The sequence below is a fragment of the candidate division TA06 bacterium genome, from assembly GCA_016235665.1.
In the GTDB taxonomy this organism is placed as follows: domain Bacteria; phylum Edwardsbacteria; class AC1; order AC1; family EtOH8; genus UBA5202.
In genome coordinates, this window is sequence record JACRJI010000011.1 from 1 (window position 1) to 183,044 (window position 183,044).

General features: G+C 54.4%; 168 protein-coding genes and 1 riboswitch. Of the genes, 136 read left to right on the top strand and 32 right to left on the bottom strand.

Annotated features, from left to right (window positions below):
- Positions 1-108: 108 nt before the first annotated feature.
- Entirely contained in the window at positions 109-1,077 is a 969-nt protein-coding gene (locus HZA73_05860) for a membrane dipeptidase (GenBank protein ID MBI5805553.1), read from the bottom strand.
- A gap of 346 nt (positions 1,078-1,423) precedes the next feature.
- Between HZA73_05860 and HZA73_05865 the strand changes: the two genes are divergently transcribed.
- Entirely contained in the window at positions 1,424-3,544 is a 2,121-nt protein-coding gene (locus tag HZA73_05865) for a TonB family protein (GenBank protein MBI5805554.1), read from the top strand.
- 138 nt (positions 3,545-3,682) lie between these two features.
- On the opposite strand, the gene HZA73_05870 is transcribed toward HZA73_05865, so the two are convergent.
- The 7 genes from HZA73_05870 to HZA73_05900 form a co-directional block, all read right to left on the bottom strand.
- Positions 3,683-4,264 (bottom strand): orotate phosphoribosyltransferase, encoded by a 582-nt coding sequence (locus tag HZA73_05870; GenBank protein ID MBI5805555.1) that lies wholly within the window; start codon positions 4,262-4,264, stop codon positions 3,683-3,685.
- On the bottom strand, positions 4,251-4,985 hold the full coding sequence (pyrF, locus tag HZA73_05875) for an orotidine-5'-phosphate decarboxylase (GenBank protein MBI5805556.1): 735 nt from the start codon (positions 4,983-4,985) through the stop codon (positions 4,251-4,253). Before pyrF ends, HZA73_05870 begins: the two co-directional genes overlap by 14 nt.
- Before the next feature lie 71 nt (positions 4,986-5,056).
- Positions 5,057-5,512, bottom strand: coding sequence for a septal ring lytic transglycosylase RlpA family protein (locus HZA73_05880; protein ID MBI5805557.1), 456 nt, complete (start codon positions 5,510-5,512; stop codon positions 5,057-5,059).
- On the bottom strand, positions 5,509-6,444 hold the full coding sequence (locus tag HZA73_05885) for a dihydroorotate dehydrogenase (protein ID MBI5805558.1): 936 nt from the start codon (positions 6,442-6,444) through the stop codon (positions 5,509-5,511). The genes HZA73_05880 and HZA73_05885 overlap by 4 nt, the downstream gene beginning before the upstream one ends.
- Positions 6,441-7,211, bottom strand: a complete 771-nt coding sequence (locus HZA73_05890; protein MBI5805559.1) for a dihydroorotate dehydrogenase electron transfer subunit — start codon at positions 7,209-7,211, stop codon at positions 6,441-6,443. The genes HZA73_05885 and HZA73_05890 overlap by 4 nt, the downstream gene beginning before the upstream one ends.
- Positions 7,208-8,791, bottom strand: a complete 1,584-nt coding sequence (locus HZA73_05895) for a tetratricopeptide repeat protein (protein ID MBI5805560.1) — start codon at positions 8,789-8,791, stop codon at positions 7,208-7,210. Before HZA73_05895 ends, HZA73_05890 begins: the two co-directional genes overlap by 4 nt.
- Positions 8,792-8,851: 60 nt before the next feature.
- Complete coding sequence (locus tag HZA73_05900) at positions 8,852-10,291, bottom strand: TldD/PmbA family protein (GenBank protein MBI5805561.1); 1,440 nt, start codon at positions 10,289-10,291, stop codon at positions 8,852-8,854.
- A gap of 377 nt (positions 10,292-10,668) precedes the next feature.
- Between HZA73_05900 and HZA73_05905 the strand changes: the two genes are divergently transcribed.
- From HZA73_05905 to HZA73_06030, 26 genes are all read left to right on the top strand, one after another.
- The gene (locus HZA73_05905) at positions 10,669-11,907 is read left to right on the top strand and encodes a tetratricopeptide repeat protein (protein ID MBI5805562.1); all 1,239 of its coding nucleotides are present in this window, start codon (positions 10,669-10,671) and stop codon (positions 11,905-11,907) included.
- Positions 11,908-12,119: 212 nt separating this feature from the next.
- On the top strand, positions 12,120-12,686 hold the full coding sequence (locus tag HZA73_05910; protein ID MBI5805563.1) for a 2-oxoacid:acceptor oxidoreductase family protein: 567 nt from the start codon (positions 12,120-12,122) through the stop codon (positions 12,684-12,686).
- A complete protein-coding gene (locus tag HZA73_05915) occupies positions 12,683-12,979 on the top strand; it encodes a hypothetical protein (GenBank protein ID MBI5805564.1) in 297 nt (98 codons plus the stop codon). Before HZA73_05910 ends, HZA73_05915 begins: the two co-directional genes overlap by 4 nt.
- 1 nt (position 12,980) lies before the next feature.
- Entirely contained in the window at positions 12,981-14,156 is a 1,176-nt protein-coding gene (gene porA, locus HZA73_05920) for a pyruvate ferredoxin oxidoreductase (protein ID MBI5805565.1), read from the top strand.
- Between the two features lie 74 nt (positions 14,157-14,230).
- On the top strand, positions 14,231-15,154 hold the full coding sequence (locus HZA73_05925) for a pyruvate ferredoxin oxidoreductase (GenBank protein MBI5805566.1): 924 nt from the start codon (positions 14,231-14,233) through the stop codon (positions 15,152-15,154).
- Positions 15,155-15,291: 137 nt separating this feature from the next.
- Positions 15,292-15,798 (top strand): roadblock/LC7 domain-containing protein, encoded by a 507-nt coding sequence (locus HZA73_05930; GenBank protein ID MBI5805567.1) that lies wholly within the window; start codon positions 15,292-15,294, stop codon positions 15,796-15,798.
- Positions 15,799-15,813: 15 nt separating this feature from the next.
- Positions 15,814-16,392, top strand: a complete 579-nt coding sequence (locus HZA73_05935) for a gliding-motility protein MglA (GenBank protein ID MBI5805568.1) — start codon at positions 15,814-15,816, stop codon at positions 16,390-16,392.
- Positions 16,393-16,563: 171 nt separating this feature from the next.
- Positions 16,564-18,027 carry a glycosyltransferase gene (locus HZA73_05940; GenBank protein MBI5805569.1) on the top strand — a complete coding sequence of 488 codons (1,464 nt, stop codon included), beginning with the start codon at positions 16,564-16,566 and terminating at the stop codon, positions 18,025-18,027.
- Between the two features lie 326 nt (positions 18,028-18,353).
- Positions 18,354-19,703, top strand: coding sequence for a tetratricopeptide repeat protein (locus HZA73_05945; GenBank protein ID MBI5805570.1), 1,350 nt, complete (start codon positions 18,354-18,356; stop codon positions 19,701-19,703).
- 259 nt (positions 19,704-19,962) lie between these two features.
- Positions 19,963-20,163 carry a winged helix-turn-helix domain-containing protein gene (locus HZA73_05950; protein ID MBI5805571.1) on the top strand — a complete coding sequence of 67 codons (201 nt, stop codon included), beginning with the start codon at positions 19,963-19,965 and terminating at the stop codon, positions 20,161-20,163.
- Positions 20,164-20,439: 276 nt separating this feature from the next.
- The gene (murJ, locus tag HZA73_05955; protein MBI5805572.1) at positions 20,440-22,008 is read left to right on the top strand and encodes a murein biosynthesis integral membrane protein MurJ; all 1,569 of its coding nucleotides are present in this window, start codon (positions 20,440-20,442) and stop codon (positions 22,006-22,008) included.
- 103 nt (positions 22,009-22,111) lie between these two features.
- The gene (tilS, locus tag HZA73_05960; GenBank protein MBI5805573.1) at positions 22,112-23,527 is read left to right on the top strand and encodes a tRNA lysidine(34) synthetase TilS; all 1,416 of its coding nucleotides are present in this window, start codon (positions 22,112-22,114) and stop codon (positions 23,525-23,527) included.
- On the top strand, positions 23,503-24,045 hold the full coding sequence (gene hpt, locus HZA73_05965; GenBank protein MBI5805574.1) for a hypoxanthine phosphoribosyltransferase: 543 nt from the start codon (positions 23,503-23,505) through the stop codon (positions 24,043-24,045). The genes tilS and hpt overlap by 25 nt, the downstream gene beginning before the upstream one ends.
- Entirely contained in the window at positions 24,045-25,997 is a 1,953-nt protein-coding gene (locus HZA73_05970) for an ATP-dependent metallopeptidase FtsH/Yme1/Tma family protein (protein MBI5805575.1), read from the top strand. Before hpt ends, HZA73_05970 begins: the two co-directional genes overlap by 1 nt.
- Positions 25,978-26,568 carry a GTP cyclohydrolase I FolE gene (gene folE / locus HZA73_05975; protein MBI5805576.1) on the top strand — a complete coding sequence of 197 codons (591 nt, stop codon included), beginning with the start codon at positions 25,978-25,980 and terminating at the stop codon, positions 26,566-26,568. Before HZA73_05970 ends, folE begins: the two co-directional genes overlap by 20 nt.
- 144 nt (positions 26,569-26,712) lie before the next feature.
- Positions 26,713-28,077: a T9SS type A sorting domain-containing protein gene (locus tag HZA73_05980; protein ID MBI5805577.1), complete on the top strand. Its 1,365-nt coding sequence runs from the start codon at positions 26,713-26,715 to the stop codon at positions 28,075-28,077.
- Positions 28,078-28,270: 193 nt separating this feature from the next.
- Positions 28,271-29,128, top strand: a complete 858-nt coding sequence (folP, locus tag HZA73_05985; GenBank protein MBI5805578.1) for a dihydropteroate synthase — start codon at positions 28,271-28,273, stop codon at positions 29,126-29,128.
- A gap of 112 nt (positions 29,129-29,240) precedes the next feature.
- Positions 29,241-30,074 carry a TIGR00159 family protein gene (locus HZA73_05990; protein ID MBI5805579.1) on the top strand — a complete coding sequence of 278 codons (834 nt, stop codon included), beginning with the start codon at positions 29,241-29,243 and terminating at the stop codon, positions 30,072-30,074.
- Positions 30,075-30,448: 374 nt separating this feature from the next.
- Complete coding sequence (locus HZA73_05995; GenBank protein ID MBI5805580.1) at positions 30,449-32,248, top strand: T9SS type A sorting domain-containing protein; 1,800 nt, start codon at positions 30,449-30,451, stop codon at positions 32,246-32,248.
- Between the two features lie 12 nt (positions 32,249-32,260).
- Entirely contained in the window at positions 32,261-36,520 is a 4,260-nt protein-coding gene (locus HZA73_06000; GenBank protein ID MBI5805581.1) for a T9SS type A sorting domain-containing protein, read from the top strand.
- Between the two features lie 61 nt (positions 36,521-36,581).
- Positions 36,582-36,950 carry a hypothetical protein gene (locus HZA73_06005; protein MBI5805582.1) on the top strand — a complete coding sequence of 123 codons (369 nt, stop codon included), beginning with the start codon at positions 36,582-36,584 and terminating at the stop codon, positions 36,948-36,950.
- A gap of 498 nt (positions 36,951-37,448) precedes the next feature.
- The gene (locus HZA73_06010) at positions 37,449-39,941 is read left to right on the top strand and encodes a DUF2723 domain-containing protein (protein MBI5805583.1); all 2,493 of its coding nucleotides are present in this window, start codon (positions 37,449-37,451) and stop codon (positions 39,939-39,941) included.
- Positions 39,941-40,288 carry a hydrogenase maturation nickel metallochaperone HypA gene (hypA, locus tag HZA73_06015; protein ID MBI5805584.1) on the top strand — a complete coding sequence of 116 codons (348 nt, stop codon included), beginning with the start codon at positions 39,941-39,943 and terminating at the stop codon, positions 40,286-40,288. The genes HZA73_06010 and hypA overlap by 1 nt, the downstream gene beginning before the upstream one ends.
- On the top strand, positions 40,281-40,937 hold the full coding sequence (gene hypB / locus HZA73_06020) for a hydrogenase nickel incorporation protein HypB (GenBank protein ID MBI5805585.1): 657 nt from the start codon (positions 40,281-40,283) through the stop codon (positions 40,935-40,937). The genes hypA and hypB overlap by 8 nt, the downstream gene beginning before the upstream one ends.
- Before the next feature lie 48 nt (positions 40,938-40,985).
- Entirely contained in the window at positions 40,986-42,203 is a 1,218-nt protein-coding gene (locus HZA73_06025) for an aminoacetone oxidase family FAD-binding enzyme (GenBank protein MBI5805586.1), read from the top strand.
- Positions 42,204-42,284: 81 nt separating this feature from the next.
- Positions 42,285-44,078 carry an N-acetylmuramoyl-L-alanine amidase gene (locus HZA73_06030; GenBank protein MBI5805587.1) on the top strand — a complete coding sequence of 598 codons (1,794 nt, stop codon included), beginning with the start codon at positions 42,285-42,287 and terminating at the stop codon, positions 44,076-44,078.
- A gap of 73 nt (positions 44,079-44,151) precedes the next feature.
- On the opposite strand, the gene rlmN is transcribed toward HZA73_06030, so the two are convergent.
- The gene (gene rlmN / locus HZA73_06035) at positions 44,152-45,189 is read right to left on the bottom strand and encodes a 23S rRNA (adenine(2503)-C(2))-methyltransferase RlmN (GenBank protein ID MBI5805588.1); all 1,038 of its coding nucleotides are present in this window, start codon (positions 45,187-45,189) and stop codon (positions 44,152-44,154) included.
- A gap of 174 nt (positions 45,190-45,363) precedes the next feature.
- Between rlmN and HZA73_06040 the strand changes: the two genes are divergently transcribed.
- From HZA73_06040 to HZA73_06085, 10 genes are all read left to right on the top strand, one after another.
- Positions 45,364-46,260 (top strand): tyrosine recombinase, encoded by an 897-nt coding sequence (locus HZA73_06040; GenBank protein MBI5805589.1) that lies wholly within the window; start codon positions 45,364-45,366, stop codon positions 46,258-46,260.
- A gap of 372 nt (positions 46,261-46,632) precedes the next feature.
- Positions 46,633-47,184: a SocA family protein gene (locus HZA73_06045; GenBank protein ID MBI5805590.1), complete on the top strand. Its 552-nt coding sequence runs from the start codon at positions 46,633-46,635 to the stop codon at positions 47,182-47,184.
- Between the two features lie 3 nt (positions 47,185-47,187).
- The gene (locus HZA73_06050) at positions 47,188-47,580 is read left to right on the top strand and encodes a hypothetical protein (GenBank protein ID MBI5805591.1); all 393 of its coding nucleotides are present in this window, start codon (positions 47,188-47,190) and stop codon (positions 47,578-47,580) included.
- Positions 47,581-47,884: 304 nt separating this feature from the next.
- Positions 47,885-48,601 carry a hypothetical protein gene (locus HZA73_06055; protein MBI5805592.1) on the top strand — a complete coding sequence of 239 codons (717 nt, stop codon included), beginning with the start codon at positions 47,885-47,887 and terminating at the stop codon, positions 48,599-48,601.
- 166 nt (positions 48,602-48,767) lie between these two features.
- Positions 48,768-49,109 carry a hypothetical protein gene (locus HZA73_06060; GenBank protein MBI5805593.1) on the top strand — a complete coding sequence of 114 codons (342 nt, stop codon included), beginning with the start codon at positions 48,768-48,770 and terminating at the stop codon, positions 49,107-49,109.
- On the top strand, positions 49,054-50,355 hold the full coding sequence (locus HZA73_06065; GenBank protein MBI5805594.1) for a DUF2130 domain-containing protein: 1,302 nt from the start codon (positions 49,054-49,056) through the stop codon (positions 50,353-50,355). The genes HZA73_06060 and HZA73_06065 overlap by 56 nt, the downstream gene beginning before the upstream one ends.
- Before the next feature lie 40 nt (positions 50,356-50,395).
- A complete protein-coding gene (locus HZA73_06070) occupies positions 50,396-52,177 on the top strand; it encodes an AAA family ATPase (protein MBI5805595.1) in 1,782 nt (593 codons plus the stop codon).
- A 148-nt stretch (positions 52,178-52,325) separates the two neighbouring features.
- Positions 52,326-54,584, top strand: a complete 2,259-nt coding sequence (locus tag HZA73_06075; protein ID MBI5805596.1) for an N-6 DNA methylase — start codon at positions 52,326-52,328, stop codon at positions 54,582-54,584.
- A complete protein-coding gene (locus HZA73_06080) occupies positions 54,581-55,945 on the top strand; it encodes a restriction endonuclease subunit S (GenBank protein MBI5805597.1) in 1,365 nt (454 codons plus the stop codon). The genes HZA73_06075 and HZA73_06080 overlap by 4 nt, the downstream gene beginning before the upstream one ends.
- 31 nt (positions 55,946-55,976) lie before the next feature.
- Positions 55,977-56,702 carry a DUF4357 domain-containing protein gene (locus tag HZA73_06085; protein MBI5805598.1) on the top strand — a complete coding sequence of 242 codons (726 nt, stop codon included), beginning with the start codon at positions 55,977-55,979 and terminating at the stop codon, positions 56,700-56,702.
- On the opposite strand, the gene HZA73_06090 is transcribed toward HZA73_06085, so the two are convergent.
- Entirely contained in the window at positions 56,676-56,954 is a 279-nt protein-coding gene (locus HZA73_06090; GenBank protein MBI5805599.1) for a hypothetical protein, read from the bottom strand. The genes HZA73_06085 and HZA73_06090 overlap by 27 nt on opposite strands.
- Positions 56,955-57,034: 80 nt before the next feature.
- On the opposite strand from HZA73_06090, the gene HZA73_06095 reads away from it, so the two are divergent.
- From HZA73_06095 to HZA73_06530, 88 genes are all read left to right on the top strand, one after another.
- Complete coding sequence (locus tag HZA73_06095) at positions 57,035-57,469, top strand: Hsp20/alpha crystallin family protein (protein MBI5805600.1); 435 nt, start codon at positions 57,035-57,037, stop codon at positions 57,467-57,469.
- A gap of 158 nt (positions 57,470-57,627) precedes the next feature.
- Entirely contained in the window at positions 57,628-60,060 is a 2,433-nt protein-coding gene (gene lon / locus HZA73_06100) for an endopeptidase La (protein MBI5805601.1), read from the top strand.
- A 116-nt stretch (positions 60,061-60,176) separates the two neighbouring features.
- The gene (locus HZA73_06105) at positions 60,177-61,193 is read left to right on the top strand and encodes a hypothetical protein (GenBank protein MBI5805602.1); all 1,017 of its coding nucleotides are present in this window, start codon (positions 60,177-60,179) and stop codon (positions 61,191-61,193) included.
- A gap of 206 nt (positions 61,194-61,399) precedes the next feature.
- Entirely contained in the window at positions 61,400-61,618 is a 219-nt protein-coding gene (locus HZA73_06110) for a zinc ribbon domain-containing protein (GenBank protein MBI5805603.1), read from the top strand.
- A 52-nt stretch (positions 61,619-61,670) separates the two neighbouring features.
- Positions 61,671-61,952 (top strand): integration host factor subunit beta, encoded by a 282-nt coding sequence (locus HZA73_06115; GenBank protein MBI5805604.1) that lies wholly within the window; start codon positions 61,671-61,673, stop codon positions 61,950-61,952.
- A gap of 294 nt (positions 61,953-62,246) precedes the next feature.
- Complete coding sequence (locus HZA73_06120; GenBank protein MBI5805605.1) at positions 62,247-62,753, top strand: hypothetical protein; 507 nt, start codon at positions 62,247-62,249, stop codon at positions 62,751-62,753.
- Between the two features lie 99 nt (positions 62,754-62,852).
- Positions 62,853-63,368 (top strand): RNA polymerase sigma factor, encoded by a 516-nt coding sequence (locus tag HZA73_06125; protein MBI5805606.1) that lies wholly within the window; start codon positions 62,853-62,855, stop codon positions 63,366-63,368.
- A 9-nt stretch (positions 63,369-63,377) separates the two neighbouring features.
- On the top strand, positions 63,378-63,881 hold the full coding sequence (locus HZA73_06130) for a hypothetical protein (GenBank protein MBI5805607.1): 504 nt from the start codon (positions 63,378-63,380) through the stop codon (positions 63,879-63,881).
- 1 nt (position 63,882) lies between these two features.
- The gene (locus tag HZA73_06135) at positions 63,883-64,437 is read left to right on the top strand and encodes a hypothetical protein (protein ID MBI5805608.1); all 555 of its coding nucleotides are present in this window, start codon (positions 63,883-63,885) and stop codon (positions 64,435-64,437) included.
- 85 nt (positions 64,438-64,522) lie between these two features.
- Positions 64,523-64,855 carry a hypothetical protein gene (locus HZA73_06140; GenBank protein MBI5805609.1) on the top strand — a complete coding sequence of 111 codons (333 nt, stop codon included), beginning with the start codon at positions 64,523-64,525 and terminating at the stop codon, positions 64,853-64,855.
- Between the two features lie 89 nt (positions 64,856-64,944).
- Complete coding sequence (locus HZA73_06145) at positions 64,945-65,466, top strand: Spy/CpxP family protein refolding chaperone (protein MBI5805610.1); 522 nt, start codon at positions 64,945-64,947, stop codon at positions 65,464-65,466.
- A gap of 111 nt (positions 65,467-65,577) precedes the next feature.
- Positions 65,578-67,848: a sigma 54-interacting transcriptional regulator gene (locus HZA73_06150; GenBank protein ID MBI5805611.1), complete on the top strand. Its 2,271-nt coding sequence runs from the start codon at positions 65,578-65,580 to the stop codon at positions 67,846-67,848.
- A 183-nt stretch (positions 67,849-68,031) separates the two neighbouring features.
- Positions 68,032-68,496, top strand: a complete 465-nt coding sequence (locus tag HZA73_06155) for a GspH/FimT family pseudopilin (protein ID MBI5805612.1) — start codon at positions 68,032-68,034, stop codon at positions 68,494-68,496.
- Between the two features lie 15 nt (positions 68,497-68,511).
- A complete protein-coding gene (locus HZA73_06160) occupies positions 68,512-68,925 on the top strand; it encodes a prepilin-type N-terminal cleavage/methylation domain-containing protein (protein ID MBI5805613.1) in 414 nt (137 codons plus the stop codon).
- Between the two features lie 32 nt (positions 68,926-68,957).
- Positions 68,958-72,131 (top strand): prepilin-type N-terminal cleavage/methylation domain-containing protein, encoded by a 3,174-nt coding sequence (locus HZA73_06165; protein MBI5805614.1) that lies wholly within the window; start codon positions 68,958-68,960, stop codon positions 72,129-72,131.
- Positions 72,132-72,176: 45 nt separating this feature from the next.
- Positions 72,177-73,538 carry a pilus assembly PilX N-terminal domain-containing protein gene (locus tag HZA73_06170; GenBank protein ID MBI5805615.1) on the top strand — a complete coding sequence of 454 codons (1,362 nt, stop codon included), beginning with the start codon at positions 72,177-72,179 and terminating at the stop codon, positions 73,536-73,538.
- A gap of 250 nt (positions 73,539-73,788) precedes the next feature.
- A complete protein-coding gene (locus tag HZA73_06175; GenBank protein MBI5805616.1) occupies positions 73,789-74,322 on the top strand; it encodes a Mov34/MPN/PAD-1 family protein in 534 nt (177 codons plus the stop codon).
- A gap of 138 nt (positions 74,323-74,460) precedes the next feature.
- The gene (locus HZA73_06180) at positions 74,461-74,844 is read left to right on the top strand and encodes a GxxExxY protein (protein ID MBI5805617.1); all 384 of its coding nucleotides are present in this window, start codon (positions 74,461-74,463) and stop codon (positions 74,842-74,844) included.
- A gap of 292 nt (positions 74,845-75,136) precedes the next feature.
- The gene (gene prfA, locus HZA73_06185) at positions 75,137-76,207 is read left to right on the top strand and encodes a peptide chain release factor 1 (GenBank protein ID MBI5805618.1); all 1,071 of its coding nucleotides are present in this window, start codon (positions 75,137-75,139) and stop codon (positions 76,205-76,207) included.
- A gap of 139 nt (positions 76,208-76,346) precedes the next feature.
- Complete coding sequence (prmC, locus tag HZA73_06190; protein ID MBI5805619.1) at positions 76,347-77,186, top strand: peptide chain release factor N(5)-glutamine methyltransferase; 840 nt, start codon at positions 76,347-76,349, stop codon at positions 77,184-77,186.
- A 94-nt stretch (positions 77,187-77,280) separates the two neighbouring features.
- On the top strand, positions 77,281-77,592 hold the full coding sequence (locus HZA73_06195; GenBank protein MBI5805620.1) for a (2Fe-2S)-binding protein: 312 nt from the start codon (positions 77,281-77,283) through the stop codon (positions 77,590-77,592).
- Between the two features lie 48 nt (positions 77,593-77,640).
- On the top strand, positions 77,641-78,726 hold the full coding sequence (locus HZA73_06200; protein MBI5805621.1) for an FAD-dependent oxidoreductase: 1,086 nt from the start codon (positions 77,641-77,643) through the stop codon (positions 78,724-78,726).
- Positions 78,727-78,814: 88 nt separating this feature from the next.
- Positions 78,815-81,064 (top strand): T9SS type A sorting domain-containing protein, encoded by a 2,250-nt coding sequence (locus tag HZA73_06205; protein MBI5805622.1) that lies wholly within the window; start codon positions 78,815-78,817, stop codon positions 81,062-81,064.
- Positions 81,065-81,278: 214 nt separating this feature from the next.
- Complete coding sequence (locus tag HZA73_06210) at positions 81,279-83,507, top strand: T9SS type A sorting domain-containing protein (GenBank protein ID MBI5805623.1); 2,229 nt, start codon at positions 81,279-81,281, stop codon at positions 83,505-83,507.
- Positions 83,508-84,008: a 4Fe-4S binding protein gene (locus HZA73_06215; protein MBI5805624.1), complete on the top strand. Its 501-nt coding sequence runs from the start codon at positions 83,508-83,510 to the stop codon at positions 84,006-84,008. It abuts the gene before it with no gap.
- A 136-nt stretch (positions 84,009-84,144) separates the two neighbouring features.
- Positions 84,145-85,281: a hypothetical protein gene (locus HZA73_06220; protein ID MBI5805625.1), complete on the top strand. Its 1,137-nt coding sequence runs from the start codon at positions 84,145-84,147 to the stop codon at positions 85,279-85,281.
- Positions 85,282-85,296: 15 nt separating this feature from the next.
- A complete protein-coding gene (locus HZA73_06225) occupies positions 85,297-85,917 on the top strand; it encodes a hypothetical protein (protein MBI5805626.1) in 621 nt (206 codons plus the stop codon).
- A gap of 1 nt (position 85,918) precedes the next feature.
- Positions 85,919-86,770, top strand: a complete 852-nt coding sequence (locus tag HZA73_06230; protein ID MBI5805627.1) for a hypothetical protein — start codon at positions 85,919-85,921, stop codon at positions 86,768-86,770.
- 35 nt (positions 86,771-86,805) lie between these two features.
- Complete coding sequence (locus HZA73_06235) at positions 86,806-87,438, top strand: hypothetical protein (protein ID MBI5805628.1); 633 nt, start codon at positions 86,806-86,808, stop codon at positions 87,436-87,438.
- Between the two features lie 638 nt (positions 87,439-88,076).
- Positions 88,077-88,835, top strand: coding sequence for a hypothetical protein (locus HZA73_06240; GenBank protein MBI5805629.1), 759 nt, complete (start codon positions 88,077-88,079; stop codon positions 88,833-88,835).
- A gap of 9 nt (positions 88,836-88,844) precedes the next feature.
- The gene (locus HZA73_06245; GenBank protein ID MBI5805630.1) at positions 88,845-89,483 is read left to right on the top strand and encodes a hypothetical protein; all 639 of its coding nucleotides are present in this window, start codon (positions 88,845-88,847) and stop codon (positions 89,481-89,483) included.
- Positions 89,480-90,328 (top strand): hypothetical protein, encoded by an 849-nt coding sequence (locus HZA73_06250; protein ID MBI5805631.1) that lies wholly within the window; start codon positions 89,480-89,482, stop codon positions 90,326-90,328. The genes HZA73_06245 and HZA73_06250 overlap by 4 nt, the downstream gene beginning before the upstream one ends.
- A gap of 10 nt (positions 90,329-90,338) precedes the next feature.
- Entirely contained in the window at positions 90,339-90,971 is a 633-nt protein-coding gene (locus HZA73_06255) for a hypothetical protein (GenBank protein MBI5805632.1), read from the top strand.
- A gap of 106 nt (positions 90,972-91,077) precedes the next feature.
- The gene (locus HZA73_06260; protein ID MBI5805633.1) at positions 91,078-91,356 is read left to right on the top strand and encodes a (2Fe-2S)-binding protein; all 279 of its coding nucleotides are present in this window, start codon (positions 91,078-91,080) and stop codon (positions 91,354-91,356) included.
- On the top strand, positions 91,353-92,492 hold the full coding sequence (locus HZA73_06265; GenBank protein MBI5805634.1) for an FAD-binding oxidoreductase: 1,140 nt from the start codon (positions 91,353-91,355) through the stop codon (positions 92,490-92,492). Before HZA73_06260 ends, HZA73_06265 begins: the two co-directional genes overlap by 4 nt.
- Before the next feature lie 222 nt (positions 92,493-92,714).
- Positions 92,715-94,532, top strand: coding sequence for a transglycosylase SLT domain-containing protein (locus HZA73_06270; GenBank protein ID MBI5805635.1), 1,818 nt, complete (start codon positions 92,715-92,717; stop codon positions 94,530-94,532).
- A gap of 77 nt (positions 94,533-94,609) precedes the next feature.
- Positions 94,610-95,881, top strand: a complete 1,272-nt coding sequence (locus HZA73_06275) for a hypothetical protein (GenBank protein ID MBI5805636.1) — start codon at positions 94,610-94,612, stop codon at positions 95,879-95,881.
- Between the two features lie 62 nt (positions 95,882-95,943).
- Positions 95,944-96,924 (top strand): PD40 domain-containing protein, encoded by a 981-nt coding sequence (locus HZA73_06280; GenBank protein MBI5805637.1) that lies wholly within the window; start codon positions 95,944-95,946, stop codon positions 96,922-96,924.
- 175 nt (positions 96,925-97,099) lie between these two features.
- The gene (gene secA, locus HZA73_06285; protein ID MBI5805638.1) at positions 97,100-100,159 is read left to right on the top strand and encodes a preprotein translocase subunit SecA; all 3,060 of its coding nucleotides are present in this window, start codon (positions 97,100-97,102) and stop codon (positions 100,157-100,159) included.
- A 203-nt stretch (positions 100,160-100,362) separates the two neighbouring features.
- Entirely contained in the window at positions 100,363-101,589 is a 1,227-nt protein-coding gene (locus HZA73_06290) for a hypothetical protein (GenBank protein MBI5805639.1), read from the top strand.
- 4 nt (positions 101,590-101,593) lie between these two features.
- The gene (mutM, locus tag HZA73_06295; protein MBI5805640.1) at positions 101,594-102,412 is read left to right on the top strand and encodes a bifunctional DNA-formamidopyrimidine glycosylase/DNA-(apurinic or apyrimidinic site) lyase; all 819 of its coding nucleotides are present in this window, start codon (positions 101,594-101,596) and stop codon (positions 102,410-102,412) included.
- A gap of 149 nt (positions 102,413-102,561) precedes the next feature.
- Complete coding sequence (locus tag HZA73_06300; GenBank protein MBI5805641.1) at positions 102,562-103,047, top strand: metallophosphoesterase; 486 nt, start codon at positions 102,562-102,564, stop codon at positions 103,045-103,047.
- 1 nt (position 103,048) lies between these two features.
- The gene (gene larE, locus HZA73_06305) at positions 103,049-103,903 is read left to right on the top strand and encodes an ATP-dependent sacrificial sulfur transferase LarE (GenBank protein ID MBI5805642.1); all 855 of its coding nucleotides are present in this window, start codon (positions 103,049-103,051) and stop codon (positions 103,901-103,903) included.
- Positions 103,890-104,639 (top strand): nickel pincer cofactor biosynthesis protein LarB, encoded by a 750-nt coding sequence (gene larB, locus HZA73_06310; protein MBI5805643.1) that lies wholly within the window; start codon positions 103,890-103,892, stop codon positions 104,637-104,639. Before larE ends, larB begins: the two co-directional genes overlap by 14 nt.
- The gene (gene larC / locus HZA73_06315; GenBank protein ID MBI5805644.1) at positions 104,639-105,811 is read left to right on the top strand and encodes a nickel pincer cofactor biosynthesis protein LarC; all 1,173 of its coding nucleotides are present in this window, start codon (positions 104,639-104,641) and stop codon (positions 105,809-105,811) included. Before larB ends, larC begins: the two co-directional genes overlap by 1 nt.
- Positions 105,812-105,814: 3 nt before the next feature.
- Positions 105,815-106,714 (top strand): YitT family protein, encoded by a 900-nt coding sequence (locus HZA73_06320; protein ID MBI5805645.1) that lies wholly within the window; start codon positions 105,815-105,817, stop codon positions 106,712-106,714.
- A 50-nt stretch (positions 106,715-106,764) separates the two neighbouring features.
- Entirely contained in the window at positions 106,765-107,760 is a 996-nt protein-coding gene (gene trpS, locus HZA73_06325; GenBank protein MBI5805646.1) for a tryptophan--tRNA ligase, read from the top strand.
- Positions 107,761-107,801: 41 nt separating this feature from the next.
- Positions 107,802-108,086 carry a DUF2185 domain-containing protein gene (locus tag HZA73_06330; protein ID MBI5805647.1) on the top strand — a complete coding sequence of 95 codons (285 nt, stop codon included), beginning with the start codon at positions 107,802-107,804 and terminating at the stop codon, positions 108,084-108,086.
- Between the two features lie 31 nt (positions 108,087-108,117).
- A complete protein-coding gene (locus HZA73_06335; GenBank protein ID MBI5805648.1) occupies positions 108,118-109,569 on the top strand; it encodes a TldD/PmbA family protein in 1,452 nt (483 codons plus the stop codon).
- A 90-nt stretch (positions 109,570-109,659) separates the two neighbouring features.
- The gene (locus HZA73_06340; GenBank protein MBI5805649.1) at positions 109,660-110,988 is read left to right on the top strand and encodes a TldD/PmbA family protein; all 1,329 of its coding nucleotides are present in this window, start codon (positions 109,660-109,662) and stop codon (positions 110,986-110,988) included.
- A 72-nt stretch (positions 110,989-111,060) separates the two neighbouring features.
- Positions 111,061-111,957 (top strand): GNAT family N-acetyltransferase, encoded by an 897-nt coding sequence (locus HZA73_06345; protein MBI5805650.1) that lies wholly within the window; start codon positions 111,061-111,063, stop codon positions 111,955-111,957.
- A gap of 86 nt (positions 111,958-112,043) precedes the next feature.
- Positions 112,044-113,348, top strand: a complete 1,305-nt coding sequence (locus HZA73_06350) for a thymidine phosphorylase (GenBank protein ID MBI5805651.1) — start codon at positions 112,044-112,046, stop codon at positions 113,346-113,348.
- Between the two features lie 13 nt (positions 113,349-113,361).
- Entirely contained in the window at positions 113,362-114,135 is a 774-nt protein-coding gene (locus HZA73_06355) for an SDR family oxidoreductase (GenBank protein ID MBI5805652.1), read from the top strand.
- A 233-nt stretch (positions 114,136-114,368) separates the two neighbouring features.
- Positions 114,369-114,508, top strand: a riboswitch (molybdenum cofactor riboswitch).
- A 114-nt stretch (positions 114,509-114,622) separates the two neighbouring features.
- Positions 114,623-116,251: an L-glutamate gamma-semialdehyde dehydrogenase gene (gene pruA, locus HZA73_06360; protein MBI5805653.1), complete on the top strand. Its 1,629-nt coding sequence runs from the start codon at positions 114,623-114,625 to the stop codon at positions 116,249-116,251.
- A gap of 274 nt (positions 116,252-116,525) precedes the next feature.
- Positions 116,526-117,353 (top strand): substrate-binding domain-containing protein, encoded by an 828-nt coding sequence (locus HZA73_06365; protein MBI5805654.1) that lies wholly within the window; start codon positions 116,526-116,528, stop codon positions 117,351-117,353.
- Complete coding sequence (locus HZA73_06370) at positions 117,354-118,172, top strand: substrate-binding domain-containing protein (protein ID MBI5805655.1); 819 nt, start codon at positions 117,354-117,356, stop codon at positions 118,170-118,172. It begins immediately after the preceding gene.
- 24 nt (positions 118,173-118,196) lie between these two features.
- On the top strand, positions 118,197-119,405 hold the full coding sequence (locus HZA73_06375; GenBank protein ID MBI5805656.1) for a hypothetical protein: 1,209 nt from the start codon (positions 118,197-118,199) through the stop codon (positions 119,403-119,405).
- Positions 119,406-119,495: 90 nt separating this feature from the next.
- Positions 119,496-120,191, top strand: a complete 696-nt coding sequence (locus HZA73_06380; protein MBI5805657.1) for an ABC transporter permease — start codon at positions 119,496-119,498, stop codon at positions 120,189-120,191.
- Entirely contained in the window at positions 120,188-121,267 is a 1,080-nt protein-coding gene (locus tag HZA73_06385) for an ATP-binding cassette domain-containing protein (protein MBI5805658.1), read from the top strand. The genes HZA73_06380 and HZA73_06385 overlap by 4 nt, the downstream gene beginning before the upstream one ends.
- A gap of 47 nt (positions 121,268-121,314) precedes the next feature.
- The gene (locus HZA73_06390) at positions 121,315-121,854 is read left to right on the top strand and encodes a transposase (protein MBI5805659.1); all 540 of its coding nucleotides are present in this window, start codon (positions 121,315-121,317) and stop codon (positions 121,852-121,854) included.
- Entirely contained in the window at positions 121,851-123,062 is a 1,212-nt protein-coding gene (locus HZA73_06395) for a molybdopterin molybdotransferase MoeA (GenBank protein MBI5805660.1), read from the top strand. Before HZA73_06390 ends, HZA73_06395 begins: the two co-directional genes overlap by 4 nt.
- Positions 123,063-123,153: 91 nt before the next feature.
- A complete protein-coding gene (gene mobB / locus HZA73_06400) occupies positions 123,154-123,798 on the top strand; it encodes a molybdopterin-guanine dinucleotide biosynthesis protein B (protein ID MBI5805661.1) in 645 nt (214 codons plus the stop codon).
- 36 nt (positions 123,799-123,834) lie between these two features.
- The gene (locus HZA73_06405; GenBank protein MBI5805662.1) at positions 123,835-124,329 is read left to right on the top strand and encodes a hypothetical protein; all 495 of its coding nucleotides are present in this window, start codon (positions 123,835-123,837) and stop codon (positions 124,327-124,329) included.
- 95 nt (positions 124,330-124,424) lie between these two features.
- On the top strand, positions 124,425-124,712 hold the full coding sequence (rpmE, locus tag HZA73_06410; GenBank protein ID MBI5805663.1) for a 50S ribosomal protein L31: 288 nt from the start codon (positions 124,425-124,427) through the stop codon (positions 124,710-124,712).
- Between the two features lie 609 nt (positions 124,713-125,321).
- Positions 125,322-126,581 (top strand): phosphomethylpyrimidine synthase ThiC, encoded by a 1,260-nt coding sequence (gene thiC / locus HZA73_06415; GenBank protein MBI5805664.1) that lies wholly within the window; start codon positions 125,322-125,324, stop codon positions 126,579-126,581.
- Positions 126,582-126,606: 25 nt separating this feature from the next.
- Positions 126,607-126,867, top strand: coding sequence for a DUF4190 domain-containing protein (locus HZA73_06420; GenBank protein MBI5805665.1), 261 nt, complete (start codon positions 126,607-126,609; stop codon positions 126,865-126,867).
- 7 nt (positions 126,868-126,874) lie between these two features.
- A complete protein-coding gene (locus tag HZA73_06425; protein MBI5805666.1) occupies positions 126,875-129,667 on the top strand; it encodes a DEAD/DEAH box helicase in 2,793 nt (930 codons plus the stop codon).
- Between the two features lie 394 nt (positions 129,668-130,061).
- Entirely contained in the window at positions 130,062-132,362 is a 2,301-nt protein-coding gene (locus HZA73_06430) for a sodium-translocating pyrophosphatase (protein ID MBI5805667.1), read from the top strand.
- 401 nt (positions 132,363-132,763) lie between these two features.
- Positions 132,764-133,708, top strand: a complete 945-nt coding sequence (argF, locus tag HZA73_06435) for an ornithine carbamoyltransferase (protein MBI5805668.1) — start codon at positions 132,764-132,766, stop codon at positions 133,706-133,708.
- Between the two features lie 69 nt (positions 133,709-133,777).
- On the top strand, positions 133,778-133,999 hold the full coding sequence (locus HZA73_06440; GenBank protein ID MBI5805669.1) for a hypothetical protein: 222 nt from the start codon (positions 133,778-133,780) through the stop codon (positions 133,997-133,999).
- A gap of 94 nt (positions 134,000-134,093) precedes the next feature.
- A complete protein-coding gene (locus tag HZA73_06445; protein ID MBI5805670.1) occupies positions 134,094-134,903 on the top strand; it encodes a diaminopimelate epimerase in 810 nt (269 codons plus the stop codon).
- Positions 134,904-135,084: 181 nt separating this feature from the next.
- Positions 135,085-136,560, top strand: coding sequence for an IMP dehydrogenase (gene guaB / locus HZA73_06450; protein ID MBI5805671.1), 1,476 nt, complete (start codon positions 135,085-135,087; stop codon positions 136,558-136,560).
- Positions 136,561-136,733: 173 nt separating this feature from the next.
- Positions 136,734-137,294, top strand: coding sequence for a pentapeptide repeat-containing protein (locus tag HZA73_06455; GenBank protein MBI5805672.1), 561 nt, complete (start codon positions 136,734-136,736; stop codon positions 137,292-137,294).
- 87 nt (positions 137,295-137,381) lie between these two features.
- Entirely contained in the window at positions 137,382-137,765 is a 384-nt protein-coding gene (locus HZA73_06460) for a DUF3795 domain-containing protein (protein ID MBI5805673.1), read from the top strand.
- A 9-nt stretch (positions 137,766-137,774) separates the two neighbouring features.
- Positions 137,775-138,545, top strand: coding sequence for a 4-hydroxy-tetrahydrodipicolinate reductase (locus HZA73_06465; GenBank protein MBI5805674.1), 771 nt, complete (start codon positions 137,775-137,777; stop codon positions 138,543-138,545).
- Positions 138,546-138,586: 41 nt separating this feature from the next.
- Positions 138,587-139,342 carry a tetratricopeptide repeat protein gene (locus tag HZA73_06470; GenBank protein MBI5805675.1) on the top strand — a complete coding sequence of 252 codons (756 nt, stop codon included), beginning with the start codon at positions 138,587-138,589 and terminating at the stop codon, positions 139,340-139,342.
- Positions 139,339-140,493, top strand: coding sequence for an LL-diaminopimelate aminotransferase (locus HZA73_06475; protein MBI5805676.1), 1,155 nt, complete (start codon positions 139,339-139,341; stop codon positions 140,491-140,493). The genes HZA73_06470 and HZA73_06475 overlap by 4 nt, the downstream gene beginning before the upstream one ends.
- Positions 140,494-140,542: 49 nt before the next feature.
- Positions 140,543-140,908, top strand: a complete 366-nt coding sequence (locus tag HZA73_06480; protein MBI5805677.1) for a four helix bundle protein — start codon at positions 140,543-140,545, stop codon at positions 140,906-140,908.
- 45 nt (positions 140,909-140,953) lie between these two features.
- Positions 140,954-142,159 (top strand): aspartate kinase, encoded by a 1,206-nt coding sequence (locus HZA73_06485; protein ID MBI5805678.1) that lies wholly within the window; start codon positions 140,954-140,956, stop codon positions 142,157-142,159.
- Positions 142,160-142,315: 156 nt separating this feature from the next.
- Positions 142,316-142,558, top strand: a complete 243-nt coding sequence (locus HZA73_06490; GenBank protein ID MBI5805679.1) for a hypothetical protein — start codon at positions 142,316-142,318, stop codon at positions 142,556-142,558.
- On the top strand, positions 142,555-143,565 hold the full coding sequence (locus HZA73_06495) for an aspartate-semialdehyde dehydrogenase (protein ID MBI5805680.1): 1,011 nt from the start codon (positions 142,555-142,557) through the stop codon (positions 143,563-143,565). The genes HZA73_06490 and HZA73_06495 overlap by 4 nt, the downstream gene beginning before the upstream one ends.
- Positions 143,562-144,230, top strand: a complete 669-nt coding sequence (locus HZA73_06500) for a YIP1 family protein (GenBank protein ID MBI5805681.1) — start codon at positions 143,562-143,564, stop codon at positions 144,228-144,230. The genes HZA73_06495 and HZA73_06500 overlap by 4 nt, the downstream gene beginning before the upstream one ends.
- Positions 144,231-144,452: 222 nt before the next feature.
- The gene (gene umuD / locus HZA73_06505) at positions 144,453-144,884 is read left to right on the top strand and encodes a translesion error-prone DNA polymerase V autoproteolytic subunit (GenBank protein MBI5805682.1); all 432 of its coding nucleotides are present in this window, start codon (positions 144,453-144,455) and stop codon (positions 144,882-144,884) included.
- A 128-nt stretch (positions 144,885-145,012) separates the two neighbouring features.
- The gene (locus HZA73_06510; GenBank protein MBI5805683.1) at positions 145,013-146,281 is read left to right on the top strand and encodes a Y-family DNA polymerase; all 1,269 of its coding nucleotides are present in this window, start codon (positions 145,013-145,015) and stop codon (positions 146,279-146,281) included.
- A 206-nt stretch (positions 146,282-146,487) separates the two neighbouring features.
- On the top strand, positions 146,488-147,498 hold the full coding sequence (locus HZA73_06515) for an HD domain-containing protein (protein ID MBI5805684.1): 1,011 nt from the start codon (positions 146,488-146,490) through the stop codon (positions 147,496-147,498).
- Positions 147,499-147,716: 218 nt separating this feature from the next.
- Positions 147,717-147,965, top strand: a complete 249-nt coding sequence (locus HZA73_06520) for a hypothetical protein (GenBank protein MBI5805685.1) — start codon at positions 147,717-147,719, stop codon at positions 147,963-147,965.
- A gap of 18 nt (positions 147,966-147,983) precedes the next feature.
- Complete coding sequence (locus HZA73_06525) at positions 147,984-148,169, top strand: 4Fe-4S binding protein (protein MBI5805686.1); 186 nt, start codon at positions 147,984-147,986, stop codon at positions 148,167-148,169.
- A 40-nt stretch (positions 148,170-148,209) separates the two neighbouring features.
- Complete coding sequence (locus HZA73_06530; GenBank protein ID MBI5805687.1) at positions 148,210-148,860, top strand: hypothetical protein; 651 nt, start codon at positions 148,210-148,212, stop codon at positions 148,858-148,860.
- A gap of 55 nt (positions 148,861-148,915) precedes the next feature.
- Here HZA73_06530 and recG read toward each other — a convergent pair whose 3' ends face one another.
- The 22 genes from recG to HZA73_06640 form a co-directional block, all read right to left on the bottom strand.
- Positions 148,916-150,967 carry an ATP-dependent DNA helicase RecG gene (gene recG, locus HZA73_06535; protein ID MBI5805688.1) on the bottom strand — a complete coding sequence of 684 codons (2,052 nt, stop codon included), beginning with the start codon at positions 150,965-150,967 and terminating at the stop codon, positions 148,916-148,918.
- 125 nt (positions 150,968-151,092) lie between these two features.
- Complete coding sequence (locus tag HZA73_06540; protein ID MBI5805689.1) at positions 151,093-151,683, bottom strand: GTPase domain-containing protein; 591 nt, start codon at positions 151,681-151,683, stop codon at positions 151,093-151,095.
- Between the two features lie 117 nt (positions 151,684-151,800).
- Positions 151,801-153,252 carry a glycogen synthase GlgA gene (glgA, locus tag HZA73_06545; GenBank protein MBI5805690.1) on the bottom strand — a complete coding sequence of 484 codons (1,452 nt, stop codon included), beginning with the start codon at positions 153,250-153,252 and terminating at the stop codon, positions 151,801-151,803.
- Positions 153,253-153,263: 11 nt separating this feature from the next.
- On the bottom strand, positions 153,264-154,265 hold the full coding sequence (gene galT, locus HZA73_06550; GenBank protein MBI5805691.1) for a galactose-1-phosphate uridylyltransferase: 1,002 nt from the start codon (positions 154,263-154,265) through the stop codon (positions 153,264-153,266).
- Between the two features lie 113 nt (positions 154,266-154,378).
- Positions 154,379-155,842, bottom strand: coding sequence for a peptidylprolyl isomerase (locus HZA73_06555; GenBank protein MBI5805692.1), 1,464 nt, complete (start codon positions 155,840-155,842; stop codon positions 154,379-154,381).
- A gap of 387 nt (positions 155,843-156,229) precedes the next feature.
- Positions 156,230-156,856 carry a hypothetical protein gene (locus tag HZA73_06560; protein ID MBI5805693.1) on the bottom strand — a complete coding sequence of 209 codons (627 nt, stop codon included), beginning with the start codon at positions 156,854-156,856 and terminating at the stop codon, positions 156,230-156,232.
- A gap of 152 nt (positions 156,857-157,008) precedes the next feature.
- Positions 157,009-157,974: a PorV/PorQ family protein gene (locus HZA73_06565; protein MBI5805694.1), complete on the bottom strand. Its 966-nt coding sequence runs from the start codon at positions 157,972-157,974 to the stop codon at positions 157,009-157,011.
- A 190-nt stretch (positions 157,975-158,164) separates the two neighbouring features.
- Positions 158,165-160,516, bottom strand: a complete 2,352-nt coding sequence (locus HZA73_06570; GenBank protein MBI5805695.1) for a hypothetical protein — start codon at positions 160,514-160,516, stop codon at positions 158,165-158,167.
- A gap of 71 nt (positions 160,517-160,587) precedes the next feature.
- The gene (locus HZA73_06575; protein MBI5805696.1) at positions 160,588-160,734 is read right to left on the bottom strand and encodes a hypothetical protein; all 147 of its coding nucleotides are present in this window, start codon (positions 160,732-160,734) and stop codon (positions 160,588-160,590) included.
- A 54-nt stretch (positions 160,735-160,788) separates the two neighbouring features.
- A complete protein-coding gene (locus HZA73_06580; GenBank protein MBI5805697.1) occupies positions 160,789-161,889 on the bottom strand; it encodes a sodium ion-translocating decarboxylase subunit beta in 1,101 nt (366 codons plus the stop codon).
- 70 nt (positions 161,890-161,959) lie between these two features.
- Entirely contained in the window at positions 161,960-162,160 is a 201-nt protein-coding gene (locus HZA73_06585; protein MBI5805698.1) for a hypothetical protein, read from the bottom strand.
- 44 nt (positions 162,161-162,204) lie between these two features.
- Complete coding sequence (locus HZA73_06590) at positions 162,205-162,606, bottom strand: hypothetical protein (protein ID MBI5805699.1); 402 nt, start codon at positions 162,604-162,606, stop codon at positions 162,205-162,207.
- A 135-nt stretch (positions 162,607-162,741) separates the two neighbouring features.
- Entirely contained in the window at positions 162,742-162,999 is a 258-nt protein-coding gene (locus HZA73_06595; protein MBI5805700.1) for a SemiSWEET transporter, read from the bottom strand.
- Positions 163,000-163,045: 46 nt separating this feature from the next.
- Positions 163,046-163,957, bottom strand: coding sequence for an SPFH/Band 7/PHB domain protein (locus HZA73_06600; protein ID MBI5805701.1), 912 nt, complete (start codon positions 163,955-163,957; stop codon positions 163,046-163,048).
- Between the two features lie 149 nt (positions 163,958-164,106).
- Complete coding sequence (locus HZA73_06605; protein ID MBI5805702.1) at positions 164,107-164,760, bottom strand: (Fe-S)-binding protein; 654 nt, start codon at positions 164,758-164,760, stop codon at positions 164,107-164,109.
- Positions 164,761-164,927: 167 nt separating this feature from the next.
- Positions 164,928-165,347: a DUF3795 domain-containing protein gene (locus tag HZA73_06610; GenBank protein MBI5805703.1), complete on the bottom strand. Its 420-nt coding sequence runs from the start codon at positions 165,345-165,347 to the stop codon at positions 164,928-164,930.
- A gap of 86 nt (positions 165,348-165,433) precedes the next feature.
- The gene (locus HZA73_06615) at positions 165,434-165,802 is read right to left on the bottom strand and encodes a helix-turn-helix transcriptional regulator (protein ID MBI5805704.1); all 369 of its coding nucleotides are present in this window, start codon (positions 165,800-165,802) and stop codon (positions 165,434-165,436) included.
- A 352-nt stretch (positions 165,803-166,154) separates the two neighbouring features.
- Positions 166,155-166,943, bottom strand: a complete 789-nt coding sequence (locus HZA73_06620; GenBank protein MBI5805705.1) for a hypothetical protein — start codon at positions 166,941-166,943, stop codon at positions 166,155-166,157.
- 229 nt (positions 166,944-167,172) lie between these two features.
- Entirely contained in the window at positions 167,173-167,805 is a 633-nt protein-coding gene (locus tag HZA73_06625) for a hypothetical protein (protein ID MBI5805706.1), read from the bottom strand.
- A 138-nt stretch (positions 167,806-167,943) separates the two neighbouring features.
- Positions 167,944-168,849, bottom strand: coding sequence for an alpha/beta hydrolase (locus tag HZA73_06630; protein ID MBI5805707.1), 906 nt, complete (start codon positions 168,847-168,849; stop codon positions 167,944-167,946).
- Between the two features lie 338 nt (positions 168,850-169,187).
- On the bottom strand, positions 169,188-170,219 hold the full coding sequence (locus HZA73_06635) for an SPFH domain-containing protein (protein MBI5805708.1): 1,032 nt from the start codon (positions 170,217-170,219) through the stop codon (positions 169,188-169,190).
- 64 nt (positions 170,220-170,283) lie between these two features.
- Positions 170,284-170,784, bottom strand: coding sequence for a hypothetical protein (locus tag HZA73_06640; protein MBI5805709.1), 501 nt, complete (start codon positions 170,782-170,784; stop codon positions 170,284-170,286).
- Between the two features lie 401 nt (positions 170,785-171,185).
- On the opposite strand from HZA73_06640, the gene HZA73_06645 reads away from it, so the two are divergent.
- The 11 genes from HZA73_06645 (at position 171,186) to rmuC (ending at position 182,815) form a co-directional block, all read left to right on the top strand.
- Complete coding sequence (locus HZA73_06645) at positions 171,186-171,689, top strand: GNAT family N-acetyltransferase (GenBank protein MBI5805710.1); 504 nt, start codon at positions 171,186-171,188, stop codon at positions 171,687-171,689.
- A 153-nt stretch (positions 171,690-171,842) separates the two neighbouring features.
- Entirely contained in the window at positions 171,843-173,234 is a 1,392-nt protein-coding gene (locus tag HZA73_06650) for a cysteine--tRNA ligase (protein MBI5805711.1), read from the top strand.
- 245 nt (positions 173,235-173,479) lie between these two features.
- A complete protein-coding gene (locus HZA73_06655; protein ID MBI5805712.1) occupies positions 173,480-174,229 on the top strand; it encodes a YebC/PmpR family DNA-binding transcriptional regulator in 750 nt (249 codons plus the stop codon).
- Positions 174,230-174,341: 112 nt separating this feature from the next.
- Complete coding sequence (ruvC, locus tag HZA73_06660) at positions 174,342-174,842, top strand: crossover junction endodeoxyribonuclease RuvC (protein ID MBI5805713.1); 501 nt, start codon at positions 174,342-174,344, stop codon at positions 174,840-174,842.
- A gap of 32 nt (positions 174,843-174,874) precedes the next feature.
- Entirely contained in the window at positions 174,875-175,465 is a 591-nt protein-coding gene (gene ruvA, locus HZA73_06665; protein ID MBI5805714.1) for a Holliday junction branch migration protein RuvA, read from the top strand.
- Between the two features lie 9 nt (positions 175,466-175,474).
- A complete protein-coding gene (locus HZA73_06670; GenBank protein MBI5805715.1) occupies positions 175,475-177,628 on the top strand; it encodes a PTS sugar transporter subunit IIA in 2,154 nt (717 codons plus the stop codon).
- Positions 177,629-177,749: 121 nt separating this feature from the next.
- The gene (locus tag HZA73_06675) at positions 177,750-178,937 is read left to right on the top strand and encodes a tetratricopeptide repeat protein (protein MBI5805716.1); all 1,188 of its coding nucleotides are present in this window, start codon (positions 177,750-177,752) and stop codon (positions 178,935-178,937) included.
- Positions 178,938-179,039: 102 nt separating this feature from the next.
- Positions 179,040-180,056 carry a Holliday junction branch migration DNA helicase RuvB gene (gene ruvB, locus HZA73_06680; protein MBI5805717.1) on the top strand — a complete coding sequence of 339 codons (1,017 nt, stop codon included), beginning with the start codon at positions 179,040-179,042 and terminating at the stop codon, positions 180,054-180,056.
- Complete coding sequence (locus HZA73_06685; GenBank protein MBI5805718.1) at positions 180,053-180,844, top strand: patatin-like phospholipase family protein; 792 nt, start codon at positions 180,053-180,055, stop codon at positions 180,842-180,844. The genes ruvB and HZA73_06685 overlap by 4 nt, the downstream gene beginning before the upstream one ends.
- A 7-nt stretch (positions 180,845-180,851) precedes the next feature.
- Positions 180,852-181,688 (top strand): patatin-like phospholipase family protein, encoded by an 837-nt coding sequence (locus HZA73_06690; GenBank protein ID MBI5805719.1) that lies wholly within the window; start codon positions 180,852-180,854, stop codon positions 181,686-181,688.
- On the top strand, positions 181,685-182,815 hold the full coding sequence (gene rmuC, locus HZA73_06695; protein MBI5805720.1) for a DNA recombination protein RmuC: 1,131 nt from the start codon (positions 181,685-181,687) through the stop codon (positions 182,813-182,815). Before HZA73_06690 ends, rmuC begins: the two co-directional genes overlap by 4 nt.
- Positions 182,816-183,044 lie beyond the last annotated feature (229 nt).

Sequence of the window (183,044 nt, forward strand, 5' to 3'; positions counted from 1 at the left end):
AAAGCCCCGAAGCATTATGCTTCGGGGCTTTTCTTTTCTGGGTGGGTGGATGAATAAATTATTTTCTTATAGGACACGGTATACCGTGTCCCTACATTTATAATCCCTTCATCGCCAACCCATATATCTTATAAAATTATTCAGCGCTATCTTGTTTATATCTTCATTGCTAAAACCACGTTTCTCCAGCACTTTCAGCAGGTCAGGTATCTTGTCCGGACCCTCCAAATCTTTGGGCACTTCATCTATCCCGTCGAAATCAGAACCCAGGGCCAGGCACTCAACTCCGGCCAGATTCTTCATGTGCTCAAACTGATCGGCCACGGAATTGATGTCGGCCGGTTTCCGCTTTTCCCCCAGGAAGCCGGGATAAAAATTGACTCCGACCAGTCCCCCGGCACGGGCCAGGGCCTTTATCTGTTCATCGCTCAGGTTCCGGAACTGAAACTTCTTATTCAAGGCCCGGGCGCAGGAGTGGGAGGCAAAAGGAGGTTTCTTGGAAACTTTCAGCACATCCCAAAAGGTCTTCTCGGAAGAATGGGAGAGGTCAATCATCACCCCCAGCGAATCGGCTAATTTGACAAGCTGTAAGCCGTCAGCCGTAAGCCCTAAGTCCTTTTTGGTCTTGTTGGCGCTTAATCCGGAGGCGGCAAATTTGTTGGAGTTATTCCAGGTCAGGGTCAGTATCCTTACTCCCAGGGCGTGGAACATACTCAGATTCTCCGCTGTCTCTCCCAAAGCATGGCCGCCTTCGATGCCCAGCAGGACGCCGGTCTTCTTTTCTTTCAGGCATTTCTGCCAGGAATCCTTGTCTGTCACAATCATCAGATCATTTGGGAATTTGGCAATTTCCGATTTAGTTTTGGCTATCATGTCCAAAGTATAGTCGATAGCTTTCTGGCGGCGATAGGAGGGAGGCACCCAGCAGGCGAAGACCTGCAAGGCAATCCGGCCTTTCTTCAGTTTGGCGATGGTCACCTGGCTGGTTCTGTCTGTCAGCGTTTTTCCATTGACGATCTTCATGGGGGCGTCGCAGTGGAGGTCGGCGGCCAGACAGGAGGTGTCTGTTTTAGGCATGGTATCAGCCTTTGCAGTGGTGTTAAGAATGACCAGAAATGAGCATATGATGGCGGAAAACGTCATGACATAACTATACTACAAAAATCAGGGGCTTCGCAAGTAAATTTTTACTTGACAAAAGTCTTAACTTGTTATAATGTTATGTATTAGGGAAGCTTGCTGGGCTACCGACCTAACCCCTACCCATTCCCCGCAAGGGAAGGGAATACGGTTTCCCCCTCCTTGCGGGAGGGGGATTGAGGCGGTGCACTGAGAAAGTGTACTTGGTTGGCATCTGAAGTGGGGCGGTCAAACAACTTTAAATTTAATTTCTAATATCCTTTAAAACTAAAGGAGCACTAACATGAAACGGTTTTCCCAAATCGGTGCCAGGTACTTTCTGGTAACTGTAGCAGTCCTGTTGATCGTAATGGCAGGCTGTTCCAAGCGGGAAAAATACCCGCTGGGCGAAGCCGGGGGAACGCTGACAATCGGATCGCTCAACGAGCCGGCCTCGCTGAACCCTCTGCTGCTGTCGTTCACCGCGCCCAGCGACATCCAGGAAAAACTTTTCCTGAGTTTGCACCGTTTTGACAAATCGATGAACATAGTGCCCGAGCTGGCCGAGAGCTGGAAGTTTTCCGAGGATTTCAAGGAAGTCACCTACCACCTGCGCCAGGACGTCAAGTGGAGCGACGGGCAGCCGGTGACGGCCGAGGACGTCAAATATACCTTTGACAGGATGACCGACGCCAAGGTCAACTATTCCCGGGCCGGTTACCTGCAGTTTGTGGAAAAGGTGGAGGTGATCAGCACCTACACCGTGCGCTTCAAATTCAACCGGCTTTATTCCGATGAACTGTTCGATACGGGGATCATCGTCCTTCCCAAGCATTCCCTGGAAACTCAGGCCAGTATGTCTTCCGGTGAGTTCGACGCCAACCCGGTTACCGACGGGCCTTACAAGGTGGAACAGTGGATCAGGGGCGACCGCCTGGTGCTGGCCGCCAACCCGGACTTTTACAAGGGCAAGCCGGCCCTGGAACAGATCGTGATCCGGTTCTTCGGCGACGAGGCCGCCCTGGCCGCCGCCCTGCAGAACGGCGAGGTTGACATGACCGAAGACCTGTCTCCCCAAACCATTCTGAAACTTCAGGGAGATCCCAATCTGGTCACCATCGACTATCCCGGAAGGTCCTATACCTATCTGGGCTGGAATCTGAAGAGCCAGCTGTTTGCCTCGTCCGAAATGCGCAAGGCCTTTGCCATGGCCATAGATCCCTCGGAAATGATCCAGAACGTACTGCTGGGCAAGGGCCAATCGGCATCCGGGCCCATCCTGCCCAGTTCCTGGGCTTTTGACGAGAAGCTCAAACCCATGCCCTACGACCCCGAGATGGTCAAGGCCGCCCTTTCTGATCTGGGCTGGAAGACCATGAACAAGGATGGTTTCCTGGCCAAGAATCCCCGCCAGGTGCTGCAGATAAACCTGCTGTTAGCCCAGGGCCAGCCGGTGCTGGAAGCCTCGGCCGCCATCATCCAGAAACAGCTGAAGACGGTGGGCGTCAAGGTCAATGTCCAGTCGGTCGACGCCAGGACCTTCATCCAGAAGATCCGCACCGGGGCCTACGATGTTATGTTGTTCTCCTGGAAGAACGACCAAAAAGTGGACCCCACCGCAGTCTGGCATACCAAGATCGAAAATAAGGGCAAGTTCAATCTGCTTGACTATTCCAATCCCCAGGTGGACAGCCTGATAGAACAAGGTTTGGGAACCTTAAGCCGGCGCAAGGCCAAAGATATCTGGGTCAAGTTCCAGCAGGTGGTCTACCAGGAACAGCCCACCACCTATCTGTTTGTGCCCAATGTGGTGGCCATGGTCTACAAGGGGGTGAAGGGGGCGGAAAGCGACGCCCGCGGGCCCTTGGCTTCGTTGGACGAATGGTGGATACCTTCGGCCGAGCGGCGCGGTACCCAGGTGGCGGCCGTTACTCCGCCGGCCCCGGAAACTCCGGCACCCGTGGCTGCTCCCGAGCCTGAAACTCCGGCACCAACACCAGTCAACAACAAACCGGTTCCGGCCGCACCCAAGCCCGCAGCGGTCAAGCCGGCTCCGGCCCCCAAGGCGGTCAACCCGCAGGACATCTTGGTAGCCGAAACGCCCACTCCAGCGCCCACCCCGGTTCCGGTGGCCGCCACTCCCGAACCGGTGGCCGAGATCCCGCCCACCGATCCAGAGCCCATTAAAATCGCCACTGCCAAGTATCCCGACCTTGCCAGGAGCGCCAAGATCACCGGCCGGGTTTTCGTTAAGGTGATAGTGGGTGCTGACGGCACGGTCAAGAGCGCTGAAGTGCTACGGGGCATCGGAGGAGGCTGCGATGAGGCGGCAGTGGAAGCCGCCCAAAAATCCAGCTTCAAGCCCGGCACGGTCAACGGCCAGCCGGCGGAGAGGCCTTTTACCATACCTTATTCGTTCCGGTAATATGATATTTTGCCTGGGTAATTCATCCGACTATGCCATCTTTAGCTGCTTCGTCGGACGCGTGAATTGCCCTTACAAATTGATCCATATAAAAAAAGACGCCATCAGAAATGATGGCGTCTTTTTTCTGTTCCCAGATCATTTATTGGGGTTGCTTCCATGCTTGGCCAGGGGAATCCCCTTTTTGCAGAGGGGGCAATTGTCCGGTTCAAAGGTCTCAACCTTTTCCCCGTAGATCCCCAGGAAGGGAACCCCGAAATCCGGGGCTTTGGAACTGCGGTCGATGAACACCGCCACGCCCATCAATTGCGCTCCGGCCCGTTTCACCGCCTCGATGGTCTCAATCACCGAGCCGCCTGTGGTCATTACATCATCCACCACCAGCACTTTTTCACCTTTGGCCAGGGACATTCCCCGTAAGAAACCCCGGCCTTCCGGGGTCCGCTCGGCGTAGATGGCCTTTTTGTCCATCTGCCGGGCCACTTCGGAGGCGATGATGATGCCGCCGGTGGTGGGTCCGACCACGGTCTGAATGTCATAGTTTTTGAAATGCTCGGCGATAATCCCGCAAAAGGCCTGGCTGTCATGGGGGTATTGCAAAATCCTGAATTTTTCGAAATAGTACTGGCTATGCTTCCCCGAGGTCAGCAAAAAGTGTCCGTCCAGCAGCACCTGCCGGTTGACCAGAACGTCTTTGATCTCCTGTTTACTTAAGGGCATCTTGGATCTCCTTTTGGATGTTGTTGGCGGCGTCGTTCTTGTCCTTGGCTCCGGTGATGGGCCGGCCCACCACCAGGTAATCGGCTCCCAGGGCGATGGCCTGGCCGGGCGTCAAGATCCTCTTCTGGTCACCGGCCTCAGCATCCAGCGGCCTGATCCCCGGGGTCAGGATCACAAAATCCTTTCCGATGTTCTTCCTCAGCAGTTCGATCTCCTGGGGCGAGGCCACCACGCCGTCCAGACCGGCGCTCTTGGTCAGCCGGGCCAGGTGCAGCACCTGTTCCGGGATGCCCCGGCCGGGCGCCCCCAGCACATCGCTGAAGGTGGCTTCGTCAAAACTGGTCAGCACGGTCACTCCCAGGATCACCGGCTTGGGTTTCTTGAATTGGGCGCAGGCCTCCAAGGCGGCATTGGCCGCTTCTTCCATCATCTCAAATCCGCCCATGGAATGAAGATTGAACATATCCACCCCCAGTTCCACCGCCGCCACGGCGGCCTTGGCCACGGTGGTGGGGATGTCGTGGAATTTCAGGTCCAGAAATATCTTTCCGCCCTGGGCTTTTATTAGTTCCACTATTTTGGGACCGCAGGCGGTGAACAGCTGGCTGCCGACCTTGAAGTATTTTACCGGGCCGGAAATGTCCTTGATCAGCTTCTCGGCTTCGGCGTAGGAAGGTACATCCAGGGCCACTATCAGTCTTTCGTTGGCTGGTATCTGCATCGCGCTCCTTGGCTCTATGATGAAAATTAGTTAATCGTAATTGTAAACTGGGAATGGTTATTTGTTAACTGTTAATTGTTGGGCTGCTGGATGATCTCCAGCCGGACCGGTTCCACCCCGTTTATCCCGATCTTTCTGGCCGCTCCCTGGGACAGGTCTATCAGCCGGCCTTCCACGAACGGCCCGCGGTCGTTGATCTTGACGGTCACGCTCTGGCTGGTCCGGAGATTAGTGACCCGGACCATGGTGCCGAAGGGCAGGGTGCGGTGGGCGGCGGTCATGGCCTCCATGTCAAAGATCTCTCCGTTGGCGGTCTTGCGCCCGTGGAATTCCCGGCCGTAGTAGCTGGCCAGACCCTGCTGGACAGCCAGCGGCCAGGGTTCGGTTTTGGCCGTGGGCTGTATTTTATTTTCCGCCGCAGTTTCTTTGACCGGGCTGGTGCAGGCCGTACCGCTCCGGTAGATGGGGGCGGGGGCGCAGCCCAAAAGTCCGGCAAGGAGTGCCAATGACCAGGCAGTTTTTTTCATACCGCAAGTTTTCCCGTGATCTGTGAAACTTTGGAGTATCCTTTTTTAAGGCAGTAATCCTTCAATCCACCGGTGATCTCCTTGACGGCGCTGGGGTCCACGAAACTGGCGGTACCGATCTGCACTGCACTGGCCCCGGCCAGCATGAATTCCACCGCGTCATCAGAGCTCATGATGCCGCCCAGGCCGATCACCGGGACCTTTACCGCCCGGCTGGCCTTGAATACGTTGTAGAGGGCCACCGGTTTGACAGCCGGTCCGGAAAGCCCGCCGGTAATGTTGCCCAATACCGGCCTCTGCTTATCGATGTCGATGGCCATGCCGTAAAGGGTGTTGATCAGCGAAATGGCGTCGGCCCCGGCCTGTTCCACCGCCCGGGCGATGGCCGCGATGTCCGCCACGTTGGGGCTGAGCTTGACGATCAGCGGTTTGTCTGCCGCTTTTTTCGCCAGGGTGGTCAGCTTGGCGGCCTGAATGGGATCAGAGCCGAAGGCCACTCCGCCCTGCTTGACGTTGGGGCAGGAGATGTTAAGTTCGATCCCGGAGATGCCGGGCCGTCCTTTGAGCATCCCGGCCAGTTCAACGTATTCCTCCATGGTGTTGCCGGCGATGTTGACGATCACCACCGGGTGGTGTGATAGCAGCTCGGGCAGTTTTTCCTTTAAAAACTTCTCCGCCCCCACATTGGCCAGGCCGATGGAATTAAGCATTCCGCCGGGGGTCTCATAGACCCGGGGCGGTTTGTTTCCGGCCCGGGGCAGCAGGGTGATGGTCTTGGTGATCACGGCCCCGAACAGGCCCGGGGGGACCAGGGGGAGGTATTCCGTCCCGTAGCCGAAGGTGCCGGAGGCGGCCAGCACCGGATTCTTCATTTTGATCCCGGCGATCTCCACCGAGAGGTCAATGGAATTCTTGGTTCTGATGTTTTTCATAGGCCAAACTCCTGCTCCCAGTCTATCTCCCGGCTGTCGAACACCGGTCCCTGGCGGCAGACGGTGACATATTCCTTTACCCCCTTGACCACGCAGCCCTGGCAGGCGCCCACTCCGCAGGCCATGAAAGCCTCCAGGGAGACCTGGCAGTCAATGTTGTGCTGGCGGCAGATCATCGCCGTGCGTTTGAGCATCGGCCAGGGGCCGCAGGCATATACCACCGGCTTTTTGAACTTGTCGATGCATGTCAGGAAGGCATCGGTCACAAATCCCTTGTATCCGCAGCTGCCGTCGTCGGTGGCTATGATCTTGCCGGGAGCCGGGCAGGGCAGCATTTCCTTTTTGCCGGCGCACCCATAAAAAATCCGGGACTCCAGTTTCATAGCCTTCAGACGGTCAGCCAGGAACTGCATCGGGGCCAGACCCATTCCCCCGGCCAGGATCACATGCTCGCTGTATTTCCGGCTGATCTCAAATCCCTTTCCCAAAGGACCCAGCACATCCATCTCCGTTCCCTTGGGCAGGGAGGAGATGAGAGAGGTGCCCCGGCCCACCACCCGGTACATGATGAACAGGTTACTTCCCTTGACCCGGTTGATGCTGAACGGCCGCCTTAACAGCAGGGGGCCGGGGCCCGACGGCTTTAGATGGACGAACTGTCCGGGCCTGGCCTGGGCGGCCATCTGCGGCGAAGCATAGGCCATCAGGAATACCTGGGGGGCTATCTTCTGATGGGAGGTGATCTTTACTTTTTGCTCTAACATCATTTGTCTATCCGTATTCGGTTATCTTCGTCAGCCGGCCCCGGGATAGCCGGCGCCGGAATGTTCTGGGGACCGGGCTCCGACTGCTTTTCCTCCGGCTGCGTCAAAGAATCCGGCCGGACCGGAGCCGCCTTGGGTTTTAGCTTGAATTCTATGGTGGGTTCGCTGTCGCTGACCGCCAGGTCGGGGGGCAATCCCATCTCCATCCGGGCGGCGTTGGCATAACGGGAGTAAGGATACTTTTCCACTAACTGCAGGCGATAACTTTTAACCAGGGCGGAATCCCGCTGGTATTTGTTCAGGGTCCAGGCTACGGCGTAAAGCGACTTAGCGGCGATAGGCAGAGAGGGATAGCCGGAAGCCAGCTTAAGGTAGACCGAGACGGCCGAATCCGGTTGGTTAAGCCCGAACAGATAGTGCTCGGCCATCAGGAACAGCAATTGAGCATTTTGCTCGGCCGCCGCGGAATCAAGCTGTTGTCTGTATCCGCCCAGCAGGGAGATGTTTTCCGTTTTCCGGAGGGCCAGGGTCCGGATGCCGGCAAAGTCCGGATGATCGAAATCGTTGTTTGTTCCCCGGCTGGACAGGGTAAACAAGGCCTTTGCGCTGTCCAGGTTTTGGGAGGCTTCCTGCAGTTCTCCCATCCTACAGTAGGCTACCGAGGCTGCCAGGCTTTGGGGATGCTTCTGAGCCAGTTGGGAATACAACTTGACGGCTGATGAGTCTGCGGCTTGCCGGACTTGTATCTGGCAGATCAAAAGATCAAGTAAAGCCGACTGGGGCGTGTTGGGGAGGTATTTTTTAAGCAAAGACTGATATATTTTCAAGGCCTTTTCCGTTTCGCCAAAAGTCTGATAGCTTTGGGCCAGAAGCATTTTTATCTGATAACCAGTATTTTGAGAAAGGCGCCTGTCAGCCAGCACCTCTAATTCCTGAACTGCCTGGCGGTGTTGATCCAAGGCGACCAGGCACTGGGCATACTTGAAACGGGCGTCAACCGTAAAATCGCCCTTGGGATGGTTGAAAAGGAATCTCTGCCAGAGAATGGCCGCCTGGGAATAGTCGCCGGAGACCTGGGCGATCTCAGCCTCCAGAAACGAGATCCGCCGGTGGATAGCTTTATCAGTCCCGGTCCTTAATAACTGGATATCGGTCAGGGCGGCGGGGTAATCACCAAGCTTGTAATTTAAAACCGCCGAATTAAGCCGGGCCAGCGTGGCATATTTACCCTGTCCGTAAAACTGCCAGACCTCCTGAAATTTGCGGAGGGCTTTTTCGTTCTGCCCGGTAAAGAAAAAACAGTTGCCCATGTAATACAGGCTGGGGGCCGCCCAGCGGCTGCCGGGATAACTTCCTGCCACTCCGGCAAACTTATCGGCGGCCTGCTGCAGGGCGGCGGCCTGAGCCCCTGCGGCGGCCAGGGTGTCTGGGAATCCCTGGCGGCTGCGGGTCCCTGAATCGTACAGCTTTTTTGCGTTGTAGTAGCTGTTGAAATAAGCGCAGCCGCCGGCTGCTGTGACCAGCAGGGCCGCCGCCAGGAACCGGGGCATCAGCTTGGCAATTATTTTCATATCGTTCTTCATATTCACCCGCCTAAAACAACAGGTCAGATTAATCTGACCCGTTGTTTAATTTTATTATTTTCAGGAAACCCCGATCTGCACTTTCTGGAAGCGGGCCGGGGCCACCCCGTGTCCCACGTGGGCGCTTTGGCCCGGCTGACCCTTGCCGCAGTTGGGCACGCCCCACAGGTGCCATGATTTTTTATTGCAGACAGCGTCGCAGTTGTTCCAGAAGGCCGGGGTGATCCCGGTGTAAGTGGCGTTCTTGAATACCCGGCCGGTCAGTTTCCCGTGCTTGATCTCCCAGGCGATCTCGGTGGCAAACTGGAAGTTGAGGCGCTTGTCGTCGATGCTCCAGGTCTTGGTGGTGTCGAACAGCACCGCGTCTTTGGTGTCGGCGATCAGATCCTGGTAATTCCACCGGCCCGGCTCCAGGTTGATATTTGTCATCCGGATGATGGGGATCCGGTTCCAACCGTCGGCCCGCATGGCGCCGCCCGAGGCCAGGCCCAGCCGGGGGGCGGTCTCCCGCGAGGTCAGGTAACCCACGAACTTTCCCCGCCGGATGATGGGCACTTTCTGGGCCGGCACGCCCTCGTCGTCCCAGCCGAAGGTCCCCAGGCCGGCGGGGGTGGTGGCGTCGGCCGTGACGTTGACTATATCCGAACCGTATTTAAGATCATTCAGCTTGTCGGTGGTCAAAAAACTGGTGCCGGCGTAGCTGGCCTCTGTGCCGTATACCCGGTCCAGTTCAATTGGATGACCGATGGACTCGTGGACCTGCAGGGCCAGCTGGTTGGTGGCGATGATGATGGTGGAGATCCTGGCGGGGCAGGGGGGAGCGGTCAGCAGCATGGCGGCTTCGGAAGCGGTGCGCTCGGCATTTCCGGCCAGGTCCATCTGCTCGATGAACTCGTAGCCGGCCTGGCGGGTGTCGCCGCTCATGTTGGGGTAGCTGCGGGTCTGGACCTCGGAACCCTCAATGGCGAAAGCGCTGATCTCGCCGCCGGATTCGGTGCGGTCCTCGCTGACCAAAGTGCCTTGGGTGGAGGCAAAGACCTTTTCACCCTTAAGGAACCACAGGCCGCCCTTGGCCATCTTGATCTTCTTGTTCCGGCGCATGATGGAGTCGGCCTTTAAAAGCAGATCTATCTTTCTTTCCAGCGGGACCTGGAAGGGATCGGTCCTGACCGGTGTTTTATAACTGCCCTTCTGGGGCTTCAGCCGGGACAGTTCCACCTTTTCAACCCTGGTCAGGCCGCTGGCTTTGGCGATCTCGATGGCGTCCCTGACAACTTTTTTGATCTCGGCGGTTTCCAGCCGGGAGCTGGAAGCGAAGCCCCAGGCTCCGTTGACCAGTACCCTTAATCCGAAACCGGAATCGGAACTCTTGGTGACCGCCTCCACACTGCCGTTCTTGGTGGCGATGTTCTCGCTGAGCTGGCCGGTCACCCGGACATCGGCGTAATCCAGGCCTTTGGAGGGAAGGGCCGCCAAAACTTTTTGAGCAAAGGTCTTCATGGGATATTGGTTCTCCCGGGAATTATTGGTTTATTTTCGTAACTATTAGAGCAACTAAGCGGTACACTGAGTTTATAAAGTGACACCAATTCTCAAAGGATGAACAATATACGTGCGTTTATTTCATATAGGGGAATGGTCCAGTGTCTTAGCGTCTTTGTGACTTTACGGCTGAACAGTAACTGATTTACAAATATTCAGTATAACATAACCGGTACCAATTATCAAGATTATTTGGCGGAAGAAAGTGATATTTTTTATTGCATGTAAAAGTTTAAAGTGGTATATTTAAAAGCCGGAACAGTATCTCAATTCCTTTAAACATCCAATTTGTTCAAGTCTTGCATAAACACCCGCTGAAAATTTTATGGTTTGAAGTGCCGGGAGTCTCAACCTCCTTTCACCCCCACCAGGTACTGGTCAAAAAGGGAGGGGTGCTGGAACTTACCGGCCGTTGGAATGAAGCCAGGTCTTTGTTTGCCGCCGGACTGGAAACGGTCAGTTTGGCCGGTAACAAAGAGGCCGCAGCCGAGTGCCAAACCAAACTGGGCTGGCTGTTGTATAAACGGGGAGAGCAGGGAACCTCATTGGAACTGCTTGAATCAGCCCGGGACTATTACCGGAGTACAAGGGACCAACTGAACCTGGCTGCGGTGCTGAACAAGATCGGCAATAATCAGATCGAGCGGGGAAATAACATCCTGGCGTTGGAGTGCTTTCAGGAATCCTTGGATATATCAATGGCCTGCAAAGACCGGCCGGGAATCTCCATTGCCGTAAACAATATGGGGAATCTCTACGGCAATCTGGGCGACAGTCAGAAGGCTTTGGAATGCTACCAGAAATGCTATCAGGCTGACCTGCAGGACGGGGACCAGCTTAGCGCCAGCCTCGGAATGGGGAATATAGGCTGGGTCCATTTGAACATGGGCGATTACGGAAAGGCTTTGGAGTGCTGGGAATATTTGGCCAAGTGGGCAGGCTATTACGGGGATAAGCATAATTTAACCGTAGCCTTGGGGAATATGTCGGCTGTTTACATGGCCCTGGGGAAATATGACAAGGCGCTTCATGGCATTCAGACCAGGCTCAAACTTGCAGATGAGATGGGAGACAGAAGGGGGCGTTCCATAAGCCTGAGCCACATGGCCGGCCTTTGCCGGTTGAAGGGGGAGCATGATAATGCCAAGCAGCACTTCGATCAGGCCATAGAACTGGCCAGGAAGATAAATCTGACGTACTATTTGACCATGTTTCTGCTGGAAAAGGCAGACCTTTTGTTCGATCTTGGGGAATATTCGGGGTCGCAGGACGCCTGTCTGCAGTCGATGGAAATATCGAAGTCCCTGGGTAAAAAGGACCCCGGTTTCCTGTGCAATCTGCTGCTGGCCAAAATCACGGCCCTTTCCGATCCGGAAGGCGGATTAAAAGCATTGGAAGCGCTGAATCCCCAGAATAAGCCAAGACACCAGGCCCGGCTTTATTACGAGATGTTCAAGCTCTCCGGCATGCAAGATTACAGGACGAAGGCACTTGATCTTTACCATGAAATCTATAAGACGGCTCCCGAGATAGATTTTAAGAATAAAATCGATGAATTGGAAAAGGGGAGATAGCCGCCGAAAACCCGTTCAATTCTTGTGGCAGGAAACAGTATCAATTATCAAAAAACAGGAAAAAGCAGTCAAGTGACCTGAACATCCCCATAATAAGCAAAAAGTATTTGACTTTTACCCTATTTTGAGCTATACTAACTATTTACTTTGGCATTTTCAGCCTGGGGGCATTTTTTTATCCCTCTGCAATTTATAGGAGTTATCAATATAATATGATCGAGATCAGATGGCACGGACGGGGCGGTCAGGGAGCCAAGACCGCGGCCCTGTTACTGGCCGACGCCGCATTGTCGGCCGGCAAGTATGTACAGGCCTTTCCCGAGTACGGACCGGAGCGGATGGGCGCCCCGGTGCAATCATTCAACCGCATCGACGAGCAGCCCATCCTGATGCATTGTCCGGTGAAATCACCCAAGGTGGTGGTGGTGCTGGATCCCACCCTGATGGCTTCGGTCAACGTCACCGCGGGCCTGGGGGCGGACGGCATGCTGATCATCAATACCGGTCTGGATGCGGTGGAGATCAAAAAGTCCGTCAAGTTCGACGGCAGGATATTCACGGTGGACGCCTCCAAGATATCCGAGGAGACCATCGGCAAGAACATCCCCAACACTCCGATGCTGGCGGCCCTGGTAAAGATCACCGGGGTTCTGGATTTCAAGGGCATGATGGAGGACACCGAAAAGAAGCTGGCCAAGAAATTCGCCCACCGGCCGGAAGTGATAGAGGGGAACATCCAATCCATGAAGCGGGCGGCAGAGGAGGTAAAGTCGGCATGAGCGAACTTAAAAAATACAAGGAACTGGCCCTGGGCGGCAATATCGAAAAAAGCGGCACAGCCGTGGAGTTCAAGACCGGAGACTGGAGAAGCTCCAAACCGGTGTACCATCCCGAGAACTGCATCCAGTGCCTGTTCTGCTGGGTCTACTGCCCCGACTCATCGGTGACCTTAAAGGACGGCCAGGTGACGGGCTTTAACCTGGATCACTGCAAGGGCTGCGGCATCTGCGCCCACGAGTGTCCGGGCAAGAAGAAGGTCAAGGCCATCACCATGGTAGAGGAGGTCAAATAGCATGCAGAAGATAATACTGGCCAAGACCGGCAACGAAGCCATGGCTCTGGCCATGAAGCAGATCAATCCCGACGTGGTGGCCGCCTATCCCATCACTCCGGCCACCGAGATCGTTCAGATATTCTCCCAGTACGTGGCCGACGGCGAGGTCAAGACCGAGTTCGTGGCGGTGGAGTCCGAGCATTCGGCCATGTCGGCCTGCATCGGATCCTGCGCGGCCGGGGCCCGGACCATGACCGGCACCAGCTCCCAGGGCCTGGCCCTGATGTACGAGATGATCTACATCGCCGCCGGGCTGCGCCTGCCCATCGTGATGGCCGACGTCAACCGGGCGCTGGCGGCCCCCATCAACATCCACTGCGACCACTCCGACACCATGGGCTGCCGCGACGCCGGCTGGATCCACATCTTCTCCGAGAACGCCCAGGAGGCCTACGACAGCATGATCCAGGCCATGCGGATAGCCGAGCACAAGGACGTCCGCCTGCCGGTGATGGTCACCACCGACGGCTTCATCATCTCCCACGGCATGGAGCGTATAGACACCCTGTCCGACGCCGATGTCCAGAGCTTCATCGGGAAGTACGATCCCATGATGCACCTTTTGGACATCAAGAAGCCCTTCACCGTGGGGGCCATCAACCTGACCGATTATTATTTCGAACACCGCCGGGCCATGGTGGACGCCCAGAACAACGCCCTGAAGGTCATCAAGGAAGTGGGGGCCGAGTTCGGAAAGAAGTTCGACACCAATTACGGCCTGATCGAGAAATACCAGCTGGACGACGCCGAAGTGGCCATCGTGGCCCTGGGCTCCACCTGCGGCACCGCCAAGGTGGTCATCGACAAGCTGCGCAAGCAGGGGGTCAAGGCCGGACTGCTGAAGATCCGCGTCTTCCGTCCCTTCCCGGCCGAGGAGATCGCCAGGGCGTTGGAGAACATCAAGACGGTGGCGGTGCTGGACCGCTCCGACTCCATCGGCAGCTTCGGCGGCCCGGTGTTCACCGAGGTCCGTTCGGCCCTCTACGGCTCGGCCAAAAAGCCCCAGATAGCAGGGGTGGTCTACGGCCTGGGCGGGCGGGAGATAGACATGGAGCAGATCGAGGGCCTGTTCATGGACCTGAAGGCCGGCAAGATCAAGGCCGATTCGGTCAGCTACCTGGGGGTCAGGGACTAAATACAAAAAGCAGAAGGCAGAATTTTGAATTCTGAATTCTGAATTTAGAATTTTATTACAAGGATAATATAAAAATGGCAAATCTTAAAGAACTGGCAGCCCGGGGCGACAAGTTCACCGGGGGACACCGGGCCTGCGCCGGGTGCGGAGCCACCGTGGTGGCCCGCCAGGCATTGCTGGCCGCCGGAGACAAGCCGGTAGTGACCACCTGCGCCACCGGCTGTCTGGAAGTGGTCTCCACCATCTTCCCCTATACCGCCTGGGACGTGCCCTTCATCCACAGCGCCTTCGAGAACTCGGCGGCCACCATCTCCGGGGTGGAGGCGGCCTACAAGTCGCTGAAGCGCCAGGGCACGGTGAAAGAGGACATCCGTTTCATGGCCTTCGGCGGCGACGGCGGCACCTACGACATCGGGCTGCAGGCCCTGTCCGGCGCCATGGAGCGCGGGCACAACATGCTCTACATCTGCTACGACAACCAGGCATACATGAACACCGGCATCCAGCGCTCCTCGGCCACCCCCAAGGGCAGCGCCACCACCACCAGCCCCAACGGCAAGAAGATCCCGGGCAAGGTCCAGTTCCGCAAGAACCTGACCGAGATTATAGCGGCCCACGGCATTCCCTATGTGGCCCAGAGCGTGGTGGGCAACTGGTCCGATTTCACCAAGAAAGTGGAAAAGGCTTTGGCCAAGGGCGGCCCGGCCTTCATAGCAGTATTGCAGCCCTGCCGGCTGGGCTGGGGCTATCCCCCGGAACTGACCGCCGAACTGGGACGGCTGGCGGTGGAGACCAACTTCTGGCCGCTGTACGAGGTGGAGGACGGAAAGTACAAGCTCAATTCCACTCCCAAGGAGAGAAAACCCATCTCCGAATGGCTTTTCCTGCAGGAACGATTCCGCCACCTGAAACGCCCGGAGAACCAGGCCATCATAGATGAGATCCAGAAGGACATTGATCTGCGCTGGGAGAACCTGGGCAAGAAGTGCAGCCTGTAACCTTAGGGTACAGGGATCAGATAACAGGGACTGACCTTGGGTTATGGGATCAGATATTAGGGATTGGATCACTGTAGGGGAGAGGCGCGCCTCGCCCGGGTCCCTCAACCAGAAGAAATTTTACGAGGTGAATTAAAGTGCCGGTGGAAAATTTAAACGTATTCGAGGACGATTTTTGGTCTATTAACGAGCTGTTGAACCAGCTCCTTAAGAACACCAATTCCCTGGCGGTGCTGCTGATCGACAAGGCCGGCCAGCTGATCACCACAGCCGGGGATATCAGCCAGCTGGACACCACCTCGTTCGCCTCTCTCTCGGCCGCCGATTTCGCAGCCACCAGCCAGCTGGCCATGCTGGTGGGAGAGAAGGAATTCTCCACCCTGTTCCATCAGGGGGAAAAACAGAACATCTACGTGGCCTCCATCGAATCCCGGGTGATGCTGGCGGTGATCTTCGACCAGCGCACCACCCTGGGCCTGGTACGGGTTCGCACCAAGCAGACCGTGGCCGAGCTGATCAAGATGTTCCAGGCCATCTTCGCCAAACTGGAGGAATCTCCCCAGCCCCCGCCGCTGTCGGGTTCAAATTTCGGCTCCGATTTCGCCTCCGAGGCCGAATCCGAGCTGGATAACCTTTTTAAGTAGCCGGGAGCGCCAAAAGTGTCTTTAATAAATTATTCATCGCGCGAGATCAACTGCAAGATCGTCTACTATGGGTGCGGCCTTTGCGGCAAGACCACCAATATCAAGCACATTTACACCAAGGTGGCGCCCGAGGCCAAAGGCAAGCTGATCTCCCTGGCCACCGAGCTGGACCGGACACTGTTCTTCGACTTCCTGCCCCTGGACCTGGGTTCTATCAAGGGCTTCAAGACCAGGTTCCATCTGTACACCGTACCGGGGCAGGTGTTCTACAATGCCAGCCGCAAGCTGATCCTGAGGGGCGTGGACGGTGTGGTGTTCGTGGCCGATTCCCAGGTGGAACGGCTGGAGGCCAACGTGGAATCCATGGCCAACCTCCAGGACAACATGGCGGAATACGGACTGAACATTCAGACCCTGCCCTTTCTGATCCAGTACAATAAAAGGGACCTGCCTAATATAGCTTCAGTAGAGGAGCTGAGGGGGCAGCTGAACAAGTATAACTCTCCGGAGATGGAGGCGGTGGCCCACCAGGGCTACGGGGTGTTCGAGACCCTAAAGTCGGTGGCCAAGATGGTGCTGAAGAACCTCAGCTGAGAACCATTTGCAGCAGAGACTCAGAGACACAGAGGAGTCAATATTTATTGCTCAAGTCATAAAGGTATTAAAGTGGTTATTTCTCTTTGCCTTCGTGTCACTTCGGCAAGCTCAGTGCCACGCTCTATGGTAGTAATGTTATTAGTTTAATATATAATTTATAACAAGACCATGTCCACCTACGATATCCTTTTGCTGGTATTCTACTGCCTGATGATGCTGGTGCTGTCGGTATACTCGTTCCATGCTTACCTGATGGTCTACCTGTACCGCAAGAACAAGGCGAACCGCCAGAAGGTCCGCTGCCAGCTTGACGAATGGCCCACGGTCACGGTGCAGCTTCCCATCTACAACGAGAAGTACGTGGTGGAGCGGCTGATAGACTCGGCGGCCGCCCTGGACTATCCCAAGGACAAGCTGGAGATCCAGGTGCTGGACGATTCCACCGACGAGACCAGGGAGCACGCCGGACAGCTGGCCGAAAAGTACCGCAAACAGGGGATCAACATCGTCCACCTGCACCGCACCGACCGCAGCGGCTTCAAGGCCGGGGCGCTTAAGGCCGGGCTGGCCGCGGCCAAGGGAGAGTTCCTGGCCATCTTCGACGCCGACTTCGTGCCTCCGGTTGATTTCCTCAAGAATATGATGCCCTATTTCTCCTCGCCCAAGATCGGCCTGGTGCAGGCCCGCTGGGGCCACATCAACGGCCAGGCCTCGCTGCTGACCAAGGGCCAGGCCATTGGGCTGGACGCCCATTTCGTGATCGAGCACGGGGCCCGCAATTCATCCGGCATCTTCATGAACTTCAACGGCACCGCCGGGGTCTGGCGGAAGGAGGCCATTCTCAACGCCGGCGACTGGCAGCAGGACACTTTGACCGAGGACATGGACCTTTCCTACCGGGCCCAGCTGGCCGGGTGGGAGTTCGTATACGTCAACGACATCGTCTGCCCGGCCGAGGTGCCGGAGGAGGTCCACGGCTACAAAGCCCAGCAGTACCGCTGGGCCAAGGGGGCCATCCAGACCGCCAAGAAACTTCTGCCCCGGATCTGGCGCGATCCCAAGCTTACCGGCCTGCGCAAGTGGGAGGCCACCGTCCATTTGACCAACCACATCGTCTTTCCGGTGATGCTGATGGTGACCCTGCTGTCCTTCCCCATGATGATCCTCAAGGTCTCCCAGGCCGCCTCCCGGGGATTCTTCATCGGGGCCACGGTCTTCACCCTTTGCGCCTTCAGCTATCCCATCTTCTACATCTACGCCCAAAAGGAGATCTACCCCGACTGGCGCCGCCGCATACTGTTCCTGCCCATCCTGATGGCCGGGGCCATCGGCCTGTCGGTGATCAACTCCAAGGCGGTGTTAAGCGCCCTGTGCAACCGCCAGAGCGCCTTCGCCCGCACCCCCAAGTACAACCTGACCCTGGGCAAGCCCAAGGGCTGGTCCGGCAAAAAATACAAGGCCAAGTTCGAACTGACGGTGGTGCTGGAACTGCTTTTGGTGGTCTACACCTCGGCGGCCTTGTGGTACGCCTTTGAGCACATGCAGCTGGCCTCGGTGCCTTTCTTATTGCTGTACTGGCTGGGTTTCTTGTTCGTGGGAAGTCTGTCGGTGGCGCATAGTTTTAGGAATTAGTCCTGGCCGGTGGGTGAGTAATTCGACAAGCTCATCACAAGTGCCCCGCCTGGCTTCGATGCATCGGGCATTTCGCAGCACAAGTATAGCGAAATGCCAGCCCCTCAGTCGACGGCGGGGTGTTTTGAAACCACCACGCAGATACAAACCCCTTTCCTGTTAAACCAGGTGAGGGGATTTTTGTTTTTTCTTAAGAAGGAGGGAGTGCTCAAGAAAGGCCTTGATTTTGCTGGGTTTTAGGTGTATTCTTAATATAGTCAGTATTCCAATCTGAAGGGATCTACAACCGTCCAATTCATCCGTTTAAAAAGCAATCCACAATTCCAATGCCAAACCACAAACATCACATTGAACATTCCCGGGTCCTCCACATCCTGCTGAACCGGTGCCAGGTGCTTAGCCTGGTGGGACGATACGACCGGGCCTTAAGCGATCTCAGCCGGGGGCTGTCATTGTCCGGGAAGATCCAGAATAAAAAGTACCAGGCGGATTATCACCTGGAGCTGAGCGACACTTATAATTCCCTAAGCAGATACGACGAGATGCTGAGCTCGGCCACCGAATCCCATTCGCTTTACCGGGAGCTGGGCGACAAAAAGGGCCAGGCCACCTGCCTGAACAACATCGGGCTGGCGCACGGCACCCAGGGGGACTATCCCAAGGCGCTGGATTATTTTTCCCAGGCCCTTAAGCTGGAGGAGGAGAACGGCAACCGTACAGGACAAGCACACAGCCTCAACAATCTGAGCTTTGTCCATTACCATCGGGGAGATTATCTTGTTGCTCTGGAATGCTATGAAAAAGCCCTGCAGATTGAGGAGGAGTTCGGCGACCGGCAGGGCCAGGCCACCAGCCTCAACAACATCGGGCTAATCCACGGCAACCTGGGAGATTATTCCAAGACGCTGGAATATTTGGTCAAGGCCCTGCAGATAGAGGAGGAGATCGGCGACCGGCACTGCCAGGCTCCCAGCCTCAACAACATCGGAACGGTTTATTACCGCAGCGGCGATTATCTTAAAGCCCTGGAGTACTTCGGCCGGTCGGTAAGGATATGGGAGGAGATCGGCAACCGGGCGGGCGCTGCTCCCAGCCTTAACAATATGGGCAGCGTGGCCAGTATCTTGGATGATCATCCCAAGGCCCATGACTATTATGCCAAGGCCCTGAAGATAGAGGAAGAGACAGGCGACCGGCAGGGCCAGGCCCTAAGCCTGAACAATATCGCCAATGTCTACCTGAAACAGGGAAAATATGAAGAAGCCAGGGCCTGCCTGGTCAGGAGTGAAAAGATCGCCGTAGAGGTGGGGGCCAAGTTCGTCCTGCGCCAGGTCTGTCTTTTTTACGGCGAATTGGAACTGGCCCTAAAAAATCCCTCCCTGGCCCTGGAATATGCGGAGAGGTCGCTTGAGCTGGCCGGACAGTTGAACTCAAAGGCCGGCCGGGCGGAGGCTTTGCTGCTGCAGGCCCGGATAGAGGGATCGGCCGAAAAATTCCGGGAAGCCATTGCCGTCTTTGAAGCGATCAAGCAGCCGCTGGATACAGCCAAGGCCCGCTATTACTACGGTATGGTGATGGGGCTGTTCGATGAGATAAAAGCGGCCCGGGATATTTTCGTAAGGCTGGGGCTTAAGAAATGGGTTGACAGGATTGACGGGGCTGTTGTTACCAGATAAAAAGTAAATAGTTATATAACTTACTCAGTACCCTTTATCCACAGATTAACGCAGACGCTGTCGTAAGCGTTAGCCGAACGATGATAACGATTCTATTTGTTCCTAAAAATATTAGCTTTAATATAAAAAATCTGCGAAGATCTGTGAAATCTGCGGATAGTTTTTTGAATATGTGCCTGAGCTACTTGGATAGACATTTAGAAGCATTTATTACCAGGTAGAAACCGATCAGCACCATATAACTTTAGGAGGAACCAAAATGTGGACTGCGATCATCGGCCAAAATGCGGGGGCGGTCTGGAAAGTGCTTAGCGCCAAAGGGGACCAGAGCCTCAGCTCCCTTAAAAAGCTGGCCAAGCTGGATGACAAACAGCTTTACCTGTCCCTGGGCTGGCTGGCCCGGGAGGGCAAGGTCAAATTCACACCGAACAAGGCGCAGACTTTGGTGGGATTGAAATAGGGGACATTTGCCACAGAGACACCCTTCTAAACACTCAGGGTAAACTCCGGCACAGAGGGTTTTATACATCCGGGTACGACACCCCGTAAGGACACGGCATTCCGTGTCCTTACCTTGGGGTTGGATCAAACCGTCCAGCGGTATCCGCAGGACGGTTTCTTTTATCTGACCTCACCCCTGCCCCTCTCCTAAAGCATTAGGAGAGGGAAGACGTAAGGCAGGGTGAGGTCAAAAAAACAATTGAGCCTTGCCCCAAAATAAGGTATAATCTAACCCATGAGCAAAACCCTTAAATCCATAGCCGGGATGTCCTTGGGCACCCTGTTCTCCCGCCTGACCGGGTTCGTCAAACTGGCCCTGATGAGTGCGGTGCTGGGCTTTACCCCGCTAGCTGACGCCTACAACCTGGCCCACGTATTGCCCACCATGGTCTACGAACTGATCCTGGGCGGGATCCTGTCGGCGGTGTTCATTCCGGTGATAGTGGAGCAGCTTTCGGAGCACGAGCCCAAGCTGGCCTGGATCAACATCAGCCAGGTGATCAACGCCGGACTGGTGGTGATGGCCGCCACCACATTGGTCTGCTTTGCCGCCTCGCCTTTCCTGGTCTACATCCAGACCCTTAAGGCCCAGACCGCCACCCGGGAGCAGGTTCTGTTCTTCTTCTGGTTCTTCATCCCCCAGATATTTTTTTACGGGTTTTCGGCCATCGGCGGGGGGGTGCTTAACGTCCGGGGTAAGTTCGCGGCGGTGGCCTACGCCCCGGTGGCCAACAACCTGGTGGTCATTGCCACACTGTTCGCCTACAAACTTTTACCCTGGTTCGGCCCGACCGGGCTGGCCGTTGGCACCACCTTCGGAGTGCTGGCCCAGGTGCTTCTTCTTCTTCCTGGCCTTAAAAGCAGCGGCTTTAAATACCATTTTACCGTGAGCTTCAGGCACCCGGCGGTGGTCAAGACCTTAAAACTTTCCCTGCCGGTGATACTTTATGTGGCCTTCAACCAGCTGAACCTGACCGTCCAGAACAACCTGGCCATCGGCATCCAGGGCGGGGTCTCGGCCCTGCAGTATGCTTTTGCCTTTTACATCCTGCCCCACGGCCTGCTGGCGGTGTCCATCGGGACAGTGCTGCTGCCGGGCCTGTCCCACCTGGCGGTGAAAAAGGAATGGGAAAGTTTCGCCGGAGCCGTCCGCAAGGGCATCAGCTGGAGCGCCATCTGCATCATCCCGTCCATGGCGGTGCTGATCACCTGCAGCTTTCCCATCGTCCAGTCGCTGATGCAGCACGGGCGCTTCCACGCCGCCGACAGTTTTATGCTGGCCCGGGTGCTGTCCCTGTATTCACTGGGGCTGTTCTCCTTTACTTTATACCTTTTCCTGAACCGGGTCTTTTATTCCCTGCAGGATACGAAAACCCCGATGGTCCTCAACCTCATCGGCAATGCCTTCAACTCGGGCTTTAACCTGCTGGTGATCGGGACGCTGGGGGTGAACGGGCTGGCCCTGGGGCACGCCGCGGCCTATACCTTGATCGCGCTTTTAAGCCTGGGGCTGATACGAACCAGGGTCCGGGAGATCAAACTGAGTTTGCTGCTGCCGGTGTTCCTCAAGACTGCGGCGGCCTCGGTTCTGGTAGGCCTGCTGGGCTGGGGCCTGAGCCTGGCTTGGCAGCAATGGGTGGACGGAGGGCATTTGGGACCAAAGATATTCTACCTGGCAGCCATGATGCTGGCGCTGGGCGCGGCCTATCTGGGTCTGGCCCGGCTGTTCCGGATAGCCGAGCTGATGGAGATGTTCAGGATGCTGCGTCCGGCCGGGACCAACCAAGGCAAAACAAATTTATAAGGAAACCAGGAAAACAGGAAAATATTTTATGCATAGGATGTCATGGAATCCCCGAGCTAATTAATCATTCCTGTAATTCCTGGGTTCCTTATAGAAGATATCTATGAAACAAAAAGAAGACCTGAGATCACAGGTCAAAGAACTGATAACCTCCCGGAAGCTGATCCGCTCCGGGGACCACGTGCTGGCGGCCTTTTCCGGCGGCCCGGATTCCCTGTGCCTGCTCCATGTATTGAACGAGTTGTCCGGAGAACTGGGGTTCAAGCTGACCGCCTGCCACATCAACCACCACCTGCGGGGAAAAGCTTCGCAAGCCGATGCCGCCTGGGCCCTGGACCTGGCCCGCAAGTGGGGCATTAAGCTGGTCACAAAAAATGTTGATGTCACGGCACATTCCAGGAAGCACAAGCTCTCTCTGGAGACCTCGGCCCGGGAATTGAGGCGGGCAAAGCTGCTGGAAACAGCTCGGACCCGCAAATGCAACCGGATCGCCACCGGCCACAACCTGGACGACCAGGCCGAGACCGTGCTGATGCACCTGATCCGTGGCTCGGGCTTGAATGGCCTGGCCGGGATACCCTTGATCAACGGTCCGTTCATCAGGCCTCTTTTGGGCTGCAGCCGGGAGAGGATAGAAGCCTACCTTAAACAGCATAAACTGGCCGGGCGCAGGGATGCTTCCAATCTATCACGAAAATTCTTCCGCAACAGGGTCCGCCACGAACTGATGCCTTTGCTGGAAACATATAATCCCCAAGTAAAGAAGGCATTGTCACAACTGGCGGGTAACGTGGAGCACGATCTGGAGATCATAAACGAACAGGTTGAAAAGGCTTTTTGCTCGTGCACAAAATGCGATAAATCCAAAATAGCTATTGATTTATCGAAATTTAAGTTATATAATAAAGGGTTACAGCATAATATATTACGACGCTGCTCGGAGATGATTTTGGACCGGGGGGCGGTGCCGGATGTGTTGCATGTCTCCGGCGCCATAAAGCTGATCCGCGATGGGAGAACAGGGGCCTGTATTAATTTGACCGGCGATGTCTGGTTGGAGAAAACATACGACCAAGCGGTGCTGACTAACAAAAAAACAAAGGCAGAAAACGAAAAACATAAGCCGGCGCTTAAAACCCTATCGCTGGCGATACCGGGAACCACCGGGGCCGGGGAATATTCCATTAAAGCCCGGCTGGCCGAAAAGCGGGATTTCACGGATATCTCCAAATGCCGGCCGGAGCTGGCTTACTTCGACGCCGCAATAATGGACGGCAGTCCTCTGCAGATCACGGGCAAAAAGGACGGCGACCGGATGATCCCCTTCGGACAAAAGTCGGAAAAGAAGATCAAGGAAATTTTCATAGAAAACAAGATACCGCAGGGGCAAAGGTCCGGCTGGCCGCTGGTCCGCAAGGGCAATAGAACGGTCTGGCTCTGCGGGATCAAACGCTCCGACGCATTTCCGGTCACTGCAAAAACCAAAAAGGTGTTATGCCTGGAATTCGCAAAGAACTGAAGACCAACAGGGTGCTGATCTCCAAGGCCCGGATCCAGGCCAAAGTGAAACAGCTGGCCCGGAAGATCTCATCAGACTATAAGGGTAAGGACCCGATCCTGGTGGGCGTGCTTCGGGGATCGTTCATTTTCATGGCCGACCTGCTGCGGGAGATCTCGATCCCGGTGGAGGTGGATTTCATAGCGGTGGCCAGCTACAACGGGGGCACCAAGAGCTCCGGCGTGGTGCGGCTCAACCAGGACCTGTCCACCAACATCCAGGGCCGGCATGTGATACTGGTGGAGGACATCGTGGACAGCGGGCTGACCCTGTCCTATCTTTTGAATAACTTAAAGACCCGGCGCCCCGCTTCCCTGGAGGTCTGCACTTTACTGGACAAGAAGGACCGGAGGCGGGCCCAGGTGCCGGTGAAATACAAGGGCTTTAACATCCCCGATAAATTTGTGGTGGGTTACGGGCTGGATCACAAACAGCTCTACCGAAACCTGCCGCATGTAAGCTGGATTGAGGAGGAATAATGGCGGAAGGAAATAAGGGCGGCAAGGGACTGAAAAGGCTGGCCGGCCCCAAGGGTTTTAACGAAGGGTTCAGGTCGGTGCTGATCTGGGTGATACTGGTGATGCTGGCCATATCGCTGTACAATCTTTTCTCCAAGCCCAGGGACCGGCAGATGGACATCATCTACAGCCAGTTCCGGGAGGAGCTAAACGCCGGGAACATCAGCCAGGTGATCTTCACCGGGCGGGAGGTCAAGGGAAACTTCAAGTCGCCCAAGATGGAGGTCAAGGCCGGGGTCAGGCTGGAATACCCCAAGTTCAAGACCTTTCTGCCGATAGAGGACCCGAACCTGATCGCCGAACTGGAGGCTAGGGGGGTCAGGATCAAGGCCCTGTCCACCGAGCCCAGCGGACTGGTCTCGTTCCTGATGAACTACGGGTTCCTGATAGTGCTGGGGGTGCTGTGGTTCCTGTTCATGCGCCAGATGCAGGGCGGACAGAAGGGCGTCTTTAATTTCGGCAAGAGCAAGGCCCGGTTGTCACAGGACAAGGTCAAGGTCACTTTCAGCGACGTGGCCGGGGCCGACGAGGCCAAGACTGATTTAAGAGAGATCATAGATTTCTTAAAGGAACCGAAAAAATTCACCAAGCTGGGCGGCAAGATCCCCAAGGGGGCCCTGCTGTTGGGATCGCCGGGCACGGGCAAGACCCTGCTGGCCCGGGCGGTGGCCGGTGAGGCCGGGGTGCCGTTCTTCTCCATCTCCGGTTCCGATTTCGTGGAGATGTTTGTGGGAGTCGGTGCGGCCCGGGTGCGGGACCTGTTTGAGCAGGGCAAGCGCAGCGCCCCCTGCATCATCTTCATCGACGAGATAGACGCGGTGGGCCGCCACCGGGGCGCCGGGATGGGCGGGGGCCACGACGAGCGGGAGCAGACCCTGAACGCCCTGCTGGTGGAGATGGACGGCTTTGCCGGCAACGAGGGGGTGATCATCCTGGCGGCCACCAACCGCCCCGATGTGCTGGATCCGGCCCTGATGCGCCCGGGACGCTTTGACCGGGTGATAGTGGTGGACCGGCCGGACGTGGTGGGCCGGGAGGGGATACTAAAGGTCCACACCAAGAACAAACCGCTGGCTCCGGACGTGGACCTGAAGATACTGGCCCGGGGCACCCCGGGATTCTCCGGGGCCGACATCGCCAACATGGTCAACGAGGCGGCCCTGCTGGCGGCGCGCAAGAACCACGACAAGGTCTACATGCAGGACATGGAGGAGGCCAAGGATAAGGTGCTGATGGGGGCCGAGCGCAAGAGCATGGTGATCACCGACGACGAGAAGAAGATGACCGCCTACCACGAGGCCGGGCACACCCTGGTCAGCCGGCTGACCAAGGACACCGACCCCATCCACAAGGTGACCATCATCCCCCGGGGACGGGCCATGGGGGTCACCGTCTCCCTGCCCACAGACGAAAAGCACAACTACTCCCGGACCTGGTGCCTAAACCGGATGGCCATCATGCTGGGCGGCCGGGCGGCCGAGATGCTTATATTCAAGGACCTCTCCACCGGATCGGGCAACGACATCGAGCAGGCCACCCAGCTCTCCCGCAAGATGGTCTGCGAATGGGGTATGAGCTCCAAGCTGGGCCCGGTGACCTTCGGCAAGAAGGACGAGGAGATCTTTTTGGGCCGGGATTTCGGCCACATCAAGAATTATTCCGAGCACACATCCGAACTGATAGACTCCGAGATCCGGACCCTGGTGGACGGCGCCAACCAAAAGGCCTCCAAACTTCTCAAGGACAACCGGAACATCCTGGAGAACCTGGCCGCCGCCCTGCTGGAGCGGGAATGCCTGGACGGAGAGCAGGTGGAGCTGATCATCAAAGGCCAGACCCTGCCGGCCCGGGAAGCAAAGACCAACGACAAGAACGGGGAAGATAAGAAGCAGAATGCCAAAACCCAAAGTTAAGATAAAGGGCCCCGACGGGCCGAAGATGGAGCAGGCGGTCAGGGACCTGCTGCTGGCCATCGGCGAGGATCCCCGGCGGGAGGGCCTGCTGGACACGCCCTGCCGGGTGGCCCGGATGTACGAGGAGGTCCTTTCGGGCATGTCGGCCGATCCCATCGACGAACTCAAGGTCTACACCGCCAAGAACGAGGACGAGATGATCCTGGTCAAGGACATCACCTTCCATTCGCTCTGCGAGCACCACCTGCTGCCGTTCTTCGGCCGGGTCCACATCGCCTACATCCCGCGCAACAACAAGATCACCGGGTTCTCCAGTCTGGTGAAGGTGGTGGAGGTAATGTCCAAGAGGCTGCAGCTGCAGGAGCGGCTGGCTGCGGACATCGCCGATCTTTTAATGAAGAAACTGAAACCGTTGGGCGTATTAGTGGTAGTAGAAGCGGAGCACCTGTGCCTGACCATGCGGGGTGTGAAAAAGCCGGGGTCATCCGTGGTCACCTCGGCCATCCGGGGCGGGATGAAGCGGGAGTCGACCAGGCTGGAAGCGCTGTCGCTGATAAAGGGGCGTTCCTGAGTTCCATTTAGGCTTTTAAACTTAGCCACAAAAAGCACAGAAATCACAGAATACTATTCAAATGGTCGCGATTGAAAATTACATTATCCCATAGTGTTTGCCGGATGGCAGATATTATATGGGAATTAATAAAATTGGAGAACCATGCACAAAAAAATATTTATCAGCCTAATGACAACGATCGTGTGCTGCCTGGCGGCGGCAACAGTTTCAGCCCAGGGATGGGTACTGCAGACGAATCCTCTTGAATCTGATACATTATCAATATTGGGGAAGGTGCAATTCGTAAGCTCCACTGAAGGCTGGATATCCGAAGGCCACGGGAGATTGCTTCACACCACAGATGCAGGTGCCAACTGGTCGGTCGTGACCCCTTTTCCCAATGATACAGTTGCTTCCATGTCCGACCCGTCCTTTACCATGTCGTGGGCTGGTCAAAAACACGGCTGGAAAATGAACTGGATGGGAACAAGCTTTAGCGATGCCCATGGCGCTGTGATCCATAAAACTTCCGATGGAGGCGAAAACTGGGATAAGGTGGTTCTTTCAACCGAGGCGGGTGCGATGGGCCTGCAGGTGCAGTTTGTGGACACCAGCAACGGCTGGGCCACCGTTTATTATTCCGCCGATGACAGCAGTCGCACCTTTCGAAGCACCGACGGCGGAAACAGCTGGAACCCGATAGAAACGGCGGGCATTTTCCACTTTTTAGATGCAAATAACGGCTGGGCGTTTGGGGCCTACAGCATTTACCATTACACAGCGCGCACCACCGACGGAGGAATGGACTGGTCGTTCCAATATGTGGACTCCATCCCGGGGGCTTTCAATGCCATCCAGTTCACCGACCTTAACAACGGCTGGGTGGTCGGCGACAGCGGCAAGATAATCAAAACAACCGACGGAGGCAGCAATTGGGCGCAGGTTACCAATACCGTCATCCATCCCGCCTCAAAAAGCAAGTGCCTTTACTTTTTGAATGCGGATACCGGCTGGATAGGGACAAACGACGGTATTCCAAACGAAAACCCTGACAGGATCATCCTCTACACTAACAATGGCGGTTCAAGCTGGACTAAGCAATACCTGCCAATGGCTGGAGCTGTGTTCAGCATACATTTTTGGGATGCCAGCAACGGATGGTATGCCGGAGAGTACGGCGACAGCCTTAGTTATATCGGCATCATCGGTCATACCACAACCGGCGGAACCGGAGTGGATGGGCAGCCGGGCAGCGATATGCTTAAAGTTGAAAGTTTAAAGGTGAAAGTTGCCGGGAATATCATAAAATACCAAGTCCCCACAGCGGGATGTGTAAGTTTGAAGATCTACAACCTGCTGGGTCAGGAAGTGTGTTCTTTGGCCAGTGAAGCCAAGAATGCCGGAAGTTACGAGGTCAAATGGAACGGGAATGATGCTGAAAACCGCAAGGTTTCCAGCGGGGTATACATTGTACAATTGCAGGCGGGCAGCCAAACGGCCTCGGCTAAAATGCTGGTAGTGAGATAGCGCTTGGCAAACCAGAGATAAGAGTTATCCCAATATTTACCACAAAAAACCTGCCCTGAGCCGGGTCGAATGGTCACAAAATTCACAAATCAATTTATCAAATGGGTGCGATTATCATTTCTGGTTTCTCATTTATTCAGGATTTTTTGAGCCCGTTGTGCATTTTGTGGTTAAATAATCCCAAGAGTGAACAATGATCTGGCAGTGCGGTAAATACAAGCTCGATACCAGTTACAAGATACTGGTAATGGGCATCCTCAACGTTACGCCAGATTCCTTCTCCGACGGCGGCAGATACCTTGATCCCAAGACCGCGGTGGAGCAGGGTCTGCGGATGGCCGAAGAGGGCGCCGACATCATAGACATTGGCGGGGAGTCCACCCGGCCGGGGGCCCAAAAGATCTCTTTGGACGAGGAACTGCAGAGGGTACTGACGGTCATAGAACAACTGGCGTCAAAACTAAAACTGCCGGTCTCGATAGACACCTACAAGTCACAAGTGGCCAAAGCGGCGCTGGAGGCCGGGGCCTCCATAGTCAACGACATCTCCGGACTCAACTTCGATCCCGAAATGGCCCGCACAGTCTCCGCGTACAAAGCAGGCCTGGTGCTGATGCACATCAAAGGCACGCCGGAGAACATGCAGACAGATCCAAAGTATGATGATCTTCTGGATGAGGTGGGTTCATACCTGAAATCCTCGATAAAGATGGCGGCGGAAGCCGGGATCAAGCATGAGACAATGGCCATAGACCCGGGGATCGGCTTCGGCAAGACAGTGGAACACAATCTGAGCTTGATCAAGAACCTGGAATATTTCAAGAGATTCAATTGTCCGATAGTAGCGGGCGTTTCCCGAAAATCATTCATCGGCAAACTGAACAATGACATTCCGGCCGATCAGCGCCTGCCGGGAAGCCTGGCGGCCGCCCTGCTGGCCGTTCAGAACGGGGCTTCGGTCATCCGCTGCCACGACGTTAGGGAAACGGTCCAGGTTTTGACAGTCTATCGGGCCATCAAGACGGAGAACCTTTCACCACAAAGACACTAAGATACCAAGCCTAATTAAATAAATAAGAAATGGGAAATGGTGTTTTGTGCCTCGGTGTCACTTCGATACACTCAGTGCACCGCTTGGTGGCTATAAATAATTCCAAAAGCATATGATCGAAAGATTCAATTTCACCTATCATTTGCCGGGAGCCCTGTCATTCCTGACGGTGCGGCCCCTGGACATCCTGGATATTCTGCTGGTGTCCTACATCATCTTCCGGATCTTTCACCTGATGAAGGGCACCCGGGCCATCCAGATGCTTTTCGGGGTGCTGGTGCTGGTGGTGATCGGGATAGTGGCCCAGCTTTACAGTCTGCCCGGCACCGGCTGGTTCATGGACTCATTGAAGTCCCTGTGGGTGGTGGCTTTTGTTATATTATTCCAACCCGAGATCCGCAACGCCCTGACCCAGCTGGGGCGCAACCGCTTTCTGGGGATCTTTCTCAAGGGCGAGGCCAAGGCCATCGACGAAGTGGCCCGTGCCTGCAAAACCCTTTCCCAGCGGGGATTCGGGGCCATCATCGTCTTCGAGAAGAACGACGGGCTTAAGAATTTCAGCGACACCGGCACCGAGATCGGGGCCAAGGTCTCCGAACCCCTGCTGATGTCACTGTTCGTTCCCGGGGGGCCCCTGCACGACGGCGCAGTGATCATCCGGGGCGACATGATCATATCGGCCGGCTGCACCCTGCCGGTATCGCAGGATCCGGAGATAACCGCCAGCTACGGGATGCGGCACCGGGCGGCCCATGGCCTGACCCTGGAGACCGATGCGGTGGCGGTGGTGGTGTCGGAGGAGAACCAGGCCATCTCGCTGTGCCGCTACGGGCGTCTGGCAAAACTGGCCGATTCTGCCGAGCTCAAAAAGGCGCTGACACGGGCCCTGCATGCCAAAGTGGAGGCCGGGCCGGAACAAACGGCCCAGAGCTATCAGGGCACGTAAAACAAAAATATATTTGTTGTTTTAACTATTTTTCTTGACTTTCGCAGCTTTTTTGCTATACTTACTTTGCCATGCAAAGCAAGAAAATATATTTAGTGCATGCTTGCTTATTGGGCATAATAAAGCCTTTGTCCGCAGTTGAAAAATTACGGGCAGGGGCTTTTTGCGTGCATGCTCGGCGATGACTTGGCAGTTGTCAAAACTAATTAAAGGCAAAGCAAAATAAACAGTAACGTACATCCGTCATGAATAAAAAACCATATGTTTGGTCTTTATAAAAAAGTAACCGCCTGAGTATATTTTATGAAAATAATCAGTAATGATTTACCGCAAACAGCTAAAATTATTGTTAAAAAGTAGAAGGAAACAAGCCTATGAAACGTTATATATTGTTATGTCTCCTCATAGTGATCAGTGCCAGCGTTGGTTTTTCGCAAGCTACTCGCAAACAGTTTGCTTATGAGCAACGCGAGGGCGACACTCGGCCCAAGCCCAACCTGACCCCAACCTCACCTTCCCTGGTGGGAAAGGGGGAATTAAAGGTGGTTAGGTCAAAGACACCTGGCTGGCAGCCCAACGGCATTTGCATTTGCGACACCGCATGGGGGGCGGCCCCGTCGCTGATAGTTAGCGATGGCAAACACGGGGCGATAGTGTGTTGGACAGAAGTTCTGCGGGGCTATCCGCCGGATACCACCCATAAGACGGAAGATATCTACGCCCAGCGGGTGGACAGCGGGGGCAATGAAATATGGCCGCACCAGGGCGTGCCGGTGTGTAGTCTTATCAATGCATACTCATATTATCCGGCCATGATATCTGATGGCCAAGGCGGGGCGATCATTGCCTGGGAAGATTCTCGCGGCGGCCTAGGCTATACCCGGGTGTTTGCCCAAAGATTGGACAGCTTGGGAAACCGGCTGTGGCCGGAAAACGGGGTGCTGGTGTGCAACCAGATGAGCGGGTATGTGGATCTGTGCAGTGACGGGCACGGCGGAGCGATCATTATTTATGCTGATGGAAGAAATGAAGCTATCACCAGCGATGACATTTACGCCCAGCGGATAGACAGCGCGGGCAATGCGGTTTGGCAAATAGACGGCGTGCCGGTTTGTACTGCGGACAGTATACAGTTTTGGTCGGCGATTGTAAATGACAATAATAGCGGTGCCATAGTAACATGGCAAGATTACCGTAGTGGAAACTATGATATATTTGCTCAACTGGTTGACTCTATTGGCAATATGAAATGGGTTATAAATGGTGTGGCCGTGCACTTGCCCACTAGTCAACATGAGCGCTATCCTAAAATTGTTCAGAATAGCAAGGGTGGCGCAATAGTGAGTTGGATTGATTATGGGAATGGGAAAACATATACTCAATCAGTTGATAGTAATGGAATAAGAAACTGGAATAATAGTGGTGTAAATACTTTAGGAACTTATGGCGATTTAAATGCAATTATTTTTGGGGGGGGGGTATCGAACTCATATGCAGCACAGCGTGTTGATAGTGGGGGCAACGTGAAATGGGGCGGCGGTATATTACTGCACAAAGATACTACAGGTGGCCAATGTAGTGCAACCGGAGATGGCAGTGAAGGCATTATAATTATTTGGGACGATTACCACAGCAGTATTAACTACGCCAACCAATATGTCCAAAAAGTAGATTCAGGTGGTAATATTAAGTGGCCCGATACTGGTGTAGCGATATGTACTTTACAAATGGCATACGAAACCTATCCCCAAATAACCAGCGATGGTTTAGGTGGCGCTTTATGCACTTGGTTTGGTAATCCTTTACATGGTGCCAACCGTATATATGCCCAAAGAATTTATGATGACGGGACACCCGGAGGGGTGACGGGAGAACCAGTTGTAGGCACACAATGCATAGTCCACTCTCTTAAATTATGGCCTAATCCATTCGTTGCAGCCATAACCTTAAACTATTCTTTGCCGCAAAAAACGAGAGTAAACATGAGGGTGTATAACGTGACCGGGCAATTAGTTCGGGATTTAATAGAAGAGGAGGAGAAGTATGGGGGGAACTATAAAACCATCTGGGACGGCAGGAACAACCAGGGACAAAACTTGCCCAGCGGGCTGTATTTTGCTTGCTTGAGCGTCAACGGAAAAACCGAAACAAAAAAACTAGTAAAAATCAAATAAGGAAGCACGATCATGAAACTGATATTGTTGGCCGTATTGCTGGCTCTTGCGGCGACCACATGTGCGTATGCCCAAGCTGATTATTTTACCCTCAGCCCCTGGGGAATAGGCCTGGATCGGGATACAATCATCATTAAAAGCAACTGGGCCTTAGAGCTGCAAAAATTACAGGATTTGGGCGCCAACGAGATCGAGGGCTGCCTGCCGGCAGGCGAAAGCATCTGGATGAACAATTTATGCAACCCTTCAGTTGTAACCGGGCGGCCGGTGCGAATGTCCACCGGTTCCGAACCGGGTTTTGCCATACCATATTGGAGACAATTATGGAATTGGGGCACGAACGGCTTAGACACTAATTATATGACAGTAACCCAACAACATCTGCAAAGTTTGGCTACCACTTGGTGCCAGAATCCCGGCTGGGTCAGCCATTTTATTGGCCAGGAATGGGACTGGTATCATACCTGGAACGACACCAATTGGAACAGAGTATATACAGCTCTGGATTATGCCACCCGATATTGGGAATATTTAGCTGACAGCTTGAGCCTACCGGCTGACTATAAAGACCGTTTGGTTTATGCTATGCACGCAGGGTTGATGAATTCCACAGGCACCTGCTGGAATGATTTCGCCGCCAGGCTTCCAAGGCTAGGCGTGGCCGAAATTGAGGTCTATGGTTTTTTTGACACCGGTTGGGATCCGAATTATGGAATGCCCACTAAATATAATGTCAATGACGACAGCTTTACGCAATATCAGAAAGGCATGCAACAGATGGTTGACTGGGCCGACAGCTGTTTTTATTACTATGAAAACCCGCAAACCAAAGCGTCTGATCGCAAGACAATATGGAAATGCTTATCACGCGCGGGCAAACAGGAAAACCTGGTAAAAATGCCCGACGGTACCTATGTATTAAAAACATCGTACAGATGGACCAACCGGGAAGAGATCAGGGCATCGGCTTGGCTGGCATTATCCCGGGGCGCCAAGGGGCTTAAGCATTTTAATTATTTCAGCTATCCGTCAAGTTATACACCTATTCCCGGTGGTTGGCCGGAAAAACAGACCGGCATTGTGGACGAAAACCGGATACCGAGAGATTCTATATATCATTTATTACATCCCGAATCACCCGCAATCTACGACTGGGTCAAAGAACTATACACCGAAGTAGGTAAAATTGGCCCCATCCTTTCCCGATTGCAATGCAACTATGCCTTTGGGGTAAACCATTTGCCCGGTGAAACATTTGTAAATAAAACCGCCTGTTATATTCGCAGCGTTACCGCCTTAAAACCAGAATATAACCAAAGAGATTATTTTGAGGTGGGGACTTTTAAGGATTACAGCTTAGACCATTACGGAGATGAGTACTTTATTCTTATTAACCGCTACTGTATGCCCCAGGAAACATTAGCAGTAAATGTAAAAATCAATTATACGCCGTTGACCGCCGGGATTGGCTTTTTTGTGGCAGATGAGTTGACCGGTCAGGCGGTCAGCCCCATGCTCCCCAGGGCGGTTGACACCAGTTTTACCATTACCTTGCTTCCCGGCGGGGGCAGATTGCTAAAAATTATTCCTTTTGCCTCAACACCCAAATTACAGGCCGGTGCGATTAATACCAACTTCAGGTTTACAACTCTTTCACCAAACATTTCTTCAACGCTTTCCAACGATTCCATACAAATAACCCAAAAGTATTGGGTAAAAGTTGAACCGGAAACAATGGCAGCTTCTCCGGATTATATCGGTTATTATTGGGCAAGCAACGTTTCAGATTGGCTGACTTACTCAAATTCTTCCATTCAATACCTTTACAATTCCGCGCAGAACAAAGCCAATATTTTCGAGCTGCAATACAAAATAGATGGCGGAAAAATTTTAACTCCCAAATTCAGCGGCCAGATATACTTTAACGATGATAAGCCTGCCGTAGGCTCTATAACAATCAATAACGGCGACCAATTTACCAATGATACTTTAGTCAACGTCAAAATATCCGGCAGCGATGCCTTCCCCGGTTTGTCTCAAATGCGCTTTGCCGAAGCTCCGTTCGGTAACGATTTCGGTTATGCCAATATGGTTAAAAACGGCACATTTGAAGATACGACTAATTGGGTGCTGGACAATACCGAATATTATGACGGCTTCTTGCATTTAAAAGGCGTGCATACCGGCCCTGGCCCGGCCCAAATTGGGGCTTCGGCTAAACAGATAATACCCGGCTCTGAAATAAACCAACACCGCAATAAATTATTGCGCTATACCGACGACATTTATGCCCATGATGTGATATCTTCCTATAAAGTGGTGGAGGTATTTTATGCCGATGCAGTTTACCCAAATTCTGTAAGACTGCTTGAAAAGTCCATTGCTTCCGATCCTGAAGTAATTTGGAAAACAAAAAGTGACACCTTCACCTTGAAGGTTGACACCACCAGAGCCATTGACCGGATGGAAATAAGCTATAATATTTACGGAATTGAAGTTCCTCCCCCGCCGCCGGACGATGATCCGTTATTTAACACAATTGTGGTGGATAATATCCGGTTGGAACGGGTGGAATTACGAGGCGACACTCCGCCACCGCCGCCGCCACCACCTGATGAATATGTAAAACCATATATTTACGATGGTTGGGTTTTGGCAGACACGAGTAAATCTTACAACCATACACTTTCTGTGGGCGATGGCGTAAAAAAGGTTTACTTGCAATTGAATGATCTACCCGGCAACATAAGCGCAGAACCCGGCTGGTACGATGACATCATTTTGGACATGACCCTGCCCAATTCAAACATTACCTTGCCGTTGACTGCCAGCTATATCAATGGGACGGTCAATTCGTATGGTTTCTCTTCGGATCTAAACTTTGAAAGTTGGGTATTGGATTACAAACCCTATTCCTACGGCGATTGGCAGGAATTGACCCGAAGTGGCGTGAATCAAATAGACTTTAACCCCGGCGATTTGCTTTATACCTGGAATACCGGCACTCTGCATGAGGGCACCTATCTATTGCGGCTTACAACATACGACAAGGCCGGCAACGTAAAGGCCGATACCCATTTTGTGTACGTTGTGCTCGAACCGGCCTTGCCCATTTCAGCCGTTACCGCAGAGTTTGCCACCTTCAATAGCCTGCCGGTTGATGCCACCTGCGACAATATTGGCAACATCTACGTCACCGACACCCAGGCCGACAAGATATGGAAGTTCTCACCGGAGGGCGATTCCCTGCTGTGTTTTGGCTATTCATACACCGGCCAGGATACCTTGGGTCTGAACCACCCCAAAGGCATAGCGGTTGATGATTCCGGCAATATCTGGATCACAGACTGCTACCAATCCAAAGTTAAAAAGTACGACAGCCAGGGTAGCTATTTAGGCTTCATCGGCAAGCACGGCAACCAGCAAGGGGAGTTCAACCAGCCCACCGGTATTACGATCAGCGGAAATGAAATCTACGTAGCTGACCACTTGAATGGCAGGGTGCAGGTGTTTAACAAAACCGGAGCATTTACTAGGCAATTCGGAAACAATTGCTTAAATCAACCGGCCGGGATAGCCATCCGCAATAACGAGGCGGAAAAACTGGTATATGTTTGTGATTCCCAAAATGACCGGATCGCCATATTTGACGCTGCCGGGAACTTGGTAAATTCGTTAGACAGCCTGGGCCTGGACAAGCCTTGGGACATCTGCTTTGACAACAATAACAACCTGTACATTGCCGATGTCTACAACAACCGGGTGATAGAGCTTGACCCCTGGCACAACAAGCTTTTGACCTTTGGCATCCAGGGCCAGGAAGCGGGAGAATTCAAACTGCCGCAAGGTTTGGCGGTAAGCCCGGACGGCAAATATCTCTACTTGGCCGATACCCACAACGACCGGTTGCAGAGGTTCAAGATGTTTTTCGATATGGGGGCATTGGGCGGACCGCAAACATCCGGCAAGCGGCAAATAACAAATACTGCGCCCACTGTATTCGGCTTAAGCCAATGCTATCCCAATCCCTGCAAACAAAAGACCAGCATCAACTACCAGATTCCCAAGGCTGGTAATGTCAGTCTTAAAGTTTACAATACTTTGGGACAAGTGGTAAAAATACTGGTTAACGAAAACCAGCAGCCCGGTTACTACTCAATCAATTGGGATGGCAGGGATGAAAACAAGCGGCAAGCGGCCGCGGGGGTTTACTTCTATCGTTTGGCATCAGGCGAGTACAAAAACACCAAGAAGTTAGTTCTTTTAAGGTAAAAACAGCACCAGAGGCTGAAGTAAAACAACCACATCAACCAAATGCGAAAGGAAACCGAACATGGCAGCGTTGACCGAAGCCCAAAAACGTTCCTTTAACCGCCAGATGGAAGAGGTGATGACCAGCAGCAAGGACGTCTTGAAGAAACAAGGCCTCGACGTCACGCCCAAATTGAAACTGCTCAAGGAGAAGAACATCAATTCGGAGAAAGCGGAGGAGGCCCAGCTTAAAGCCATGGCCGAGGTCAAGGCCAAGACCGCCGCTTCGGTCAAAATGACCACCGAAGCCTACGCCCTGGCTTCAGCCCAGTTGGATGCTATAGTCGGCAGCCTGGGGAAGGACCACACCCTCTCCCAAAAACTCAAGAAAATGCGGGAATCCATGTCCAAAACGGCCTCCAGGGGCGTAAAAAAGGCCAAAACCCAGTAAATACCCCTAAAATAGAGGGTTACAAGGGTTCTAACCAAGGTTATAAGGCTTGAAACCCAGGTTAGGAAGGTTCTAACCCAGGTCAGAAGGGTTCTAACCAAGGTTGTAAACGATCTAACCCAGGGTAGAAAGGTTCTAACCTGGGTTGGCAGGGTTCTCCCCCAGGTTAGGGAGGTTCTAACCAAGGTTATAAGGAATCTGTCCGAGGCCGGTAAGATTCTAACCTTGGTTGGCGGGGTAATCGGGGTTTTAAAAGGATTTAACCAAAATCGGATTGGCAAGCAGTAAAACAAAAAGGGCCGTCTCGCAAACTTGTCCGCCATAGTCCCGCCAAGGTGGGACTATGGCGGATTGCGGAGCGGCCCTTTGCCTTTTTAGCCCACTTTAAAATTGACATAAATCTTATTTATGGTATAATATTCGTTGATCTCTTAAAACTTAAGAATTCTTTAAAATCAAGAATATTTAATCTAATCCACAGCAAGGAGCATCAGTTAAATGCAAAAGGAAACCAAGATCAGGCTGCTCACCGGGCTGGGCGTGTTTTTGACGGCTTTCATCATTTACGTCAAGACCATGGCCGCCACCACTTCGTTCTGGGACTGCGGGGAGTTCATAGCAATATCCAACATCCTGGGCATTCCCCATCCCCCGGGATACCCGCTGTACGCGGTGATTGGCCGGACCACCATCCTGATGTTCCGCTTTCTGCCCGAGATCGCGGCCCGGATCAACCTGCTCTCCCCGCTGTTTTCAGCCATCACAGTAGCATTCGTCTATTTGCTTACTGTCAAGCTGATCGTGTTGTGGCGGGGCGAGCCCAAGGACGACCTGGAGAGGCTGATGCTGCACCTGAGCGGAGCGGTGGGCGCTATCTTCCTGGCCTTCGCCCCCACCTGGTGGGACAATTCGGTTGAGGCCGAGGTTTACGGACTGGCCATGTTCACCATGGTTCTAACGGTCTGGCTGGCCATGCGCTGGCGGGACAATATGGGGCAGGTGGGCAACCGCAAGGTGATCCTGCTTTTGGCCTTTCTGTTCGGACTGGGCTGGGCCAGCCACATGGCCACTCTGCTGGCGGCTCTGCCGATATTCATTTTCATCCTGCTGGTGGACTGGAAGGCCCTGATGGACTGGAAGATCTGGCTTATCGGAGGCGTGCTGTTCTTCCTAGCTCTGACCATCAACGCCTATCTGCTGGTGCGCTCCAACCTCAATCCGGGGATCAACGAGTGCGCCCCCAGGGATTGGGAGTCAATGATGTACGTGTTGCAGCGCAAACAGTACGAGCCGTTCAATTTCTTCCAGCGCAAGGCCGACTTCATGTACCAGTTCAACCACATGTTCTTCCGCTATTTCAAGTGGCAGTTCAACGTGGTCTCCATGGCTTTGGGCATCTTCGGGGCCCTGATGCACCTGTGGGAGGGCGAGGACAAGAAGTTATCCACCGCCGCCTTGGTGCTCTTGGTGGGCGGGATCTTACTGGGAGTATTTCAGGGCAGCCCCCTGGCCGCCATCCTGATCGCACTGGCCATCGTCTTCGGATTCTTTCACCTGCTCAAGCGCAGGGACAAAAGCTTTTCCCTGGTGGGGCCGGCCTTTTTGATCACCGGCCTGGGACTGGTGGTCTACCTGAACATGGGCAATCCCCAGCCCCGCGACCGGGATTACATCTACGCTCCCTGCTACCTGTTCTTCGCCGTCTGGATCGGGATGGGAACCTGGCGGCTGATGCACCTGGTTCGTGAGCTGTTGGCCAAATACGCTAAAGAATGGACCCGTTATGCCATCATTGCTTTGGGTGTGATCCTGCTGGGAGTGGGCTTGTTCAACGTCAAAAAGTATTATCACGAGAAGGACCGCTCCAACAACTGGATCCCGGCTGATTACGGCTACAACATCCTGCAGTCGGCCCTGCCCGGCGGTATCATCTTCACCAACGGCGACAACGACACCTTCCCGGTCTGGTTCGTGCAGGAGGTCTGGAGGGTCCGCAAGGACGTCAAGATCGTGAACCTTTCCCTGGGCAACACCAACTGGTATCTCAAGCAGATGAGGCAGAGCGGCGTGCCCATGGATATCTCGGAATACCAGATAGACCAGCTCCAGCCCCTGCGGACCCCGGACGGGCAGATATTCAAGATATCGGACATCGCGGTCCGGCTGATCATAGCAGCCAATGCCGGCAAAAAGCTTTCCTTTGCCCAGGTGCTGGCCCCGCCCAAGGAATTCGCCGCCCTGGTGTTCGGCAAGGATTACCAGGAGAAATATCCCATCTATTTCGCGGCCACGGTCTCGGACGACAATCTGACCGGACTGGAAAACTATCTCTCATTTGAAGGCATGCTTTACAGGATACTACCGGACAGTTCTTCCAAAAAGCAGCCCAACATCCAAGTGACACAGAACAACCTGAACAATGTCTACAAGATGCGGGGCCTGACCGATCCCAAGGTGTTCAAGGACGAGAATACCCAGCGGTTGCTGGGCAATTACGCGGTGACCTACTGGAATCTGGGCATGGCCTTGCGCCGTCAGGCTGATCAGGCCCGCCAGAAGAACCGGCTCCAGGAATCCAAGGAGCTTCAGCTTCAGGCTGTTCAGCAGTTTGAGCAGGCCAATAAGATAATGCCCGAGGAATCGGCCGGACTGAACTGGCTGGGGGTGACCTACGCCGAGCTGGGAGAATTCCCCAAGGCATTGGGCTATTTCCGCAAGGTGATGGAGAAGGACCCGGCCAACCCCTACATCCTGATGCAGCTGGGAATGTCGTTCCAGCAGGCCGGGATGCCTGATTCGGCCGAATACTATTACAAGAAAGGCATCCAGATCAACCCCAATTTCGGCGAGGGATACGGCCGGCTGTACACCTTTTACCTGGCCCAAAACAACACCGCCAAGGCCATCGCCACCCTGGAAGAATGGCTGGCCCGGAACCCCAACGACGAAAACGCCAGGGGCGAACTCAACAAGCTTAAAAAGTCCCGCTGATGCACGAACTGGCCATCACCCAGAGCCTTTTCAAGATAGTGCTGGAACAGGCCCAAAAAGCCGGGGCGGTAAAGGTCTCCCGGATTAATCTTAAGGTCGGCCGGCTTACCGGCTATGTGCCCGAGGCGGTGGAGATGAATTTCAATCTGCTGGCCTCAGGCACCATCGTCGAGGGGGCCGGGCTGAAGATAGAGTGGGTGCCGGTCAAAGTGCTTTGCCGGGATTGCCAAAAAGAATCGGAACAGCAGGACCTGGGGTTGGGCTGCGCCCATTGCGGCTCGCTTAACGTTCAAATAGCCGGGGGCCGGGAGATGTACATAGACAGCATGGAAGTGGACAATGGCTGAGATAAAGATATTAAAGAACATCATGGACGAGAACCTGTCCCAGGCCGCCTTGAACCGGCAGTGGTTCAGGTCCCGGAAGATACTGGCGCTGAACCTGATCGCCTCGCCCGGGGCCGGCAAGACCACTTTTCTGGAGCAGACCATCAAGGGCCTATTCCCAAAATTCAAGCTGGCGGTGATCGAGGGGGACATCACCGGCGACCACGACGCCAAAAGGATCGAGGCCCTGGGAGTGCCGGTAGTCCAGATCAACACCGAGGGCGGCTGCCACCTGGACGCCCACATGATAGACTCGGTCTTAAGCAGCCTGGACCTGAACGGCCTGAAATTGCTGTTCATCGAGAACGTGGGGAACCTGGTCTGCCCGGCCGAGTTCGACCTGGGCGAAGAGCTGAAAGTGGTGGTGCTGTCCACCCCCGAGGGCCACGACAAGCCGGCCAAGTACCCGCTGATCTTTTCCGAGGCCCAGGCGGTGATCATCAACAAGACAGACCTGCTGAAGGCAGTGGACTTTGACATCGACCAGGCCGAGCATGACATCAGGCGGCTCAATCCGAACGTTCCGATATTCAGGCTTTCCTGCAAGACAGGGGAAGGCTTAGACAAATGGATGGAATGGCTCACATCGAAGGGAACAGGGGACAGATGACAGGGTTTAGGGTCTAGCATACAGCTTACAGCTTAGAGCTTATAGGTAATGTCAAAAAAAGAAATATCGATAATAGGCGGCGGGGCCTCGGGAATGATGGCGGCCATTGCCGCCGCCCGGGGCGGGGCCAAAGTGCGGCTATGGGAGAAGGACCACTCCTTGGGCCGCAAACTTTTAGCCACCGGCAACGGTCGCTGCAATTTCACCAACCGCGACCTGGCCCCAAAACATTTCCATGCCCAGGTTCCGGCGGTGACCGATATGGTGCTGGCCCAGTTTGAATTGCAGCAGACCCTGGAATTTTTCCATGAGCTGGGGATAGAGTATTACTGCGACGCCCGGGGCCGCTATTTCCCCAGATCCAACGAAGCGCCCTCGGTGCTTTTGGCTCTGGAGCGGGAGATGGAGCGTTTGAGAGTGGAGGTCAGACTGCATTCAGAGATAGTGAGTATCAAAAAGAACAAGGCCGGATTTTTACTGCACCAGAGGGGGGAATCGCACCAGGCCCAGGCCATGATCCTGACCTGCGGCGGGGCGGCCGCGCCCCAGTTGGGGGGCGGGGAGGGCGGGTACCAGTTGGCCGGGCAGCTGGGGCACAACATCACTCCCTTGAGGCCGGCCTTGGCCTCATTGGAACTGGATGGTAACTGGTTCCACAAACTTCAGGGCGTACGGCTGGACATGGACCTGACCGTCCTGGAAGGCTCAAAAAAGATCCTGCAACTGACCGACGAAGGTTTGTTCACCAAATACGGCCTTTCCGGGCCGCTGGCCTTGAAAAGCAGCCGGCTGTTGGGGGAAGGACGCCGACAGTGCTTTTTGAACTTCGTTCCGGGGCAGACCGGACCGGAGATGGTATCCTTCCTGTCAAAACGGACCAGGAGCATCAGTTCCCGCCCGGCCCAGGAGTTGTTCAACGGCCTGCTGCCCCAGAAGATCGGCCAGATGCTGGTCCGGGAGTCCAAAATAGATCCGGAAAAAGATACCGCCCGTCTATTGGAAAACGAGATAAAAAAACTGTCAATGTACCTTACCGCCTGGCCGGTGAAGATAAAATCTGTCAGGCCGTTCAAGGAAGCCCAGGTGACAGTGGGCGGGGTGGATCTGCACGAGGTCATACCCGGGACGCTGGGGTCAAAAAAGATCCCCGGGCTTTACTTTGCCGGGGAGTTGCTGGATGTGGACGGAGATACCGGAGGATACAATCTGCAATGGGCCTGGAGTTCGGGTTATGTGGCGGGAAAGAGCGCGGCGGCCCAAGCTTGACTATCCATAGCCCATACATTAATGTATGGGCTATGGAATTGAAATTAATTTGATCCGAACCAAAGGTAAAACAATTTCATCATGAAAAAAACATTATATCTGCTCACCACCTTCTGCGCCATGACCGCCTCCCTGGCGGCCCAGCCCCGGATAGACCTGGTCTATCCCCGGGAAGGCGACAACATCGGTCCGGTGGCCAATTCATTCATCATCGGCTCGGTCACTCCGGGCAGCCAATTGTGGGTCAACGGGCAGAAGACCGATGTCAATCCCAACGGGGCTTTCCTGGCTTACATCCCGTTCTCGGCCGGACAATTCCAGATCAAACTGCTGGCCCAGAAGCACGGACAGAGCGACAGCCTGATCCGGAGGGTGAATGTGGCGCCCCGCAATATCATGATCCGCCCCGACAGCCTGGCCATCGTGCATGGAACCATCACTCCCGGACAGGAGCTGGGGGTCCGGACAGGCGACCGCATCGCGGTGACTTTCCGGGGCACCCCGGGCCGCAAGGCCAGTTTTTCCATCGGCCGGGGGCAGGGCATTCCCATGGAGGAAAGGATCGGCAGGCTGGAGCAGGATGAAAAGGCGCTGGCCTTTTCCGACTCGATTGCTCCCGATACTTTGACCCTTCCCGGAACCTATATGGGAAGCTATCTGGTATCCGGCCGCGATCAATGGTACTGCGAAAAAATATACCTGTACCTGGTGGACACTTTGGGAATGATGGCGGTGGATTCTTCCGAATCCCGGGTCAGCACCTGGCCGGAAAGCCTGATGGTCTGGGCGGTAACCAGGGATTCGGTGACGGTGCTGAAGACCGGGCCCGATCTTGGATACGAGATATTCCTTCCCCCGGGGGTGAACCTGGAGTTGACCGGCAGCGCCGGGGAAAATTACCGGGTAAAGCTGGCGGAAAACAAGGACGCCTGGGTCAAAAAAGTCTCGGTGGCTGTTAAAGCCTGGCCGGGGCCGATGATCAGCGCCAAGCTGGCGGTGGGGCGCACGTTCAAAAAGGAAGAGAGGACGCTGGTCAGGTTCTCGCTTTCCCGGGCCTGCGCCTACAGCGCCAAAGCCTCGGCCGACGGGATGTCGCTAAAAATTCTGGTCTTCGGTGCCCAGGCCGACATGGACTGGGTGCGCTACGATCCCCAGGACAAGCTGGTCAAGGACATCCGTTGGCGGCAGGTGCAGAACGGCGAGGTGGAACTGGAGATCTTCTTAAACCAGCCCTTGTGGGGATTTGACGCCCGGTACCAGCAGAATAACCTGGAGATAGAGATAAAACCGCGCCCCAGGGTACAAAAAAACCGGCCTCTGGCCGGGATAAAAATAGCGGTGGATGCCGGGCATTCGCCGGAGAGCGGGGCGGTGGGGCCGTTACGGACACTGGAGAAGGAGGTCAACTGGCAGATATCCAGAAGGCTGGGGAATCTTTTGAAGAACGCCGGAGCCAAAGTTTATTATCCCCGGGAAGGCGACCAGCAGGTGGGCATCTATCAGCGGCCGGCCCGGGCGGCGGCCTGGGGCGCGGACATTCTGGTCAGCATCCACAACAATGCCTCGCCAGACGGGGTGAATCCCCTGGAGGACAGTGGCTTTTCCACTTACTATTACCAGCCGTTTAGCCGGGACCTGGCCATGGCGGTCCACCGCCAATTCCAAAAATCATTAGCCCTGCCCGATCACGGTTTTTATTACGGGAATCTTGTTTTGTGCCGGGCGACCCAGATGCCGTCCTTCCTGGTGGAGCCGACCTTCATCATAGTCCCCAGGGAGGAGGCCCTGCTGTTGACCGCGGATTTTCAGGAGAAGATAGCAATGTCTGTGTTCCTGGGCATCAGGGAATATATGATATTCCTAGTAGGAAGATAATGCAAATGTTTTTAGCCCAGCCCATATTTATCCGCCGAAGCTTTAGCGTAGGAGGAAGGGCTGGGCTAAAAACTCAGGAACTTGTTGCCGCCTTCAACTGCCCGCAGGCCGCCTTGATGTCCTGGCCCTTGCTGGCCCGGAAGGTCACCGCCACGCCCAGCTGGCAGAGTTTGTCGTAAAAGGCGCGCCTGGCCTCCACCGACGACGGCTGCAGGGTCTCTTCCCGGCCCCCCGGGTTATAGGTGATCAGGTTGATCTTGCCGGGGATGTTCTTTAACAGCCGGGACAGGTTCTCCGCGTCCTCCAAGCTGTCGTTTACACCCTCCAGCAGGATGTATTCAAAGAAGACCAGCTTGCCCTTCTTGTGGCTGTATTTCTTTACCGCCTCCAGCATCGTCTTTAGGGGATATTTCTTATTGATGGGCATCAGGCGGCTGCGAACCTTGTCGTCGGCGGCGTTCAGTGAAATGGCCAGCTTGAACTGCTCCGGCTCATTCATCAGCCGCAGGATCCCCGGCACCAGCCCGGAGGTGGAGATGGTGATGTGCCGGGCCCCCAGGTTGAACCCCTGGTGGGAGTTGATGATCCGGGCGGCCTTTAGCGCCTGGTCGTAGTTTTCCATCGGCTCGCCCATCCCCATGAAGACCACATTGGTGATCCTGTGCTCCGGCGAAAGCTCCTGCAGCAGGCACAGCTGGTCAACTATCTCGGAGGCCTCCAGGTTGCGGACCAGTCCCATCCTGCCGGTGGCGCAGAAGGCGCAGGCCAGCCGGCAGCCGGCCTGGGAGGAGATGCAGGCGGTCAGGCGTCCGGGGGCGGTGATGACCACGGATTCCACCTGCTGGCCGTCGCCGACCTGCAGCAGCAGTTTGGTGGTGCCGTCCCGGGAGGACACTTTGCGGGCAATGGACAGTTCGTGCAGGCTGAAGTTTTCCCCCAGCCTGATCCGCAGGTCCTGGGACAGGTCGGTCATGGCCGAAAAACCAGAGACGTTCTTCTGGTAGATCCAGGTCATCAGTTGTTTCACCTGAAAGGCTTTGAAACCCAGCGGGGCCAGCAGTTCCTGTAGTTCCTGGGCTGAACGCCCGGCCAATGATGTTTTTGTTTTCATGAAAGTATTTAAGTTGCTGGTTACCCTTGGCTATTTAACCACAAAAGGCACAAAGCACACAAAAATAAAAAACGGTTTGTGTTTTATGTGCTTTCTGTGGCCAATTGATATAGCTTCTTTAGTGCTTTGTTCCAAATGATAATTGACCACGGCTTAAAAGTCAAGCAATAAAGGATGATCGAAAGTTTCATAAAATACCTTAAGACCGAGCGCAACCTGGCGGACAACACCCTGGAAGCCTACCGCCGGGATGTCAGCCAGCTGTTCATCTTCCTTAAGCACCAGGATCCCCAAAAGGTGGAGCGCAATCACATCCGGCGGTACCTGGGCTGGCTGCAGCAACAAGGGATGGACAAGCGAACCCTGGGGCGGAAACTTTCAGCCATCAAGGCTTTCTTCAAATATGCCTTAAGGGAGTCGGCCATCACGGCCAACCCGCTGCTGGGCCTGCGTTCTCCCAAGCTGGACAAGAAGCTCCCCGGCTTTCTATCCCAGCCCCAGGTCATTCAAGCAGTGGAATCCAACCAGGGTGATCCCGCCGATAAGATCCGCGATGATGCCGTGATGGAGCTTTTGTATGGCAGCGGCCTGCGCTCCTCGGAACTGCTGGGCCTGATGCCCAGGGATCTGGATCTGCCAAACTTGCAGGTCAAGGTAAAAGGCAAGGGAGGCAAGGAGCGGATAGTGCCCCTGACTCGGGCTTCGGCGGCGGTTCTCAAACAACTGTTGGCAGGGCTTGCCCGCCGAAGGGTGCAACAGCCCGAAGGCGGGAGGGAGGAAGAAGGTTTTATGTTCCTGGGCAGGAACGGAAAACAGCTGACCAGGCGGCAGCTGCAGAGGATAGTAAAGGCCAGGATCCGTCTTTCCGACTACGGCGGCAAGGCCAGCCCCCATGCCCTGCGCCATTCATTTGCCACCCACCTGTTGGACCGGGGGGCGGACCTGAAGGCGGTCAAGGAACTGCTGGGCCACGCCAGCCTTTCCACCACCCAGATCTACACCCATGTGACGGTGGACCGGCTGAAGAAGGTCTACAAGCAGGCGCATCCCAGGGCTGAGGACGAGGATTGATGAGGAATGCGTTTGGGGTTTTGTTTTTGTTGCGATAGCCTTCCTCCTTCGTCAAGACTTCGGCGGATAAAGCATACTATCGCTATAAGTCATCAAGGCTTGTGCTGAGCGGGGCCGAAGTGCCTCTGGCGAGGCCTGCCAAAGTAGAACAAGTCCCGCATACTACGAAGTCCGCTGGCAGAAGTGCACACGGTTTTTGTCACCCCATAGATATAATATAGTTCGGCAGTGCCTTCCATGAGCAGTGTCGAAGGGCTCACTACAAGTGGTTCGGCAGGGCTCAGCCTGACAGCTCACCACAAGTGGAATTACCTTGACTTCTTTTGGTTTTAGTGGTATCTTTAAATATAGGGAAATGATGGAGGAAGAACGATGACAATGCTATTCCGGGAAGACAAGGCCACCCAAACCGCCGCGCGATTTTTGGAATTGGGTGGCGGGAAAATGGACATCATTAAACTGGTGAAACTGATCTATTTGGCGGAACGCGAGGCTATCGTTCGCTGGGGCAGCCCCATCATCTATGATAATTACTGCTCAATGCGTTTAGGACCAGTGCCAAGCCTAACCTTAAATCTGATCAACGGTACTTATGATATCGTACAACCCAAGTACTGGCAAACGTACATTGCTGAACGTGAAGGTCACGCAATACGATTAAAGAAGAGAAAAACGCCGAATGACCAATTATCCCGTGCCGAAGAATCCCTTATTAGCGAAATATATGGCAAATACGGGAAGATGGATAAATGGAAACTCAGCAAATATACCCATAAATTACCGGAATGGAAAGACCCCGATGGCTCAAGCCTGCCAATATCAATAAGCGATATATTGACCTCAGAGGGTTACAACAAAGATGATATTAATGAAATTAAAAATTCAATAGCTGCACAGGCAGCAGCGAAAGCTCTACTAGGTTAACTCATGAGAGTCGGCGATACGTTCCTGATGCATCTGCCCGGTTCAGCGAGTAAACCGTATTACCATCTTTTCATCGTTCTGACCGACCCCGAGCCTGGCACGGGTAAGTTAGTCGCGGTGATGGTACAAACAGCCCAGGATCACACCGAAAAGACGGTTGTGCTGCAAAAAGGCGAACACCCATTCGTCAAGCAACCCACCTCGGTGCAGTATACACACGCGGATTATTACTTTGCGTCCAAAATAGTGAAAGCGTTTGCACGGAACATTTGTCATAAGCAAGCTAGTTTGGATGCCGCAGTTTTGGATAAAGTAAGAAAAGGCCTGCTCGCATCAACACACACACCTAATTCCATTCTGGAATATTGCCGCACGAAATTTCAAACCCCTCCATAGAGGGGTTTTGTTGATTAAAACGGCTTTCCTTTGACACACGCATACCATTATGTTCTTTCCTTCGTTAGCAAAGCAAAGGGCTTAACTCGGGACAGCGTTTCTTTTTGTACCATCAACTGCGATGCTCACTGATAGTGATTCGATAGACTCATCACAAGTATTTAACGCGACATACCGGGGTTGGCACCAGGTGTTCAACCAGTTTCCAGCTAATTGGGTAAGCATTTTAGGCTTTTTTTATTGACAAAAAGGCGGGTTTTCGGTATTATCATGGCATCAATTAAACCCTAAAAAGGAGCGACCCATGATAACTGAACTGGGCAAGGAGGAACTGATAGTCATCGGTTCAAGGTTCTCGGGCAGCGGTTTGGTGGAGCAGGGCGGCTACACGCTGGGCATCGCTACGGCACAGGGTAAAGGCATCACAAACCTGCTTCCTCCGAAGTATGTGGAGGAGGTAGCGGCGGTAAGGGAAGAGGTGCGGGAGGCGGCCAAGGACAAGGAGGCCACCGCCCAGGAATCCAAGTTCGCCACCTCGGCCCAGAACGAGGCCATCCGCAAAGCCAAGGTCTGGATGCGCCGGGTGGTAAGACGGGCCAAAAGGGCCATGCACATGGGCAAGCAGGTGCCGGATACCCTGCTGAAGATGGTATCCAACGCCAAGCTGAAGGAGTTCGCCCAGGCCATAGACATGATGGTCAAGGATTTTGACAAGTATGCGAGCAGCATGTCCAGCAGCGACAACGCCGCGCTGTTAACCGAGGGAAAGACCTTAGCCAAGGAGTTGCTGGCCGCAGATGCCGACCAGGAGATCAAAAAAATGAGCCAACTGCCCCAGAAAGTGCGGGAGTATTATTACAAAAAGGGGCTGTTGTACAAGGGTTTGAAGGTGATCAACGAGGCGGGAAGGGAATTGTTCGTTAACGAGCCGACCCTGGCCGAGACCTTCAATTTCAAGATACTGTACCGGAACTATACCAACCATAAGGGTGAAGCCGTAAAGGAAGAAACCAAGCCATAGGCCACAACCCCCAGCCCCCTCTCCTACGTATAAGGAGAGGGGGCATTGATTAGGGTTGCCGGGCAAGCAGTATTGTGTTGGAAGTTGTTGCAAAACAGGCGTTTAGCATCTTGCGTTCACTGAAATGCTGCTCACAGGTAGTGAAATGCCCGCCACAGGTGCCATAATGCTGCTCACAGGTAGTGCGAAGTCCGCCGCAGGCGCGGAAATGCTGCTCACAGGTGCCGAAATGCTCTTCACAGGTGCCGGAAAGCTGCCCACAGCTACTGAAATATCGGCCACAGGTATGGAAATGTCGCTCACAGGTAGCGAAATGTTTCTCACAGGTAGTGCGAAGTCCACCGCAGGCATGGAAATGTCGGCCAACGCTATATCATTTTCCCTTTACAAGGTAGTTAATGAGACTGACCGCTTACCATTCCCGAATAACATATCTTTTTTGAGGAGGCAATATGACAGAACCTACAATTACCTGCCCTCAGTGCGGGACAGTGATAAAGTTGAATGAATCTCTGGCTGGACCGTTGATAGAATCCATCCGCCAGGAATCTAAAAAGCTGCTTGAAAAGAAAGATGCAGATATAGCAAAAAAAGAAGCAGCAATACGTGAACGGGAAACGGAAATGGCTAAGGCCCAGTCGGCTATTGAAGATAACGTTGCTGATAGGATTAGACAGGAACGCGTGAAAATTGTTGCCGAGGAGTCTAAGAAAGCCCGGCATTTGGCGGAATCCGATCTTCAACAAAAAACAAAGGATTTGGCAGATCTTCAGGAAGTTCTTAAACAACGCGATTCAAAATTGGCCGAAGCCCAAAAAGCTCAGGCAGATCTTCTAAAAAAACAACGAGAGCTTGATGACGCAAAACGGGAACTGGAATTGACCGTTGAAAAGCGTGTGCAGAAGGGGCTTACCGAAACACGAGACAAGGCGCGCACCGAGGTTGAAGAACAATTCAAACTGAAAGTTGCGGAGAAAGAACAGACCATCTCTTCCATGCAAAAACAGATTGAGGAACTTAAACGCAAGTCCGAGCAGGGTTCACAACAGTTACAAGGCGAGGTACAGGAGCTAGAACTTGAAAATATCTTGCGTGCTAAGTTCCCGTTTGATGTTATTGAACCTGTACCCAAGGGCGAGCATGGTGGTGATGTTTTGCAACGGGTAGTTAGCAAAACGGGGCAGTGTTGTGGTGTTATCTTATGGGAATCAAAACGCACCAAAGGCTGGAGCGATGGTTGGCTGGCAAAACTGCGAGAGGATCAACGTATGGCTAAAGCGGAAGTTGCGGTTTTAGTAAGTCAGGTCTTGCCGAAAGGTATTGAATCTTTCGATTTTATTGACGGCATTATGGTGGCGCATCCTCGTGTTTCTTTGCCTGTTGCCACAATGCTGCGGCAATCAATAATTGAAATTGCTCTTGCCCGCCAAGCAGGTGAGGGTCAGCAAACCAAAATGGAAATGTTGTATGAATACTTGACAGGCACTAGTTTCCGTCGGCGGGTACAGGCAATCGTAGAAGCGTTTTCAACAATGAAAGAAGATTTAGATAAAGAAAAAAAAGTAATTATTAAGCAATGGGCCAAGCGGGATGAACAGATAGAACGGGTAATGCAGTCAACTGTCGGGATGTATGGTGACTTACAGGGGATTGCTGGGAAAACGATACCTGAAATAGAAGGTCTTGATATTAAAATGTTGGAATCACCTGATCCTAAATTAAAAGACAAGGGGGATGAAAATGGCAAAGGCTAAAAGTAAAGCTGTCGAGCCGGTACCAGTTGCAGTCGCAGCTATACCAGTCCCTAGACCAAGATTGCATAAATTAACTATTAGTAATTTTAGATGTATTGGTCCCGATCCTATAGAAATTGAGTTAGATGATATAGTTGTCCTTGTTGGCCCCAACAATTCTGGTAAAAGTTCAATATTACGAGCATATGAAATCGTCATGTTGCACGGTTCTGATGAAGGTAAACTATCGAAAGATGATTTCCCAGATGGCGTATTTGACCCCCTGAATATACCCACGATTGAATTGGAAACTGTTGTTTTTGATAAGACTGCGCCAGGTGAAAGATGGGTGCGTACAGATGCTGCAACTGGTGAAATGTTTGTACGTGAAAAATGGACTTGGACTCAGCCAGGTGTCCCGAAAAAGGTAGGGTGGGATAATACCATAGGGGCATGGCATGAGAATGAATGTCCTTGGGGTGCACCTAATGTTGCCCAAGCATATCGCCCAGAACCTATTCGTGTTGATGCTTTTCAAAAACCCGAGGAGCAGGCGGAGAAAGTTATTAGTTTATTGACAAAAGCCATTGAAGAGCGAGTTAAAGAATTAAGTAAGAAAAAATCAGAGGAGGCGGGCGGGGGGCTTTCAATATATGAAAAATTGCTGGATACAATAAAGCAGTTACGCATTTCCATTGCCGCTGATGCAACGGCTGCTGTTGGTGATGTCCAAACCTCGTTTGCCTCCATGCTTGGTGAAGTATTTCCTGGTTATTCTGTGATTTTTGATCCCCGCCCAGAGGAAAATGTTGATAAAAGTATTATTCTATACAAACCTAATCCACTGCTAAAAATTGGCCCATCTGGAGGTTTTCAATCAACAATAGATCGACAAGGTAGTGGCACATGTCGGACTTTGATTTGGACTGCATTACGTATTTTGGCTGAGCGACCTGTTGGTAAAACTGCGACACAAGCTGGAAGGGCGCACCTCCTTCTAATGGATGAGCCTGAAATATGCTTGCACCCGGATGCAATTCGTGAAGCATGTCGTGTGTTGTATGATTTACCAAATACAAAGAACTGGCAGGTAATGATTACGACGCATTCGCCCGTATTTATTGATTTATCCCGTGACAACACATCAATAGCACGTGTTGAGTTACTTGCAAACGGCAAAGTAAGAGGAACAACAATATATCGCCCTCAAAAGGCAAGACTGGATGATGATGATCGTACAGAATTAAAGTTGTTGAATCTCTGTGACCCCTATGTCTCTGAATTTTTCTTCGGTGGTAAAACGATACTTGTTGAAGGTGATACGGAATATACGGCCTTTAAACATATCGTTGCCCAAGATCGATCTAAGTATAAAAATATACATATTGTTAGAGCGCGCGGCAAAGCATGCTTAGTTTCTTTATGTAAAGTTCTTAATCAATTCAATAAAGATTACGCCGTTCTTCATGATGCTGATAGAGAGAAGGTGATATCAAAAAAGACAAAGGCAGAACGTTCTAATTCGGCCTGGTCCGAGAACCAAAAAATACTAACCGTTACGGAAACTGGCCGCACAACCGGGCATATACGATTATTAGCCTCAGTGCCTAATTTTGAAGAGGCTTTCTTTGGTGAGGCGGTAACAGGTGATAAGCCGTATTCTGCATTAGCACGTTTAAAAACTGATGATGCAACATTTCTTAAAATCTCTTCATTGTTGGATTGCCTTGTTGATTTTTCGGCGGCTGTGCCTGACGGCGCTAAAGCCTGGGCATCGATTGATGAACTTAAAGTTGCGGTAACAGCTTTTGATGGTGCCAAACCTATGCCAGCATCAAAGTAAGTAATGGATATACAAGGAATAATTGTCTCAAACTCACCTGGACCGGCAAAAATGCCGTAGAAAACTACCATCTATAGGCCCCCTTGCACCTTTTAAAGAAATTGCCGGAATTATCAAGGCCGAACATTTTAACTACGGAAAGATGACCATGAAGCGACCAAAAATAAAAGAACCACGACCAGATTATGTCGCCGAAAGTGGAGCGACTATAAAGCGAGAAGGCGGTAAGATATGGAGTCCCGTTCGCCAAAAGTGGCTGGTTGAAACCCCCGAGGAATATGTCCGGCAGGAATATCTATTGATCCTTCTCCATGAATATGGCTTCAAGGTTGATCAGATAGCCGAGGAAGAGACCGTCACGGGCCGAGGTTCAGGAAAAGCCCGTGCCGATTTTGTTGTCTGGCGAAGTGCCCAGGATAAAACCGACCGTAAACCACCATTGATAATCGTTGAATGTAAATCTGATAACGTAACGATCCGCCACCAGGATTATGCCCAAGGTGATAATTATGCCCGGCTGACCGATGCGCCATTTGTTGTCACGCATAACAACATGGAAACCAAATTCTGGCGCGTTCGTAAAGATAAGATGCCAGGCTATCTGGATGAAATCATAGATATACCCCATGTCGATGCAACCAATAAGCAAATTGAAGAATTATTATCCCGCCTGAAGATTTTTAAGGAAAATGAGTTCGCCGATTTGCTCCACGATTGCCATAATGTCATACGTAACCGAGAACATCTGGACCCGGCGGCAGCTTTTGATGAAATCGCCAAGGTGCTTTTCGTCAAGGTATGGGTAGAACGAGAGATGAAGGCCAAACGTCGTCGCGTTAATCTTTTTACTGCAGATTTTCTAGATGAACAGCTAGGTAAACATCCATTGGACGACTTGTTCCAGCGTACCAAAGAAGCATATGCCGCTGATCGCATCTTTGCTAATGATGATTGCATCAATATGAAACCCACAACGGGCCGTGAAATAGTACGGCTTTTGGAAAAATACAATTTGTCCGATACTAGTGAGGACGTAAAGGGCATTGCTTTTGAGCGTTTTCTGGGAAAGACCTTCAGGGGTGAGATAGGCCAATTCTTTACCCCCAGGACCATAGTTGAATATATGATTAGGATGCTTGCTCCAAGGGAAGGTGACGTGGTTTGCGATCCAGCCAGTGGTTCCGGTGGTTTTCTGATCCGGTTCTTTGAACTGGTGCGGCAACAAATACTGGCCGATGTTGACCGTCAGTACCAATCCTATACGAAAGAGCTGCAAGGAAAGAAATTGACTGAGGCCAAACGGGCTGAACTATTACGTAATAAATATACCGAACTCCAGGCCACCATAGACCAACGCCAACGTGATTCCCGTTTATGGAAACTGGCCAATCGTTGCATCTATGGTACCGACGCTAATGACCGTATGGCGCGTACCAGCAAGATGAATATGATCATGCATGGCGATGGCCACGGCGGAGTCCACCACCACAATGGGTTCATCAATGTCAATGGCATTTTTGAAGGCCGTTTTGATCTGATACTGACTAACCCGCCTTTTGGGGCCAATGTGGAGCCGTCTGACCAAGTAACGGATGCCGATGTGTCGGTCAGTGATGAAGAACTCCGCCGTTATACCGAAACCTATGGTCAGATTTACCGCGAGGCGCAGGCCCGGGTAAATGCAGCCAAGAATAAGCCCATTGCTTCGCTTTTTGAACTACCTTCCAGAAATGGCGGAAAGGTGGGCAAGGTGAAAACTGAAATCCTATTCATAGAACGCTGTCTATCCCTGCTCAAGCCTGGTGGTCGCATGGGTATTGTGCTACCAGAAGGCATTTTTAATAATCCGTCTTTGGCCTACGTCCGCGAGTTCTGTGAAGATCGCGCCCGCATTCTGGCGGTGGTGAGCCTGCCGCAAGAAACATTTTATTCCTCCGGGGCTTCGGTAAAGGCTTCCCTGTTGTTTTTATGGAAATACACTGAGAAAGAAGCCGCTGATTTCGTTGCAAAGCGCGATAAGGCCCAAGCAGAAGTTAAGGCCAAGTATGCTCCAGCTATTCAAGCTGAAACGGCTAGGTTTCAAGCTAAGATTGATGCAACCAAAACTGCTAAGGATGTAAAGCATCGCCAGGTTGCCCAGCGCCAGCTTGCTGAATACCTGTCAGCAATGGAGGAAAAGCAAATTCGTGAAGCCAGGGCACTTCTGAAGGAGAGGTTTGACTATCCTATTTTCCTATATGAAGCTGAAAAGGTTGGTATAACAGCCACTGGTGAATTGGACATCAATGAATTATATCCCAACGCCAATATGCCGATTGGGACAAAACCGGAAAATACTTGTCTTGAGCTTTATTGGCGTTTCTTTAGAAATCCGAAAGTATTTGTCAAAAATAGGGGCAACCAATGACGGAAACACTTGGACGTGCTGTTGTAGTATGGTGGCACGATCTTGACCGTTGGGTAGTTCCCAGTGCTGCGATACTATCGCATCATTTACCAGTTGGTTGGAGGCGTACCCGCTTGGGCGACGTGGTGAAACTTGTATCCAATGCTGTGAAAGTAGAGCCATCTGCCGAATATAAAATGGCTGGTGTGAGATTGTATGGCGAAGGGGTATTCCATAGGGAAACAGTCCGTGGTAATGAAATGAGTGCCCATTGGATTTCCCCACTTATCCCCGGTGCTCTGATCTATAACCGGCTTTTTGCTTGGAGAGCATCTTTTGCCATAGTTCCTCCTAATCTATCTGGTTGTTATGTTTCGACAGAGTTCCCTCAATTCGTGCCAGATCCGACAAGGTTGATGCCGGAATATCTTTATCTTTGGTGTCTTACTGTCCAAACCCTCCGTGCAGTAAATGCAGCGTCTACCGGTTCTGCAGCAGTTAGTCGTAACCGTTTTAGGGAAGGCTTTTTCCTGGACTTTGAGATGCAACTGCCGCCCCTTCCATTGCAACATAAAATTGTTGATACGTGGAAAGAAGCTCGTCAGGCTGCGGCCTCCATACTTGTGAAGACCGAACAGCTTGAACGAGACATCGAGGCTGAGTTCCTGGATGCCATAGGTATAAGAGTCGGGCTTGCTTCGCCCGCACGAGGGGCTCTCGTCATCCCGTGGTCAAAATTAGAGCGTTGGGATCTATTTTACTATCGGTCTGATTTCATTACTCTTGAACAATGTCTTAATTCAATAGCGACCGCAGCTTTGGGTTCTGTACTCCGATTTGAGTCGAGAGGGTGGCAGCGTTCTGATTTTCCACAGGGTATATTCCGATATGTTGAGATTTCTAACGTAAACAAAGCTGATGGCATAGTGAATTCGCGGCTGGTGTCTGTTGAGGAAGTCCCAAGTCGAGCCACTACATTGCTCCACACAGGAGATCTTATCATTAGCACAACACGACCATATTTGGGTGCGATTGCTATTGTCCCCGGTGAATATGACCATTGCGTCTGCTCAAGTGGTTTTGCTTTATGTACAGGGTCCAAAGGGGACAAACTTTTGCTTCAATTCGTCTTGGAGTTCCTAAAGTCGCCCGCCGGGTTGAAACAGATGGAACGTCGCATGACTGGTGGTTTGTATCCTGCCATTACGCAAGATGAACTGGAACAAATACGAATTCCTGTACCCCCACTTTCAACACAGCGTCAGATTTTGGAACGAATAGGCAAGCGGCGTGAGAAAATTAATACTTTAAAGGCAGAGGCCAAGAGACGATCTGAGGCGGCCAAAGAGGACGTAGAAGCAATGATCCTGGGTGTAAAGTAGCGAAAGTTAACTAAAGCAAAGGATTTAAGCAATGGGTCATAAATACAAAGGCCAACTTGTATGCCAACATCTGAAAAACATAGCTCGTGAAGTGTTGGAGAAATACCAAGACATCATTCGCAGTTATGTTATTGGTAGACATGGAATATACGCACTGTACCACAATGATAAACTATATTATGTTGGACTGGCTTCAAATTTACGTAATCGTTTGAAGCACCATTTAAAAGACCGCCATGCACAAAACTGGAATCGGTTTAGCATTTATTTCACGTTAAGTGGCGAGCATTTGAAAGACCTGGAATCACTTCTCATCAGCGTTGCGCATCCGCCAGGCAATAAACAAGGCGGCAACTTCATACGTTCGGAAGATCTGAAAAGACAATTCAGGAAACAAATATCCGTTTGTCAACAGCAAGAACTTAGAGGTCTCTTCAATGAGAAAACGAAAGCAAGCAAGGTTAGGGCCGTTCATAGGGATGGTCGTAAAACAACACTGGCAAAGCACCTAAACAAACGCATCCATATCAGATTCGTATATAAAGGGAAATTGTACATTGCCCACGTGCGAAGGGATGGCACAATAACTTTCGCAGCAGACAGCGCCGAAGCAAAGCGACTGAAAGACAAGGAATACAGTTCGCCCTCAATGGCTGCCGCCGCCATTACGAAGCGCACAATGAATGGTTGGAGCAGTTGGAAATACGAACGGTCGCCGGGTGAATGGGTTTTAATTGACGAACTCAGGAAGAAATAATACAATGATAGAATACACCAACCAACCACCGCACCCATCGGCAAAATTAAAACCATTCTTGTTGCGTTTACCTAAAAAATTGATTATAATAATCCATAGACCGCTATTGCCCGGGGTAATGGCATAGCCATCAGCCAACCGCAAAGCGGTTATTAAGAGCTTATCCTCAAATAACAATTTGGGTCTGAAACGGCTGCAAAGAAGCCATACATCGTCATGCTCATTCATCGTATCACTGCGGATACGCTTCATTCACTTTCCTTGTCTGGCTTCTTTTCGCTCGTTCCAGCCTGCCAAAGCTTATTTAAGGATAAACTCTAAGGAGCAACAAAATGTCCGAAGACGATGTAAAATTTGTCAAGGTCATCCGGCAGGATCTGGGCAGGCTCTTTCAGGACCTGGGACAGCTGGCCCATCCCTCGTACCACCTGAACGACCAGGCGGCCTGGCAGCCCTATGCCGACGTTTACGAGACCGAGCAGGAGTTCGTGATCAAGCTGGAACTGGCCGGGGTGGCCAAAGGCGACATCGCCATCACCCTGATCAACGACAGCCTCTGCATCCGGGGCTTGCGGCGGGAGCTGGCCCACGGGGACGGGAAAAGGTGGTACCACAAGATGGAGATCATCCAGGGCCAGTTCGAGAAAATGGTGTCCCTGCCCCAGGGGATCGCATCCGACCAGATCAAATCCAGTTTCAGCAACGGGGTACTGGACATCAGGCTGCCCAAGGACATCAAGCGGACGGTGGAGGTCCCGGTGGAATAGCACCGGGGCTATTTAACCACAAAAGGCACAGAAGACACAAAATATCTGAATAAATAGGAAATGGGAAATCGGAAGTTATGACTGTGTCTTAGTGTCTTTGTGGCAAATAAATAACATCCCAACTTCAAACAGAAAACTTAAGGAACATATAACATATCATGCCCGAAGAAACCAAAGATACCAAGGAAAACAAGGACATCAAGATCCCGTCCGAGCTGGCCATCTTGCCGGTCAAGGGACAGGTGGTGTACCCCTACCTGATCATCCCCCTGGTGATCACCAACGAGCGGATGATCAAGCTGACCGACGAGGCGCTGACCGGCTCCAAGATCGTGGGCCTGTGCACCCAGGTGCGCCAGGACACCGACGACCCCAAGCCGGACGAGATCTACCAGTTCGGCACCGCCGCCCTGATCATCAAGATGCTGCGCTTTCCCGACGGCAGCATCCGCCTGCTGGTCCAGGGGCTTAACCGGATCCGGCTGGCCAAGTTCACCCAGGTAGAGCCATATTTCAAGGCCAGGGTGGAGGTCATCAAGGAAAAGTCCCGGAAGACCATCGAGTCCGAGGCCCTGATGCGCAATGTCTCCAGCCTATTCCAGAAGATCATCAACCTGGCGCCCTACCTGCCGGACGAACTGCAGACCGTGGCCCTGAATGTGGAGGACCCCTCCAAGCTGGCCGACCTGGTGGCCTCCAACCTCAACCTGAGCGTGGCCGAGCGCCAGACAATCCTGGAGACGGTGGAGCCCAAGGAGCGTTTGGAAAAGCTGATACCGATGCTGACCAAGGAGCTGTCCATCCTGGAGCTGGGCGACAAGATCCGGGGCCAGGTCAAGGCCGAGATGGACAAGGACCAGCGCAACTATTTTCTGAGGGAGCAGATCAAGGCCATCCAGCGGGAGCTGGGCGAGGGGGACGAGTACTCGGTGGAGATCAACACCCTGCGGGATAAGATAGAAAAGGCCAACTTCAGCCCCGAGGCCCTTAAGGCCGCCAAGGAGGAGCTGGACCGCATGGCCCGGATGCCCCCCCACGCCGCGGAATACACGGTCTCCCGCACCTACATCGACTGGATGCTGAACCTGCCCTGGACCAAGTCCACCGTGGACAACATGGATATCATCGAAGCCCGCAAGATTCTGGACCAGGACCACTACGACCTGGTCAAGGTCAAGGACCGGATCGTGGAGTACCTGGCGGTGCGCAAGCTGAAGAACGACGCCAAGGGGCCCATCCTCTGCTTTGTGGGGCCGCCGGGCGTGGGCAAGACCAGCCTGGGCCGTTCCATCGCCCGGGCCCTGGGCCGCAAATTCTACCGGATGTCGCTGGGCGGGGTGCGGGACGAGGCCGAGATCCGGGGCTTCCGCCGTACCTACATCGGCTCCATGCCCGGCCGGGTGATCCAGGGGCTAAAGGCTTGCGGCTCCAACAACCCTGTTTTCATGCTGGACGAGGTGGACAAGATCGGCCAGGACTTTAGGGGCGACCCGGCCGCGGCCCTGCTGGAGGTGCTGGACCCCGAGCAGAATTTTTCCTTTGCCGACCATTATCTGGACGTGCCTTTCGACCTGTCCAAGGTGATGTTCATCACCACCGCCAACATCACCGATCCCATTCCCTCGGCCTTAAAGGACCGGATGGAGGTGCTGGAGCTTTCTGGCTACATCGAGGAAGAAAAACTGCAGATCGCCGTCAATTACCTGGTGCCCCGCCAGGTCAAGGAGAACGGGCTGAAACCGGAGCAGATAGAGATCCCGGAAGCCACCATCAGAAGGATAATCTCCGAATACACCCGCGAGTCCGGGGTCCGCAATCTGGAGCGGGAGATCGCCTCGGTCTGCCGCAAGATAGCCAAGGACGTGGCTTCGGGCAAGGACAAGAAGCGGGTGATAACCCCGGCGGTGCTGCCGGACCTGCTGGGCCCCCAAAAGATTTTTCCCGAGCTGGCCGAGCGGGCCGGCGAGGTGGGGGTGGCCACCGGCCTGGCCTGGACCTCGGTGGGCGGGGAGATCCTGTTCATCGAATCCACCAAGATGCCGGGCAAGAAGGGCATGCAGCTGACCGGCAGCCTGGGCGAGGTGATGAAGGAATCGGCCATGGCCGCCCTGTCCTATGTCCGCTCCAACGCCGCCAAATACCAGGTGGACCCCAAATTCTTCGACCGCTACGACATTCACGTTCACATTCCCTCGGGCGCCATCCCCAAGGACGGGCCCTCGGCCGGGGTGACTCTGGCCGCTTCGCTGGTCTCGCTGTTGTCCAACCGCCCGGTCAAACACTACCTGGCCATGACCGGAGAGATAACCCTGCGGGGCAAGGTGATGCCGGTGGGGGGGATCAAGGAAAAAGTGATAGCCGCCCAGCGGGCCGGGATCAAGGAAGTGATCATCCCCAAGCAGAACCAGAAGGACCTGGAGGAGGTTCCGGATTACGTCAAGAAGAAACTCCAGTTCCATTACGCCGAAACGGTGGACCAGGTGATGAAGCTGGCCTTTGAGGACCGGCGCCGGAAGAAAATGGAGGTTCAACCACAAAGCGATGCGCTGAGTTTATCGAAGCGGCACAAAGGCACCAAATTTACCAAATAGGAAAACCTGTCCTGAGAAAGGCCGCCTTGCCCCACAGACGAATGGATGGGAAATCGGAATTGCATTCGTGTCTTTGTGTCTTAGTGGTTAAAAAATACTAACAGGAAAACAAACAAGTGGGACTTTACACCGACCTGTCCATAGATCTTTCCCGGCGGTTCGGGAAACCTCCCCAGCTGCCGCTGGCCAAGCACATCGGCCGGCCCAAGCGGGTGCTGATCTTTCCGGCCCAGGCCGAAGGCGAGGTGCTGTGGTCCCTGCCGGTCATCAGGGCCTTGCGCAAACACTATGCCGACAGCCTGCTGTCGCTGATGCTGGACGAAGGCCGCCGCAGTCTGTGGCATTTTGACGACGAGGTGGACGAGATCATAGACTACCGGCCCCAGCTGTTAAAGGGCCGGGGCAGCGCCGAGTTCAAGCGGCTCAAGGGGCTGATCAAGTCCCGCCGCTTTGACCTGTTGCTGAACCTTAATTACAGGGACTGCCCGCTGACGGACTATCTTTTTTACCAGACCGTCCCCGGGCTGCGCTGCGGGGCTTTCTTCAAGGACGGCTATCCCTTCAAGAACGTGATGATCCGCCAGGAGAATCTTCCGGCCGACGAGGCCCGGCGCAATTTTGCCATGCTGGGGTTCTTGGGGCTGGAGGCGGCCGGTCACCCCATCGTTTGGCCGAAGCTGGTGGACGCCGAAGGCCGGCGCGAGTTCAAGGAGCGCCTGCGGGTGGAGGGCCTGCAAAAAGGCCAGCAGCTGATAGCCCTGGACGCCGCCGCCTTCAAAAGACAGCCTCTGGAAATATTTCTGCGCCAAGCCCAAAAGCATTACAGTCTTAAACTGATGCTGATAAATCCCGGCCCTGAGCTCCAGTCCGCCAACCCATCCGGGGTTCTGCTGCTGAACTCGCTGGCCACGGTGGAGCTGGCCGACGCCCTGTCCTTTGCCAAGGCCTTCATCGGCGTCAAGAACGACCTGTTCTCGCTGGCCTGTCTGCTGAAAGTTCCCTGCCTGATCTCAGCGCATCAGGGAGAAAGGGGAATGCCAGAGCCCGGAGAAAGCCTGCAGATAGTGGAGTTCAAACACAAACCGGAATTCCCGCAGAGCCATGCCCTAAAAATGCTGGAAGCACTTTGTTAGTTAATTGTTATTCGTAATTTGTGAATCGTAAAAGTGATTTGTAAAGTATTTTCGCATTGTTCTGCGTATTTCGTGCTTCCTCCGGCTTCGCTCAGGACAAGTTTTAGTGGGCAAAGGTGTTTCCCCCCGGCAGGGGCTTTGCTAAATATTGCAAATTTGTAAAAAAAGATATTGACAAATTCCCTAATTCGTTGTATTATAATAATATGCCGATATACGAATTCGAGTGCCGGCAGTGTCAGCACAAATTTGACCAGTTAATGCGGGCTTCCGATCCCGATCCCAAGTGTCCGGAATGCCAAAGCGCCGCGGTGGAAAAACTTTTTTCAGCCTTCGGCTGCAAGAGCCAAAACGGTTTTGTTTCCTCGTCTTCGAAGTCCGGATGCCACAGCTGCTCCTCGCATAACTGCGGGAGCTGCCACTGATAGATCATTCCGCACCTAATATCCATACAGCGTACCAAAAGGAGGTAATTCCATGACAAAGGCTGACCTGGTGAAGATAGTCTGCGACAAAACAGGTTTTACCCAGCGCGATGCCAAGATCATCGTTGATTCGTTCCTGGATTCCATCATGCAGACGCTGTCCGAGGGGAAGAACATCGAGATCAGGGGCTTTGGACGATTCAAGATAAAGGAACGCAAACCCCGGCTGGCCCGCAACCCCCGCCGGCCGACGGAGACGGTGCAGATACCGGCCCGGCTGACCCCGGTCTTCCAGGCTTCCAACGAACTCAAAGCCATGGTAATGCAAAAATAAATTCATTTTAGAATACAGAGGAAGAAAGGTTTTTTATGCCCTGCGGTAAAAAGAAAAAAGGACACAAGATGGCCACCCACAAGCGCAAGAAGAGGCTCCGCGCCAACCGGCACAAGAAGAAGATCCGTTAGCACTTTGTCCTGGGCAGTTTCCTGTTATGGGGAACTGCCCATTTTTTTTTGCAAATTATTTGCATTCCAAAGTCTTGACTTTTGCGGCCAGTTGGTTTAAACTATGAGTGTTTGAGAGAATAATAAACCCACAAACCATAATCAACTAAAAGGAGAAACAGACATGAAGAAACTGGCAGTGGTATTATTGCTGGTGGCGGTGATGGCCGGAATGGCTTCGGCCGCCGGGTACAAGATGGGCCAAACCTACGTCGGCCCGCTGGTTGGCTTGGGCTGGCATGACCTGATGCTGGGCGGCCAGTTCGAGTACGGGTTCCACGAGAAGATCAGCGGCGGCGCCATCCTTGGCTGGTCGTCAGAGTCTGAGGATTATTATTGGGCGGAATATACCTACACTTACATCGCGATCGGCGCCCAGGGCAACTACCACTTCAAGCCCGGTGAAAAATTTGATCCTTTCGTCGGCGCTGTGCTTGGTTACGATATCGTTTCCTGGGATGCCGAGTATGCTGCCGGTTACGGCGATTGGTATGATTACGATGCGTCCGCCAGCGCAATGTTCTTTGGTGGAACGTTGGGATGTAACTATGACTTCAGCCCGACCATGGTAGGTACTGCCCGGCTTGGGTATCCATACTATCTGTCGGCTGGCGTTTCCTTCAAGTTCTAATCCGTCATTCTTTAAAACGCCCCGTTTTATGCGGGGCGTTTTTTGTTTATCAACAATAAACCTTTTCACAGGTAAAGCAGTCTAATACTTTGTAAGCAGATGATCGATCAGACGGACAAGCACATACAACCAGAGCCTCAAACGTATGATCTAAAAGAGGTTATAACATCCAACAGCCAGGCTATCTATCGCCTGTGTTATCGGCTGACCGGCAACGTGGAGGATGCCAAGGACCTTACCCAGGAGGTGTTCATCAGGGCTTACAAGGGGCTGGACGGATTTAGGGGACAATCCGAGATCAAGACCTGGCTGTACCGGATAGCCATTAATTTGGGATCCAGCTGGCGCAAGAAAGAGGCCTTCAGCTCAATATCTATGGACGAGATCCCGGAACCGTCGGCCCCGGACGGGCAGGACAGCGAAAAGGTCAGGGCGGTCAAAAAAGCGGTCAGCGAACTGCCCTACAAACAGAGGATGGTCTTCGTGATGCACCAGTACGAGGGGTTCAAGCACGAGGAAATTGCCAAGATGACCGGAAGGACCGAGGGCAGTGTCAAGGCCAACTACCACCAGGCGGTGGAAAAACTGAAAATAAGCTTAAAAGACCTGATCTGAAAACAAAAAATGAAAAACGATAACGACATAAAAAACCAAGACCTCGCAGCCCAAAAGCTACTTCAGCTGGCCGGGAACTGGGAAGTGGAGATGCCGGAAGACAGGTTCTTCACCAACCTTCCGGTGGTGGTGGCGGAAAGTTTAAGAGCCAAGCCGGTCTCCTGGTGGCAGAAGGGCTGGATCTGCTGGGGTACCCTTTCCGGGGCCATGACTGCGGTGATGCTGTTGTTTGTCTGGCAATTGGGAACCGGGATCAACGCCAACAACAATCTGGACAAAGCCGCCTCGGAATGGGGCATAGACAATTACGGCTGGGAAAGGGTGGACGAGGTGCTGAGCCAGGCCGGCCAAAGCGCTGAGCTTTCTTCCAGCCTTAAGGACTACAACAGCGCCATTTTGCTGGACTACAGCATCAGCGACCAGGACGATTACCAAAGCGCCACCCAGGATCTTTCCGATGAAGAGTGGAAAGATGTGTTGGAGCAAATATCAGCCAAAGAAAGGACCATATAAAATGAAGAAAACAAGTATGCTGGCGGCAGTTTTGATCCTGTGGGTTTCCGTCTCAGCCTGGGCCCAGCCCGGGCCTCAGGACGGAATGATGCCCCCGCCTCCCGGGATCATGAACGGCGGCGGCCCGGGATCCTGCGAAGAACCCTGCCCGCCCTGGGATAAAGAGCGCAAAATGCTGGAGGCGGTCCGTATCAGCCGGATGACAGAAGCACTGGAACTTACCGACCTGCAGATAGCTCAATTTTTCCCCAAGCTTAAGGAGATGGAGACTGTTCAGAGGGAAGCGGGCAGGCAGCAACAGAAATATATTGGCCAGTTGGACAGCTTATTGATTGCAGGTGCGAAGGATCAGGAATTGAAGACCAAAATGGCCCAGATAGAAAATGCCGAAGCCGAGAGATGGCAGAGGATGAGGGCATTTAAAACGAAATTAGACGGGATACTGACGGTAAAACAGCAGGCAAAGATGCTGGTTTTCAATCAAAAATTCGATGAAGAGATCAGGGATATGGTAAGGGACATCCGGCAGAAAAAGATGAGGCGATACGGGCAATGAATCCGACTACGCTCTATCTGCGTCACAGCTTTGTCGGACAAGCAACGAATATTTAGTAATTAACAACAGAATAAAAAGGAGAAACATGAGAACCCTTCACAAGCTTATCCTGGCGCTGGCAATGGCGGCCCTGATGGCCCCGGCGGCCTGGGCTCAAAACGGAACTCCGGCGGATTCCAGCCAGGGCCAGAAGATCCGGAACCAGGAGCAGACCCAGACCAAGGCCCAGTACAAGGACGAGGACGGCAACGGCGTCTGTGACCAGTGTAAGGTTCAGAAAAAGGAGCAGGCCAAGAAACAGGCCCGCACCCGGGCCAAAAAGCAGACCGGTGATTGCAGCGGGAACATGGCCCCCCAGGGAGGCGGATCGGGCTGCCGGCAGGGTAAGGGCAATGGTTCGGGCAGCGGCAAAAATTAAAACTATCACAGATCAGCTAAATAATATTTACCGCGCGGGTTGATATTAAAGGTCCAAAAAACAAAAACAAAATTATAAGGAGCAAAAGAATGAAAAAGACACTTACCCTGGCAGCCGTCCTGCTGATAACCGCCGGCGTGGCCCTGGCCCAGTGTCCCATGGGACAAGGAGAACCGGGCGGACAAAGGATCGAGCGCCGCGAGATCAAGATCATGGACGGAGACGGACCCAGGGGGATGGGAATGGGCCGGGGCCAATGGTGGGAAAACCCTGAGATCGCCAAGAATCTTGGTTTAACAGCCGAGCAAACGGAAAAGATAGATCAGTTGGCTCTTAAACACCGCAAGGACATGGTGAAACTGGAAGCTGATATGAAGATCGCCCGGATGGAATACCAGGACATCCTGGAAGGCAACGCCACCGACAGCGAGATCCGCAAGAAATCCGGAGAGATGAAAGCACTAATGAACAAACTGCATGACGCCAAGACCGAACATTTGCTGGAATTGCGAAAGGTTTTGACCGCCGAGCAGCAGAAGAAGCTGAAGGCTGAGCACCGCGGAATGCGCCGCCAGATGAAGAACGACCCCGGCTGCTGTGATAAAGAATAAAATATTGGATTAATAATCAGCAAACGGGCCGTCCCGCAATCTGCGGGACGGCCCGTTACTATTTTAAAAATCCAGTTGACACTATATAATTGTTATGGTAGACTATTACCCATGAGTAACAGATGGCAAAGATACGAGTTAGAGACCAAACTGGCCGGTTTATTGATCGTGCTGGTGCTTTTGGTCATCAACTTATCAGGGATCTGGTTGGTGTATAAAACAAAATCCCGGATGGATTCGATCCAGCTAAGACAGATGGAGTTGTTAGGGGTCTTGGCTCAAGGAGAACTGGTAAAAACCAAAGATCTGCCCAATGATTCGCTTTGGTCATCCTGGCAGCGCCTGGCCCAAAAAACAGGATTGGTCAGCATTGGATTGTTGGACGCCGCCGGCAGGGCAGTCTTTAAATACGACAAATACCAACCCTGGAATTTGGAACCTAAAACATATGAAAGATCTTCAGCCGTCATACCATCTTCCGTCTCGTTTAGTGAGAACGGGGTCGCCCTTTCCCCCGCCTACCAACGGTTGGGGCTTTTGTATTTTACCGCCTATTATAAGACCGGTCAGGGCCAGAGCATCCTGGCCCTGGAATACCCGGCCGGCGAAGAGGCCTCCATCGCCAGGGCAGCTAAAGTCCAGGTGATGGCCGGAGTCATAGGATTCGGGTTGATACTGATCATAGGACTATTCTATCTGAGGAGCATCTTTTCGCCTTTTAGGCAGATGGCTCAAAGCGCCCGCAGCAGTCTGGGCCAGGTGCCTTCCGGCCAATCCAGCTCCGATGTGGATCTGGTGGTGAAAACCTATGATCAAATGATAGAACAGTTAAAGGCCAAGGGTCAGACCTTGCAGAAGCTTTACGACAATGCCCGTGACCGGGCCGAGCAGAGTGAACTGATAAAAAAACAGATCGTGGACAGCATTGACAAGCCCCTGATCACACTGGACAGGAACGGAGAAGTAACCTCGTTCAACCGGGCGGCGGCCCAATTGGCAGGAGGGAGTGAGGCTGCAAATATCGCCCGATGGCTAAAAGAGAACAATCTTCCGGCCCGGATCGAGAACAAAAAGCCGCAGGTGTGGGAATCAAATAATTTAAAATACGGACCCCGGTGTCTGCAGGCCGAACAGTATGATCTTACCGATCCCGGGGGACAAAGCTCCGGCAGCGTCATAGCGGTGGCCGATATCACCGAGATCAGAAACATGGAGGAACAGGCCCGGCTTTACGACAGCGTACTGCTGATGGCCCAGGCTTCCCAAAAACTGCTGGAGAAGATCACGCCCGAGATAGCGGCCTTAAAGGATCCGGCCTGCGCTGCCTTGGCCCAGCCAGGCCTGTGGCAAAAACATGTGGCCGAGATCGAGCGGGCGGTGGAGGACATGGGACAGTATCTGACCTACCAGCCGGCCGGGGTGCCGGAAGCAGGATATTCTGAGATCATTTATGCTTCCCAGGCCATGGCCGATGTGCTGGAGATGGCCAGAAAGGTGGCCAAGACAGAGAGCACGGCGCTGATCACCGGGGAATCCGGCACCGGCAAGGAACTGGTGGCCAGGGCCATCCACCGCCAGAGCCCCAGGAACTCCGGACCTTTCGTTTCCATCAACTGCGGGGCGCTGCCCGAGACGCTTTTGGAATCGGAGCTTTTCGGATATTTGCGGGGCGCATTCACCGGGGCAGCCAAGGATAAACCTGGGCTGTTAAAGGCGGCCGAGGGCGGCACTTTCTTCCTGGACGAGATAGGAGAACTGCCGCTTTCTCTTCAGGTAAAGCTTTTACGGGTCCTTCAGGAGCGCGAGGCCACCCCGGTGGGCGGCACCAAGCCGTTCAAGGTTGATATCCGGCTGATAGCGGCCACCAACCAAAACCCGGAACAATTGGTAAAGGCGGGGAAATTCAGGCAGGATTTGTATTTCAGGCTTAATGTATTTCCCATTGAAATGCCCCCGCTGCGCCGGAGGCCCGAGGATATCATTTTATTGGCCAATCATTTTGCCGAAAAACACTGCCAAAAGACCAAAACCGCGGTCAAACACTTCAGCAAGGCCAGCCTGGAGATATTGACCGGTTATCAGTGGCCGGGCAACGTGAGGGAACTGGAGAACGCAGTGGAACGGGCGGTGGTGATGGCCATGGGGAATCTGATCAAGCCGGAGCACCTGAAAATTACGGAAGAAGAAGGGCAAAGTGTCTCCAAAAATGAAAAAGGGCTGGGTTTGCTGGAAGTATCGGCCAGGGCGGCGGCCGCCTCCGAGTCCCAGATGATCAAAGAAATGCTGAAGGAAACCGGAGGCAATAAAAGCGAAGCTTCCCGCAAGTTAAAGATCAGCTACCGGGTGATGCTGAAAAAGATCAAGGATTACCAGTTGGGGTAACCAGTTTATCGCGAATGACCAGTAGAGACAAATTATTACTTTTGGGTAATAGTAAAAGATGGTTTATTAGGGAATCAAATTTTGCACAAATCTTCATAACCTACTGCCCAGTAGTATGATAATCAGTTAATTTTAACCTGGCATGAACATTGCATATTTAATTATAGCGGGAGGTAAAAAACCATGAAAGAAAAAGGGTTCACATTAATCGAGTTAATGGTGGTGGTGGTGATTATTGGCATTGTGGCGGGATTTTCAATCCCTTCGTTTATTCGCACAATACCCACCGCCAGATTAAAAGACTCGGCTGATGACCTCAGGGGCAAATTGATGATAGCCCGGATAAAGGCAATAGGAGAAGGAGTTCCCTATATAGCGGTTTTTACGGAGAATGGCACCAGTTTTAACATAGTTAAAGATATCAACAGCAGCGAAACTGTAGATGGAGGTGATATAACCACCACCATTTCATTTGCCACCGGCATAACCAGCGATGAAGTTCCGGACGCTAATGTTGACGGGGATGCGGTGATAATATTTTCACCCAGGGGTGAGGCGACGGTGCCGGGCGGGGTAAGGCTTACCAACACCCGCAATGAAAAGGTTACCGTTGACGTCGTCACTTCCGGATCCGTTTTGAAGCATTAACATTAAGGAGCAATAATGAAATCAAACATTTTTAATAAAATCCGCCCGGTTAAGGGCATGACCATGGTGGAGCTTTTAATGGCAATGGTAGTCCTTACCGTTGGTTTGCTTTCAATCGCCGGGGTGGTACCGATGGCCATGAGGCAGATAACCAAGAACCGGGTGGTGACCAAGGCATTGGAATACAGCCAACAGGAGATGGAGACCTTAAAAAGGCTGGGTTTTGACAACTTGGCTTTGGTTAGCACCGACCATTTCAATCCCGGCGGGGACACCAGATACGAGACCTGGATCACGGTTACCAACACCATAGGCGGCATGGCAACCATCAGAATGGTAACGGTGAGCACTTCCATGAGGCCGGGAGTGGCTGAAGCCGATCTGCAACCAGACGATGTGATCACCATTACAAGTTATTTTACCCGGTAGCAATAAAACCAATAAACTAGGAGGCAACAATCATGAGCGCCAAACGTATTTTAAAGGGGAAGGGATTTACCCTGATAGAACTGATGATAGTTCTGGTAATGCTCTCCCTGATCGTGGCAGCGGCTATGTCGGTGTTCATCCAAAGCCAAAAAGCCAAACGCAACACCGAATTGGTGGCCGAGGCCCAGCAGACCGCCCGGGTTATGGTGGACATGCTGGCCGATGACATCCGGTCGGCCGGGTTTGGCGCCAATGCCCTGGCCGGGCATTATCCCATTGTTTATGCCGCGCCCTTTGATCTGATGATCTCGGCTAATATGGCGCCATACCCTGATTCAGTAACCAATCACATGCCTCCCAGGGCCATAGATCCAGGCGCCTCCCCGCTGCCCGGCGGAGATCTCTATACCGGAGGCACCGGATACAACGACGGAGCCGAGACCATTCGTTACAGCTTTGATTCCGACAATGACGGTGAAATTACCGCCGCCGACCGGGGGGACGATCTGGAGGAAACCCTGACCCGCAATGACAGCCTGTACTCCCTGACCCGTCAAGTATACGGTGATAACGGCACCGATAACGGCGGAACAGTTCTACCGGTGGGCGTGGCCCGTTCCAATTTCCCGGTCCGGTCAAGCGGCACCCCAGTCTATCCCTTGTTCAGCTACTGGATATACAACGCCACCACCGGCAAAGATGAACTTTACGGAGCCGCCAACGACAGCGTATTCACCGATGCCGAAATTGAAGCCTTGACACCGGTGCCCACGGCCCAGCTTAAGGACATTTCCAAGATAGGGGTGACCGTTACCACCGCTACCAGGACCCCTAATTCCAAAGGTCTTTACGAAATCGTGACGGTCACCACCATCACCAGCATAACCCGCAACCGGCCGCTAAAAGAAGCCAAGACCATATCCGGCCGGGTGGGTCTGGATGAAAACGGCAATCACATCCTGGATGCCAGCGAGCCGGGCATCGCCGACATAGAAGTGCAGGACCTTACCGACGGTCAGATCCAAATGACAGCCAATGATGGAACCTACAGTTTTAGTGTGGAACCCAAGACCCACAACATAAAATGCGTGGTTCCCACACCAGACTGCGGGGTCAGCAGCGCCTATAAAGCCTCCGGGACCACCGATACCTTGGTCAATGTCACATCAGTCAGCGCTTCAAATGTAAATTTCCCGTTGCTGAGCTACACTGCGGGCTGGGCCAACGGGATCACCTACCTGGATGTCAACAACAATGGTGCATACGACTCGGGCACCGATAGCCCACTGCCGGGCTGTTCGGTCTTTCTTAAAAATGCCTCCAAGCTCGTTTATTCCGGCAGCGACGGTTCATATTGCCTGGTGGCCGAGCCCGGCAACGACAGCCTGATCTGCCGCCCGCCTTCGATAGACTACGTGCCTTCCTCTATCAGCAAACTGATTACAATCACCGGGAACGCCTACACCACCAACAATTTCGGTTTTAAGCTGGGCGGCAAGGGGATAATAAGGGGCAAGGTCTACCGGGACGCCGCCCCCATCGGCAGTTACAACAATGAAGCCGGCATCGGCAATGTCCGGATAGTGGTTTACCAAGGCCCGGCTCCCGCCACGGAAAGATACATTACAGACGGCTATACAGAATCCGACGGGACCTTTAGAATTGAAGCGCCGGAAGCGTTGGTGTCCGATCCCTACAACATCGTGGAAACCGATTCGGCCGGGTGGGTTTCCACCACTCCCAACCGGGTTTACATCGGAGCCCTGGCGGCCGGCGATTCCACCTCCATGAAGTACTTTGGCGATGTGAAGATAGACACTGTCCGGATACCGGCTGCCAAGGTGCTGTGTATGACCGTCAAGAATTTCTTTGAATGGCAGACCACCACGGCCACCAACGATACCGCCACCGCCAAGCGGGACCCCGACATCGTGCTGGGTACCAAGTACGTCAGCACCTCCACCGGCAACATCCGGGGCTGGTTCAGCAAACGCTACAAGATAGACAACAGCCAGGAAACAGTGGTCAAGAACCTGTTCGACGCAGCGGCCAGCATCTATATGTACGAAAAAGTGACCGGCACCGCGGCCGACATCAAGTCCATAGCCAGCGATACCCTGGACGACATGGGCAGCAAGGGCTACACCGGGACCAACGGAAACATCAATTTTTACCGGACCCGGCCGGATCTGGTGCTGGGCCTGGACAACACCGCGGTATCCAGTCCCACTTATAACGTGGTGGTCTGGCCTACCATCAACAACGATTCCGCCACCACCTCCTCGCGGGGCCGGGCCCAGTGGACCACCAACATACCCTCCACGCCCAATTTCAAACTGACGGCGGTTGACGCCCGCAACAAGGTGAACGCCGTGGTCACCGGCAACTTTGACAGCAACGGGTTCCCGGACATCGTGGCCGGTTATTCCGGCACCACCGCCAACACCGGCGGGTTCGTGCTGTGGATCAACACTGCTTACACCGGCTATACCGGCAACTGGACCAACAAACAGGTGCGGCAGTTTCCCGATCCACCGGCTGCCCAGCAGTTCACAGGGATGGGAGAGGTCAAGGGCTTGGCGGCAGGGAACTTATTGGGCGATTCCAAAACCGACTTAGTGGCAGGCCTGAGGACCGGCGATTATCAGGGCGAGATAAGGATCTACACCGGCGCGGGGGCCAGCCCCTGGTTCAACCTGACCACCACCCTGACCTATGCCGGGGTGCAGGGCGAGGTCACCGGGATCAAGATACTGGACTGCAATAACGACAGCCGCAGCGACATCATTGCCATAGTCAAGACCGAGAATTACAAGGGCGAGGTCCAATTATGGCTCAACAACGGGGACAACACCTTTGGCCGGCTGGACGCGGGCAATTGGATACCGACCTACGTGGCCGAGCTGTCGGACGGCGAGCCGATATCGCTGGATGCGGCCAAGATGAACTGGGCCACCGCCATTTATCCGCACGTGGTGGTGGGTCTCAAGACCGGCACCTTCAGCGGCAAGACCCTGATGTTCGACTGCGACGGGGGCGTCCTTCCCGAGACCGGCACCGATCCTTCCTATGGCATGTTCACCGGCGAAGTGGCCACGGTGGGCATCGGCGACTTTAATCTGGACGGACATATGGACATCGCAGTGGCTGAGCGTAAGTCCGACACCGAGGGCAACCTGATAATCTACTTCCCGGTATTCCAATAAGCAACAGCGAAAAAGAAAAACCATTTTATAAAAGGAGAAACTAAAATGAAGAACATCATTAAACAGGAAAAGGGCATAGCCCTGGTAATATCGCTGATGCTTATTCTGGTGATGTCGGTAATGGTGGCCGGATTCATGCTGACCATCACCAACGAGCAGAAGATGGGCGGGAACCAGGTGCGTTACATAGAGGCCCTGAACGTGGCCGAGGCCGGGATCAGCGAGGCTGCCGCCCGGATCGGAGTCGGCACCAGCTCGGCCAATTTCATCGGTGAGGGGACAAACCCCGGCAGCGCCAGTTGGCAAGCGAAATTGGTGGATTCGGACGACCTGCCGACCGCTGCCTCCGGGTCCAATGTGGTGTACTATTCCTCCATCCAGCCGGATGGCTCCGGCCTGCAGTACTCGGTAAGCCAATGGGACAACAACCCTGATACCATCTATGCCCTGACGGTGCGCTACAAGACCGACGAAGCCGGGACCGGAATTTATTACTACAATCATGCCACCGGAGCCGAAACCCTGGTGGTCGGGCCTTCCTACAGCGCTCCCAGTCTTAACCATTCGCCGGTCTATATTGCCCGGAGCACCGGGATGGTGGGCAATGTCAGACGTTCGGTGGAAGTGAACCTGACCCAGCAGAGATTTACCTTTGCCACTAACGCAGCAGTGGCCTGCGATGCCGGAGTATTCAAGACCGGCTTCTTCTGCGCCTGTGGTCATAACCATAGCATCAATACTCCCTGGGGAACAGGAGTTAAAAAGGGCGCGAATCAATTCCCCTGCATACCCTACGAATTATGCGATCCCAACCGGACCCCGGCCGGAGACAGCGCGGCAGGCTGCCTGAAGGCCATCACCACTTCCGGTGATGTGATCGATCAGCCAGGAAACGGGAACAACGGCGGAGCCTTCGGCTACCCCGAGCCATTATCAACCACAGAACCTCCGTTAAAACAAATATGGGAAATATTCGGCTTTGCTGATTCAATAGATTTCAAGAACGCGTTTACCTTTAGAACAGTCAACAGCGTAGGCGAACTCGGCGGCGATCCCAACGGTTTTGTGGAATTTAACTGCGACGTAAACTTCGCGGATGTAGGAGCCACCCAGGTTCACGGAATATGGTGGATCAAGGGGAATTTCTTTGCCGGCTCCGAGCAATTCAAGGGTCTGATTTATGCCGAATCAGACTGCGACATGACCGGAAAATTCTGGATTCTGGGAGCCCTGCTGGCCAAAGGGGATGTGACCCTGAGCGGAGTAGGCCAGCCCCGGGGACGCGGCATGCACTTCAGGGGCAATGCCGATGTGCTTTATTCCAGCGAAGCGGTTTCACAGGAGTTATCAAACAGCAGCAATAGCGGCCTAAAACAGCTGGCCTGGCGCGAGGTAAACATTCATTAAATTATTGATCAAAAAGCCGTTCCGGAAAATTCCGGAACGGCTTTTTTGTTTGACTTTTGGCTTGGTTTATATTATACTTAATAGTTATTTTGGTAATTAGTAACTCGTTAAAAACAAGCGAGTTATATTCAATTGACCTGACTACGCTCTGCCTGCTCCAAGGCTTCCTCCCACGCAACTACAGCGTCGGACAAACCATAATCAGTTTACTGCTCCAATTCACAAACATCTAATCCCAAGCCACTGTCAGATGCAGGTATTCATAAATGAATCGGCCTTCTGGGGCCTGTTGGTCTCGGCCATCGAGGTCTATAAAAAAGAATCCTACGGCCTGCTGCTGGGCCACAAGGACGGCGACATGTTCATGGTGGTCAACGCCGTGGCCTGCCAGAAGGCCGAGCGTCATTCCACCTGGGTCAAAGCCCGGGACAAGTCATACGCCCGGATCGTCAATTTCTTCAAGAACCTGCCAAACCTGTACGTGGTAGGGGATTTTCACTCTCATCCTCTGCATAACACAGAATTAAGCGATGATGACATCGACGGGATGAAGCCGGGCCAGATATACATAGTGCTGGAGATCAAGGACAAGGCGAAGGACAAATACTGGGGATACAACGATGACGGTACACTCTCCGGCACCACCGACAGCTGGTTCATCAAAGTGGCGGCCTATTACATAGACCCGGAAACCCTGAAGCCCAAAATGGCCGATGTGCTGTGCCCGTTCGCCATTGGATTCGACATCAAGCCCAAGGAAAGAAAGCGCAATGGACAAGGCTGAGTTCTCTCACACTAAGCCACGGAGGAGAATACCTCATCACACAAAGCCACTAAGAACACAAAGGATTACTTTAAACACGGGGATGAATTAAAAACCTTTGCGGTTTTGCGTCTTTATGTGAGAGAAAGGTTTCTATCTATGAACGAAAATGAAATTGGAGAGATCGTAGTTGATGCCGCAGTCGCTGTTCATAAAGAACTTGGTCCAGGATTGCTGGAAACAGTGTATGAAGTGGTGATGGCACATGAATTGGAGAAAAGGGGTTTAACGGTTAGCCGTCAAGTAATCGTTCCCATCGAATGCAGAGGTATAAAATTTGAAGAAGGTTTTCGGGCAGACCTGATCATAGAAAATAAAGTGATAATCGAGTTGAAATCTGTTGAAGCCATAAGTAAAGCGCATAAAAAACAAGTGTTAACATACTTGCGTCTAACTGGGTGTAAACTCGGGTATTTGTTGAATTTCGGCGAAGCTTTGATGAAAAACGGAATATCAAGGGTAATTAACGGAAGTATTACATAACTCTCAGTATTTTTGTGTCTTGGCGTGAGAAATTTACCTATCACACGGAGTCACTAAGAACACGAAGGGAATGTTTTATCACACAAAGTCACGGAGAACACAAAGATCTCCTTTAAACACGGAGATTAAAAATAACCTTAGTACCTTTGTGTCTTGGTGTGAGAAATTTACCCATCACACGGAGCCAGGGAGAACACTAAGAGTTACCTCAAACACGGAGAAAAAATAGCCTTAGTGTCTTTGTGTCTTTGTGTGAATAAAGTGCCAAAAAAGAAGGAAAACGGAACTGATCATGGACAATAAACTGGAACAACTGGAAAAAAGATACCGGGAGCTGGAGTCACAGCTGTCCGATCCGGCGGTGCTGGCCAACCAGGCCAAGTTCCGGGATTACGCCCGGGAGCACCGCTCCCTGGGCGCCACCATCTCCAAATACGACGAGCTGAAGAGCCTGCGCCGGCAGATCGAGGACAGCCGGGCCATGGTCACCGCCGACGAGGACCCCGAAATGACCGCCATGGCCAAGGCCGAGCTGGAGGAACTGGAGCCGAAGCTAAAAATCCTGGAGGAAGAGATCAAGGCCATGCTGGTGCCCAAGGACCCCAACGATTTCAAGAACGCCATCGTGGAGGTGCGGGCCGGCACCGGGGGCGATGAGGCCGCGCTTTTTGCCGGGGACCTGTTCCGGCTTTACACCCGCTATGCCGAGCGCAAGGGCCTTAAGATAGACCTGATGAACTCCAACCCCACCCAGCTGGGCGGATTCAAGGAAGTGACCTTCGGGGTGGAGGGCGAGGGGGCCTACGGGCTGTTCCGCTACGAAAGCGGGGTCCACCGGGTGCAGCGGGTGCCCCGGACCGAGGCCTCGGGGAGGATCCACACCTCGGCCGCCACCGTGGCGGTGATGCCCGAAGCCGAGGAGGTGGACATCCAGATAAATCCCGCCGACCTGAAGATAGACATCTACTGCTCCTCCGGGCCGGGCGGCCAGTGCGTCAACACCACCTATTCCGCCGTCCGCCTGACCCACCTTCCCACCGGGGTGGTGGTGGCCTGCCAGGACGAGCGCTCCCAGATGAAGAACAAGGCCAAGGCCCTCAAGATCCTGCGCTCCCGGGTGCTGGAGAAGATCGATGAGGAACGCCACGCCAAGGAAGCACTGGACCGCAAGAGCCAGGTGAAATCGGGCGACCGCAGCGAAAAGATCCGGACCTACAACTTCCCCCAGAACCGGGTGACCGACCACCGGATAGGGGTGACCCTGCACAGCCTGGACCAGGTGCTGGAGGGGCACATTGACCAGCTGGTGGAGGGGCTGATCAAGGAGGCCCAGGCCGAGGAGCTGGCCACGGCCCTGGAATAGTGGGTTCTACCACAAAGGCACCAAGACACAAATTAAAGAATATTTTTCCCCTCGATACTTTCGGAAAATCAGCGACGATCTGCGTTAATCAGCGTCCCATAAAATCACCAGTTTCTTAAAACATTCAACGCATCAAACAATGACCATCGGCCGGCTGCTGCAATGGGGCGCTGAGGCGCTGAGACAGAAGGGCATCGAGAGCCCGGAACTGGAATCAGAGATCCTGCTTTCCTTTGTCTTCAAATGCGGCCGGGCCCGGCTGTTCCTGAAAAATTCCGAACATGTTCCCAAAGCCCTGGAGTCCAAATTCAGGCGGGCGGTGGTCCAGCGGAAGACCCGCAAGCCCTGGCAGTACATCACCGGAGAGACCGAATTCTACGGGCTGAAGATAAAAGTAAACAGGAACGTTTTGATCCCCCGGCCCGAGACCGAGCTTTTAGCCGAAGCGGTCATCAAACGCTGGAAGCCGGAGTGGTCAACAGTCCTGGATATAGGGGCCGGCAGCGGAGCCATCTCGATAGCCCTGGCCAGGAACCTTCCAAACGCAAAAATCTGTGCCAGCGAGATCTCGCCTGGGGCCTGGGCGCTGGCCAAAAGGAACGTGGCAGCAAACGAACTTTCCCGCCGGGTGAAAATAGTTAAAGCTGACCTTTTCCCCAATCTAAAACAGAGTTACGACTGCATAGTCTCCAATCCCCCGTACATTCCCTCCGGTCAGTTGAAGTCCTTGCAGCCCGAAGTTTCTCTTTACGAGCCCTGGCAGGCCCTGGACGGGGGCCGGGACGGACTGAAATTCTACCGCCTTATCTCCAAGAAACTGAAAGACTATTTGAACCCCGGCGGCCTGCTGGCCCTGGAAATAGGGCAGGGGCAGGGATCCCAGGTCCGGGAGCTGCTGAAAAAATCTGATCCGGGAATTAAAGTAGATATCATCAAGGACTATTCCAAAATACAGCGGATAGTGCTGGCTTACGGCTGATCAAAATTAGTCTTGGGCATTATTGACAAGCCTGGCATAATAGGATATCATTAGAATTTATACCGCTATAAACCATTACAACTTCTTTGGAAAAATGAGGATAGAAACCCACCCAATTCTGGATTTTCAAAGAGGCCCCAAGGTCACTTTTTACTTTGAGGGCCGGCCCGTGGAAGGCTTTTCGGGCGAAACCGTCGCGGCTGCGCTTCATGCCGCCGGGGTCAAGATATTGCGCCACAGCGTCAAGCTCAACCGGCCCCGGGGCTTTTTTTGCGCCATCGGCAAATGCTCGTCCTGTTTGATGGAGGTGGACGGCGTGCCCAACGTCTTTTCCTGCATCACCCCAATAAAGGAGGGTATGCAGGTGAGGCGCCAGCAGGGCCGCGGCCGGATCACCCTGGACTGAGCGCATCTCGTATACGTTACTACATTAATACCCTAAATACTCAATTTCATGAATGCTCTTGACTTTTTGATAATCGGCGGCGGGCCGGCCGGCCTGATGGCGGCGCTGGCGGCTTCGGACTTCGGCCTAAAGCCACTGGTGATAGACGAGAACCAGAAGCTGGGCGGCCAGTTGATCAAGCAGACCCATATGTTCTTCGGCAGCAAGGCGGAGAGGGCCGGCACCCGGGGCTTTGACATCGGGATCGAGCTGGCCGGAGAGATGGAAAAACGGGGGATAGAGGTCTGGAACAATTCCCCGGCGGTGGGCTACTATCCCGACGGCACGGTGGCGGTGCTCAAGAACGACAAGCTTCACGGCTTAAAGCCCAAAGCGGTGCTGGCAGCCACCGGGGCCTCGGAGAACTTCGTCACCTTTCCCGGAAGCGACCTACCGGGGGTCTACGGAGCCGGTGCGGTGCAGACCCTGATGAACGTGTACGGCATCAGGCCCGGGCAAAGCGTGCTGATGATCGGCTCGGGCAACATCGGGCTGATCGTCTCCTACCAATTGATGCAGGCCGGGGTCAAAGTCCAGGCCATCATAGAAGGCCTGCCCAACATCGGGGGCTACCTGGTGCACGCCTCCAAGATCGCCCGGGCCGGGGTGCCCATCCTGACCGGGCATACCATCCTGGAAGCAACGGGGGAGAATCAGGTGACGGGCGCGGTGATTTCCAAAATAGACGACCAGTGGCAGCCGGTTGCAGGCAGCCAGCAGAACATAGAGTGCGACACCATCTGCCTGGCGGTGGGCCTGACGCCCCTGACCGAAATGCTGTGGCAGGCCGGATGCCAGATGAACTACGTACCTGAACTGGGCGGCCAGGTGGCCTGGCACGACGAGCTGATGATGACCTCCATCCCCGGGATCTTCACCGCCGGTGACGTGACCGGGATCGAAGAAGCCTCCACCGCCATGCTGGAGGGGGAACTGGCCGGGCTGGGAGCGGCCAAATACCTTAAGGGCGATTCCAAAGAACTGCAGTGCCGGATAGATGACACCGCCTGCCGTTTGGCGGGGCTAAGAGCCGGACCCTTCGGGCAGAAGGCCAGGGAAGGGAAGTGCAAGCTGGCGGAATGCCGACGTACATAGGTATAAAAGGTTTGAAACGTTCAAAAGGTTGAAAAGTTAAGAATGGCTGGCTGGACCGAAGCCAATAGATAAATGAATGGAAATTAAAATGAAACCAAGATCATTCCAGTGGTTGGGTCTCTTCGTTCTGTTCTTAAGCAGTTTGGCCTATGCCCAGACCACCCGCGATAGCTTGTATGTTAGGACCTTGGGATCCTATCCCTCGGGACAGTCGTATTCGGTCAAATGCTTTCAGAACGGCGGGCACGACTACGCCTTGGCGGTTTTCGGCGAGGGGATCCGAATAATAAATATTGATTCGATTGCAAAACCGAAAGTAGTCAGCGCTTTGACTTTATATAATTGTGGGCACATTATTGATATCACGATTCAGGGTTCATTTGCTTATTTATCGGGCGGATATGATGGTTTATGGATAGTTGATATATCCGACCCTTATAATCCCGTAAAGAAAGGCCACTGTCCATTACCAACAGCTATTAACTTAATAACCGTTAATGCCCAATATGCTTTTGCCGGAACACATTACGATGAAACCACGGGGGGATTGCATATTGTTGATATAAGCGACCCGGACAATCCTTTCATGGTGACCACTTATGATTCACGCTTTGTCGGTGGCGTTGCTACCAAGGATTCGCTGGTGTTTGTTACTTTTGACGGGAAACTACATGTTCTAAATGTTGTTAATCCAATGGATATTAAAACACTCTTTATTGATTCCACCAATGGTCTTGCGGGCACCTTGTTAATAAGCGGTAATTACCTTTATGCTAACGCCAATGTTTACAATATAACCGATCCTGCCAACCCGGTACATTTCCCCACGTCAGAGTTTACTTCAGGAACCGGCATTCACTGCTATAATTTTGTGATCAGGGATAGTGCCATATATGGTGCAAGCGCAGACCTGGAAGTCAATAAACTGGAAGATTCGGTCACTGTTAGTCACTTGGCAACTTATGATCCTATAGGGTATGTGTTTTATCTTGATGCTATAAATAAAAAGCTGTGCGTAGCCAGCTGCCTTTCCACGGAATTTAACGGCATAACAATATACGATATATCATCACTATTTAACCCTCAATTGATGTCATATGTCCCCACTCTGACTCCTTTTGCAGCCAACGGACATGTGAATGTACACAATGATACTATTGTAGCATACGGCAAAGGGCTTGAGATATATGATGCGGTGTATCCACCCAAACCCAAATTGATAGCTACTTATTATGATACGGCACGTTGTTTTTACAATCTTACTTGGTATCAAAATCATATATATGCGGCTGATCCAATCGGAATATGGGCTTTTGATTTTGCCTCAAAAGAATCCCTCCATTTAACAGACACTTTTTGCTTTCCTTCGCCTAACTGGGCGACGTATGGTTTCACTATTGCTGACAGTACAATTTATTTCTCTTTGGACAGTACCTTATGGATGGTTGACATATCAGATCCTGATAGTTTTGGTAATATTAAGACTTACGTTACAGAGGACTATATTATTGATATAGTAAAGCAAAATGGTTTAATATTTGCGGCAAACAATAACGATGGTCTTAATATATTTAATGTGTCAAATGAGGACAGTGTTTATAAAGTCGGCAATTATAGCACAACAGATTATGCCTGGGGTGTTGTTTTGTCAAACGGCCACGCATATGTATCAAATGGTGATGCAGGTTTGGAAATAATTGATATTGCAGATCCTTCCAGCCCGCAAAAAGTCGGCAACTTTAATGTTTATGGTTACTTAAATAAAGTGGATGTAGATTCGAACATTTTGTATGTTGTTAATAGTAATTTTGGGAGTGCCCAAGATAGTGCTGGGCTTAAAGTGATTGATTTAAGCGACCCTGCCAACCCACAACAAATCGGATATTACTATCTGGGTTATTTTGACAAAGGTATGAACCAATGGTACAGCATGTTGCAGGAAGTTACCTTTGATAAAAATCATATTTATTTAAATTCCCCTTCATACGGACTACAGATATGTGAATATTACGGGCCCAACGGTGTTTTAACAAACGATTCTGAAGACGAGCTTAATTATCGTTTTAAATTGCTTGGCTCATATCCAAACCCTGCGGTGAACTTTCTATCAATAAGCTACGAGATAACAACTCCCGGACTATACGAATTTTCCGTTTATAATGTTCTGGGTCAGAAAATATCATTGATTGACAAGGGCAATAAAGTTCCGGGCAAATATACCCTAAAATGGAATTGTAAAGACTCCAATGGAAATAAGGTCGCCCCAGGGGTGTATTTCTACCAACTTCGAGACAAAGGCAATAACCGAGTCACAAAGAAAACAGTAGTGATCAAGTAATGCTTTCCGATAAACTAAGATCAACTGGGATAGCAGATACCGCCGACATCCAGGCAGCCTGGCCCTCCGAGGAACGCCTGAAGAAGGGCCGGGCCCTTCGGGCAGAAGGCCAGAGAAGGGAAGTGCAAACTGGCGGAATGCTGGATCAAAACTGTTTGAAACGGGTTAGGCCGGTTGTATATAGCGAAATCAATTGAAGGTCAAGGGGAATAAAATGAAACCGAAATCATACCGGTGGTTGTTTCTTTTAGTTCCATTCATTAGCGGCTTTGCCTACGGCCAGACAACCTGCGATAGCTTGTATGTTAGGACCTTGGGCTCCTATCCCTCGGGACAATCTTATTCGGTCAAATGCTTCCAGAACGACGGGCATGATTACGCCTTAGGTATTTTTGGCGAGGGGGTCCGCATAATAAATATTGATTCGGTTGCAAAACCGAAAGTGGTCAGCGCTTTGTCTTTGTACAACTGCGGACGCATAACCGATATAACCATTCAAGGCACATTTGCTTATTTAATGGGCGGATACGCTGGCTTATGGATAGTTGACGTTTCCGACCCCTATAATCCGGTGAAGAAAGGGTATTGCCCATTATCGTCTTCGAGCAATCTTGTCGCTGTTAATTCTCAGTACGCGTTTGCCGGAGTATTTTACGATGAAACCACGGGGGGATTGCATATTGTTGATATAAGCGACCCGGACAATCCTTTCTTGGTGACCACTTATGATTCACGCTTTGTCGGTGGCGTTGCTACCAAGGATTCGCTGGTGTTTGTTACTTTTGACGGGAAACTACATGTTCTAAATGTTGTTAATCCAATGGATATTAAAACACTTTATATTGACTCTATAAATACCATAAGTTCATCAGGCAAGGGTTTATTGATAAATGCTAATTACCTTTATTCCAATACTAACATTTACGATATAGCTGATCCGGCCAATCCGGTGCATTATTCTACGTCAGATTTTAGTTCTGGTGCGGGTTGCTACAATTTTGTCATACAAGACAGTGCTTTATATGGGGCGTGCGGTGGTATCTTAGATTTAGCAATTAATAAGATTGTTGACCCAGTAACGATCACAAATTTAGGTAGCATGGATACTCCAGGTTGGGGCAATTATCTTGATGCCATTAGTGAAAAATTATGTATGGCAAGTTCTTTGTCTCCTGATTTTAACGGGATATCAATATATGATATTTCAACACCCTATACGCCACAAATTGCTTCGTATATTACTGATTTAAAATCATATGGGAATAGCAAATTAATAGCAAGAAGCGATACTGTATTCTTATGTGGGAGGGGGATTGAGATCTACGATGCGGTAGACCCAAACAAAATAAAATTGATTGCGGCATTTTATGACATTAATCGTTCATTTGAGGATGTGATTTGGGACCAAAACTATATCTATGCTGTTGATGGGCTGAGCGGGTTATGTGCATATGATTATTCATCAAAAGATTCGCTACGATTAACTGATTCACTTTATCTTTCGGAATATTATCTGTCAATCACTGCCTCTGGTAACACTGTTTTTGTTGGTGCAGATAACAACTTGAAAGTGGTTGACATATCAAACCCTGATAGTCTAATATCCCTTGGTCAAACTGTTTTTACTGATTATGTTTGGGATATTGAAGTTAAAAATGATTTAGCATATATCGCCAATGGTCAGCAGGGCCTTTACATATATAACGTGGCCAACAAAGACAGTCTTTATGAAGTAGGGCATTGCCTGACGCCGGGCTCAGCTTGTGGAGTTATTATTAATGGAAATTATGCCTATATAGCGGACTATGATTCGGGCTTGGCAATTGTTGACATTGGTGATGCGGCTAATCCCCAGGTTATAGGCTCCCTTGACACACCCGGTTTGGCGCGGTATGTCGCCTTTGATACCAGTTTAATATATCTGATGGACGACAGCACCGGGATCAGGGTAATTGATGCAAGTGTCCCAGTAAATCCCCAGGAAGTGGGTTATTACTCGCTAAGATATTATGAGCCTGGGATGGGTGAATCTTATAATTACATGAAAAGCATTTGTTCTGGTGCCGGTCATATTTATGCAAATACATTATATGGCCTGCAGATATATGAATATTACGGACCGAACGGTGTTTTAGCAAACGATTCTGAATTTGAGTCTAATTATTGTTTTAAGTTAATTGGCTCATATCCAAACCCTGCAGTGAACTTTCTATCAATAAGCTACGAGATAACAACTCCCGGCACATACGAATTGTCAATTTATAATGTTCTGGGCCAGAAAATATCATTGATCGATAAGGGCAATAAAGTTCCCGGCCAATATACCCTAAAATGGAATTGCAAAGACGCCAACGGCCACAAGGTTGCCCCAGGGGTGTATTTCTACCAACTTCGCGACAAAGGCAACAACCGAGTTACCAAGAAAACAGTAGTGATCAAGTAAATGCTTTCCGAAAAACTAAAATCGACCGGCCTGGCCGATGCCTCCGACATCCAGGCAGCCTGGCCCTCCGAAGAAAGGCTGAAGAAAGGCCCGGTGGTCATCGTGGAATGCTTCCAACAGATCCCCTGCAACCCCTGCGAGACCAGCTGCCCCCAGAAAGCCATAGTGGTGGGTGAGGACATCAACGCCCTGCCCCGGGTGGACCACTCCAAATGCAACGGCTGTACCATCTGCGTCTCACGCTGCCCGGGGCTGGCCATCTTCGTGATAGACCAAAAATATTCCGAGACCGAGAGCGCCATCACCATGCCCTACGAGTTCCTGCCCCTGCCGGAGAAGGGCCAGGTTGTGGAAGCGCTGGACCGGGAAGGCAAAAACTGCTGCCGGGCAAAAGTCATCCGGGTGGTAAACACCAAGGCCCAGGACAAGACGCCGCTGGTGACTTTGGCCATCCCCAAGGGCAGGGAAAAGGATGTCAGGTTCTTTAAACTAGTTCCCTGATGCCTCTTACCACAAAGACACCAAGGCACAAAACGACTCTTCACAATTTACAATTCACGATTTGGCTTGATGTCTTAGTAGCGTAGTAGCTGATTTAGTAAAAAACAAATATAAACCAATAAACAAAAGGGACGTTATGGGCAAACTGAAAATGATCCTGCTGGCCTGCCTGCTGATGCCCGTTCTGGCTTTGGGGCTGGAGCCGCCCACCGATCTTAAATTGGCGGATGCTCCTAACGATGACGGTTCCATAATCATCATCACCTGGAAGCCGTCGGTCTCCGAAAGCGAGCCCGGCTTTGCCGGCTATAACATCGAACGGTCGGAATTCCCGTCCGACTCGTTTGCCATGATAGCCTGGGTGCCAAAGGGGACCGATGTCCACGAGGACAATTCCATCGAGGCCATGGGCAAAAACTTTTATTACCGGATAGCGGCGGTGACCGAGGACAGCATTATCGCTTTGAGCGCCATTGCCGGTCCGGTCGCCACCTGCCAAAGCTGGTTCCATACCGGCAAGCTCAATACCTTGTTCGGCACCATCCTGTTCATCTCCATCACCATGCTTTATATCTTCTGGGCCCGCCGGGGCAACCTGTTCATCCGGCGCATCGCCGGCCTGGATGCGGTGGAAGAGGCGGTGGGCAGGGCCACCGAGATGGGCAAGCCCATCCTTTACTGCAACGGCATCGGGCTGATAGACTCCATTTCCACCGTGGCGGCGCTGAACATACTGGGGCAGATTTCCAAGAAAACAGCCGAGTACGATACCCCCTTGCTGGTTCCCACCGCCGACCCGGTGGTCCATGCGGTGGCCCGGGAAATGGTGAAAGAGGGATACAACAGCGCCGGCCGTCCCGACCTGTTCAAGGAAGACTCGGTCTATTTCATCACCAGCGACCAGATGGGCTATGCCGCTGCCCTGGCCGGGATCATGTCCCGGGAAAAGCCGGCCACCAACTTTTTCATGGGCTATTATGCCGCCGAGTCACTGGTGCTGGCCGAATCCGGAGCGGCCACCGGAGCCATCCAGATAGCCGGGACCGACCAGATCTCCCAGCTGCCGTTCTTCATCACCGCCTGCGACTACACCCTGATCGGCGAGGAGCTTTACGCCGCCTCGGCCTACCTGTCCAAAGAACCGCTCCTGGTGGGCAGCCTTAAGGGCCAGGATGCCTGCAAGCTGCTGATCATCCTGCTGGTGCTGCTGGGCACCATCGGGGCGTTGCTTTTCCGTTCCGATTTCGTTTACAATCTTTTCAGCATTCATTAAAGGATCAAAATAGTTATGAAAAAAAATGTGCCTTTGGCTATAGTGCTGATACTGGGGATAGCCTTCATCATCCAGTTCTTTATCCCCAGCAGGCCTTCCCAGGTAGCCTTTAACACCATGATCGAATGGGACCTGATCCTTTATGTGTTTGCCTCCATCATCGCGGTGGACAGCCTGGTCCGGCACCATGTCATCAAGATCAACCGCAGGAACAAAGGCTGGGGGTACAGCGTGGTCTATCTGGGAGCCGCATTGTTCATGGTGCTGTCGGCCGTTTTCAGCGGCACCCGCGAGGGCAGCTTTTACATGAAGATATTCTATTACACCCTGGCCCCCATGCAGTCAACCATGTTCGCCATCCTGGCCTTTTACATGGCTTCGGCCAGCTACCGGGCCTTTAGGGCCAAATCATTTGAAGCCACTCTGCTTTTGATCTCGGCCTTTATAGTGATGATCGGCCTGATCCCCCAGGGGGCGGCTCTTTGGAGCGGATTTCCTAAACTTTCGGAATGGCTGCTGCAGGTCCCCAACATGGCGGCCAAGCGGGGCATAACCTTCGGCATCGGCTTGGGCATCACAGCCACCTCGCTGAAGGTGATCCTGGGCATCGAACGCAACTGGATGGGAGGGTATTGAGATGTTGAAATTCCTATCCAAATTCGGCAAACTGGACCGGAGGCTGGTATTCGTTCTTTTGATCGTGACCATACTGATCCCGCTGTTGTTCAGCGTCAAGTCCAGATTCTATGTGGATGATTCCACCAGGACCTTGTACGATCATGTCGATAAGATAGAACCCAACGGCCGGGCCCTGTTGCTTTCGTTCGATTACGATCCCCAGGTGGCGGCCGAGCTTGATCCCATGGCCCGTGCCGTGCTGCGCCACTGTTTTGCAAAGGGGATAAAGGTGGTGGGAATGGGTCTGCAGCCCCAGGGCGACGCCATCGGCGAAGCCATCATGACCCAGATAGCCAGTGAATTCAATAAGAAGAACGGAGTTGATTATTGCTATTTCGGCTACCGGCCCGGGGCCACCATTGTCATGCTGCAGATGGGGGTGAACGTCAAACGGGCCCTGCCGCTGGACTACTACCAGACCCCTTATGACAGCCTGCCTATGATGCACAACATCCACAATTATGACGACATCGCCCTGGTGCTCTCCCTGGCGGGTTCCACCTGGCCGGTAAGCTGGATGATCTACGCCGGGACCAAGTTCAAAGTCAAGATCGGGGCCGGACAGACCGCGGTGATGGCTCCGGATAACTATCCCTTTCTCCAGACCGGCCAGTTCATAGGGCAGCTGGGCGGAATGAAGGGCGGGGCTGAGTACGAACAGCTGATAGTGGATAACGGTTATTACAAAAAACCCGGTATGGCCAGCAAAGCCATGAGCGCCATCGCCTATTCCCATATCCTGATAATATTGCTGATCGTTCTGGGCAATATCGGATATTTTGTCACCCGCCGGCTGGAAGGCTCCAAATAAGGATCTTTAACATTCATTGACAGAGGATAAAAATCATGAGCTTGAATCCCTGGGTCTGGATAGCCGCCCTTTTAAGCCTGGCTATATTTTCCTATCTGTACAAGGATAACCCGGTCTTCCGTTTTGCCGAGCACCTTTTCACCGGCCTGTCGGTGGGCTACTACCTGGTGCTTTACTGGAACAGCTACGCCCTGCCTTATATCGTGACCCCGCTGCAGGATCACCGCTGGATAACCCTGATCCCGATGGCTTTGGGCATGATGTATCTTTTCCGGTTCATTCCCAAGCTTAATTACCTGATCCTGATACCCATAGCCATCAGCCTGGGTTTCTGGAATGGAATGTCCATCCCGCTGACCATTGAGGCCGACGTGCTGAAGCAAATACAGGGAACCATGGTCAGGGCCGCTATGATGAACAACCTTTGGGATCCCAGAAGCGGATTGATGGCGGGGCTGCTGATACTGACCGGGGTGGTCTGCACCATCTCCTATTTCTATTTCTCCCGGGAGCACAAGGGAGCCTTAAAGGTTTCCGCCAACATCGGGATCTGGTTCGTGATGATAGGCTTTGGGGCCACCTTTGGATTCACAGTGATGGCCAGGGTCTCGCTGCTGATCGCCCGGATGCAATTCCTGTTCACTGACTGGATACATCTGATAAAGTAAATCAAAACGGGACGCAGATGAACGCAGATTCCGCTGATCTTTAGCTTTATCGGGGCTGAAACTAAAGCATTAATCCATTCTGTGGCGGAAACTGCATGATATATCCAGGTATTTCATCCATTGATATTTGTGATGCGACTTTGTGCTGAACTTTGAGTAAAAATCACCCAAGAAATATAATCAACCACAAATGGAGAAAATTAATGAGGCAAAAAATACCGGGGCTGCTTCTGGTCCTGTTTTGGGCTTCGCTGTGCCTGGCCCTGCCGGCCCAGCAGATTCCCGTGACAGCCGAACCGGCGGCGGCGGCCATTGCCCCAGCTCCGGAGGTCAAAGCCGGGGACACACCCAACGACGGCGGGAACGCCATCACCGTCACCTGGCAGGCATCGCCGGACGAGGCTAACGGCCTGGTGGAAGGATATGAGATACTGCGTTCTGAGACACAGGACGGGGTGTTTTCCAAGGCAGGTTATGTGCCCTACGGCTTTACCGAATTTGACGACCAGGACGTGCCCAAGAATGCCAGCGATTATTATTATCAGGTCAAGGCCATAGGCAGGGGAGCTGAGCTGTTCAGTTTGAGCGCCGTCTCCAATCCGGCCCAGGCCCGCGAACAATGGTTCAACACCGCCCGGATCAACGCCCTGATCAGCTGCATCCTGTTCACCCTGATAGTGATCATATTCATCACCCGGGCCAAGCGGGGCCAGAGCCTGTTCATCCGGCGGATCGCCGGGCTGGCGGCGGTAGAGGAGGCGGTGGGCCGGGCCACCGAGATGGGACGGCCCATTCTTTACGTACCAGGCCTTTCATCCATTTCGGATGTGGCCACCATCGCTGCCCTGAACATCCTGGGACAGGTGGCCAAGAAAGCCGCCGAGTACGACACTCCGTTGCTGGTCCCAAACCGGGACCCGGTGGTGTTCACCGTGGCCCAGGAGATCGTCAAGTCAGCCTACGCCGAGATCGGCCGTCCCGACGCCTACAACCACGATTCGGTGTTCTTTCTGACCGACAGCCAGATGGGCTTTGCCTCCGGGGTTGACGGCATCATGACCCGGGAGAAGCCGGCCACCAATTTCTTTTTGGGGATGTTCTGGGCCGAATCGCTGATCCTGGCTGAGACCGGGGCCTCCACCGGGGCCATTCAGATCGCCGGCACCGACGCCGTCAATCAGCTGCCGTTCTTCATCACCGCCTGCGACTATACTCTGATCGGCGAGGAGCTATACGCCGCCTCGGCCTATCTTTCGCGGGAGCCGATGCTGCTGGGAACCATGAAAGGCCAGGACTGGAGCAAGGCCGTCATAGTGCTGCTGCTGGTCGGTCTGGTCACCGCCCTGATCTTTCCCGGGGCCCGGGATTTCATCCTGAAAATTCTTAAGGTAGGTTAAGGAGTAAAAATGAAAAGACAGATACCATTGATAATAGTGCTGACCCTGGGGACGGCTTTCTTCATCCAGTTCTTCATCCCCAGCCAGATCTCAACTGACATCTACCAGACCACCCTGCAATGGGAGATTATCATCAGCGCCTTCGCCATCGTGCTGGCCATCGGAAGCCTGATCAACCATCATTCGCTCAAGATCAAAAGGCGCAAGCCGCACTGGTGGAACAGCATCGTGACCATGGTGGCATTGGCGGTGATGGCCCTGCTGGGGATACTGGGGAGGGTCCAGGGCTTGGAGCCGCTGAGGCAGCTTTATAACACCCTGTTCCTCTATGTCCAAGCCCCGATGGACTCGGCCATGTTCGCCATACTGGCCTTTTACATGGCCTCGGCCGCCTACCGGGCCTTCAGGGCCCGCTCCAAGGAGGCAACGCTACTGCTGATCTCCGGTTTTATCGTGATGCTGGGCGTAATTCCCTTTGGCTCCCTTCTCTGGTCGAAGATCCCCGACATAGCCGAATGGATCCTGATGGTCCCCAACATGGCCTCAAAGCGGGGGATCCTGTTCGGAGTGGGACTGGGAATGACCGCTACTTCGCTGAAAATCATTTTGGGCATTGAACGCAGCTGGCTGGGAGGAGGCGGCAAATGAAGATATTTGAGAAACTGACCAAGATCCCGCGCAGGTTCATCTTCCTGCTGGTGGCCCTATCGGTGGTGCTTCCTTTGATCATACCCATGAACCTGCCCACCCTGCCGGGCAAATACACGGTAAAGCTGTACGACTACATCGAAAAGATACCACCCCAGAGCCAGCCGGTGGTGATTGCAGCCGATTACAGCCCTTCGATGATGCCGGAGCTGCAGCCCATGCTGGAATCCATCATCCGGCATTGTTTTGCCAAAAAGATCCGGGTGATCGTCCTGACCCTGGACCCCAACGGAGCGGCGCTGTCGGAGGCCGCCCTTAATAAGATAGCACCCGAGTACGGGGCCCGCAACGGCCAGGATTACGTTTTCCTGGGGTTCAAGCCCGGCTATTCCATCGTGATGATGTCCATCGGCGAGAACTTCCGCCAGGCTTTTCCCACCGACTTTTACGGAACTCCGCTGGACAGCCTGCCGATGATGGCCCACGTCCGGAACTACGCCGACATCCCGATCGTGGTCTCCATCGCCGGAAGCGCCGTGACCCAGAGCTGGATAGCCTACGCCGGGACCCGTTATCATGCCAACGTGGGCTCGGGATGTACCGCGGTCAGCACCGCCGACTACTATCCCTTCCTGCAGTCCGGACAGCTGGTGGGGCTTTTGAACGGAATGAAGGGAGCCAGCGAGTACGAGTATCTTAACCAGAAGAACGGCTACACCAAGGCGCCCCGGGTGGCCGGCAAGGGGATGGACGCTGTCTCCATCGTCCACCTGCTGCTGATGGCCTTCATCATCCTGGGCAACATCGGGTACTTGATGACCCGGCACAACCTGAGCAAGAAGTAAGGAGCAAGAAATGATATTTTCAACCAATCCCTGGGTGTGGACCGCAGCCATCCTGACCCTATGCATCTTCTCATTTTTATACAAGGAGAACCCGTTCTACCGCTTTGCCGAACACCTGTTCGTGGGCATTTCGGCTGGTTACGGGGTGGCGATCTACTGGAACAACGCTATAGTTCCCAATCTTTACGTTCCGCTTTTCCAGCACCACGTCTGGTGGTTCATCATACCCGGCCTTTTGGGCATGATGTTCTTTTTCCGCTTCAGCCAAAAGCTGGCCTGGCTGATACTCATTCCCATGGCCGTGTTGCTGGGCACCAGCAGCGGAATGAGCCTGGCTCCCACTTTTCAGACCAACATATTGAAGCAGATGCAGAGCGCCCTGGGCGATGCCACCAATCTCAAGCTCGGCGGATGGGGCCTGGTCTGGGGCATAGTCACCCTGTTCGGGGTGATATCCACCCTGAGCTACTTCTTCTTTTCCCGGGAACAAAAAGGACTGCTGAGGGTCTCGGCCAACATCGGGGTCTGGTTCATCATGATCGGCTTCGGGGCCAGTTTTGGCAACACCGTGATGGGCCGTATATCCCTGCTGATAGGCAGGGTGCAGTTCCTGCTGACCGACTGGATACATATCATTAAGTAACTGAAAAATGAAAAATGGGAAATAGGAAGTGATAACCAGACTGCTCTGTGAAACAGGTGAACACTCCCTATTTCCCATTTAATTAGTTTTCAATTTATCTGAATATATGGCAAAAAACACCGACAAGATAGTCTGTCGCTGCGAGGACATCACTGAGTCCGAAGTCCTGGCCGCCATTGAACAGGGCGCCACCACCGCCGACGAGGTCAAGCGCCTGACCCGGGCCGGGATGGGACACTGTCAGGGGCGCACCTGCCGCCGGCTGGTCAACCAGATGCTGGCCAGAGCACTGAGACAAAAACCCGAGGCCCAGCGCCCCATCACCCAGCGGGCCCCTCTGCAACCCCTGTCGCTAAAGACTTTGGCGGAGTACCAGGAAACATGAGCGCTTACAAATCAGACGCCGTCATCATCGGCGGGGGCATCATCGGAACGGCCTGCGGCTACTACCTTTCACAAAAGGGCCTGAAGGTGGCGATAGTGGAGCAGGGATATCTCTGCTCCGGCTCCACCGGGCGCTGTATCGGAGGCATCAGGCAGCAGTTCACCTCGTCCGGCTCCATCAGGCTGATGATGGAGAGCATCAGGCATTTTCAGAACATGGAGCAGGAACTGGGAACCGACGTCCACTGGCACAACGGGGGATATCTTTTCCTGGCCCACAGCCCCGAGAAAAAACAGGCCTTCCTGTCAAACATCGCGGTACAGCAGGCGGCGGGGCTAAAGGACGTGCGCTGGGTGGATGCCGCTGAATGCCGGGAGATAGCCCCGGGAATGGACGCCACCGGGCTTTTGGGCGGCTCGTACTGCCCCTCGGACGGTCAGGCCTACCCCTTTGCGGTGGTCCAGGGCTACGCCGGGAAGATCAAGCAAGCCGGAGGCAGCATCCACACCTTTTCCAAGGTATCCCAGATCCTTCAGCAGGGGGGAAAGGTTACCGGTGTCAAGACCGATAGCGGCCGGGAATTCTCGGCCGGAGTGGTGATCAACGCGGCCGGCCCCTGGTCCAAGGACGTCGGCCAGATGGCCGGGATCGAGATCCCGGTGGAGGCCGAGCGGCACGAGGCCATGATCACCGAGGGGGTGGAGTATCTTGGTATCCCGATGCTGGTGGACTACCGGGCCGACGGAGGGTATTTCCAGCAATACAGGCACAACGGGCAGTTCATCGGCTGTTATTCCCCAGTTCCCAATGTGCCGGGCCATTCGGCCGATTCCACCTTTGAGTTCCTGCACCAGATGCCCAAGCGGATGCTGAAACTGGTTCCGGGACTGAAGGATCTGAAGGTCATCCGGCAGTGGGCTGGCAGTTACGAGAACACCCCGGACGGCAACCCCATTTTGGACCGCACCGGCCTGGACGGATTCTACACGGTGGCCGGGATGTGCGGACACGGCTTTATGCTGGGCCCGGCCATGGGCCGGGTGGCGGCTGACCTGGTGTTCTCCAGTGACAAGACCACACCCTACCCGGAATTCGCCCTTAAGCGGGACTTCTCCCACGCCGAGGCAATGAAATAGGGGCTTATTCAATAAGCCCTTTTTTATTTTGGAACCGTATGGGACGCTGATTAACGCGGATTATTAAAATTACTTTCCCTCGAAAAATCCAAACAACTGGAAATCTTTTAAAAATTATCCTTTGTGTCCCTTCGGCGCGCTCAGGGTATGCTTGGTGCCACTTCGGCAAACTGATTGCACCGCTTTGTGGCTAATTTTAAAAGGGAAATATTTGTAAACGGAATGATCAAAACTTTATCCATAATCATACTCCTGTCAACAGTCCTGGCGCTGCCAGGCGCGGCCGCACCGGCTGACATTCAAAAGGCTTTGTCCCTGCAGCAGGCCGGAGAGCCGGAGCAGGCCCTGATGCTGCTGGACAGCCTGGGGCTTGATTCTTTGGCCTTTTATGCCAAGTCCGGCCTGCTGATCTCGCTGAAGCAGTATCCCCAGGCCTTGAAAACATTGAACCGGGCGGTGACACTGTGGCCCTCTAATGATCCTGATGTCCGCTGGCAAAGGGCCTACCTTTACCAAAAGGCCGGAGCCTTTCAGACCGCGGAAGCGCTATATAACCAGGCAGCCCGTGCCGACACTTCCCTGAAAGACTACGCCCTGCTGGGTTTCAGCCGGTGCTATTCCGGCATGGAGGAAGACAAAAAGGCTGAAGGCTTTAAGCTGGCAATAAAAGAACTGGGCAACTGGGTCTCATACATTCAATCCGGGCAGACCTCCGCCAAAAAGCCGGCTTTTACCGCCCCGCCGCCGCCCCGATCCAGCACCGCCATCACCTCGGCCAACCGGTTGATCCGGAAGAAAAGATTTTCCAAGGCCCAAAAGCTGTTGTCCGATTTCATCCGGCTGTATCCCCAAAGCCCCAACCGGGGCGAGGCCGCCTATACCCTGGCCCGCAGTTACGAGCGCCAGGGAAAAACGGAACTGGCGATGGAGACCTACCAAAGAACGGCGGAATACCAGCCTTCCTCGGTCTGGGCCGACGATGCCGCCTTCAGATACGGGTGGTGCCAGTACAAGACGGGCCACAAAGGCGTGGCCCTGGAGCAGTGGAACATTTTGCTGCGCCGCTATTCCACCGGAGACCGGTTGGACGAAACCCTTTACTGGTGCGGCCGGGTCTCCGGCGAACTGGGCGACAGCGCCAAGGCCTTTCTCTACTATCTTACCGCCGCCAAAAGCTACCGTTACAGCTATTACGGGCTTAAAGCCCAGAACATCCTGTCTTACCGTTCCTGGAGCGAAATGCCAGCCGACAGTTTTGACCTGCCGTCATTGCTGAAAGGTCTGATCAGGAATAAAAAAGAAAACGGCGGCCCGATGCCGGCGGAAGAAGACGATCCTTCGGCCCGGCAGTGCCGGCTGGCATTCAGGCTGGCCCAAATGGGTTTCTTAGAGGATGCGGCGGCGGCGGCCCGGGGGCTGGAGCCGGGTTCGGGGCAGAGCCCCTATTCCCATTACTATCTGGCCCGCACCTACCAGTTGTGCGGGATGCCGGCTAAGGCCATCTACTGGGCTCAGAAGGCCATTGTAAAACTGCCGGATTCCCTGCAGATCAGCTTGCTGCAGATGATCTATCCCCAGAAATATTTGAGTTCCATAACCCAGAGCCTGAACGGATCAAAACTGGACCCGGCCCTGGTGCTGGCGGTGATCCGCCAGGAGAGCAAGTTCGAAGCCTCGGCCCGCTCCCGGTCCGGGGCCAGGGGCCTGATGCAGGTGATGCCCAAGACCGGCAAGCACATGGCCCGGATGTCCAAGATCAAGAAGTTCGACAGCCGCACCCTGTACCATCCGGATGTCTCCATCGACTACGGTACCAGGTTCCTGTCATCCATGGTCAAGATGTTCGACGGCTCGCTGGTGAAGGCGCTGGCGGCCTACAATGCCGGTCCGGGCCGGGTGCGGGAATGGCTGAAGCCCATGAAGGACAAGGATGACGAGGACTTTCTGCTGCAGGAGATCCCGCTGGCCGAGACCAGGAAGTACGTGAAAGTGGTGATGGAGAACTATTACATCTATAAACAGTTACTCGAACCGCTATGAAACTACGATTTCCCATTTCCCATTTTCTGATTTGGACGTTCATACTTTTTCTGCTTTTAAATTTTGCAGACATAGGAATGGCTCAGGAGTACCAGCCGTCCCTGCTGGTCTATCCGCCATTCGGGCATTCCATGGGGTTCCACAAGGCCGGGACGTTCTACCTGAAGCTGTTGTTGGGCTGGGGATCGCGGTTCGAGGATCCCCAGGGCGTCGCCTGCGTCCGCTTAAAGGAGACAGACGATACCGGCACCGGGGATGACGATGACGATGTCACCGTTTACATGGTAAACTCCGGGAGAAACCAGATCATCTACAACCAGGGACTGAGCGGCCTGAAGTCCTTTGGCCAGATGGGCAGCGGGCCTGGGCAGTTCCACACCCCGCGGGGCATCGCCGCCACCGAGGACGGCCAGGTCTACGTGGCCGACCTGAACAACAGTCGGGTAGTCTGTCTGCAGAACCGGAAAGAAATCCTAAAGTTCGCCCGCAACATCGGCGAGGGTATTTTGCTGCATCCCCAAGGCTGCGCGGTGGACAACCGGGGGCAGTTATATGTCACCGATACCGGGCACAACCAAGTGGTGATCTTCGACTCACTGGGAACGCAGACCTTCAGCTTCGGCGGCGAGGGGGTGCTGGACGAGCCCTTTGGGATAGCAGTCCAGGGCTTCGGCGACCGCTGGACCTTTTTTAAGGAGACCGCCGTCATCGTGGCCGATTCCATCTGCGCCCGGATCCAGAAGTTCGACCAGCAGGGCCGGCTGGTGGCCCGGATCGCCAACACCGACATCGGACTGCCGGGGGCCTACTTTTCCTACCTGGCTTTGGACTATTTTGGAAACCTTTACGCCACCGACATGATCAACCACCAGGTGCACAAGTTCGACCGGAACCTTAAATACGTGGCCGGGTTCGGACGGAAGGGCTTGAGCGAAATGGAATTCGAGTCGCCCCGGGGCATCGCCGTCTGGAAGCGCTTTGGGCAGGTGTTCGTGATGGAACGGGAGTCGGCCCAGTATTACTGGATAGGGATAGACGGGTACATCAAGCAGGTCTCGCCGCCGGTGATAGACAGCCTGCACCCCGGAGCCACCATAGTATTGCAGCTTTACGAGCCGGCCGACCTGAACATTCAGATACTGGATTCTTTGAACCAGCCGGTGCGGCAGTTGCTGCACGAGTTCCGGGAAAAGCTGGGGGAGAACTTTTTGATCTGGGACGGGGAGGACGACAGGGGAAGGCCGGTGCCGGCCGGGGAGTACACCATAAGCGTGACCATGTCGCCGACCTACTCGGCCAAGGGATATTTCACCAAGACGGTGACGGCCAAGGTGAGGAAGGCGGAGTGATTGTTGTACAAAATGTATATTATACTTGACAAGAGGTGTATTGATTTGGTATATTTGAAATTATGCAAAGCATAAAATTAATTTACTTTTGGATTGCCTGCATATTACAACAAAGAATAAAGCCTGCGGCTATAGTTTTTACTATAGTTATAGGCTTTTTGTTTTTCTGTGGCTGCAGTAATAAAACAGCTACAGAAGTAGAACCACCGCCATTCGACTGGCCTGTTTATAAAGATTTCGATCCATCATGGTCACCTGATGGCACAATTATAGCATACGTCCAGAATGATATTTCAGTTCCTCCCGTTGGAATATATTTTATTAATCCCGATGGCACGAATAAAAGATTGTTCTTGGAGTCTATTGAATTTACTACTTTATGGCGCAAACCCGATTGGTCGCCCGACGGCAAATGGTTAGTGCTTTGCGAAACCTATAGCGCACAAATATATAAAATTAGGGTGCCTGAAGGTGACAGCCTGACGCAGCTTACAACAATGGGTAGAAACTTTTTCCCAGCATGGAACCCGGATGGAAAGAAAATTGCTTGGGATACAAATTATATGGACTCTCTGGGAGCCAATGTAATCTGGATAATGGATGCTGATGGTAGTAATAAAAAGAATATCTGCCAGCAGGGGGTTGGCGAAAGGCGAATGCCTGATTGGAATCCTATAACCAATAAAATTGTTCACATGCGATATGGGGATGATGATGGTACTGTTTGGAGAGGAATAGCTGAAATGGATACTAATGGCGAAAATGTACGCCATATATTTGAAATAAGTTTAACGGGTTCCTATCCCAAAGTATCCCCCGATGGCACTAAAATAGTTTTTAGTTCTCAGGCAGAGGGTCAGGGTCCAAGGGTTTGGGTAGTTAATTCAGACGGCAACAATCCGATAAAACTAACAGAAACCGGAGGCGACCACCCTGCATGGTCGCCGGATGGCAACGGCATTGTTTATTGCAACACCGGGGTTGACGGCAGACTTTGGATAATGAATGCTGATGGTTCAAATAAAAGAAAGTTAACCCCATAGCAGAAAGGAATCCCCAATGAAAACGGTAAAACCTTGCAGTTTTCACAAAGGCCGGAGCAAAATGCTCCGGCCTTTGTGTTTTAAAAAAACAGCAAGGTTTCCCCTTTTCCTCTTGAAATATTCCATTTTTTGTGGTAAATTAAGCTGTTACATTGCAACAAATTCAAAGGCTTAAATGATCAACAAGATACTCCATACCATATTTGGCGACAAAAACACCCGCGAGGCGAAAAAACTCTGGCCCATTGTGGAACAGGTCAACCTTGAGGCCAAGGAATTACAGGATGTTTCCGATGCCGACTTGCAGGCCAAAACCGCTGAATTCAAAAAGTACATAGAGGACGCCCGGAAAGAGGGTCAGGACGACAAGAAGACGCTGGAAGAGCTGCTACCGCAGTCCTTTGCCGTGGTCAAGGAAGCCTGCCGGCGGCATGTGGGAAAGAAGTGGGAGGTCTGCGGGCTGGAGCTGGGCTGGGAGATGGTCCCCTTCGACGTCCAGATACTGGGCGGGATCGCCCTGCACCAGGGCAAGATAGCGGAAATGGCCACCGGCGAGGGCAAGACCCTGGTCGCCACCATGCCGGTCTACCTTAATGCCCTGACCGGCGACGGGGTGCACCTGGTCACCGTCAACAATTACCTGGCCCGCCGCGACAGCCAGTGGATGGGGCAGATCTACCGCTTCCTGGGCCTGACGGTGGGCTGTCTGGACGACACCGAGCCCGGCACCCCGGAGCGGCGGGCAGCCTACCACTGCGACATAGTCTACGGCACCAACAACGAGTTCGGGTTCGACTACCTGCGGGACAACATGGCGCTGAGCCCGGAGCAGTGCGTCCAGCGCAAGCACTACTACGCCATCATCGACGAGGTGGACTCCATTTTGATAGACGAGGCCCGGACCCCGCTGATCATCTCCGGCCCGGTGGAGCATTCTACCCACCGCTACGACGAGATGAAGCGCCCGGTGGAAAAATTAGTGGAGAGCCAGTCCCACCTGGTCAACCGGATAGTGGCCGAGGCCGAAAAACTGCTGGCCGAGGGCGAGGACTACCAGGCCGGGATCAAGCTGCTGCAGGCCGTCCGGGGCGCGCCCAAGCACAAGAAGCTCTCCAAACTGCTGCAAGAGGGGGCCCACAAGCAGACCATGCAGCAGGTGGAAGTGGACTACATGCGGGACAAGAAGATGTCGGAGATAGACGAGGAGCTGTTCTTTGCCATCGACGAAAAATCCCACGTGGTGGACCTGACCGAAAAGGGCCGCCAGGCCATCTCTCCCAAGGATCCCGATCTGTTCATCATCCCCGACCTGACCACCGAGATCCACCGGATAGATTCCGACAGCGCCCTGAGCCCCGAGCAGAAGATGGAGGCCAAGCAGAAACTGGACCGGCTGTTCTCGGAACGCTCCGAGAAGAACCAGAACATCGCCCAGCTGCTGCGGGCCTATTCCCTGTTCGACAAGGACGTGGAATACGTGGTCTCCGAGGGCAAGGTGCTGATAGTGGACGAGTTCACCGGCCGGCTGATGCCGGGCCGCCGCTTCTCCGACGGCCTGCACCAGGCGCTGGAGGCCAAGGAGAACGTGGTCATAGAACGGGAGACCCAGACCCTGGCCACCATCACCATCCAGAATTACTTTAGGCTTTACCAAAAGCTGGCCGGCATGACCGGCACCGCCGAGACCGAGGCCGGGGAGTTCTACGAGATCTACAAGCTGGAAGTGCAGGTGATCCCCACCAACCGCCCGGCCCGCCGCCGCGACTACGACGACGTGATCTACCGCACCCGCCGGGAGAAGTTCAACGCGGTGATCGAGGAGATAGAGCTGATGCACAAGGCCCGCCGGCCGGTGCTGGTGGGCACGGTCTCGGTGGAGACCTCGGAGACCATGTCCCGGATGCTGGCCCGCAAGGGCATCAAGCATTCGGTGCTGAACGCCAAGTACCACCAGAAGGAGGCCGAGATCATCTCGCTGGCCGGGCAGGCCGGAAACGTAGTGATAGCCACCAACATGGCCGGGCGCGGCACCGACATCAAGCTGGGGCCGGAGGTGGTCAAGAGCCCCCACTGCCGCCTGGTGCAGAGCGACAATGACCCCGCCCAGTGCCCGCACCTGGAGGAGCTGAAGTGCAAACAGCAGGTGCCCTGCGGCCTGCACATCATCGGCACCGAGCGGCACGAGGCCCGGCGCATCGACCGCCAGCTGCGGGGCCGGGCCGGGCGCCAGGGCGATCCCGGATCGTCCCGGTTCTACCTTTCTCTTGAGGACGACCTGATGCGGCTGTTCGGCTCCGACAAGATAGCCGGGGTGATGGCCAAGATGGGGGCCGAGGAGGGCGAGGTGCTGACCCACCCGCTTTTGACACGGCAGATAGGCACCGCCCAGAAAAGGGTGGAGGGCTACAACTTTGACATCCGCAAGCACCTGCTGGAATACGACGACGTGATGAACAAGCAGCGGGAGGCCATTTACCAGATGCGCCACCAGGCCCTGGTGGAGACCGACCTCAGCGCCGAGATGACCGAGCTGATGGAGCGGGTGGTGGAATACGGGCTGGATGAACACGTGGACGCCAAGGAATATTCCGAGAACTGGGACTGGCCGGGCCTGAACGATTATTTCCGCCGGCACTTTTTGCTGGAGATCTCCATTCCCGACTCCCAAAAGAACAACATGAAGATCGACCGGCTGCAGGAAGATCTTTTGGCCATGGCCAAAAACCAGTACCAGGCCAAGGAACAGCTGCTGGGGACGCCGCTGATGCGGCAGCTGGAAAAACTGGTGCGGCTGCAGGTGATAGACGAGAAATGGCGGGAGCACCTCAACAACCTGGACGCCCTCAAGGAAGGCATAAACTTAAGGGCTTACGGCCAGAAGGACCCTCTGATAGAATACAAGCGGGAATGCTACTCCATGTTCATGGAGCTTTCCCAGGACATAGACCGCCAGACCATAGAGCTTTTGTTCAAAGCCCATCCGGTGGGGATGAACGCCCCGCAGCCAAGGCAGGTGGCCATGCAGGCCTTTAAGCCCGAACTGGCGGCGCCCTCGGCCCGGCAGCTGCCTCAGGAGCATCAGGATTCCGGAACCAGAAGCCCGGTGGGTCCTTCCGAGGGCGACAGGCCCAAGCTGAAGCCGGTTGTTCACGCCGGGCCCAAGGTAGGCCGCAACGATCCCTGTCCCTGCGGCAGCGGGAAGAAGTACAAGAAGTGCTGCGGGGTGGATGCCTGAAACAAATAGAAACCAGAAAAACTGAAAATAACCAAGTAACTTCTTTAACGCATAGACGCGAAGGACGCGAAGTGTTTTAATATTACGTTAAAAGTCTTTTGCTTAAAAAAATCCAATTATCTTAGCGATCACTTCGACAATACTCAGTGCATGCTTTGCGTCTTAGCGGTTTAATATTCAGCAAACTTTGAAAGGTCTGATATATGGTACCTCCACAGGAAAAACAGGATACCGGCGCGTTTAACTCCTGGCTGAGCAACCTGGCCAAACCCGCCGGCGGTCCGGCTCCGGCCCGGCCCCAGGCTCAGGGAGCCGCGCCCCAGGCCGCCAAGGCCAAGCCGCAGGGTGACGGGGTATTGGGCGATGTCGACGGTGAGATCGACGATATCTTCGGGCGGATAGTAAGCGAGGAAGCGCCCCAGCCCTTTGGCGCCTATACCCCGCCGGCGGCCCACGCGGCCGCTGTTCCGGTCGCCCCGCCGCCGGTACAGCCCGTTCCGCCCCAGCCGGTCTACCAGCAGCCAACGCCTGCTCCGAGGCCTCCGGCTGTGCCCCGGGTGGAAATGCCTTCCTTTGCCCCGCCGCCCCGGCCCGTGGCGCCTCTTGCTCCGCCCCAGGCCTACCGGCCCCAGCCAGCTGCCCCGGCTATCCCGCCCGTTCCCACCTTCCAGCCTTCGCCGGAACCGCAGGGCATGCCGATGATGGATCCCGCCATGATGGAAGCCCAGATAGAAGGCGCGGTGGCCGAAGCCGTGTCCGGCTTACAGAAACAGATGGAAAGTTTAAAGGCCCAGCACCAGGCCGAGATGCAGCAGCAGATCAGCGGCTTGAATGCCCAATATCAGGCGGAGCTTCAAAAGCAGGTTGAAGGCATGAAAGCCCAGCATCAGGAAGAACTTCAGCAGAACATCGCCCAAACCAAGAATGAACTGGCCGCTCAGGTCAAGGACCTGCAGACCAAGTTCCAGGAACAGCGGCAAAAGTGGGAAAAGATACTCAACGACCTGCGTTCGCGCAACGATGAGCTGTTAAGGGCCAACCAGGAGATGGAGCAGCAGATGGAATCGCTCCGGGAACGCCACAGCGCCATGATCCAGGAATACGCCGACCTGAAGAACCAGAGCCAGCAGGCAGCATATCAGCAGGCCGCTGCAGATATCCGCATACCGGAGATATCTGCAACGGTATCTGCTCCTGATCCCTCCGAACTCAGCCTTCCCCTATCAATGACACAGCCAGCACCGGAGATCCATCCGATGCCGGAGGTCAAGATAGAAATGCCGTCTTCCGAAATGGACATCCCGGCCAGGGTCCAGCCGGAGGCAGTGCTGGAGATCCCCCAAGCCAAGCAGGCCCAGCCGGACGACAACGCCGACCTGATGGCTGAACTGGAGGCTTTGGAGCTGGAAATGAAAAAGATCAAGGGTTAAGCTGATGCCGGAACTGCCTGAAGTAGAAACTGTCAGAAGAGATCTGAACCGCCTGTTGCCCGAACGGATAATTGGCCAGACTGACGGGCCGTTTCCCGGGTCGGTCAAAGGAATCGGTTTTAAGAAATTTGCTGATTTTATTCAAGGGTCAAAAATTGTTAAAGTAAACCGGCGGGCCAAATACCTTTTGATAGCAATGGACTCGGGCCTGACCCTGGTCATCCATCTTAAAATGACCGGGGTGCTGCAGCACCAGCAAAAAGATGATCCTTTGCCCAGATCGGCCAGGATCATCTTTTATTTTAAAGACAGCACCAGGCTGGTGTTCTCCGATCAGCGCAAATTCGGTTCCATTAAGCTGACCGGTGACCCAGACGAACTGCCGGAGATCAAGAAACTGGGGCCGGAGCCTTTGGACGGGAAATTCACTCCAGTGGTTTTAAAGAAAAGGCTGGCCGGCCGCAGGGGGCCGGTCAAGACGGTGCTGCTGGACCAGACGGTGCTGGCCGGGCTGGGGAACATCTACGTGCTGGAAGCATTGCACCGGGCGGGGATCGCTCCCCAGCGCTCGGCCGCCCTGCTTAAAGATGCGCAGATAAAAAAACTGCACTCCGCCATAGTCAGGACACTGAAGGAAGCCATCGCCGCCCGGGGCAGCTCGGTGGACACCTACCGGGACGGCCAGGGAAAAAGCGGATGGTTCCAGGTAAAGCACAGGGTCTATGACAAGGAAGGCTTAAAATGCAAGAAGTGCGGGCATACCATAGTCAAGGAGATGTTCCGGGGCCGGGGAACGTATTGGTGTCCGAAGTGCCAACGATAGGGAACAGGGAACAGGGGACAGGGGACAGGGGACAGGGGACAGGGACTAGGGTCTAGTATCTAGTATCTAGGGTCAAGGTGTTAGTGAGTGAATGATAATTGGATCGCAGCTGAAACAGAAAACAGAAAATAGTAAACAGTAAAAATCATATGAAAATTGGATTGATCTCAGACACCCACGACGACCTCAAGTCCTGTTACAAGGCCTGCGAGGCCTTCAAGACGGACGGCGTCAAGACCGTGCTGCACGCCGGGGACATGATCTCACCGTTCATGGTGCCGGTGTTCGAACAGGCCAAGCTCAAACTGATCGCAGTTTTCGGCAATAACGACGGCGACAGGGTCTACCTCTCCCAGAAATTCCAGGAGGCCGGGTTTGAACTGCACCCCGGGCCATACGAGTTCGACCTGGGCTCCCGGCGGATCTGCATGATGCACGAGCCCTACTGCCTGGAGAGCCTGGTCAAGTCCGGCAATTTTGACCTGGTGGTCTACGGTCACACCCACAAGCTGGACATCAGGGAAGAGGGGACGCTGGTGATCAACCCCGGCGAGGGCTGCGGGTATCTTTCAGGAAAACCCACCTGCGCGGTGGTGGACCTCTCGGACATGAGCGGCCGGATAATAGATCTCTAATATGCCACAGAGACTCAGAGACGCAGAGCCGGATAAAGATTTAAACGGCAAAAAAAATAAACTGACAGCATTGCTCAGAAGCTACGGCAGTGCCCTGATCGCTTATTCCGGCGGGGTGGATAGCACTTTGCTGGCGGTGCTGGCCCGGGAAGCGCTGGGAGACAATTGTCTGGCCGTCACGGCCGTATCGCCGATACACAACACAGAAGAAGTTGAAACAGCCAAGGCCCTGGCCCGCAATTTCGGAATAAAACACTTGGTCATAAGATCACGGGAACTCAATGACCCGGCCTTTAAATCCAACCCAGTTTCGCGCTGTTATCACTGCAAGAAAATGCTGTTTGAACAGATCAGGGCCCTGGCGAAACGCCGGGGGATCAACACTGTCATTGACGGCAGCAACGCCGATGACCTTAAAGCCTACCGCCCCGGCCTGAAAGCGCTGAAGGAGTTGAAGATAAAAAGCCCGCTGGCCGAAGCCGGTTTTACCAAGAACGAGATCCGGCAGATGGCAAAGCAGAAGGGAATTCCAACCTGGAACGCTCCGGCCAATTCCTGCCTGGCCACCAGGATCCCCTACGGGACGGCCATCACCCCCAAAATACTGAAACAGATCGAGAGAGCGGAGCAGGCCCTGCACCAGTTGGGGTTCAGCCAGTGCCGGGTAAGGCATCACGGGGAACTGGCCCGGCTGGAGATTCTTCCATCTGAATTTGACAAAGTACTTAAGTCTAAAGACAAGATAATTGGTTCCCTGCGCAGGGCCGGATTCAAATTCATCGCCCTTGATCTGGCCGGATATCAATCCGGTTGTTTTGATTCTCAAACGAATGACGGGAAAAATGGAAAAAGATAAACTGAAGAAAATAATAAAGGACATCCGGGCCGGGAAGCTGACGGAAGACAGGGCCCTGGAAGCCTTGCGGCATCTGCCTTTCCGGGACCTGGGTTTTGCCAGCATAGACAACCACCGGCAGCTGCGCCGGGGGGCGCCGGAAGTGATCTTCTGCCAGGGGAAAACCCCCTTACAGGCGGCCAAAATATTCAAGGCCATGGCGGGAAGCGGGCTGGTGATGGCCACCCGGGCAACGCAGGACCATTATAAGGCGGTTAAAAAGATGGCACCCGGCGCGGTTTATCATCCCGTGGCCAGGATCATCAGCAACCGCAAGCCTGCCGTTTCCAAAAGCGCTGAATACATCGCGGTGGTAACGGCCGGGACCTCGGACATCCCGGCGGCCGAAGAGGCGGCCGTTACTGCGGAATTGCTGGGCTCCAAAGTCGTCCGTTTATGGGACGTGGGCGTGGCCGGTATCCACAGGCTTTTGGACAAGCGGGAAATATTGCAGAAAGCCCAAACCGTAGTGGCCGTGGCCGGGATGGAAGGGGCTTTGCCCAGCGTGGTCAGCGGCCTGGTGGCCTGCCCGGTGATAGCCGTGCCCACCAGCGTGGGCTACGGGGCCAGCTTTGGCGGGATCACCGCGCTTTTGGCCATGCTCAACAGCTGCTCGCCCGGAGTGGCAGTGGTCAACATAGACAACGGGTTCGGGGCAGGTTACCTGGCCTGGATGATCTCCAAGGGAAAGAGCTGATGAATACGATCTACTTTGACTGCCCCACCGGGGCCTCGGGCAACATGATCCTGGCCGGACTGATAGACGCCGGAGCCGGTTGGAAGAAAATAGAAAACTCATTGAAACGCCTGCCGGTCAAGGGCTGGAAGGTGGAACTGACCAAGGTGACCCGCCAGGGCTTAAGCGGATTGCACCTGGAAGTTATCCAGGGGCCGCAGCCCTGCCGCCATATAAAGGACATAGAGGGCATCATCAAAAAGGCCGGGCTGTCAGGCTTTGTCACGGAGAATTCCATCGCCATATTCACCAAACTGGCCGAAGCCGAGGCCAAGGTCCACCGTACTTCCATCGACAAGATACACTTTCACGAAGTGGGGGCGGTGGACGCCATCATAGACATCGTGGGCAGCTGCCTGGCGCTGGAAGACCTGGGGGCCAATAAAATATACTGCTCGGCCTTGAACGTGGGGCACGGCCAGGTCAAGTGCCAGCACGGCATTCTGCCTGTGCCGGCCCCGGCCACCGCCCAATTGCTGAAGACAGCGGCGGTCTATCAGAACGAACTAGCCGGCGAGCTGGTGACCCCCACCGGGGCGGCCATCATCACCCATTTTGCCGAAAGTTTCGGGCCGATGCCCCCAATGACCTTAAAATCTGTCGGAAGCGGAGCGGGCACCAGGGAACTGGCCCAGCCTAATCTTTTAAGGGTGATGGCGGGTGATTCATTGCCCGGCCGTAGATGCCCACACAACATCGTGCTGTTGGAAACCAACATCGACGACCTGAACCCCCAGATATACCAGCATTTGATGGAAGATCTTTTCAGTCAGGGCGCGCTGGACGTATATTATACGCCCATCCAAATGAAGAAGAACCGCCCGGCGGTGATGCTGTCGGTGCTGACCAACCCGGAGTACGAGGCCCAGATGCTGGACACGATCTTTGCCGAGACCACCACCCTGGGCATCCGCCGCCGGGAGATGGAGAGATACACCCTGCCCCGGCAGGTTATAAAAGTAAAGACCGCCCATGGAGTTGTCTCCGGCAAAAAGGCTACTATGTACGACGGGTCACATAAGTTCATCCCGGAATACGAGGAATGCAAACAGATCGCCCAAAAAAGCGGCCAGCCCCTGATGAAGATAATTGAACTGGCCCGGGCGCAATTCATAAAGGACCAAAAGAAATAACCTATGGACATCACGCTAAAAAGACTGGGCTTAAAGCCCAAATTGTCAAAGGTCATCTGGGATTTTTTCATGATCACGGTGGGCTGCGCTCTGATGGCCCTTTCCTACGACCTGTTCCTGGTCCCCCATAAGATCGCCCCGGGCGGGGCGGCCGGGATCAGCACCATCCTGCATTATCTGTTCAAACTGCCGGTGGGGGTGGTGATCTTTGCCGTCAACATCCCGCTGTTCATCTGGGGGATGCTGGAGTTCGGCAAGAAGTTCGGGTTCCGCACCATCTATGCGGTGTTCGTCACTTCCTTTCTGACCGACTTTTTGCAAGCTGTGTTCCATTTTAAGGCGGCCACCCAGAACGCCATCCTGGCGGCGGTCTACGGGGCCATACTGCTGGGCATAGGGCTGGGGCTGGCCTTTAGGCACCAGGCCACCACCGGCGGCTCGGACATAGTGGCCCAGATCATTTCCAAGTATTCCAACGCCACCCCGGGCATCGGCATCATCATGGTGGACTTCTTCATCATAGTGCTGGCCGGGCTGACCTTCCGCAGCGTGGACCTGGCCCTGTACGGCCTGATCACCCTGTACATCTCCAGCCGGATACTGGACGTGATACTTGAGGGCTGGTCGTACAACAAGGCGGCCTACATCATCTCCGACCAGCACCAGCTGATCCGGGGCGAGGTGGTGCTGGAGATGAACCGGGGCGGCACCATGTGGGTGGGCAAGGGATTTTACAAGGGCACCGAGCGCACCATCCTGTTCTGCGTGGTCAGCCGGAGGGAGCTGGTGCAGTTGAAGGAGATCGTAAGCCTGCTGGATCCCAAGGCCTTTATGGTGGTGACAGATGTCAAGGAGGTGCTGGGGCATGGGTTTACCTCTTGGAGCAAGGTAGCTGAAAACTAACGACAAAAAATAACGATTCACCATTAACATTTTACAATTCACAGGTAAAAATGAAAAGAATATTGACAGGAGACAGGCCTACCGGGCCTTTGCACATAGGACATTATTTTGGTTCACTGGTAGAACGGGTGAGACTGCAGGACCAGTACGAGACCTATGTCCTGATCGCCGACGTTCAGGCGTTGACCGACAACTTTGACGACCCGCAAAAGGTCCACGACAACATCATAGAGGTCACTCTGGACTACCTGGCGGCGGGGATAGACCCCAACAAATCCACCATAGTCATCCAGTCCAAACTGCCGGCCATCGCCGACCTGACCATCTTCTTCATGAACCTGGTGACGGTGGCCCGGGTGGGGCGCAATCCCACGGTCAAGGAGGAGATCAAGCAGAAGGGCTTTGGGGAATCTTTGCCCTTCGGGTTCTTTGCCTACCCCGTCTCCCAGGCGGCCGACATCCTGGCCTTCAACGCCGACCTGGTGCCCGTCGGGGACGACCAGCTGCCGATGATCGAGATGACCCGGGAGATCGCCCGCGACTTCAACCGGATCTACGGGCCGGTGTTCGTGGAGCCGGAGGCCAAGACCGGCAGTTTCGGGCGGATCAAGGGTTTGGACGGGAATTCCAAGATGAGCAAGTCGCTGAACAACGCCATAGACATCAAGGACAGCGCGGATGACACCGCCAAGAAGATCATGAGCGCCTACACCGACCCCACCAAGGCCCGCAAGGACGATCCCGGCCACCCGGACGGCTGCATGGTCTACGCCTATCACCAGATATTCACTCCCGGCCACGCCGCCATCAAGGAAGAGTGTTTGAAGGGCGGGCGGGGCTGCGTGGTCTGCAAAAAGGAGCTGATAGCCAACATGAACGGCTATTTTGCCCCGATCCGCCAGAAGCGTTTGGAACTGGGGAATGACCTGGGTTATGTCAGGAACGTGCTGAAGCAGGGCATCATCAAGGGGCAGGAAGTGACAGGGGACATACTGGAAAAGGCCAAGACTGCCATGAAGATAGATTACCGGGACATACTGGGATGAACTTGATTCCTAAACGCGGATTGTAACATCAGATTTATACTATGACGAAGTGGCCTTTTAATGACAAACCTAATACTGCTGTATTTACAACGAAAGATATTCTTGACTTCAAAGGTCATATATCTTTCGTTTGCCGAGATTTGGATGACGGTGCATGGCAGTTTTTAACAGGGAAACAGGTGGATGAGAATGATGCTGCAATCGTTTCCCTGCAAGAGATATTGGAAATTGATCCGACCCTTATAGATATTCTTGATTTACCCATTGGGTGGAAAGCAGTGAGAAATAAGAACAATGCTGATTGGCAGCGTTCGCCAAACAATTAATAGAGTTAAGTAAGTAAAAGGAGATATAATCTTGAAAGACCTAGCACAACACGCCCTGAACGTGGCCGAGGTGGCCGGGGCCACCTACGCCGACATCCGCATAATCAACGAAGACTCCGAGCGGGTGGAGGTCAAGGACGGCCAGGTGGGCAGCATCAACCGGGGAACCTCCGGGGGCTTTGGCATCCGGGTGATAGCCAACGGGGCCTGGGGCTTTGCCTCCAGCCCCAAAATAGACAAAGCCGAGATCGAGCGGGTGGCCAGGCTGGCCGTCAAGGTGGCCAAGGCCAGCGCCCTGCTTAAGGTCCGTGACCTGGAACTGGCCCCGGTGGAGAAGTACATTGACAAGTACGTCACTCCCCACAAAAAGAATCCGCTGGAAGTGCCTCTGGAGGAGAAGATCGCCATGCTGCTCAAGACCGATGAGATCATGCGGAAGGTGAAGGGCGTCAACATCACCGAATCCCAGATCGCGTCCTGGGTGGAGGACCAGTTGTTCGCCTCCACCATCGGCTCGGTGATAGACCAAAGGATAGTGCAGTGCGGCGGGGGATACACCGCCACCGCCATCAAGGACGGCGACGTGCAATACCGTTCCTATCCCTGCTCCCACGACGGGCAGTGGGAATCCAACGGCTACGAGATGATCGAGGCCCTGGACTTTCCCGGGCACGCTCAACAGGCGGCCGAGGAGGCAGTGGCCCTGCTGTCGGCCGTGCAGTGCCCCTCCGGCGAGAAGGACATCATTTTAGAGGGCTCCCAGCTTTCCCTGCAGATCCACGAATCCGTCGGACATCCCCTGGAGCTGGACCGGGTGTTCGGCAGCGAGGCCAACTATGCCGGGACCAGCTTCGCCACCACCGACAACCTGGATAAGCTTAAGTACGGTTCGGATATCGTCAACATCACCAGCGATCCCGCCTGCCCCATGGGGCTGGGCAGCTTCGGATACGACGACGAGGGCGTCAAGGCCCGGAAGCACGACCTGATCCGGAGCGGTCTGCTGGTCAAATATCTGTCCTCACGCGAGACCGCACAGAAGATCGGCAAGATATCCACCGGGGCCATGCGGGCCGACGGCTGGGGCAACATGCCCATCGTCCGGATGACCTGCATCAACCTGGAACCGGGCACCAAGCCGCTGGAACAGATCATCTCCGAGACCGAGGACGGCATCTACATGGCCACCAACAAGAGCTTCTCCATCGACGACCGGCGCTCCAACTTCCAGTTCGGCACCGAGATCGCCTGGGAGATCAAGAAGGGCAAGCTGGGGCAGATGCTGAAGAACGCCACTTACACCGGTTTTACCCCGCAGTTCTGGAACGCCTGCGACGCCATCGCCGGGCCCGGGGACTGGAAGATCTGGGGCACCGCCAACTGCGGCAAGGGGGAGCCGGGGCAGACCGCCCGGACCGCCCAGGGCTGCTCGCCGTCAAGGTTCCGCAAGATCAAGGTCGGCGTGGTGCCGGGGAAAAAGTAGCGGCCCTATATCGACACTGATGGACACTGGCGGTGAACATGCAGTGAACACAGTCTCAAAAAAACTAAAAATCATTTGAACGGAAATAAAATGTTGATAGATAAAAACCAGGCCCACGACATCTGCAAAAGGGCGTTGTCCTTTGCCAAAGAAGGCCAGGCCGAAGTGATCCTGACCCAGACGGCCAGCCCGCTGACCAGGATCGCCAACAACACCATCCATCAGAACGTGGAGACCTCGGATATCAGTATCTCCCTGCGGGTGGATCTCGATGATCGCTCCGGCCGCTCCACTACTAACCAGTTCGATGATGAATCGCTGAAGAATCTGGCCAAACAGGCATTGCTATCGGCCAAGGCTGTTACCAGCAAACAGGAGCTTCCGTCGATGATGGGACCGCAGCAATACCGTGAGATCCCGGCCTTTGACCAGAGCTCGGCCTTCATGGAGCCGGAGCAGAGGGCGGAGATGGTGCTTAAGGCGGTAAAGCTGGCCCGACAGGAAAAAGTGGAGTTGGCCGGGCTGGTCAACAACACACTTTATGCCACCGCCATGGCCAACAGCCAGGGGTTGTTCGCCTACCATAACATGAGCACCCTGCGGATGGAGATCACCGCCCGTTCCGGCATCACTGCCGGACGGTTTGCCCGGACGGCGCGCAAAGCAGGCGAGATCGACCCGGAGCAGATCGCAGCCATCGCCATCAAAAAGTGCCTGGGCGGGCTCAACGCCAAGGCGCTGGAGCCGGGCGAGTACACCGTCATCTTGGAGCCGGAGGCGGTGACCACTCCGCTGATGTTCCTGTCTTATCTGTCGTTCGGCGCCCAGGCGGTACAGGAGAACCTGAGCTGCCTGTCCGGCAAGCTGGGGCAGAAGCTGATGGGGGAGAACATCACCATAACCGAAGATGCCTATCACCCGCTGGCGGTATGGGCCGAGCCGTTCGATTCCGAGGGCATGCCCAAGCGGAAAGTGACCATCATCGAAAAGGGCGTGGCCAAAGGACCGGTGTACGACCTTAAGACGGCGGCCAAGGATAAAACCGAGACCACTGGCCACGGCCTGCCCCAGCCCAACACCTGGGGCCCGATGCCCAGAAACCTGATCCTGGAGGGCGGTAGCTCTTCCCTGGAGGACCTCATCAAGTCCACCAAGCGCGGGGTGCTGGTGACCAGATTCTGGTACAACCGGGTGGTGGACCGCAAGATCCCCATTATCACCGGGATGACAAGGGACGGCACCTTCCTGATCGAGGACGGCAAAGTGTCCTGTGGGGTCAAGAATATGAGGTTCAACCAGGACTTGGTGGAGTTCTTCAATAACGTGGAGACGCTGGGCGTGCCGGAGAGCCAGGAGAATATGGTGGTTCCGCCGCTTAAGGTCAATAATTTCCATTTTACCGGGCTGACCGAGGCCTAAGCACAGGATGTAATTTTTAACCGCAAAGACGCAAAGAACGCTAAGCGGTTTAATCAATGTGAGAAAACAGCAATGACCAAATCAACAAAATATGACGCAGGACGGATAATGATCCGCCCGGCCCGGCCCTCGGACAAGGCGGTGGTGCTTGACTTCTGCAAGCATACCTTTGGCCGCTGGGGCGACTACATGCCCCATGTCTGGGACGAGTGGGTAAAGACCAAGGGCGGGCTGTTCTTCGCAGCCACGATGGATGACAGGCCGGTCGGCGTGGGCAAGATCACCATCCACCGGCCGGGCGAGCTGTGGCTGGAGGGCTTAAGGGTGGACCCCAAGTACCGGGGGCACGGCATCGGCCGCATCATACAGGACTACACCTGGAAGAAGGCCATGAGCCTGAAACCCCGTTTCATACGATATGCCACCGGCTCCTACAACAAGATCTCCCAGCACTTGGGCGGGTCCAAGGGCATGAAGATCGTGGCTGAGTTCGACGAATACGTGGCAAAATTACCCAAGGCAGTTGAAACTTACCTGGTCCCCGCCCGGGCAGATGAGTGCATAGAATATTTAGAGCTTTTCAACCGCGATCGCCAGGCCAAACATTGGAAAGGATTGTATCTGGACAGCTGGTCAGCCAGGACCTTTGACCAGCAGGCACTGGAAGGCTTGATCAAACAAAAAAGAGTTTACGGGTATTATGACCAACGGGGGCTGGCCGGAGCTTTGGTGATACTGCAGTCCAAGGACAAGAAGTTCTACAACTACTGTCGTTCTGCGGCGCTTGATCCCAAGACATTCAAGACCGTCCTTAAGGAGGGCCGGAAACTGGGGCATCTGCTGGGGGCCAAAAAGACCGAGATGCATCTGCCCAAAACGCCGTGGTTCCGGAGCATCGTCAAGGGAACAGGCTGGAAGAAGGCCATGCCGATATGGATGGTGATACTGGAGTGGGCCAGGAAACGGTAATTCCCCACGAAAACCAGATCAAAATATTTCGTGCATCCTTCGGCCCGCCAAGGCGGACTCAGGACAAGTTTATCGGGAGAGGTAATATGACCCCTTATGAGATAATCTATAAAAAACGCAACGGCGGTGAACTCTCGGCCTCCGAGATAAAATGGTTCATCGCCAGTTACACATCCGGGGCCATACCGGACTACCAGACCTCGGCCCTGCTGATGGCCATATTCCTGAAAGGCATGACCCCGCAGGAGACCACCGAGCTGGCCATGGCCATGATGAACTCCGGACGGGTGTTCGACCTGTCCGACATTCCCGGTATCAAGGTGGACAAGCATTCCACCGGCGGGGTGGGGGACAAGGTCTCCATAATCTTAGCGCCGATGGTGGCGGCGGCCGGGGTGCCGGTGCCGATGGTCTCCGGGCGGGGCCTGGGCCACACCGGCGGGACGCTGGACAAGCTGGAATCCATCCCCGGTTTCCGCACCAACCTGTCTTACGACGAGTTCCGCCACACTTTGGCCCGGATTGGGCTGGCCATGATGGGTCAGACACCCGACCTGGCCCCGGCCGACAAGAAGCTCTACGCCCTGCGCGACGTCACCGCCACGGTTGACTGCGTCCCGCTGATAGCCGCCAGCATCATGTCCAAGAAGCTGGCCGAGGGCGCCGACGGGCTGGTGCTGGATGTCAAGACCGGCAGCGGGGCCTTCATGCAGAAGCACCAGGACGCCTTGGAGCTAACAAAGACCATGACGGCCATCGGACAGGGGATGGGCAAAAAGATGAAGGCCCTGATCACCGACATGAACCAGCCGCTGGGCCGGGCGGTGGGCAATGCGCTGGAGATCGAAGAATGCGTGGAATGTCTTAAGGGCAATGGCCCCGAAGACCTGATGGAGTTGACCTATGCCTTGGGCGCCGAGATGCTGGTGATGGGCGAACGGGCCAACGACGTGGAATCCGGCAAGAGGATCCTTGAACAGATCGTCTCCTCAGGCCAAGGTCTTGATAAATTCAGGGAAATGGTGGCGGCCCATGGCGGGGAGGTCAAAGTTGCCGATGACTATAAGAAAGTACTGCCCCAGGCCAAATATGTCATCGAAGCCAAGGCAGAGAAGTCAGGATACATCTTTTCCATGGACAACCGCGAAGTGGGAATGATCGGGGTCTTTCTGGGCTGCGGCCGGCTGAAGATGGACGATGTGATCGATCCCTCTGCCGGGTTCATCTTTGAACGCAGGGTAGGTGGCCAGGTAAAAGCCGGGGATACCATGGTCAAAGTGCTCTGCAATGATGAGCAGAAGGGACGGGAAGCGGCCCGGCGGCTTCAGGGATGCATTAAGATATCAGACAATAAACCAGAAGCAGTTAAGTTAATAAAAGACATAATATAAGCAGGACAAAATAATGCAAAACTTTAGCAACAAAATAGTACTCATTACCGGGGCTTCCAGCGGGATCGGGCAGGCCTCGGCGGTGGAGTTTGCCAAACTTGGCGCTAAGCTGGTCCTGGCCGCCCGGCGCAAAGACCGCCTTGATCAACTGGCCGCTCGACTGATCAAAGAATACAAGATCGAAGTTCTCACCATAGCACTTGATGTCAGAAACCAGAAGGACGTCCAGAAGGCCATTGACGAACTTCCAATCGAGTGGGCTAACATCGACATCCTGCTGAACAACGCCGGGCTGTCCCGGGGGCTGGAGAAGATCCAGGAAGGCGTCATTCAGAACTGGGAGGAGATGATAGACACCAACGTCAAGGGCCTGCTCTATGTCACCCGGGCGGTGATGCCGGGGATGGTGCAGAGGAACTCCGGCCACATCGTCAACATCGGCTCCATCGCCGGGCACGAGGTCTATCCGGCCGGCAACGTCTACAACGCCACCAAGCACGCGGTAAAGGCCCTGAACAAGGCCATGAGGATGGACGCCTTCGGCACCAGTATCCGGGTCACCAGCGTTGATCCCGGCTTCGCCGAGACCGAGTTCTCGGTTGTCCGCTTCCACGGCGACCAGCAGCGGGCGGACAAGGTCTACCAGGGGATGACGCCCCTAAGGCCGGAGGACATCGCGGATGCAGTGGTCTGGGCCTGCTCCCGGCCGGCCCACGTCAACATCGAGGACATCATCATCATGCCCACCGACCAGGCGGCGGTAAGCATGGTCAACAGAAAACAGTAAGAAGTGCTTATGTATATTGCTCAGGAACCTTTATCCGCAGATTAACGCAGATAATATCTGTTCAACTTTTACCAAAGCAGAGTAACTTGACTAGAAGAATCTGCGAAAATCTGTGAAAGCGTTCGACTGAGCTCACGCCGAAGTCTGCGGATAGATAACTTTGGTGTATGTCCCTGAGCTAATTTGATAGACGTTCAGTAAAATTTGACAGAAAACCTGATTTCTGATATAATTCCATAAATGTTCTCCGATCCCGTTGTCCTAAAGCAGAGATGCCACGGATCCCGGGACGGTTCCGCTGAAAAGCGGACAAGGGTGGGGCTGGAAACGGCTTTGCCTCCCGTATTTGGAAAGGAGAGGTGGTCAAGAATGCAAGCGGTTCGTCAATTATAACGGGCCGCATTGTGGTCCTTTTGCGCCTATCCTTCCAAAATATTCAAGGATGGGTTTTTTTATTACCAAATCATAACCACAGCAAGAGGAACCAATGAACAACGCGGTATTCAACACGGCCTTACCCGGCAATGAACCGATCTACGGTTACCTGAAAGGATCGCCCGAAAGAAGGGCCTTGGAAAAGGAACTGGAGCGGCAGTCCTCAATAATAGTGGACATCCCGGCCATCATCAACGGCCGGGAGGTCCGCACCGGGAAGACAAAAAATGTGGTGATGCCCTGCGACCACGGCCATGTGCTGGCCAAATACCATCAGGTGGGGCCGGAGGAGGTCAAGCAGGCCATCAAGGCCGCCTGTGACGCCAAGGAAGAATGGATGACCATGTCCTGGGTGGAGCGCACCGCCATTACCTTAAAGGCCGCCAAGCTGATCGCCGACAAGCACCGTTATCTGATCAACGCCTCCACCATGCTGGGGCAGGGCAAGAATGTCTTTCAGGCGGAGATAGACTCGGTGGGCGAGACCATAGACTTTTTAAGATTCAACGCCTATTTCATCTCCAAGATCTACGGGGAACAGCCGCTTTCCACCCCGGAGCAGATGAACCGGGTGGAATTCCGGCCGCTGGAGGGCTTCGTCTTCACCATCACGCCCTTCAATTTCACCGCCATCGGCTCCAATCTTAACATGGCCCCGGTGCTAATGGGCAATACCACAATCTGGAAGCCGGCCACCACCTCGCTGTTGTCAAACTACTACCTGATGCAGGTCTTCAAGGAGGCCGGCCTGCCCGACGGGGTGATCAACTTCCTGCCGGGCTCGGGCGCGGTTATCAGCGAAGTGGCCATGAAATCCAAAGAACTGGCCGGGATTCATTTCACCGGCTCCAACAACACTTTCAACAGCCTGTGGAAAGGCGTCTCGGACAACCTGGGAACCTACAAGTCGTACCCCAAATTGGTGGGGGAGACCGGCGGCAAGGATTTCATCTTCGTCCACAACTCCTCCGACCCGGCCCAGGTGGCCGCGGCTTTTGTTAGGGGAGCCTTTGAATACCAGGGCCAGAAATGCTCGGCCTGCTCCCGGGGCTATGTTCCCAAATCATTGTGGCCGGAGGTCAAGGACAGGATGCAGGGCATGCTGAAGCGCATCAAGCTGGGCGATGTCAGGGATTTTGACTGTTTTGTCAACGCGGTGATAGACGAAAGATCGTTCGACTCCATCATGGGATATATTTCCAAAGCCAAATCCAGCCCCATTGCCAAGATCATCGCTGGCGGTGAAGGTGATAAGAGCAAGGGTTACTTTGTTCAGCCTACCGTCATAGAAGCTTTTGTTCCCCATTTTGTGACCATGGAGGAGGAGATCTTCGGGCCGGTGCTGACCATCTACGTCTACGAAGACGACCAGTTCGAGGAGACGCTGAAGATCTGCGACAGCACCTCGCCCTACGCTCTGACCGGGGCCATCTTCGCCCGGGAGCGTTCGGCCATCGTCACGGCCTGCCAGGCCCTGCGATATGCCGCCGGGAACTTCTACTACAACGACAAGTGCTCCGGGGCCATGGTGGGATTGCAGCCGTTCGGCGGCGCCCGGGCCTCCGGCACCAACGATAAGGCCGGCGGGGTCTACAATCTTTTGCGCTGGATCTCGCCCCGGACCATCAAGGAGAACTACCTGCCCCCGGTGGATTTCCCCTACCCCTATATGGAAAAATAAAAAACTGAACCGGTTAGCTATCTAACTCAGGGCACATATATGGACATGGGACTATTCTGAACTCAACCCCGCTTCGTTTGCAAAATGCTTGCATGTCTCAGTGCATGCTTTGATTCCCCTTCTCTTACTCCAAAGATAGTCCAAATTTATCCAAGAGAAGGGGACAGAGGGGATGAGTTAAAGAAAATATGTTTCCACACAATACAACTTTCCTGAGCAGGTCAAACAGATATTTAAAACTATTAACCTATCATAAACACTTTTAGGAGAAACAATGAAGAGGTTCACCACCCTGGCGCTTTCCCTGCTTCTGGTGCTTTCCCTGCTGGCTCCGGCGGCCCTGGCCAAGGACAAGCCCAAGCTGGTCCTGGCTACCACCACCAGCACCATGGATTCGGGACTGCTCGATTTCCTGGTTCCCATCTTTGAAAAGGAGAACGGCTGCAAGGTGCAGGTGATAGCGGTGGGCACCGGGGCCTCCATCCGCTACGGCAAGGACGGCAACGCCGACGTCGTGATGGTCCACGACCCGGTGGCAGAAGAAGTGGTGGTCAAGGAAGGCTTTTTCGTGGAACGGAAATACCTGATGTACAATGATTTTGTCATTGTGGGCCCGGCCGAGGATCCGGCCGGCATCAAGGGCCTGGCCTCCGCCACCGAAGCGCTGAAGAAGATAGAGGCTTCGCAGGCGACCTTCGTCTCCCGGGCCGACCAGTCCGGCACCCACAAGAAAGAACAGCGGCTGTGGGAAACGGCCGGCGTCAAGCCCAAGGGCACCTGGTACCTGGAGGCCGGCGCCGGAATGGAGGCCATCCTGCGTATCGCCAACGAAAAGCGGGCCTACAGCCTGACCGACCGCGGCACCTACCTGGCCCATCAGAAGGAGTATGACCTGCCGATCCTGAACGAGGGGGACAAGGAATTGTTCAACCCCTACCACATCATGCTGGTGGCCCCGGCCAAGTATCCGTTCGTCAACTATTCCCTGGCCAAGAAGTTCTCTGACTTCCTGACCTCGGAGCGCGGCCAGAAGCTGATCGCCGAGTACGGTGTGGAAAAGTACGGCCAGCCCCTGTTCTACCCGGCGGCGGAGAAGAAATAAATGAAGAAACTCTTGTTAACACTTATTGTCTCAATAAGCCTGTGTTCTTTGGCCCTGGCCGGGCAGACCCTGATAGTGGCTTCCACCATGAGCCCCTACGATACCGGGCTGTATACCGATCTGCTGCCAAAGTTCGAACAGCAGTATGACTGCAAGATACTGCTGTATTCCCTGCCCACCGGCAAGGCCCTTGGCCTGTTGCAGTCCGGGGCGGCCGACGTGGCCATCGTCCACGACCGCAAGGCCGAGGACGCGGTGCTGCTGGCTGGTTTTGGCACCCAGGCCTGGGACCTGATGTACAACGACTTCGTGCTGGTTGGGCCGCTGGACAATCCGGCCGGTATCGACAGCTCGCTGCCCGATGTCAAAACTGCTTTGACCAAAGTGCGGGATGCCAAGGCCAAATTCTATTCCCGTTCCGACATGTCCGGCACCCACCAGAAGGAGATGACCCTGTGGCAGTCCGCCGGGATAGATCCCATAGACAGCGAGTGGTATTCCGAGACCGGGTTGGGCACGGTCAAGGTCTTAACCAAGGCCAACAAGGACGGGGCTTACACCCTGGCCGACCGGGCCACCTGGCTGACCTACAGCAAGGATTACCCGAACCTCAAGATCGTCTGCCAGCGCGACCAGCTGATGCTCAACTACATCCGGATCATCACCGGGTCGCCGGCCAAATATCCCCACCTAAACTACGATCTGGCGGTAAAGTTCGTTAAATTCATGCTCTCGCCCGAAGTGCAGGAGATGATCCGGGTCTCGGGCGTGGACAAGTTCGGCGAGCCCCTGTACATTCCCGACGCCAAGAACAAATAAAAATAAATTTTAAAGAGAGAGACGATGAAAAGAATATTTTTACTGGCCATGGTCATTGCCTTAGCCGGATCAGCCTTCGCCTTTGACGTCAAGACCGACGCCAAGCAGGATTACCCCACTTTCAAGGTCAACGGCTGGCTCAAGCTTACCTACATGGACACCCTGTATCACGACACCCTGGTCACCTATCCTGCGGGCTTCGAGGCCAAGGACGCGGCCATCACCGTCAGCGGAGACGCCTGGAGCAACCTGGCCTACCGGATCTGCCTTTCGGCCAACAAGGCTACCAAGGCCGGTACCAGTACTGTCTATGCCGCCTGGCTTTTCGACGCCTACGCCGACTGGAAGCCATCCAAATTGTATTCCTTCAGAATAGGCCAGTATAAAAGGCCATTCGGGTTCGAGCAGCTGACTGCGGCCACCAGCATGGATTTCGTCAGCGCCGCCCAGCTTACCGGGAAGTTCAACGCCAGCAACCGGGAGGTTGGCGTGATGGGCTTCGGCGTCTGGAACGACCTGAATTATTTCCTTTCATTGGGCAACGGCTCCCCCTACAACGAAAAGGACGCCAATCCGTCAAAGACGGTCGTTTCCCGCATCGTCTATGCGCCGTTGGCGGGCATGACCGTAGGCGGCTCGGTGGAATACGGCACCCAGAACACCGCCGGGAAGAGCTATTACAACCGCCACGCCGGCCTGGACGTGAACTACGAGCGGGGCAAGCTGTTCGCCCGGGGCGAGTTTATGATCGGGAGCGATGACAAAGTGCTGTCGGATTCGCTCTACCGCAATACCACCAAGACCGTGCGAGACACCATCCCCGGCGGCTATATGGACACCACCGGGACCTGGCACGATACAACCTATTACTACACCAGGACCATCGCCACCAAGACCTACACCAAGCTGAGCAACGTGACGGATAAACTGATGCGCGGGGCCTACATCACCGTGGGCTATGTTCCCATGCAGAAACTGAGGGTTAGCGTCAGGGGCGACCTGTACCGCGAATACTATTCCTGGAAGCCGGACACAGTCAGGATCAGCACCACCGAGCTGGACACGGTGTGGAAGAGGACAGAGGCCCGGACCACGGTCTGGACGCTGGGAGCGGACTATTTCCTGAATCCCAACACCAAGGTCTCGTTGAATTATGACATAAAGCAGGAAGACCTGGTCTACCGGCCGTACAAGAACAACATTCTTTCGGCCCAGCTGCAGGTTAAATTTTAAACTGAGGATTGCATCTATTCCCAACAATAGGAGCGCATTTCCAAGGCGCTCCTATTGTCTTTCGATCAATATTTTGTTATCATAATACCCATGTTCAATCTGATCCAAAGCATGCAGCAGGCCCTGGGCCTGCTGCTTAAATTCGACCCCGAGATCTGGCAGATCGTGTTTTTGTCCCTGCAGGTCTCATTTGCCTCTTCGCTGATCGCCGTAGTTTTGGCCGTCCCGCTGTCCCTGGCCATTACCCAGAACGAATTCAGGGGCAAGAGGATCGTCATCGGAACGGTCAACAGTTTCATCGCCATCCCCGCGGTGGTGATAGGGCTGGTCTGCTATCTGCTGTTATCCCGCTCGGGACCACTGGGGTTCTGGCACCTGCTGTATACTCCATCGGCCATCATCATCGCCCAGACCCTGCTGATCATCCCGCTGATGACGGGACTGAGCATCTCGGCCCTGCAGTCTTTGGGGCACCGGGTGAAGGAGACCATGATAACCCTGGGGGCCGGCCGGTGGCACCTGATCCTGGGAATTATGCGTGAGGTCCGCTTTGCCCTGGCCGCGGCCTTCATCACCGGTTTCTCCCGGGTGCTGGGCGAGACCGGCATGACCATGATGGTGGGCGGCAACATCAAGGGCGAGACCCGGGTGATGACCACCGCCATCGCGCTGGAGACCATCAAGGGCAACTTTGAGCTGGGGATCGCTTTGGGACTGGTGCTTTTGATAGTGGCCATCGGCATCAACATCATCCTTCAGGCTGTGCAGGGGAGGGCCGGACGATGAAGATAGTGGCCCACAACCTTTCCAAAAGCTTTGAAGGCAAGGCTGTGCTCAAGGACGTCTCGCTGGAAATCGACGGTTCAGGCATCTATGCTCTGGTGGGCCCCAACGGCTCGGGCAAGACCACTTTGATGCGTCTGCTTGCCCTGCTGGAGAAAAGCGGCGGCGGGACCCTTAAATACAAGACCCGGGGCAGCGAGGGATATGATGCGGTGGTGCATTCACCGGGCATCAGGAAAAAGATGGGCCTGATCCACAATCCGGCGGTGATGCTGTCCGGCACGGTGCGCTACAATCTGGAGTACGGCCTGCGGGTGAGGGGCGTGTCCCAATCCGAGCGGAGAAGAAGGACTGACCAGGTGCTGGAGGCCCTGTCATTGCGGGGTTTCGGGAAACGCGAGGCCAAAACCCTGTCGGCCGGGGAGATCCAGCGGGTGGCGCTGGGCCGGGTGCTGGCGCTGGACCCGGAGGTGGTGTTCCTGGACGAGCCCACCGCCAACCTGGATCCCTTGAGCGCCAAACTGATCGAGAAAACGATCCTGGAACTGGCCTCCCGGGGCAAGAAAGTAGTTTTAGCCACCCACAATCTTTGGCAGGTGGAACGGATCGCTAACTGGGTCTGGTTCCTTAACGACGGAGTGATCTCCATCTCCGGCACTGCCCAGGACGTTCTGCACAAGGGCGATCAGGCCTTTTGGGGAAAGTTCTTGGGCCGGGACAACCTGTTTGCCGGGGAAATTGGAAAAATGGGAAATAGGAAATTGTTCAAGGTTGGAGTGACAGAGTTTGAAGTGGTAACCGAACTGGAAGGCCAGGTCATGGCCAGTCTTAATCCTACGGAGATAATATTGTCCAGCCAGAAGCTGGTCAGCAGCGCCCGCAATGTGCTGGAGGGAGTTGTTATCGAGGCCGTTTCCGAGGGCGGGTTGTACAAAGTTACTTTAGATATTGGTCTCCCGTTGGACGTGGCCATTACCAAGGCCTCGTGGGACGAGATGGGTTTGCAGAAGGGCAGCAAGATGTATGCGGTGTTCAAGGCCAGCAGTGTCAGGGTGTGGAGGGAGGAGAACGGAGACTAGTTAATTGATAATGGATCACAGGCGCTGGATGTTAGGAAAATATCAAAATGACCAAATTACACCACCGTAACATTCGTCTTCCCAAATATGATTATTCCCGTGAAGGTTCATATTTTATAACCATATGTGCCCAAGACAGGTTATTTGTTTTTGGTGATATTGCCGAAAAACAGATGAAATTGAACAAATGGGGCCTGATCGTTGAACAATGTTGGCATGATCTGGTAAAACATTATACCGGGATTGAATTGGATGCGTTTGTAATTATGCCGAATCATGTGCATGGAATAATTGTCATCACGGGGAATATTATCGTAGGGGATGGTTTGAAACCATCCCCTACGGGTACGGACGGTGATAAAACCAAATGTCATGGGTTGACGGAAATCGTCCGGGCATTTAAAACGTTTTCGGCCAGGAAGATCAATGAACAACGAAACACCCAGGGGCAAAAGGTCTGGCAGCGTAATTATTACGAACATGTCATACGTAATGAAGTGTCTTTGAACAAAATACGCGAATACATCACCAATAACCCCCGTAACTGGCATACGGATGGCAATAATCCAAACAGGATAAAACCATGATCTCATTTCACGAAGCGCGCAGCAAAATGCTGGAGGGCATAAAACCATTGCCCCCAGAAAAATGCCGTCTGGCGGACCTCTTGGGCCGGGTGCTGGCCCAGGACGTCACAGCCTCGTTCGACATCCCGCCCAGGGACAATTCGGCCATGGACGGCTTTGCCGTCATCGCCTCCGATGTTGCCGGGGCCTCGGAGCAAAGTCCTGTGACCCTGCAGGTGATCGAGGACGTTCCGGCCGGGCAGGTGGCAACCAAATCCTTGAAACCGGGGCAGGCTATCCGCATCATGACCGGGGCGCAGATACCGGAGGGGGCGGACGCCGTGATTCCTGTGGAACTAACGGAAGGCAAAATGCAAAATGCAAAATGCAAAATACTTCAAGCGGTCATACAGGGAGCCAATATTCGCCGGCAAGGAGAGGATGTTACGGCAGGGCAATTGCTGATAACCAAGGGAACAAGATTGCGGCCGCAGGAGGCGGGGCTGATAGCTTCCTTGGGCTTGACCGAAGTCCTGGTCTCCAAACAGCCGGTGGCGGGGATCATCTCCAGCGGTAACGAGGTGGCCGCGCCGGGCCAGCCGCTTAAGCCGGGGCAGATATACGACGCCAACCGTTTCAGCATCGGCGGGCAGGTGAAAGAGGCAGGGGCCTTGGTCAGGGATTACGGCATCATCGCCGACGACCTGGCAAAGATAAAAGAAACTCTGAACCAGGCGACCCGGGAATGCGATGTGGTCATCACTTCGGGCGGGGTCTCGGTGGGCGACTACGACCTGATGAAACAGGCTTTGTCCGAGTTGGGGCAGATGAATTTCTGGCAGGTGAAACAGAAACCGGGAAAACCGCTGGCCTATGGGCATATCAACGGCAAGCCGGTGGTGGGGCTTCCGGGCAACCCGGTGTCCTCGATGGTGGTCTGTGACCAGTATGTCCGTTTGCTGCTGCTGAAGATGCAGGGTAGTCAAAACATTTTCAAAGCGCCGATAACAGCGGTCTGCGACCAGGCCGTAAAGAAACCCGCCGGCAAGACCCAATTTCTGCGGGCAAAAGTGAAATGGCAGGATGGGGCGTATCACGCGGTTCTCACCGGGCCGCAGGGTTCGGGCATTCTGACCTCCATGGTCCAGGCCGACGGGCTGATGATCCTGCCGGAGGAGTGCGAGGGAGTGAAGCCGGGGGACACCGTGCACATTGAAATGTTCGGATGAACGGGACGCAGATGAACGCTGATTTGAATCGATTTGCGCTGATTTTTCAACATGAAAACTTTAAACTGTAAACTCAGTAACTGGTGAAGCCATGCAGCCAATAATCTCCTTCGTCGGACATTCCAACTCCGGCAAGACCACCCTGATCGAGCAGATCGTCCGCATCCTCAGCCGCAAGGGCTACCGGGTAGGGGTGCTCAAGCACACCCACGGCGCCATCAAGGCCGACAGGCGCGGGACCGACACCGACCGCTTCCGGCTGGCCGGGGCAGGCATCTCGTCAATCACCGACGACAAACTGCTGGTGAGGTTCGAGGATGCCAGGAAACTCACACCGAAAATAATCGTCGGCGCCCTGGGCCGGGAACTTGACCTGCTGATTGTCGAAGGCTACAAGAAGGAGTCTTTTCCCAAAGCGCTTTTTTCGGATGAACTTTCATCCGTCAATCTTAAGGGCATCATCGCCACCATCGGCAAAAAGACACCGCAGGAAGGCACGATCCGGCATTTCAGCCCCTCAAAACCGCACCAGATCGCCCGCTGGCTGGAGCAGACCTTCATCCTGCCGGTCCGGCAGGACAGGGCGCTTCAGGTTCTGATCGACGGCAAACCATTGCCCATGAACCCCTTCGTCCGGAAGATGATCAAAGAGACCCTGGCCGGGATGCTGAAGAGCCTGAAAGGCGGGCGGGGCCGTAAGACCCAGATATTGATTGACTTTAGCTCCAAAATGTAGTATCCTTATAGCCCTAATTGTATTCAGGAGACCGAGATGAAAAAAACATTGCTTTTTGCCGCTCTGGCGGCATTGATCGTTGGTTGCGCCAAAAAGGAACAGCCCAAACCGGCGGCGGCCCCGGCTCCGGCAAAACCAGCTTCGGTGTTCGTGGCTTCGGTCAGTTTTGCCAAGGGCGACGTCCAGAAATTGCTGAGCGGTACGTGGAACAAAGCCGTTCCGGGCGATTCCCTATTCACCGGCGACTGCCTGGCGATAGCTGATAAATCAGAGCTTGAACTCAAGGATGCCCAGGGTAAATTGGTAAAACTGCTGGGACCCCAGACCGACGAAGTGACCACTTTGCTGCAGAAGGCCGCCGCGGCCCCGGAAGCAAAACAGGAAAGCAAGGTTTTAAAAAACCTGAAGAAGATAGAAGGCAAGAAGGAGGCCCTGACAGAGCAGACGCCCACCGCCGTGGCCGGGATCCGGGGCACGCAGAAACGTAAGCCGATGCCGGATACCACCGCCGTTTCCGATACCACCAAATAGCTTTCGCACTGAAGTATTCAGTATCCAGTAATCAGTAGTCAGTATTCGCAGACGAGAGAATAAAACAAAATAATATACCAACCCAAGGAGCAAACATGAAAAAGGGCATACATCCCAAGTACGAGGCCACCACCATCACCTGCAGCTGCGGCAATGTCATCAAGACCCGCTCCACCTCCAAGGACATCCACGTGGAAATCTGCTCCAGCTGTCATCCTTTCTACACCGGAAAAGAGAAGCTGCTGGATGCCGCCGGCCGGGTGGAACAGTTCCGCAAGCGTTATGCCAAGAAGGAAGGCGCCGAGGCCAAGCCCAAAGCCGCCGCCAAGGCCGAACCGAAACCCAAAGCCGAAGCCAAGCCCAAGGCCGCAGCCAAAGCCTAAGGAACGGTTCTCCGAACATCATAGAAAAGCAAGGAACATGGCGAGTTTCACCAAAAGAAACTCGCTATTTGCTTAGTTGAACATTGGATAGTCATTTCCGGGGGTTAGACAGGATTTACATGATTTTCATGATTCTGGGGTTTGTATTCAGTAAAAAGAATAGCAATCATGTTAAACGCTTATCCAATCAGCTCAGGGAACTGGTTGACCGCCCGGTGCCAACCCCGGTTGTCGCGTTAAGAACCGTCAGTGAGCATCGCAGTTGACGGCGGTTAAAAGCTTGTCTGGCGTGTTTGAGGGCTGGGCCAAAGCCCGAGTTCAGACAAGCCCGCCGGCTACGAGAAGCGCAACGCGGGTCCGCTGAAGCCTTGGCGTAAGCGTGGCCCGGATGGTTCTTTGCGACGAGCTTTTTTCTTTTTGGTTCTTTTTCATTTTGGCGGCACAAAAAAGAAAAAGAACATAATTGAGCCAATTTCTGTGTTTTTACCAAACCCGCCATATTTTTTTACTTTTCCTGAGAAAGTAAAATAGTCATTTCATGTTAATCCTGTCTGCCCATGGTATGAAATTGTAGTTGAGTAATTCTGAAGTACTAACAAGGGAGCTACATTGAACATCCACGAGAGCATCATCAAGAAGATCGCCGAGGACGAGAAGGTCCCCTGGGAAAGCATCAAAGAGGGTCTGGAGCAGGGCACCATAGTGATCCCCATGAACAAGAACCGCCGGCTGTTGAAGCCCTGCGCGGTGGGAAAGGGATTGCGGACCAAGGTCAACGCCAACATCGGGACCTCGCAGGACACGGCCGAGCTGTCCATTGAACTGGAGAAGCTGAAGGCCGCGGTGGGGGCCGGGGCCGACGCCATCATGGACCTTTCCACCGGCGGCGACATCGACGCGGTGCGCCGGGAGATCCTCAACCAGTGCCCGGTCCCGCTGGGGACAGTGCCCATCTACCAGGCGGCCATCGAGGCGGTACAGAAGAAGAAATCCCTGGTGGAGATGACCGTGGACGAGATATTCTCGGTGATCGAGCGCCAGGCCAAGGACGGTGTGGACTTTCAGACCGTGCACTGCGGCATCACATCGGAATCAGTCAAGCGCCTTAAGCAGGAGGGCCGGGTGGCCAGCGTGGTCAGCCGGGGCGGGGCCTTTACCATAGAATGGATGTCCTATAACCAGGCCGAGAACCCGCTTTACCAGTATTACGACCGTCTTTTAGATATCTGCAAGGAGCATAACGTCACCCTAAGCCTGGGCGACGGTTTTAGGCCTGGCTGTCTGGCCGACGCCACCGACCGGGCCCAGATACAGGAGCTCATTACCCTGGGTGAACTGGTGGACCGGGCCCGGGCCGCCGGGGTCCAGGCCATGGTGGAAGGGCCGGGCCACGTGCCGATAGACCAGATTGAGACCAATGTCAAAATACAAAAGGAACTGTGCAAGGGCGCGCCGTTCTATGTGCTGGGCCCGCTGGTCACCGACATCGCTCCGGGCTACGACCACATCACCGCGGCCATCGGCGGGGCCTGGGCGGCCTACTTCGGCGCGGACTTCCTTTGCTATGTGACCCCAAGCGAGCACCTGAAACTTCCGGACATAGACGACGTCCGCGAAGGGGTGATAGTCCTGCGCATAGCGGCCCACGCCGCCGACATCGCCAAGGGCGTGCCGGGGGCCAGGGAATGGGACCTGAAGATGTCCCAGGCCCGCAAGGCGCTGGACTGGGACAAGCAGATCGAGCTGTCCATCAACCCGCCCCACGCCCGGCAGGTCTACGAGTCAGCCCCCAAGCGGGAGAGCGGGGCCTGCACCATGTGCGGGGATTATTGTTCCATGAAGAAGATGAACGAGGTGGAGAAGAAGTGAACTTGCGGCATAGGAGAATAGTGTTATGATTTCAGCAATATTGTCATTATGTTTCGGTGTTTTGGGTTTTATCCTGCCTATACCGCTTATATTGCCGGTTTTCGGTGTAGCTCTAGGATTTAATGCTATCATCAAAGAAAAGAAAAGGGAGTTGCAACGTAAACAAGTAAAAGTAATGTCAATGATAGGTATTATCATAGGCTCGTTAGCAATCATTGTATATTTCTTAGGTATGTTGCTAAAAAATAGAAATAACTTTGAAACTGTTGGGATTAAAATTGTATAATAACTAAATGCCGAAGAAGAAAAAAGAACATATTACCGAACAAACCGAGGCGAGGGAGGAAGCGCAGCCCCTCGCCTTTATAGCTGTTGACCTGGAGACCACCGGCCTGAACCGGGAGCGGGACGAGATCATCGAGATCGGGGCCGTCAGGTTCCGGGACGGCCTGCCGGGCGAGACCTTCAAGGCCCTGGTCAACCCCCAGCGCGACCTGTCGCCGTTCATCAAGCGCCTGACCGGGATCACCCAGGACGAGGTGGATAGCGCGCCGGTGCTGTCCGAGACCCTGCCCAAATTCCTGGAGTTCATCGGCGACTCGGCCCTGGTATTCCACAACAGCCGGTTCGACCTGTCGTTCCTGCGGAACGGGGCCGAGGTCAACAACACCGCCTGGGACACTTTGACCCTTTCCCGCTGTCTGTTGCCCCAGAATAAGAGCCACAGCAAGGACAACCTCTGCAAATATTTCCGGATAGAGACCGGGCATTCCCACCGAGCCTACGACGACGCTTTGGCCACCGGCCACCTCTTCGTCAAACTGCACCAGATGCTGCCGGGGCTGGAGCTTTCGCTGTTGGAAAAGATGTCGCACCTGGCCCTGCCGGGCCACCGGGAGTTGATAGCCAAGGCCCGGGCGGAGTCCCGGGAAGGCCCGCCGGTGATTGCCGAACCCAGGGCCGGATATGAGGAAGAGCCGGAGCCCAGGAACGAAAAGATCTCCAACGACCTCAAACAGGTGTGGGGCAGGGATGGGAAATTAGCAGGGATCCTTAATGACAATTACGAAGAGCGCCCGGAGCAGGAGAAGATGGCAGGCGCGGTGATGGACGCCCTGGAGGACGAGCACCTGCTGCTGGCCGAGGCCGGCACCGGCACCGGCAAAAGTCTGGCTTACCTGATCCCTGCGGTGATCTGGTCCCGCAAGACCAGCCAAAGAGTGATCATCTCCACCCACACCAAGAACCTTCAGGAACAGCTTTTTTACAAGGACATCCCGCTGCTGCGAAAGGCCATCGGGCACTTTGAGGCCGCCCTGCTCAAAGGCCGCAGCAACTATCTCTGCCTGCGGCGGTGGCAGGAGGTCAGCTTTCATCCCGAACTTTTCCTGAACCCCGAGGAGCGGGAGGAGGCCCTGATACTTCTGCCCTGGTCGCAAAAGACCAAGACCGGGGACATCGCCGAGCACGGAGGGTTCAACCCGGCCCGGGCCCCCGGCCTGTGGGGCAAGATCTGTTCCGACGTGCTGAACTGCCAGAACAACCACTGCCCGCTGTTCAACAAATGCTTCCTGCGGATGGCCAGGAGAAGGGCCGAGGAATCGCAGATAGTGGTGGTCAACCATTCACTGCTGTTCTCTGACCTGTCGTCCCAGAGCCGGATCCTGCCGGAATACCAGCGCCTGGTGATAGACGAAGCCCACAACATAGAACGGGTTGCCACCGACCTCTTGGGCTACGGCTTCAGCCGTTGGGACCTGAGCCGGCTGATGCAGGGTCTTTACTCCAAACGGCCTTCCGAAAGCGGCCTGCTGATGCTGGTCTCCCGCTGGATCCAGAAGTCCAAAGCCGACGGAGCCCTGTCCCAGACCCTGCAGCACACCGCGCTGGACCTGGCCGGGCAGACGCTGGAGACCGGTAAGGCCGGGGAAAAGTTCTTGGCCTTCAAGTTCAACCTGGGGGACGTCAAAAAACTGCAGGAGAAAAAGCGCTACCTGTCCGGCGATTCCTTCCAGCAGCAGATCCTGAGCGAAGGGCAGGGGCTGGTGGACATGCTGCTGGACCTGTCCTCCCGGCTGGATAATTTCAAGGAGTCCCTGGGGAACTTCCCCTCGGATGAAAAGCAGGAAAAGGAGCTGTTCCTGGAGGAGCTGGGCAAGCGGGCCCTGGAATGCCGGACCCTGGCCAACACCCTGGGCCGGCTGCTTTCGGCCGACGACCGGGGCTACGTCTTCTGGGCCGAGCCCGGCGGCAACTACAACGGCCTGCGCCTGGTGGCCGGGCCGCTGGAGGTGGGCACGGTGCTCAATGAACAATTGTACCCCGAGCTTAAGACCGCCGTCTTTACCTCGGCCACCCTGACGGTGGAGGGCAGCTTCGATTTCTTCAAAAGCCGGGTGGGGCTGATGTCCATGGACCAGGAGATGCTGGTGCAGCTGCTTTTGGCCTCGCCCTTCGATTTCAAAAAACAGGCGGCCCTGCTGGTGCCCCAGTATCTGCCCTCGCCCAAGACCCCGCAGTTCAACCAGAGCTTCATAGACCTTTTGCACCTGGTGCTGGCCCGCCACCAGACCGGGGGGCTGGTGCTGTTCACTTCCTTCGATCTATTGAACCGCAGTTATCAGAGCCTGCTGGAATCGGGCCGGGCCAACATCCTGGCCCAGGGCATTGACGGCCACCCCTCTCAGTTGATAGAACAGTCCTTGAGCAACCGGGAGACGGTGATCTTCGGAACCAACAGTTTTTGGGAGGGGGTGGACCTGCCGGGCCAGGCGTTGGAACTGCTGGTGATCTCCAAACTTCCGTTCTCGGTTCCCAGCGACCCATTGGTGGAGGCCCGCTGCCAGGTGATAGAGCAGAACGGCAACAGTTCGTTCCACCAGTACCTGCTGCCCGAGGCGGTGATCCGTTTCCGCCAGGGGTTCGGGCGGCTGATCCGCAACAAGACCGACAAGGGTTTGGTGATAGTGGCCGACAGCCGGATCATCAACACCGAGTACGGCAAGACCTTCATCCGGTCGCTGCCGGCGTTGCCGGTGATATCCTGCCGCAGCCAGGAGGAGCTGGTGGGGAATGTGCTGATCTGACATTGGAGAACAGGTTGTAATTCACGAGAGCATCTCACAATTACTTATAAAACAAAGGAAAGCCCTGACGGAGATCGTCAGGGCTTTTGGGTCGGTCAATTGTTAAACACCGAACTCAACCCCTGTCATCCCCTTCTCTTACCCCAAGCCAGGCCATAAAGAAGCCAAGAGAAGGGGAAAGAGGGGATGAGTTTTAAAAACGAATCGTAATAGGCCAGCTTCACCGTCCGGCCGGTCATGGCGGTCTTTTGCCGCATGTTGCTAAAACCATTTAAATAAAAAACGCATTCTTCATTGACAGGCTTAAGGTTTGTATGATAAAATTTACTGTTTATATGTAAATTAACGCTTCATAGGTTTAATCGATCATCCATCAACCAACAGAGGAGAGTCTATGAACCTTCTAGGACTGGCCAAACACGGGCTCAATAACTTTGAGCAGATCTCGATAGTCTGCGTCTTGATCACGGCCGTGATCAGTCTGGTTTATGCCTGGCTGTTAAGACAGAATGTAATGGCCAAGGACAAGGGCACCGCCAAGATGCAGGAGGTCTGGAATGCCATCCGGACCGGCGCCGACGGCTATCTGAAACAGCAGCTTAAGACCATCCTGCCGGCCATAGCCCTGCTGGCGGTGGTGCTGTTCCTCAGCGTTTATGTGGTCCCGCCCAGCCGCGAGGCCATAAAAGAGTTCGGAACCGAAAACGCCCGGAACGTAGTGGCCTTCGGACGGACCATCGCCTTCATCATGGGCGCCACATTCTCCCTGCTGGTGGGCCAGCTGGGGATGCGGATGGCCATCCAGGCCAACGTCCGCTCGGCGGCCGCGGCCCAGAGGGGCTTCAATGAAGCGCTGTCCATCTCCTACTACGCCGGCACCGTCACCGGAATGCTGACCGACGGGCTGGGCCTTTTAGGCGGCACCGTGATCTTCGTGGTCTTCGGCACCGCCGCTCCGGACGCCCTGCTGGGCTTCGGCCTGGGCGGCACCCTGCTGGCCCTGTTCATGAGGGTGGGCGGCGGGATCTACACCAAGGCCGCCGACGTGGGGGCCGATCTGGTGGGCAAGGTGGAAAAGGACATTCCCGAGGACGATCCCCGCAACGCCGCGGTGATAGCCGACCTGGTGGGCGACAACGTGGGCGACTGCGCTGGCATGGCGGCAGACATCTTCGAGAGCTACGAGGTGACCATAGTCTCGGCCCTGATCCTGGGGCTGACCCTGGTGGCCCTGGATCCCACCCACAGCCTTAAGTGGATCGTCTATCCCCTGATCATCCGGGGCATCGGCGTCATCAGCTCCATCCTGGGGACCTTCACCGTTCCCATCTGGGAAAAATTCCCCATCAAGTTCATGCGGGCCCACGATGCCGAGGAGGCCATGTTCATGTCCTACGAGGTCTCCAGCGTCAATACCGTGGCCTTCTCCTTCTGGGTGGCCATCGCCTACGCCGGAGACTGGCGCCTGGCCATGCTGACCAGCATCGGGGTGGCCCTGGCCGTGGTATTCAATCCGCTGACCTCGTATTTTACCTCCACCCGCAAGGCCCCGGTAAAGGAGATCGTGAAATCCACCAAGACCGGTCCGGCCACCACCATTCTCTCCGGGCTTTCGGTGGGCATGGAATCCAGCGTCTGGGCGCTGGTGGTCATCGCCATCAGCTTCATCTTTGCCCTGGTGCTTTACCAGGGCGAGCCGGCCATCTTCGTGCTTTACGGCGTGGCCATGATCGGCATCGGGATGCTGTCCCATACCGGCAATAACGTGGCCATGGATTCCTTCGGGCCCATCTCCGACAACGCCAACGGCATTGGGGAGATGGCCTGGCACGACATGCACGACGAGAACACCATGAAGGCCCGCCAGGTGATGGCCGACCTGGATGCGGTGGGCAACACCACCAAGGCCATCACCAAGGGAGTGGCCATCGCCTCGGCGGTGATCGCGGCCGTCAGCCTGTTCGCCTCGTTCATCACCGACGTGGGGCTGGTCCAGGAACGGCTGGGCCTGTCCGAGGTCATGTCCGGCATCGACATCTCCAAGACCAAGGTCTTCATCGGATTCCTGCTGGGAGGGGCCCTGCCCTGGCTGTTCAGCTCGCTGTCCATCAGGGCGGTCAGCCGGGCGGCCGCCCAGATCGTGGAAGAGGTGCGCCGCCAGTTCCGGATCCCTGGCATCATGGAGGGCACGGTCAAGCCCGATTACGCCAAGGTAGTGGGGATCTCCACCGCTTCGGCCCAGAAGGAACTGATCCCGCTGGCCACCATCTCGGTGGTGATGCCGCTTTTGGTGGGAATGATCCTGCAGGTGGAAGCCCTGGGCGGGTCTCTGGCCGGGGTCATCCTTTCCGGCATGATGCTGGCGGTGTTCATGTCCAACGCCGGCGGGGCCTGGGACAATGCCAAGAAATCCATCGAGGACGAGCCGCGGGACCTGGCGGCCAACACCGGCAAGGGCTCGGAGCGCCACAAGGCCGGGGTGGTGGGCGACACCGTGGGCGACCCGCTTAAGGATACGGCCGGTCCGGCTCTTAATCCGATGATCAAGGTGGTCAACATCGTCAGTCTGATCGCGGCTCCCATCATCGTCAAGTACCAGCAGCTGGGTATCTGGGGCTGGACAGTGGTGGCCCTGCTCTCAGTGGCAATGATCTGGGGAGTGGTCACCAGCAAGAAGGCGATGCCCGACCTCTGAGCTGATATTTCAGTAATGGGTATCCACCAAAGAAAATGAACTGCAAAAGCCGTTCCGCAAAATGCGGAACGGCTTTTGTGCCTTTAGCCCCACCCATTTCCCTCCCCTCGAGGGGAGGGATGCCGTAAGGCAGGGAGAGGTTAAATTCACTCTCTTTAAGCTTCTGGACAAGGCATTTTTCTCTTGACTAATAACAGATTTTCAAGTAAAATTAAGGACTATTAAATATCGAATCAGTACATCTTATAACTTAAGTTATATCATTATGTTATAAATCAATAAAATAGCTCGCTGGCATACCGGTCAGGCGGGCTGTTTTTGGATAGGAACATTTATCCTCGGAACCCGTTCCCCCGAAAATAATTTATCCCAGACCATAAACCAATTAACTGGAGAAAAGAATGAAAAAGGACCTGATCTCAGTAGCCGATTTCAGCAAACAGGAGATGGACCAGTTGTTTGACCTGGCGGCCAAGATAAAAAAACAGACCCGAAACGGGCGGTCCCCCAAGCTTTTGGCCGATAAAACCCTGGCCATGATATTCGAAAAACCCAGCCTGCGCACCCGGGTCACCTTTGAGACCGGAATGACCCAGCTGGGCGGCCACGGCATCTACCTTGACATGCAGCTGGGCAAGCGCGAGTCCACTCCGGACATCGCCCGCAACCTCTGCCGCTGGGTGGACCTGATCATGGCCCGGACCTTTGCCCACAAGAGCGTCACCGACCTGGCCGAGAACTCCACCGTGCCGGTGATCAACGGGCTGTCCGACCTGGAGCACCCTTGCCAGGCCTACGCCGACTTTCTGACCATTCTGGAGCATAAAAAGAAATTCAAGGGCCTTAAACTGGCCTACATCGGCGACGGCAACAATGTCTGCAATTCCCTGCTGCTGGCGGCCGGCGCGCTGGGCATGAACATGGCGGTGGGCTGTCCCCAGGGCTACGATCCAGACAAAGCCATCCTGGGCCGGGCCCAGGAGATGGCCGCCAAGAACAAATGCACTTTGGAGATCGTGCGCGATCCCCGGGAGGCGGTCAAGAATGCTGACGCCATCTACACCGACGTCTGGGCCTCGATGGGCCAGGAATCGGAAAAGGAGCTACGGGCCAGGATCTTCGCCCCCTACCAGGTCAACAAGTCACTGGTGGACGCAGCCAAGCGCGACGTGATCGTCCTGCACTGCCTGCCGGCCCACCGCGGGGACGAGATCACCGACGACGTGCTGGACGGCCCGCACTCGGTGGTGCTGGACCAGGCCGAAAACCGGCTCCACGCCCAGAAGGCCATCATGGTCACACTGTACAAATACTGGGCCAAGAACCGCAAATCCAAAAAGAAATAATTTAACAGCGTTATCGTGCCACCCTGAAAATCTTGGGGTGGCATAATAACAGGGAAAGGAAGGTTCGATATGATGGGACCATGCGGATGGATCTATTGGTCGGTCTACGGATTTGTGATGCTGATAGTTTTGGCCGTGGCCCTTGTCTGGACCGTCTTCAGCATCAAGTTCTTCAAAAAGGCCGCCGAGTATTACCAGAGCGAGCTGGATGACCGGCAGAAGAAGGATGGTCAAATGCTGGAGCTGTTGGCCAAGTTCGACCAGCTGGTGGATGTGCTCAAGGTCAAGTAGGTCAAGCTGGGTAGTCAGTATCCTCTATCCAGTAGACACTATACCGGCTACTGAATAGTGTATACTCAATATATTAATTGCTATCTTGCGTTAGATGAATTTCTATAAAATGTCCGGGACCGGCAACGATTTCGTAGTGCTGGATAACCGGAAGAACATCGTCGGGGACGATCTCCCGCAGCTGGTACCGAAGCTCTGCCACCGCCGCAACGGGGTGGGGGCGGACGGGGTACTGCTGCTGGAAGCTTCGAACAAGGTCAATTTCCGGATGCGCTACCTTAACGCAGACGGTGGCGAGGTCAGTTTCTGCGGCAACGGTGGCAGGTGCCTGGCCTGGTTCGCCCATTCCATCGGGGCGGCAGGGGAGACAATGACCTTCGAGGCCGGGGACGGCCTGCATAAGGCCGAGGTTGCCGGCCGCCGGGTCAAGCTTTCGATGAAGGACCCGTCCGATATCCGGCTTAATTTCATGCTGGACCTGGGACCCAAGGGCTATGCGGCCTCGTTCGCTGATACCGGGGTGCCCCATGTGGTCATTCCGGTGATGGATCTGCAGAATTTTCCGGTGGCTGAGACGGGGAAAAAGATCAGATACCATCAGATGTTCGAACCAGCCGGCACAAATGCCAATTTCATCGAGCTTACAGACAGGCACCGCCTGAATATCCGGACCTACGAGCGCGGGGTGGAGGACGAGACCCTGGCCTGCGGCACCGGATCCACCGCGGCCGCCGTGATCTCCGGCCTGCAGGGCCGGGCCGAATCCCCGGTGGAGTGCCTGACCTACGGGGGCGAGATACTTACCGTGCATTTCGAAAAAGAGGATGACCGGATCACCGAAGTGTTCCTGGAAGGGGCGGTCAGTCTGGTGTTCAAGGGGGAATGGCTGGAAACCACAGGATAAATATCTAAGCACTAAGCTCTAAAATCCTAAACAAATACAAATGGACCAAATCTTAATGCCCTAAACAGTTTAAGATTTAAGAAGTTCACTAATTTGAATTTGTTCAGAGTTTCGAAATTAGGATTTGGAAATTGACGAAGATTAATCATATTTAATATTTTTATTTTAGGATGGAGATGTTATGCCCAAATGGTATAAAAGCGAGGGGTTGACCTACGACGACGTTCTGCTGGTTCCCCAGCATTCACAGGTTCTGCCCAACGGCACCGACCTGTCCACCAGGTTCTCCCGGCACATCAAGCTGAACATCCCGCTGGCCTCATCGGCCATGGACACCGTGACCGAGCACCAGATGGCCATTGCCCTGGCCCGCCACGGCGGCCTGGGGGTGATCCACAAGAACCTGCCCATCCACGAGCAGGCCCAGGAAGTGGAACGGGTCAAGCGTTCCGAGAGCGGGATGATCTCCAAGCCTATCGCCTTGACCCCGGAGCATCGGCTGATGGACGCGGTGCGGCTGATGAAGGAATACTCCATCTCGGGCATACCCATCTCCGACAAGGACGGGAAGCTGGTGGGCATCATCACCAACCGGGACATAATCTTCGAAAGCGACCTCAACCAAAGGATCGCCCAGACCATGACCTCCGAAAAGCTGATCACCGCGCCGCTAGGCACATCCATCGACGAGGCCAGCCAGATGCTGCGCAAGCACAAGCTGGAGAAACTGCCGATCGTGGACAAGAAGGGGGTGCTGCGGGGCCTGTTCACCTTAAAGGACGTGATGAAGCGCAACAATTTTCCCAACGCCTGCAAGGACGGCCAGGGGCGCTTGAGGACGGCGGCGGCCATCGGCACCACCGGAGATTTTCTAGACCGGGCCGAGGGCCTGGTCTCGGCCGGGGCCGACGCCCTGGTGATAGACACCGCCCACGGCCATTCCCAGGGGGTGCTGAATGCGGTCAAGAAGGTCAGAGATAAATTCAAGAGCACCGACATAGTGGCCGGCAACGTGGCCACCCCCGAGGCCGCCCGGGCCCTGATCAAGCTAGGGGTGGACGCCATCAAGGTCGGCATCGGGCCGGGCTCCATCTGTACCACCAGGATCGTGGCCGGAGTGGGCGTGCCCCAGCTTACGGCGGTGATGGACTGCGCGGCGGTGGCCAAAAAGGCCAAGGTTCCGGTGATAGCCGACGGTGGTATCAAATATTCCGGGGACGTGGTCAAGGCGCTGGCGGCCGGGGCCGACTGCGTGATGATCGGCAACCTGTTCGCCGGGGTGGAGGAAAGTCCGGGCGAGACCATCCTTCTATCCGGCCGCAGTTACAAGGTCTACCGGGGCATGGGCTCTTTGGGAGCCATGCGCAAAGGCAGCGCCGACCGCTATTTCCAGGAGGGCGGGGGAACCGAAGGCAAGAAATTCGTGCCCGAGGGAATAGAGGGCCGGGTGCCCTACAAGGGTTCTTTGGCCGACGCGGTCTATCAGCTGATGGGCGGCCTGCGCAGCGGCATGGGGTACTGCGGGGCGGCCAATCTCAAGGAGCTCCAGCTCAAGGCCACTTTCGTCAAGATCACCAATGCGGGGTTGAGAGAAAGCCATGTACACGATGTGGTGATCACCAAGGAAGCGCCGAATTACGAGGTGGACCGGGGGTAACGCGGGGAACGTTTGAGAAGCAATGATAAATGCCAGGCAATGTTTGAATTGTTTGAGAAGCAAGGCACGATTGCAAAACGATGTTTGAAACGTTGGAAATGGTGATTGTATTGTTGGGGCGAATAACGATTCGCCCGGTAAATGGGTGGATTTATTAAATGGTGTAAAGGCAAATGATCGTTCATGAAAGAAAAACCTTTAAAAACCTTACCTCCAAAGAGTCCAGGGACGGAGAATTCGAGAACTGTTCTTTTATAAATTGCGACTTTTCCAACGGTGTGTTTATCACCTGCAAGTTCACCGATTGCGTACTGACCAACTGTAACCTGGCCCTGGCCAAGATCGGCAACTGTCAATTGAACGATGTCACTTTCAAAGACTGCAAATTGCTGGGCCTTAATTTCTGTGATTGCTCCGATTTTCTTTTTACGGTAAAATTTGAAAAATGCATCCTTGATTATTCCTCGTTTGCCCGGAAGAAAATGGCCAAGACCAATTTTATGAACTCTTCCCTGCGTAACGTGGATTTTACCGGCAGCGACCTAATCAAGGCCGTATTTGCCAATGATGACCTGACCAATGCCGTGTTCAATAAAACGACGCTAAAAGAAGCCGACTTTTCGACAGCCAGGAATTACTCCATCGATCCGGAAAAGAACAATGTCAAAAAGGCCAGATTTTCGCTTTACGGGGTGACCGGTCTGCTGAATAAGTATGACATCAGGGTTGAATAAGAATACAGCGTTCTATCCAGTTAAATGGCAAGTCAACAATATTCAGTGTACCCCGGAAATGTATACGTTCAATCAATATATAATATAATGCAAAAACACAAGCTGCTCAGTTACTGCGGGCTCTATTGCGGGGGCTGCAAAAACTACGAAGAAAATTCGGGTGAATATAAATGTCATGGCTGCCGGAACGAAAAAGAACTGGTCTCCGACTGCCCGACCAAAGCCTGTGCTGCCGGCAAAAAACATTTGCATTGCGGCGAGTGCGGCGATTTCCCCTGCTCTACGTTGGAGAAATTTTACACGGACGGGCTTAAACACCACGCGATGGCATTTGTCAACATTCAGCGCATCAGAATTCACGGAGCCGAAGAATGGCTGAGAGAACAGGTAAATGAACATACCTGCCAGTGCGGTAAAAAGCTGCTATGGGAAGCAGAGCAATGTTGCATGACCACAAGTGACCCAAATTAGAGGCAAAAAATGATAAATCTGATAATCTGCGGGGCCGCCGGCCGGATGGGCCAGGCCATCTGCGAGGCGGCCAGGGACTCCAAGGACTATGCCATCACGGCCGTGGTGGAGAACCGGGGGCATCCCTTGATCGGAAAGATCCTGTGCGAAAAGGGACCTGCGGTGGTGGACGACCTGCTGCTGGTATTGCAAACCGGCGACGTGGTCGTAGACTTCAGTACCCCGGAGGCCACTGCGGCCAACGCAGCCAAGGCCGCGGTGATGAAGAAGCCGATGGTGATCGGCACCACCGGTCTGGACCAGAAACACAAGGACATGTTTGCCGAAATGGCCAAGGATATCCCGATGGTGGTTTCCTCCAACATGTCCATCGGGGTGAACCTGCTTTACAAGCTGGCCTACGCCGCGGCCAAGAAACTGCCCAAAACATTTGACGCCGACATCTCCGAGACCCATCACCGCAACAAGAAGGACGCACCCAGCGGCACCGCAGTCAAGATTCTGGAGGAGATCCAAAGGGCCAAGGGAGGCAAGCCGGTTTATCAGCGGCAGAACTCTGACCAGGTCCGCGGGGACGATGAGATCGGCATAGTCTCGCTGAGGTCCGGGGATATAGTGGGCGAACACAGCGTGATCTTTGCCGGACCGGGCGAGATACTGGAACTTTCCCATAAGGCACACAGCCGCCGGGTCTTCGCCGAGGGGGCATTGTTGGCGGCCAAATTTGTAGCTAAAGCCAAACCGGGGCTGTACGACATGCAGGATGTGCTGGGACTTTAACTAAAGAATGCAAATATTAAAATGAAAAGTGCAAAATAATAATGAAAAAGAAGCTTGCATCAATTGTTCTTCTTACAGTTATGGGGTTCTCATTTTTCGGCTGCCAGCAGGGGGATCCCGATCCGTTCTTCAACAACGGAGTGGCTTATTTCCAGCAAGGCGATACGGTCAAAGCGGTGGCCGAATTCGACAAAGCTATCAAGATCAAACGCAATTTTGCTCCCGGTTATTACAATCTGGGAATATGTAATTTTAAACCCGGAACCTATAACCAAGCCAACCAGTATTTTTTCAAGGCTATCAAGTACGATCAGTCCTATGTGGATGCCTATTACAGCTTGAGCATGGCTTACATAAATATGGATTCCCTGCCCAAGGCCAAGGATGTTCTATATCTTGGCTTGGACCGCAATCCCGGCACTTCCATGCTGTATTTCAATTTGGGTTATATCTTTTTGTTGAGATCCGAGACTGATTCGGCCCGTTGGGCGTTTAAGAAAGTAACGGAACTGGATCCTCATAATTCGGATGCCTATTTCAATCTGGCCTACGCCTCCAATGAACGCAAGTATGAACAGGAAGCCATCCAGGCTCTGCGCCGATCCGTCCAGATAGACAGTCTTAATTATAAGGCGCATTACCTTTTAGGGTCAAAATTATCCCGAAAAAACAACCTTACGAGCGAAGAAAACAGGGAAGCAGCAGCATCATTGGAAATATTTATTAAAAGCGGCCAGGGTGCGAACGCTCAGAATCAACTTGCCAAAGAGGCTTTAGCCAAGGTCAAACGAAAATGAATTTTGAATTCGCCAAACGGCTGGACAAAATTCCGCCCTATCTTTTTGCCGGCTTGAACCGGAAGAAATCGGAGCTCAAGTCCAAAGGTGTTGATATCATAGATTTTGGGGTGGGAGATCCCGATCTGCCTACGCCTCCCCATATCATCAAGGCTCTGGTGGATCAAGCCTCTAATCCCGAAAACCACCGCTATCCGTCTTACGAGGGCCTGCCGTCTTTCCGCCAGGCCGTAGCCAAGTGGTACGGCAGCCGGTTCGGCGTCAAATTGTCCCCCGAAGACCAAATCGCCTGCCTGATGGGTGCCAAGGACGGCCTGGCCCATGCGGCCTGGGCCCTGTTCGGGCCGGGCGACAAGGTTCTGTGCCCCGATCCGGCCTATCCGGTCTATGCCGTCCAGACCATGCTGGCCGGAGCCGAGCCGGTGTACTTCCCGCTGCTGGCCGAGAACTCGTTCCTGCCGGACATAGATAAACTCCCGGTCAAGGGCATCAAGGCCATATTCCTGTGCTATCCCAATAATCCCACCGCAGCCGTGGCCGACCTGAAATTCTACCAGAGACTGGTGGAATGGGCTTTAAAACACAATATCATGATCCTGAACGACGGCATCTATTCCGAGATCGTTTTCGACGGACTGGTGCCGCCCAGCATCCTGCAGGTCCCGGGGGCCGAGGAGGTGGCGCTGGAGTTCCACTCCCTTTCCAAGAGCTACAACATGACCGGCTGGAGGGTGGGGATGGCGGTGGGGAATCAGAAGATACTGCAGGCCGTGATGCAGATCAAGACCAACTCCGATTCCGGTGTTTTTCAGGCGGTGCAGTATGCCGCCATCGCAGCGCTGGAGGGTTCGCAGGACTGCATCAAGGATAACTGCCGGGTCTATCAGGAACGGCGGGACGTACTGGCCGCCGGGCTAAGAAAGCTGGGACTGGAGTTCCAACTGCCCCAGGCCACGTTCTACCTGTGGCTGAAGACGCCTAAGAAATACGATTCCCTGCAGTTCACGGATCTTCTGCTGGAAAAAGCAGGGGTAATGGTGGTCCCGGGGGTGGGGTTCGGGAAGAACGGAGAGGGATTTGTGCGCACGGCGCTGACCATACCCAAGGAACGGATGGCGGAGGCGGTGGAACGGATCGAAAAAGTTCTTTAATACACCACTTCTAAATGCAAAATGCAAATTGCAAATTGTGGGTTGTAAGATGAGTTTTCCAAAAGATGATTTGTCAGAACGTTTGTTGAATTTTGCCGCTGCAATAATCAAATTAATGGGGCTATTGGCAAAGACAGTAGCTGGGTTTCATATCTCAAAGCAGTTGATGAGGTCTTCAACCTCGGCTGGCGCGAATTATGAGGAATGCTGCGGGGCAGAAAGCAAGAATGATTTCATCCATAAAATGCAGATCGTGCTGAAGGAATTGAAAGAATCTTTATACTGGCTGCGTCTTGTCCGCAAGTCCCAATTGTTGCCCGACTCACAAACAGAATACTTACTCAATGAAGCAACCGAACTGGTTAAAATAATTGCCAAATCAGTTACAACTGCAAAACACGGCAGGGTAGTTTAGTTTTGATATTTGCATTTTGCAATTAATATTTTGAAATAAATTATTGTGTTGATAATTATTCAAAAGTACGGCGGCAGTTCCGTGGCCAATGCCCAGCGCATCAAGAACGTGGCCCGGCGGATCGTCAAGACCGCCAAAAGCGGGCACCAGGTTGTTGTCGTCGTCTCGGCCATGGCCGACACCACCGACGATCTGCTGACCCTGGCCGGGCAGATCACCGCCCAGCCGCCCCGCCGGGAGCTGGACATGCTGCTGACCGCCGGGGAGCGGATCTCCATGTCGCTCCTTTCCATGGCCATCCACGACCTGGGCGGGCAGGCCATTTCCTTCACCGGCTCCCAGGTGGGGATCATCACCGATTCCAGCCACAACCGGGCCCGGATCCTGGAGATCAAGGCCGACCGGCTGAGGGAAGCCCTAAAGGCCGGTAAGATAGCCATCGTGGCCGGTTTCCAGGGGGTCAGCCTGGCCAGGGAGATCACCACTTTGGGCCGGGGCGGCTCGGACACCACGGCGGTGGCCCTGGCGGTGACGCTGGGAGCCAGGTTCTGCCAGATATACAGCGACGTGGACGGGGTTTACAGCGCCGACCCCCGGATCGTTAAGAAGGCCGTAAAACTCCCGGGCATCTCGTTCGATGAAATGGAGGAGATGGCCGCCTTTGGTGCCCAGGTTTTGCACGTGCGGGCGGTGGAGCTGGCCTCAAAATACGGGATGTCCATAGACTGCCGCAGCAGTTTTTCCAACCATCCGGGAACAATAGTAGGCAAAGGAAGCAAAATGGAACGGGTAACAGTAAAGTCAATAGTCCACGATAAAAGCCTGGCCATGGTCACGGTCAAACTGCCGTCCGTCCGCAGCAGCGCCATGCCCCAGCTGTTGACCAAAATGGCCGAGGCCGGGATCCAGGTCAAATCCTTCTTTCACGGACAGGCCCAGGAAGGATCTTTAAGCCTGTTCTTCATCCTGGATGAAGCCGACCTGGCCGGCGCCAAAGCCGTGATAGAAAAAAGCATCAAAACAACCGGAACTGCCAAATGCCAGGTAAACCGGGACATCGGGGCGGTGTCTTTGGTGGGCAGCGGGGTGGGGGGCGAGACGGCCATCCTCTCCAAAATGCTGAAAACTATGGCCGGGAAGAAGATCCACGTCCAGGCCATGGCCACCAGCCACACCCGGATCAGCTGCTTCATCCAGCGCCGGGACCTGGAAAAAGCCCTACTGGCCCTGCACCGGGCTTTCATAGGATAATACACTATTGGGACTAACCACGGAATCACTGAAATGCCAGAAAACACGGAGGATTACCGGTTAAATATTATGTTTGCAATGTTTTGCCCTCCTTTAATCCCGTGTTTCCTTGGTAAAAGTAAATCAGTCTATTTTCACCAATAATTGGAGGACCAGATGATCTGTCCCATCCGATTCATCCGCAAGCCCGAAGAAGCAGAATGCATCAGGGATAAGTGCTCGTTTTGGCTGGAGCAGGAAGAACTGGCCGGCGGGGACAAGGAGCCGGACCGTTTTTACGCTGTCATAGGCGGCCCGGCCAAGGAAAACAAGGAGCACAAGGAACACAAGGAACACAAAGGCTCCGGTAATTGCGCCGTGCTGGCCATAGCTCAAACCCTGACCAAGCAGAAACCATGACCCGGAAAAAGGTCAACATAGGGCTGGTGGGTGCCACCGGGCTGGTGGGACAGTGCATCCTTCAGGTCTTGGCCGAGCGCCGGTTCCCGGCCGGGATAATTAAGCTCTGGGCCTCGGCCAGGTCGGACGGGAAAAAAGTACAGTTCGGGCGGAAGGTCTGCCGGGTGAACGAGATCGATCCGGACGAATTTCTTGGATGCGATCTGATCTTTTTTGCCGGCACCGAAGGCGAGAAGGGTGCCAGCCGGATATTTTCTGAAGCCGCCATCAGGGCCGGGGCGGTGGTGATCGACAACGGTTCGGATTACCGGATGGACCCGCGAGTCCCCCTGGTGGTGCCGGAGGTCAATCCCGGAGATGCCTTTAAACACAAGGGTTTGATCGCCAATCCCAACTGCTCCACCATCCAAATGACGGTGGCGCTCAACCTGATCCACCGGAAACTCGGCCTTAAGCGGATAGTGGTCTCCACCTACCAGGCGGTGTCGGGGGCGGGGCGGGCGGGAAGCAATGCTCTCGAAGAGCAAATTCAAAATTCAAAATTCAAAATTCAAAATTCGCCTTTTTCCAGGCAAATAGCCGGGAATGTCATTCCCCAGATATCAGATTTTTCCGAGCTGGGTTTCAGCGGGGAAGAATGGAAGATGGTCAAGGAGACGCAGAAGATATTCCATGACAAGAAGCTGGCCGTCAACGCCACCACGGTGCGGGTCCCAGTGGATACCGGGCACTCGGAGTCGGTTTATTTCGAGATCAGGGAAAAAGCCGGGCTGGGGGCGGTGGAAAAACTGCTGGCCAAAACCCCGGGGGTGGTCTTTTCCAAGGACTCATATCACACTCCGCTGGAGATAGCGGGAAAGGACGAGGTTTTCGTCAGCCGGCTGCGGCCCGATCCCTTTGACCCCCAGGCCTTCGTGATGTGGGTGGCGGCCGACAACCTGCGCAAGGGCGCGGCCACCAATGCAGTACAGATAGCAGAACTTTTGTATAAAGGAGGAAAGCTATGAACATCTGGCAGAAGATCATCGGGATATATTACAGACCAGAGGAGGTTTTTGAACAGCTAAAACCCAAGACCAGCTGGTGGGTGCCGCTGATAATAGTGCTGGCGGTATCGGCCGCGGCGGTGATGATCTCCCGTCCCATTGTGATGCCGGAGATACTGGCCGAGATCGCCAAAAACCCGGACATTCCGGCGGAGAACATGGCCCAGATCCAGCAAAGGATTGAAAATCCGATCTTCAGCCTGATTAACGTGGTGATAGGCCTTCCTTTGGCCTGGCTGGCGGTGGGGCTGGTCTTTTGGGGCGTGTTTTCGATGCTGGGAGGCAAAAGCACTTTCGTTAAGATGTTCGCGGCCACGGTCTGGGCCTGGATGGTAAGCATCCCGGGCAGCCTGGTCAAAGTGCCGCTGATGTTCGTCATGGAAACAGCCAAAGTGCATACTTCGCTGGCCTTGATCCTGCCGCTGGAGATGGAGGAGACCTTCCTATTCCGGCTGTTATCCCAGGTGGACATATTTGCCGTCTGGACTTTGTCCGTGATGGCCATAGGGTATTCGGCATTCACCGGGATCAAACAAAAGAAGTCGCTTTGGGCCGTTTTTATCACCTGGGCGGTGTGGATCGTAGTATTAAGTTTCGTTAAGGGAATGACCAAGATGGCAGGATGAGAGGTAATTATAAATAGTTATTAAATAATTAGTTAATTATGATATTTAAAGCGATACGTCACTTAACGTACAGCTGAAATATGATCTGCCCGATCAGGCTTTGGGTCTTCCAAGGCCTGATCGTTTTTTAGGGGTTGACTTCTTGCTTAGTTGGGTATATCATCCTCAGTCATCCGGAACCATGAACCATATTAAGGGAGCAATATGCCTGTTTCCTCAAAAATGCATACCAGGGTCACCGGGATCTACCGGCCGGGGAAAAAGGGCCGGGTGATGCTGCCGGTCTACAGTTCCCGGATCCCGGCCGGTTTCCCCTCGCCGGCCGACGATTTTGTGGAGAAGAAATTGGACCTGAACGAGTACCTGATCAAGAACCCGGCCGCCACCTTCATCGTCAAGGTCTCGGGCAATTCCATGACCGGGGCGGGCATCCATTCCGGCGACCATCTGCTGGTGGACCGTTCGCTGGAGCCGGGCGACAGGAAGATCGTGGTGGCGGCCCTGGACGGCGAGCTGACGGTGAAAAGGCTCCGTCAAAGGAACGGAAAGATGTACCTGGCCTCGGAGAACCCGGATTATCCGGAGGTGAAGCTGGACGACCTGGCCGACCTGAAGATCTGGGGGGTGGTCACTTTTGTCATCCATAAGGTGTAGGATTTGCGGCGGTGGACAATCTGACACTGACAGACACTGTTGGATATCTGGTATAAGCCCAATGAAAAAATATCAGTGCAATTCAGTGTCTAATTTCTCAACAGTTATTAAGATATCAGATGCTATCCGTGAAACAAACATTTGCCCTGGTTGATTGCAACAGCTTTTACGCCTCGTGCGAGAAGGTGTTCAAGCCTTCGCTGGAGGGCAGGCCGGTGATAGTGCTGTCCAACAACGACGGCTGCGTCATCGCCCGGACCGCCGAGGCCAAGGCTTTGGGCATCTCCGGGTTCGAGCCGGTCTTCAAATATCAGGCCATTATCGAGCAGCACGATGTGGCGGTGTTCTCGGCCAATTTCACCCTGTACGGCGACCTCTCCAGCCGGGTGATGGCCACCCTGCGCCAATTCACCCCGGAGATGGAGATCTACTCCATCGACGAAGCCTTTCTGTCGCTGGCCGGGATGAGCATCGACCGGGGAAATTACTGCCGGAACATCCGTAACGTGGTAAAACAGTGGACCGGGATCCCGGTATCCATCGGCATCGGCCCCACCAAGACCCTGGCCAAGCTGGCCAACCGTTTCGCCAAGAAGGACCCCGCCCTTGACGGCGTGCTGGACCTGACGGACCATCCCCGGCTGGACTCCTTTCTGGAAAAGACCGGGGTCAAGGACATCTGGGGGGTGGGCCGGAAGCACTCAAAGTTACTGAACCGTTACGAGATCCAAAACGCCCTGCAACTGCGGGACGCCAACGACAACTGGATCAAGAAACACATGACCGTGACGGGCCTGCGCACGGTGGAGGAACTGAGGGGCCATCCCTGCATCGAGGGGGACGAGGCTCCGCCGCCCAAGCAGTGCATCATGACCTCGCGCTCCTTCGGCCGGGACATTTATTCCAAGGAGGACCTGGAGCAAGCGGCGGCCGAGTTCACCGCCATGTGCGCCGAAAAGCTGAGAAAACAGGGGTCAAAGGCCTCACTGCTGACGGTGTTCATCGCCAGCAACAGCTTTCGGGACGAGCCCCAGTACTCCAACTCCGTTACTTTGAGCCTGCCCGAACCCACCGATTACACCCCCCGCCTGCTGGAGCTGGTCCGCCGGGGCCTTAAGAGCATCTTCAAGCCGGGCTATTCCTACAAGCGGGCCGGGGTGCTGTTGTCAGGGATCGGCCCCGGGGATACCGTCCAGCTGGACCTGCTGGGGTCCTGCCGGGAGAGCCCGGGGGAATACCGGATTATGCAGGCGGTGGACGCCGTCAACGCCAGGACGGGCCGGGGCGCCCTCAAGTACGCCGCCGCCGGCATCGACCGGCCCTGGAAGATGAACCAGAGGAAGCTGTCGCCCCGCTATACCACAAACTGGCCGGACGTTCCGGTGGTGCTGGCCTGAAAAGAGGGATCGGGGTACCTGCCCGCGAAACACGCTAAAAATAACATTTACATTCAATTGATTTTTGTCGGGTAAAAATCTGTGTTAATCTGCGGAATCGTTCGGCTAACGCTCACGACAACGTCTGCGGATAGCTAACGGGCCTTTTTTGTTGACTTTTGGGCGGGATGAATATACAATTACTTGAATATTACGGAGAGAGTTTGATGGAACGGGTTTGTATCAGGGACATCAGGTCGGACAATTTCACGGGTAAAGAGGTGATAGATTTTTACGCCCTGCGCAAGATAGAGCTGAAGACCAAGGAATCGGACGGCAAGGCCTATCTTAACCTGGAACTGGGCGACGCCACCGGCCGGATCGACGGTGTGATGTGGAATGAGGCCGAAAAGGCTTTCAAGGAAGTATCCCAGGGCGATGTGGTCCAGATCAAGGGCCTGGCCGGGAGATACAAGGACAATCCCCAGCTGCGGGTGGAGAACATCCGCAAGGCCGGAGAGGGCGAGTACAAACTGGAGTTCTTCATGCCCGGGTCCGAGAAGACCAGGCCCGAGCTGGAGGCCGGGATCAGGGCGGAGATGGCCGCGATCAGGAACCCTGCCCTGGCCAAGCTGCTGAAGGCGTTTTTCGACGACCCGGAGTTCCTGGATGGGTTTTTGGCGGCCCCGGCCGCCAAGCTGTGGCACCACGCCCACCTGGGAGGACTGGCCGAGCACACTTTGGGGGTCTGCCGGCTGGCCCGGGCCGCGCTCAACAACTACCAATTATTGGACGCCGACCTGCTTTTGACCGGCTGTCTGCTGCACGACATGGGCAAGATGCGGGAGTTCGCCGTCACCACCTTCATAGACTATTCCGACGAGGGGCGGCTGGTGGGGCACGTGGTGCTGGGCGACCAGATGCTGATGGAGCGGATCGCCAAGGTCAAGGATTTTCCCAAGGAGCTGGAGAAGCGGCTGCGGCATATGATTCTGGCCCACCACGGCGAGAAGGATAAGGGCAGCCCGGTGGTGCCTTCCACCCTGGAGGCGCTGATAGTGCACCACTGCGATTACATGGACTCCCACGCCGCGGCTTTTACCCGGATCATCAAGCGGGAGGGCCTGCAGAACAAGCGCTGGAGCGATTACGTCAATTTGATAGACCGTTATATATACCTGGCCAAGAGCGAGGCCCAGTCCGGCGGGGAACGGGAGAGCGAGCTGAAACTGTTTTAGCAGTCCCTCCGGGGAAATTACCAGGCAGGATATACAGGATTTATTTTATGAAAACATGGTTTCTGAAGCCTTCAGTATATTGTTGAATCCCGTTAATCATGTTAATCCTGTCTGTCCAGGAGTAATCAATGTACTATAGCCTCTTGCCAAAACCCAACAATTATGATATCATTATTTTTTAAACAGCGAACAAACAGAAAACATAAAAGGAGAGACCCATGGAAGACCTGAAGCTGGCTAAAAAACTGGTAAAAAGCCTTGATATGGCCATGAAATACGAAAGGATGGCCCAGGACCGTTATTCCCGGGAGGCCACCTATTCCTATGAGTATGACATCAAGTCATTGTTCAAGGCCCTGGTCTCCGAGGAACTGAAGCACGAGCGGATGCTGAACGCCAAGAAAAGCGAGATCATGAAGGATATCGCCCGGTTGGAAAAAGCAAATAAAAACAAAGCCAAAAAATAAAAGAAAGGAAACACGAACATGCCCGGAAAACTTCCAAAAATTGATCTCGATGCCTGCATTGGCTGCGGAGCCTGCGTGGGCGCCTGCCCGGTAAGCGCTTTGGATATGGACGGCGACAAGGCCAAACTGGTGAAGCCCGAGGCCTGCACCAGTTGCGGAGCTTGCGTGGACGCCTGCCCGGTCTCCTGCATAGTCCTGGCCTGATCCTTTCTGAATGAAATCGCTAACTGTTTTAGGTGATAGAATGAAAAAGCATACGATTCTGATGACGGCCCTGATCCTGGCCCTGGCGGCCGGAGCCAATGCCATGACCATCAACGGCGGGGCGGCCTGGTTCAATCCAACCGGGGTGGAAGGAAGCGGCGCAGTGCTGTTCTCCCTGGGAGCCGGCCAGCGGGTGGATCAGATGGTGATGGCCAACATCCAGCTGGATTTCATGAACAAGACATTTACCAAGGAACTGAGCACCACGGTGGATCTTGATACCTCGTCGATCGTGACCCTTTCTACCCGGGAAGTGGCCTACAAGCATTCGGTCAAATATTTCCCCGTCAGCGCCGGAGTGGTCATTACCCTGCCGGTGGACATAACCTACAGCATCAAGCCCTTCATTGAAGGACGGGTGGGGTACGGTTTTGCCAATGTTTCTTACGATTATAACGAAACAACCTATGACATCCCGGATACCAGCCGGCCCGAAAGCGGCAATTATACCGGATTCGGCTGGAGGCTGGCCGGAGGCATCAGGCTGAGCCTTGGTTCCCGTAGCGGTCTGACATTGGGAGCTTTCTACAACGGAAATACCGTTTCCCGCAGCCAGGATTCCAACACCTTCGTAGACCTGGAGATGTCCGGACTGGGGCTGGGAGCCTCCCTGGAACTCAGCGGATTCTAAATTTGTTGCATAAAAACAGTTAAAAGCCCCCCGCCTTAAGGCGGGGGGCTTTTTGTTACCCGGTTTGGATCAACTCTTGCGCATCGGGGAAATGGAATTTAAGGTTGTGGTCCAGAAAGTCCTGTTCATCAGTTGATAAAACCTTTTGCATTGTCTCCAGGGCCAGCTGTTTGGCCGGGGCCACCAAACGGGCGTCGGCGATCAGGTCGGTGATCTTCAAGGCCGGCAGGCCGTGCTGGCGGGTGCCCCAGAGTTCTCCGGGGCCTCTGATCTTAAGGTCCTCCTCCGCGATCTTGAAACCGTCCGATGTGCTCTGCATTATACTCAAGCGCGCTTGGGCCTCCGGTGTAGACTTTTGGCCGGACATCAGGATGCAGTACGACTTGTGCCGGCCCCGGCCCACCCGGCCCCTCAGCTGGTGCAGCTGGGAGAGGCCAAAGCGCTCGGCGTGCTCGATCACCATCACCGTGGCATTGGGCACATCGATGCCCACTTCTATCACCGTGGTGGCCACCAGCAGCTGAATGGCGCCCCGGCGGAATTCCTCCATCACCTGCTGGCGCTCATCAAAGGCCAGCTGGCCGTGGATCAGCCCGGTCTTGAAACCATTGAAGACATCGTCGCTCAGGTGCCGGTGCATCTTGATGGCGGCCTTGAGATCGGTCTTCTCCGATTCCTCGATGATGGGATAGATCACATATATCTGCCGCCCGGCCTTCATCTGATCGCCCAGGAAGGTGTAGACCTTGGCCCGGTTGGTTTCCGATGTCACTTTGGTGATAATGGGCTGGCGGCCGGGAGGCAGTTCGTCTATCACCGAGATGTCCAGGTCGCCGTAGGCGGTCATGGCCAGGGTGCGGGGAATGGGGGTAGCGGTCATCACCAGCAGGTGGGGATCTTTTCCCTTGGCCCGGATCTTGGCCCTCTGGGCCACCCCGAAACGGTGCTGTTCGTCGATGATGGCCAAAGCCAGGGCCTTGAAGTTCACCTGTTCCTGGATCAAAGCGTGGGTGCCTATGGCCAGCAGTATCTCGCCCGATCCCAGTTTGCGGTAGATCTCCTTTTTTTCGGCTGGCGGGGTTTTGCTGGTCAGCAGGGCGGAGGTGATGGTCAACTTGTCCAGCCAGGGCTTGATCCCGGCATAATGCTGTTCGGCCAGGATCTCGGTGGGGGCCATCAAGGCGGTCTGCAGGTTCTGGCCGGCCGCCTGGATCAGGGCGGCAAAGGCCACCAGGGTCTTGCCGGAGCCCACATCGCCCTGAAGCAGGCGGTGCATGGGCTTGGTCTGGGAAAGGTCTCCGGTTATCTCCCGCACCACCCGTTCCTGGGCCTCAGTTGGCTTGAAGGGGATGACCGATTCGAATCTCTTGCGCCAGTCCGGCGATATTATGGGAACGGCCCGGGCCAGCCCGGAGAAGTTCTTCCGGCGCTGCAGCAGCAGGACCTGCAGATAGAAAAGTTCCTCGAAGGCCAGGCGCTCCCGGGCTTTTTGGGCGAACTGGGCGCTTTGGGGAAAATGAATCTCCTGGACGGCATTCTTCAGAGGCATCAATCCCCGGTTCTGGATCACTGATTCAGGCAAGGATTCGGTAACATCAGACAGATGCCCTTCCATGGTAGCTTTGAGCACGGTCCGGATCTGCCGGGCCGACAGCCCGGCGGTGGAAGGGTGCAGGGGAACAATGCGCCCGGTGTGGATCAGCTCGGCATCCTCGTCGTCTATGACCTCGTATTCGGGGTTCAGGAAGACCAATCCCCGGTCGTATTTGGCGGAACCGCTCAAGACCACGGTCTGGCCGATCTCGAACCTGTCCTTTAAATAGGTCTGGTTGAACCATTTGACTGGCAAAAAACCTGAGTCATCGTTGATCATCAGGTTGAAAATGGTAAAGCCCCGCCGGGCGTAATTGACGCTTTTGCCGGAGACCTTTCCTATTACCGTGGCATCCTGGCCGGGATGGAGGTCGGCGATCTTGGTGAATATACTGCGGTCAATGTAGCGGCGGGGGGCATGATAGAACAGGTCGCGCACCGTAAAGATGCCCAGCTTGTGGAACAGCTCAGCCCGCTTGGGGCCAACCCCTTTTATGTATTGGATCTCGGTCAAAGCAGATTTTCTGGTATTTTTGATTAAAACCGAGGGAGTTCTTCCTCGGTTTTATGTTATTGCAACAACTTGCGGTTATTTGTAATGTAGACGCAAATTAAGGTATTAGTTTATTGTTCGGTTTTTTAACTGATCCTTTTCCCTACATTCCCCAGCACCATCTTGGACAGGGCTTTCAAAGTGTCCAGCACCCCGATGCCCTGGTTGGCCACGGCCTCAAAATAGGGGAAACCCTGGGGGTTAAGCTTGGTGTTCAATTCGTCCAGGGTGACGGTGTTGGGCAGGTCGCGCTTGTTGTACTGCAGAACCAGGGGCAGACTTTCCAGGGTTAGCTTCATCTCGGCCAGGTTCTCTCCCAGGTTCTTAAAACTTTCCAGGGTGTCTCCAAAACGCTCGGTCTGGGAGTCGGCCACGAACACGATGCCGTCCACCCCCCGCAGAACTAATTTGCGCGAGGCATTGTAGAACACCTGGCCCGGTACGGTGTACAAATGGAATTTGGTCTTAAAACCGTGGATGCTTCCCAGGTCCAATGGCATGAAGTCAAAGAACAGGGTCCGGTCCAGTTCGGTGGCCAGCGATATCAGCTGGCCCTTGGAGCCGGGGGAGACCTTCTCGTAGATATAGCGCAGGTTGGTGGTCTTTCCGCCCAGGCCCGGGCCGTAAAATACCAGCTTGCAGCTTATTTCGTGGGAGGCTTGATTGATCAGGGCCATAGCATTAAAGTTCAAAGATTAATGATTATCTGATTTCATTCTAATATAACTCAACCCCTTAATCCCCTTCTCTTACCAAGAGAAGGGGCGGGGGATGAGTTATAGCCTAACTAAAAACTATTTCTCCTGAAGCAACGAGTAGTACAGCTCCTGATATTTTATGGCCGACCGGTCCCAGGAAAAGTCTCCGGCCATGGCCTGTCTGGTCAGAAGTGCCCATTCTTCTTTTTTGCGGTAAACCTGCAAGGCCCTTTTGACCGCCGATACCAGTTCCGGGGAATTGAACCCGTCGAACAGGAAGCCATTGGAATCGGAGAAGGACGGCTCATAGTCCACTATGGTGTCGGCCAGTCCGCCGGTCCTTCTGGCCACCGGGATGCTGCCGTACCGCAGGGCGATCATCTGGCCCAGGCCGCAGGGCTCGTAAAGCGAGGGCATCAGGAACATGTCTGATCCGGCGTACATCAGATGGGAAAGGGCGGGATCGAAGATGAGGCTCAATCCAAAATTCTGGGGGTAGAGGCGTTTCTTCCGCTCAAAGGCATCGTGATACCTTTGTTCCCCCGTTCCCAGCACGGCCAGGTCACAGCCTAGTTCCACCAGCTCATCCACGGCTTCCAGCACCAGGTCGCAGCCTTTTTGGCTGGCCAGCCTGGTGACCATGGCCAGCAGGGGGCGGTTCCCGGAATGGACCAATCCCAGCTTTTTGTAGAGGATGCGCTTAATGGTGTTCTTGTTGGCTGTCCGGGCCTGATCATAGTTCAGCGTCAGGTATTTGTCGGAGGCCGGGTCCCATTCAATAGAATCGATCCCGTTGATGATGCCGGTCAGGATGTTTTCCCTGGCCTTAAGCGCCCCGTCCAGCTGAAAGCCCTGTTCAGGGGTCAGTATCTCCCGGGCATAAGTGGGGCTGACCGTGGTCAGCCGGTCGGAGAAGAATATCCCGCCCTTGAGATAATTCACCTGGCCGTAAAATTCCAGCCCATCCAGGGCGAAGCATTTTTCCGGCAGTCCGGTCAGCGCATATTGCTCTTTTGGGAACACGCCCTGATATGCCAGGTTGTGGATGGTAAAAACAGTTTTTGCCTTTTCCCAAAACATTTTTCGGCCGGGACTGCATATGATCAGGGCCGGGATCAGGCCGGTCTGCCAGTCGTGGCAGTGGACCACATCGGGCGGCTGTTCCAAAGTTTCGATCAGTTCAATGGCGGCCCGGCAGAAAAGGGCGAAGCGGAAGGCGTTGTCCGGGTAATCTCCGGCAGCAGTGCCGTAAAGCTCGGGGCGGTTCGAGAATGCCGGATGTTCCAGAAGTAAAGTATTGATGCCCGGCAGGTGATCTGACCTAAGGATATTGATGCGGTGGCTGGCATCTTCGAGGGAACAGGTCACAGCCTTTCCGGTCTCAGTGACATTGAACTTCCGGCGGTCAACTATCCGGTAGGCCGGCAAAATGACTGTGTTCTGATGGCCCAACCGGGCCAAGGCCTGAGGCAGGGCTCCGGTCACATCGGCCAGTCCCCCGGTCTTGGCATAGGGATGGACCTCGGAGGAAACAGTCACTATGTGCAATGGCCGCCGGCTCAACCTATCTCCACCTCCCGCAGAAACTGGGCGTACTCCTCGGGCGGAGTGGGGTTGATGTAAAACCCGGTTCCCCGCTCAAACCCGGCCACCCGGGTAAGGCGCGGCATTATCTCCATGTGCCAGTGAAAATGCTGGAGCCCGGACATCTGACAGGGGGCGGTATGCAGCACCAGGTTGTAAGGAGGATTGCTGACCGAGGCCTTGATGCGGAGCAGGGTCTCCTTAAGTATGGCGGCCAACAGGGCCAGATCGGCGGGGGTGATGTTCTCAAAATTGGATTCGTGCTTCTTGGGCATAAGCCAGCATTCAAAGGGGAAACGTGCGGCAAAGGGGGCGATGGAGATGAAGTTTTCGTTTTCCAGCACCAGCCGGCGGCGGTCTTCGGTTTCCTGCTTGACTATGTCGCAGAAAACGCAACGTTCCTTGTAATTATAGTATTCCTGGGCTCCGGCCAGTTCTTCATTGATAGACTTGGGAACGATGGGTGTGGCTATCAGCTGGCTGTGACTGTGCTCCAGCGAGGCTCCGGCCCGGTAACCCTGGTTCTTGAATATCATCAAATATTTCAGGCGGGTATCCCGCTTCAGATCCTGCATCCGGGAAACGTAGGCGGATAAAATGTTCTGGATGTGCGGTATGTCCAGGTCGGATAAAAACCGGTTGTGTTCAGGCATTTCCACGATTATCTCGTGGGCCCCGATGCCGGACATCTTGTCGTAAAGCCCTTCGCCGGATTTCTCCAGTTCTCCTTCCACCCTTAAGGCCGGGTATTTGTTGGCGATCACCCTTAACTGCCAGCCGGGGGAGTTGGGGGCTGTTTCCGGCGGCCTGACGGCCAGGATCTCGGGCGTGGTCAGGTGCTCCTGGCCGTAGCAAAAGGGGCAGGAGCCATGGATTACCGCCGGGGCGGGGATCTCATAATCCACCGGGCGTTTTCCCCTCTCGGTGGAGATTATCACCCAGCGGCCGATGATGGGGTCTTTGCGCAGTTCTGGCATAATCAATTATTATCAGTTGAACTTAAATTATATCTGCTAATTATTGTAAAGTCAATGAAATAAGAGGCCGGTTATAAAACCGGCCTCTTGAGAACTGATCGGGGGCAATGAAATTACTTTTTGCCGCCTTCTTTTTGTTCGGGCTGGGCGGGTGCGGCCGGGGTTTCCTCGGGATAGGTGATTGTAGCCTCGGCCTTGAGGCGGTTAAGCAGGTTGTCAAAATTAGCCTTCTGCTGGTCCCTCTGCATCTGCCCAGAGATCTGGCTCTTGACCTGGTCCAGTGTCTTGAAGCCGGCCGGGGTCTTCTCTTCAACCTTATAGATGGCATACTGGGTGAAATATTTGACCGGAGCCGTGGTATAGGCGCCGTCCTTGAGCTTCCCGGCGGCTGCAAATACTTTGGGATCTATCTGAGTCTTGTCCACCAGTCCCAGGTCGCCGGCCTTGTCCTTGGTGGCTGCGTCAGTTGAAACTTTACCGGCCAAACTGTCGAATTTGTCAGGGTTGGCCTTAAGGTCGGCCAGCGCTTTGTTGGCTTCGGCCTCGGTGTTGAAAACCATCCAGCGCAGGTGCAGTTTGGAGCCTTCCTTCTTGATACGCTTGACCACAGCGAATTTGGGGGAGATGGGGGTGATTGAAGATATCTTGCCCTTGGGAGTTTTGACAAAAAGCACCGGATCCAGATCGGGGTTGTCGCCCCGGTTCAGCTGGGCCATCTCGCCGCCCTTATGTGAATTGTCGGAAACCGAGTATTTCATGGCCAGGCTGTCAAAGAAAGACTTTTTCATCTGGGCCAGCTTCAGCACTTTTTCGGCCTCGGCTTTTGTATTCACTATGATGTTGCGGGCTTTGACAGTTTCCACTATCTTGTAAGCATTCTTATTGGCTTCGTAGTTCTTTTTGATCTCCTGTTCGGTGGGCTGGGACTTCAGGATCACCTCATTATTGTAATATCCCCGGATCATTACATCGTAGCGGGTGTCCACCAACTGCTGGTTTATAGCCGGATCGTTGCCTATTCCGGCCTTGACCGCTGCGTCATATAACAGTTTTTTCTGGATCAGCCTTTCCAGGAACTGCTTCTTGCCGGCCTCGTTCTCGAACTGGGCCCGGTACTGGGGGGGAACCTTTTCCAACTCAGCGTCAAACTCCAGCTTGGTGATGGGCTGGCCGTTGATGATCACAGAATATTCCTTGAAATTCTTGTTAAAACAGCGGCCCACACCTTCCATGGCCAGGCTGTCTGCCTTGGCCAGTTGGGAGGGCTTATCCTTGTAAAGAGTGACCACCTTCTGGTAAACTTCGGCGGATTTTTGGTAGTCGCCGGAGCGTTCGTAGGCCAATCCCAGGTAATAGGCATAATCCTTGGCCATTTTTGACTGGGGATAGATATCCAGCAGTTCGGTGAAGGAGGTGATAGCATCGGCGTATTGCTGGTGGTTCAGGTTCAACTGGGCTATTTTATACATCAGCTCTTCGGGGCTGGCGGTCTTTTTCTTTTCAGCGGCCAGGGCCAGAGAGGATGTAAGCAGTAGCGATAGGGCCAGGACCATGGTCAATAGTTTTTTCGGGGACATGCTGCCTCCTAAATTTGATTTATGGTGGGTTTATTTTCTTTTTGGGTTATTCTAAAGGAAAATGTTGCATGACAGGGCGGGGCAGGTCTTAGATCTGTTTTAAATTGGAAGATATCTTGAAATACTTTTATACGGAGTTAAGCCATGGAGGGTATTCAATGTCCAACCCGTAACTTTGAAGGGGGTATGTATCATCAGCAATTTTCAGATCAATGAAACTATGGGGCGGGTTAAAGGCATAACTGTTGGCCGGGGAAGAATGATCGAAAAAAGCCAGCAAACAAAAGCAGTCATGCTGCGCTTTGTTTTCAGCATGGCATTCCGCGAAAACGAAGAGAACCGAAGCCATCAAAACCATAAGAATTAAAACACAGGCGGTGCGCATGTTCAATGCACCAGCCACTGCATCACGGCCCCGGCGGCCAGGGGCACCCGGATGTTGTCATCCAGCGGTATGGGCAGAAGTTCCACGATCATGGCCACGGCCGCACCGATCACCATCCGGGACAGGCTCAGGTCGGAATGGGGCAGGAAGATCAAAGCGGTTCCGATCAGCAGGCATCCGGCGAAACCGGCGGCCGTGCCTTCAAAGGATTTTAAAAAGAACCTGGTCCGTCCCAGGTTGCGGCCCACCATGGCGGCCAGGGCGTCTCCGATCACCAGAAAACAGATGGCGGCCATGGCGATGAACGGCTGGAACAGAACTATGCAGGCCAGCGAGGACAGCATCAGGTAGGTGGCCCCGGTCAGGGCGTCGATCTCGTGCCGCCTCAGCAGGGGGCCGAAGATGTCGATGAAAATTATCTTGATGAACTGGTGGCGCAGCCTGATGATGTCCAGGGCAAGGGTGGCGGCGGCGGCGGCCAAAAGGATCCACTTGGCCAGGTAGGTGTAAGGCTTGCCGGTGGTGTGCTCCAAAAGGAAGGCCCCGTAATAAAGAAAGGGAACGGTCAGCCCGGCCAGCATATGAAAGGCTTTGCGCCTGATCTCGCGCTGCAGATTAAGGGTGGTCATAGATTGTCTAAAGATCAAAAGTAATTATTCAGAGCCACTAAGCCTGCCCTGTGTGTAATCGAAGGGACACCAAGATACAAATACGACTAACGATTGACGATTACAATAAACGAAAGTAGTGTCTTAGTGTCTTTGTGGTTGAATGTTTAACTTCAAAAGTTTAAAGAAGCTGAAAGCCTGGTGCTGTTGCCCAGGTCCTGACTTCCCAGATAGGCATAATCAAAATTGAAGCGTCCCAGTTTTAATCCTGCCCCAGCCGCCAGCCGCCCCAGGTCGGAGCCCAACCGCAGAGCCAGCCTTTGTTTTAAGACATATTCCAGACCGTAGTGGGAATCGGCGCTCAAATTTCCCAGATAGTATTGGGATGCGGCCCGCCGCCTTTCGAATCTGACATCAAAACCGGCCGAGATGGTCAGGGCCTTGTTTCCGGCAAAATTAGGATTCCAGGAAAGACCCAGCCTGGCAGCCGGGGAGATGACCTCCTTTTTTCCGGTGTCCCAAGCCAGGTAGGTGGTGGTAATGTCCTGCAGGTTCAGGCCCAAGCGTAGATCGTGAGGCAGTCTGGACAATACCCCGGCATCCAGACCTATGCCCCAGGCGCTGTTGGAGCCTAGCGACTTGTTGACCAGTTTCAGATTAGCGCCCCAGAAAACATCCTGGCGGTACATCCGGCTGTAATTAAGGAACAGGGCCGATTCGGCGTCCTGGATATCGGTGATCAGATCATAATCCAGCCGTTCGCCGGGATCCATCACTCCATTGCTGTTAAGGTCCAACAAGGCGTTGTTGGTATAGGGAATGTCCTTGATGGATAGACGGACAAAGATCAGCCCAATTCCGCCGTTCTTGATTGGACGGCTGTATCCCAGGGCATCATAGGTCAAAAGGCCGTCAAAGTTGGAGGAATGGTTGAAGATCATCTGATGGCTGGAGAGGGCCGTGGCTGCGGGGTTCCAGTAGGAGGAAAAACCATCGTCGGCAATGGAGACATAAGCTCCGCCCAGCCCCAGGGCCCGGCCCCCCATGCCAAAGCTCAAAAATTCCCCGGTATATTTGTCGGCCAGGGCCGGAGCCGCGATCAGGCTTAGAGCCAGCAACAATTTTAATGTTTTGCGCATCGTATCACCACGGATATAGAAATATCCTATCGTTAAGGTTTTGGGAAAACAGAAAAACAACAAAGAGCCGTGGAACAAAGGTTCAAACGGCATCGTTGGCTGGCGGGAAGAAGGACTGATTTTCTGTGTTCCGTACCTTAAGTAGCGATAGGATATTCTCCGTAATTGTCTTATAAATATACTCTAAAAATCACTTTTTGTCAAGATTGGCCAGCCGGATAAACGTCTCCATCCCGGGCTTGATGGGAGCGGAAGGCGTGGTCTGCAGGAAACGGGAGAAACCGAGCGAGGTCAGGGAACTGTTCTCCCATACCGTCAGGTCGGCCGGGAAGGGCAGGGATTTTGGGAACCCGGAGCTTATCAGGCTGGTGTTCAGGGAATTGCCGGAGGCGCCGAACCATTTACCTAAAGCCAGCTGCTGGCTGGAGCTCAGGCTGTCGCTGACCACGACCACGACCCGGGAATATTTGTAGGCCAGGTTGGGGAAAAGGCTGTCGATGCCGGTGTGGTTGACCACCAGCCCCCTGGCCCGGGCCAGCTGTCCGACTTTTAAGGCCAGTTGATAACTCCTGCTGTCCGGTTGGTGGGCGAAAAGGATGTCCCCCCCGGAGCGGAAGGCCTGGGCCGGCCGGAAAGGCTGGTTCAGGTAGGTCTGGGGGAAATAGGAGAATACTACGATCTGATCCCGGTGGTCAGCGCTGCCCCAGGTGATGCGGTAGGCCGCCATTCCGGTTTTGGGAATGTTTCCCAGCCGGATCACGGTGTCGGGCAGGGAGGAGGCCAGGTCAAGGTCCTTCTGCCTTAAGGGGCTGTTTGGTGTCAGGGCTTCTATCTTAAGATTATTGACCGGGCTCTGCAGCTTTAAGCTCAGCGAAAGGGAATTATCCGTGGTCATCAGCCGGGCGGTCAAAGGATGCAGGCCCAGCTCCTGCCTCAGCTTGGAGAACCCGGCGGCCCCGGCTATCAGCCACTCCTGGCTGCTGTAGGGCCCCTTGCGGCCCCGCATTCCCCGGAACATGTCGTGCCAGAACATGCCCTTGATCCGGCCGCCGTCGGTGTAACCCTTGATGGCGTCGGTCCAGCGCCAGTACATCTCCTCCGGGGCCGGCGGGTTGACGCTGTTCTGCAACAGGGGGAAGTCCACCTCCTGGCCCACCAAAAGCTGGGCCTCGTCGCCCTTAAGGTAATTGGACCAGTCGCTGGTCATCTGGTAGCAGTGCCGGGCGGTGGACTCGTACATCATCACCGCGTCCATGTCCAGGCCGGCATCGTTCATCATGGCCGGGTCCTGGCCGTGCTCGTGGCCCTTGTCCCAGCCCAGGGTAAAGCCCCAGACCGGCTTGGTGACGCCTGATTCCTCCATCAATTTGACCACGGCCAGGGCCGTCCTATGGGCCTGCCACCACTGCCAGCGGGCGTGGACGGTGTTGACCTCGTTGACCCGGACCTGTTTGGCCACCCACATTATCCTCTGGTTGGGCGGCCATTTCCTCCAGTCCCGGGGCGTTTCGATGTTCATCTGCTCCACGAACTGGTTGACCGTCTCGTAGCCGCCGGCCCCGGGCCGGATGTAATCCAGCCCGATGAAGTCCACGTTGGGCTCTTCCTGGAGGACCTTCATCACCTTGACGATGTCGTCCCGGCGCTTGGCGTCATCCAGGCTGACGTGATGGTTGCGGAAGACCCCGCCCTTGCCGGCTTCGATGGAATATTCGTATTTCAGTTTTTTCAGCGGCGGGCCCCACAAGAGATAACTGCCGACATAGCCGCCGAACTGCAGTCCCTGATCGTGGGCCTCCTTGGCCAGCCGGGGCAGGGCCTTGAAATTGTCCCTGACCCAGGGGTTCTTGTCGTTGGTCCCGGGATATCCCTCGATGGTCCAGCCCAGGGAGAACCAGACGGCGTCGGCTCCCAGGAACTTGGCCCAGTCCCCAAAGTTCTGCCATTTGCGGCTGGTGTTGTAGGGCGAGCGCAGGGCGGTGCGGGAGACGTCGCAGGAGCTTTCGATGGTCATCACGCAGAAACCGGCCGGGATGGGCTTGGGGGCGCGGGACTTGACGAGAAAAGTAGTAGAGTCGGAGCTTATTACGGTATTAACGTAGGATTGTAGTAAAGTAGTAGAGTCGGGGCTTTTTACAGTATTAGCGTAGGACGGTAGTAAAGTAGTAGAGTCTACCTTGGTTTGTTTGGAGAGCACAGACAGCACGGCCTTGTAGCCGCCCAGGGGCGGGTTCCAGGGCAGGGGCCAGGTGCCGCGCCAGGAGCTTTGGTCCTTGTCATAGCGCAGAGTTATTTCCCGGCAGTCTCCGGCGCTGATCAGCGCGGTGTCGGCGAAATAGAACTTTACGCTGACGGCAGAAGAATCGGGGTTGATGTTACTGGAAGAGTCCGGCTTGAAGTTCAGGGAAACCATTTCGTAGCGGAAGTATTCGGTCTTATCCACCGAGAAATAGGGCGACTGGTACGGGCCGCTGACGGTGCCGAGGTTCAAAGCCAGAAGGGAGATGGCCAGGAGGCTGGCGATGGAGAGATATTTGTGCATAGTATTTTGACCTCACCCTTTGATTCCCTCTCCTAATGCCTTAGGAGAGGGGAAGGGGAGAGGTCTTAAGCTCAGTTATTGTTTTCAGCTTGTGATTTGTCGGGAAATATCTTTATCAGCACCATCACCAGACCGTAGAAGATCAGGATGAAGGCGAAGATGCCGGTCATGCCCATGGCCATTAGTTTAAGGCTTTGGTTGAAGTTGGTCCAATCCATGCAATGAATTCCTAATTACGAATTATTAATTGATAATTCCAGGGTTGGGAGGGGTCACTTCACCAGCGCCAGGATCAGTCCCCCGGCGATGATGGACCCGATCTGTCCGGCCACGTTGGCGCTGACCGCGTGGTTCAGCAAAAAGTTGGCCGGGTCGGCCCGCTGGGCCTCCTGGTGGATCACCCGGGCCAACATGGGGAAGGCCGAGATCCCGGCCGCGCCCACCATGGGGTTGATCTTTTCCTTGGTGAAAAGGTTAAGGAACTTGGCGAACAGCACCCCACCGGCGGTGTCGCCGATGAAGGCTATCAACCCCAGCCCGATGATCATCAAAGTGTCCCAGCGCAAAAAGCTTTCGGCCGCCATGGTGGAGCCGATGGTGATGCCCAGCAAAATTGTCACCAGATTGGCCAGCTCGTTCTGGGCCGTCTTGCCAAGCCGCTCAGTGACGCCGGATTCCCTTAAAAGGTTTCCGAACATCAGGAAACCCACCAGGGCCACGCTGACCGGGGCCACGATGCCGGCGATGATGGTGATCAGTATGGGGAACAGTATCTTGACCGTCTTGGAGATCCCGGCCTCGTGGTAGGGCATCCTTATCTTGCGCTCCTCCAAAGTGGTCAGGGCCCGGATCACCGGGGGCTGGATGATGGGCACCAGCGACATGTAGGTATAGGCCGCCACCGAGATGGGAGCCAGCAGCCTGGGGGCGAACTTGGTAGCCACGTATATGGAGGTGGGGCCGTCGGCGGCGCCGATGATGCCGATGGAGGCGGCCTCCTTCAGGTCAAATCCCAGCAGGGTGGCCACAGTGATGGTAAAGAATATCCCGAACTGGGCCGCCCCGCCGAACAGGAACATCTTGGGGTTCTTCAGCAGAATTCCGAAGTCTATCATGGCCCCGATGGCGATGAAGATCAGCAGGGGAAAGAGCTCGGTGAGGATGCCGTACTGGTAGAGCAGGGTAAGCGGGCCCTCGTCGCCCACCGCCGCCGAGAAGGGGATGTTGGCCATGATGCAGCCAAAGCCGATGGGCAGGAGCAGCATCGGTTCGTACTCTTTGGCGATGGCCAGGTAAAGCAGAAGGCCGCCGATGAGCAGCATGGCCGCCTGGCTAAGTGTGAAGGAGGTGAAGCCGATAAGAAGGTCTTGCATAATGTTTTTTAATAATTGGACGCAGATTGACGCGGATTGTTGATGATAAAAATATTCAAGTACAGGCCTGTTACCGTTTGGGTCTGTAGCCCAGCACTTTTGCCGGCAGAAGCAGAATGGCCCGGAGCAAGGCAAACAGAGCCTCAAAGGTTATTCCGATCAGCCGGAACGGCAGTAAAACCAGCCATATCAGAGGCCACAGGATCAAAGCTATGATGGCCAGCGGCCAGCATAGCACCAGCAAGATAAGCCAGGCAATGAAGGTGAACATTTATGCATCCTCACTCAGTTACTGTATTGAATTGCCTGATGCGCCTATTCCCCGGAAGAAGCCTCTTTGCTGTAAAAGGGGACGACCTCGTCCTGGTAAAACCACAGGCTGTCCTCGTTCTGGTACCAGCCGCCATTTTTGGTTATCAGCTGGATGCGGTCGTTGTCCAGTTCGTCCTTGTACAGGACGGTTTCCAGGGTGGAATCGCTTTTGAACGGCCGGGTGTACAAATGCAGGCTGTCGCCTTTGAGCCTGGCGTAATTGAACTCCGGTTCGGCAGTTTTTCCGGTGTCCGCGGGGGCCGGGGATGCCGGCTGGACAATGGTCTGCTCAGTTTGCGCCGGTTGTTCACCGGCCTGGTATATCCGGTGCTGACGCCAGATGAAAAATGCCAGTACGACAAAGAACAGCCCAAAGGCCGCGATCACGATGATGGGTTTTTTCATAAGATTTAAGTTTGTTGGAGAAACTAAACTCAACCCACTTCGGCTCTGCTCAGCGCAAGCCTGCACCCCTTCTCTTAGCCTAATAAATGCCGGGCATGATCGTAAGAGAAGGGGACGGGGGATGAGTTCGTTGTCTCATTTCTTCTTATACTTCATCTTCATCCCCAGCAGGATGAAATTAAGCACTATGGTCACTCCGTTGGCCAAAATGATCGGCCATTCGTGGATCATTATACCATAAACCAGCCACAAAGTAATACCGCAGAGGAAAAGCACCAGGAACAGCAGGTTGAAGTCCTCGGCATGTTTGGTCTGGTAGGTTTTGATGACCTGGGGCAGGAAGCTGACGGTAGTCAGCAGTCCGGCCAAAAAGCCGATGGTTTTGATGAGCATGGATTCCTTTATCCGCAGATTTCGCAGATTCACGCAGATTGATTTATTATTTCTTGCTTGGCGCTGCAACCGGCACCGGGGGCAGGGGGATGGGCGTGATGTCGGCGCATTCGTTGACCACCTGCACCAGCGAAGTGCCCTGCGGGATGTAGTACTTGACATTGTCCTTGAGGGTGGCCTTGGTCACCAGCAGCTTCTTCCAGATCTGGGCGTTGCCCACGAAGTTCTTGTCGGACGACTCGCTGACCAGCCGGATGGCTTCGGCCTCGGCCTTGGCGATGGTGACCCTGGCCTCGGCCTCGGCGTTGGCCTTAAGCACCACGCCCTGGGAGTAGCCCTCGGCCTCCTTGATCTTGGCCCGGCGGGCGCCGTCGGCCTGGGTCTCGGTGGCGGTGGCGAAGTCCACCGCGGCAATCTTCTCGTTCTGGGCCTTGACCACCTTGTTCATGGTCTCCTGGACGTCCTGGGGCGGCATGATCTCCTTGAGCTCGGTGCGGACGATGTCGATCCCCCAGTTGGCGGTCTCGTGCTGCATGGTCTCCTGCAGCTGGCGGTTGAGCTCGCCCCGCTTGCTGTTGGCGTCCTTGAGGGAGAGGTTGCCGATGACGTTCCTCAGGGTGGTCCGGGCCAGGGCCACGATCTGGATCCGGTAGTTGTTGACGTTGTAGATGGAGTTCTTGATGCTTTCGTCGTCGCGCTTGACCTTGAAGTAGACCTGGGCGTCCACCATGGCGTTGAGGTTGTCCAGGGTGATCACTTCCTGGGGCTCGGCGTCTATCATCAGTTCGGTGGTGTTGATCTTGTGCATCCGGTCGATCACCGGGATGATCCAGTGGAAGCCCTGGTCGGCCACCTTGCGGAACCTTCCCAGCCGCTCCACCACGCCTTTCTCGATGGGCCGGACGATGCGGATGCCGATAAAGAAGATGAAGACCGCGACTATGATCCAGAATATCATTTTAATGCTCCTTTCAGGTTAACTTACCACGGAAACACGGAAATCAGGAAGACACGGAATATAATAAATATGTGAAAGGCGATATTCCGCATTCAGTGTTTCTGTGGTAAAAGTGATTTTCTGAAGTACTGCATGGGCCGGAATAGCCATCAGTGTTTCTCTATGTACTCGTCCAGCTGACGGTGCCACTGATCGGGTTCAAAGGTACCGGGCGCGGTCTCCTGGCCGAACAGCAGGTCTATCAGGTAGCGTGGGCGTTTGCCGCCGATGTGCATGGACTTGATGCAGGAGATGCAGTAGACCGCCACCTCCTCGGCCGGCATCTCGCCTGCCCGTTTGGCCATCTGCTCCTTAACCTGTTCCACCGGGATGGCCCCGTAAAAGCTGTCGCCGCAGCAGGTGCTCTTGGTTCCCGTGTGCTTGGGTTCTGCCAGTTCTATGTTCATCTTCTTCAGCAGCGTCCTGACGGCCTTGTGCACCCGCTGCTGGTCCCGGGTGGGGCAGGCGTCCAGGATGGACATCTTTTGCCCCTTGTAATCGGGGAAGGAGAAGAAGTCGCCCTGGGCCAGGATCTCCCACAGCGAGACGGTGGTGCTGTTGGCATGATCGTTGCGGAACCGCTTGTCGCAGCCGGGGCAGATGTTGATGACCTCGGTCTTGCTCTTGAACTGCGGGTCGTGATGACAGCAGACCATCAGCATGTCCATCGGGCCCAGGCTTTGATTAAGCAGGGCATGCAGTCTTTGGGCCGACTCCGGCTTGTACAGCATCAGTCCGCAGCCTGGGGCGAAAACTTGTTTCATTTTGTTTGACGGGGTGGAGGGGATGGGGGATTTTGGTGGCGTTCAATTTATTAGCGATACCATTAATGATATCGCTGGATTCCATCAAGGCCTCTTGCGAGGCCTAACCCATAGGCTTCAAGGAAGCCTTGATGATTTCCAGCGATAGGTTTCAACCTATCGCTAAGTTAATGTGTTTTCCCCAGATAACGTTCATTCTTTCCCCCGCAGGACTGGCACAGGGGCCGGTGCACGCACAACAGGGAATCACATTTGGGGCAGGCCCATTTGATCTTTTCGTTTTGCAGGAAAGCCTTGACCCCGGCCTTTTCTATGGCCTGCAGGTTCTCTATCATGCTCATCCCGTATTTGGTCCGGTAGCGCTTGTCTAAGTGCTTTAGCCGGGGGCAGGGGAACTTGGCGCATGAGAAGCAGAACCGTTTGCCGGAAAGACGCTCCGGGCAAAGCTTGATCCGGCAGGCCGCCCGGCCCTTGGTCAGGTTTCCTACCGGGGCATTGCAGCCCGGGCAGTGGTTCTTTTCCCGCTGGTAACCCAGGCAGAGCAGGCAGTTCATCCCGCAGGGAGCGATGAAGAGTTCTTGGCGCATAATCTGACCTCACCCCTGCCCCTCTCCAAAGGCATTTGGAGAGGGAGATTGTAATCCAGTAATTATTTTCGCGATATTTCGTGTATTTAGCGGGCGGATTTCTTTTTCTCCTTAATACTCTCCACCGCCTGCTGGACCTCATCCAGGCTTTCTATCGGCAGGGAGTTGATGGTCTGGGCCAGCTTGATCATCTTTTCCTCTTCGCGTTTGAGGGGGTATAACGGATGCTCGGGGTTGGCCTTGTTCTTGGCGCTTGGGGTCCATTCCAGCAGGTCGTTGGGGGTGCAGTTGAGGATGATGCAGAGCCGTTCCAGGCGGGGCAGGTCCAGCCGGATGAAGCGGGAGTGGGCGATCTTGGTGGCGTAGTTGGGGGAAAGGCCCTGCTCTATAAGATAGGGGACGGGTTTGACGATGCCCCGGGCGGCGAAGATCTTGGCGAAATTGAAGGATAGCATGGTAACTGATCCTTGAAAACTGTTAATTGTTCATTGATAATTGTAAATTATGGCATGAAAAACGGCAAAAATCAATGAATAAATGGAATATTTCACATGAGATATGAGATATCTCCCTTGATATATGGAATAATTCCCTCGCTATATTGTTGCTTACACATGATATATGAATAAACTCCCTTGCTTTATGAGAGAATTCCCTTGATATATTAAATATCTCCCATGATATACTAAATAACTCCCTCGCTATGTGGAATAACTCCCTTGAAATATGGAATGTTTCGCTTGATTATTGATATTATAAAGGAATTATCTGCGAGCTCGCTGGGTAAGTCAATTTCTAAGATAATGTTCAATGAATGAATAAACCATTGACACCTTTTTTTGATAAACAAATAACGTCTTTGAACTTGGTTGTATTAATGTATGGGTGTTTAATGTATAAATTATCTTCAGTCTCGTGTATGAGTGTTACATTATTTATTGTGTATTTATCCGTATCTTTGGTAAAAACGAAACCCATCGATTTTGCAGTACTTACATATTGGTCTGCAATGTAAATATCGATATGCCTAATTTCACCACCGCCAAAAACTGAGTTTGTGTATGGGTAAACTAAGAAGCTATAGTAAAATAAAGAAACGATGAACGTGAATATGAAAATTATACTGATAAAACTCATAGCTGAACGGTCTTTGCGTTCTAAGAATAAATAAACTACAAGTAAATATAAACCAAATATTATTAAACCATATTGTTTTACATATATAGACCATCCGCCAAAAATAAAATTTAAAATGTTAATATATTTAATTTGAGGTTTCCAAAATATTTCTAGCATAATCATGCTAAGCGTGATAAAAACAAATAATGTAGCAGATACAGCATAAAAAAAACGTTTAATTGTAGGTTTGTTTTTAAATAAATGATATATCGGGAATATGATTAAAGCAGGTGCAATTATATAAAGTAAAAATGAGGCACCAGTCAATATGTGTTTCAAACGTATAAAAGAAAAATCAGTAATCCCGTAATTAGAGAGATAAAAACAGGAGATGACATAGCCTATCAAAAAACAAAATCCAATGAATGCTAAAGATAGTTTTGTAATTTTTTCAAGTTTATTGAAAATATCATTCATAAATGTACTCCTAAAAAATGAATTAGTGCAAGCCACAGCTTAGGTGCGCTTTTTATAACTGTTACTACACCAGTTTCTCCCCGCCGCACTTCTCAGAGATACCGTAAATGGTATCTCTACAAATCACCAAGGCTTCTGTGAAGCCTGAAATAGGCCGCCGCAGCGGTCTTGATGGATAGTAGCGATAGTCTTCAGGCTATCGCTATGAATGTATGTAAACATTAGGAGGTTAGACACATTTGGACCTTCGTCTTTTTATCTCTATAGCGATTTGTTCCCATGATGCGTATGCATTACGACGATTACATCCCGGAGGTGCTGCTGCCACTGCACTCCGGAAATTGAAATAGCCTGTAGTCTTCAGTCTATTTTGAGCTTTGTTTCCAAGAGCCACAACAAGTGCATTTGGTAAAAGTGCTAGTTGTGGCATTAAGTAGTTTTTAATGCACTCACGAGATGCGGAAGACGAAATACCACCGCATTCAATCTTCGCGGAACAGAGTACAGAGTCTGTGAGCCAGGTTTTTCGCATCTGATGGTCAAAATCGAGATCGCGCCAGCACATGTCAAGAATGGTTCGGACGTTTTGATGAAACTGATCTTTACCCTGTTTAAAACACTTGGTCGCATACTCATAAGCCGTATTCATGTCCGAATGAATTTCTTGCTCATGCGGATTACCGGGCTCTGCAAAAACAAGAATGAGTTCAATTTCATCGAGTTCTCCCCCGGCACCTGCGAATCCCCGTGGAACGTGGCCATTCTCTGGCTGCCAGCGCATTTCAGTACAGGAGTTTTGAAAACCTGTACATGGTTTGTAAGCTGGAGCCAGTATCTGCAAAATCGAAGGATTTAGGTGCATAGGCACGGCCTAATATATGTTATGTTGCATTTATGCGGCAATAAATCTTTTTGAGATAACACGAAAATAATATTTCGCGTTTTTTCGCGTTTTTCGTGGGCAGGGTAGCCTATCCCAGTTTCCCCCCGCACCCCCGGCCTATTGCTCCAAAAACTCAATCACCTTCTTATCAAACACCTCCGTCTGCGAGATCGGCAGGTCGTGGCTGGCATTGGGTATTATCTCCGTTCTTATCTGAGGCGCCACCGCATTCAAACGCTTCACGGCCTCGGCGGCGGGATATATCTTCTCGTGCTGGCCCACCAAGAACAAAGCCGGCACCTTGATCTCCCGCAATTCCCCGTCGGTCAAAACATCGGGTGGGACCAGCATCCTCATCTTATAGCATTTCAGGCTCATCGTGGCGTCGGTTATAAGCATGTCTGTTATCCGGCGGCTTTCTGCATCCTGCCGCTTGGCCAGGTCCTCGAACAGCCAGTTCACCAGGAACCTTCGCATGAAATAGGGATGAGGCAGGGCCGAGATGATCCCGCGCCAGGCCCATTCCCCGGGCAGTGCTATAATGGTGGAGGGAGGGGCGACCAGCACTAATTTTCTCAGCCGTTCCGGGTGGCGCAGGGCGTAACGGCTGGAAAGCCAGCCCCCGAAGGAATAACCCATCAAATTGACGCTGTCGCCCAGGGCCAGGCCGGTGAACAGCTCGTCCATCCAGCCGGTGAAATCGTCCGCGCGCTTGAAGGGTTTGGTGTTTATGCTGCGTCCGACGTCGTAAATGTTGTCCACCGCATAGACCCGGAAATGTTCCGACAGTCCTTTGACATTGGCGAACCAGATCAGCGAGGAGGCGTTGGCCGAAGGCAGCAGCACCAGGGCCGGGGCGTTGGGCGGCCCGCTTACCCGGACGAAGGTTTTGCCGTAGGAGGTCTCCACGTATCTTTCTTCGGAATCCACCGGCCATTGCCTGGCCCGTTGGTCGTAGTATTCCAGATACTTTTCCCGGGCCTGGGCGGACTTGAAGGGGTAGTAGGCCGGAAGCTTTGACATATCCGGATCTTTGAACAGCGAATTGACGAAAAGGGCCGCCGAGCCGATCAAGAGCAGCAGACAAGCCGCCAGGATCAGCAGGATCGTTTTAAGCAGGGAGCGTTTTTTGGGCGGTGTTTGTGCCGGCATATGTTTTGTATTTTTCTCCGTATTGTAGTGATAGTCTTCCACCTACGCTGAAGCTTCGGCGGATAAATCAGGCTATCGCTATGAATGTATGTAAATATTAGTTGGATTGCTTCATCAGTCCGGCAGGGATGTCAACTCGCAATGACCGTTACAAGTATGGTCCGCGATTTGAAACCCTTTGTGTCTTGGTGTCTTTGTGGCAAAGTAGACTAACTAAGTTTCTCCCCGCACTCCGGGCAGAACTTGCTCCCCGCCGCTATCGGCTTACCGCATTTGGGGCAGGGTGCCATCGCCGGAGCCGCCGCCACGGCCAGCGTTCCCCCGCAGTTACTGCAGAACTTGGCCCCGGCCATATTCGGGGTCTGGCACTTGGGGCAGGGAGCGGCTTGGCCGGAAGCCATGGCCTGCTGCAGCATTCCCGGCAGCATCATTCCCATCCCCAAACCCGCGCCCAGGCCCATGCCGGCCCCGGCGTTGCCGCTTTCGTTCTTGGCCGCGTCGCCCATGGCGTTGGCCGCCTTGTATTTCAGGTAGGTGTTCATATCGCCCAGGGCCGCAATGCCGGTGCGCTCGTCTATCTTGGCCGACACTTCCTCCGGCGGGGTGATGGCGTTGATGTAAACATCCACCGCTTCCAGACCGTACTTGCCGAAATCCTCCTGCAGTCTGGCTTTCAAGCCCGTGCCCAGTTCGTCATAATGCTGGGCCACCTGGAAGATGGACTTGTAGGTGTCGCCCAAAAAGTCGGTCAGCCGGGAGACCACGATGGTCTTTAGAAAATTGTCTATCTGCTCGGTGGTATAAAGCCCCTGGGTGCCCACCAGCTTGTTGACGAACAGCTGGGGATCCTTGATCCGGACCGAGTAGATGCCGTGGGAGCGCAGGCGGATCATCTTCAGTTCCTCGTCGGCGAAGGGGATGGGCTCGGCCGTGCCCCACTTGAGGTCGGTGAAGACTTTTGTGCTGACGAAACAGACCTCCACCCTAAAGGGGCTTTTGCCGTCGAAGACGGTCTTGATCACATTGATCAAAAGCGGGATGTTCATTGTTGTCAATGTATGCCGGCCGGGGCCGAACACGTCCAGGGCCTTGCCGTCCCTGAAGAACACCGCCTGCTGGCTTTCCCGCACCACTAGCTGGGAGCCGATCTTCGTTTCGCCCGAGCCGTCCTCGGGGACCCGGTGAACCATCTGGTTGCCGGTGTTATCCAAAAATTCTATGACTTCCATTATCTTGGCCATCTTCTGACTCCTTAACAAGGTTCTAAATGTTGTAAATGATGTAAATGGGTAAAGGGATAAATGACTATACTGCTTTGGTCTCCGAGATCGCCTCGTGACGGGCGTTGAGCGTGGCATCAAAGTCCTGGAGGTCTGAAAGAAGGGAGGACAGGGCGGCCTGGTCGGGCGTCAGATTGTTGACCTTGTTCCGGATGGCGGTGATGGCCACGGCCAGGTCCTGGTCAAACTGGTAGAGGGCGTCCAGCTGGGGCTCCATGATCTTCTGGCTGTCAAAGAACCCGGCGTAGCCGTAGTCGGCCAGCTTCAGGCGGTCTATCACCTTCTCCAAAAGTTTGGTGACGGAGGCGGAGGTATTGAGCAGGTCCAGCGTCTCGGGTTTTTGGCTCAGCCCGCTGACGAAAGAGTCAAAGGCCGTCTTGCTTTCCTCCAGCTTTCCGGCCAGGTGCATCCGTAAAAGCTTGTCGGTGTTGCGGCGGGATTCCTTGTCGGCGTAGCCGGTGTAACCGGGCACCCATCGGATCATCTTCTCGATGAAACTGCGGATCTTGTCGCTGGCGTCGGGCATGACTATCTCCTTAAATAAAAGTAGTAGAGTAGGTCGGGTAGTAAAGTAGGACGTGAAAATTGTTTTGTGGCTTTTGTGCTTTTTGTGGTAAATTAGCCCCCGGGTGCTAAACATAAAAATTATCATATTTACACCGCATTGTCAATTGAAATCGGACGGTATTTTCCGCCCTTCGATAGTTAAGGCAGAAAGCCATCCTCGGGGTTGTGTTTTTTGCGGTGAGGGGTCTATTTTTGGTATTGACAAAAACTGCGGAAAGCTTTAAGATACATATGGTTTTGGCAAGTAACGGGAACTCATCCCCAAACCCCTTCTCTTACCAAGAGAAGGGGAACAAGGGGTTGAGTTCATACTCTGAAAACAATAAACCATATCCTGGCAAACATATCACAAACGAACCCATGCCCACCATTCAAATACGGCTCAATGAGATCGGGGACGCCCGGCGTTTTTACGAGATACTGAGCAACCCCAATTTCACCTATTTCAGCGCCAATCCAAAATCCGTGGAGGACGAGGAGAACTGGCTGCGGGCCAGCATCAAAGACATGGCCAACGGCCTGCAGTATAGCTACTCCATCCTGTGCGACGGCGAGGTCTGCGGGGGAGTTGGGGTCCGGATCAACGGCACCAGGAAGCACATCGGCGAGATCGGGTATTTCATCGAGGAAAAGCGCTGGGGACAGGGCATCGCCACCGAGGCGGTGCGGCTGTTGGAGCAGAAGTGTTTCCATGAGCTTAAGCTCAGCCGGATAGAGATCCTGATGCAGCCGGAGAACGCCGCCAGCGAAAAGGTGGCGCTTAAGGCCGGGTATGTCAAAGAGGGACTGATGAAAAAGGTGGTGGAGGACAAGGAGCACAGCGGAACGATGCACGATGTGTGTCTGTATGCCAAGGTGCTGTAGGGATTAGAATCTATGAACTCATCCCCCATCCCCTTCTCTTGACAAGAGAAGGGGAGCAAGGCTTGCGCTGAGTGCTATACTGAGTATGTCGAAGTGCAAAGCCGAAGCGGGTTGAGTTTTCCAAATCAACTCATAACCAACCACGGAGACCCCATGGCCATCAAGCTTTACAACACCATGACCCGGAAAAAAGAGGAATTCATCCCCTTAAAGCCCAACCAGGCCGGAATCTATGCCTGCGGGCCCACCGTCTACAACTACGCCCACATCGGCAACCTGCGGACCTACGTGTTCGAGGACACTTTGCGCCGGATGTTCCAATACAACGGCTTTGCGCTCAACCACGTGATGAACATCACCGATGTGGACGACAAGACCATCCGCGACTCCCGGAAAGAGGGCGTCAGCCTGAAGGAGTTGACGGAAAGATACACTGATTATTTCTTCGAGGATTTCAGGTCGCTGAACATCCAGCGGCCCGACGTCGTTTGCAAGGCCACCGAGCACATAAAGGAAATGGTGGACCTGGTGCAGCGGCTGTCCGACAAGGGATACGCCTACAAAAGCGGGGACGGGGCCACCTACTTCAACATCGCCAAGTTTGCCGGCTACGGGAAACTTTCGGGCATCAGCCTGGAGGGACTCCAGGCCGGGGCCCGGGTGTCCAGCGACGAGTACGAGAAGGAGAGCCTTTTCGACTTTGCCCTTTGGAAGGCCTGGGACCAGAAGGACGGCGAGGTCTTCTGGGACTCGCCCTTCGGCAAGGGCCGTCCCGGATGGCACATCGAGTGCTCGGCCATGAGCACCAAGTACCTGGGCGAGACCTTTGACATCCATGTAGGGGCGGTAGACCTGATCTTTCCCCACCACGAGAACGAGATCGCCCAGACCGAGGCGGCCACCGGCAAGCCCTGGGTGCGGTGCTGGATGCACGCCGAGCACCTTTTGGTGGACGGGGGCAAGATGTCCAAATCGCTGAACAACTTTTTCCGGGTGATGGACCTTAAGGAAAAGGGATACGATCCCCTGGCTTACCGCTATTTCTGCTTTACCGGGCACTACCGCTCGCAATTGAACTTCACCTGGGAATCACTGACCGCGGCCCAGCGGGCGCTGGAGAATCTGAGAACTGAGATAGCTAAGCTAAGGGCGGACCCCACCCTTAATCCCTCCCCTCGAGGGGAGGGCGGGGGAGAGGTTTCCTTCAAGCAAAGATTCTTGGAGGCCATCAACGACGACCTGAACCTGCCCCAGGCTTTGGCGGTCTTATGGGACACGGTGAAGTCCCCGGATCTCAGTCCCGCCCAAAAACTGGCGCTGATCGGCGATTACGACCGGGTGCTGGGCCTGAACCTGTTGGACAGCAAGAAAGACTCGGGTCTTCCCGCGGAGGTGGAAAACCTCCTGCAGAAGCGCAAAGAGGCCCGGGCCGCCAAGGACTGGGCCGGCTCGGACGCCATCAGGGGACAGATCCTGGCCCTGGGCTACGTGGTGGAGGACGGCAAGGGCGGGCAGACGGTAAGGGAGAAGAAGTTCGGGGAGTGATGCCATTTCTCGCCACAGAGCGTTGCACTGAGTTTATCGAAGTGACGCAGAGACACAGAGCGGTCATTGCGAAATCACGTCATGCCTGGCTAAGGAAGCAATCGCTGTAAAACTGTATTGTCTGTCCGCCTTTATCGCTTGACAACTCCGGGCTTTTGCGGTAAAATCATAGTTTATCAACCAATTACGGCAACAATCATAAGTAATTTATCTTCAAATCTTTGATATACGGAGGTTAAAATAAAATGTCCGGACATTCCAAATGGGCCACTATCAAGCGCAAAAAGGCCGGCATTGACGCCGCCCGTGGGCAGGCCTTTACCCGGCTGATCAAGGAAATAACCATCGCCGCCCGCAACGGCGGCGGAGATCCCAACATGAACCCCCGCCTGCGCACCGCCATCCTGGCCGCCAAGGGCGCCAACATGCCGGCCGACAACATCGACCGGGCCATCAAAAAGGGCACCGGCGAGCTGGAGGGAGTGGTCTACGAAGAGGTGACCTACGAAGGCTACGGCCCCAACGGGGTGGCGGTGATGCTGGACACGGTCACCGACAACAAGAACCGCACCGCTTCGGAACTGCGCCATCTGCTGGCCAAGAACGGCGGCAACATGGGCTCCCAGGGCTGTGTGTCCTGGATGTTCGAAACCAAGGGGCTGATCTCGGTGGATTCCTCGGTTACCGACGAGGATACCCTGATGTCGATAGCCCTGGACGCCGGGGCCGATGATGTCCGGCCCGAGGAAGGTTCGTTCGAGATCCTGACCACCCCGGCCGCCTTTGAAGCGGTCAAAAAGGCCCTGGAGGACAAGAAGATCCCGGTGATCTCGGCCGAGGTCACCAAGCTGCCCCAGAACACGGTCCAGCTGGACTTCAGCCAGGCCACCACCATGATGAAGCTGATGGACGCGCTGGAGGAATTCGACGACACCCAGAAGGTCTACAGCAACTTTGACATCCCGGCCGACGTGATGGCCAAGCTGGATAAGTAAAAATATTTTTAACCACAAAGGCACTAAGACACCAAAACGCATCCACGTTTAACGTTATTACGTAATAACGGTTTTACGGTTATTTAGAGCCTTGGTGTCTTAGTGGTAAAATATGGTGATCCTCGGCATAGATCCCGGAAGCCATAAAACTGGGTACGGCCTGATAGAATGCGGCGGTAGCCAAAGCAAGGTAATAGCCCTCGGGTGCCTAAAGGCACGGCCGGGGGCTTCCCTTTCGGCCCGCCTGCTGACCATCCACCAGGGATTGAGCGGGATCATCCAAAAATACCGGCCCCAGGAAGCGGCGGTGGAGGCCACCTTTTACGGCAAGAACGTCCATAGCGCGCTGGTGATGGGCCACGCCAGGGGCGTCTGCCTGCTGGCGGTGGAACAGTCCGGCTGCAGACTTTTTGAGTATTCTCCGCTGGAGGTCAAGAAGGCCGTGGTGGGGCAGGGCCGGGCCGGAAAGGGCCAGGTGGGCTTCATGGTCCGGGCGCTGCTAGGTTTGAAGGTCAATCCACAGGAGGATGAGGCCGACGCTTTGGCGGTGGCGATGTGCCACATTCAACGCAGGCAATTTGCGGCCAAGGTAAAGGCCGTGGCAAAAGTTTGAAATGTTGGAAACTGTTTGAAAGGTTTGAAACGTTGTACCATCACATCAAAGGGACCCTGACCCACAAACACCCGGCCGAGGCGGTGCTGGAAGCCAACGGGGTGGGTTACCAGATCAGCATCTCCCTGAACACCTTTGAAAAACTGCCGGAGGCCGGCAACCAGGCCAAGCTGCTGACCTACCTGCACGTCAAGGAGGATGTGCTGCAGCTGTTCGGTTTCAGCGATGACAAGGAGCGCAAGGTCTTCAGGATACTGATCGGTATCTCGGGCATCGGGCCCAAGCTGGCGCTGACCCTGCTTTCGCATATGGCGCCAAGCGACCTGGAGCAGGCGGTGGCCAACCAGGACATGACCATGCTGACTGCGATTTCCGGGATCGGCAAGAAGACGGCCGAGCGGCTTTTGGTGGAGCTTAAGGGCAAGATCGCCGAGGCGGTGGTGGAGGGTTTGCCGAGCATCAAAGGACAGGGGACAGGGGCCGGGGACCCGGTCATTGAGGCTTTAATGACGCTGGGTCTGAATTTCGCCGAGGCCAAGGGCGCACTGGACAAGGCCAAGGCCAAGCTGGGGGACAAGGCTCCGGTGGAGCAGTTAATCAGAGAAGCTTTGAAAGGGAAGTAAAAAGGAATCATGCAACAGTACACTGCAAAAATCGCGGGCTTGACCCAGAAATTCAACCCAGTGGAGTATTTCAAGGAATTCAATTTCGAAGAATACCTGAAGTTCGACCTCAAGAACATCAAGGGCGACCTGCTGGGCGGGCTGACCTCGGCCATCGTGGCCCTGCCCCTGGCCCTGGGCTTCGGCATCCTGGCAACAAACGGGGACCCGAGGGGGGCGGTAGCCGGGCTCTACGGCGCCATCTTCACCGGCATCCTGGCCTCGCTGTTCGGCGGCACCAGCCAGCAGATCACCGGCCCCACCGGCGGGATGACCGTGGTGCTGACCGAGGTCTTTGTGGAGGTCAGCCGGAGCGGCAATTATCAGACCGCTTTAAGCGCCCTGCTTTTAGCCTGCCTGATAGCCGGGATAATACAGATAGCCTTCGGGCTTTTCAAGCTGGGCCGCTTCGTCAGTTTTGTGCCCCAGCCGGTGATAGTGGGCTTCACCAACGGCATCGCCATCCTGATCTTTCTGCAGCAGCTTAAGACCTTTGCCGCGGCCCCGCTGGTGGCGGCCATCACCATCGGTTTCATCGTGCTGACCCCGATGTTTAACAAGTCGCTGCCCAAGCTGTTCATCGGCCTGGTGCTGGGATCGCTGGTGGCGTATTTCTTCGCCTCGCACTACGCTCTTTTCAATATAGGTTTCAACTGGCAGGGATTCTCCTTTTATGACGCCGGCGGCTTGAAATTGGTGGGCGAGATCCCCCGGTCACTGCAGTTGCCTTCGTGGCCCACCGCTTCGCTGGCCGCCTGGCGCAAGGCCATTCCGGCCGGGTTCACCATCGCCATCCTGGGATGCCTGGAGACCCTTTTGGCCAGCGTGGTGGTGGACACCGTCACCAACACCGAGCACAACAGCAACCGGGAGCTGGTGGGACAGGGCATAGGCAATTCCCTGGCTGCGCTTTTCGGCGGCATCGCCGGGACCGGGGCCATCGTCCGGACCACCATCAACATCCGCTCCGGGGGCGTCTCAAAACTTTCCGGCGTCATCTGCGGGCTGTTTCTGCTGATGGTGGTTCTGTTCCTGGCCCCCGTCGCCGGTTTTATCCCCCTGGCGGCCCTGGCCGGGGTGCTGATGATGGCGGCCATCGGGATGTTCGAGTGGGAGCCGCTGAAGATGATCCCCAAGACCCCGGCCGCCGATTCGCTGGTGATGGTGACCACCATGCTGGTGACGGTCTTTGCCGACCTGATCTCCGCCGTGCTGATAGGGATGGTGCTGGCCACCATGCTCTTTTTAAACCGGATGAGCAAGCTGGGGGTGATCCCCCGGACCGAGTCAGAGCTGAAGGGCCTGTCGCCGGAGACCAAAGAGATCATGAAAAAGCAGAAGATAGCGGTCTTTAACATAGAGGGCCCGCTGTTCTTCGGGGCGGTCAAGACCTTTTCCCGGGAGCTGACCCAGGCCTCGCCCGATACCCTGATCCTGGACATGAAGAACGTCCCGGTGCTGGACCTCTCCGGGGCCCAGGCCATCGAGAACGTGGTCAGCAGAATGAAGGCCAAGAAGAAACGGGTGATCCTGTCAGGTCTTCGACCTGAAGTAAGGCAGGTGCTGCACCAGCTGGAGATCATCCAGAAGATAGGCGCCGACAGTTTCCCCGACGATCTTTACAAGGCCGTGGACTATGCGGTCTCGCTTTCCCAGAATATTCAGCCCAGCCTGGCCGATTACTTTAAGGACGACCTGGTGATCATTGACGCCGAGGCCGGTTCAAAGGAGGAGCTGTTTGAAGACGCGGCCCAGAAGGCCCTGCAGGCTGGTTATGTCTACGACAAAGAAGCATTTTTGCAGAACCTGTGGCACCGGGAGAACGACTCGCCCACCAGCCTGGGCCACGGGGTGGCCATCCCGCATTCCCGCTCCGGCGCGGCCTCGGACGAGATAGTGGTGATATTCATCAAACTTAAAAAGGCCATCGCCGGCTACGACGGCATAGACGGCCAGCCGGTGAAACTTATTCTGATGATCTCGGCCGGGGACAATGTAAACGGTTATCTCAAGGTCTTAAAGCTGATCACCCTGGCGGTGGGCCGGGAGGAGCCAAGGCAGAGGCTGTTGGAGTCTAAGAGCGTGGAGGAGGTGCTTGATGTGTTTAAGGGGATCAAGGAGTAGAAACAGGGAACTCATCCCCCGTCCCCTTCTCTTTTTAAGAGAAGGGGAGATAGGAGTTGAGTTCATGACTGTAAACGTTCACAACCAGATTTTATGTATGATTAGAGATAAAAGAACTGCTATGCAAAAGAAAATATCTGTTCATATTATACTTTGGACAGTTGCCCTCTCGATAATTCCGGTTAAGTATTCATTCGCTGAATCTAAAACCTTCGTTCGCGAATACACCTACCAGGCCGGAGAATACGACAGCCGGCTGACCTGCCGGGCCATTGCCATGACCGAGGCCAAACGCCTGCTTTTGGAGGAACTGGGAACATTTCTCAAAAGCTCCACCACCGTCCAGAACGGCATGGTGGTCAGCGACGACGTCTCCATCTTCACTGCCGGGGCCGTCCAGACCAGGCTGGTCGAGGAAAAATGGGACGGGGCCCAGTATTGGATAAAGGTCCAGATGGACGCCGACCCGGACAGCGTGGACCTGGCGGTCAAACGTTTGCGGGAGGATCAGAACAAGACGGCCGAGCTGGAAGCTCTAAGACAAAAGACGGACCAGGCCTTAAAAGAGATCGCCCAACTTAACCAGCAATTGTCCCAGGCTTCATCCCAGGCTTCCAAATTCTCCGACCAGATCAAGTACCTGGAGAATGCCCGCCAGCTCTCGGCCTCGGAACTGAGCCAGCAGGGCATGGCGGCCCTGATGAACAATGACCATACTGGCGCGCTTCTGGCCTACAGCAAAGCGCTGGAGCTGGATCCGCTCAACGGCACGAACCTGGTCAACCGGGGCATCGCCTACGCCCGGGCCGGAGATCTTCAGAAGGCGGTGAATGATTACGACCAAGCCGCCAAGACTATGTCCGGGGACCACCGTCTGTACTACAACCGGGGGATCGCCTTTTATGGTTTGAAGCAATATGCCAAGGCTTTGAAGAATTTCAACCAGGCCATTCTGCTGAAGCCTGACCACTCAAAGTCCTTCTATAACCGAGCGCTGGTTTACGAGGCTCTAAAAAACAATAAATCGGCTCTATTGGATTACAGCAAGGCGATCAAGCTTGATACAACCGACATTCAGGCCTACAACAACCGGGGAGCGGTTTACCTGCAGCAAAAGCTTTACGCTAAGGCCATTTCTGATTTCAACAGAATGATAGAGTTGGATCCGGCCTTCAGCGACGCCTACCTGAACCGGGCCGGGGTCTATGCAATAAAGGGCGACATGGCGGCGGCCCTGGCGGATGCCAAGAAGGCGGCGGAGCTGGAGAACGAAGAGGCCAAGCTGCTGCTGGAAAGATTGGAACGTTAACCACCAAGGCACAAAGGCACAAATGGTATTTCCCATTTCTTTTTTATTTAATTTGGTTTGGTGTCTTAGTGTCTTTGTGGTAAAAATATTAAGAAAAAATATATGACAGACAAAATCACCATACCCGATATCCTGGAAGGCGATCTGGAGTTCGACAGCTCGGTCCGGCCCCAAAACTTCGGCGATTTCGTGGGCCAGGACAAGATCAAGAGCAACCTCAAGGTCTTCATCCAGGCGGCCCAGGGCAGGGGCGAGGCCATAGACCATATGCTGTTCTGCGGGCCGCCGGGCCTGGGCAAGACCACTTTGGCCCACATCATCGCCAACGAGATGGGGGTCCAGATCAAGGCCACCACCGGCCCGGTGCTGGAGCGCCCGGCCGACCTGGCCGGGATCCTGACCAACCTCCAGGAGCATGACGTGCTGTTCATAGACGAGATCCACCGCATCAACCGGATGGTGGAGGAGTACATCTACCCGGCCATGGAGGATTATTGCCTGGACATCATGATTGACAAGGGGCCCAGCGCCCGCTCGGTGCGGCTTAACCTTCCCAAGTTCACCCTGATCGGGGCCACCACCCGGGCCGGCCTTTTGACCGCGCCGATGCGGGCCCGCTTCGGGATGATCAACCGGCTGGATTACTATACCCATGCCAACCTGGAACAGATCATCACCCGCTCGGCCCAGATACTGAAAGTTGATATCACCGAGAAAGGGGCGAAAGAGATCGCCAAGCGCTCCCGTGGAACGCCCCGGGTGGCCAACCGCCTGCTGCGCCGGGTGCGGGACTTTGCCCAGGTGGAGTCGGACGGGAAGATCACCGACCAGGTGGCCGACTCTGCTCTATTACGGTTGGAAGTGGACGCCCTGGGCCTGGACGACATGGACAAAAGGATACTGGAGGCCATCATCAAGAAGTTCAACGGCGGGCCGGTGGGCCTGAACACTTTGGCGGTGGCGGTAAGCGAGGAGGCCGATACGCTGGAAGAAGTTTATGAGCCGTATCTGATCCAGGAAGGTTTTCTCAAGCGCACGCCAAGAGGGCGGGAGGCCACGGACCTGGCGTACCGGCATCTGGGGCTAACACCAACCAATAAACAAACAACCATCATATGACCAACAAACCAAAAGTAGGCCTGGCCCTGGCCGGCGGCGTGGGCTACTGCATGACCCACATCGGCGTTTTACAGGCGCTGGAGCATTCCGGCATAAAACCGGACATCATCGCCGGGACCTCGGGCGGCGCGCTGATCGGGGCGCTGTACGCCTCCGGCATCCGGCTGGACCGGATAGAGGAGATCGCCAAATCCATCAAGTGGAACAAGCTGATGGGCCCCCATTTCCTTTTCAAGGGGCTGGGCTCCTCCAAACCGATCGAGGACCTGATGGACGAACTGCTAGGCAAGGGCCGGCGGTTCGCCGACCTAAACATCCGGCTGCTGGTGTCGGCGGTGGACCTGGTCAGCGAGCGGAAGATCATGTTCCCCGAGGACGAATCCCAGACCATCTCTTTGCCGGTCCGGGCCTCCTGCAGCCTGCCGCTGGTCTTTTCTCCGGTGCGCTACAAAGACCGCCTGCTGGTGGACGGAGGGATGCTGGTGCCGCTGCCGGTGCGGGAACTGAAGGAAGCCGGGGCGGATTTTGTGATCGCCGCCGATTTTAAGACGGCCCGGGACGAGCCCAAGAACATGTTCGACGTGGCTTTGCGCACCTTAAGGATCGCCAACCAGGAAAGAGTGGACGACGCTATGAAGGCGGCTGACATTGTTATCGAAAGCCATATCGGCGGAGGCAGCCGCTGGGACCTGGCGGCCGCATCGGACCTGATAAAGGTCGGCCGGATGGCGGCCGAGGACATGCTGGCCAAGCACAAGGACAAGATCAACTCTTTGAAGGATGCCTGATATACATATGACCGACAAACCTAAGATCGGCCTGGCCCTCTCCGGCGGCGTAGGCTACTGCCTGGCCCACATCGGCGTCATCAAGGCCCTGGAACTAAGGGGCCTGGAGGCCGACGTAGTGGCCGGGACCTCGGGCGGGGCCCTGATCGGATGCCTTTACGCCTCGGGCCTCAGGTCCGACCGGCTGGAGGAGATCGCCCGCGAGATATCCTGGACCAAGCTGATGTCGCCCACCATGGTCTTCCGGGAAAAGGGCCTGCTGTCATCGGAACCCATCGAAAAATTGGTGGACCAGCTGATCGGCACCAAAAGGCGCTTCAACGAAATGAAACTTCCCCTGTCGGTGACGGCGGTGGACCTGATCAGCGGCAAGGCCATAAACTTTCCCAACCATCCGGACGACCTGATAGCCCCGGCGGTGCGGGCCTCCTGCTCGGTGCCCATCGTCTACGCGCCGCTGAAGATGGGGAACTGGTTGCTGTCCGACGGCGGCATCCTGGATCCCCTGCCGATGGAATCCCTGAAAAGGTTCAAGCCCGACGTCACCATCGCCGTTTCCTTCATGCCCGGGCAGTTCGAGCCGGACAGCCTGTTCGAGATCGGGGTCCGCTCCATGGAGATCGCCAACATCAAGGAATCGCAGATGTCCCGCAAAGAGGCCGACATCCTGATAGAACTGCAGACCGGCCAGGTCTCCAGCTGGGACCTGAAATCGGCTTTGACCCTGATAGAACTTGGCCAGCAGGCAGCCGAAAAGGCGCTGGAGGCCTCCAAGGAAAAGCTGGCGGCCCAAAAGCCTTTCTGGTTCGACATGATAAACAATAAATGGGGTTCCGGTTCATGATGATCTATCTTCTGTCCGCCCTTTTGGCGCTGGCAATGCTGGCCGGATTCTGGTTTTTGTTCCAGTCCTTCAACCGCCAGATGAAGGAGCTTAAGGATTCCGCCAAGAACGACCAGGCCATGAACCTGGTGGCCCAATGGATGCAGGACACCAAGCTCTCGCTGGATTCCCGTCTGCAGGAGACCCGCCAGGTGCTGGATTCCCGGCTGTCCGAGGTGGACGCCAAGCTGGGCCGGTCGCTGGACACGGTCAGCCAACGGCTGGAGACCAACACCAAGACCGTGGGCGAGCGGCTGGACAATGCGGCCCGGGTGATCGGCGACGTCCAAAAGAGCCTGGGCTCCATGAACCAGGAGACTCAGCGGATCAAGGAGATCGGCCAGGATATCGCCTCGCTGTCCCAGATCCTGCGCTCTCCCAAACTGCGGGGCGGGATGGGGGAATTCTTTCTGGGCGACCTGCTGGCCCAGATATTGCCGCCCCACCACTTTGAACTGCAGTACGGCTTCCGCTCCGGGGAAAAGGTGGACGCGGTGGTCAAGCTTTCCCAGCGGCTGGTGCCGGTGGACGCCAAGTTCCCGCTGGAGAATTTCAAGAAGATGCTGGAGGCCCAAAGCGACGAGGAACGCAAGAGCTGGCGGAGGAAGTTCGTCTCCGACGTCAAGAAGCACGTGGACGCCATCGCCTCCAAATACATCCTGCCGGACGAGAACACCTTTGACTTTGCCCTGATGTACATCCCGGCCGAGAACGTTTATTACGAGACCATCATCAAGGACGAGAATTTTGGCGAGGACAAGTCCATCTCCACTTATGCCATCGAACAAAGGGTGATCCCGGTCTCGCCCAATTCCTTCTATGCCTATCTCCAGGCCATAGTGCTGGGCCTGCGGGGGATGCGGGTGGAGGAAAGCGCCCAGGAGATAATAGATTCGCTCTCCCGGCTCAAGGGCGACTTCGGCAAATTCCGCGACGAGTTCGACATCCTGGGCAGCCATATCTCCAACGCCGGGAAGAAGTATGAGGATGTGGACAAGCGGCTGGTGAAGTTCGAGGACCGGCTGGAAGGGGTGGAGGGAAAGCAGATAGCTGCGGACAAGCCGCAGGTGTTGTTGGGAGATAACTGAAACCTGGTTGAACATCTGGTGCCAACCCCGTTAGTCGCGTTAAAACGATCAGTGAGCATCGCAGTTGATGTCGGAAAAAGCTTGTCTGGCATGTTTGAGGGCTTGGCCAAAGCCCGAGTTCAGACAAGCCCGTCAGCAACGAGAAGCACAGCGCGGGCACGCTGAAGCTTTAGCGTAAGCGTGGCCCGGAGAGTTTTAAGCGACGAGCTTTTTCTTTTGGTTCTTTTCT

What these genes read in the sequence shown, in the direction of transcription:
- HZA73_05860 (MBI5805553.1), bottom strand. Translation starts at nt 1,077, where the DNA reads ATGCCTAAAACAGACACCTCCTGTCTGGCCGCCGACCTCCACTGCGAC.
- HZA73_05865 (MBI5805554.1), top strand. Translation starts at nt 1,424, where the DNA reads ATGAAACGGTTTTCCCAAATCGGTGCCAGGTACTTTCTGGTAACTGTA.
- HZA73_05870 (MBI5805555.1), bottom strand. Translation starts at nt 4,264, where the DNA reads ATGCCCTTAAGTAAACAGGAGATCAAAGACGTTCTGGTCAACCGGCAG.
- pyrF (MBI5805556.1), bottom strand. Translation starts at nt 4,985, where the DNA reads ATGCAGATACCAGCCAACGAAAGACTGATAGTGGCCCTGGATGTACCT.
- HZA73_05880 (MBI5805557.1), bottom strand. Translation starts at nt 5,512, where the DNA reads ATGAAAAAAACTGCCTGGTCATTGGCACTCCTTGCCGGACTTTTGGGC.
- HZA73_05885 (MBI5805558.1), bottom strand. Translation starts at nt 6,444, where the DNA reads ATGAAAAACATCAGAACCAAGAATTCCATTGACCTCTCGGTGGAGATC.
- HZA73_05890 (MBI5805559.1), bottom strand. Translation starts at nt 7,211, where the DNA reads ATGATGTTAGAGCAAAAAGTAAAGATCACCTCCCATCAGAAGATAGCC.
- HZA73_05895 (MBI5805560.1), bottom strand. Translation starts at nt 8,791, where the DNA reads ATGAAGAACGATATGAAAATAATTGCCAAGCTGATGCCCCGGTTCCTG.
- HZA73_05900 (MBI5805561.1), bottom strand. Translation starts at nt 10,291, where the DNA reads ATGAAGACCTTTGCTCAAAAAGTTTTGGCGGCCCTTCCCTCCAAAGGC.
- HZA73_05910 (MBI5805563.1), top strand. Translation starts at nt 12,120, where the DNA reads ATGATCGAGATCAGATGGCACGGACGGGGCGGTCAGGGAGCCAAGACC.
- HZA73_05915 (MBI5805564.1), top strand. Translation starts at nt 12,683, where the DNA reads ATGAGCGAACTTAAAAAATACAAGGAACTGGCCCTGGGCGGCAATATC.
- porA (MBI5805565.1), top strand. Translation starts at nt 12,981, where the DNA reads ATGCAGAAGATAATACTGGCCAAGACCGGCAACGAAGCCATGGCTCTG.
- HZA73_05925 (MBI5805566.1), top strand. Translation starts at nt 14,231, where the DNA reads ATGGCAAATCTTAAAGAACTGGCAGCCCGGGGCGACAAGTTCACCGGG.
- HZA73_05940 (MBI5805569.1), top strand. Translation starts at nt 16,564, where the DNA reads ATGTCCACCTACGATATCCTTTTGCTGGTATTCTACTGCCTGATGATG.
- HZA73_05945 (MBI5805570.1), top strand. Translation starts at nt 18,354, where the DNA reads ATGCCAAACCACAAACATCACATTGAACATTCCCGGGTCCTCCACATC.
- HZA73_05950 (MBI5805571.1), top strand. Translation starts at nt 19,963, where the DNA reads ATGTGGACTGCGATCATCGGCCAAAATGCGGGGGCGGTCTGGAAAGTG.
- murJ (MBI5805572.1), top strand. Translation starts at nt 20,440, where the DNA reads ATGAGCAAAACCCTTAAATCCATAGCCGGGATGTCCTTGGGCACCCTG.
- tilS (MBI5805573.1), top strand. Translation starts at nt 22,112, where the DNA reads ATGAAACAAAAAGAAGACCTGAGATCACAGGTCAAAGAACTGATAACC.
- hpt (MBI5805574.1), top strand. Translation starts at nt 23,503, where the DNA reads ATGCCTGGAATTCGCAAAGAACTGAAGACCAACAGGGTGCTGATCTCC.
- HZA73_05970 (MBI5805575.1), top strand. Translation starts at nt 24,045, where the DNA reads ATGGCGGAAGGAAATAAGGGCGGCAAGGGACTGAAAAGGCTGGCCGGC.
- folE (MBI5805576.1), top strand. Translation starts at nt 25,978, where the DNA reads ATGCCAAAACCCAAAGTTAAGATAAAGGGCCCCGACGGGCCGAAGATG.
- HZA73_05980 (MBI5805577.1), top strand. Translation starts at nt 26,713, where the DNA reads ATGCACAAAAAAATATTTATCAGCCTAATGACAACGATCGTGTGCTGC.
- folP (MBI5805578.1), top strand. Translation starts at nt 28,271, where the DNA reads ATGATCTGGCAGTGCGGTAAATACAAGCTCGATACCAGTTACAAGATA.
- HZA73_05990 (MBI5805579.1), top strand. Translation starts at nt 29,241, where the DNA reads ATGATCGAAAGATTCAATTTCACCTATCATTTGCCGGGAGCCCTGTCA.
- HZA73_05995 (MBI5805580.1), top strand. Translation starts at nt 30,449, where the DNA reads ATGAAACGTTATATATTGTTATGTCTCCTCATAGTGATCAGTGCCAGC.
- HZA73_06000 (MBI5805581.1), top strand. Translation starts at nt 32,261, where the DNA reads ATGAAACTGATATTGTTGGCCGTATTGCTGGCTCTTGCGGCGACCACA.
- HZA73_06005 (MBI5805582.1), top strand. Translation starts at nt 36,582, where the DNA reads ATGGCAGCGTTGACCGAAGCCCAAAAACGTTCCTTTAACCGCCAGATG.
- HZA73_06010 (MBI5805583.1), top strand. Translation starts at nt 37,449, where the DNA reads ATGCAAAAGGAAACCAAGATCAGGCTGCTCACCGGGCTGGGCGTGTTT.
- hypA (MBI5805584.1), top strand. Translation starts at nt 39,941, where the DNA reads ATGCACGAACTGGCCATCACCCAGAGCCTTTTCAAGATAGTGCTGGAA.
- hypB (MBI5805585.1), top strand. Translation starts at nt 40,281, where the DNA reads ATGGCTGAGATAAAGATATTAAAGAACATCATGGACGAGAACCTGTCC.
- HZA73_06025 (MBI5805586.1), top strand. Translation starts at nt 40,986, where the DNA reads ATGTCAAAAAAAGAAATATCGATAATAGGCGGCGGGGCCTCGGGAATG.
- HZA73_06030 (MBI5805587.1), top strand. Translation starts at nt 42,285, where the DNA reads ATGAAAAAAACATTATATCTGCTCACCACCTTCTGCGCCATGACCGCC.
- rlmN (MBI5805588.1), bottom strand. Translation starts at nt 45,189, where the DNA reads ATGAAAACAAAAACATCATTGGCCGGGCGTTCAGCCCAGGAACTACAG.
- HZA73_06040 (MBI5805589.1), top strand. Translation starts at nt 45,364, where the DNA reads ATGATCGAAAGTTTCATAAAATACCTTAAGACCGAGCGCAACCTGGCG.
- HZA73_06045 (MBI5805590.1), top strand. Translation starts at nt 46,633, where the DNA reads ATGACAATGCTATTCCGGGAAGACAAGGCCACCCAAACCGCCGCGCGA.
- HZA73_06050 (MBI5805591.1), top strand. Translation starts at nt 47,188, where the DNA reads ATGAGAGTCGGCGATACGTTCCTGATGCATCTGCCCGGTTCAGCGAGT.
- HZA73_06055 (MBI5805592.1), top strand. Translation starts at nt 47,885, where the DNA reads ATGATAACTGAACTGGGCAAGGAGGAACTGATAGTCATCGGTTCAAGG.
- HZA73_06060 (MBI5805593.1), top strand. Translation starts at nt 48,768, where the DNA reads ATGCTGCTCACAGGTAGTGCGAAGTCCGCCGCAGGCGCGGAAATGCTG.
- HZA73_06065 (MBI5805594.1), top strand. Translation starts at nt 49,054, where the DNA reads ATGACAGAACCTACAATTACCTGCCCTCAGTGCGGGACAGTGATAAAG.
- HZA73_06075 (MBI5805596.1), top strand. Translation starts at nt 52,326, where the DNA reads ATGAAGCGACCAAAAATAAAAGAACCACGACCAGATTATGTCGCCGAA.
- HZA73_06080 (MBI5805597.1), top strand. Translation starts at nt 54,581, where the DNA reads ATGACGGAAACACTTGGACGTGCTGTTGTAGTATGGTGGCACGATCTT.
- HZA73_06085 (MBI5805598.1), top strand. Translation starts at nt 55,977, where the DNA reads ATGGGTCATAAATACAAAGGCCAACTTGTATGCCAACATCTGAAAAAC.
- HZA73_06090 (MBI5805599.1), bottom strand. Translation starts at nt 56,954, where the DNA reads ATGAAGCGTATCCGCAGTGATACGATGAATGAGCATGACGATGTATGG.
- HZA73_06095 (MBI5805600.1), top strand. Translation starts at nt 57,035, where the DNA reads ATGTCCGAAGACGATGTAAAATTTGTCAAGGTCATCCGGCAGGATCTG.
- lon (MBI5805601.1), top strand. Translation starts at nt 57,628, where the DNA reads ATGCCCGAAGAAACCAAAGATACCAAGGAAAACAAGGACATCAAGATC.
- HZA73_06110 (MBI5805603.1), top strand. Translation starts at nt 61,400, where the DNA reads ATGCCGATATACGAATTCGAGTGCCGGCAGTGTCAGCACAAATTTGAC.
- HZA73_06115 (MBI5805604.1), top strand. Translation starts at nt 61,671, where the DNA reads ATGACAAAGGCTGACCTGGTGAAGATAGTCTGCGACAAAACAGGTTTT.
- HZA73_06120 (MBI5805605.1), top strand. Translation starts at nt 62,247, where the DNA reads ATGAAGAAACTGGCAGTGGTATTATTGCTGGTGGCGGTGATGGCCGGA.
- HZA73_06125 (MBI5805606.1), top strand. Translation starts at nt 62,853, where the DNA reads ATGATCGATCAGACGGACAAGCACATACAACCAGAGCCTCAAACGTAT.
- HZA73_06130 (MBI5805607.1), top strand. Translation starts at nt 63,378, where the DNA reads ATGAAAAACGATAACGACATAAAAAACCAAGACCTCGCAGCCCAAAAG.
- HZA73_06135 (MBI5805608.1), top strand. Translation starts at nt 63,883, where the DNA reads ATGAAGAAAACAAGTATGCTGGCGGCAGTTTTGATCCTGTGGGTTTCC.
- HZA73_06140 (MBI5805609.1), top strand. Translation starts at nt 64,523, where the DNA reads ATGAGAACCCTTCACAAGCTTATCCTGGCGCTGGCAATGGCGGCCCTG.
- HZA73_06145 (MBI5805610.1), top strand. Translation starts at nt 64,945, where the DNA reads ATGAAAAAGACACTTACCCTGGCAGCCGTCCTGCTGATAACCGCCGGC.
- HZA73_06150 (MBI5805611.1), top strand. Translation starts at nt 65,578, where the DNA reads ATGAGTAACAGATGGCAAAGATACGAGTTAGAGACCAAACTGGCCGGT.
- HZA73_06155 (MBI5805612.1), top strand. Translation starts at nt 68,032, where the DNA reads ATGAAAGAAAAAGGGTTCACATTAATCGAGTTAATGGTGGTGGTGGTG.
- HZA73_06160 (MBI5805613.1), top strand. Translation starts at nt 68,512, where the DNA reads ATGAAATCAAACATTTTTAATAAAATCCGCCCGGTTAAGGGCATGACC.
- HZA73_06165 (MBI5805614.1), top strand. Translation starts at nt 68,958, where the DNA reads ATGAGCGCCAAACGTATTTTAAAGGGGAAGGGATTTACCCTGATAGAA.
- HZA73_06170 (MBI5805615.1), top strand. Translation starts at nt 72,177, where the DNA reads ATGAAGAACATCATTAAACAGGAAAAGGGCATAGCCCTGGTAATATCG.
- HZA73_06175 (MBI5805616.1), top strand. Translation starts at nt 73,789, where the DNA reads ATGCAGGTATTCATAAATGAATCGGCCTTCTGGGGCCTGTTGGTCTCG.
- HZA73_06180 (MBI5805617.1), top strand. Translation starts at nt 74,461, where the DNA reads ATGAACGAAAATGAAATTGGAGAGATCGTAGTTGATGCCGCAGTCGCT.
- prfA (MBI5805618.1), top strand. Translation starts at nt 75,137, where the DNA reads ATGGACAATAAACTGGAACAACTGGAAAAAAGATACCGGGAGCTGGAG.
- prmC (MBI5805619.1), top strand. Translation starts at nt 76,347, where the DNA reads ATGACCATCGGCCGGCTGCTGCAATGGGGCGCTGAGGCGCTGAGACAG.
- HZA73_06195 (MBI5805620.1), top strand. Translation starts at nt 77,281, where the DNA reads ATGAGGATAGAAACCCACCCAATTCTGGATTTTCAAAGAGGCCCCAAG.
- HZA73_06200 (MBI5805621.1), top strand. Translation starts at nt 77,641, where the DNA reads ATGAATGCTCTTGACTTTTTGATAATCGGCGGCGGGCCGGCCGGCCTG.
- HZA73_06205 (MBI5805622.1), top strand. Translation starts at nt 78,815, where the DNA reads ATGAAACCAAGATCATTCCAGTGGTTGGGTCTCTTCGTTCTGTTCTTA.
- HZA73_06210 (MBI5805623.1), top strand. Translation starts at nt 81,279, where the DNA reads ATGAAACCGAAATCATACCGGTGGTTGTTTCTTTTAGTTCCATTCATT.
- HZA73_06215 (MBI5805624.1), top strand. Translation starts at nt 83,508, where the DNA reads ATGCTTTCCGAAAAACTAAAATCGACCGGCCTGGCCGATGCCTCCGAC.
- HZA73_06220 (MBI5805625.1), top strand. Translation starts at nt 84,145, where the DNA reads ATGGGCAAACTGAAAATGATCCTGCTGGCCTGCCTGCTGATGCCCGTT.
- HZA73_06225 (MBI5805626.1), top strand. Translation starts at nt 85,297, where the DNA reads ATGAAAAAAAATGTGCCTTTGGCTATAGTGCTGATACTGGGGATAGCC.
- HZA73_06230 (MBI5805627.1), top strand. Translation starts at nt 85,919, where the DNA reads ATGTTGAAATTCCTATCCAAATTCGGCAAACTGGACCGGAGGCTGGTA.
- HZA73_06235 (MBI5805628.1), top strand. Translation starts at nt 86,806, where the DNA reads ATGAGCTTGAATCCCTGGGTCTGGATAGCCGCCCTTTTAAGCCTGGCT.
- HZA73_06245 (MBI5805630.1), top strand. Translation starts at nt 88,845, where the DNA reads ATGAAAAGACAGATACCATTGATAATAGTGCTGACCCTGGGGACGGCT.
- HZA73_06250 (MBI5805631.1), top strand. Translation starts at nt 89,480, where the DNA reads ATGAAGATATTTGAGAAACTGACCAAGATCCCGCGCAGGTTCATCTTC.
- HZA73_06255 (MBI5805632.1), top strand. Translation starts at nt 90,339, where the DNA reads ATGATATTTTCAACCAATCCCTGGGTGTGGACCGCAGCCATCCTGACC.
- HZA73_06260 (MBI5805633.1), top strand. Translation starts at nt 91,078, where the DNA reads ATGGCAAAAAACACCGACAAGATAGTCTGTCGCTGCGAGGACATCACT.
- HZA73_06265 (MBI5805634.1), top strand. Translation starts at nt 91,353, where the DNA reads ATGAGCGCTTACAAATCAGACGCCGTCATCATCGGCGGGGGCATCATC.
- HZA73_06270 (MBI5805635.1), top strand. Translation starts at nt 92,715, where the DNA reads ATGATCAAAACTTTATCCATAATCATACTCCTGTCAACAGTCCTGGCG.
- HZA73_06275 (MBI5805636.1), top strand. Translation starts at nt 94,610, where the DNA reads ATGGCTCAGGAGTACCAGCCGTCCCTGCTGGTCTATCCGCCATTCGGG.
- HZA73_06280 (MBI5805637.1), top strand. Translation starts at nt 95,944, where the DNA reads ATGCAAAGCATAAAATTAATTTACTTTTGGATTGCCTGCATATTACAA.
- secA (MBI5805638.1), top strand. Translation starts at nt 97,100, where the DNA reads ATGATCAACAAGATACTCCATACCATATTTGGCGACAAAAACACCCGC.
- HZA73_06290 (MBI5805639.1), top strand. Translation starts at nt 100,363, where the DNA reads ATGGTACCTCCACAGGAAAAACAGGATACCGGCGCGTTTAACTCCTGG.
- mutM (MBI5805640.1), top strand. Translation starts at nt 101,594, where the DNA reads ATGCCGGAACTGCCTGAAGTAGAAACTGTCAGAAGAGATCTGAACCGC.
- HZA73_06300 (MBI5805641.1), top strand. Translation starts at nt 102,562, where the DNA reads ATGAAAATTGGATTGATCTCAGACACCCACGACGACCTCAAGTCCTGT.
- larE (MBI5805642.1), top strand. Translation starts at nt 103,049, where the DNA reads ATGCCACAGAGACTCAGAGACGCAGAGCCGGATAAAGATTTAAACGGC.
- larB (MBI5805643.1), top strand. Translation starts at nt 103,890, where the DNA reads ATGGAAAAAGATAAACTGAAGAAAATAATAAAGGACATCCGGGCCGGG.
- larC (MBI5805644.1), top strand. Translation starts at nt 104,639, where the DNA reads ATGAATACGATCTACTTTGACTGCCCCACCGGGGCCTCGGGCAACATG.
- HZA73_06320 (MBI5805645.1), top strand. Translation starts at nt 105,815, where the DNA reads ATGGACATCACGCTAAAAAGACTGGGCTTAAAGCCCAAATTGTCAAAG.
- trpS (MBI5805646.1), top strand. Translation starts at nt 106,765, where the DNA reads ATGAAAAGAATATTGACAGGAGACAGGCCTACCGGGCCTTTGCACATA.
- HZA73_06330 (MBI5805647.1), top strand. Translation starts at nt 107,802, where the DNA reads ATGACGAAGTGGCCTTTTAATGACAAACCTAATACTGCTGTATTTACA.
- HZA73_06340 (MBI5805649.1), top strand. Translation starts at nt 109,660, where the DNA reads ATGTTGATAGATAAAAACCAGGCCCACGACATCTGCAAAAGGGCGTTG.
- HZA73_06345 (MBI5805650.1), top strand. Translation starts at nt 111,061, where the DNA reads ATGACCAAATCAACAAAATATGACGCAGGACGGATAATGATCCGCCCG.
- HZA73_06350 (MBI5805651.1), top strand. Translation starts at nt 112,044, where the DNA reads ATGACCCCTTATGAGATAATCTATAAAAAACGCAACGGCGGTGAACTC.
- HZA73_06355 (MBI5805652.1), top strand. Translation starts at nt 113,362, where the DNA reads ATGCAAAACTTTAGCAACAAAATAGTACTCATTACCGGGGCTTCCAGC.
- pruA (MBI5805653.1), top strand. Translation starts at nt 114,623, where the DNA reads ATGAACAACGCGGTATTCAACACGGCCTTACCCGGCAATGAACCGATC.
- HZA73_06365 (MBI5805654.1), top strand. Translation starts at nt 116,526, where the DNA reads ATGAAGAGGTTCACCACCCTGGCGCTTTCCCTGCTTCTGGTGCTTTCC.
- HZA73_06370 (MBI5805655.1), top strand. Translation starts at nt 117,354, where the DNA reads ATGAAGAAACTCTTGTTAACACTTATTGTCTCAATAAGCCTGTGTTCT.
- HZA73_06375 (MBI5805656.1), top strand. Translation starts at nt 118,197, where the DNA reads ATGAAAAGAATATTTTTACTGGCCATGGTCATTGCCTTAGCCGGATCA.
- HZA73_06380 (MBI5805657.1), top strand. Translation starts at nt 119,496, where the DNA reads ATGTTCAATCTGATCCAAAGCATGCAGCAGGCCCTGGGCCTGCTGCTT.
- HZA73_06385 (MBI5805658.1), top strand. Translation starts at nt 120,188, where the DNA reads ATGAAGATAGTGGCCCACAACCTTTCCAAAAGCTTTGAAGGCAAGGCT.
- HZA73_06390 (MBI5805659.1), top strand. Translation starts at nt 121,315, where the DNA reads ATGACCAAATTACACCACCGTAACATTCGTCTTCCCAAATATGATTAT.
- HZA73_06395 (MBI5805660.1), top strand. Translation starts at nt 121,851, where the DNA reads ATGATCTCATTTCACGAAGCGCGCAGCAAAATGCTGGAGGGCATAAAA.
- mobB (MBI5805661.1), top strand. Translation starts at nt 123,154, where the DNA reads ATGCAGCCAATAATCTCCTTCGTCGGACATTCCAACTCCGGCAAGACC.
- HZA73_06405 (MBI5805662.1), top strand. Translation starts at nt 123,835, where the DNA reads ATGAAAAAAACATTGCTTTTTGCCGCTCTGGCGGCATTGATCGTTGGT.
- rpmE (MBI5805663.1), top strand. Translation starts at nt 124,425, where the DNA reads ATGAAAAAGGGCATACATCCCAAGTACGAGGCCACCACCATCACCTGC.
- HZA73_06420 (MBI5805665.1), top strand. Translation starts at nt 126,607, where the DNA reads ATGATTTCAGCAATATTGTCATTATGTTTCGGTGTTTTGGGTTTTATC.
- HZA73_06425 (MBI5805666.1), top strand. Translation starts at nt 126,875, where the DNA reads ATGCCGAAGAAGAAAAAAGAACATATTACCGAACAAACCGAGGCGAGG.
- HZA73_06430 (MBI5805667.1), top strand. Translation starts at nt 130,062, where the DNA reads ATGAACCTTCTAGGACTGGCCAAACACGGGCTCAATAACTTTGAGCAG.
- argF (MBI5805668.1), top strand. Translation starts at nt 132,764, where the DNA reads ATGAAAAAGGACCTGATCTCAGTAGCCGATTTCAGCAAACAGGAGATG.
- HZA73_06440 (MBI5805669.1), top strand. Translation starts at nt 133,778, where the DNA reads ATGATGGGACCATGCGGATGGATCTATTGGTCGGTCTACGGATTTGTG.
- HZA73_06445 (MBI5805670.1), top strand. Translation starts at nt 134,094, where the DNA reads ATGAATTTCTATAAAATGTCCGGGACCGGCAACGATTTCGTAGTGCTG.
- guaB (MBI5805671.1), top strand. Translation starts at nt 135,085, where the DNA reads ATGCCCAAATGGTATAAAAGCGAGGGGTTGACCTACGACGACGTTCTG.
- HZA73_06455 (MBI5805672.1), top strand. Translation starts at nt 136,734, where the DNA reads ATGATCGTTCATGAAAGAAAAACCTTTAAAAACCTTACCTCCAAAGAG.
- HZA73_06460 (MBI5805673.1), top strand. Translation starts at nt 137,382, where the DNA reads ATGCAAAAACACAAGCTGCTCAGTTACTGCGGGCTCTATTGCGGGGGC.
- HZA73_06465 (MBI5805674.1), top strand. Translation starts at nt 137,775, where the DNA reads ATGATAAATCTGATAATCTGCGGGGCCGCCGGCCGGATGGGCCAGGCC.
- HZA73_06470 (MBI5805675.1), top strand. Translation starts at nt 138,587, where the DNA reads ATGAAAAAGAAGCTTGCATCAATTGTTCTTCTTACAGTTATGGGGTTC.
- HZA73_06475 (MBI5805676.1), top strand. Translation starts at nt 139,339, where the DNA reads ATGAATTTTGAATTCGCCAAACGGCTGGACAAAATTCCGCCCTATCTT.
- HZA73_06480 (MBI5805677.1), top strand. Translation starts at nt 140,543, where the DNA reads ATGAGTTTTCCAAAAGATGATTTGTCAGAACGTTTGTTGAATTTTGCC.
- HZA73_06490 (MBI5805679.1), top strand. Translation starts at nt 142,316, where the DNA reads ATGATCTGTCCCATCCGATTCATCCGCAAGCCCGAAGAAGCAGAATGC.
- HZA73_06495 (MBI5805680.1), top strand. Translation starts at nt 142,555, where the DNA reads ATGACCCGGAAAAAGGTCAACATAGGGCTGGTGGGTGCCACCGGGCTG.
- HZA73_06500 (MBI5805681.1), top strand. Translation starts at nt 143,562, where the DNA reads ATGAACATCTGGCAGAAGATCATCGGGATATATTACAGACCAGAGGAG.
- umuD (MBI5805682.1), top strand. Translation starts at nt 144,453, where the DNA reads ATGCATACCAGGGTCACCGGGATCTACCGGCCGGGGAAAAAGGGCCGG.
- HZA73_06515 (MBI5805684.1), top strand. Translation starts at nt 146,488, where the DNA reads ATGGAACGGGTTTGTATCAGGGACATCAGGTCGGACAATTTCACGGGT.
- HZA73_06520 (MBI5805685.1), top strand. Translation starts at nt 147,717, where the DNA reads ATGGAAGACCTGAAGCTGGCTAAAAAACTGGTAAAAAGCCTTGATATG.
- HZA73_06525 (MBI5805686.1), top strand. Translation starts at nt 147,984, where the DNA reads ATGCCCGGAAAACTTCCAAAAATTGATCTCGATGCCTGCATTGGCTGC.
- HZA73_06530 (MBI5805687.1), top strand. Translation starts at nt 148,210, where the DNA reads ATGAAAAAGCATACGATTCTGATGACGGCCCTGATCCTGGCCCTGGCG.
- HZA73_06540 (MBI5805689.1), bottom strand. Translation starts at nt 151,683, where the DNA reads ATGGCCCTGATCAATCAAGCCTCCCACGAAATAAGCTGCAAGCTGGTA.
- galT (MBI5805691.1), bottom strand. Translation starts at nt 154,265, where the DNA reads ATGCCAGAACTGCGCAAAGACCCCATCATCGGCCGCTGGGTGATAATC.
- HZA73_06555 (MBI5805692.1), bottom strand. Translation starts at nt 155,842, where the DNA reads ATGTCCCCGAAAAAACTATTGACCATGGTCCTGGCCCTATCGCTACTG.
- HZA73_06560 (MBI5805693.1), bottom strand. Translation starts at nt 156,856, where the DNA reads ATGACCACCCTTAATCTGCAGCGCGAGATCAGGCGCAAAGCCTTTCAT.
- HZA73_06565 (MBI5805694.1), bottom strand. Translation starts at nt 157,974, where the DNA reads ATGCGCAAAACATTAAAATTGTTGCTGGCTCTAAGCCTGATCGCGGCT.
- HZA73_06570 (MBI5805695.1), bottom strand. Translation starts at nt 160,516, where the DNA reads ATGCACAAATATCTCTCCATCGCCAGCCTCCTGGCCATCTCCCTTCTG.
- HZA73_06575 (MBI5805696.1), bottom strand. Translation starts at nt 160,734, where the DNA reads ATGGATTGGACCAACTTCAACCAAAGCCTTAAACTAATGGCCATGGGC.
- HZA73_06580 (MBI5805697.1), bottom strand. Translation starts at nt 161,889, where the DNA reads ATGCAAGACCTTCTTATCGGCTTCACCTCCTTCACACTTAGCCAGGCG.
- HZA73_06585 (MBI5805698.1), bottom strand. Translation starts at nt 162,160, where the DNA reads ATGTTCACCTTCATTGCCTGGCTTATCTTGCTGGTGCTATGCTGGCCG.
- HZA73_06590 (MBI5805699.1), bottom strand. Translation starts at nt 162,606, where the DNA reads ATGAAAAAACCCATCATCGTGATCGCGGCCTTTGGGCTGTTCTTTGTC.
- HZA73_06595 (MBI5805700.1), bottom strand. Translation starts at nt 162,999, where the DNA reads ATGCTCATCAAAACCATCGGCTTTTTGGCCGGACTGCTGACTACCGTC.
- HZA73_06600 (MBI5805701.1), bottom strand. Translation starts at nt 163,957, where the DNA reads ATGATATTCTGGATCATAGTCGCGGTCTTCATCTTCTTTATCGGCATC.
- HZA73_06605 (MBI5805702.1), bottom strand. Translation starts at nt 164,760, where the DNA reads ATGAAACAAGTTTTCGCCCCAGGCTGCGGACTGATGCTGTACAAGCCG.
- HZA73_06610 (MBI5805703.1), bottom strand. Translation starts at nt 165,347, where the DNA reads ATGCGCCAAGAACTCTTCATCGCTCCCTGCGGGATGAACTGCCTGCTC.
- HZA73_06615 (MBI5805704.1), bottom strand. Translation starts at nt 165,802, where the DNA reads ATGCTATCCTTCAATTTCGCCAAGATCTTCGCCGCCCGGGGCATCGTC.
- HZA73_06620 (MBI5805705.1), bottom strand. Translation starts at nt 166,943, where the DNA reads ATGAATGATATTTTCAATAAACTTGAAAAAATTACAAAACTATCTTTA.
- HZA73_06625 (MBI5805706.1), bottom strand. Translation starts at nt 167,805, where the DNA reads ATGCACCTAAATCCTTCGATTTTGCAGATACTGGCTCCAGCTTACAAA.
- HZA73_06630 (MBI5805707.1), bottom strand. Translation starts at nt 168,849, where the DNA reads ATGTCAAAGCTTCCGGCCTACTACCCCTTCAAGTCCGCCCAGGCCCGG.
- HZA73_06635 (MBI5805708.1), bottom strand. Translation starts at nt 170,219, where the DNA reads ATGGCCAAGATAATGGAAGTCATAGAATTTTTGGATAACACCGGCAAC.
- HZA73_06640 (MBI5805709.1), bottom strand. Translation starts at nt 170,784, where the DNA reads ATGCCCGACGCCAGCGACAAGATCCGCAGTTTCATCGAGAAGATGATC.
- HZA73_06645 (MBI5805710.1), top strand. Translation starts at nt 171,186, where the DNA reads ATGCCCACCATTCAAATACGGCTCAATGAGATCGGGGACGCCCGGCGT.
- HZA73_06650 (MBI5805711.1), top strand. Translation starts at nt 171,843, where the DNA reads ATGGCCATCAAGCTTTACAACACCATGACCCGGAAAAAAGAGGAATTC.
- HZA73_06655 (MBI5805712.1), top strand. Translation starts at nt 173,480, where the DNA reads ATGTCCGGACATTCCAAATGGGCCACTATCAAGCGCAAAAAGGCCGGC.
- ruvC (MBI5805713.1), top strand. Translation starts at nt 174,342, where the DNA reads ATGGTGATCCTCGGCATAGATCCCGGAAGCCATAAAACTGGGTACGGC.
- HZA73_06670 (MBI5805715.1), top strand. Translation starts at nt 175,475, where the DNA reads ATGCAACAGTACACTGCAAAAATCGCGGGCTTGACCCAGAAATTCAAC.
- HZA73_06675 (MBI5805716.1), top strand. Translation starts at nt 177,750, where the DNA reads ATGCAAAAGAAAATATCTGTTCATATTATACTTTGGACAGTTGCCCTC.
- ruvB (MBI5805717.1), top strand. Translation starts at nt 179,040, where the DNA reads ATGACAGACAAAATCACCATACCCGATATCCTGGAAGGCGATCTGGAG.
- HZA73_06685 (MBI5805718.1), top strand. Translation starts at nt 180,053, where the DNA reads ATGACCAACAAACCAAAAGTAGGCCTGGCCCTGGCCGGCGGCGTGGGC.
- HZA73_06690 (MBI5805719.1), top strand. Translation starts at nt 180,852, where the DNA reads ATGACCGACAAACCTAAGATCGGCCTGGCCCTCTCCGGCGGCGTAGGC.
- rmuC (MBI5805720.1), top strand. Translation starts at nt 181,685, where the DNA reads ATGATGATCTATCTTCTGTCCGCCCTTTTGGCGCTGGCAATGCTGGCC.